This is a genomic window from Kribbella sindirgiensis (genome assembly GCF_004331435.1).
Taxonomy (GTDB): domain Bacteria; phylum Actinomycetota; class Actinomycetes; order Propionibacteriales; family Kribbellaceae; genus Kribbella; species Kribbella sindirgiensis.
Genome location: NZ_SJKA01000001.1, coordinates 167362 through 395162, shown reverse-complemented (window position 1 = coordinate 395162; position 227801 = coordinate 167362). Strand labels below are relative to the sequence as shown.

The following is a 227801-nucleotide window of genomic DNA, read 5'->3' as shown; positions in this document are numbered from 1 at the left end:
TCCGTCGCCGCCCTGATCCAACGCGCCCATCAGTTGGGCGTGCTCTCCGACGCGCGCCGTACCAGCCTCTTCAAGCAACTGTCCGCCAGGGGTTGGCGCATCCGCGAGCCAGCCAGCGACGAGATCGCGCGTGAGAAGACTGAACTCCTCGATCACATCAACGCTCATCTCCGCAGTCGCGGTCTCGACGACACTGAGGTGGCCGAACTTGCCGGCTACCGGTCGCCCGATAAGAACCGACTCATGCCCGCGCGTAGTCGACCGCTCCGCACCGTATCCGGCTGACCTCATCGTTAGCTCCCTGCACCCTCACCGGTGTAGGCGGTCGACCCATTGGTCGGCCGCCTTCTCGATCTGTGCGAGGACCTCGTCGAAGCCGTCGTCCTCGCCGTAGTACGGATCCGGTACGTCGTCGCGCGCGAACAACTGCGCCTCGGTACCGCTCAGCTCCGCGAGATGTCCCGAGTCCATCGCGAGGACGAGATCCCGGTCCCAGGTCCGCTGGAACCGGCGGGCCCGATGCGCGCTGCCGTCGTACCCGCGGCGCCGGAGCGCGGCCGCCGCACGCGGGTCCATCCGGTCGCCGACATGCCAGCCGCCGGTGCCCGAGCTGGTCACCTCGACGCCTGCGAGCCCGGCCTCGGCGAGCTTGGCGCGCAGCACCACCTCGCCCATCGGCGACCGGCAGATGTTCCCCGTGCAGACGATCTCGACGTGCACTAGTGAACTTCGGCCTTCTCCGGCAGGACCGCGTTGAGGATCATGCCGACGACGCTGATGATCAGTGCGCCGAAGAGCGCGGCCCAGAAGCCGTCGACGTGGAACTGGACATCCAGCTTGCCGGTGATCCAGGACGTCAGCCACAGCATCACCGCGTTGATCACGAAGGTCAGCAGCCCCAGGGTCAGGATCAGCAGCGGGAAGGACAGCACCTTCACCACGGGCTTCACGATCGCGTTCACGACGCCGAAGATCGCGGCCACGATCAGCAGCGTCAGCACCCGCTTGCCGGTGGTCGCGCCCTGCAGGGTGATTCCGGAGACGAGCCAGCTCGCCGCCGCCAGCGCGACCGCGTTGACCAGCAACCTGATGATCAAGTTCTTCATGCCGTCGATCCTCCCACCCGCCGGGTAACGCCACTCTCAGTACGCGCCCTGATCCAACCCTGACTCTTGACAGCCAAAATGACCAAGTGATCTGATCATTTTCATGTCCCGTCCCTTGGTTGCGGTAGTCGCGTTGTCACTCACGGCAGCAGGCCTCGCTGTCCCCGCCGCTGCAAGCCCGTCGAGCTGCAGCGCTGTCCAGACGAACTGGACCGCTCAGACGACCCCCCACGCGGCCCCCGAGGGGTTGCTGAACGCGTACTCCGACACCGGGAAGGGCTGGACGGGTGCGGACAGCACCTACTCCGTTCCGCTTCCCGGCGGCCGTACGGCGTGGGTCTTCTCCGACACGTTCCTCGGCCCGGTGAACCCGGACGGCAGCCGTCCGAAGACCACGCCGTTCCTCAACAACTCGTTCGTGATCCAGCAGGGCAGTCGGTTGAAGACGGTCACCGGCGGTACGGCGACCAACCCGACCGCGCTCGTTCCGCCGCCGTCCAACGGCTGGTACTGGTTCGGTGCGGCGCAGACCAGCCACGCCGGCCGTGACCTCGACGTGGTCGCGCTGCGCTTCGAGAAGACCGGGACGGGTCAGTGGGACTGGCGCTGGGCCAGCAACTACCTGGCTCGGTTCGACAGCACCACGTACAAGCTCAAGAGCCTCACCCCGATTCCGTCGGGTGCGAACGTGCAGTGGTCCGGCTGGCTGCTGAGGGACCGCGGGTACACGTACGTCTACGGCGTCGAGGACCTGGGCGCCGCGAAGTACCAGCATGTCGCCCGGGTCCGTGGCGACGACCTGACCGCGAAGCCGTGGGAGTACTGGACCGGCTCGGGCTGGTCCAGCGACGAGACCGCGTCCGCCCGGGTGCTCCAGGGCGTCGCCAACGAGCACAGTGTGACCCGCTGGAGTGACGGCTACCTGCTGGTCACGCACGACACCAACGAGCTGTTCAGCAAGCGCGTCCTCGGGTACTTCTCCTGCTCGCCGACCGGTCCGTGGGTGAAGCCGATCGAGCTGTACCAGACCCCCGAGACGGGCGGGAACATCATCACGTACAACTCCCACGACCACCCCGACCTGCGACGCGGTACCTCGCTCCTGGTGAGCTACAACGTCAACAGCCTGGTCAGCGACGAGCTGTACGGCGACGTGAGCATCTACCGCCCGCGGTTCGTGTGGGTCACGCTGGCGGCGGCCAAGTGAGCTCCACGGGAGGCGTCGTACGGCGGAGTCTGCTCGACGATCTGGCGACGTCCATGCTGGCCCTGATCGCGGAGCGGAAGCTGGCGCCGGGTGACCAGTTCGAGGCCGTGCGGTCGCTGGCGGAACGGTTCAAGGTCGCCGTACCCACCGTGCGGGAAGCGCTGCGTCGGCTGGAGGCCACCGGAGCCGTCGAGCTCAGACATGGCTCTGGCGTGTACGTCGGTCCGAACGTCGGCCGGCTGGTTCTGGCCAACCCCCTCGCGCTGGCACCGAGTCCGGACCGGCTGGTGGAGCTCCTGCAGGCCCGTGCCCTGATCGAGCCACCTGTAGCCGCACTGGCAGCGCAGACGCGTGCAGAGGCCGCGCTGGAGCAGATGGCCAAGGACCTGGACACCGCGGCCGAGCTGATCGCGTCCGGCGACCACGCGCAACTGGCCGAAGTGAACATGGACTTCCACCGCTCACTAGCGCAGGCGTCCGGGAACTCGACGCTGGCCGAGGTGGTCGAGTCGGTCACGGTCGTGAACGCCCGGGAGCAGCTGGAGATCCTGCACATCCACGGCGACCGGCAGGCCGACCTGGACGAGCACCGCGCGATCTACGACGCGGTCCGGTCCGGCGACGCGGACCTGGCCGAACTGCTCACCCGCGAGCACCTCGACGGCGTACTGGCCGTCATCAACGAACGTTTTCAGCAACCCTGAGCTGAGAGGAACACCATGATTCACCGGAAGGCGCTGACCGCGTTGGCCGTCGCCGGAGTGCTGGCTCTGTCCGCCTGTGGCGGTGGCGGCGCCGCTGCTCCGAAGAAGGGCGAGGATAAGCCGGTCGACTCGCTGAAGTTCTACAACGACAAGGGCGGCTGGAAGGACGCGTTCACCCAGGTCGGGGCGGCCAGCAAGAAGGACGTCGGCGTCGGCATGGAACCGGTCGGGTACTCCGACTCGAACACGTACACCGCCTTCATCCGGTCGTCGTTCCGGACCAAGGAGAAGGCCGACCTCTTCACGTGGCACACCGGCAAGGAACTTCAGGACCTGGTGGACCAGAAGCTCGTCGCCGAGACCACCGACCAGTGGACCAAAGCGGTTGCTGACGGCAACATCCCGGAGCAGCTCAAGCAGTACTTCACGTTCGACGGCAAGCAGTACTGCGTCCCGCTGAACGCCGGCTACTGGGTGATGTACTACAACAAGGCCGTCTTCAAGAAGGCCGGGATCACCGCGACCCCGAAGACGTGGGCCGAGCTCCTGCAGGTGGCCGACAAGGTCAAGGCCGCGGGCGTGAAGCCGTTCTACCAGACCAACATCCTGTTCTCGTTCGTCTGGTTCGAGACGCTGCTGGCCGGCAAGGACCCGGACCTGTACGACGCGCTCGCCGCCGGTAAGGCGAAGTACACCGACCCGGGCGTGGTCGAGGTGATGAACGAGTGGAAGAAGATGATCGACGCCGGGTACTTCAGTGACCCGGGCGCGAAGACCGAGCCGCAGGCGCAGCTGAAGAACGGCGACGTCGCGATGATCAACTTCGGCACCTGGTTCAGCGGCAACCTGAACACGCTGAAGATGAAGGCCGGTACCGACTACGACTTCTTCGTGATCCCGAACGTGAATCCGGCGCTGCCGAAGACCTCGATGATCTTCGAGACCGGCCCGGTCTGTTCGGCCGCGGCGTCGGATCACGCGTCGACCGTCAAGAAGTGGACCGACTGGTGGGTCACGCCGCAGGCGCAGACCGCGTGGGCGAACTCCCGCGGCGACCTGTCGTTCAACCCGAAGGCCGAGGTCAAGGACCCGGGGCTGGCGCAGCTGAACAAGGACGTCAACGGATACCGCCTGATCAACAGGTGGTTCGAGGCGACACCGGTTCCGGTGGCGAACAAGGCCCTCGAGGTGTTCGGCGCGTTCGTGACCAAGCCGGGTGACCCGATGCCGGGCCTGCAGAAGATCCAGGCCGAGGCGGACGCGTACTGGGCCAAGCAGAAGTGAGCAATCAGGCCCTGGACCGGACAGGGGCGCGTAAGGCGCCCCTGTTCGGCCTACCAGCTGTAGCGGTCGTCGCACTCCTGCTGTACCTGCCGTTGGTGTGGACCACGTATGTCAGCTTCACCGACTACGACGGGCTCGCGTCGCCCATGTGGTCCGGGCTGGCCAACTACAAGGCGATGTTCAGTGACCCCGATCTGATCGGGGCACTGGTCAACACGCTGCTGTGGGTGGTCGGCATGGTCACCCTGCCCGTCGCACTCGGCCTACTGATCGCCGTACTGACCTACGGGCACAAGTGGGGCACGTGGCTGCGGCTGCCGTTCCTGCTGCCGTACGCGATCTCCGGTGTGGCCGTCGGCGTCATCTGGGGCTTCGTACTGCAGCCGGACGGCGCACTGGGCCAGGCACTCGGGTTCTTCGGGCTCCCGGGTGCCCACACCGGCTGGCTGCAGGCAGGTCCCGGCAACACGCTGATGATGATCGTGGCCGTCACCTGGCAGGCGGCCGGCGTGAACGCGCTGCTGTTCGTGGTCGGCCTGCAGTCGATCCCTGCTGAGCCACTGGAGGCCGCTCGGCTGGACGGCGCCGAAGGCTTCAGTCTGTTCCGCCACCACCTGTGGCCGCAGCTCCGCCCGATCACCACCGTCGTCATCGGACTCTCGATCGTCGGCAGCCTGAAGACGTTCGACGTGGTGTGGGTGATGACACAAGGCGGCCCGGGTACGTCGTCCGAGACGCTGGCACTGTCCATGTACAAGGAGACCTTCGTCCTGAACGACTACGGCCAGGGCGCCGCGATCGCGCTGTTCCTCAGCCTGGTCACCTTCGCGGCCTCGATCCTGTACCTGCGCTACCAGTTGGGGGACGCCCGTGAGCAGGGTTAAGACGGCGGTTCTGATCGTGCTGGGGCTGATCTGGCTCGCGCCGGTCTACCTGCTGGTCGTGAACGCGTCGAAGTCCGTCGACGGGTACGACGCGAAGACCGTGTGGAAGCCGGCCGGGTTCTCGTTGTTCGCGAACTTCGGTGACGCCTGGAGCAAGGCGGCGCTGGGGGACACCTTGGTCGCGACCACGATGTACAGCGTGATCGCGCCGGTGCTCGCGGTACTCATCGGCTCGGCGGCCGGGTACGCGATCGTCGTACTGCGGCTGAAACGCGGCTTCCTGTGGTTCGTGTTCATCTTCGGCGGGACGATCTTTCCGCTGCAGATGATCCTGATGCCGTTGTTCTCCGGGTACGCGAACTCCGGGCTGTACGACACCCGGACCGGGATGATCATCGTCTACACCGCGATCAGCGTGCCGTTCTCGGCGTTCGTGATGCGGAACTTCTTCACCGGGATCGCGCGCAGTGTGTTCGAGGCCGCGGTGGTCGACGGCGGCGGGCTGTTCCGGATCTTCCGCAGCATCTACCTGCCGATGGCGGGGTCGGCGCTGGCCGCGATCTTCATCCTGCAGGCGACGTTCGTCTGGAACGACCTGCTGCTCGGCCTGACCCTGAGCCAGTCGGACTCGGTCCGCCCGATCATGCCGGCCCTCACCGGTCTGCAGAGCACGTACGGCGGGGCGTCGCTCCCGACCGTGCTGGCCGGTGGCCTGCTCGTCTCGCTGCCCACGGTCATCCTCTTCCTCGCCGCCCAACGCTTCTTCTCCCGGGGCCTCGCCCTGGGCCAGTTCTGAGAGGACACATATGAGTCGCACAGTCGTCGTGACCGGTGGTGCCGCCGGCATCGGACGAGGTGCAGTCGAACGCTTCATCGCCGCCGGGGACCGGGTGATCGCCCTGGACCGGGACGCCCAGGCGCTGGCCGGTCTGAGCGGCGTCACCGGTGTGCAGGTGGATGTTGCAGACCGGGCCGCGCTCGCATCCGTCGCCGAGGAGATCGGCGCGGTGGACGTGCTGGTATGCGCGGCGGGCGTGCAACGGTACGGAACCGTGGTTGATACGCCTTCGAACGTGTACGACGAGGTGATGGCGGTGAACGTCGGGGGCGTGTTCTTCGCATGCCAGGCGTTCGTCCCGCGGATGTCGCGCGGCGGGAGTGTCGTGGTGGTGTCGTCCGTGCAGGCGTATGCGGCGCAGACGGGCGTCGCGGCGTACTCGATGGGTAAAGGCGCGTTGCTGAGTCTCGTACGAGCGATGGCGGTGGATCACGCTCCGGACGGGATCCGGGTGAATGCGGTCTGTCCGGGCTCTGTGGACACACCGATGCTGCGCACATCCGCGGCGCAGTTCGGCGGTGGACGCTCGACGGACGACGTCGTCGCCGAGTGGGGGCGCTCGCATCCGCTGGGGCGGGTCGCGACGCCGGGAGAGGTTGCCGAGGTCATCTACTTCCTGTCCTCGCCGGCCGCGTCGTTCGTGACCGGAGCCGACGTGAAGGTCGACGGCGGGTTGACCGCCGGGCTGGCCGTCGTACTGCCGGAGGACGCGAAGTGAAGATCGTCGACATTCGGGCGACCACGGTGACGATGCCGTTGGAGGCGCCGCTGCGGCACAGCAACGGAGCGCACTGGGGACGTTTCGTACGGACCGTCGTGGAGGTCGAGGCCGACAACGGGCTGATCGGTCTCGGTGAGATGGGCGGCGGCGGGCAGAGCGCCGAGGCCGCGGTCACCGGGCTCAAGCCGTATCTCGTCGGTCACGACCCGGCGCGCACCGAGGCGCTGCGCTGGATGCTCGCCAACCCGACCGCGAGCCTGTACAACAACCGGACCCAGTTGCTGGCGGCAATTGAGTTCGCATGTCTCGATCTGCAGGGCCGAGAGCTCGGCGTACCTGTGCACGCGTTGCTCGGCGGAAAGGTGCGCTCACACGTGCCTTTCGCGAGCTACCTGTTCTTCCGGCACCCGAACGACGACGGGACCGGCGAGATCCGTACGGCGGAACAGTTGGTCGCGCACGCCCGCGAACTGGTCGACCAGCACGGTTTCAGCGTGCACAAGCTCAAGGGCGGCGTGTTCCCGCCGGACTACGAACGCGAGTGCTTCCGCGCGCTGGCCGAGGCGTTCCCCGGGCACCGCGTGCGCTTCGACCCGAACGGCGCGTTCAGCGTCGAGGAGGCGATCCGGTTCGCCCGCGGGATCGAGGACCTCGACAACGACTACCTCGAGGACCCGACCTGGGGCCTGAACGGGATGCGCCGGGTCCGCGAGAACACCCCGATCCCGCTCGCGACGAACACCGTCGTGGTGAACTTCGAGCAGCTCGCTGCGAACGTCCGTGATCCCGCGGTCGACGTGATCCTGCTGGACACGACGTTCTGGGGCGGTATCCGGCCGTGTATCAAGGCGGCCGGCGTCTGCGAGACGTTCCAGCTCGGGGTCGCGGTGCACTCGTCCGGCGAGCTCGGCATCCAGCTCGCGACGATGCTGCACCTCGGCGCCGTCGTACCGAACCTGTCGTTCGCCGCGGACGCGCACTACCACCACCTGCGCGACGACATCATTGCCGGCGGCAAGCTGCCGTACGCCGACGGCGCGATCGCGGTCCCCGACGCGCCCGGCCTGGGCGTCGAGCTGGACCGCGACAAGCTGGCCGAGTACGCCGAACTCTTCCGCGAACTCGGCCCGTACCCCTACGACCGCGATCCGGCCCGCCCGGACTGGTATCCCTTGCTCCCGAACTCCGATTGGGCCGACCCGTCATGATTCCGCGTTCCGCCGACCTGGCGAGCGACGTCCTTGTCCACACGTACGACGACATGTTCAACCCGCCGGGGCTGACCAACTTCCTGGGGACGGCGCAGGTCGACCACGACGTCGTGGCGATTCGGAGCGTCAACTTCCCGCCGTACTCGCACGGCGACACCATCACCGGCCAGCTGTACGTCGACGGGCGCCTGGCGCGCTCGTACGGCGGCACAGTGGAGGTCGTGTGGCGCCCGGACTGCGTGATCCGCTCCACCACGGTCGACGGCCTCGACCTCCGTACTACCACCGCCTGTGCGCCCGGCCGACCGGCGGTGGTTGTCCAGCTGGAGGTCTCCGGCGCACCCGGCCGCTCGGTCCACCTAGGCCTCGCCCTGGACAGTACGGCGACTCGCTCAGGCAGCGGCTGGCTGAAGCCGGAGCCTCCGTCCGAGGTGAACGCACTGTCGGTTGTCGACAATCGGGTTGTAGGCACCGGCGAATCCGGATCCGCCGTGAGCATCCAGGGCCTGGATGTGCCCAGCACCGTGGACAGGGCGATGCTCGAGGCAACGGTCGTCCTGGACGAGGCGGGGCGCGGGCGGCTGTCGTACGTCCATGTGCTGGCGGGGACGCTGGAGGAGGCTACGGAGCACTTCGACGTCTGCGTGGCCGACGTACCGGCGGTGATCTCGGTCGCGGAGAGCATGTGGGACGTGGCGATCGCCGACGCGTTCGACCCGTCCAGCGACGGCTTCAGCGGGTCCCTGCCCGTGCTGGAGACGTCCAACGAGGCGTTGCGGAAGCTGTACTGGTGGGGTGTGCTCGGGGTCATCTGGTTCCGGCGGGACAACCCGGCCAGTGTGCTCGGGCGGACGTACGACACGTTGATGCCGCGGTACTGGCAGACCACGACGTTCATCTGGGACTACAGCCTGTCCTCGCTCGCGCATGCGCTGCTGGATCCGGAGCCGATGCGGAAGCACATCGAGCACTGGATCGAGCTGGACACCCACAAGCACTTCGGTACCGAGTGGCTGACCGGTGGACCGGTCGGCTACTGGTACTCGGTGAACGACTTCGCCATGACCCGGCTGGTACGCGACTACGTGCGCTTCAGCGGAGACTCGGCGTTCCTGGACGTTTCCGTTGGTCCGAAGCCAGTCACGGAGCATGTGCACGACTGGGCGACCGCCTGGCGCGGACTGCGCGGTGAGCACGCGCTGGCCGACTACGGCGGCATCGACAACCTGCTGGAGTGTGTGAGCAGCTACGTGCACGAGGTGGCCAGCTTCAACGCGGCCAACGTCTGGTGCCTGCGGGTGGCGGCTGAGCTCGCGGACCGGTCCGGTGACGCGGACCGAGCCGCTCTGCTCCGCAAAGAGGCGTCTGAGCAGGCAGGGCACGTCAACGAGCTGTACGTCGAGGGCAAGGGGTTCTGGCACGCGCGGCAGCCGGACGGCTCGCTCGTCCCGGTCCGGCACTGCTACGACTTCAACATCATCGGTACGACGATCCCGGACGACCTGTCCGAGTCGCAGTGCGCCGAGATGGTGTCGTTCTTCCAGCGGGAGCTGCAGACGCCCACGTGGATGCGCGCGCTGTCGCCGTACGACGCGGATGCCGCGTTCAGCGTCCGTCCGGACCACCAGTGGAACGGCGCATACCCGGCGTGGCCGGCGGACGCGGGGCGCGCACTGTTCGCGCTCGGGCGCGGCGACGTACTGCTCGACTGGCTGCCGGGACTCGCCAAGTCCGCGAACCAGGGTCCGTGCGGTCAGGCGCATTTCGTCGAGGAGGCGCAGCCGCCGATGGCCGGTGGCGCGCGGAAGTCGCCGCCGCAGTTCCCGTACCTGATCGACTGGTCCTGCTCGTCGTCCGGTGCCTGGGTCAGCCTGGTTCTGGAGGGCGTCTTCGGCATCGAGGTCGCGTTGGACGGCACCGTCACCGCGAGCCCACAGGTCGCGGCACTCGACCCGAACGCCCGCCTGACCGGCCTCCGGGTCGGCTCGCAGACGTACGACGTGACGGCCGACGGACTGGTCTGAGGCTGGTCCGAGGGCTCAGGCGGGTGGCATCGCGATGGCTTCGAGGAGGGACTCCTCGGCGCCGGCGAGATGCCGGCGGAGCTCCTCGACGCACTCGTCGAGCTCGCCCCGCTCGAGCAACCGGACGAGTTTGCGGTGGGACGCGACCTGCTGCCGCGCGTCCTGCCGCAGCGCGTCCACCCGGGCCAGCGCGAGCCGTGCCTCGCCGGTGACCGAGTCGGCGGTCGCAATCAGCCGGTCACTGCCGGTGAGCGCCACCAGGCTGCGGTGGATGGCCAGGTGGGTCTCGGTCAGAGCCTCCGGGTCGGCACCGTCCTTGGCGGTCGCGGCGAACACCCGCATCGCCTCCCGGACCCGCTCGCGGGCCGCCTCGTCGGCGTCGTACCAGGCCCGGATCCCAGCGGACTCGAGCACGAACCGGGCGCGGCAGATGTCGGCCACGGCCTCCGGGTGCAGGATCGCGACGCTGACCCCTTTGTTCGGCTCACGGACCGCCAGGCCCTCGGTGACCAGCATCGTCATCGCCTCGCGGATGGTGCTCCGGGCGACCCCGAGCGCCTCGGCGAGCGGCTGCTCACGCAGCGGCGTACCGGGCTCCAGATCGCCGGCGAACAGGGCGGCGCGCAGCGCGTCGACCACCCGGTCCACCGTGGTCGAGCGGTCCACCCGCAGCCGTTCGTACATGATGTGATTCTCGTCCAGACCCGGTCCGTTGTCGCGCCCGACCCGGCTCCACCCGGCCTCCCTGTGGATAACTTGCGACGCATGACCCGATTTTCGGGCAGCATTTCCTTTTAGTGGCCGCCCCTTCCCGCGGACCGACGCAGGAAGCCACTCGAACGAGCGAGGAGCACAGCGTGGAAGGCGCCGGCAAGCTGCTGCAGATGGCCGCCGGGATCGTGCTGGCGTTGGCGCTGTCGTTGGGCATTGTGCTGCTCCTGCTGCTCGGCGCGCTGGCCGGGTCGGCCTCGGCCGAAGCGCAGTGCGCGCAACGCGCCCAGGACAAGCCCCTGATGGGGTGGCCGACCGACCGGCACGAGATCGACGGCCAGTGGACCTTCGTGCACCGCGGCTACGACTTCAGGGTGGACGAGGACGCCAAGGTCTACGCGTCCCAGGACGGCAAGGTCGTCTACGCCAAGGACAACGAGGTCCGGATCCGTCTCGAGAGCGTCGAGACGCGGTACCGGCCCATGAAGACCATCACCGTCAGTAACGGCGCCGAGGTCAAGCGCGGCGACCAGATCGGCACCGCCGGTACCGGCAGCGAGGGCACCGACGCCGAGGGCGCCCCGATCGGCATCGGCGGCGCGCACATCCACTGGGAGATGTGGGCAGACCAGGAGCAGAACAACGAGTGGTCCATCGTCCCGCAGCCCGAGGAGAACCCCTTCGTGCTCGACTCGGAGACCTCCGGCGCGTGCAGTTGTATCGACGGTGACCTCTCCGGGTCCAACAACCAGCAGAAGGCCTTCAACTTCCTCGTCCAGAACGGCTACACCAAGGAGCAGGCCGCGGGCATCGTCGGCAACATGATCGCGGAGTCCAGCGTCGAGCCGGCGCGTCTGCAGAACACGGACCCGGGTGTCGTGACGCCGCCGTCGGAGGTGCTCACCACCGAGCTCGGCTGGGGCATCGTGCAGTGGACACCCGCCCGCAAGATGGTCAACCCGTCCCGCGACGCCGGTGTCCAGGACGACAAGATCGCGTCCCTGGGCTATCAGCTGGAATTCCTGGTCAAGCAGCTCAACGGCGAAGGGCCGATCGCGGAAGCCGCGGCCGGGCGCGCGATCAAGGCCGCGACAACGGTCGATGAAGCGGCGTACGAGTTCGGCGACAAGTTCGAGCGGTTCGGCGGGCACGAGGACCCGAACCACCCGACGTACGCCGACCGGAAGGCGAACGCGCGGCACGTGTTCGAACAGTTCGCCGGTTCGGCGCCCGCGTCGGGAGGCGGCGCGCAGAACGCCGGCGCCACCGGCGGGTGCGGCGCGGGCAGCGGCAACATCGCCGAGGTCGCGAAGAACCTGGCCTGGCCCGAGGACGGTCACGACGGCACGGACGCGAGTATCGCGAAACCGGAGTTCGTGGAAGCGATGGAGAAGTTCAACGACGGCTCCAGCGGCTACGTCCCCTACAGCGACTGCGGGCGCTTCGTCGCGACCGTGATGCGGATGAGCGGCGCCGACAAGGACTTCCCGAAGGTGTCGACCGGGGTCCAGTTCGACTACATGAAGGACTCCGGGAAGTACGACTACTGGCATGCCGTGCCGCCAGGCGGCATGAAGCCGGGTGACATCCTGAACGGGCCCGGCCACACCTACCTGTATGTCGGGCCCTGGGGTGCGGCAGGCGGCGGGTACGACTCCGCCTCGGGCTCCCTGGGCGACCACGTGCCGGAGGCAGGTCACCTGTACGACGTCGGCGGCCAGTTCTGGGTCTTCCGGCTGAAGAACGCGTCGCAACCGGCGAGCTGAGCAAGGACAGGAGCAGCGAATGCTGGACGAGAACCGGCGGCCCTTCATGATCGGCGTCGTCGTGGTGGCGGTCGTCCTGATATTGATCGGCGGGGTCGTGCTGTTCCGCGGCGGCGGATCGGAGACGACGCTGTCGGTGCAGTCGATTCCGAACGACCTGACCTTGAAGCTGGACGGCCACGAGATCCCGGCGAACGGCAACGTCAAGATCAAGGCAGGCACGCACACCCTGGAGGGTTCGCGGCGCGGCTTCCAGAGCTACAGCCAGACCTTCACCTCGGGCAACGACGCACTGAGCTACAAGATGTACCTGTACGCCAACAGCGCCGAGGGCCGGGAGTGGACCAAGAACAACCCCGAGCAGGAGCAGAAGCTCGAGGAGGAAGCCGGCCGGAAGTACGACCAGTTCCAGGACCGGATCAAGCGCAAGTACCCGATCATCAGCCAGCTCCCGTACGTGGGCGACGGCTTCCAGGCGACGTACACGAAGTCCAAGACCGACCCGACGAACCCGGAGGCGATCTCGATCGTCATCGAGGTCTTCGGCTCTCAGGGCAAGAAGAAGGCCCTGCAATGGATCAAGGGCTACGGCTGGGACATCAACACCCTCGACGTCATCTGGACCACCGGCAAGTAGGCCGGCCGCCGCTCAGGCGGGGAGGACGAGCTCCCCGCCTGGAGTGCTGATCGCGGACAACGGGAAGTCCAGCGGGTTCGTCAGGCAGCGGATCGAGCCGCCGCCCTTGTGGAACTCCGACAGGTCCAGGACGACGACGCGCAGCCCGAGGCCCGTGAACACGTCGTACAGCCGCGGTGAGCAGGCCGGCATGATGATCGTCTCGCCGACCACGATCGAGTTCGCGCTGAACGCGAACGCCTCCTCGTCGGTGAGCACGATCGGGTCCGGGACGATCCCGGACAGCTCGGCCTGGCTCGCGGCGTCGAACGCCGGCGGGTAGATCATCGCGTGCGTGCTGTCCACCGGGCAGAACGGCAGGTCGAGGTGGTACATCCCCTCGTGGGCGATCCGCAGCCCGCGAACCCGGATGTTCCACTCGGTCGCCAGGTGCTTGAGCGCGGCTTCCTCGGTCCGCGGCCCGTACCCGACGACCAGGCTGTCGCCGAACACGAACGCGTCGCCGGACTCGAAGTGCGGCCCGATACCCTCGCCGCCGGTCCGGTCGAGCCGGAATCCGGCATCGGTGAACCATTCGGCGGCGCTCAGCGACTCCTGCCGGCGCGGCTCGAACCGCATGTGCGAGAGCATCGCGCGGCCGTCCGCGGCCGCCAGCCCGAGGTTCATCGCGTACACCATGTCCGGTGAGTCGGCCCGCTGCTCGAGGACCTCGACCTCGCCGCCGGCGTCCACGATCGCCTGCCGCAGCGACTCCCACTGCTTGAGCGTCAGCGCCGGGTCCGGCTGGTCGTGCGTCGACATGTACGGGTTGATCACGTAGTCGATCCGGAAGTGGTCCGGCCGGACCATCAGGTAGCGACGACCCCACTCCAGCGGCTGCCCCATGAACACCCTCCTGACTACGGTGAGACCTGATTGCCAGATCCCCTGATTGTCCGACAATCAGTCAGTTTGAGGCTCAGTGCACCGCTAGTCAACTCGCTGCACCACCGGTTGAAAGGTGTGCGCGAGGTCGCTTCCGCCGACGGTGGTTCCGGGGTGGGGTAAGGACTAACCTGCGGGCATGACCCCTGACAACGAGGTTCGCTTTCGCGCCTGCCTGGACGATGTCGCGGCTTACAAGCCGGGCCGTCCGCCGGAGCGCTCCGACGGTCGCCCGACGTACAAACTGTCCAGCAACGAGAACCCGTACCCGCCGCTGCCGGGGGTGCTCGCCGCCGCGACCGAGGCCGCCGCGCAGATGAACCGGTACCCGGACATGGGCGCCGTCGACCTGCTCGAGGCGCTGTCGGGCCGGTTCGGCGTACCGGTGAGCGACCTCGCGGTCGGGACCGGGTCGGTCGCGCTGCTGTACCACCTGCTGCAGGCGACCGTCGCGGAAGGTGACGAGGTCGTCTACGCCTGGCGCTCGTTCGAGGCGTACCCGATCGCGGTCCAGCTGACCGGCGCGACCTCGGTCAAGGTGCCGCTGACCGCGGAGGCCCGCCACGACTTCAAGGCGATGGAGGCCGCGATCACCGACCGCACCAAGGTCGTGCTGGTCTGTACGCCGAACAACCCGACCGGCCCGGTGGTACGCCGCGACGAGCTGCTCGCGTTCCTCGACGCCGTACCGTCGAACGTGCTGGTCGTGATCGACGAGGCGTACCGCGAATTCGTCCGGGAGACCGACGTCGTGGACGGCGTCGAGCTGTACCGCGACCGCCCGAACGTGCTGGTCCTGCGGACGTTCTCGAAGGCGTACGGACTGGCCGGGTTCCGGGTCGGGTACGCGATCGGTCACCCGTCCGTGGTCGCCGCGATCCGGAAGTGCGCGCTGCCGTTCGGAGTCAGCTACGTGGCGCAGGCCGCCGCGATCGCGTCCCTCGCGGTCGAAGAGGAGTTGCTGGAGCGCGTCGACGCCCTGGTCGAGGAGCGTCAGCGGGTCGTCGCCGCACTCCAGGCAGCCGGCTGGGACGTCCCGGAGACGCAGACGAACTTCGTCTGGCTCGACCTGGGCGAAGACACCGTCCGGTTCGCCGAAGCCGTTCAGGCCGAAGGCGTGTCGATCCGCCCGTTCCCCGGCGAAGGCGTCCGCGTCACCATCGGCGAACCCGAAGCCAACAACCTCTTCCTGACCGTCGCCCGCACGTGGCGCCGGTGAGCGCTCTCGTCTGGATCTCCGCGTCCTCTGACACCAACCGTGGCAGTGCACCCCCATCCGGCCCGCTGAACAGGCTATTGCCTCTCCACCGCCCCCAGATCCTGTTCACAGCCCCGGCCCCAGACGCAAAGAAGCGGCGCCGGGAGGAGTGAGGCTTGCTCCCGGCGCCGCTTGTGGTGCTCCGAGTCAGTCAATCCACCGAGGTGACTGGTTCGGGTCCTGCATCACTGACCAGGGAGGGTCAGTTGTTCTGCTCGTTGCTCTGCTCGCAGGTCTTGAGCGAGTCGACGGAGTTGCCGTCGTTGTCCAGGCCCAGGATGCCGGTCGGGTTCGACAGCGGGACAGTGCCGCCGATGCCGGTGATGTCGACCTGGTTGTGGCAGACCTGCCACGGACCGACCTTGTTGTCGGACACGGAGACGACACCGTTGCCGTCGGCCTTGTACCACTTGCGGTTCTGCTCGTTCTCCTGCTCGCAGGTCTTGACGGCGGTCACGCTGTTGCCGTCGTTGCCCCAGCCGACGATGCCGGTGATGTCGTTGGCCGGCACGGTGCCGCCGATGCCGGTGCCGGCACCGAGGTTGTGGCAGGCCTGGAACGCACCGAGGTCGTTGCGGTCGATGGCGACCAGCGAGCCGTCCTTGTGCATGCCCCACCAGCGAGCGTGGCCCTTGTCGTAGCCCTTGGAGGCCGAGGAGACCGCGTCGGCCAGGCCGGTGACCTGAGCCTTCTGCTGGGCGTCGTCGAGAACGTTGGCGCTCACGACGGTGGCCAGACCGAGGGTGGCGACAGTCGCCACCGCTGCAGCGGCGACGATCTTACGAGTTACCTGCATTATGCCAGGTTTCCTTTCGGGTTTTGACGGATTCGTCTTAGTGGTAACGACACCTGGCACAGGCGGTTACAAACTTTTTCGTCAACTTTTTCCGAGGTACTGGTGCGCAGCGTAGTCCGGTGGTGAGTTCCCTGACGGAGCAGCGAAACTGCCGCTGACCAGGCAACTTACCGGTGATGGTAGTGAGCGAAAATTGAGACGGAAAGTCCCGTAACCGAGCTTCGGGTACGTCGTTGAGTCAGCGCGGGTGATGGATGCCTGCTGAATCGGAAGATTGTTTCGGTGGGCTCGGTGGCTGCCGAATTGGCAATAGCACGATTCGTCGGAATATGTTGGAACCATTGCCGGAGTTTCGTGCCGTGTTTTTCGGGCCACGGCGCGACCGGCAGCCAGACCCGCTGCCGCGCGCATCGGCAGCGGTGGGAGACCCGGGTCCTTTGGGCCCGGGTCTTTCCTTTGCCAGGAGTGCTGCAGGAGCGCTACGAGCGCCGGCGTTCGGACGTGACAACGAGCGCGACGCCGACGATGATCACCGCGCCGCCGAGCAGGATCTGCCAGGTCAGGCTCTCGCTCAGGATCAGCCAGCCGAGGAACACCGCGACCGCCGGGTTCACGTACGCGTACGTGCCCACCAGCGAGATCGGCGCGTTCGCCAGCAGATACGAGTACGCCGTGTACGCGAGCAGCGACCCGAACACCACCAGGTAGCCCAGCGCGATCCACCCGGAACCGTGGATCCGGTCGAGGTGCAGCCGCCCCGGCTCTCCCCGCAGTACGCCGAGCAGCACCATCGCCGTACCGCCGAAGACCATTTCGTAGAGCGCTGTCACCAGGGGATCCCGCGGCAGCCCGAGGCGTGGCGCGTACCGCGAGCCGGTCGCCCAGCAGATCGTGCCGACCACCAGGATCGCCACCGACAGCGGCTTGGCGCTCGTGTTGCCACCTGACAACGCGAGCAGCGCCGCCCCGCCGAATCCGATCAGTACGCCGACCCAGGTCATCGACCGCGGCCGCTCGCCGCCGCCGACCCGCAGCAGCATCAGCCACAAGGGGATCGCCGCGACCAGCAACGCGGCCAGCCCGGACGGCACGGTCTGCTCCGCGATCGCCACTGCCCCGTTGCCGAAGGCAAGCAGCAGGATCCCGACCGTGGCCGCGCCGATCGCCTCGCGGCGGGTGATCCGGAGCCGCTGCCAGCCCGACTTGAGGGCGAGGCCGGCGGCCATCAGCAAGGCGGCGGTGAGGAAGCGGGTGGCCATCCCGAGCATCGGCGGGATCTCCGCCTCGACGACGACCCGGATCGCCAGGTACGTCGAACCCCAGACCACGTACACGACCGCGAGAGCGGTCCAGATCATCGCGCCCGAGGCGGTCCGGGAACCGGACTCGACCACTCCGGCGGGAGCCGACGCGACCATCAGGAACCTCCTCGAGACTGTCAGGGGTGTCTTGTAAGAACGATGCTTACGCTATGGCTCGCGACGACTCCCGCGCAAGGCGGTATCCGGCCACCGATCCACGGATTTCCGCCAACCCTGGTAGAGGTCGAGACGCATTTGTGACACTTGTCGTCGAGGTGGCCGATCTCTGTAATATGAGCCTGCCGATAGGACCAGTGGATGGACTGGTGTCTCATCGCAGGACCGATTTCGGTACCGCCGTACCCGCCGGAGTCCAGACAGTTAGCGAATCAGGCACCTCGTCGGTACGGTGTCCGGCAAGATGGGAGTGAGACCGGTGAGGAGGTCCACTGCCAGCAGTGCATCAACCCCTGGAATCACGCGGACCAGCCTGCGAAAGCCGCACCCGGCAACAGCGGGGGGACCCGTGCAACGTTGCGGTCGCGGCGATCCCGCGCTCGAACCCGAGGAGTGCATGTGAGTGAGTCGGTGCCGGGCCCTGCCCCGGAAGTGTTCGCGCCCCACGAGGCGCCGGTCAGTCCGCCCCAGGCCTCCGAAGAGGTCGAGTTCGTCCAGCTCCTGACGCCCGAAGGTGAGCGCGTCGAGCATCCGGACTACAAGTTCGACCTGGACGACGAGACGATCAAGGGCTTCTACCGGGACATGGTCCTGGTCCGCCGGATCGACAGCGAGGCGACCGCCCTGCAGCGCCAGGGTGAGCTCGGGCTGTGGGCGTCATTGCTCGGCCAGGAGGCCGCGCAGATCGGCTCCGGCCGCGCTCTGAACAAGAAGGACATGGTCTTCCCGACCTACCGTGAGCACGGCGTCGCGTTCTGTCAGGGTGTCAACCCGCTGAACCTGCTCGGCCTGTTCCGCGGCGTCGACCAGGGTGCGTGGGACCCGAAGGACAACAACTTCCACCTCTACACGATCGTGATCGGCGCGCAGACGCTGCACGCGACCGGGTACGCGATGGGCCAGCAGCGCGACCACGCGATCGGCGACGCCGAGAACGGCGAGGCCACGATCGCGTACTTCGGCGACGGCGCCAGCAGCCAGGGTGACGTCAACGAGGCGTTCATCTGGGCCTCGGTGTTCAACGCGCCGGTGGTGTTCTTCTGCCAGAACAACCAGTGGGCGATCTCGGAGCCGATCGACCGGCAGACCCGGATCCCGCTGTACCAGCGCGCCGCCGGCTTCGGCTTCCCCGGCATCCGCGTCGACGGCAACGACGTACTCGCGACGTACGCCGTCACGCAGCAGGCCCTGAAGCGGGCCCGCGAGGGCAGCGGCCCGACGCTGATCGAGGCGTACACGTATCGGATGGGCGCGCACACCACCTCCGACGACCCGACGAAGTACCGGCTGAACGAAGACCTCGAGCACTGGAAGCTCAAGGACCCGATCGAGCGCGTGCACGCGTACCTGAGCCGGCACGCCGGTGTCGACCACGACTTCTTCGACGAGATCGACGCCGAAGGGGACAAGATCGCCGCCGAGCTGCGCGCCGGCTGCCTCGCACTCCCGGACCCGGTGCTCACGGACTTCTTTCAGAACGTGTACGTCGAGGAGACTCCGCAACTGGCCGAGCAGCGGGACCAGTTCGTCGCGTACGCCGCTTCGTTCGAAGGCGAGGGCTGAGCGATGACCAAGATCACTCTCGGCAAGGCCATCAACGCCGGACTCCGGGCCGCGATGGAGAAGGACCCGAAGGTCATCGTGATGGGCGAGGACATCGGCAAGCTCGGCGGCGTGTTCCGGGTCACCGAAGGTCTGCAGAAGGACTTCGGCGAGGACCGGGTGATCGACACCCCGCTCGCCGAGTCCGGGATCATCGGCACCGCGGTCGGCCTCGCATTGCGCGGGTACCGCCCGGTCTGCGAGATCCAGTTCGACGGCTTCGTGTTCCCGGCGTACGACCAGATCATCAACCAGGTCGCGAAGATGCACTACCGGTCGATGGGCAAGATCCGGATGCCGATCGTCATCCGGATCCCGTACGGCGGCGGCATCGGCGCGGTCGAGCACCACTCGGAGTCGCCGGAGACGCTGTTCGCGCACGTGCCGGGGCTCAAGGTGATTTCCTGCGGCGACCCGGTCGACGCGTACTGGATGATCCAGCAGGCGATCACGTCCGACGATCCGATCGTGTTCTTCGAGCCGAAGCGGCGGTACCACGAGAAGGCCGAGCTGGACGAGTCCACGCCGCCCTCGCTGCCGCTGCACAAGGCGAAGGTGGTCCGGGAGGGCACCGACGCGACGCTGCTCTGCTACGGCCCGATGGTGAAGACCTGCCTGCAGGCGGCCGAGGCCGCGGTCGAGGACGGCCGCAACCTGGAGGTCGTGGACCTGCGGACGATCGCGCCGTTCGACCTGGCGACGATCTTCGCGTCCGTGAAGAAGACGCGGCGTGCGGTCGTGGTGCACGAGGCGCCGTACTCGTTCGGTCCTGGGTCGGAGATCGCGGCGCGGGTGACCGAGGAGTGCTTCTACCACCTCGAGGCGCCGGTGCTTCGCGTGACGGGGTACGACACTCCGTACCCGCCGTCGCGGATGGAGGACGACTATCTTCCGGACCTCGACCGGGTGCTGGACGGCGTCGACCGGGTGATGGGGTACTGATGGGCATCCAGCAGTTCCGCCTCCCCGATGTCGGTGAAGGACTCGTCGAGGCCGAGATCGTCAGCTGGAAGGTCAAGCCCGGCGACACGGTCAAGCTCAACGACACCGTCGTCGAGATCGAGACCGCGAAGTCGCTGGTCGAGCTTCCGGTCCCGTTCGCCGGCGTGGTCACCGAGCTGCTCGTGCCGGAGGGCGAGACGGTTCCGGTCGGTACGCCGATCATCTCGGTGACGACCGAGTCCGCCGAGGGCTCTCCGGAAGACCTGGTCCCGACTCTCCCTGAGCCCGAGGAGGCGGGCGGCCGCACGGCGGTCCTCGTCGGCTACGGCCCCAAAACCACCGAAGCCAAACGCCGCCAGCGCAAGCCCGCAGCCTCCGCCGGCTCGGCGCCGGCTCCGGCTGCGGGAGTAGCTGCCCCAGCGCAGGTTCCCCCGACCCCGGCCGCGGCGGTTGTTCCCACCACCCCGGCGGCGGTCGCTCCCAGCGCACCGGTTGCTGGGGGCAATGGGTCTGTGCATGTGCTGGCGAAGCCGCCGGTGCGGAAGTTGGCCAAGGATCTGGGGATCGATCTGGCCGTGGTGACGGCGACCGGACCGGGTGGAGTGATCACGCGGGCCGATGTCGAGGGGTACGTCGCGGCGCCTGCGGTGGCGGACGTTCCGGCGTACGAGCCTGCTCCGGTGGTGAGCGGGCGCGAAGACACGCGCGTTCCGGTCAAGGGTGTGCAGAAGGTGATGGCGCAGGCGATGGTCGCCAGTGCGTTCACCGCACCGCATGTGACCGAGTGGATCACCGTCGATGTCAGCGCAACCATGGACCTCGTCGAACGGCTCAAGTCGGACAAGGCGTTCAAGGATCTCCGCGTCTCGCCGTTGCTGATCGTCGCGAAGGCCGTCACGCTGGCGGCTCGCCGTACGCCGATCGTCAACGCGGCCTGGGACGAGCAGGCGCAGGAGATCGTGTACAAGGGCGCGGTCAACCTCGGCATCGCCGCGGCCACCCCGCGCGGGCTGATCGTCCCGAACATCAAGAACGCCGACTCGCGCACCCTGCCGGACCTGTGCAAGGCGCTGAACGACCTGGTCGCCACCGCCCGCGAGGGCAAGACTCAGCCGGCGGACCAGGCCGGCGGTTCGTTCACGATCACCAACGTCGGCGTGTTCGGCGTCGACGCCGGTACGCCGATCATCAACCCGGGCGAGGCCGCGATCCTCGCGTTCGGCGCGGTCCGCAAGCAGCCGTGGGTGGTGGACGACGAGATCGTCCCACGCTGGATCACCACCCTCGCCCTGTCCTTCGACCACCGCCTCATCGACGGCGAAAAGGGCTCCACCTTCCTCGCCGACGTAGCAGCCATCCTGGAGGACCCGGCCCGCGCACTGATGTTCTAGATTCCGCGAAGGTGGGGAGGATTTCTGCCCGTTTCGGGTAGAAAAGCCTCCCCACCTTCCTGTCTTGACCTCAAGCGCTTGAAGTGTGTGAGCGTGGTGGGCATGACGAGCTTCACCATTCAAGAGGTCGCGCGGCGGAGTGGGCTGAGCGAGCCGACGCTGCGGTACTACGAGGACGTCGGGCTGGTCGGCCCGATCGATCGGGACGCGAGTAGCGGGCACCGGCGGTACGGCGATGCGGACGTCGACACGCTCGAAGCACTGGCCTGTTTGCGCGCGGCCGGCGTGAGCATCGACGACATGCGCACGTACCTCGCCAACCGCGCTCGCGGCCGGGAAGCGGCGGCCGAGCAACGTGACCTGCTGCTGCGGCACGCCGTACGGATCGAGGCGGAGATCGCCGCCCAGCACGTGCGGCTCGCCTATCTCCGCGGCAAAGCCGAACTCTGGGACGCCCGGGACCGCGGCGACGAGGCCGCGGAAACCGCGGCGATCGAGCGGCTCGTCAGCGTGGTCGGTGAGCTCCGATGAGCCCGGTTCTGGTCACCGGCGGATCCGGATACCTGGGGACCCACCTCATCGCGCGGCTCCTGCGCGACGGACACGAGGTACGTACGACGGTGCGCTCGGCGGCACGCTCCGCCGCCGGCGTGCGGGCCGCCGTACGGCGTGGTGACGCCGACGACACCGGCCTCGAGATCGTCGAGGCCGACCTGATGTCCGACGACGGGTGGAAGGCCGCGGTCGAAGGCTGTGCGGAGATCCATCACGTCGCATCGCCGATCCCCGTCGTACAACCAGAGGATCCGGACGAGCTGATCGTCCCGGCCCGGGAGGGGACGCTGCGCGTCTTGCGGGCGGCGCGGGACGCCGGCGCGCGACGCGTCGTACTGACGTCGTCGTTCGCCGCGATCGGATACACGCCGAAGCCCGGGTCCGAGTTCACCGAGGAGGACTGGACGGATCCCGATACGCCGGGCCTCGCGCCGTACCCCCGCTCGAAGGCGATCGCCGAACGCGCCGCCTGGGACCTGATGCGCGACGCCGCCACCGAACTCGTGGTCGTCAACCCGACCGGAATCTTCGGCCCGACCCTGACCACCGACCTGCGCTCGTCCACCCACCTGATCAAGATGATCCTCGACGGCACCATGACGGTCGCACCGCGCGCCCGCTTCGGCGTGGTCGACGTCCGCGACGTCGCCGACCTGCACATCCGCACGATGACCACACCCGACGCCGCAGGCAACCGCTACCTCGCCGTCGCCGACGACCCGACGGTGAGCTTCCTCGAGATCGCCCAGATGCTGCACCGCCGCCTCGGCGTCGCGACCCCGACCGAAGAGGCCCCAGGGCCTGATCTGCCCCGCCCGATCATCCACAACGACCGTGCTTGCGCCCTCGGCTGGCAGCCTCGCGACGTCGAAACCACCGTCGTCGAAACTGCTGAGAGCCTGCGCGACCTGGGGCTGCTACCCCCAGGGGTCCTCTGATCTCCAACGCCGGCTCGCCATGGACGGCCGTGCGCGACGCCCGACCACCATCGAGTGGAACGTCGCGCGCCACTTTCCGGGCGGCTGCCGAAGGGTCTGCAGTACCTCGGCGGCCAGCCGCTCGGGCTCCTTCATCGGGAACCGTAGGAACACCTGGAACATCTCGGCCTTGGCAACCAGCGCCACGAGGAACCGTTGGGGGTCTCGATGGTCCTGTGCAGCCCAGTTGAGTGTCAGGCCGGCCGCGGCGAGGTGGTTGCGGTCAGCGCCCTCGAGCACCAGCCGCGACGCCGTGTCCGCCGGCCGCTGCCAGCTGTTGTCGACGCCGATCCGCTCGACCTCAGCGTCGTACGCCTCGGCTTCGAAGGAGACGCCATGGCCGAGCGGTACGTCGACCGACCAGTCCCAGTGGACTACGCCGTCGTCGCGGGTGATCCGGGCCTCGGTCGAGCCGCAGCCCGATTCGCCGCACTCGCATCGGGCCACGATCACGCGCCGCGGCTCGGTGGTCGCGACGAGCTGATTGGCCGGAACGAACAGATCGAAAGGGTGCATGCCCATGCCGGCGCCGACTTGGGTGATCTCCAGTTCGTTGACGTGGATCAGCACCTCGAAGCCTTCGTCGTTCGGCGTGATGTGCAGGCTGAGGCGGTCGGTGGGCAGACGTGCGTACGACGTACCGCTGACGCGCTGACCGGGTGATGTGGGGTCCGGCTGCGGGACGTCAAGCTCGTCCAGGGCGTCGAGGAGCAGTTGGCGGAGCGGCCCGGGCCTGGAGGAGCGCGGCATGCCGGCGAGCTCGCGCAGGGCAGGGGAGTCGAGGCCGTCCACGAGGGCCCGGGTAGCAGCCTCGATCGGACGGTCCGTGTCGGCCCAGTGCGGATCCACGGAGCAGCGCGCTGCAGCGTCGTACAGGCGCTGCCTGGCTGAGGTCTCCATGTGACCATCATCGCGGTAATCCAGCTGACCACCCCGAACGCCCGGTGAGAGGGTGTGGGGGTGCTGGTGGTCGTGGTCGTGCTTGGGGCGGCGGTGTTGCATGCCACCTGGAACGCGATGGCTCACGGGGCGCCGGATCGGGTTGCTGGGCTGGCGTTGTTCGAGCTCGCGGCGGGGGTGATCGGGCTCGTCGCGGTGCTCGTCATGGGGCTGCCGCCGGCCGGGACGTGGTGGTACATCATCGCGTCCGCGCTGCTGCATCTCGCGTATCTCGGTGGACTGCTCGCGTCGTACCAACTCGGTCAGTTCAGCCAGATGTACCCGTTGGCCCGCGGTACGTCGCCGTGGGTCGTGGCCGTGGTGTCGATCGTCGTACTGCACCAGACCCTGGCCGTCCTCGAGTTGGCCGGCGTACTGCTCGTGTCGGCCGGGCTGATCGCGCTCGTGTTCATCGGCCGCCCGGGACGCGGACAGGTCCCCGCGCTGTTCGCCGCGATCGGGACGGGGCTGATGATCGCGTCGTACACGGTCGTCGACGGGCTCGCCGTCCACAAGATGCCGGTGGCGACGTACATGGGCTGGGTGTTCATGCTGCAAGGGTTCGCGGTCCCGCTGGCGGTGCTGGCCTGGCGCGGTCCAAGAGCCTTCGACCTACCCCGCCCCGCGATCCTCTCCGGTCTCGCGGGCGGGGTCGTCTCGATGGCGGCGTACGGCCTCGTCCTCTGGGCCCAGACCCGCGGCACCCTGGCCGCGATCGCCGCCCTCCGCGAAACCAGCATCATCTTCGGCGCCATCATCGGCGCGATCTTCTTCCACGAACGCTTCGGCCCCAAACGAGCCGCCGCCGCAGCCGTCGTAGTCGCCGGCATCATCCTCATCACCACCGGCTGACCCCTCCGCCGAGTCGTGGGATCTGGCTGGAGATCCAAGCCCCGATCCACGACTCGGCGATCCGGACCTGAGCCAATCGCCACGACTCGGCGAAGCTGGGCTACCGGCAGATGCGGCCGGCGCGGGTTAAATAGAATCGGTGAAGGTCCAGTGGCGTGTGTTGGTCGACCATCGGGACTTTCTGCGGTTGTTCGTCGGCAACTCGGTCTCTCTGCTGGGGTCGAGCGTGACGACTGTTGCCTTGCCCTTGACCGCGGTCCTGGTTCTCGGCGCCTCGCCGGTGCAGATGGGGTTGCTGGGGGCGGTCTCGTTCCTGCCGCACCTCGTCCTGGGTCTACCAGCAGGAGTGTGGGTTGACCGGCTGTCGTACCGCCGAGTCATCGTCGGTGCTGATCTGTTGGCCGCGGCCGCGCTGACAGCAGTGCCGATTCTGGCGGCGACGGGACTGTTGCAGATGTGGCAGCTGTACGTCGTTGTTGTGGTCACCGGGACCTGCAGCCTGTTCTCGGTGATCGCGGCGCAGTCCTTCGCGCCTGTCCTGGTTCCACGCCGCGAATTGTTGGCGGCCAACAGCGCGCTCGCGCTCAGCAACTCCGTCGTCGCCACCAGCGGCAATGCTCTCGGCGGCGTGCTGGTCCAGCTCCTCACCGCCCCGGTGGCGATCGCCGTTGATGCCGTCTCGTTCCTGCTGTCGGCGCTGTCGAACGCGCGGATCACTGTCGCGGGCCGATCTGTTGCCGACTCGGCCAAGGAGTCGATGTTCAAGGGCATCTGGGCGGGCTTCCGGGCCGCGCTCGAGCACCCCGCGCTCCGGGCGACCACGATCGCCGCGACCGTCGGTGCGCTGGCCGGTCAGATGCAGGGCGTGATCGTGGTCCTGTTCCTGGTCCGCGATCTCGGTCTGTCGGCCGGCCTGGTCGGCCTGGCCTTCGCGGTGTCCGGCCTCGCCGGAATCGTTGGCGCCACCATCGGAGTACAGATCACCGGCCGGCTCGGCAACGGACCCGCCTTCATCGTCGGTACGACGCTGTCGAGCCTGGCCGGGTTGGTGATGGCCGCCGCCGGAGGGCCACCCGCACTGGCCCTGGCGGTCGTGATCATCGCGCAACTCCTCCGCGGCTGGGGCCCGTCGCTGTGGGGCATCAACCAGCAGACCATCCGCCAAACCCTGACCCCACCAGCCCTCCTCGCCCGAACCCAGGCCACCTGGCGCTTCCTGGTCCACGGAACGCAACCAATCGGCGCCCTCCTGGGCGGCACCCTCGCCACCCTGACCAGCTTCCGCACCACCCTCGTCATCAGCAGCCTGATCATGCTGCTGAGCACCACACTCGCCCTCTTCAGCCCTCTACGAACACTCCGCCAACTCCCCGACGCCGACATCGCAACGCACTCTCGTTGACAACCGCCGAACCCAGACCCGACTGCAGCGGTCTGAACTGGGATCGCTTGGGTCTGGGGAGACATCCTGTGGGGGCGCTGGACAGGAAATAACCTGTTCAACCCCACACCGGCCACCGCACCACAACATCCGTCGAATAACACGAGCGCGGCCCGGCGGAGCAGGAGATAGATCAGTCGCGCCGTAGACGTGTCCGCTGAGGGCGCGTAGCACCGACCACGTTCTCCCGCACACCACAGTCCGCTGTGAGCGGGGGTCCCGGGCGGGGGACCCCCGCTCGGTTCAGGGGGTTACGGCGTCCAGGGCGTCGGCGATGCCTTCGCCGTAGAAGGCGTTGTTGGTGGGGGTGCCGGTGCAGCGGGGGTCGGGGGTGGTGGGGCAGGCGGTGTCGTCGGCTTCGCGGTGGAGGGCGCGTTCGATGTCGCGGGGGCCCCACCACGGGTGGGTGGACTTCATCAGGGCGGCGATGCCGGCGACGTGCGGCGACGCCATCGACGTACCGCTGAACTTGGCGTAGCCGCCGGGGACTGTGGACAGGATCGAGCTGCCGGGGGCGGCGACGTCGATCTTGTTCAAGCCGAAGTTGGAGAAGCTGCTCTTCGCGCCGGCTTGGGTGGTGCTGGCGACGGTGATGACGCCGGGGAGTTCGGTGGGCATGTCGAGGCAGTCGTTGTTGATCGTCCGCGTGACGGCGGTCGAGTCGTTCGGGCTGTTGCTGTCCGTGGTCTTGTTGGACAGGTCGTAGTTCGAGTTACCGGCGGCCGCGACCGAGAGCGTGCCTTGGCCGGTCGCCCACGCGTACGCGCGCCGTACGGCTTCCTGCACCGCGCCCTGGTCGCCGTTGTCCTTGCACCAGAACTCGTACGGGTCGATGAAGTAGCTGTGGTTCGTGATGGCCATCCGGTGCTGCGCGGCCCACACGATCCCGCAGATCGAGTACTCCGGGTAGATGTAGCCGGCGTCGTTCACGACCTTGACGGACGCGATCCGTACGCCGGGCGCGACCCCGACGATGCCGACGCCGTTCCGGGCCGCGGCGACTGTGCCGGCGACGTGTGTGCCGTGCGCGCTGGTCGTCGGCCGCCAGGCGCCCGCGGTGGTGTCCGGTACGCCGTTGTTCACGCAGCTGACGGAGTCGGCCGCGTCGAAGTTCGGTGCGAGGTCGGGGTGGGTGTCGTCGACGCCGCTGTCGTTGATGCCGACCAGCACCTTGCGGGAGCCGTCGGTGATCGCGTGCGCCTGATCCGCCTTGATCTGGACCATGTCCCACTGCTCGCCCTCGCGCGGGTCGGCGACCGGAGTCGCTTCGGCGAGGTCGTTCGAGTTCAGCCCGCCGGGGCCTTCGCTGACCGCGGCGGTCCGGGTGGCGCCGACGGATTGCACGTCACGCACACTGCGGACCTTGGTCTTGAAGTCCGGGTTCGTCGACTGCGCGATCACCACGCCGAGCTGCTTGTACGAGACCAGGACGGTCCCGCCGGCCGCTTTCACCGCGTCCTCGGTCTTGCGGACGTGACCCGGCGTGGCCTTCGTGTTGACCACGTAGTTCATCAGCGGGCCGGGAGCCGGGTCGGCTTGCGCCGTGGTTGCGGCGCCCAGGGACACACAGGCCAGGGCGATGGCGGAGAGGCCGGCCGCCATTCGGCGGGGGCGGGACGTTCGGGACAAGGTGCCTCCTCAGGGCCGGCCGGGCGGACGGGCCCGGTATGCCGAGACTTTAGAGCGGATTCGGGAAGCGCGGAGTCCTTCATCCACAACGCAGGGGAAACCCTGCATCACGCTCAGTCCCCCACACCCTGTGGATCAGCCTGTGGATAACTCGTGGAAAAGTTGGGGAATACCCGGCCGAAGCGGTGGATTGAGGTGTGTAAGATAGATACAACAGAGATACGAGCCGTATGGGTGGGAGTTCAGTGGTAGGCGGGGACCCGGCGCAGGCGCCGGATGCGTTGGTATTGGGTGACGAGACCGCGGAGATCGCCCGTGTGGTCGTCGAGGCGGCGCCGGGGGTGGAGAAGATCCCCGCGGCCGAGCGCGTGTACGCGTACGTGAAGGCCGCGATCCTGGACCGGGTCTATCCCGGCGGCGAGCTGCTCACCGAGGGTGAGCTGGCCGCCGCGGTCGGCGTTTCCCGTACGCCGGTGCGCGAGGCGCTGCTCCGCCTCGAGGAGTCCGGCCTCGTCAAGCTGTACCCGAAGCGTGGCGCGCTCGTCCTCCCGGTGCTGCCGCAGGAGATCGACGATGTCCTCGAGGCCCGCGAGCTGATCGAGACGCACGCCGCCGCCAAGGTCTGGCCGCGCCGCAAGCAACTGGTCGAGACTCTGACCGCGCGCGTCGACGAGATGCGCGCGCACCGCAGGACCGGTGACGCGAAGAGCTTCCTGGAGGCCGACCGGGCCTTCCACGAGGCCATCGTCGATGCCGCTGGCAACCAAATCCTGGCGAAGCTCTACAACAGCCTGCGGGACCGTCAGGTCCGGATGGGCGTGCCCGGGATCGAGGTCCAGCCGGTCCGGATGGACAAGTCGATCACCGCGCACCAGGAGATGATCGACGCGCTCGGCGGCAACAGCGTCAAGCGCTTCCGGGAACTCGTCGTCGCCCACATCGACACCGCCGCGACGGATCTACGGGGCACTCGGTGACCGAACTCCTCTTCCCCCTGGGCGGTCGGCGAGCCTGGGCGGTGTGGGCCACTGCTGTCCTGACGTACCTCGTGACCGTGCTGCACCGCGGCTCGATGAGCGTGGCCGGCCTCCAGGCCGCGGAACGCTTCGACATCTCCGCCTCCGCTCTGGCGAGCTTCACCGTCGTGCAGCTGACGGTGTACGCCGCTATGCAGGTGCCCGTCGGCGTACTACTCGACAGGTACGGCTCCAAGCGCCTCCTGATCACTGCGTCCGGTCTGCTGTTCCTAGCGCAGTCCGCGTTCAGCCTGGTCGACTCGTACCCCGCTGCGCTCGCCGCACGCGCCGTACTGGGTGTAGGCGACGCTCTGGTCTTCATCAGCGTGCTGCGCGTAGTCATGTCCTGGTTCCCCGCGCTACGGCAGCCGGTGATGTCGCAGGCGACTGGAATGCTCGGTGGTCTCGGAGCGATCATGTCGACCGTTCCGATGGCCGCTGCCTTCCATGCCTTCGGCTGGACGACCACCTTCGCCAGCGCGAGTGTGCTGAGTCTCCTGGCCGGTCTGCTCGTGCTGTTCCTCATCAAGGACTCGCCGTACGACGAACCGCTCCGCCGGGCCAAGCAGCCGCTGTACGAGGTCAAGAGGAACCTGCGCCGCGCCTGGCAGGAGCCAGGTACGCGACTCGGGCTGTGGACGCACTTCACCACCAGCTTCTCCGGCAGCACGTTCGGCCTACTCTGGGGCTACCCGTTCCTCGTGCAGGGACAGGGCCTCGCTCCGACGACCGCTGCGGCCATGCTGATCATCCCTGTGCTGGCAGGGCTCTGCTATGGCCCGCTCGTCGGGCGGTACGCCGCCAAGTTCCCGTTCTACCGCTCCTGGATCGTGCTTGCGGTGATCGCGGGCTCGGTCGTGATGTGGACCGTCGTACTGCTCTGGCCGGGTCGTGCGCCGTTGCCGGTGCTCCTGGCGCTCATCGTCGTACAGGCGGCCGGCGGCCCGGGGTCGATGCTCGGGCTCGACTACGCGCGGACGTTCAACCCCACAACGCGGTTCGGTGCGGCCAACGGGATGGTCAACACCGGCGGGTTCATCGCCACCCTGATCTGCATCGGCATGGTCGGCGTACTGCTGGACGCGTCGTCAGGTGGTGCACCGATGGCGATCGACGACTTCAAGTTCGCCCTGGCGTTCCAGTACGTGCTGTGGGCGATCGGCACGCGCCAGATCCTCAAGTACCGGCGGAAGGCCCGCGGCAACCTGGCGCGGTACAACCCCGAGGCCTACCAGGCCCTGCTCGCCAACGAGATCGTCCCGCTGAAGGGCTAACCCTGTTTGTGGACATGCGGTTCGAGAACCGCACGTAGCTGACGTGAGGACGGCCTGCTCTCCTCTTCCGAGTGACCCGTGCCTGTCGTTCGCAGGAACGTCTGGCACGGGTCCGCGTCCTCCTTGAGCACGTTGCCGACGAACCCGTTCCCCGCGACCTCCGCCTCCGCCAGCTTCTTGCCCGACCGCGCCTCGTACACCAGGACGGAGTACAAGCCCTGGTACAGGTCGATGGTCCGTACTCCCTTCGAGTACTCGCACCGCTTGACGAACCCGCCCCGCTCGACCCGGTTGACACAGCTGACCAGCTGCACCGCGGCCGGGTCCTCCGGGAACCACACGCGGATCTCCGGGTCGTCGCTGGGCAGTGAGACGCCGCCGTTCACGATCTCGATCGGGTGCGGCGACGGACCCTGGTACGCCGCTGCCTGGTCGAAGGACCGTGGTGACTCGCACATGCGGGCGTAGTCCGCGACCTTGAACGGCTCCGGCTCGAACACGGCGTACCCGATCGCCCCTGCGGCGACCACTGCCACCGCGACCCCCACCACAGCACCACGTCGCACGGCGCCCCTCCTCACGTCGAACGCGCGAACAGCCGCGAAACAGCACCGTACTGGCACGAAAGGGGCGTCACCTGTCACGGCCTGTCAGCCGAGTGCCAGAGCGGTGCCAGGGCCGCGCGGCACGGTAGTCCCAGTGCAATGCAGAACTCTGGGAGGAACCCGATGACCACAACGAACCAGGTCGCCATCGAGGCGGTCGGTCTGGTCAAGAAATATGGCAGTACGACCGCGCTGGCCGGCGTCGACCTGAGCGTGCCGACCGGCACGGTTCTCGGCGTCCTCGGGCCGAACGGCGCCGGCAAGACGACCGCGGTCCGCATCCTCGGCACGCTGCTCCGGCCGGACAGCGGCCACGCCACCGTCGGCGGGTACGACGTCGTCCGGGAAGCCGGCAAGGTGCGGAGCATCATCGGCCTGACCGGGCAGTACGCGAGTGTCGACGAGGACATGTCCGGCCGCCGCAACCTGATCATGATCGGCCGCCTGCTCGGCTACTCGCGGACGCAGGCCCGGGCCCGGGCGGACGAGCTGCTGGAGCGGTTCGAGCTGGTCGACGCCGGTGACCGGATCGCGAAGACGTACTCCGGCGGTATGCGCCGCCGGCTCGACCTGGCCTCGAGCCTGGTCGGCAACCCGAGCATCCTGTACCTGGACGAGCCCACGACCGGTCTGGACCCGCACGCCCGCAACGGCGTCTGGGAGACGGTCCGGAACCTGGTGCTTGATGGGACCACGGTGCTGCTCACCACGCAGTACCTGGAAGAGGCCGATGCGCTCACCGACTCGATCGTCGTGTTCGACAAGGGCTCCGTGGTCGCGAACGGCCGGCCTGCCGAGCTGAAGGCGCAGGCGGGCAAGCAGTCGCTGGACGTCCGCCCGGCCGAGCCGGCCCACCTCGAGCGGGTCGCCGCGATCGTCGCCGAGTCGGTCGGTACCCGCCCGTCGGTCGACGTGGTGAACACGCTGGTCAGTGTCCCGGTGACGGACGGTTCGTCGATGCCGGTCGTCGTACGGCGGCTGGACGAGGCCGGGATCGCGGTGACCGAGTTGTCGCTGCGACTGCCCAGCCTGGACGAGGTGTTCCTGGCCTTGACCGGCCACACCGCCGAAGAGAAGAAGTCCGACGCCGTCCTGGAAGGAGCGAGCCGATGAGCACCGCAACTCTTGAACCCGCCGCCCACCGGTCCCGGCCGTTCGCCTGGGTGCAGCAGAGCCTGACCCTGGCCTGGCGGAACATCGTCCGGATCCGGCAGAACCCGGAAGCCCTGGCGGACGTGACGTTCCAGCCGATCATCTTCCTGGCGCTGTTCCTGTTCGTGTTCGGTGGCGCGATCTCGCAGGGCGGCGGCTGGCGCGGGTACCTGCCGCAGCTGCTGCCCGGCCTGCTCGTCCAGACCGTGGTGTTCGCGACGATGGGCACCGGGGTCGGGCTGAACGACGACTTCGCGAAGGGTGTCTTCGACCGGTTCCGCAGTCTGCCGATCGCCAGGATCTCGCCGCTGATCGGTGCGGTTCTCGGTGACGCGGTCCGGTACTCGCTGTCGATCACCGTCTTGATGGTGAGCGGCTTCGTGCTCGGTTTCCGTTTCGACAACGGGGTCGGCAACGGCCTCCTGGGCATGCTGATCGTGCTGCTGTTCGCGCTGTCGATGTGCTGGATCTGGGTCTGGCTCGGCCTGGTCATGAAGACCGCCCAAGGCGTGCAGGGCATCGCGTTCCTGGTGATGTTCCCGCTGACCTTCGGCAGCAACATCTTCGTCCCGGCCAGCACGCTGCCCGATTTCCTGCAGGCCTTCGTGAAAGTCAGCCCGATCACCTACCTCGTGGACACCGAGCGGGCCCTGATGAGCGGCGGAGCACTCCAGAAGCCGTTGCTGATCACGCTGGCCTGGATGGTCGGCCTGGTCGCGGTCTTCGCCCCGCTGGCGATCCGCGCCTACCGCCGCCGTACCTGATCACCTGATCACTGAGGGGCCGGGGATGTTTCCCCGGCCCCTCGCCGTTTCATCGCCTGTGGCGATCGCATCGATCGGAAACCATCGCTTTTCCGCATGCTCCCGCCGCACCTAGTGTCGTTGTCATGCACCCGATTCCCGAGCAACTCTCGAGCCCTCGAGGTACGCCGCTGACGGCACTCGACTGGGCGGACGCACAGACACGGGTAGCCGAGGCCGACGACTTCCTGCTCGCGACCACCGACCCGGACGGGCGACCACACGTGGTACCGGTGCTCGCGGTGTCTCTCGAGGGCACGGTCTGCTTCGTCACCTTCCGGGGTTCGCGCAAGACCCGCAACCTCGAACGTAACAGCGGTTGCGCGGTCACGGTGCCCGGTCCTGACGTCGACCTGGTTCTCGAAGGCGCGGCTCATCGCGTTCAGGACGTTGCCAGGCTGCAGGCGATCGCGGACCTGTTCCCGGCCAAGTACCCGTGGTGGCACCCGGTCGTCCGGGACGGCGAGTTCTACGACCCGGCCGACACCGACCCACGGCATGTCTACGCGCTCGAGCCGGCGCAGGTGTTCGCGTTCGGCAAGGAGCACGGATTCACTGCCACTCGCTGGCGCTGCTGAACCGAAAGGTGACTACCAATGACAACCATGACCACCGACGAATGGCGATCCTTCGTGACCGAGGGGACGAGGCTTGCTCATGTCGCGCTCACGCGTGCCGACGGGCGGCCGCATGTCACTCCGGTGTGTTTCGTTCTTGATGGGGACGAGCTCGCGTTCGCGCTGTCGCCCGGGAGCGTCAAGGGCAAGAGCCTGGCGCGTGATCGGCGCATCGCGGCCTGCGTGAGCGACGACGTGCAGCCGTACAGCTTCGTGACGATCGAAGGAACCGCACGTATCTCGTCCGATCCGGACCAGGTGAAACTCGTGGGCGCGGGGATCGCCGACCGCTACTACCCCGAGCAGCTCGCGGAGCAAGTGGCCGAAGCGTTCGTCCAGGGCGGCTTCACCGCAGTACGCATCGACATCGCGAGCGTCATCGCCCGATCCGGTCTCGGCTGAGCAGAACTGTCCATGGCGTCCAGCAGAGTGTGGGTATGACGACCAACTGGACGCTCACCATCGACTGTGCGGATCCGGCGCTCGTCGCGCGCTTCTGGTGTACGGCGCTCGGCTACATCGAGGCGGATCCGCCGCAGGGCTGGGACACCTGGGAGGACTGGCTCATCGACCTGAACGTCCCCAAGGAAGACTGGAACGGTGGCGCGTCGATCTCGGATCCGAACGGCGTACTCCCGAACATCTCGTTCCTCAAGGTCCCCGAGCCCCGCACCGCCAAGAACCGCCTGCACCTGGACCTCCAGGTAGCAGGCGGCCGCGCCGTACCCCAGCATCTCCGCGAACAACGCATCCGCACCACCGCGGCCACCCTGATCGCCGCCGGCGCCACCCTCTTCCAAGAGGTCCCGATGGACAACTCCACAACCCTCGACCACCTCTGGCTGAAAGACCCCGAAGGCAACGACTTCTGCGTCGTCTAGCTCGCCGCCACCAGTTCGAGCAGCCCGGGGAAGCGAGTGTTCAGATCGTCGACGCGCACATGACTGCGCCGCTCGAGGCCGTACTGACGCTGGCGGATCACGCCGGCCTCGCGTAATGCCTTGAAATGGTGGGTGAGCGACGACTTCGGCCGGTCGAACCCGAACCAGCCGCAGGTGTGGTCGAACGCTTCCGACTCCAAGAGCAGCCGCCGCACGACCTCCAGGCGCAGCGGATCGCTCAGTGCGGCGAACACCTGCTCCAGCCGGATCTCGTCCCGAGCCGGCTCCACCAGCGGCTTCGGCAGCTCGGCCGGCGCCGGCGGTGTCGCGAACACCCGTCCAGTGCGTGACATCCGTTCCTCCTCAGTACGACTTTTATCGTACTACGTGTTAAGTTCGAAAAAAGTCGTACTGAGGAGGAACACTCATGAAGACAGGCTGGGTGTGGTTGGCGGCATGGCCGGTGACCGCGGTCTTCGTCCTGTCCAACGCGGCGACACCGCTGTACGTCGTGTGGCAACGGGAGATCGGGTTCTCGAAAGGGACGCTGACCGTCGTCTTCGCCAGCTACATCGTCGGACTGCTCGGCTCGCTCCTCGTGGCCGGCGTCGTCTCGGACCGGGTCGGCCGCAAACCAGTGCTGCTTCCCGCGCTCGGTCTCGCTCTCGCCGCCTGCGCGGTGTTCGCGACCAGCACGAGCGTCCCGATGCTGATGATCGCCCGGCTGTTCACCGGCATCGCGGTCGGAGCCGTCGTCTCGGCCGGGATGGCCGCCGTGACCGACGTCGGACGGAACCACAAGCCGCTCGCCGCACTGCTCGCCTCGTGTGCGATGGTCCTGGGCGCGGGCACAGGTCCGCTGCTCGCGGGCGTTCTCTCCGAGACGCTTCCGGGCCCGACCGTCACGGTCTTCGTCGTCGAGGCGGCTCTGCTGATCAGCGCGGTCGCCGTCGTCCTGCGACTGCCGATCGAGCGTCCGCCGTACCGGTCGGGAGCCTGGATCCGTGTGCCCGGCGTACCGTACGGGACCGGCCGGCAGTTGCTGCTCGGGGTCGCGGTCTTCGCGCCCGGCATCACGGCAACGTCGTTCGTGTTGTCACTCGGGCCGTCGTTGCTGTCCGGGCTGCTCGGCACGACCAGCCGGATCGTCGCGGGCGCGACCGCCTTCACGATGTTTCTCACCGCGACCGCCGTCCAGTTCGCCGTACGTCGGTTGCCGCGGCGGTGGATCCTGGCGCTCGGAGCCGCCAGTACCTCACTCGGCATGGTCGCGCTGGTTCTGGCGGTCCATGCGTCGTCGGTGGTCGCACTTGTGGGGTCCGCCCTGTTGGCCGGTGCGGGACAGGGGATGGGCCAGCTCGGTGGCTTGTCCTTGCTCAACTCCTCCGTCCCGCCGGAGCGGTTGGCGGAGGCGAATGCCGCGCTGAACGTCGGGGGCTACATACCGGCCGGGCTGCTGCCGGTGTCGGCCGGTTACCTCACGGACTCGGTCGGTCTGACCGCCGGCACGACCGCGTTCGCTGGGACATTGCTCGCGTTCGCGGTGGCAGGCGGCCTGACCGTCGTTCTCAGCCGCCGCTGATCTCGCCGAACGACAACGGTTCGCGGGTGCAGAGGTAGGTTGCCCAGTGCAACTTTGTGGGGTGGCCGGCGGGGTCGCGGGTGATGCGGAGGAGTTCGCCGGTTTCGCGGCCGGAGACGGTGCGGTAGGTGTCTTCGGAGACGCGTTCGAAGACGGCGGGTGACTGGTACTCGGCGGCCGCGGGGGACTTGGCTTCGAGGACGCCGTTCTTCACGGAGAAGACGAACGGGCTGCCTTCGGTGAACCACGTGCCGAGGACGCCGGCGAGTTCGGCGGGGACCTCGGTGCCGGGAACCCAGGCCTCCGGCGGGAGCGGGTCGTCCTCGAGGACCTTGATGATCAGGTCCGTGGCCAGCGCGCTGGGCGCCGGCGACGACGTGGCGCCGAACAGCGCGATCCCCGCCGTACCGGACGCGCGGTCGACGAACGTCGAGGTGATGTGGCCGGGCATCCCGCCGTCGTGGCCGACGAACAGCCGGTCGCCCCGGCGCAGCAGCATGAACCCGAGCCCGAACGCGAGCTGCCAACGGTCCACGTCGGCCATGATCTGCACCTGGCACATCTCGTCCAGGGTGTCCTTCGACAGCACCTCGTCGACCGGGTTCGCGACGAACATCGCCCACTTCGCCAGGTCCTCCGCGGTCGACGCGAGCCCGCCGCACGCGTCCATCGCGCCGATGTCGAGCAGCGGCTCGCGGACCGGTACGTCGGTCCACGGTGGCACGTAGTACCCGGTCTGCGCGGGCCCGCCGTCCATGCCGACCGTCGTACGGCGCATCTCCAGCGGGTCCAGAATCCGCGCCTTGACCGCGTCGTACCAGGACCGGCCGTCGATCCGCGCGACGATCTCGCCGAGCAGCGAGAACACCAGGTTCGAGTAGTGGAACCGGTGGTGCGGCTTGCCGATCCGCTCCGCCCCGTTCCAGCCCGGCACGAGGTCCTCGCGGGACGGGAACTTCATCAGGTCCCACACGTCGCCGATCGGCTCACGCTGCATCCCGCTGGCGTGGCTGAGCATCTGCCGGACGGTGATGCCTTCGTGTTTGCTGTCCGGGATCAGCTTCTCGATCGGGTCGTCGAGGCTGAGCTTGCCCTCGTCGCGCAACGCCATCACCGTCACCGCGGTCAGCGTCTTGCTCTGCGACGCGATCAGGAACTGCGAGTCCGCGGTCGGCGGTACGCCGGGATTCTCCAGGTCGGCCGACCCGACCCCGGTCGACCAGGCAAGCGCCCCGGCGCGGGCAACAGCACCCACCACTCCGGGAACCCGGCCCTTCGATTGACGTTCGGCGACGATACGAGAGAGCGCGACCTGAGTCTGCGCAGCGATTTCAGTCACGACCCCCGACCTTAGAGGGCCGAATGACAAAAGGCACGGGTGTTTGGTCGGGCGGATGTGCGAGGCTGGTGGGGTGCGCATAGCGGTGCTTGGGCCTCTCGCGATGTGGGCGGCCGATGGGACTCCGCTCGACATCCGCGGGGTCCGCCTGCGCGGATTGCTCGCGCGCCTGGCGTTGAGCGCGGGCCGGCCGGTCAGCGTCGAGACCCTGGTCGACGGGCTGTGGGGCAGTGAGGCTCCGAGTGCGAACGCGCTGCAGTCGCTGGTGTCCCGGCTGCGGGCGAGCCTGCCGGCCACCGAGTCGAGCATCTCCGTCCAGTCCGGTCCGGCGGGTTACACGCTGACGATCGGCCCGGACTGCGTCGACGCGCTCCAGTTCGAGGAGCTGGTACGGCGGGGGCGCGCGCACCTCACGTCCGACCCGGAGCAAGCGCACGTGCTCCTCACGCAGGCCGAGAAACTGTGGCGCGGCGATGCCCTCACCGACCTGCGCGACCTCCCGTTCGCCGCGGTCGAGGCGGACCGGCTGGCCGAGCTGCGGCTCGCTGCCTCGGAGGACCAGGCCGAGGCCGCCGTCAGCTGCGGTCACGCCCGCGACCTGATCACCGACCTCGAGCATCTCGCCGTCACCCACCCGCTCCGCGAGCGCGTGCACGAGCTCCTGATCCGCTCCCTGTACGCCGACGGCCGCCAGGCGGAAGCGTTGGCGGCGTACGAACGTGTCCGCACCACACTGGCTGACGAACTGGGAGCCGACCCCGGCGCTCGTCTCCGCGACCTGCACGTCTCGGTGCTGCGTGGTGACGCGGTGGACCCGACGGCGAAGACAGCCTCCGTACCAGCGCCGGCAGCGCCCCGCAGCAACCTGCGGGCGCCGTTGACGAGCTTCGTCGGCCGCCGCGAGGACGTGGCGGAGCTGACCCGGCTGCTGAGCAACGGGACCCGTCTGGTGACCATGGTCGGACCAGGCGGCGCAGGAAAGACCAGACTGGCCACTGAGACCGGTCGAACGCTGGTAGGCCAGTCAGGTGACGGCATCTGGTTCATAGAGCTCGCACCACTCGGTGACGCGGCCGACGTGGCACCCGCGGTCCTGTCCACCCTCGGTGCCAGCGAGTACGTCGACATGGCGCCCGCACGCCTCGCGCCCAAGCACATCCCGACCAGCCGGGCCGCGACGCTGCGACTGGTCGAGGTCATCGGTGACCGTCGCATCCTGCTCGTCTTCGACAACTGCGAACACCTGGTCCAGGAGGTCGCCGGACTCGTAGACTCGCTCCTCGCCTCCTGCCCGCGGTTGCGGGTGCTGACCACGAGCCGTGAGCCGTTGAGCATCCCCGGCGAGCACCTGCATCCGGTCGGTCCGCTCGGCATGCCCCCGGAGGACGCGCCCGCCGACGAGTACCCCTCGGTGCAGTTGTTCGTCGACCGCGCCCGCGCCGTACGTCCTGACTTCCGGCTGACCGACGCCAACCAGGAGGCGGTCGCCGAGATCTGCAGGCGGCTCGACGGGATGCCGCTGGCGATCGAGCTCGCGGCAGCTCGGCTGCGGGCGCTCAACCCGCCGCAGATCGTGGACCGGCTCGCTGACCGCTTCCGGTTGCTGACCAGCGGCTCCCGGACCGCACTGCCTCGTCACCAGACTCTGCGGGCTGTGGTGGAGTGGAGTTGGGACCTGCTGGACCCTGACGAGCAGGCAGTCGCCCGGCGGCTCTCACTCTTCTCCGGCGGCGCAACGCTCGAGGCGGCCGAGCAGATCTGCAGTGACGAGAGCATCCCGCCGGAGTCTGTGCTCGGCGTGCTCGCATCCCTTGTGGACAAGTCACTCGTCGAGGCCGCGGCCGACCAACGGTCCGTGCGCTACCGGATGCTGGAGACGGTCCGTGCGTACGGCGCCGAGCAGCTGAGGGCCTCGGGTGAGTACGACCGCTTCCGGCACGCGCACACGACGTACTTCAGCCGCATGCTCCGCAAGGCCCGGCCGAAGCTGCGGACCGGTGAGCAGACCGAGTGGATCGCCCGGCTGACCGCCGACAACGAGAACCTGATCGACGCACTCCGGACGGCGATCGACATCGGGTCGGCGCGGGTCGCCGTTCAGATGGTCGCCGTACTGGGCGAGTACTGGACGATGAGCGGCCGCCCGGCCGAAGCGGTCAGCTGGATGCAGGCGGCCCTCGCCGTACCGGGCAAGAGCGTTCCGCTGGACAAGGCCGAGGCCCTGTACCTGCTCGCACTCGGCCGGATGTCCACTGAGGAGGATCCGGCCACCTCGTTCCAGCAGATGATCCGCGGACTCGCCACGGTCCGCTGGATGACCCGGCGGCACCGGATCCTCGTCGACTCCGGCATCGGACTGTTCACCAACGCGGTGTGGGCGGCCATCCGGCGGGACAAGGTGACCTGCTTCGCCGAGCTCGAGGCCGCGGGCCGGCATCCGGATCCCTGGATCCGGAACATGGGTGTGATGACCGGCGCGATGTTCCGCGAGAACGAAGGCGAGGTCGACGAGATGGCGGCCAACCTCACCATCGCGCTCGAGGGTTTCCGCGAACTCGGAGACCGCTTCGGTACCTCGATGGCGCTGCGCGGACTCGCCGGCTACCAGGCCAGCAACGGTGAGCACGCCCAGGCCCTGGAGTCACTGACCGAGGCACTCCGGCTGGTCGAGGAGCTCGGTACGACGGAAGGCGTCGCGCAACTGCTCGGTGGCTCCGCGGTGAGCCGCACCGAGCTCGGCGACTACGACGGGGCCCGCGCCGATCTGGAGCAGGCGCAGCGGCTGTCCGAGGAGACCGGCTCGCGGGGCGGGCAGGCGATGGCGTACATGGGATTCGCGCGGCTGGCGCACCGCACCGGTCGCTTCGACGAGGCGAAGGAGCTGGCGGAGCGCGGCTACTCGATGCTCGACCTCGCTGCGGAGCACGTGGCACCGCATGGACTGGCCGCTCTGCTGTCGCAGCTGAGCCGGATCTACGCGTCCACTGGTGACGTCGAAGAGGCGCAGCGCTGCGGCCGCGAGGCGATCCAGTTGGCGCTCAGCACCGAGGACATGCCGGTTGCGGCGACTGTGGTCGAAGCTGCGACGGACGCGCTCGTCGCAGCCGCGGGGAACCGCACAGCCGAGCTGGCAGTGGCTGCCCGCACGCTCGGTCTCGCGGCCGCGATCAAGGGCATGCGGGCGATCCCGGACGCCGACGTACAGCGTCTCGTCGACGGGCTCCGTGATGCCCTGGGCAACGAACAGTACGAGACGGCGTACGGCGAAGGCGCTGCCCTCACCCGCGTCGACGCGGTCGCCGAACTCCGGAAACGCTTCGTCGACTAAGCCGTGATCAGCTGGACCGCCAGCTCGCGGAGGGACTGCTGGATCGTCTGCTCCGGCGGGCGCGGGTCGGCGAGCATCCAGTCGTAGACGACGGTGTTCACCGCGCCGAAGAACGCCAGCGCGAGGAACCGGAAGTCCTTGCGCTTGATCTCGCCGCGCTCGACCGCGGAGTCGCCCAGGGCCTGAACGTTGCGGATCAGCAGCTCCCGGAACGCGATTCGCTGCTCCTCGACCGCCGGGCTGGTGCCGACCACCTCGACGAACGAGATCCGGGCCTGCCGGAGGTCGGCCATGATGGTGCGCAGGTACGAGTCGACGGCCGCGGCGATCCGCTCCCGGACCGGCCGGTCGGCGGTCCGGCGGAGCGCGTCCCCAGTGGTCCGGACCGCGGTCTCGATGACCTGCGCGTGCACCGCGAGGAGCACCGCTTCCTTGTTCTGGAACTCGTGGTAGAAGTGCCGCGTGGACACTTTCGCCTGTGTGCACAGGCGTTCCACGGATGTCGCCGGATATCCTTCGGTCCCGAAGAGTTCGAGCGCGGCAGCCAGTAGCCGTTCCCGGCGCGCGGCCTTCCACTCCTCGACTGACCGCCCGGAATAACGGCGTACGGAGGGTTCCCTCATCACACCTCTTGTCGCTACCCCGTGCCAGATCCCGGACATCCTATCCACCCCTCGGCCCGGGCGTAACCGGGTCCGCACGACGTGCAGCGCTTTGGGCCCGCACCAACCATTCTCCGCGGCCCGAAGTGGTTGGTGGGTGCTCAAAGTCGGCTGGTGGGATGGCATGCTCGGTGTGTCGGCGACCGCCTTCGCTGAGAGGTGAGACGTGGATCCACGGTTCGACCTGCCCTTGTACACGCGGGCTGAGGCAGCGCTGCATCTCGGGCTGCCGGCCACGACGCTCGGGGACTGGCTGCGGTCGGGAGCGCTGGAGGCGAGCAGCGGGAGCCGCGGCGAGCCGACGATCACGTTCGCGGGCCTGGTCGAGACGCACATGCTCCGGCACCTGCGTCGTACCGGCCTGTCCCTGCACGCGATCGGTGAGGCCGCCATCGCCCTGCGCTCCCGGGCCGGCCGCCGCTATCCACTGGCCTGGTCGGGCCTCGCCCACGACGGCCGCGACCTGCTGGTCGAGATCGCCGCCGAGGGCCGCGAACAGGGCTGGGAACGGATCCGCGACAGCCAAGGCGGCTTCCCCGGCGTCCTCCGCCGCGGCTCGGCCGCGATCGGCTGGTCCGACGACGGGTACGCAGGAACGCTCCGGCTCGTGATCTACCACGACATCGACGTGATCGTGGACCCCGAACGCTCCCACGGCCGCCCGATGGTCGACGACGTCCAGGTGGAAGACGTCATCACCCAGATCCGCACCGGCACCCCCTACCGAGACATCGCCACCAAGTTCAACCTCGAGGACTTCGAAGTAGAAGCCCTCGTCCGCCCCCACATCCGCCCACCCGCCTTCCACAAGACGCGGCATCCAAGCGGCCAGACGGAAGCGTTGCTGTGATGGGGCAGTGCACCCCAAGCCGGGGCCTTGCACAAGCAATAACCTGTCCACTGCCCCGGCAAAGGGTGCAATGCCCCCAGAGCTGACCGGGGCCTGCGCTAGCGGGTGCGGAGGTCCTTGATGCGTTTCGCCTTGCCTAGGGAGCGTTCCAGGGCGTGCGGGTCGACGACGTCCACCGCTGCGGTGACGCCGACGCGGTCCTTGATGCGGCGGGACAAGGTTGCTGCGGCGGACGCGCGGTCCGCGAGGCCAGGGGCTGCCTCTACCTGGACGGTGAGCTCGTCGAGGCGGTTTGGGCGGGTGAGGATGCAGAGGTAGTGCGGGGTGAGGCCTTCGACGAGGAGGATCTGTTCTTCGATCTGGGTGGGGAAGACGTTGACGCCGCGGACGATCATCATGTCGTCGGTGCGCCCGGTGATCTTCTCCATGCGGCGCAGGCCGGGGCGGGCCGTTCCGGGGAGCAGGCGGGTCAGGTCCCGCGTGCGGTAGCGGAGTACCGGGAAGGCTTCCTTGGTCAGGGTGGTGAAGACCAGTTCGCCTTCGGAGCCGTCGGGGAGGACCTCGCCGGTGACCGGGTCGATGATCTCCGGGTAGAAGTGGTCCTCCCAGATGTGCAGCCCGTCCTTCGTCTCCACGCATTCCTGCGCGACGCCCGGCCCCATCACCTCGGACAGGCCGTAGATGTCGACGGCGTGGATGCCGGTGCGTTCCTCGACCTCGGTGCGCATCTGCTCGGTCCACGGTTCGGCGCCGAAGATCCCGATCCGCAGCGACGTGTCCCGCGGGTCGAGGCCGCGCGCCTCCATCTCGTCGACGATCGAGAGGAAGTACGACGGCGTGACCATGATGATCCGGGCGCCGAAGTCGCGGATCAGGTCCACCTGCCGTTCGGTCATCCCGCCGGAGACCGGTACGACGGTGCACCCGAGCCGCTCGGCGCCGTAGTGCGCGCCCAGTCCGCCGGTGAACAACCCGTACCCGTAGGCGACATGACAGACATCGCCCGCGCGCCCGCCGGCCGCGCGGATCGAGCGCGCCATCAGGTCGGCCCAGTTGTCGAGGTCGCGTCGCGTGTACCCGACCACCGTCGGTTGCCCAGTGGTCCCGGACGAAGCATGCACCCGCACCACTTCAGCCCTGGGCACCGCGAACATGCCGAACGGGTAGCTTTCGCGCAAGTCCTTCTTCGCGGTGAACGGCAACCGCGAGAGATCCTCCAACGACTGCAGGTCACCGGGCTTGAAGCCGACCGATTCCAACGCGGCCCGGTAGTGCGGGACGTTCTCGTAGGCCCGTCGTACGGTTGCCTGCAGCAACGACAGCTGACGGGACCGCAGTTCGTCGACGGACAGCTGTTCGCCGGCGTCGCGCAGTTCCAACGGGCAGGCATCACCCAGCATGACGACTCCTAGGGACGGGCGAGCAGGGTCGCGATGCCCTGGCCGACGCCGATGCACATGGTGGCCAGCGCGTACCGGGCGTCGCGGTGGCGAAGCTCCAGGGCCGCGGTGAGTGCGAGGCGGGCGCCGGACATCCCCAGTGGGTGACCGAGGGCGATGGCGCCGCCGTTCGGGTTGACGTGCTCGGCGTCGTCGGGCAGGCCGAGTTCCCGCAGTACGGCGAGCGACTGCGCCGCGAACGCCTCGTTCAACTCGATCACGTCGATGTCGGACAACGCGACGCCGGTGCGATCGAGCAGCTTCCGGGTCGCCGGCGCCGGTCCGATCCCCATGATCCGAGGCGGTACGCCGGCTGCCGCCGTCCCCACGACCCGCGCCAGCGGAGTCACGCCGTACCGTTCCACGGCCTCCCCGCTCATCACGAGCAAGGCAGCTGCTCCGTCATTCACCCCGGACGCATTTCCGGCCGTGACAGTCCCGGGCGATCGAAAGGGAGTCTTCAAACCCGCGAGAGCTTCGAGGGAGGTCTCGCGCGGATGCTCGTCGGTATCAACCACGGTGACCGCCCCGCGCTTGCCCGGTACGTCGACCGCGACGATCTCCTCGGCCAGCCGCCCGTTCGCCTGCGCCTTCGCGGCCCGCTGCTGCGAGCGCAACGCGAACAGGTCCTGATCCTCGCGAGAGACCGCGAACTCCGCGGCGACGTTCTCCGCCGTCTCCGGCATCGAGTCGATCCCGTACTGCGCCTTCAATACCGGATTCACGAAGCGCCAGCCGATCGTGGTGTCGAAGACCTCCGCCTGCCGCGCGAACGCGGTCGTTGCCTTCGGCATCACGAACGGCGCCCGTGACATCGACTCCACGCCGCCGGCCACCACGATCTCGTTGTCCCCGGCAATGATCGACCGGGCCGCGGACGCGACCGCGTCCAGACCCGATCCGCAGAGCCGGTTGATGGTCGTCCCCGGGACCGAGTCCGGCAGCCCGGCGAGCAGTACCGCCATCCGGGCCACGTTCCGGTTGTCCTCGCCGGCCTGGTTCGCGCAGCCGAGGATCACGTCGTCGATCCGGGCCGGGTCCAGCGCGGTCCGGTTCAGCAGCGACGAGATCGCGTGCGCGGCGAGATCGTCGGGGCGGACCATGGCGAGCGCACCGCCGTACCGCCCGATCGGCGTCCGAACACCGTCCACGAGAAACGCCTCGCGCGTCATGACTCCTCCAAGATGGTTCCGGACAGTTGGCGGCTGCGGCCGCGGAACTCGGCGATCACCTCGTCGTCGCGGGTGACCGTGATGTCGTAGATCGCGTTCCGGCCGAACCTGGTCCGCTCCCGGGCCTCGGCGACCAGCAGGTCGCCGCGGTGCGCCGGAGCGACGAACACGATGTCGCAGGCCTGCGCGACCGTGACCTGGTTGCGCGAGTTGCAGGCGAACGCGAACGCCGAGTCGGCCAGACAGAACACGAATCCACCATGCGCGATCCCGTGCCCGTTGACCATGTCCTCGCGCACCGGCATCTCGAGCCGCGCCGTACCCTCGCCGACCGCCACCAGCCGCATACCCAGCCCGGCGCTGGCGGTGTCCTCCGCCCACATCGCCGCCGCCACGCGCGCCGCCAAGTCGTCCATGCGTTGCCCAATCGAGAAGAGCCTTGTGACACCCTAGTACGAATCGCGTCAACGACTGTAACATCGCCCTCATGACCGCAGACCTGCTCTCTTCCCACCGCGAGCGCCTCAACGGTGCGCTGAAGGCGATCCACGACCGCGGCTACCACTCCGCGTTCCCGGAGTCCCCGAGCCCCCGGGTGTACGGCGAGACCGCGGCGGCCGACGGCAAGGCGGCCTTCGAGGCCCACCTCGGTACGACGTACGCGCTCGAGATCCCCGGATCGCGCGGCACCGTCGTCACCGAGCAGTCGCCGTACGGGATCGCGCTGGACGTCTCGTACCCGCGGGTCGTCGAGGACGGTCTGGACGAGCTGCTCGCCGCGGCGCAGCAGGGCCTCGCGGACTGGCGCCGGGCCGGGATCGACGGGCGGACCGGGGTCACGCTGGAGATTCTCGACCGGCTCCACCAGCGGATCTTCGAGCTCGCGAACGCGGTCCAGCACACCAGCGGTCAGGCGTTCGTGATGGCGTTCCAGGCCGGCGGCGCGCATGCGCTGGACCGGGCGCTGGAGGCGGTCGCGTACGCGTACGAGGAGATGGGCCGCTATCCGGCGACCGCGACCTGGGAGAAGCCGGCCAAGGGCGACCCGATCCGGATGGAGAAGACGTTCACGGTCACCGGCCGCGGCGTCGCGCTCGTGATCGGCTGCAACACGTTCCCGACCTGGAACTCCTGGCCCGGTCTGTTCGCCTCGCTGGTCACCGGGAACGCGGTCGTCGTGAAGCCGCACCCCCTGGCCGTGCTGCCGCTGGCGATCACCGTCGAGGTCTGTCGCGAGGTGCTCGCCGAGGCCGGTTTCGACCCGAACCTGGTCACCCTGGCCACCGAGCGCGCCGGCGACGGCCTGGCCAAGCCGCTGGCGACCCGGCCCGAGGTGAAGCTGATCGACTTCACCGGCGGCAGCGAGTTCGGCGAGTGGCTGGAGCAGAACGCGACCCAGGCGACGGTCTTCACCGAGAAGGCGGGCGTCAACGCGGTCCTCATCGACTCCACGGACTCCTTCAAGGCGCTCTGCAACAACCTCGCCTTCACCCTGAGCCTGTACTCCGGCCAGATGTGCACCACCACCCAGAACCTGTTCGTCCCGGCCGGCGGGATCGAGACCGACGAGGGGCACAAGTCCTTCGAGGAGGTCGGCGCCGCACTCGCGACGGCGATCAGCAAGCTGCTCGGCGACGACGCCCGCGCGGTCGAGATCCTCGGCGGCATCGTGAACCAGGCCGTGATCAGCCGCCTCGAGCTCGCCCCGGAGTACGGCGACGTGGTGCTCGAGTCCCGCGCGATCCAGCACCCGGCGTTCCCGGAAGCGGTCGTCCGTACGCCGCTGCTCGTGGCGATCGACGCCGACGACGCCGAGGTGTACGGGCGCGAGTGCTTCGGCCCGGTCTCGTTCCTGGTCAAGACGGCCGACACCGCGCAATCGATTGACCTGTTCCGCTCGACCGTCACCGAGGGCGGCGCGATGACCGCCGGGATCTACTCGACCGACTCCAAGGTCCTGGACGAGGCCCGGGACGCGGCCCTCGACGCCGGCGTCGCGCTGTCCGAGAACCTGACGGGCCAGGTGTTCGTCAATCAATCGGCTGCTTTCAGCGATTTCCACGGCACCGGCGCGAACCCGGCCGCCAACGCGACATACACCGACGGCGCATACGTTGCGAGTCGCTTCCGAGTCATTCAATCTAGGCGTCATGCCTGATGATCTGGAATCCGCCGCAACTCTGACCGAGGCACTCGCCTACTACGACAGCTGGCTGGCGTTCAACCAGCGGTATCAGCGGGTGCCCGGCGTCCAGGTCGCGGTGTATGCCGAGGACGCGATCGCGTTCTCGGCGTCGTACGGGCTGGCCGACGTGGAGAACGACGTACCGCTGACCGACCAGCACCTGTTCCGGATCGCCTCGCACTCGAAGACGTTCACCGGGACCGCCATCCTCCAGCTGGTCGAGCAGGGCCGGCTGCGGCTGGACGACAGGGCGTCGCAGCACGTCACCGAGATCGTCGGGACGCCGGTCGGCGAACGGACCGTCCGGGAGCTGCTCGCGCACGCCGGCGGCGTGACCCGGGACAGCCTCGACGCGAACTGGTGGCAGTTGTCCACAGCCTTCCCGGACCGCGATCAGCTGCTCGACGTCCTGCGGGCCGAGTCGTCGGCCGTGATCGCGGAGAACGAGCGCTTCAAGTACTCGAACATCGGCTACGGCCTGCTCGGACTCGTCGTCGAGGCGGCGAGCGGTACGCCGTACAACGTCTACGTCCAGACCGAGATCGTGGACAAGCTCGGGCTGTCGGGCCTCGGTCCGGAACTGGATCCGGCCCGGCTGAACGAGTACGCCGCCGGGTACAGCGCGCTGGCGTACGCCGACACCCGCGTTCCGATCGAGCATGTCGACACCCGCGCGCTGGCCTCGGCGACCGGGTTCTTCGGCAACGCGCGCGACCTCGTGACGTACTTCTCCGCGCACCTGCCCGGTGACAACCGGCTGCTGTCGGACAAGTCCAAGCGTGAGATGCAGCACCCGCTGTGGACGACCGGGGCGGACGAGAAGGCGCGGTACGGACTCGGTCTCGCGGTGACGAAGGTGGGCGAGCGGGAGGTGTTCGGCCACGGCGGCGGGTACCCGGGCCACATCACCAGGACCCTCGTCGACCCCGAGCAGCGGATCGTCGTCTCGGTGCTGACCAACGCGATCGACGGGCCCGCGTCGCAGCTCGCGGAAGGTCTGTTCAGGCTCCTCGACCTCGCCGCGTCGAAGGACCGCGGCGACGGCGACCTCGCCCGCTTCACCGGCCGTTTCGCGAACCTGTGGGGTGTCACGGACTTCGTCGTCATCGGCGGTCGCCTCTACGCGACCGACCCGTCCGGCCCGAACCCGGCGGAAGAGCCGCAGCCGCTCGAAGCGGACGGCGACACCCTCCGCGTCACCGGCGGCAACGGCTACGGCTCGTACGGCGAGTCGTACCGCTTCACCTTCGACGCCGACGGCGCGATCGAGTCCGTCCACGGCTCCAGCGGCCTGACCCTGCACCCCATCGACACCTTCACGCTCGGGGAACGCGTTACCGTCAGCTGACGTTTGCGAGCGACCGAACTGTCATCCACTCTAGACGGCATGTCTGATGCGGAGTCGCTGGGTGAAGTCCTGGCCTACTACGGCCGTTGGCTCGAGTACAACCAGCGGTACCTGCGGATTCCGGGCGTTCAGGTCGCAGTGTTCGCCGAAGGGTCGGTCGTGTTCTCCGCGGCGCACGGGTCGGCTGACCTGGAGAACGACGTACCGCTGACCGAAGGGCATCTGTTCCGGATCGCGTCGCAGTCGAAGACGTTCACCGCGACCGCGGTGCTGCGGCTGTGCGAGCAGGGCCGGCTCCGGCTGGACGACGAGGCCGAGCAGTACGTGCCCGAGCTCGCGGGCGTTCCGCTTGGCGGCCGGACAGTGCGCGAACTGCTGTCGCACTCGGCCGGGATCACGCGGGACGGGACCGACGCGGACTGGTGGCAGCTCGCGGAGGCGTTCCCGGATCGCGAACGATTGCTCGCGCTCCTGCGGGAGCCGGAGGCGGCGGTGATCGACGAGAACGAGCGCTTCAAGTACACCAACGTCGGCTACGGACTGCTCGGCCTGGTGATCGAGCGTGCGACCGGTACGCCGTACAACGAGCACGTCCGGACCGAGATCGTCGAGAAGCTCGGGTTGACGAACCTCGGCCCGGAACTGGACCCGGCCCGGAGCGCGGAGTACGCCGTTGGATACAGCGGGCTCGCGTACGCCGACCACCGGGTGCCGATCGACCAGACCGACACCCGCGCGCTCGCGCCGGCGACCGGCTTCTACGGGAACGCCCGCGACCTGGTCACCTACTTCTCCGCACATCTTCCGGGAGACGGGCGGCTGCTCACCGACAGATCGAAACGGGAGATGCAGCACCCGGTCTGGCAGATCGGTGCGGGCGAGTGGCCGAAGTACGGGCTCGGCCTGCAGGTCGCGAAGGTCGGCGAGCGTCAGGTGTTCGGCCACGGCGGCGGCTATCCCGGACACATCTCCCGCACCCTGGTCGACCCCGAGGCGGGGATCGCAGTGGCGGCGCTGACGAACGCGATCGACGCACCCGCGAGCCAGCTGGTCGAGGGCTTCTACAAACTTCACGACCTGGCCCAGTCGAAGGAGCGGCCGGAGCAGACCGCCGGGCTGGGCCGCTTCACCGGGCGATTCGCCAGCCTGTGGGGCGTCGGCGATGTCGTCGAGCTCGGCGGCCGGTTGTACGGGATCAACCCGGCCGGCGCCGACCCGGCGGCCGAGGTGATTCGGCTCGAGCCGATCGGTGACACGTTGAAGGTTGTCGACGGCCCTGGACTCGGCGCGTACGGCGAGAGCTACCGGTACAACTTCCGCCCCGACGGCACGGTGGAATCGGTCCGGACCGCCGGTGGGCTGCTGTCCCGGCCGATTGAGCACTTCACGCTGCCGCAACGCGTCCGGGCCGAGGCCCCAACGGACCCGGTCCGATCCGCCCCGTCCCGCGCCCCGGACGGCGCGCGACCCGGCCACCTCCGGCGTCCGTCCGGGTCGGGCCGCGTCGTCGGGCGGGGGCGATAGCGCCCGACGTACGGTGCAGGTATGACGATCCACGGTGACCACCCGTTCCTTCCTCCGGAGTCCGAGCGGAGTCCGGTACGGCGGTTGCGGGGACGGCTGGCGTCGCCGGTCGGGTTGTGGACGACGGAGTACGACGGGAAGCGGGCCGGGCTCACGGTGTCGTCGATGCTGGTGGCCGACGGCGAGCCCGGGTACGTGATCGGGCTGCTCGACCCGGACTCCGACCTGTGGGAAACGTTGCGGGAGGCAAGGACCGCGGTGGTGTCGCTGCTCGGCGAACCGCACCGCCAACTGGCCGACGCCTTCGGGTACGTCGCCCCCGCGCCGGGCGGACCGTTCCGGATGATCGACTGGACGGACACCACCTGGGGCCCGGCGCCCGTCGGCGTCAGCACCTGGGCCGGCTGCACCCTCGTCGACCCCGACCCGCCCCAAGTGGGATGGGGCCTGCAGGTGCAACTCGAGATCGCCCACGTGGAGTTCGCCGCGGACGACGTACCGGCCCTGGTCCACCGCCGCGGACGGTACGTGACGGTCTAATCAGTTGATCGCAACAGGCTAATGCTATTAGCCTGTTGGCTATGGTAGTTAAACGCTCGCTGACGCCTGCTGCCGTGGTCGAGGTTGCGCTGGGCATCGTCGACGAGCACGGACCGGACGGCCTCACGCTCGCCGCCGTCGCGCAGGGCTGCGGGGTCGCCACACCGTCGCTGTACAAGCACGTGGCGAGCCTCGGCGAGCTGAAGGCGCTCGTCGGTGTGCGGGTGCTGGACGACATGACCGAGCAGTTCACCGCCACCGTCCTGGGCATGGGCGGTGACGAGGCGGTCGTCGCGCTGATGCACGCCTACCGCTCGTACGTCGCCGCCCATCCGAAGCGGTACGCCGCGATGCCGATGGATCCGCTGCACGATCCGGTGCAGGAGGCGGCGGGCAAGAAGCTGGTCGGTGTCATGTACGCCACGCTGCGCGGTTACGGGCTCGAGGGCCCGGCGGCGGTGCACGCGACCCGGCGCCTGCGGGTGCTCGTGCACGGCTTCGCGTCCATCGAGTCCGGCGGTGGCTTCGGTCTGCCCGAAGACCTCGACCTCACCTACGACCAACTCATCCAGATGTATCTCGACAGCCTGAGGAAAGACTCATGAGGATTCCGCTCTCCGTTGCAGGTGTGCTGTTCCTGCTCTATCCCGCCCTCCGTCCGTGGGAGGACGAGACGACCACGTCGGGCGCCGCGGCCGCGATGGGCGGCACGGCGTGGGTGGTCGCGCACCTGTGCGCGATGATCGGGTTCATCGTGGTCGCGGTCGCGTTGCTGCAGTTCGACCGCAGGGCGGCCACCGTGTTCTGGATCGGCGCCGGCCTGACGCTGCCGTACTACGGCGCCGAGGACTTCGGCCTGCACGCGATCGCCCACCAGCCGAACATCCTCGACCTCGCCGAGGACGTGCGCTACAACCCGTTCGCGATGACGATGTTCGGGCTCGGGCTGCTGACCATGGCGGCGGGCGCGATCGTGCTCGCGATCCGGCTGCGTACGGTGCCGGCGATCCTGTTCGCGGTCGGGTTCGGGCTGTTCCTGCCGCAGTTCTTCGGGCCGCCCGCCCTGCGGATCGGTCACGGCGTACTCCTCGCGGTCGCCTGCGTGTGGCTGGCCTGGGACGCGAAGCGGGTCGCGCCCGTACCCGCACCGGCCTGATCTAGCCTGGCTCCATGCGAGCCACAGTGATCCATGGAGCGTTCGACGTACGGCTGGAAGATCGTCCGGATCCGCGGATCGACGGGCCGGGGGACGCGGTCGTCAAGGTGGTTGCCTCGTGCATCTGTGGGTCGGACCTGTGGCCGTACCGCGGGGAGAATCCGGTCAAGAAACCGCGGCCGATCGGGCACGAGTTCGTCGGGATCGTCGAGGAGATCGGGTCCGAGGTCCGCACGGTCAAGCCGGGTGACTTCGTGGTCGCGCCGTTCGTCGTGAGCGACGGCACCTGCCCGCACTGTCAGGCCGGTTACCAGACCGCCTGCCAGAATCTCGTCGGGTACGGCAGCGGTAAGGCGGACGGCGGGCAGGGCGAGTACGTGAAGCTCCCGTACGCCGACGGCACGCTGGTCGCGACGCCCGAGGTGCCCGACGACTCGCTCGTCCCGTCGCTGCTCACGCTGTCCGACGTGATGGGGACCGGGTGGCACGCGGCGCGATCGGCGCGGGTGAAGGCCGGCGACACGGTCGTTGTCGTGGGCGACGGCGCGGTCGGGCTGTGCGGCGTACTCGCGGCCTCGCGGATGGGTGCGGAGCGGGTCGTTGCCCTGTCGCGGCATGAACCACGGCAGAAGTTGGCGAAGGAGTTCGGTGCCACGGACATCATTTCCGAACGTGGCGACGCGGCGCGGGACGCCGTCCTCGAACTCACCCAGGGCGTCGGTGCGGACGCCGTACTCGAATGCGTCGGGACGAAGCAGTCGATGACGACCGCGTTCGAGGTCGCGCGGGCCGGGGCCACGGTCGGGTTCGTCGGCGTACCGCACGGGGTCGAGGTGCCGATCGGGACGATGTTCAGCCGGAATGTCGGCCTGAACGGCGGGGCGGCGCCGTGCCGTGCATACCTGCCGGACCTGATGGCCGACGTGCTGGCCGGTGTGATTGATCCCGGCAAGGTGTTCGACGCGCAGATTCCGCTCGCGGAGGTCGCCGACGGGTACACGGCGATGCACGAGCGGCGGGCGATCAAGGTGCTGCTCCGGCCCTGAGCGTTTGCGCAACCCAACTGCGCGCAAAGCCCGTTCGAACAACGAATGTGCGCGCTCTCACACTGTCAAGGTGCGCGGGGTCACGGCTGCGCAACGCGGCTGCGCAGATCGTTGACACCCGCTGCGTGCCGTCCCAGAGTTGCACCGTCAAGGGGGCATCGTTGTCACAGGCGGCTCCATCTAATGATCGGAGAGTGAATCATGCGTGGTGGTCTGAGTAAGACCCTGGCGCTGGTGGGCGCGGCGGGTCTTCTCGCGGTGAGCGCCTGCGGGAACAGCGACGACAGCGGCGGCGGAGACTCGTCCGCGAACAAGGACGTCACTGTCTTCACCTGGTGGGCCGACGGTGGCGAGAAGGCCGGTCTGGACGGCATGGTCTCGGTGTTCAACACCGACTGCAAGGACTACAAGTTCGTCAACTCCGCCGTCGCCGGTGGCGCGGGCTCGAACGCCAAGCAGGTGCTGGCCAACGACCTGCAGGCCGGTAAGCCGCCGTCCACGTTCCAGGCGCACGCCGGCGCGGAGCTGAAGGACTACATCGACGCCGGCCAGGTCGACGACGTCAGCCAGCTGTACAAGGACTTCGGGCTGGACAAGGCGTTCCCGCAGAACCTGATCGACAACCTGACCGTCGACGGCAAGATCTACTCGATCCCCGCCAACGTTCACCGCGCCAACATCGTCTGGACGAACCCGGCCGTCCTGAAGAAGGCGAACCTGGACGCCGCCACGGCTCCGGCCAGCGTGGACGCGTGGATCGCCGACATGGACAAGCTGAAGGCCGCCGGCGTGAAGGCGCCGCTGGCCATCTCCAAGGGTTTCGCCCAGGAGATGGTGATGGAGGTCGTGCTGCTGGCCGAGCTCGGACCGGACAGCTTCAAGGGTCTGTTCGACGGCAAGACCGACTGGGCCGGCGCGAACGTGACGGCAGCGCTGAACAAGTACAAGAAGCTCCTGACCTACACCAACACCGACCGCGAGTCGGTCGACTGGCCGGACGCGCTGGGCTACCTGAACAAGGGCCAGGCCGCGTACTTCGTGATGGGTGACTGGGTCGCCGCGCAGCAGCTGGCCGACAAGGTGCCGGACACGGCGTACACCTACTGGCCGTCCCCGGGTACGGCGGGCAACTTCCAGTTCCTGTCGGACTCGTTCACGCTGCCGACCAACGGGCAGAACCCGGACGGCGCGAAGTGCTGGCTGAAGGTCACCGGTTCGGCCGAGGGCCAGAAGGCGTTCAACACCAAGAAGGGCTCGATCCCGGCGCGTTCGGACGCGAACCCGGCCGACTACCCGAAGTACCAGCAGTCGGCGATGGCGGACTGGAAGAAGGACAAGATCGTCCCGTCCTGCGCCCACGGTGCCGCGTGCACCCTCGGCCAGAACAACGACATCCTGTCCGCGCTCAGCCAGTTCAGCGGCGGCCAGGACGTCGCGAAGCTGCAGACCGCACTCGGTACCGCGATGAAGACGAGCTGATGCACGTCGAGTTGCGGAACCGATCCGAGTCGGAGGACTGAGCGGTGCACGGAAGAATTCGCACCTGGGGACCTGGAGCCCTGGTGCTGCTGCCGACCGTGCTGCTGCTCGGGTACTTCGTCTACGGGCTGATCGCGTGGTCCTTCAACACCTCGCTGACGAACCGGCACACCGCGCGCAAGGGCCCGGCGGACTACGTCGGGTTCGAGAACTACGGGCACCTGTTCGGTGAGGAACGGTTCATCAACTCGCTGAAGAACCTCGGCGTGCTCACGGTGGCGTTCATCGTGGGCACGCTGATCTTCGGCCTGCTCTGGGCGCTGCTGCTGGAGAAGGGCGTGCCCGGCGAGTCGATCTTCCGGTCGGTCTACCTGTTCCCGATGGCGATCTCGATGATCGCCTCGGGGGTGGTCTGGGGCTGGTTGCTGAACCCGTCCCAGGGCGAGGACGCGCGCGGTCTGAACCGGTTGTTCGAGATCCTCCATCTGAACTTCCTGGAGAATCCGTGGTGGACCGCCGGGAGTAGATGGACGACGATGGCGTCCATCGCGCTGCCCGCGGTCTGGCAGCTGTCCGGGTACATCATGGCGCTGTTCCTGGCCGGTTTCCGGGGCATCCCGCCGGAGCTGCGTGAGGCGGCCCGGGTGGACGGCGCGTCGGAGTTCAAGCTGTACCGGCACGTCCTGTTCCCGCAGTTGTCGCCGATCGCGCTGTCCGCGCTGATCATCCTCGGGCACATGTCGCTGAAGCTGTTCGACCTGATCTACGCGATCACCGGGCCGAACCAGTTCCGCACCGAGGTGCCTTCGGTCTACATGTGGAACACCTTGTTGCGCAGCGACCAGGCCAAGGCGGCCGCGATCGCGATCGTGCTCCTCGCCGTCGTCGCCGTCCTGGTCATCCCGTACATCGCGTACACCGTCCGGCAGGAGAACGAGGAATGAGCGCCGAGACCGCCGCCGCCACCGGCCAGGCTGCCGCGGCGATCAGCCGGAAACCGCAGAAGCGCGGCGTGATCGCGGACGGGTCGACCAGGCGCAGCCGGACCGTGCGGTACATCCTGCTGCTCTTCTTCCTGCTGTTCGTGCTCACCCCGGTGTACGTCGTCGTGATCACCAGCTTCAAGACCTCCGGCGACACCACCGCGGCCTCGCAGTGGAACCTGCCGAAGGAATGGACGCTCGAGCCCTGGCGCAAGGCCTGGGACGTCCTGCAGCCGTACATGATCCGGTCGCTGTCGCTGGCGATCCCGGCCGCGATCATCTCGTCGCTGATCGGATCCGCGAACGGGTTCGTGCTGGCCCGCTGGCGGTTCCCCGGGGCGAACATCGTGTTCGCGTTCATCCTGTTCGGCATGTTCATCCCGTACCAGGCGGTGATGCTGCCGCTGCGGACGACGTTCACCGAACTGGACGTGACCCGGGGCGTACCGACGCTGATCCTCGCGCACTGTATCTACGGTCTGCCGATCTGCACGCTGATCTTCCGGAACTACTACGCCACGATCGTGCCGAACGAGATCATCGAGTCGGCCCGGGTGGACGGCGCCGGGCTGATCCAGACCTATCTCCGGATCATCCTGCCGATCTCGATCTCCGGGTTCGTGGTGACCCTGATCTGGCAGTTCACCTCGGTCTGGAACGACTTCCTGTTCGCGTTGTTCCTGACTCAGCAGAACAACGGCCCGGTGACCCTGGGCCTGGCAGCGCTCGCCGGCGGCCAGAAGGTCGACTACGCGGCGAGTATGGCGGGCGCGCTGATCACGTCGTTCCCGACGCTGCTCGTCTACATCCTCCTGGGCCGCTGGTTCATCGGCGGTCTGATGGCCGGCGCCCTCAAGGGCTGACCTACACCGTCTTTGAGAACCCACCAACCACATTTCCACTCGGGAAACGGTTGGTGGGTTCTCAAAGTCGTACGGCGGGGTTGTCCACAGGGCGCGCTGGCAGGACTGCGGGGGACGGGGTGCGGACGGTAATCTCACGGAGGTGACCAAGTCTCCGAGTGGACGGGACGGACGGCGCAGCCATCTGCGGCTCGTCGGCTCCGACCCGGGTGAGCAGCCCGTGCCGACGGCTGTGGACGTCGACACGACGCCGAGTGTCGCCGTGCTCGAGACCTTGCTGGAAACGCTTGCCCTCGACATGGCCGCGGTGCCGGCCGCCCTGCACCCGGTGATCGCCGAGGCGTCGGTGGCGCGCTCGGCGGCGATGCTCGCCGACCAGCTCTGGCCGGCCGGCCTCCCGGACGAGATCGGCGAGGTGGAACGGTTCTTCTGGGCCGACGCGGCGCGGGTGCTCGGCGAGCGCCGTGACCTCGAGTCGTTCGTCCTGCTGACCAGCCTGGCGCGGACCGTCGGCCCGGCCGGGCGGCTGCCGCTGCAGCGGGCGCATGTGTCCCGCTTGCGGACGCAGGACGAAGTGCCGGAGTGGGTGACCCGGATCGCCGGGTTCCGGCTGACCAGCGCGATCGTGTCCGAGGACATCACCGGTGACGGGCTGAGCGTCGTGCTCGACTACGACGACGAGCAGCACCCGCACACCGTGGTGGTGTTCATCGACAACAACCTCGGCGCGATCATCAAGGACGTCTTCGTCGGCCCGCCGGTGGACCGCGTCCTGGAGGCGTACGAGCGCGGCGGCCGGGTCACCATCCGGACCGTGCGCCCGCCGATCGCGGCCGGCATCATCCTGCAGGCGCTGGGCGAGACCCGCGACTACGACGATCCGCCGGTCAGCGAGGACTTCGAGTTCTTCACCGGCCTGCTGGTGAATCGGCTGACCCAGATGCCGGAGCGCCCGGTCCGGCCGCCGATCCGCCCGCTGATGACCCCACGCCAGCGCGAGCAGCTGGTCGAGGAGTTCCTCGACTCGCGGTATGCCGTTGGTCTGCCCGACGATGCCGCGGACATCGCCCGGCTGTGGATCGACCACGCGGTCGACCACACCGTCGGCGGTCCGCAGCGCGTCAGCGCCGTACTGGTCGAGCTCTTCCTCGCGCACTGGCTGCCCCGCAAGGTGCTTGCTGACAGCACCTATTTCGACGCGGTCCCGGTGGTCGTCAAGGCGTGGCTCGAGTTCGCCGGTGAGCGGACGCACCTGCCGCTGGACGCCGTCGACGAGGCGGTCGACGCCGTCGACGTCTGGCAGCCGGCGCTGGAAGCCGCCGCGATGATCGACCCGGTCGGCTCGAAACCGGGTGAGCGGGTCTTCCTCGACGACGCGACCAACGACCTGGAAGACGCTTACCGAGCGCTGGCCGGCCTCGGCTCCCCACCGCAGCCCGACCTCCGCGGCCTGGACAACCACCAGGCCGCCACGCTCTCGGTCCTCGCGCCGCACGCCTGGCTGATGGCCGGCGAAACCCTCGGTACGTCGTACGCACCGGACGCCTTCGACATCGCCGAACGCCTGGTCCGCGACGCCCCCGAACTCCTCGCCAAGGCCCGCCTCTCCACCTGGCCCCGAGCCATCGTCTGGCTCCTCGCCCACCGCCACCGCCTGGTAGGCCCCGGCGAAACCCTCACCCCCTACACCCTCGCCACCGACCTCTCCTCCTCCCCGGCAACCCTCCGCAAAACCGCCAAACTCCTGACAGACACCTTGATCCTGCCGATCTAGCAGCCTGACCGATCGTCACACCCGTCAGGCCAAGAATGTCGGAGGGATCCGATAGACCTGTTCACTCGCGGTAGTTGCGGTGCGGAGCTTCATGGGGGACAGTGCGATGACGAGGAACGAGTACGCCGACCTGTATCTGCGGGTCTCCATCGATCGTGCCGGACAAACAGCAATCGAACGGCAGGAAGCCGACTGCCGGAGCTGGGCCGGCGAGCAGCAACTGAAGGTGCGTCAGGTCCACGTCGATCGTGGACGGTCCGCCTACCTCGACGCCGCCGGACGCCGCCAGGGACTCCGACAAGCACTGGCGGCCGTCTCCTCCGGTGTAGTCGGGACGCTTGTGGTCTGGAAGCTCGATCGGTTGTCCAGACAGGGAATCGGGCAGGTCGGCGAGTTCCTGCAAACGATCGGAGCGGTGGGTGGCCGACTGATATCGGTGCACGACGGCCTCGACACTTCCGAGCAATCCGATCGGCGATTGGTCGAGATGCTCGCAGAGCGTGCTCGATCCGAGTCGGAGAATCTCAGTCTGCGAGTTCGATCCGCCAAGCGATATCTCCGGTCGAAGGGACAATGGATCGGTGGGGCTCCGCCGTACGGTCTTGTCGTACAGGACGGACGGCTTGCGGTAGACCCGGCAACCGGACCTGTCGTTCGGCAGATCGTCGACAGGATTCTCGGGGGTGCATCGCTCGCCGAGGTGGCACGTTGGTTGAACGATGGTGGTGTCCCGTCGCCGAGGGGCCACAGGTGGGGTGTTGGATCCATTGCGCAGCTCCTTCGCTCGCCCGCTCTCGCAGGTCTGCTGCCAGAGACGCTCAAGCACGCCGATGGCCGGTACCGTGGGATCGTCCGGCCGTGGACGGACCCTGCCACCGGGCAGCCGGTATCAGTCATGGCGCCGGGCCAGCAGCCGTTGATATCACCTGTCGAGCAGCGACAGCTCGCCGCAGCGTTCGCGGAACGGACCAGGCTGTCCAAGTACGGCGTACGGCGGGGCCGGCGCTCCCCAGACAGCGAATACCTGCTGACGGGCCTGTTGCGTTGCGCAGGTTGCGCCGAGCGGATGAGCAAGCAAGGCAACTCGTATCGCTGCCAGTCGGTACGGGTCGGTCATCGCTGCACAGCGCCTGGTGGTGCCTACCAGCCCGCGTTGGACGCCGCCGTCGCACAGCTCTGGATGGACCGTCTGGACGCACTCAAGGACGGGGATCCGCTGCGACAGGCGGTTGTCGAACGCTTGGCGGCGGAAGTCGACCCCGAGACAGTCCTCAGGCGCGCATCGATCCAGGCTGCTCTGGTTGACGAGCAGACCGCACGTACAGTGCTCGATCAGGACTATTACCTGCGCCGTATCCTCGACCGCGACCGGTACCTGCCACTCCACGAGGCGCTCACACGTCGTATCTGCGATCTCGAATCGAGCTTGGCAAGTCTTCCGGCCCCGGTCGTCGACACAGGATGGCTCTACTCTCCTGTGCTCCGAGCCGAAAAGTGGTCGGAAGCAACGGTTCACGAGCGCCGCCGCCTGCTGAAACTGGCCATCGACGAAGTCGCTGTGTCGCGAGGTCGCCGCGGTGCGCGCTTCGTGCCGAACGATCGTCTGGTGATCAGCTGGGCCGAGCCCTTGGACGGTTCGGCGACAATGGGGGCATGAGTTCCGCTCCGGTCCCCGGTAAACGCCGTCCTCTCGTTCGCGCCCCTGAGCTTCGCGGCCGGTCGTGGTTGAACACGGGTGGCAAATCGTACTCGATCGCGGACTTCCGAGGTCGTCACTTGTTGCTGGATTTTTGGACGTTTTGTTGTGTCAACTGTCTGCATGTGCTGGATGAGTTGCGGCCGTTGGAGGAGAAGTACGGGGACGCGTTGGTGATTGTGGGGGTGCATTCGCCGAAGTTCGCGCACGAGGGGGAGGAGGCGGCGGTGCGGGCCGCTGTCGAGCGGTACGAGGTGGGGCATCCGGTGCTGGACGACCCGGAGTTGATCACCTGGCAGAACTACACCGCACGCGCCTGGCCGACGCTGGTGCTGGTGGATCCGAACGGGTATGTCGTCGCGCAGTACTCCGGCGAAGGTCACGAGCACGCCCTGGACGCGTTGCTGGCCGAGCTGATCGTGCAGCACGAAGAGGCCGGCACGCTCACCCGCGGCAAATCGCCGTACGTCGCGCCGACCCCCGAGCCGTCGGATCTCCGCTTCCCCGCGAAGGTCGTTGCGGTGGACAACGGGTTCCTGGTCGCCGACGCCGGCAACCACAGCATCGTCGAGCTTGCCGCCGACGCGACCACCGTCGTACGCCGGATCGGAACGGGGCATCGCGGTTTCGCAGATGGTGCTCCCGACCAGGCGAGCTTCTCCGAGCCGAACGGGCTTGTGATCCTGCCGTCGGACGTGGCCGCCGAGGTCGGGTACGACGTGGTGGTCGCGGACACCGTCAACCACGCGCTGCGCGGGGTGTCCCTCGCGGACGGTCAGGTGACGACGTTGGTTGGCACCGGCAAGCAATGGATGGACGGCGACGGGACCGACGTACTGAGTTCGCCGTGGGATGTCGCCTGGTGGGGCGGCAAGGTGTGGATCGCGATGGCCGGCGTACACCAGGTGTGGACGTTCGATCCGTTCACCGGGGAGACCGCGGTCGCGGCCGGTACGACCAACGAAGGGCTGAAGGACGGGCCGTTGGGCGAGGCGTGGTTCGCGCAGACGAGCGGGCTCGCGGCGGACGGCGAACGCCTGTGGCTGGCCGATTCGGAGATCTCGGCGCTGCGGTGGATCGACACCGAGGTGCACACCGCGGTCGGCACCGGGCTCTTCGACTTCGGGCTGCGCGACGGTAAGGCGAGCGAGGCGTTGTTGCAGCACCCGCTCGGGGTGACCGTCCTCCCGGACGGGTCCGTCGCGGTCGCCGACACCTACAACGGCGCCGTACGGCGTTATGACCCGCGGACCGAGACCGTCGAGACGATGGCCACCGGGCTGGCCGAGCCGAGCGGTGCCGTTGTCGTGGGCAACGAGTTGCTCGTCGTCGAGTCGGCTGCGCATCGCCTGACGCGGATCCCGCTCGGCGCCTCCGCGACCGCCGACGAGTTCAGCACGCGGACGCAGCGCCCGCCGATGGATCTCGCCGCCGGCGAGGTCACGCTGGAGGTCGTGTTCAACCCGCCGCCGGGGCAGAAGCTGGACGACCGCTACGGCCCGTCCACGCGGCTGCTGGTGTCCTCCACGCCGGACAACCTGCTCCGCGACGGAGCGGGCGACTCCACGGATCTCGTACGCCGTCTCGTCATCGACCCACACGCCGGATCCGGGGTCCTCCACGTGGCCGTCCAGGCCGCGTCGTGCGACGACTCCGCCGAGGTGGAGTTCCCCGCCTGCCACATGCACCGCCAGGACTGGGGTGTCCCCGTCCGCATCACGCCCGACGGCCCGAACCGTGTCGAACTCGTCCTCTCCGGCAGTAAGTAACTTGTTTGACTGAGGGGTACCGTCGAAGGTGTAGGTCAAAGGACTCGCTGGGAGGCTCGGATGAGCATCGGTGTGGGGATCTTTCTGATGGTGGTCGGTGCCGTGTTCGCGTTCGCCGTCCGCGACACCTGGGACGCCGTGAACCTGCAGGTCGTCGGCTACATCCTGCTACTCGCCGGCCTGGCCGGCATCGTGCTCTCCTTCTACATCACCAACCGCCGCCGGCGCGTGGAGACCGACGCCATCGACCCAGCCGTCGAGGAGGAGTACCGCGTCGTCGAGGAACACCACCGCGACATCAAGGAGTAGTTCTCAGCGACTGTTGAGTTCGATGTCCCCTGAGGTGGTGGTCGCCGTCAGAGTGTGGCCGGCGGTCGTGGTGTTGCCGAGGCCGTCCTCGACCTCGCCGTGCCTGCTCTCGGTGGTGACCTTGTAGGCGCCGGTCGGGGCGCTGATCTCGATGTCGCCGCTGGTGCCCTTGGCGCGGATGTCGTTGGCCTCGGAGACGTCGAGTTCGATATCGCCGGACGTCGTCTCGACGTTCACCGCACCGCCGCGCAGGTCCCGGGCCTCGATGTCGCCGGAGTTGGCCTTGACGTCGAGTTTGCCGGTCAGGTCCTGAACGCTCACGTCCCCGGAGGTGACGTCGAGGTTGACGTCGCCCTTGACCTCGCGGAGCTCGACCTTGCCGGAGTTGGATTTCGCGTCGATGCCCGCCACGCCGGTGATCTCGAGGTCGCCGCTGCCGTTGTCGCCGGTGACCTTGGTGCCGCGCGGCACGGTCACCTCGAAGTCGGCGGTGCACTGCCAGCCGCAGTCGCCGTCGAGCTTGAGTACGCCGTCCTTCACCGAGTACGCGTCGCCGTGCTTCCAGAACCAGAACTTGCGCTTCTCGCGCACGCTGGCCTGGTCGTCGTCGGACACGTTGATCGTGATGTCGGCGTGGCCCGCGGCGAGCTGGACCGTGGTGATCTTGTCGTCGATCTTGTGCGTGTCGTCGGAGTCCCGATCCCCGAACTGCCAGAACGCCAGCCCGGCTGCCGCCACCAGCAGGATCACGCCGAGCTGCTTGTTCTCCGCCATCGTCCGCCTCTTCTCGAGCCCACCCACGTTGTCGCAACGACAGTAGGCTCCGGGGCCAGGCCCCAGGATCCGGCAGATCCCCCGAGGCGTCCCTGAGCCGCGCTCAGGGGCACCCTGTCAGCGGCTCAGCTCGCCCCTGGCGACGGCAGCGGCCAGATCGTCGCCGGTGGTGCCGAAGAAGGTCCGGGCCCAGACCGAGTCCTCGTACCAGTACGGCCCGTCCTCGCCGGGCAGCGACGCCGGCGCCGACTTGCGCTTGAGCGCCTGCCGGCACTCGTCGCACAGCGGCAGCGTGAGCGTCGTACCGTCGGACTCCACCTTGGTCGGCCGACCGGACGAGCGACCGTGCAGCGGGTTGAACGCGCACAGGTCCGGTACGACCTCCACCTTGCGATCGGCCGCGATCGCGACCGCGGCGGCGTACTCACGGCGGGCCTTGTCCAGCAGGACCATCGCGCCGACCAGGTCGACGAGGCCCGGCGACGAGTCGAGGACCTTCGACGCGGCGGCATGGCCGTCGAGAGCGGCCTGCTGGTGCTGGTGCACGAGGCCCGCGCCTGCGGTCGCTGGGAGCGCGGCGAGCTGCGAGCCGAGCGTGGTCAGCTCGGCGTTCGTCTCCCGGGTCAGCCGGCGGCGCCGCTCGGCCGCCACCGTCGCGGCCACGTGCGGCGGGATCCGGAACGTCTTGCCGCGGCCGGCGCCGCGCCGGCGCCCGATCACCAGGCCGAGCCCGACCAGGACGACGAGTCCACCGACGATCGACAGCGCGACGCCCCACCCGCGGCCCTCCGGGTCGAGCACGGGGGACACCGAACCGGACGGCCGCTTGGACGTCTTCGGGATCCCCGGCTGCGCGAGCAGCTCGTACATCCGGGCCAGCACCTCGGTCGGCCCCGCGTCGTACCCGGTGTCTTCCAGCGCGCGGGTCCGCGACGCGTCGAGCTTCTCCTCGTTGACCTGCGGCACGTTCTTCGCCTCGTACCAGGGGAAGCGGCTCCCGCCGTCGACCACGACGTACAGCCCCGGCCGCTTGAGCGCGTCCATCACCAGGGTCAGCACGTTCTGCTCCTGGCCCTGGAACTCGTCGCTCGGCGTCAGCGGCAGCACCATCGTGTAGACCGGGTACCCGAGCGCGCCCGCCTTCTTGCTGACGTCCTCCTGCAGGTTCGCGGGCAGCGCCGTCTTGTACGCCGGGTCGATGTACAACGGGTCCTTGGCCAGCGCGGTCGCGATCTCGCGCGCCCGCTCGGCCGGCGTCCGCGTCGGACCGGCCTCGGCGGGGGCGGCGACCAGCAGGGTCAGCACCGCGGCCAAGCAGCTCAGCAGAATCCGGGTTCTCACGCGCGTCCTTTCTTCCGTGCACGGGCTTGCGCTGCCACGGTCAGTACGATGACGCCGAGGAGGGCGCCGCAGATCAGCCCGATGAAGACACCGCCGGCGCCGTGCCCGATCGCTGTGCCGACGGTGAACTTCTCCGGCTTCCGCGGGGACGAGTCCTCCGGGTCGGGCGGCAGCGGCTCGGTCCGGGCAGGCTCGGGCGTGCTGTACGTCGACTCCTTCACCCCGTCGAGGTACTCCGTGAGCTGCTTGCTGAGCGCCTCTTCGTAGTCGCCGTAGGTCCAGCTCGGCGTGGACACGCCCAGCTGGTGCGCTACGCCGTCCGTCCGGGTGCCGTCCATCACGACGTACAGCCCGGGCTTGCCGTTCGCGGCCGCCAGCCGGCCGGCGAGCAACTTGGTGTCGCCCTGCTCGGGGAACCACTCGCCGCTCGGCACGACGGCAACGAACACGGGATACTTCGCGCCTGAGATGACTCGCAGCGTCTCGGCGCTGTCGGTGACGGAGATGAAATCCGGATCGACGTACAGCGGCCGTTCCGCCCAGATCGCGACCGCCGCGGCGATCCGGGAATCGGTCGGCGTGGCCGCCTGCGCACTCCCGGTGAGCGCGAAGACCGTTGCCGCCAGCAACAGGATGAGCCGCCTCATCGGACCTCGTCCTGCCGGGCGCCGATCCGCTCGGGCAGATCGTCGGAGAGCGCGCCGAATCCGCTCGCCACCATCGGGCTGTCCTCCGGGTCGAGCGTCCAGTACGGCACCGGCTTGCGCCCGAGCAGCCCCGCCTTGGCCAGGACCCGCAGACCACGCGGCGTCCGGCCCCGGCCTACGGCGGTCGCACACGACTTGCAGGCCGGGACCTCGACGTCGTCCGACCAGTCGACCTTGATCGTGCCGGGCTGATGCATCGGGTCGAAGAAGCACGGCGGCTGCAGCGCCGCGCCGGAGGCGACCCGCTCCGCCTGCCGTGCGAGCACGAACGCACCGGCCAGGGCGAGTACGTCGTCCGGCTGGTCCGCGCGCACCGCCCGTGCCGCATCGAGCCGGCGGTAGGCGTCGTCGCGCTGGTCCAGCTGTGCGTTCGACTTGGTACGGCGACTGTCCAGGCGCGCCAGTGCCTGCTCGGCCTGCCTGATCTTGCCGTCCGCCTGCCGTCGTACCCGAGACGGCTCGATCGGCGGCTTGTCGACCGACCCGCGCTTCGTGCTCTTCGAGCCGGGCCGGTACCGCAGGGCGGCCACCAGCATCGGCACGAACGCGAGCAGCCCGCCGATGACGCCACCGACAGCCGTCGCCCGGTCCTTCTTGTCGCTCACCGACAGGCCGCCGTCGCGACTGCCGTCCCGGTCCGGCTCCAGGTCTGCCGCCGGGACCGGCGGCAGGGCGCGGCCGTCGTACGCCGTCGACGCCTGCTGGATCGTGCGGACGACCTGCGGCGCCGGCCGATCCGAGACGATGGCGAGGCGCTGTTTGTCCGCGGACCGCACGCTGGTCAGGTCGCGGCCCCGGAGTCCGGCCGGCCGGTAAAGCTCCGCGGTCGTCGACCAGTAGTCGGCGTCCACGATCGCGACCACATACACCCCCGGCTCGCCGATCCGTGCATGCAGCAGGGTGGGCAGGTCCGACCTGCTGCCCCGCAGGTACGGCGTCCGCGGCACGAGCGCGACGTACACCGGGATGCCCGCGGTACGCATCGCGGCCCGGATCCGGTCCAGCTCGGTCTCGGGGATCGCGAGTCGCCCGTCGACGGACAGGTGATCGGTTCGCCAGGCGGCGGCGATCCGGTCCGGCAGCTCGGGTGTCTCCGCGCGCGCCGGCAGGGCGGGGAGGAACGCGAGGGCCGCGAGCAGGGCGATGAGAAGTCGGAGGCGCATCGCGGACAGCCTACGACGACCGGGTCTCGACACATTCACACCGACGTACGGACACATCTGCTGGTTCCACCCGGGGAGGTTTGGGCGCGACCCTGGCCCGGACAGGGGAGGCCAAGCCAGGGTCGCGGTGTTTCAGGGCAGAAACGTTGCTACACCGCCACGCTCCGCAACAGGGCAGATCGTGGGGCAACCCGGGGCAGATCAGCCGATTTCATGCCCCGACCTCACTCGGGGCATGCTTGCCGACGGCCCCGAACCCCCGGCTCGGCCCGCGCAAGTGGCCGAGCCGGAGGAGTACGGGCAGGTTGCGGCCTCAGAAGGCGGACTCGGGCAGGTCCATCACGTCGAGGTCGGTGAGTTCGGCCTTGATGCGCTCGGCGCGGACGGTCGGCATCGTCGAGCGGACGAACCACTGGGCGGCCGCGACCTTGCCGGTGTAGAAGTCCTGGTCGGCCGGGGACAGTTCGCCGCCCAGCTTCTCCAGCGCGACCTCGGCCTGCCGGAGCATCAGCCACGAGCAGACCACGTCGCCGAGGACGAACAGCAGCCGCGAGGTGTTCAGGCCGACCTTGTAGACGTTCCGCGGGTCGCCGTTCTCGGCCTGCGGGTTGGCGGCCATGAGGGCCTGCCCCATGATGCCCAGGATCTTCTGCGTGTCCTCGAGACCCTTGGCGAGCAGCCCGCGCTCCTCCTTCAGCCGGCCGTTGCCGGCCTCGGAGGCGACGAACGCCTGCACCTGCTCGGCGAGGTGGCCGAGTGCCTTGCCCTGGTCCTTGATGATCTTGCGGAAGAACAGGTCCTGGCCCTGGATGGCCGTCGTGCCCTCGTAGAGCGTGTCGATCTTCGCGTCCCGCACGTACTGCTCGATCGGGTAGTCCTGCAGGAAGCCGGAGCCGCCGAACGTCTGCAGCGACTCGGTGCCGAGCAGCGTCCAGGACTTCTCCGAGCCGTAGCCCTTCACCAGCGGCAGCAGCAGGTCGTTGACGCCCTCGGCCAGCTTGTCGTGCTCACCGGCGTACCGCGCCTGCTCGGCCCGGTCCTGGTACGTCGCCGTGAACAGCACGAGCGCCCGCAGCGCCTCGGCGTACGCCTTCTGGGTCAGGAGCGACCGCCGTACGTCCGGGTGGTGGGTGATCGTGACCCGCGGCGCGTCCTTGGCCGGGTTCGTCATGTCGGCGCCCTGGACCCGCTCCTTGGCGTACTCGAGCGCGTTCAGGTAGCCGCTCGACAGGGTCGCGATCGCCTTGGTGCCGACCATCATCCGCGCGTACTCGATCACCTGGAACATCTGCGCGATGCCGTCGTGCACCTCGCCGAGCAGCCAGCCCTTCGCCGGCCCTCCGTTGTTACTGTCGCCGAAGGTGATCTCGCAGGTGGTGGACACCTTGATGCCCATCTTCTTCTCGACGTTCGTGACGAAGGCGCCGTTGCGTTCACCGGTCAGCTCGCCGGTCTCGAGGTCGAAGTCGTACTTCGGAACCACGAACAGGCTCAGCCCCTTCGTGCCCGGACCGCCGACGCCCTCGATGCCCTGCGGCCGGGCGAGGACCAGATGGACGATGTTCTCGGTCATGTCGTGCTCGCCCGAGGTGATGAACCGCTTGACGCCCTCGATGTGCCAGGACCCGTCGTCCTGCAGCGTGGCCTTGGTCCGCCCGGCGCCGACGTCGGAGCCGGCGTCCGGCTCGGTCAGCACCATGGTGGCGCCCCAGCCGCGCTCGATGATGTGGTGCGCGATCTTCTTGTCCCGCTCGGTCCCGTTGCGCCACAGCACGTGCGCGAAGTTCGGGCCGGCGGCGTACATGTGCACCGGTGGGTTGGCGCCCAGGACCAGCTCGGCGGCGGCCCAGCGCAGCGACGGCGGGGTCGGCTGGCCGCCCAGCTCGGCCGGCAGTTCGAGCTTGAACCACTCGGCGTCCATGTAGGCGTGGTAGCTCTTCTTGAACGCCTCGGGCATCCGGACCTCGTGGGCCTCGGGGTCGAAGACCGGCGGGTTCCGGTCGGCCTCCGCGAAGGACTCGGCCAGCTCGTGCTTGGCCAGCCGGTCGACCTCCGCGAGCACCTCGCGGGCGGTGTCGACGTCCATCTCGGCGTACGGGCCCTGACCGAGCACGTCACCTCGGCCCAGGACCTCGAGCAGGTTGAACTCGATGTCCCGCAGATTCGACTTGTAGTGACTCACAGAGGCTCCCAACTTAACTCGCCAGTAACTTGAGTATATACCCGCCGGTAACCGGGGCAAAGGGAGATTGACTGTGAGGTTATGAAGCTGATTTACGAGACCCATGCCACCACGGTCGACAATGAGCACGGAGTGGCGACCGGCTGGTTGCCGGGAGAGCTGTCGGCCGCGGGCCGCGAGCAGGCGCGGGAACTGGGGGACCGGCGGCGCGGTGTCGACCTGGTCTTCAGCTCGGACCTGCGACGCGCGGTGCAGACGGTCGAGCTGTCCGGGCTGACGGTGCCGCACTTCCAGGACTGGCGGCTGCGCGAGTGCAACTACGGCGAGCTGAACGGCGCGCCGCGGGACGCGCTCGCCCCCAGGGTCGAGCGCGTCCACACCCCGTTTCCGGGCGGTCAGTCGTACGCAGACGTCGTAGAACTGACCCGGTCGTTCCTTGCTGATCTGAAGCGCTGGTATGACGCCGGCACAGTGCTTGTGGTTGCGCATTCGGCCAACCGATGGGCCCTCGACCACCTCCTGGGCAGCGGAGCCCCGCTGGCGGAGCTGATCGAGGAGCCGTTCGATTGGCAGCCCGGCTGGGTCTACGGCTTGTAGACCGTCGCGCTGCCGTAGAGCTTCTGGGTGAAGGCGCTCATGTACGCCGACGTGTCGGACTCGGTGAGGTTGTACGTGAGGAAGACGCCGTACCCCTCGTTGACGGTGCGCTGCGCGAGGGAGGCCGCCGTACTGGAGCTGGTCGCGGTGTACGAGACCGCGGCCGGCGACTGGCGTGACTTCACGCTCGGCGCGGACGGGACGCCCCAGCTGCCGTAGTACGGGTTCCAGCCGTAGTCGAAGGTGTCGACGATGCTCTGGCCGTTGTACGTCAGGCGTTCGGCGGACGGGCCGATGTCGTAGAGCGTGATGAGCTTGTTCGGGAGCTTCGCACGGAGCGCCTGGACCAGGTAGACGAACGAGAAGTCGTTCGGCTGACCGGTGCCGTTGTTGCCGTACTCGGCGTACTCGTCGTCGAAGTCGATACCGTCCAGGCCGTACTGGTTGACCGCGTCCGCGAGTTGCTGCGCGAACGCGTCGGCCGCGGCCTGGGTCGGGAAGTTCGCGAAACCGGCGCCCTGGTGGTTGCCGAGGATCGAGAGCAGGACCTTGATGCCCTTCTGCTGCAGCGGGCGGACCTGGGTGGCGACGTTGTTCAGCACGCTCGTCACCTGGTCGTTGAAGTGCAGGTAGGCGTTCGTGCCGTCGTAGTTGATGTTCGCCGCGAAGATCACGGCGACGTCGATCACCTGGGCGCCGCCGTTGGCCAGCGTGTACTTGCCGGCGTTCAGCATGCTGTGGTCGTTGACCTCGATGTACGCGACGGTGACCGGTCCGGTCTTCGCGCGCGGGCGGCGCTTGTCCGCGGCCGCGGCGGGCAGCGCGGCGCCGGTGGCGGCCGCGGCGGTTCCGGCGGCCAGGGCTGACAACAGGGTCCTTCGCTTCATGAGCTGATCGACTCCTCGTCACAGGTGGGCGGGTCGCTATATCGGTTAAGTACTCGTCGCCGCCTGGCGAACTGGGGAGTCAGCAACTGGAGATAAACCGGTACAGCGACCCGATCATCGAGCCGCGGGAACCCGGTGTCAAGGGGACACTGCAACGGTACGACGTGGGTTCGGTGCCGTCCTGCACCTGGACGCCGGCGGGCGATCCGGTGCGTTTGACTGAACCGTCGTCGGCGTACGTGCGCTCCGCCGCCCAGGTGATCGGCTTGCCGGGCATCCGCAGGACCCATCGCCAGCGAGCTGTTCTGGCCGACGTCGAAGCCGGCCTGCTGGGTCGCGCCCGCACCCGGCCAGGGCGGCGACGCCCTCGCGGTGGAGCCGCACGTTCTCGAGGTTACGGAGGTCCGCGTTCTCGACCACGATCGCGCGCGACTGACCGGTGTGTGACCGACCGCCGCAGTCGTGGTTGGCCGACCTGCTGTGCGAGGAGTTCCAGACGGCGAGCACCTCGCGAAGGCACGTCGTATCGTCGGCCAGGTCGCCCCGAGTCGATCCGTTCATCTGAACACGTCCGGATCACCCTCGCCCAGGAGTCGCCGCCACGGTGGCGTCCGGACAGGTGGTCGAGGACAGTCGGCCCGACGACGGCGACCCCGCCAACGATGACCATGGTCAGTGCGACGGCGCCGACGGCGACGAACCGGCTGGCTGACCGCCGCCGATGTCGCCGAACGGAACACAGAGGTCTTGTCAGAGGCAATGGGGGTGCTTCACAGCTGAGGGTGTGGGGTCACCATGGGTCGAACGATCGTGCCGGGTGTAATGAATCGGGTCGTTGAGACATATGAGGGTGTGGAGCAGATGACGGAAGTCGACCGGACGGCGTTCGAGGATCTGTACAGGGATCATTACTGGGCCCTGCTACGGTTCGCCGCTCGCCGCACGCGTGACCCCGAGCGTGCTCGCGACCTCGTCGCAGACACGTTCGCCATCGCTTGGCGGCGGCGTGGCACGCTGCCGACCGCTCGGGCATTGCCTTGGCTCTACAAGATTGCCGCCAACGTACTGGCCAACGAGCGACGCCGAGACCAGCGGACCGCAGAGGCATACAGGACGCTTGGTGGCTACTCCTCGATCGCTTACCAAGCCGACACGGCTGAGCGAGCGGAGTGGTCGCATGCTCTCGAAGAGGTTCTGCGGGTTCTCAACACACTTAGCGTTGACGACCAGCAGGTTCTGATGCTCCACGCATGGGAAGGCTTGACCGGCCGCGACCTTGGCATCGCCCTCGACTGCTCGGCCGCCGCCGCGTCCGTCCGGCTGCATCGCGCGCGCCGCAGGCTAGACGCAGCTATCCATGGCGGCAGGCAAGCAGGCGATCAAACATCGGCCCTCAGAGGTACCAAGGGAGACTACTGATGACCTCGACAGACAAGATTGAAGCGCTCCGTCGGGCCGATCCCGCCGCGGATATGCCCAGTGGCGGGCCACTGGATCGGCGAGCTCGCGAAGATCTCGAGCACATTCTGCATGGCGAACCCGCCCGGATATCTGTCCGCCAACGATGGATCGGCCGGCGTTCGCTCCTTGTCGGTGTTGCAGCGGTAACCGCAGGAGCCGTCGCCATCGTGGTTACCGATCCCTTTGGCGCGACGCAACCTGCTACGGCGGCAACGCCGCCCCTGCTCGACAAGGTCCTGGCCAGCGGGCAACCAGCCAGGGACGCACTGCATCGCCTCGCCGCCGTGGCTCAAACTGACACCGAACTACCCGGCGACGGCTCTGGTCCGCACATTGTGCGAACTGAGTCGTGGTCGCTGTCGACACGAATCAACGGTACGCAGATCCGCTCCGCCGTGGTACCGGAGATCACCGAGCTCACCTGGAATGCGGACCGCTCGGGTCATATCACGACAAGGACAGGTAAGCCATATTTCCCCAATTCTGAATACCGGTCGGCTTGGGAAGGCGGCGGCTCGCCGGGAAAGCAAGGGACGGTCGTCCGGGACGAATCCTGGCAGCCGGGCGGATATTCGCCAATGTTCCCAAACCTGCCTTTGCCCTCGGACGTTGACCGCCTATTCATTGCATTGAAAGCGGCTCATCCGGTTGACCAACTCGGCACCGGAGAACTGATCATCGCGATCAACGACCTGTACAACGAGAGCCAGCCAAGTTCAGCGGTTCGAGCGAGTCTCCTGCGACTGCTCGCTACGCGACCGGACATCATCTATCTCGGACGTATGACTGACCGCGCGGGTCGGCCGGCCGAGTGCTTCGCGATCGACAGCGCCCTGACCGGCCTTCCGCAGCGACAGGTTGTGATGTTCAGCCCGAAGACAGGCAGCCTCCTGGCCAGCGAAGAGATTTTAACCAAGCATGCAGGCAGCCTCGGGATTCGTATTCCGGCTGCAGTCAGTTATCGCGTCTACTACTAGTCTAGGTTTATGTGGTCCACCACGACATACGATCGTTCTTCGTGTCACCGACGTAGGAAACGCGGGCGTTCTCTGGCTCGTCCCACAGCCATCCAGTACCTGTTGTTGCATCGTAAGCATGGATCGTCACGTCACTGTCAGTGTTCACCCAACTTGAGGTCTGGTTGTCGAAACCCCAACTGCTGGCATATCCCGAGCCCGTGGCACCGGTGAACTGAAGTCTCCTCCCACCAAAATTTATGTCTGTGTAAAAGCAGTAGTAATCCTTGACCGTGATACCGGACGGGCAGCCGTACACATCTTGAATGCTGTTCTCCGTGAGCGGTTCCACGCCCATGCGACGGGCGGCGTCGCGCCGCACGTTGCTGCCAAGGCCCTTCGGTGCTACGCGCTCGCCTGGACTGGGCCACACGACGACGGTGCCGGTCGCCTCCCAGACCAGCGCGTTGTCACTGACCTGCACGCCACCGGGTTGCAGCTTCAGTAACCGGCGCATTTCGCCGGCGAGGGGCCCTGTCGGGCCATCGGCGATTGCGCTAGCGGACACCGGTGCGGCCGACCCAGCCAGAACTACCCCAATGGCAGCTACGACTGCGAGCTTTCTACGCATCAAACGTGATTTCGACATTCAGTCCCCTTAGCGAGTGATGGACGGATTCCCGCTACTCCCCCGAGGCGAGTGACTACAGAAGGTATCCGTCAAGGAGTCCCGTCACAATGGGTCTGGATCGGAAAGAAGTTGCAACTTGTTGCAACCGGGAGCGGCTGGACCGGTGACCGCGAGCATTGGATAATCCGGCTCTTCGTAGCTGAGGGTGGGGCGTCGGTCACGGTGCCCTGCCTGACCATGTTCGCCCGGCTGGACGAGCTCGGTCTCGAAGCGGTCCGAGAGCGGCTCGGTCCCGATCGGGCGATGGTGGCGTGCCGGGTCGTGCTGGGCGGATCCGCGGATGGGTGGTGCTGCGGTGTGGCTCGAGGGGATCGCCCGTGACGGCGTGGCGAGTCGATGGCTGACGCATGAGCCGCATGTGAAGCTGTCTCTCCACGAGCCGCGGTGAGCAGTGCCACCGTCTGCGGCAAGCGCGCCGCGTTGCCGCGGTCGAAGTCGTTCCCGCGTCTGGCCGGTTCACCACTCCTTTGTGACGCAAGAAGATCTGACGGTGTCCGGAGGGTTGCACTGCGGGTCGCGGGATTGGGAAAAGATAGACCAAGATGGTCGTGGTGGGTGGGAGAAAGTTACGGAAGAGGTTCGGATGAGTGGCGCTGTCGAGGTCAGGACGCGGCGGTCGTTGGTGGCCGGGACGGTCGGGAACTTCGTCGAGTGGTACGAGTTCGGGGCGTACGGCTTCTTCGCCACCGTGATCGCCGCGAACTTCTTCAGCAGTACGGCGACCAGCGACGCGGAGAGTCTGATCAAGACGTACGCGTCGTTCGCGCTGGCGTTCTTCTTCCGCCCGATCGGGGCCGCGGTGTTCGGCCGGGTCGGCGACCGGATCGGGCGGCGGCCGACGCTGATCCTCGTACTGCTGCTGATGACGCTGTCCACCACGCTGATCGGTCTGCTGCCCACGTACGCGAGCGTCGGCGCGGCGGCCCCGTGGTTGCTGACGCTGGTTCGGGCGCTGCAGGGCCTGTCGGCGGGCGGTGAGTTCGGCGGTGCGGTGTCGATCATGACGGAGTTCGCGCCCCGGACGAAGCGCGGCCTGTACGGCGCCTGGCAGTCGTTCACTGTCGCGCTTGGCCTGCTCGCGGGCGCGGGGTTGGCCGCGACTCTCGCGACCACGTTGAGCAAGGACGCGTTGTCGGACTGGGGCTGGCGGGTGCCGTTCCTGGTGGCGCTGCCGCTCGGTCTGGTCGCGTTGTGGCTGCGACTCAAGCTCGACGAGACGCCGAGCTTCACGCGTGTCCAGGAGCAGCCGCGGCCGGCCGCGGCCGGTGAGGTGGCCAAGGCGATCGCCCTCGGCATCGGGCGGCTGATGGGCTGGTCCGCGGCCGGCTACACGTTCCTCGTGGTGATGCCGTCGTACCTGCAGGCGACGCTGAACGCGACCTTCCAGCAGGCGCTGGTCGCGACCGTGCTCGCGAACACCGGGTTCGCGGTCTCGATTCTTCCTGCCGGGTGGTTGAGCGACCGGATCGGGCGGCGGCCGGTGATGGTGGCCGGCGCGGCGCTGGTCGTCGTACTGGCGTTCCCCTTGATGAACCTGCTGCAGGACAAGGAGTCGGGGAACGCGGCCAAGGGAGTCGCGGTGTTCGTGGCCGGCCTCGTCGTCGGGCTGATGGCGGGACCCGGGCCGGCGATGCTGGCGGAGATGTTCCCGACCCGTGCGCGCTACACCGGGCTCGGGCTGGCGTACTCGCTGTCGAACGCGGTCTTCTCGGGTTCGGCCGGGCTGATTATCACCGAGCTGATCAAGCGCACGAAGAACATCGACATCCCGGCCTGGTACGTGGTGGTCACCTGTGCGGTCAGTGTGATCGCATTGCTCACACTGCGAGGCGACGACCATCGACGGGAGCTGCGGGACTGACATGCGAGTGATCGGGTTGATGTCCGGGACGTCGTACGACGCGATCGACGCCGCGGCCGCGGACCTGCGGCTGGACGGCGATCAGCTGGTGCTGACGCCGTTGGGGATGCTGAGTCAGCCGTACTCGGCGGAGCTGCGGGCTGCCGTCGCGGCCTCGTTGCCGCCGGCGTCGACCTCGGTCGAACAGGTGTGCAAGCTCGACACCGGGATCGGGCAGGCGTTCGCGGCGGTGGCGGGGCAGGCGGTCGAGCAGCTCTGCGGTGGGTACGCGGACCTGATCGTGTCGCACGGGCAGACGGTCTTCCACTGGGTCGACAACGGGTCGGTGCGCGGGACGCTGCAGCTCGGACAGCCCGCCTGGATCGCGGAGGCCACCGGCGTACCGGTGGTGTCGGACCTGCGGGCGCGGGACGTCGCGGCGGGCGGGCAGGGTGCGCCGCTCGTCAGCATCATCGACGTGCTGTGGTTGCGCGGGCGTCCCGGCGTACCGGTGGCGCTGAATCTCGGCGGGATCGCGAACATTACCGTCGTCCAGGACGAACCGGTTGCCTTCGACACCGGTCCGGCGAACGCGCTGATCGACGCCGTCGTGACCGAGCTGACCGGGCGGCCGTTCGATGCGGACGGGGTGATGGCGGCGCGCGGGCAGGTGCACGAGGACCTGCTGGGGCGGTTGCTGGCCGAGCCGTTCTACGCGCGGCCGGCACCGAAGTCGACGGGGAAGGAACTGTTCAACCTCGCGCACCTGGCCCAGGCGATGGAAGGGCTGCCGGTGATCCCGGCGGAGGACCTGGTCGCGACGGTGACCACGCTGACGGCGCGGACCGTCGCCGACGCGGTACGGCGGTACGGCGGCACCGAGGTGGTGGCCTCGGGTGGCGGGATCCGGAACCCGGCGCTGATGCATCTGCTGGCTGACGAGTTGGAGGTTCCGGTCCGGACCACCGACGAGTTGGGGATCCCGTCGGCGGCGAAGGAGGCGTACGCGTTCGCCGTCCTCGGATTCCTCACCGTCCACGGCCTCGGTGGAACAGTCCCGAGCTGCACCGGTGCCGGGCACTCCAGCGTCCTTGGCTCGATCACCCCCGGCCGCAGCGGACTACCGACGATCGCGGGCGAGGCACGACCACCCATGCGCCTCCTGGTGGAGTGACCGCACACTAGTCCCTATGACGAGGCTGTTCGTGGTGACTGGGGCACCTGGTTCGGGGAAGACCACAGTCGTGCCGGAGCTGGTGCGGCTGAGTCCTGGGAACCTGGTCGTGATGGACATGGACGAGCTGCTGGACGACAACGGCCGGCTGCTCGGGCTCGACATCGCGAGTCCGATGGCGGCGCCGATCTGGCCGGCGTACAACGCGCTCTGGCTGCGGATCACCGAGCTGATCCGGCGCTCCGGCATACCGGTCCTGCTGCTGTCCCCGGCGCAGCCGGCCGAGCTGCCCGAGGGCCGCTGGCTGCACCTGGACTGCCCGGACGCCGTACGCCGGAAGCGGCTGGCGCGACGGGGGTGGCCGGAGTCCCAGATCGACGAGGCGCTCGCGGACGCCGCCGAGATCCGCAAGCTCGTACCGCGGTCGGTGCGCGGGGACGTGTCGCCGGAGCGGGTCGCGAGGAGCATCCTGGACTGGATCCGCGGTGAACGGTTCGGCAAGACCCTCAGCCTGTGGGGCCGGTTCCGGAGTTGACCTTCGAGTTGGTGCAGGGATGAAGGTCGGGCCCATGAGGCTGACGATCAGTGAGTTCGCACGGCTGGTGGGACTGGCGCCGAGTGCGCTGCGGTTCTACGACGACTGCGGTCTGCTCCCACCCGCCGAGGTCGACGCGACGAACGGCTACCGGTACTACGACAAGTCGCAACAACCACGCGCCCAGCTCCTCCGCGACCTGCGCGAGCTCGACCTCCCACTCCCCGACGTCCGCCTTGCCCTGGACGCGTCCGCGGCGGGGGTCGCCGACCTGGTTCGCGCCCACCTCCGCACCCTCGAAGCCAAGTCCACCGCGACCCGCGAAGCCGCCACCCGCCTCCTGACCCAACTGCTCTCCCAACAAACGACAGCCGCCCTGGGCGGCCCTGAACTAGCCAGCGCCATCCGCCAGGTGACGCCCACCGCAGCCCCGCCGAGGGAGGACGACATGGGGCTGGTGTTGAGTTGTGTGTTGGTCGAGTTGTCGGCTGATGAGGTGGTGTTTGTCGCGACCGATCGGTATCGGCTGGCGGTGCGGACTGTGCGGCCGGTGGAGTTCGGTGGGGTGGGGACGCGGGTGCTGGTGCGGGCCGACGAGTTGGCTGAGGTGAGCCGGTGGGCTGCGGCGGGGGACGTCGTTCGGGTGGAGGTGAACGGCGGGCTGGTGTTCGCGCGCGGAGACGAGTCGCGGGAACTGCAGGTGGTCGACGCCGAGTATCCGGCGTACCAGCAGATCCTCGACGGGCTGACGCCGCCGGCGTGCCGGGTGGTCGTCGACCGGCTGGGACTGCTGAACGCACTGACCGGCCGCGATGTCGTTGCCTTTGACATCGATCAGCAGAGTCTCCGGATCGACGACGAGGTGCGGCTGGACGCGATCGGGTCCGGGGCGGTGCGGATCGGGTTCACCGCGAGCCTACTGGCGGCCGCACTCGAGGCGAGTGTCGGGCCGGACGTGCTGCTGGAGATCTGCGAACCGGCGCGACCGGTCGTCGTACGGTCGGCTGACCAGGGCACGTTCACCACCCTGGTGATGCCCGTCCGGCTGGACGGGTGAACCGGTCCTACTACGGCTGGCTGGCAGGTTCGACACTCTCGGTTCTCGGCGACACCGCGCTGTTCTTCGCGCTCGGCTGGGCCGCAACGGGCATCGGCCCGCGGGTCGCCGCGCTGGTGCTGACCGGGTTCACCCTGCCGCGCGCCGTGCTCCTCCTGCTCGGCGGCGTACTCGGCGACCGCATCGGTCCACGCCGCCTCCTCCTCGCCTGCACCGCGATCGTCGGCTGCTGCTGCTTCTTGCTGGCCGTCGCCGTCGGACTGCGCGGTGTCTCGGCCGGGCTGCTCCTCACGACGTCCGTCGTCGTCGGCACCGTCGATGCCTTCGCGCTCCCGGCCGCAGGGGTACTCCCGCGGCTGTTCGTCCCCGACGACCAGTTGCCCAGAGCAATGGCATTGCGTACGTCGGCCACGCAGGTCATCACCCTCGCCGGCGGACCGCTCAGCGGCCTGCTCGTCGCGACCGTCGGGCTGGTCGGGGCACTGACCCTCGACGGCCTGACCTTCGCCGTCCAGTTCGCAGTACTGCTGCTCCTCAAACCGCCGTACGACGTCCACCCGCAACGCGACCGTCCGTCGGTCCTGAAGGATGCCGTCGACGGACTCCGGGTGGCTGTCGGTGATCCCGTCCTGCGCATGATCCTCGCCGTCGTCGCACTGGTCGCGGCCTTCGTCCTGCCGGTCACGTCGCTCTGCGTCCCGCTGCTGGCCCGCTCACAAGGCTGGGAAGCCAAACAAGCAGGCTTCGTGGTGGCAGGCAGCGTCGCCGGCGGACTACTCGTCACAGTCCTCGTCGCCCGCTTCGGCACCTTCTCCCGCGCCGACCTCACCGCAGGCGTCGGCTGCCTCGTCGCCGCCCTCGGCATCGCAGCCCTCGCCCTGGCCCCCACGGTCCCGACCGCGATCGCCGCAACCCTCACTCAAGGCGTAGGCATCGGCCTCTTCACCTCACACCTGGCACCCCTCTTCATCCGCAGCACCCCAAAGTCCCACCTGACCCGCCTCCAGTCCCTCCTCTCCCTGGCCCAAACCGTCCCGCTGATCGCCTCCACCAACCTCCTGGCCACCCTCACCATCCACCAGGCCCTAACCCTCACCGCCACCACAACAACCCTCGCCGGCCTCATCCTCCTCAAACTCGCAACCTCGGCCAGTCACCCCGCGGGCGGACCTGCACGCACGCAGAACCCACAGATCTGAGCCCGGAACGCGCCGTTCGGTGGGTCTCTGCCTGCGTGCACAACCACCTATTGACAACATGCTGTCGTGATGACAGCATGTTGTCTATGAGGACAGCATATGTGGCGGTGTACGAGACGTTGGCGGACTGGGAGATCGGGCATCTCACGGTGGAGCTGCGGACTGGGCGGTTTACCGGGGAGCCGTGGCGGGTGGTGACGGTGGGGGAGACGTTGGAGCCGGTGGTGACCATGGGTGGGATGCGGGTTGTGCCGGACGTGACGGTTGCGGACGTCGCGCCTGACGCGGGCGATCTGCTCGTGCTCGCCGGGTCGGGGCAGTGGGACATGGGTGGTGGCGAGGCGTTCGCGAAGCTGGCGGGGCAGTTCCTCGATGCCGGCGTACCGGTTGCGGCGATCTGTGGCGCGACGGCGGGGCTGGCGCGCGCGGGGCTGCTCGACGAGCGGAAGCACACGAGCGCGGCCAAGGAGTACCTGCAGGCGACCGGGTATCAGGGTTCGGAGCGGTACGTCGAGGCGCGCGCGGTCGTCGACCGGGATCTGATCACGGCGGGACCGGACTCGCCGGTGCAGTTCGCGCGGGCTGTGATGGAGCGGCTCGAGCTCGCGGACGAGCGGAAGCGGGAGGCGTACGAGGGCGTGTTCCACCGCGCCGACCCGGCGGCCTACGCCACCCTGGTGGGATGACTGTTCCACCGCGGGAGGAGTGGCCGAAGCCCGGGCCGCAGTCGGAAGGTGGTGCGGTGCTGACGGATGTCGTCCTCTCCACCTTCCGGCTGAACGCGCGGCTGATGGAGGCCGCGCAGGGACTGGCCGCGAACGGCGGACTGACCGCGGCCTGGTGGCAGGTGCTCGGCGGCGTACTCGACGAGCCGCGATCGGTCGCCGACGTCGGCCGGATCATGGGCGTCAGCCGGCAGGGTGTGCAGCGGATCGCGGACCTGCTGGTCGAGCGTGGTCTCGCGGAGTACCGCCCGAATCCGGCGCACCGCCGCGCCAAACTGCTCGCCTGCACCGAGGCCGGTTACTGGGCGATCCGCAAGATCGCGGTCGCCCAGCACCCGTGGACCTCCGAGCTCGCGACGTCCGTCGACCTCGACGATCTCCGGACGACGCTCAGCACCCTGCAGACGCTGATCACCAAGCTGGAAGAAGCGTGATCGCGAGGCTCCGCCCGTAGGTGTGCCGCGTGCTGAACGTCAGCCGCGTCCCGGTGATCGTGCGTGTCACCTGAACCCCCGCGACCGGCGCCGCGGCTTTCAGGTACCGGGCCCGCAGGTTGACCGTGATGCTGTCGCGTTGCGTGGTCGGATCCGACACGGCAACCTGCACGCTGGAAGCCTGACGGCGGATGATCACCGACGCCGGGCCGTCGATGGTCAGCCCAGGAAGATGGTGCGAGCCCGGGGTAAACGTGTTGGCGGCAGTCAGGCGGAGGCCCAGGTGCTGGACGGCTTGGAGCCTAGGAGTGTTGGCGAGCAGGGCGATCCGCCCGTGCTGGTAGGACTTCAGCGCGGATTCTGTTGCGTTGGGCACCAATGCGTAGGCGAGCGAGCGCTGCGAGTCCGCCGGTTGGGCGGCCGTGAGCGCGAACACCTGCTTGGTGACTGCGGTGTCCGGGTTCGACGTACGCACTACCCGCCGGCTTCGGGTGACCGTCTGCAGATCGACCGACAGAGCCGTTGGCTGGAGGAAGTGGTAACCGACTGAGGCTGCGCCGTTGGTGTAGCGGAGCCAGCGCGGGGTGATCGAGCCGGTGCCGGTCCACGGGCTGCCGTCGCGCAGCGCACCGATGATCGTGACGGGATCGGTGGCGCCCGCGATTCGGGTGTCGAGGGTCGTCGTGACCGCGCGGGTCGCGTCGCCGACACCGGCCGCGAGTACGACGATCTCGTCGTCGAGCAGGAACCAGGACTTGGTCGCCGACGCGTTCTTGTAGACCACGAAGTCGTCCGGCAGGGCGTCCCGCGACGCGTACGCGAAATCGTCCGACTGCACCCAGCCGACCGCGCCGTACGCATCGAGCGTCGCGCCGCCGGAGTACGCGTTGGTTCCGACCGGGAAGTAGACGTACGTGTTCTGGGCCTCCGACGACGGGGTGAAGGTCGGCGGGTCGTCGTAGTACGCCGTCCCGTACAGCTCCGGGATCGACTTGCGGGTCTCGACCGGCGCGGTCACGCCGCCCAGCGCGTACGGCGACACCGTGGTGAAGTAGTCGATGCCGAAGGACTGCGTCTGATCCTGGCCCGCGAGGTACAGGTAGTGCGCGCCGTCGCCCTGGAACCACGGCAGCAGGTTCTCGCCGCTCATGTACTCGTACTTGCTGATCCGCGACGAGTTCCGCGCCAGCGCGAACGCGTACGTCGGCCGGCGGTGCACCGTCCGGTCCATCGCGTTGAACGCAGTACTGAGAGCCGCCGGGTTGAGGTCGGCCGGGACGATCGCGGCATCGTTCTTGAGGTCCGCGAAACGCCCGATGCTCACCGGTGAGACAAAGGAGTTCACGTTGATCGTCGGCCGCGCGGTGAACTTCGCGAACGCCTTCAACCGGGCCGCGTCCGCGCCGGCGGCGTAGTCGGCCAGGTCGACGATCGCTTCCACGATCACTGCCACGTCGTCGTACCCGGTGCCGGTGCGGGACACCGCGCGACCCTTGACGATCTCCATCATCCAGCCCTCGAAGATCAGCGGCGCGAACCCGTGCTCGACCCAGCCCTGCACCACGCCGACCAGGTCGTCGCTCTGCGCGTACTCCGTCCCCGCGAGCACCTTGACGGTCTGCACAACCCTGCTCAGCAGGGCTTTTCCGTACGAGCCCGTGTACGCGACCGAGGAGTGCTGGATGAACGAGCCGTCCGCGTAGTACCCGTCCGTGACGCCGTGCTGCAGGTTGTACGGGTCGACGGTCGCGAACACCGTGAACTGGTCCTGCAGCGCCTTCCGGATCCGCGCGTCGTCGTTCAGCAGGGCCCCCTGGAGGACCCGGTTCGAGGTGATGTCGACGAGGTTCGCGCCGGTGTGGAAGCGCGAGTCGAGATCGACATCGCTGTCCTTCCCGTTGCGCAGGTACGCGTCCATCGAGGCGACGTACCGCGTGATCAGGTCGGCCGGGGCGTCGATCAGGGTGAGCGTCTTCGACACGAACGTCGAGATGCCGATCTCCCAGGTGAACCAGTTGCCGTAGTACCCCTTCGACTGGTCGCCGTAGTAGTTGTCGTGCAGCCAGACGAGCTTCTCCGCGATCCGTGTGCGCACCTGCTCGTTGCCCTGCAGGTCCGACGCCGGTCCTGGCCGCCGGTACGCGAGGGCGATCTCGTAGAGGTGCTGGTACGACGCGCTCAGATTCGGATCGCTGGTTCCGAGCGGGAGGCCCGCGAACAGTTCGCCGGTGCCGGCGCGGTCGAGGGCGGCCAGCCAGGTACGGGCGGTGTTGTCGATCGCGGTCACCTTGGCGGCGACCTCGGGGCGCGCGTTCGATTCCGCCGTACCGGCGTAGATCGCGATCACGTTGGCCAGCAGCCGGCTGGGGTCGGCGTTCATCGCGCCCGGGGTGGCGCGCGCGGCCGAAGCCGGGGTGACCGCGGTCAGCAACGCGGTCGCGGGAACAAAGGACAGCAGACGGCGGCGGGTGAGATCCACTGGTACTCCCGGGCGGATGGGAAAACCTAACCAGCGAAGTCAATCAGCCGCCACTATCCTTCAGCAACCGCTTGCCGCTGACTTCTCAACAACCATCCGCCCGTGCCGTCGCCCCGCCGGGCGTACGGCCGCCTCGTCAGGCGCCGCCGGCACCCACCAGTTGAGGGTCGATCGAGAGGACCTGTACGGCGTCGCCGGTCGACTTGGCCGGGATGACCACGGCGACCTGGTGCAGGTAGTCCTGGTGAAGGGTCTGGGTGTACTTGACCATGCTGCTGAACGCGGTGGCCTCGCCGCTGGTCCAGTACGCGTTCGAGCCCGGCTCGACCCGTTGCAGGTACCGCTCGGTGAGCGTCAGGAACACCAGCGCGTCGCCGGACGCCGTGATGAAGGTCAGCGGGGCGCCGGACTGTGCGAAGGTGTCGGTGACGCCGGCGATGTACGGCTGGGCGGTGTCGGAGACCTTCGACTTCGCGCGCAGGTCGAGCATGTTGGTCAGGCTCGGCGTCGGCGTGAACAGCTTCGACTGCGGCGCGTTCTTGCCGCCGGTGAGGTACGCCGCGAGGTCCTTGGCGACTGCCTCGGGCCGGCCCTGCAGCTTGCTCAGGTCGGCTGCGCTCGGAGTGCGGAGTCCGTCGACCGACGGAAGCTCCACGGCCTTCGGCGGGTAGACCGAATGCGTCAGCAGCCACGGGCTGCCGGCGTTCTCCCGCTGCCAGACGCCGAGCTGATGGTTGCCAGGTGCGTCCGAGACGCCGGAGCTGACCACGAACCGCATCGGGTACGACGTGAACTGCGGCGCGCCGATCTCCGGGTCGGTGTAGCTGAACGGCTTCGACACGTCCTTGCCCGCGGCGTCGAGCTTCCGGCCGATCAGGAAGCCCGCCTGCGTCTGCGCGAGGGTCGGGTTGCCCTCGATCGTCGCGGCCAGCTTCCCGTCCCGGGTCTTGTTCGCCTGGTTGTTGAGCTGGTTGTAGCGCTGGACGACAGCCTGCGCGTCGGCGAGTGTGACGGCCGGGCGGGAGTCCGTCGCGGTCATCGTGTTCTTCGGCGGGACGAGGCCGCAGCTCGTCGCGGTCAGCAGCAACGCGCCGCTGGCCAGGAGCGCCGCCGTACGTCGCACGGCCTCGTCACTCTTCTCGAATTCCGGTGACACCGCCAGCGGGACGGTCTCGGCCGCAACAGTTTCGGTCGACTCGTCGGCCGTGCGGGTCTCCTCGACCGGTTCGGCGTACGTCGGCTGCGCGGGCTCGTCGTACCGCTGGGAGGCGCCGGCCCCGAGCAGCACCGGCGACTTCGCCCGCGCGACCGCCGCCGGCGACATGAACATCGGCGCGGCCGGCACCGCCGGACCCGGCCGAAGCTCTTGCTTGGCGGCGAGTGGGGCGAACGGGCTGACCCGGTCGGGGGCGAAGGGCGAGACGCGGTATGCCGGGGCGTCCTCCACCTCTTCGCGCTGGACCGGGGCCGTTGGCACGAGGACCGGGATCCGGGTGTTCGTGATGACCGGGATCTCGGTCGTGTCCGCGATCTCCTGCACCACCGGGCGGCGGCGCAGCACCAGGGCCAGGCCGAGTGCGAGCACCACAACCCCCGCCCCGAGCACCAGCAGGCAGATGCCGAACAGCCGGTGCACCTCGATCCCGAACGAGACCTGCGCGCCGACCGCCGGCGTACCGTCCGCGTTCATCACGACCACGTCGTACAGCCCGTCCTGGATCGGCCAGTTGACGGCCTGCGCACCGGGCGCGGACTGCGCGACCCACCAGTCCAGCTCGCCGGGCGGCGTCAGCTTCTTGGTGTCGCCGCGCAGCTCCTGGGTGCCGAACGTGGCCGGCGGGTCGAACTGGACCAGCCGGGTGTGCGCGGTCCCCGCGAGGTAGTCGCGCACGTCCAGGTCCTGCCCGACGCCGATGAACAGCGGCTTGTCGCCCGACGCGCTCACGCGCAGCGTCGGGCCGTGCCGGTCGAGGAGGGACGGTGCGGTGACGACCGCGAGGCCCGTACTGGCGAGCTCTCGGCGAGGTGTCGTGATCGTGTTGTCCGGGCCGACGAGCCAGAAGGCGGCGACGGCTCCGGCGATGGCGGCGAGCAGGCCTGACAGCGCCAGCAGCAGACCCAGGGTGATGCGGGCGAAACGCATGAAGAGGCTCCCGTTGTCCGACGAGCCCGGCCCACGGACGGGTGCACCGGACGGCGGGCGCCTTGGTCCGGACCCCTCTCCAGGTGTCCGGAAGCTCACCCGCTGTCACTGAATAACTGAGCCAACAAGGATCTGTTACGATTTCGTGTATTAACGAATGGCCGTTCACAAACCAGGAGGCGCTGACATGGCCCGGCCACGGCTGGTGAGCGACGACGTGATCCTGGATGCCACGCGCCAGGTCCTGGCCGAGCTCGGACCGGTGAAACTGACCCTGGCGGCGGTCGGCGCCAGGGTCGGGCTGGCGCCGCCGACGCTGATGCAGCGGTTCGGTTCCAAGCGCGGTCTGCTGCTCGCGTCCGCGGCCCGGTCGCCGCTGATGGTCAAACTCGCGGCCGACGAGGCCGCCGCCCGGAACGTCTCGCCGCTCGCCACGCTGCGGGACTTCGCACTGTCGGCGGTCGCGCACATCAAGCATCGCGAGGAGCTCGGCAACGGGCTCGGTTTCGTCCAGCTCGACGTCGCGGATCCGGAGTTCCGGCAGCACGCGCTGGCGCACTCCGCCGCGATCGTCGACAGCTGCGACACGTTCTACCGGGCCGCGGTGGAGGTCGGTGAGCTCCGCGCGGAGACCGACGTACCGGCGTTGGCTCGGCACACCCTTGTCTGTTTCAACGGCGCGCTCCAGGTCTGGGCGGTGAACGGCTGGGGCTCGCTGTCCGAGTTCCTCACCGAGCAGCTCGACCTGATGATCGCCCCCTATCTCAGGAGTGACGGTGTTTCTGCGCGTTCTGGTCTTCTACCTGGTCACGATGGTCTTCAGCGGGATCCTCAACGCGCTGCAGGCGGCGACCGGGCCGAGTCCTGAGCTGATCCAGCTGGTCCAGTTCGCGCCGGCCCTCGGCGTCGGCGTGATGTTCCTGCTGTTCCGCCGTACCACTCGGGTCGACGCGCGGTTCACGCCGCCGGCCCTGGGGCGGAGTGCGTTGATCGTGGGGATCGTCGTGGCGGCGATGGCCGTCTCGGTGCTCGTCCACGTGATCGCGGGCCGGCCGTGGCGCGCGGACGGGCTGCCGTTCCCGTTCTGGGTGCTGGTGATCACGATGATCGTCGGCGCGGCGGGCGAGGAGCTCGGCTGGCGCGCGTTCTTGCAGCCTTATCTGCAGACCCGCTTCTCGGTACTGCGTTCCTCGCTCGTCGTCGGCGTGCTGTGGGGGTTCTGGCACCTCGGCGGGTTCGAGCACGGGCTCGCGTACATGGGTCTGTTCGTCGTGATGGCGACCGCGCTGTCGGTGGTGATGGGCGCGGTGCTGCGGGGCGCGCGGCGTACCAACCTCGTCGTCGCCACCGCAGCCCACGCCGCGGTCAACCTTTCGCTGATCCTGCTGTTCACCGAGGAGGACGGCAACCTGTTCCCGATGGCCGTCCTCGCGGTGGTCTGGACGATCGCCGCCGTGGCGGTCAGCTCAGTGCAGGTACGACGCGCCGTTGAAGTCGAGGACCGCGCCGCTCGCCCAGTTCGCCTCGGCTGAGGCGAGCCAGTAGATCGCGTTCCCGACCTCGTCGGCGGTGGCGACGCGGCCGAACGGGCTCTGCGCCCGGATCGCGTCGCCGCCGGGACCCGCGAGGAACGTCTCGGTCATGTCGGTCGCGATGAAACCCGGCGCGATTGACGTCACGGTGATGTCATGTGGCGCCAGCGATGCCGCCAACGACTGCCCGAGCGAGTGCAGCCCGGCCTTCGAGGCGCCGTACGCCGGGACGTCGGGCTCGCCCCGGTAGGCGCCGCGGGACCCGACGTTGACGATCGCACCCCGCCGGACACCGTCCGCGGGCTCCTTGTCGAGCATCTGCCGGGCCACGCACCAGGTCACGTGCGCTGCGCCCTCGAGGTTGACGGCGAGGGTACGACGCCACGCCGCGACCCATTCGTCGTACGACGTCTCGGCCAGCGGATGACCGACCCGGCGGGATCCCTCGACGGGCTCGTCGACGTACATCGCGGCGTTGTTGACCAGCACGTCGACGCGACCCAGCACGGAGGCCGATTCCTCAACCAGGGAAGGGATTGCGGCCGGATCGCCGAGGTCGGCGGCAAGCACCGCATGACCGTCGCCGGGCAGTGCGGACCGGATCTCCTCGGCGCGGTCGACGGCACCGCGGCAGTGCAGCACGACACGATCGCCGGCCGCCGCGAACGCCTGCGCGGCGGCCGCGCCGACGCCCCTGGACGCGCCGGTGATCAGTACTCCTCTGGACACTGTTCCTCCTGTCGATGACTGCACCACATTGTGCCTTTGGCGGCACGGTGACATCAGCGGGGGTTGACAGTGACGTCACGATGACGTCATGCTTGCTGTCATGGAACTTGACCACTACCTCGAGTCGGTCCGGCGGAGCGTTGAGAACGCCACCGCCCTGGCCGACGAGCAAACCCGCTCCGTGGCTCAGCGCCTCGGGGCAACGCTGGATGACGCGGGCCGCCTGGCCCTCATCTCAGCCCTGTCCGACGCCGCCGGGGAGATCAGCCGCGAGCTGTCCCCGGGTTCGGTCGAGCTCCGGATGGCCGGCGGCCGCCCGGAGTTCGTGGTCACGCCGGCGCCCAGCCAGCTGACCGGTCCGGACGAGACCGAAGAAGACATCGACGACGACACCGACGCCGAGGCCGACGAGCAGTTCGTGTTCGACGCCGACGAGCCGACCGCACGGATCACGCTGCGGCTGCCGATGTCGATCAAGAACAAGGTCGACGAGGCCGCCAACGCCGAGGGCATCTCCTCGAACGCGTGGCTGATGCGCACCGTGATGACCGAGCTCAGCGAGCGCCGCCGCGGCGGCCCCCGCCCGCCGCGGCCGCCGCGCCCGCCGCGTGGCCCGGTGTTCGGCCCGGAGGGCCCACTGGGTCCCAACGGACCGCTCGGCCCCGACGGGGTCTTCGGCCCGAACGGCGTGTTCGGCCCGAACGGCCCGTTCGGCGAGGAAGGCGTCTTCGGCCAGGACCGCGGCCGGTTCGAACGCGACCGGCGCCGTGACGACCGGGACCGCCGCCGCGAGGACAAGGACCGGCGCCGCGAGGACAAGGAACGCCGCCGCGGCGGACACGGCCCGGGCCAGCGACTGACGGGATGGGCGGAATGATGAGCGGCTTCAGCCAGCAGATCGTCGACGACGAGAACGACCCGATCGAGCGGATCCGGATCGACATCGGCTCCGGCCTGGTCGAGATCACCGCCAACGCCGACGGCAAGGGCACCGCGGTCTCGGTCGACGTCGACAGCGGGCCCGAGGAGGACGTGACCGTCGAGGTCGTGGACGGCGAGCTGATCGTCGAGGGACCGCAGCGGAACGTTCGTCGCGGGCCGGAGATCCAGGTCCGGATCGCCACCTCCGCGGTGCTCGACGCCCGGGTCAAGACCGGGTCCGGCGACATCACCGCGGACGTGCCGCTCGGCTCGGCGCGGCTCTCGACCGGCTCCGGCGACGTCCGGCTGACCCGGGTCGAGAACGAGCTCGGCGTCAACACCGGCAGCGGTGACGTCAAGGTCGAGTCGGCCGCCGGCGCGGTCCGGGCCGGTACCGGTTCGGGCTCGATCGACATCGAGGAGGCCGGTGACGCGCTCGGCCTGAGCACCGGCTCCGGCGATGTCACGATCGGCGACGCGGCCGGTCCCACCTCCGTCAAGGTCGGCTCGGGGGACATCACCATCGAGCGGATCCGCGACCACTCGGTCGCCACCTCCGGCTCCGGCGACGTGAAGGTCGAGATCGCCGACGGGCCGAGCGTCCAGGCCGAGACGGCCCGGGGCGACGTACAGATCGGGGTCCCGGACGGACTTCCGACGTACCTGGACCTGAAGACGGTCACCGGACGGATCCGGTGTGATCTCGAGCCCGGCCAGAAGCCGGCCGAGGGGGACCGCGCCCTGATGCTGCGCGCCCGCACGGTCTCCGGCGACATCACCGTCGTCAAGGTCTGACCCGACCACCACCAGCAACACCGCACGAGGTCCCGCCACTGGGGGCGGGACCCGGGCGAAGCATTGCCTGAAACCACAGCACGGGGACCGAGCGAAGGGGAGCACGATCATGTTGAGCGAACAGCAGGAAGTTGCCCGTTACCGCGTCGAGGACCAGTTGCGGAGGATCGAGGCACGAGCACTGCGGTACAACGGCAAGCCCCGGATCAGGACGCGGACGCGGTTCGCGGGCTGGTTGCACAAGCTGGCCGACCGGCTGGAGCCCGCCTCCCGCCGCCTGACCGAGCCGGCCATCCGGCCGCTGACCGAGTCCCAGCCCCGCCACCGCGGGACCGGTCTCTCGATCGTCCGGTGAACGGCGTACCGCTGACCGGCGTACCGGCGGCGATCTGCGCCGTCCTCGAGCGGCTCGGCCTGGTCGGCGCCGGATCGCCGCTCCGCCGCCAGTAGTTGCAGCTTGCTGCAATGCCTGTGGATAACCGCCCGGACGGACCCGTGAACACTGCTAGCGTTCAGTCGATCATTCTCGGTCGACCTGGGAGAGATACCAACGATGTTGCGTCCGATGGTGGCAACCACAGCTGTCACCGCTGCTCTGATCCTGCTGGCCGGCTGCGGCGGCGACGACAAGAAGGCCGACTCGGGGTCGGAGAACAACGGCGGCCAGTCCACAGCCGCCTCGAGCACGCCGTCCACCCCGACCGCCCCGTCATTCGACCCGCCGAAATCCTTCGCCCCCGCGGCAGCGTACCCGGCGATCGAGGAGAAGGGCCGGTCCACCGTGGACGAGTCCCAGATGGGCATCGCCGGCCAGGTCGCGCTCGTCGGTAGCTGGGCGGGCCTGAGCGGCCACGACGTTGCCAACCCGACCAACACCTGGACGGTCAAGTCCGCCGAGGCCGAGACCACCGAGGTCTACGACGCCTCCAGGCCGATGGCGGCGAAGCTCGACGGCAAGGACGTCGCGATCGTCGCGTACGCCGAAGCCGACAAGGGCAGCGGCACGCAGAAGCCGGCGGGTCTGGTCGTTGTCCACTGGATCGACGTGGCGTCCGGGAAGAAGGTCGCCGAGGTGACCGCGAAGGTGAGCACGCTGCAGGACACCGGCAACACCAGCGGCGTCCCGAACCTCAGGGCCCAGGCATACGACCCGGAGACCGGCCAGGTCGCCATCGGCGTGACCACGGCCGGTGTCATGAACGGCGAGTACCAGACGGTGTATGCGGATCCCGCCACGCAGAAGTCCACGATCGTCCCGGGGATGAACCCGGCCGCCGTGCACGCCGGCGTGGTTGCGGGATCGAAGGGCTCGCAGTCCGACAACAGCGCCGACGGCACCGCGCTGCTCGTCGACGGCGCGAGCGGCAAGGTCACGAAGCAGCTCCCGCTGAAGCAGGCCTACCTGACGCCGCTGACCGGCGGCGCCAAGCACGCGTACTTCTACGGCATGGCGTACACGGACTACGGCCAGGGGACCAAGGCCGACACGATCTTCTCGGTCGACCTGTCGACCGGCGCCGTGGCGCCGACGACACCCGCGACCAAGTTCGAGTCCGATGTCACCATCGAGTGTCTCCCGGACCAGGCCTCCGCGGTCGTCTGCCTCATCAAGTCGATTCGCAGCGGTCCCCTCGAGGTCCTCGGCTTCGACGACACCACCGGCAAGAAGACCTGGGGCTTCACGGAAACCGCGGGCTCCCGCGTCGTACCCAACGTGACGGCCGCGTTCCACGGCGTCATCTACGCGCAGACTGAGGCGCAGCCGGTGCTGCTGGACGCGAAGACCGGTGCGGACCTGCCGAGCGGATCCTCCTCGAGCAGCCCGAGCTCGAGCGACACCCCCTCCTCCGGTGACACGCCTTCGTCGAGTGACACCCCGTCCGGCAATGACTCGCCGACGGGCAACGAGTCCCCCGGAAACGGTGACCTCGGTCTGTTCGACGGCAAGATGCGCTCGCCGCAGGCCGTCTCGCCGTACGGCGGTGTCTACCGTCAGCTGCCGACCGGCGACAACTACGGCTCCCCCCGGGTCGAGTCGGTCTGCATCTTCCTCAAGCCGACTGCCTGACCTGGCCGAAAGGCCCCGGGACGAGAGTCTCGGGGCCTTGCCTGTCTATACGTCGGTGCGGTGGAAGTTCTTGTAGGAGCGGGACGGTGTCGGGCCGCGCTGGCCCTGGTAGCGGGAGCCGTACTTCGACGAGCCGTACGGGTGCTCGGCGGGGGAGGACAGCCGGAAGAAGCACAGCTGGCCGATCTTCATCCCGGGCCAGAGCTTGATCGGCAGCGTCGCGACGTTCGAGAGTTCGAGCGTCACGTGGCCGGAGAAGCCGGGGTCGATGAAGCCCGCCGTGGAGTGGGTCAGCAGGCCGAGACGGCCCAGCGACGACTTGCCCTCGAGCCGGGCGGCGACGTCGTCGGGCAGCGTGACGAGCTCGTACGTCGATCCCAGGACGAACTCACCGGGATGCAGGATGAACGCCTCGCCGCCCTCGGGCTCGACGAGCCGGGTCAGATCGGGCTGTTCCTCGGCCGGATCGATATGCGGGTACTTGTGGTTCTCGAAGACCCGGAAGAACCGGTCCAGCCGTACGTCGACGCTCGACGGCTGCACCATCGCAGCATCGAACGGATCCAGCTGGACCCGCTTCGCGTCGAGCTCGGCCAAGATGTCACGGTCGGAGAGCAGCACGGTCGCACGTTAGCAGCGTGCCGCTCGTCCGCACAGTTCGAGTTGCCGGTCAGGCCCGTTTCCCGCGCCTGGTGGTGAGTCGTCCGGAGCCCTCAGCTCCCCGGCGGGAGCACACCACCAGACCGTGGGCCTGAGGCAACTATCTTCAGTTGGCCAGCTTGTTGAACTTCGACACCTGGGTGGCGAAGGTCTTCACCTGCGCCGGCGACCAGTCCTTGAGCAGGTCCTCGATCACCTTGTGGCGCTTCTTCCGGGCCGCCGTCAGCTTGCGCTTGCCGGCCGCGGTCAGCGTCAGCAGGGTCGCCCGCGCGTCCGACTTGTCGGCGGCCCGCTTCAGCAGACCTTCCTCCTCGAGTCGCGCACAGGCCCGGCTGACCGGACCCTTGTCCACCTCGAGTGCTGCCACCAGGTCGGCCATCCGCACCGGTGCCAGCTCCTCCACGTGGTTCAGCAACGCGTACTGCGCCGGCTCCAGGTCCGGATGCGCCTCGTCGGACAGCGTCCGCTGCAGACCGCGCAGCCGCCGTGCCAACGTGACGAGTTCCTTCTCCAGGTTGTCCACCGCGTCAGTTGTGTCTGTTGCCACCGTTCACCCCTTCATCCAGTTGCCCCGCAACCATCTTGTCCGGTCCCGGCGAGGACCGCATCCTCACGTTGCGTCGAATGTTGCCCCCGGCAACGCGTTCTAATCTGCCAGAAGATGACGAACCTGCCCAGTCCTGAACGTGCCCTTTGTGAAAAACTGCCCAAGAACCCCCGGTGCAAACCGTTCATCCCCCTCTTTTCGATGCGCTCGGCACCTTCCCACCCCATTCCCCCTGACCCGGCAACAACTGCCCCGGCCCCCCACCGGACCTCGCGCGGCCAGGGCACAGGCGCCGGGGCCAGGAGACAGGCAATAACCTGTCTCCTGCCCCCGCGGGGGTAGTCCTGGCCCGGTTCGGCGCCGCTGATTGGCGCGGCGCGCCGGGCCCGTGGTGCCGGCACCTTGGCACATCAGCTATGCTCGTCACCGCTGTCGGGAGACCGGCCGCGCGGGTGTAGTTCAATGGCAGAACATCAGCTTCCCAAGCTGACAGTGCGGGTTCGATTCCCGTCACCCGCTCAGCAGAGAACCCCGCAGGTCAGAGGCCAGTTTCCGACCTGCGGGGTTCGTCGTGTCACCGGTCTGAACCGGCCGCGTGCCCGATGTGACCGCGAACGCGCCGTCCTCGTCGTCTCCGTCCTGGTCGTCCCTGTCCGCCGTGCGCAGTTCGTCCAGATGTTCTGACATGGCTTGGGCGAGGAACCGTTGCCGACTGTCGCGGGTGTGGATGTACCGGACGGCGGCTCGGGTGCTCGCGTGGCCCGCCCTCGGTGCCGCGGCGATGGCCTGCAACCCCGAACGCGCCATCCACCAACTCGAAGCCATGGGCTATCACGTCACCCTCAACAACGCGTCCTGAAACGCCTCCGACGCGAAGACCACCGTGGTGAATCTTCGCGTCAGAGAGGGCAGTTTCTGACCTGGCGTTGTGACTAGGCTGCGGCCGTGAGGACTGACGAATCGCGCGGCCACGGATGGCATCTCTTGTTCATGGCTCGGAGTCCGTGGCCGCCGCTCGCGATCTTTCTTGCCGCGTTCGCAGTCTTCGAGAGCCTCAAGTACGGCGTGTCGGCCATAGCCGCTGCCCTGGCGTTCTTCGCGCTGCCCGACGTAGCCCGGCTCGTGGGCGTTCGCCCGCCAGGGTTGGTGTACCAAGCCGTGCACCGTGTTTGGATTCCGCTTGTGGTGCTGATCGTTTACTCCTTCGGGCCGATCGCCTGGCCGCCCATCTTCACGGCCGCTCTCGGTTGGTTGACCCGCATAGCCGTCAACGGGGCGATTGCTCACGTACGACGAGTCCTCGGGAAACGCTCAGGCGCCTTTCGGGGGGCAGACCAGTTCCCAAGCTGACAGTGTCGTCCGGTTACGCAGTCTTTCTGAACGGTGGATATGGCGTCGGGAAGTCGTCGACGCTCGAGCATGTCGGGGATCTGCTCGCGAACGGCGGCCGGCCGTTCAGCTTGATGGATGTGGACTGGTTCCATCGGTCCTGGCCGCCTGCTGAGCAGGACAATGCTCTGATCGAGGCACACAACATCGCCGCGGTCTGGAAGTGCTATCGGTCAGTGGGTCCGCGGCAGTTGGTGATGTGTGGAGTGATCAGTAGCACGGTTGCTTGGGAGCGATACGCGGCAGCTGTTGAGCAGCCTGTTCGGTTGGTTCGGCTTACTGCCGACGGCGACGTCACCAGGAAACGATTGCGGGGGCGGTACAGCGCGAGTCAGCGGGCGGCTTTGGAGTGGCATCTGGAGCGATGCGATGAGATCGCGGCGCGGCTTGAGGCTGCGGACCTGGACGAGTTGGTGATTGACACCAGCAGGATCGGGCCGGAGGAGGTTGCCGCACGCACCTTGCGGCACTTCGGTCTTTCAGAGTGAATCGAGCGTTTGCGTTGTTCGGTGGAGTTTGTCGAGGGTGGCGGGTAGGTCCCGCAGGGTGTTGCTGATCGCGGTCTCGACTTCGGTGTGGTTGCCCATCCATCGGGGTGCGGTTGTCTCGCCGAGGGCGACTCGGATGTGTTCGGCGAGGACCTGGATGACGTTTCTTGCCACGCTGAGGAAGAGGTCCTGGCCGGCCCATCCGAGTTCGCCGCCCGCTGCGACGTACGCGGTGAGGATTCGCTTGATCTGCTCGGGTTCGCCGCGGCCGAAGATGTACGCCGATCTACCGGCCTCGAGGGCTGCGCTATCCGTCCGCACGCTGTCCCAGTCGACCAGCACAGGGCCTGACGGTGACATGACGATGTTGTGGGTCTTGAAGTCGCCATGCGTTGTCACGAGGTCCGGTACGTCGTCGCAGAGCTCGGCAATGCGCGCGGAGATCGCGAGGATGTGCGGAAGGCTGTCACTCTCCAGTCTCCAGTTACGCTTCCGGGTCTCGGCGAACCAGGCCTCCCAGGTCTCCGGTGGATGGACCGCTTGCCGCCACCACTGAGGCAAGCCGGCGCGACCGAGCGGCTGCAACTGATGGACCTGCGCCATCGTCCGGCCGAGCCAGGTTGAGATGTCGGGTACGCGCGTTCGGGGCTCGATCCATCGGTAGACCCGAAACAGCTGGTCCTCGACGCGGCTCACCCAACCGATGAGAGGGTCGATCGGCATGACCGGGTCCGGCGTGTGCACGCCGGACGCGAGTGCCCGGCGCTCGAACTCCATCGCGACCGTCAGTTCATGCACATCCACAGCCGGCAGATACCCCTTGACGAAGTAGCTGCCGGTTGAGGTGTTCAGCCGCCAGGTGTCCGCGTCGCCGCGCCGGACATGGATGAGGTCACCGTCCGGTGCGCCCAGCTCGAATGCGAGCGCGATTCCTTCTGCACTAGGCATGACTCAAATGATTGACCTAGGTTCCGTAAACCTCGAGTTCGACGATGCGGGAGTAGGTGTGGTCGTTGCCGTCGAGGCAGAGGATGCGTACAGCTTCCGCCTGCACCGGGTCAAAGGTCGTTGTGACGTGGCCCAGGGTGTTGCCACGGACCTGGGCGACGGTCTGCCACGCGCCCCCGACCTTCGCCTGGACATCCCAGTCGCGGAGGCCGTTGAGCCGGGCCGGGTACTTCACCGAGTCGAGCGTGTAGAGCTCCACCCGGTTCACCGTGGCCGGTGCTGACAGCGCGACGTCGTACGTGTCGGGGAAGACCGCGCGGGTCCCGTCGTTCCAGCCGGTCAGGGTGTCCCAGTGTTCGGGGTCCTTGTCGCCGTCGACGGCGCCGCAGAGCGTGAAGTTGCCGTGGGTGGAGGACGCCGTCGCCTGCTCGCCGAGTGCGAGGTTGTCGCCGGGACCCTTCGACGGAAGCGGCTCGACCGTCACCGGGACGGTCAGGCGGTTCCGGTCGACCTCGACGTCGATCTTGTACGCACCGGGCTTGGTGTCGCGCGGGACCCGGACCTCGACCGGCGCGGACACCGGCTGATCGGGATCGACCGCGGGCAGCCACGACGAGAAGAGCGTGCGGGACAGCTGTAGCGGACCGGTCGGCTCGAGCGTCAGGTCGGCGTACCGGTCCTGGCTGCCGGTGTTGGTCATCGTCAGGTTGAGGGTGCTGGGGAAGCAGGGGAGGCCGACGACGCTCAGCTGCTCCGGCGCGACGCTCACCGCCACATCGGAGGAGGGGGAAGAGGTTGCCGCAGGCATCGAGCTGGAACCGAGCAGGGCGGCGGCGACGATCGTGCCGGCCGCGACGACGGTCTGTCGGGGGATCCTCATTTCTGCACCTCCGCGATGCCGGGGCGGCCGTCCTCGACGAGGAGCTTGGCGCGGGTGCTCACGGTGCCGCCCTGGACGGACACCTTGTCGACGACGCGGTAGTCGGAGATCCATCGCTGCGGCGTGACGGAGCAGCTGACGTACCCGCGCTGGAAGTTGCCGAACTTCATGTGCGCGTTCTCCCGCAGCAAGGTCGCGCCGCCGGGATCGAGGTCCTGACCGTCGATCCCGGACGTGATCGACGTGCCGACGAACTCGGCGCCGACCGTCGCCGACGCGGGGTCGTCGAAGTCCAGCTTCAGGTCCGACGCCACGCTGCGGTGCAGGTCGCCCGCGATCGACACCAGGTTGCGGACCTTGCGCTGCACCGCGCCGCCGAGGATCCGGTTCCGGGACGCCTCGTACCCGTCCCAGGTGTCCATCGGGACGAGCACTTCCGGCCCGTCCTTCGTGTCCAGCCGGGCGATCGCGGTCTGGTGCGCCAGCACGTTCCAGCGCGTCTGCGACGCGGCCCAGCCGTCGAGCAGCCACTTCTCCTGCGCGTCACCGGTGATCGTGCGCGCGGGGTCCTTGGTTTCCGGACCGGGCGCCTTCGTGCCGTCGCCGTACGCCTGGTCCGACCGGTACTGCCGCGTGTCGAGCACGTTGAACTCCGCGAGCCGCCCGTACCTGATCCGCCGGTACAGCTGCATGTCCGGGCCCTTCGGCAGTTGCGCGAGTCGCAGCGGCATGTGTTCCCAGTACGCGCGGAACGCGTTGGCCCGGCGTACCCGGAACTGGGCCGGCGGCGCACTCGGATGCGCCTCGTCGGCCCAGTTGTCGACGACCTCGTGATCGTCGAGCGTCACGATCCAGGGCGCCCGAGCGTGCGCGTCCTGCAGGTCGGGATCCATTTTGTACGCCGCATAGCGCTGCCGGTACTCGTCCAGCGTCACGGTCTGCTGGGTGATGTACGGCTCGTTCGAATGCGGCCGGATGCCACGGTCGATCCCGAACTCGTAGATGTAGTCGCCGAGGAAGAACACCACGTCGTGGTCGCGCTTCGCCATATCGGCGTACGCCGTGTACCAGCCCTCCCACCACGCCTGGCAGGACGCGAACGCCAGCGAGAGTTCAGGAACGACAGCGTCGTACGCCGGTGCTGTCTTCGTCCGCCCGACCGGGCTGAGCTGCCCGTTCACCCGGAAGCGGTACCAGTACTGCCGCCAAGGCCGGAGGCCTCGTACGTCGACGTGTACCGAGTGACTCGCTTCGGGACCGGTTCTGGCTGTGCCGGAGCGGACGATGCGGTGGAAGCGCTCGTCCTCCGCGACTTGCCACTGCACCTCGACCGGCCGCCGGTCCATCCCGCCGAACGGCGCGAGTGGATCGGGGGCCAGCCGGGTCCAGATCACCACCGCGTCCGGCAACGGATCGCCGGACGCGACACCGAGCGTGAACGGATCCCGCCGGTCGACCCGGCCCGTCCAGCCCGCTGCGGCCGTCTTGATCTCCGGAAGACTGCCGCTCAGCGCGAGCGCCGCCGCCGCTCCGCTGACGGTGAGGAAATTGCGTCGTGTAGTCGGCATCGGCACCCACCCACCCGATCATCCTGAGGTGATCACATCCGTAACGGGAGATTACGAGAAGTTCACACCATGGGGTGGGAAAATGACCGATTCCGGCCGTTAGCGAGAGACGATCTGGCTCGCCGACGGCGCAGTGATCTCCACCGGCCTGTTGTAGCCGGTCATATCCATCACCATCGACACACCGCTCAGGTCGAACGTCAGCCGCCGGATCAGGTGCGCCTTGTCCATGAACATCGAGTAGGTCAGCGTCGACGGGACACCGGCTGGGACCTTCTTGCCCTGCGCGGCGAGCGCCTTCGCGGTGTTGACGGTCACGTCGTACCGGTCGAGCGTCTCCCCGAGTACAAACTCGGTGCCGACGAACTTGGCGTCGATCATGCTGGAGCCGAAGGACTTGTAGATCTTGGTCGGGTCGCCGCCCTCGACCAGTTCGGAGAGCTGGTTGTTCAGACCGGACTTGAACTTCACGAACTTCCCGGCCGGCGTCAGCCCGGGCATCGACACGTAGGCGATGTTCTTGATCACGATGGTCTTCGCGGTCTTGCCGTCGAAGGCGGCGCCAGTCATCTCCATGGACATCGCGACCGGGTTCGCGGTCTGGTAGCCGTCCATGGTCAGCATTGGGGCGCCGTTGGCGGTCATCGTGCCGGTGATGTGCCAGGACCGCTGCTTGGCGATCGCCGAGGTCATCGCGGGGACGAATGTCACGCGGTTCAGGTGGGTGACGGTTGCCGGCTTCGCGGGTGCGGCCGTGTTGGTGACGTCCGGCTTCGGTGCGGCCGTTGTGGTGGCCGGGGTCGACGGCTTGTAGCCGGTGGCCTTCGGCTCTCCGCCGCAGGCGGCCAGGCCGAGGGCGAGTGGTACTGCGGCCGCGGTGGCCACGGCGGCGCGGAACTTCATGATGCGTTTTCCTCCCCAGGTGATGCAGACGGTGGATCCTATGGTCTGGACCACCCGGGGCGGAAGGGATTTGCAGCTAGTTGCAGGTCAGCTTTCGCCACGTTTTACAGAAGCCAGGAGCAACTGGGCGACGTCCTGAACCTCGACGGTCTCGCGGGCCGATCCGTCCGCCTGCTTGGCGGTGAGGCCGTCGGACAGCATCACCCGGCAGAACGGGCAGCCGGTGGCGATCTTGTCGGCGCCGGTCTCGACCGCCTCGGTGGTCCGGTTCAGGTTGATCCGGGTGCCGAGCTTCTCCTCCATCCACATTCGTGCGCCGCCGGCGCCGCAGCAGAACGACTTCGTCTGGTTCCGCGGCATCTCGGCGTACTCCGCGCCCGGGATGATGTCGAGCAGTTCGCGCGGGGCGTCGTACACCTGGTTGTGGCGGCCCAGGTAGCACGGGTCGTGGTACGTGATCTTCTGGCCGTTGAGCGAGCTGTCGGCCGGGGCGACCGGGGTGAGCTTGCCGTCGCGGACCAGCCGGTTCAGCAGCTGGGTGTGGTGGATGACATCGAGCTCGACGCCCAGCTGGGAGTACTCGTTCTTCAAGGTGTTGAAGCAGTGGGCGCACGTCGACACGACCTTGCGCACGTTGGTTTCCTTGAAGACCTCGGCGTTCTGCATCGCGAGCTGCTGGAACACGAACTCGTTACCGGACCGCCGCGCCGGGTCACCCGTACACGTCTCCCCGTCACCGAGTACGGCGAACGAAACGCCCGCGATGTTCAGCAGCTCGGCCACCGCCTGCGTGGTCTTCTTCGCACGATCCTCGAAGGCGCCGGCGCAGCCGACCCAGAACAGGTACTCGACCTCGTCCAGCGTCTCGACGTCCGAGCCGACCTGCTTGACCTCGAACGGCAGGTCCTTGGCCCAGTCCATCCGGCCGGACGGGTTCATGTTCCACGGATTGCCCTTGTTCTCCAGGCCCTTGAACAGCCCGTTGAGCTCGGACGGGAACGACGACTCGATCAGTACCTGGTACCGGCGCATGTCCATGATCGCGTCGACGTGCTCGATGTCGACGGGGCACTGCTGCACGCACGCGCCACACGACGTACAGGCCCACAGCGCCTCCTCGTCGATCACGGCGACGTCCGCGGGACCGACCAACGGCTTCTCCTGCTCGTCGAGGACCAACTGGGACAGCGACTTGCGGTCGTCCTCAGCGGCCAGCAGGTACGGCGCCTTGGCGTAGGCGTGCTCGCGCAGACCCATCATGATCAGCTTCGGCGACAGCGGCTTGTCCGTGTTCCATGCCGGGCACTGCGACTGGCACCGCCCGCACTCGGTGCAGGTGGTGAAGTCGAGCAGGCCCTTCCAGGTGAAGTCCTCGACCTTGCCGACCCCGAGCGCCGCGTCCTCGTCGAGTTCGTCGATGTTCTCGAAGTCGATCGGAGCGCCGTTGACCATGATCGGCTGCAACGCGCCCAGCGCCGTACCACCATCGGCCTTGCGCTTGAACCAGATGTTCGGCCAGGCGGTGAACCGGTGCCAGGCCACGCCCATCGTGGCGTTCAGCGAGATCGTGATCATCCAGGCGAACGAGATCAGGATCTTGATCATCGCGACCAGGTAGACCGTGTTCTCCAGCGCGTTCTCGGACAGGCCGCCGAACAGACCGGTGCCGATGAAGAACGTGCTGGGGAAGTGGAACTTGGTCCCGGCGCCGAGCTCGTACTCGAGGCCGCGGAGCAGCAGGATGCAGATCAGTACGCCGAGGATCGTGTACTCGACGTAGTACGCCTGCCAGGCGGTGGAGCCGAAGAACCGGCTGTAGCGGCCCTTCTCGCCCTTCGGCAGGTTGCGCAACCGGATCGCCATCAGCCCGATGATCGAGACCAGGCCGGTCCAGGTGAGGAACTCGCTGACCCACTCGAACACGAACCAGTGGCCGATCACCGGCAGCGCCCAGTGCGGGTCGAACAGCTGCCCGAACGCCGTCACCAGGCTGAGGAACAGCCCGATGAAACCGAACGCCACGAACCAGTGCAGGGCGCCGATGTGGCTCCACTGCAGCATCCGGGTGTGGAGCAGCGTCTCCTTGGCGAGGGTGACCGAGCGCTGCCCGGGCTGGTCGGTCCGGCTGACCGGTTGGCCCAGCTTGATGACGGACACGATGTGCCCGATCGTCTTGCCGAACAACGCGACACCGACGGCGGCGATCGCGAGCGAGACGACGATGGCGAGGATCTGCATACCAGCGATGTTATTGGTCGGTTACCCGTCAGTCATGTCTGTGTAGGGCTCGTCACGCCGCCACTTGCCGCTGTCACCAAATCGACACACAGCGTTACAGAAGGTTCGTTGCGCCTGCCGTCGACCGATCCGTAAGTTTCTAACCACTGCAACCGCAGTACCTGTCAATCGGTTTCGGTGGGAGAGAACCATGCGTCTTCGTCGGGGAATCGCTGCTGGAGTACTGATCGCGACCGGTGTGGTGGTGCCGGCCGGGACGGCGGCCGCGGCCAAGTGCAACACCAGCACGGTCTACTGGTATGCACGAGGCGGGCACGAGGTGTACGTCGGAACGAACCTGTACAGCGACTGGATGGAAGGTCCCGGCCGGATCACCTACCAGAAGACCGCCACCTCGGAGTCGAACTCGTCCTGGTCCGGAGACCTCGGCGTGAGCATCCCGCTGGTGATCGCCGAGATCCAGAACAAGTACTCCAAGACCGTCGGGAAATCCCACGCCGTTACCGACAGCTGGTCGTACACGGCCGAGGTTCCGGCCGGAAAGGTACGGCGTCTGCACCAGCTGAAGCAGTCCTGGCGGGTCCAGGTCGTGCGCTGGAAGTACACCACCAGCGACTGCAAGAAGACCAAGGAGGTCAGCAACAAGACCGCCACCTTCCCGACCAAGAACCGCGACTACATGTGGATCCTCGTCGGGCGCGAGTAAGTCAGTCGAGCAGTCTGGTGAGGCGCGCGGAGACGGCGGCGCGGCGTGGGTCGTCCGTCGGCAGCCCGGTGGCGAGGGCCTCGAAGATTTCCAGGTCCTCGGCGCCGGTGCTGGTCTGCGCGAACTGCCACAGCAGGTCGGCGTTGCCGGCGTCGAGGAGCGCGCGGCGGAGGGTGGCGTCGATTTCGTCGCGTTCGGAGCGCAGTGCGGGCGCGTCGGAGCGGGCGAGCAGCGGACCGGCGTACAGCTCGAGGGCCTTCGGGAGGTCGCCGCTGCGGAGGGCTTTTTGTACTTCGGTCACGTCGCCGGTGACGTCCGCGATGATGCGGTACGGCTTGGTGTCGAGGACGCCGCCGCCGAGCAGGTTCCGCAGGCGGTGCATCTCGGCGCGGACCGTGGTCGGGTTGCCCTCGTCGCCGTACAGCTGGAGCATCAGCTGCTCGGCCGTGAGTCCGGTCGGCTGCAGTAGTAACAGTGCGAGTACCTCGGCGCGCCGCAACGTCAGCGCGATCTCGCGGCCGCCGACGATCGCGATCGGCTGGCCCGCGCCGAGCAGCTTCAACCGCAAGGACGGTCGCGTCCGGCGGACCGGCGTACCGGGCATGCGGAGCAGGAAGCCCTCGTCCAGACGCTCCACCAGACCTTCGCGGCCGTCGCCGAGGTCGATGCGGTCCGCACCGTCCGGTACGACGAGGCGGTCGGGCAACCATTCGAGCGGCTGGACCGCGAGCACACGGCCGGTCGGAGTGAGCAAGGCGCCCGGTGCGTCGCCGAGTGCCATCAGGTGCCGCATGTTGCGGGCGCGCAGCATCTCGTCGGCGGCGGCCATCCGGACCTTCAACTGTCCCTCGGCGAGCTGAGCCGCCGCGGTCACGAGCGCGACCATCGCGGGATGCACCGTGCGCAGCGGTCCGGAGACGTCGACCGCGCCGAGCAGCTTGCCGGTGTCGGGATCGTGCACCGGCGCGGCGGCACAGGTCCACTCGTGGATCCGGCGGACCAGGTGCTCGGCCGAGTGGATCTGGACCGGCCGGCCGACGGCGAGCGACGTACCCATGCCGTTCGTGCCGATCTTCTCCTCCGACCAGATCGCACCCTCGGACAGGGCGATCCGGTCGGCCTGGCGTTTCACCTCCGACGATCCCTCGCGCCACAGGATCGTGCCCTGGGCGTCGGTGATGATCATGATGTGCGACGCCTCGTCGGCGATCGTGGTCAGCGTCTGCCGGAGCACCGGGAGGACGGCCTGCAACGGGTGGTTCTCGCGGAGCGCCGCGACCATGTCCTGGTCGACGATCACCGGCGGCGCGTCGAGCTCGGGATCCACCGCCGCCGCCAGAGAGCGCTCCCAGGAAGCGGCGACCAGTGGCCGCGGGTCGGCCGTAGCGCGGCCACCGCCGAGCACTTCGTCGTACAACTCACTCAACCGGCGGGCCTGATCCGGTGCGTCCATGCCGCCTCACTCCACGCTGCAACGTCGGTGCAACGTTCATTCTCCTACCTTCGGTTCAACGTCGGGTATCCGAAGGAGAACCAATGACGATCTTCGCAGCTCCTGGGCAGGATGGCAGCCCGGTCACGTACAAGTCGCGCTACGAGCACTACATCGGCGGCGAATGGGTGCCGCCGGTCAAGGGCGGGTACTTCGAGAACCCGACACCCGTCACCGGTCAGGCCTTCACCGAGATCGCGCGCGGTACGGCGGACGACGTCGAGCGCGCCCTCGACGCCGCCCACGGTGCCGCGCCGGGCTGGGGACGGACGTCACCGGCCGAGCGCGCGAACGTCCTGAACAAGATCGCCGACCGGATCGAGGCCAACCTCGAACTGCTCGCGGTGGCCGAGTCCTGGGACAACGGCAAGGCCGTCCGCGAGACGCTGGCCGCCGACCTGCCGCTGGCGGTCGACCACTTCCGGTACTTCGCCGGCGCGCTGCGGGCCCAGGAGGGCTCGGTGTCGGTGATCGACGACGACACGATCGCGTACCACTTCCACGAGCCGCTCGGCGTGGTCGCGCAGATCATCCCGTGGAACTTCCCGATCCTGATGGCGGTCTGGAAACTGGCGCCCGCGCTGGCGGCGGGCAACGCCGTCGTCCTGAAGCCGGCCGAGCAGACCCCGGCCTCCATCCACGTGCTGATGGAGCTGATCCACGACCTGCTCCCGCCGGGCGTGGTGAACATCGTCAACGGATTCGGCGTCGAGGCCGGCAAACCGCTTGCCTCAAGCAACAGAGTGGCGAAGGTCGCGTTCACTGGTGAGACCACGACCGGCCGGCTGATCATGCAGTACGCGTCCGAGAACATCATCCCGGTGACGCTGGAGCTCGGCGGCAAGAGCCCGAACGTGTTCTTCGCCGACGTCGCGTCCTCCCGGGACGACTTCTACGACAAGGCGCTCGAGGGTTTCACGATGTTCGCGCTGAACCAGGGCGAGGTCTGCACCTGCCCGTCGCGGGCGCTGATCCAGTCGTCGATCTACGACTCGTTCCTCGCCGACGCTGTCGGGCGCACCCAGGCGATCAAGCTCGGCAACCCGCTCGACACCGACACGATGATGGGCGCGCAGGCCAGCAACGACCAGTACGAGAAGATCCTCGCCTACCTCGAGATCGGTCGCTCCGAGGGCGCCCGCGTGGTGACCGGTGGCGCGCCTGCCGAGCTCGGCGGGGACCTGTCCGGCGGGTACTACGTCCAGCCGACGGTCTTCGAGGGCGACAACAAGATGCGGATCTTCCAGGAGGAGATCTTCGGTCCGGTCGTCGCGGTGACGAAGTTCGACGACTACGCCGACGCGATGAAGATCGCCAACGACACGCTGTACGGGCTCGGGGCGGGCGTCTGGTCGCGGGACATCAACACGGCGTACCGGGCCGGCCGGGAGATCCAGGCCGGGCGGGTCTGGACGAACAACTACCACGCGTACCCGGCGCACGCGGCGTTCGGCGGGTACAAGAACTCCGGCATCGGCCGGGAGAACCACAAGATGATGCTCGACCACTACCAGCAGACCAAGAACCTGCTGGTCAGCTACAGCCCCTCGAAGCTCGGGTTCTTCTGAGTGGTCGCGAAGGTGCTGCTCACCGACGAGGCGGCGGAGTGGTTGCGCCGCCTCACCGGGATGCACGGTCCGCTGATGTTCCACCAGTCCGGTGGCTGCTGCGACGGCAGTGCGCCGATGTGTTACCCGGACGGGGAATTTCGTACGGGGTCGGCGGACGTGCATCTCGGTGATCTGGTCGTCGACGGCGTGGAGAAGCCGATCGGTTTCTGGATGTCCGCGAACCAGTACGAGTACTGGAAGCACACCCAGCTCACCGTCGACGTGGTGAAGGGCCGCGGCAGCGGCTTCTCGGTGGAGGCCCCCGAAGGCGTCCGCTTCCTGATCCGCTCCCGCCTCTTCACCGACCAAGAGTCCGCAGAACTAGGACTCCTCTGATCGAGTGCCGACCGTCCGGTGGCGTTGCCGGACGGCCGGCACTCTTCTATTCCTGCAGTACGGCGGCGTAGATCGCGGAACTGTCCCGCTCGTTGTCTTTGTCCTTGCGCCGCAGTATCTCGAGTCGCTGCTCGTCCGTAGCGTTCCGCACCCGCAACGCATCAGCCACATGCGGCCGCTCCACCACGTGCAACCAGAACGTGAGGTCGATCTTCCAGGCGTCCGTGTGCAGCACCGCGTAGAACCGCTCGTCGGTGACGGCCGGCGTCGGCCGCCTCTCACCCCGCTCGTCCCGGAAGTCGACACTGCGCAGCTCTACTCGACCGTTCAGCGTGACCAGCCCGCTGAGGACGGTAGCGGTTGTCGCGTCCGGTGCGTCGAACATGACGTCCAGGTCGCGGTCGACCATCAGTCCGGAGAGCGCGCTGCCGATCAGCACCGGCTGCCACGGGAACGCCGTACCGAGGTCCAGGAGTTGATAGAGCTCCTGAGCCTCGACCTGCAGCGCATGTGCTTGCTCGACGAGGGACATGCCTTCGACGGTAGGGGTCAGGTTGTCGTGATGACCAAGGGTTTTCCGGGGTGGATCGGGGCGTCGATCGGGTACGGCGTGCCGTCGACGTGGATCTCCCGTACGTCGATGGCGCCGGCGTGGCAGGTGATGGTGAGCGTGTCGTCGGACTCCGTGGCGACTCCCCAGCCGGTGTTGGTGGTGAAGGGGAATTGCCAGGTGCCGGCTGAGCGGGCGAGCGCGAGTGGGGCGAAGGTGATCGTCTTGGTGATGGCGTTGTAGCGGTAGCCGGTGAGGGCTTCCAGGGTGGACCAGCCGGCGGCGTTGCGGATGTAGTGGTCGCCGCATTCGATGGGGTTGAAGGGGTTGCGGCGGGTGCCGTCGTAGCGGGTCCAGAGGCCTTGCAGGATGGACATCGCCTCGTCGGTGAGGCCTTCGTAGAGGCAGTGGGCGGCTACCTGGTACTCCGAGCCGGTCCAGACCTCGTCGCAGTACCGCGTGGGGATGTCGGGACGGCCGCCGTGGGGCCAGGTGCACATGAGGAGGCCGGTGTCGTCTCCGTCGGCGAAGACGCGGTACGGGTGGTCGAAGTCGCGGAAGCCGGTCCGCAGGTTGTGCCGTACGACGTTGCGCAGCGCCGTACGCACGTGGTCTTCCGGGAGGAGATAACCGAGGTCGAGCTGGTGCGCCCACCACTGCCCGATCAGCTGGTCGGCGAGGCAGCCGTCGCCCCACTGGAAGTCACGGGTCTCGTCCGGGTCCAGGATCTGCCGGTAGTACTCGCCTGTGAACAGCAGCTCGTCGTACGCCGTGCTGCCCGCGTCGAACAGGCTGCGGTACTCCTTGGCGTCCTCACCGAGCAGGAGCGCCATCTCCTCCGCGGCACGCAGTGCAGCGAGCCAGAGCGTGCCCATGAACGAGTTGACGCCACACAGGTCGATGTCGTGCGTGCTGGGCTGGATGCCACGCAGTACGCCGTCCCGCAGCCACTTGCCGTGGATGTGGTCGAGTAGACGCACTACGTTCGACCAGCGCCCGCGCAGCCAGTCCAGGCCGGCTCCTTGGCGCACCTCTCGGTAGGTCTTGAGTACGTTGCCCAGCATCCCGTCCAGTGCCGGCTCTTCCGGTCCGCCGATCACCACGTCCCACGACTGCTTCATGTAGAGCGGCGCGCGCACCCGGTGCGGGATGTACCCCTCCGGTGCCTGCATGACGTCGTACTCCGTGTCGCGCATGTTCTGATCCAGCGACGGGAAGAGGCGCGACAACGTCTGCTCGTAGTTCCACACGTGCGTGCAGTTGAGCGGGCACGAGCCGCCGTACCGGCCGCCCCACATCGCGGTGGACGCGCCCAGCACGCCCTCGAACCCGAGTACGTCGCCGTCCGCGGTCTGGAAGACGGTTGGGCTCCGTACGTCGGCGGCTAGCGCTGCGAGGCGTGCACCGGTCTCGCCGGGCAGGCTGCTCTGCTCGAACGCCTCGGTCCACGCTGTGGTCTGTGTGTGCAGCTGTGACCAGTTGGCGATGAAGGAGTCGGCGGCCGCGACCGCGTCCGGCGTACGACGGGTGTACGCGTTGCCGAGCCAGAAGCGGCTGTGACCGTACTCCGTGTGCGGTCCGAACTGATTGAAGTCGACATATCGGTTCGGGAAGTGCCACGCGATCAGGAACCGGACCTGGGTCGTCTCGCCCGGCTGGAGGTCGAACGGGACGGCCAACCCGCCGTTCCAGGTGGTCCCAGGTGCGCTCGCGCCGCTCGCCGGGGTCACGGGACCGTTGAGGAAGGCAACGAACTCCTCGGGCCGGGTCCACTGCGCACACACCAGTCCAGGGGCGTCCGTTGCAAGCACCAGCTGACCGGCGCCAGGGTGGTCGACAGGCAGTGTGGTGTTCTCGAGGACCAGGTAGGTCCAGTCGTCGGTCCGGCGGACCCGGTTCGTGTTGCCGCCGTACGAGCTGCAGGCTGTGCCGTCGATCGGGGTGACACCGTCCCAGCCGACCGAGTTCTGGAGGGCACCGGCGAGCTTGCCGTGCACGGCGATGTCACCAGGGTTGTGCAGCGTGAACGTGAACCCGACGACCGGCTGCGAACTGGCGGCCGCTTCGGACGGCACCAGTGGGTTGAACACGTCCAGGCTGATCTCGACCGGAAGCTCCGTCTCGTACTCCACGCGGGCCCGGGGGTAGGTCGCGGACACCTTGGTCGGACCGATCGGCGGGATCACCTCGTGCAGTCGCCGCTCGCCCGCCGGCACGACGTCGTCGGTGACCAGCGGGGTGTCGGTGGGCTCCAGCGGCGGACCCTGCAGCAGCCGGATCTCGTCCAGCGGGGGTTCCACGCGGGACAGGCGGAGGGCGAAGAAGCTGTCCGGCACGTGTCCTTCGTGGTTGCCGATGTTGTGCAGTTGCCACTGCCGCAGTGCACCGTTGCCGGCCAGCGCCACGGTGCCGGTGCCGAGACCTCCCAGCGGCAGCGCGAAGTGTCGAAGGTTCTCACCGGTGTAGTGCATGTTTCTCCGTCCAAGTACCAGTAGAGGCGAACAACGCCACCGGACCGGGGGCGAGCAGCAGAGCCACGAAGACGAGTGCGAGTACGCCGAGTGGCACCAGCGGGGCACGGGGTACCAGGTGGAGCGCGGTGAACCAGAGTGTCCTACCGCGCAGGCCGGCTGTCACTCGGAGCACAACGAGCGCTCCCGCCGTACTGAACAAGAATCCGGACGTCGCGAGCAGCGGCAGCTCACCCCACAGCGCACCGGACGCAACCGGAAGCCGATCCCACCCCAACCCGCGCCTCCTGCCCACCCGTCGAATTTGATGGGTCTGCCAGGCAAATGAGGGGTTCTGCACCCAACCTCAGGGTGAGGAACCCCCGATTTGATGGGTCTGCCAGGCAATTTGGTGGGTCTGCCAGGCAAATGGGGCTCGGCGGCGGGGTGGGTCATGCGCGGGGCCGGCCTTCCAGCAGGGAAATCGATTTCTCAGTGTTCCCGGCAGGATAGCCCTGGGTGCGGAAACCGTGTCAAGGGTGGGCGTGGAGGAAACGCAGGGGGAAACCTTCATCGGCCGAACCACCCTCGGTGACCCCGTGATCACGCGGGAATCCGGCCCTCGGCAGGGCGGCTGTCATGGGTCGGTCCGTGACATTTGTCAGCGGTCCGATCGCTGGCTTCCGGTGCTCCGGCGGACGCACGATGCGATCACCCCCAAATCGAGCCGGCCTCCGCCCTCCGGCCCAAACGGGACCATCTGCGGAGGCCTGCTCCAACCTCGAGGAGTCCAGTTGAGGCAACGGATTCTCGTCTCCGCCCTGAGTGCCGGCGCACTTGCCGTCGTCGGACTGACCGCAGCGGTGTCGAGCGCATCGGGAGCCGTCGCGGCGCCCACCCCCTACACAGCCGGGAAGCATTCCGCCAAGGTCTGCTCGGCGACCAAAGCCGCTCACACCGCGGCCTGCAATGCGATCAAGCTGGTGAACGACAAGGGTGTTGCGCCCGCGTCCACCACGCCGCCGGCGACCGGTCTGACCCCGACCGGCCTGCGCGACGCCTACAAACTGAACGGTCTGAGTGCCGGCGGCCGGACGGTCGCGATCGTCGACGCCTACGGCTACCCGAACCTGGAGCGCGACCTCGGCGTCTACCGCTCCCAGTTCGGTCTGTCGGCGTGTACGACGGCCAACGGCTGCCTGAAGATCATCAACCAGACCGGCGGTACGACGCTGCCGACGTTCAACGCGGGCTGGGCCGGTGAGCAGGCGCTCGACGTCGACGCGGTCTCGGCCGCGGCGCCGGACGCCAAGATCATCGTCGTACAGGCCAAGTCGGCGAGCTTCGCAGACCTCGGCACCGCGGTACAGACCGCTGCCAAGCAGGCCGGCGTCGTCGCGATCTCGAACAGCTACGGCGGTGGTGACGCGTCGGACGCGACGTACGGCGCCTACTACAACCACCCGGGTATCGCGGTCACTGCCTCCACCGGTGACGACGGCTACCAGGGCGGTAGCTACCCGGCGTCCTCGTCGTACACGACGGCCGTCGGCGGTACGTCGTTGGTTGCCGCCAGCAACACTCGTGGATGGAGCGAGAGCGTCTGGGACGGCGCCGGCTCGGGCTGCTCGACGTACAACACCGCCCTCCCGGGCGCCGCGTCGTTCAGCACCGGCTGCTCGAAGCGTGCGATGGCCGACGTGTCCGCGGCGGCCGATCCGTCCAAGGGCGGCATGGCGATCTACTACCCGACGAGCAAGACCGTGTCGACCTGGGCGCAGTTCGGCGGGACGAGTGAGGCCGCGCCGATCATCGCGGCGGTCTACGCGCTGTCCGGCAACACGACCGGGTACGCCAACGCGTTGCCGTACGCCCACCCGGGCTCGCTGTTCGACGTGACGAGCGGCAGCAACGGCACCTGCCCGACAACCCAGTGGTGCAACGCCCGTACGGGTTGGGACGGTCCGACCGGTCTCGGTACGCCGAACGGCGCCGGGGCGTTCTGATCCGACACTCGGAGCGATCGGGTCGTGGCTGCGTGCGACGACCCGATCGCTCCTAGTACTGTTCCGAACACGAAGGACAACCCTCGACTCCGCGGCATTCCGGTGATTTCCCTTCCCCGGGACCTTCGGGAGGCTTAAGGTCAGCCCCCGGGACGGGTCGTGGAGGGCGACCCGCACACGAACTCCATGGAGAATTTGCTGTGACGACATCACGCAGAGGGCGGGGGCTCCTGGCAGTCTCCGCCGTCTCCGCTGCCGCGACCGTGCTGGCGATGACCGCCGGCGGCGCGGACGCCGCCCAGAACGCCGGTGCCGAAGGCAAGAAACCCGCGCCGGCCGAGAAACCGGCCGCGGGCAAAGAGCGCAAGGGCAACTACGACGCCCGCACGCCGAACGCGCGCACCACCTACGCCCGCTCCGCGAAGGTCGAGGGCAACGAGACGGCTGCCGCGAAGAAGTTCCGCGACTCGCTCGGTAGCCAAGGCGTCGTCGAGGTCGACCCGAACACCGGCACCCCGGCCCAGGTCACCAAGCTGAACGGCTTCCTCACCGGCAAGAGCGCCAAGAAGGCGACGGCTGTTGCCCTCGGCTACGTGAAGGCCCACCCGGAGGTCTTCAAGCTCTCCGATGCCGACCTCAGCACGCTGAAGCTGCGCAAGGACTACGTCGATGACCTCGGCACCCACCACATCTTCTGGTCGCAGGTGGTCGACGGCGTCGAGGTGTTCGGCAACGGCCTGAAGGCCAACGTCACCAAGAACGGCCAGCTGATCTCCGTGATGGGCTCGCCGGTCTCCGGCCTGGCCACCGCCGCGCAGAGCCGGTCCGCCGCCGCGGCGTCGAAGCTCACCGCCGCGGGCGCCCGGACCGCCGCGATCACCGACGTCGGCGGTACGACGAAGTCCGCCACCGCGACCGCCTCCGGTGGGAGCACCAAGTGGAGCAACGGCGACACCGCCAAGCAGGTGTGGTTCCACACCGCCGACGGGCTCCGCAAGGGCTGGCAGACCTACACGAACTCCGGCGGGACCCGGTTCTACAGCCACGTCGTCGACGCGCAGACCGGTGCCACGCTGTACCGCCGGAACCTGTCCAGCGAGGGCAACGGCGATGCGCTGGTCACGGACAACTACCCGGGCGCGCCGAAGGGCGGCACCCAGCGGGTCGAGAACCTGACCTACAACAAGTGGCTGCCGAAGAACGCGAAGACCCTCCTGGAAGGTACGTCGGTCGCGGCCTTCGCCGATGTCAACGACGACAACCAGCCGAACGCCGGTGAGACGGTCAAGGTGCCCGGCACCAAGACCACCGCCGAGTACAAGCTGACGCCGTTCCCGGACGCGCAGGCGCTCTGCTCGACCTCGTACATCTGCACCTGGGACCCGGCGAAGCCCGACTCCTGGAAGACCAACCTGAACCAGGACGTCACCAACGGGTTCTACCTGGCCAGCAACTTCCACGACTGGCTGGCGAAGGCGCCGATCAGCTTCACCCCGGCGGCCGGCTCGTTCGACGCCGCGGGCGGTGACCCGGTGCTGCTGAACGCGCTGGACGGCGCGGCGACCGGCGCCGACGGCGGGCCGGACGTGAACCACGTGAACAACGCGAACATGAACACTCCGCCGGACGGCACGCCGCCGACCATGCAGATGTACCTGTTCGGCACGGCCGGCGACAAGAGCACTGTCGCGACCAGCTCGTCGAACGCGGCGGACATCCTGTACCACGAGTACACCCACGGCCTGTCCAACCGCCTCGTCGTCGACGCCACCGGCAACTCGACGCTGAACAGCATCCAGGCCGGCTCGATGGGCGAGGCCTGGAGCGACTTCTACGCACTCGACTACCTGGTCTCGCACGGCCTGGAGAAGGACACCACCGCTCCGGGTGAGGTCCTCGAGGGCAAGTACGTCACCGGTGGCGGCACGATCCGCACCCAGGCGAACGACTGCCGGGTCAAGGCGGTCAGCCCGAACTGCGTCGCGCTCGACGGCTCGAAGGGCGGCTACACGTACGGCGACTTCCCGACCATCGGCGGTACGCCCGAGGTGCACGCGTCCGGTGAGGTCTGGGCGCAGACCCTGTGGGACCTGCGTGAGCGCTTCGGCCGTAGCTACGCGCTGAGCATCATCACCCGCGCGATGGAGCTGTCGCCGGCCGACCCGACGATGCTCGACATGCGCAACGCGATCGTCCAGGCCGACCTGGTCGCCAGCGGCGGCAAGAACGCCGACGTCATCTGGACCGTGTTCGCCAACCGCGGCATGGGCTGGTACGCCGGCGTCATCGACGGCGGCGACGCGTTCCCGGCCGAGGACTTCCACAAGCCGCCGACAGGTGCGACCACCACCCTCACCGGCACCGTGAAGGACAAGGACACCGGTGCTCCGGTGGCCGGCGCGCTCGTGTACGTCGGCGGTCACTCCTCCGGGTACGCCGGTGACTACGCCGGCTCGACCGACGCCACCGGCAAGTACACGATCACCGGCGTTGCCCCCGGTACCTACCCGAAGGTCGTCGTGTCCGCACCGGGCTACGAGCTGCTCGTGCAGCCGGTCAAGATCACCCCGGGTACGCAGGCGAACTTCGTACCGCGCCGCAACTGGGCGGCAGCGTCCGGCGGCGGTACGATCGCCGGCTTCAACGGCCCGGACTTCAGCTCCTTCAACTGTGGCCCGTCCGGCGCGATCGACAACGCCCAGGGCACCGGCTGGGGCAGCACCACGGGTGACGACAACGGCACCCCGACCAACAAGATGATCGACAAGCACGTCGACGTGAAGCTGCCGGCGGCTGTCACCATCAGCGCCTTCAACGTCGACCCGTCGAACACCTGCGGTGACCCGGGCAGTGCCTCGACCGGCAAGTACCGGATCGAGACGTCGGCCGACGGCACCACCTGGGCAACCGCGGCGGAGGGCACGTTCGACGCCACCAACCGCGGCAAGTACAACCTGGTCACTCCGACCGGCAACACGACCGGCGTCCAGTACGTCCGCTTCTGGATGCTCAGCCCCCAGGTCCCCGACTTCGAAACCAACTGCCCCGCCGGCGCCTTCGGCGGCTGCCAGTTCACCGACATGACCGAACTCCAGGTCTTCGGCACCAAGTAACCACAGCACCCTCCCAGAAGGCCGGCCGAGCACCCCGCTCGACCGGCCTTCCGGCGTTTCGTGTGGTGGAGCGGTCGGTCGGTTGTCGGGGGAGAAGACCCCGTCTGGGTCCTGCGGACAGGGAATATCAGGTGCAAGCCCACCGGAACCTGTCAAACGGCCCCGCAGCCACCCGGCAGGAGTCCGCGGGTGTCCGGATCTTGGACAAGGGAAAGTAAGTGTAGTGAATTAGTTTAGTTTCGACGGGGTGGAACCTGTTGTGGATCGGTCGTCGTCTCGCTCAGTGGGGTGGGGCGGCGACCGAGCCGCGTTCTATCAGGGTGGGGGTGAGGGTGGTGCGGCGGACTCGGCGGTTGGTGTCTACGGCGGAGGTTACGCGGGAGACGACGTGGGCGACGAGGTCGTCGAGGGGCCAGTGGAAGGTCGACAGGGGTGGCGTGAGGAGTTGGGACATCGGCTGGTCGTCGTAGCCGAGCAGGGAGAGGTCTTCCGGGATTCGCAGGCCGAGCTCGCGGGATGCGGCGTACACGCCGAAGGCCATCGAGTCGGCGAGGGCGAGGATGCCGGTCGGGCGGGTGCTGCCGGACAGCAGTGCGCGGGCGACGGCGGTCGCTCCGGCCAGGTCGTGCGGGCACTGCAGCAGGCGGATCTTCAGGCCGAGAACGTCCGCGACGCGTTGCGCGATCTCCTCAGCAGGGCGCTCGACCTCGAGGCGGCGGGTCGGGCTCAGTACGGCGATGTCCCGGTGGCCGGCGTCCGCGAGTCGGCGCAGCGCCGTACTGACGCCGGTCTCGTTGTCGAGGATCACCTCGGACTTCGCCTTCGCGCCGGGCAGCGCGTCGCCGATCGCGATCACCGGCGCCTGCCGGGTGATCTCGGCCCAGGCCTTCGCGGCCGGGTCGATCGGGATCACAACGATCGCGTCGGCGCGGTGGTCGACCAGGTGCTGGGCGAGCTCGAGTTGCCGGTCGGCGTCGCCGGCGGAGTCGATGATCCAGGCGTTCCGGTCCGGGGCCAGGAGTTCGCGGCCGAGCGCGGCGGCGACGCGTTGCTGCCAGAGGTCTTCGAGCGAGGCGCAGAGTACGCCGATGGATCCGCTGCGACCGGACGCGAGCGCGCGGGCGACCGGATCGGCCTGGTAGCCGAGGCGGTCGGCGGCGTCCTGCACCCGCTGCCGGGTCTCGGGCGTGCCGTGCAGACCGCGCAGCGCATACGACACGGCGGCCATCGAGAGCCCGGTCTCGGCGGCGATGTCCTTGAGGGTCGGCCTCCGGCTGGTTCCGGACATGTCCATGACCCTAGCCCGCGCCTCGGACAGAAACTTGACAGACCGGCCTTTGAAGCGCTTCACTCTAATCATCCTGAAGCGCTTCAATCTGATCAAAAGGGGAGGGTTCGATGATCGACGTCCACCAGCATCTCTGGCCGGAAGCTTTCGTCGATCGCCTCCGGGCCCGCCGCGAGCCGCCGTACCTCGATGGCTGGACGCTGCACACCACCTGCGAAGCGCCGTACGACGTGGATCCGGCGGCGCACGAGCTGGGCAAACGGGTCGCGCTCGAACAGGACTCCGGGACGACGCTGGCCGCGGTGTCGCTGTCGAGTCCGCTCGGCGTCGAGGAACTCGGCGACGCGGACCTGCTCGCGGCCTGGCACAACGGGGCCGCGGAGTTCCCGGAGCCGTTCCGGGCGTGGGCTTCCGTCGACCTGCTCGAGCCTGACGTCGATGGGCTGGAATCCCTTCTGAACAAGGGCTTTCTGGGCCTGCAGCTGCCCGCGCACGTCCTTGGAACGCCCAGAGGTTGGGAAGCACAGGCGGAATTGCTGCGTGTCGCCGAGCGGGTAGGCAGGCCGATCCTGGTGCATCCCGGTACGGCGCGGCCGACCGAGGCGCCGGGGTGGTGGGCGCCGGTCGTCGACTACACGACACAGCTGCAGGCGGCCTGGTGGGCGTGGCATGCCTTCGGCGGGCGACGCTCGTACCCGGATCTCCGGCTGTGCTTCGTCGCCGCCGCCGGTCTCGCGCCGGTGCACCACGAGCGGCTGACCGCGCGCGGCGGCCGGCTCGGCACCATCGACCCGAACCTGTACGTCGACACGTCGAGCTACGGCCCGCAAGGGATCGACGCGGTCGCGCGGGTCCTCGGCATCGACCAGGTCGTGCACGGTACCGACCGGCCGTACGCCGACACCACCGAACTCCGCCAAGGCGACGCCGCGACCGCGGTGATCCGCCACGACAATCCACACCGGCTGCTGTTCGGCTCCGGTACATCTACTCCTGAGAGGGGAGTGCAATGACTGCTCAGCCAATCGACGTACCCAACGTCCCGGCGCGCCAGGCCAGCCGGCTCGTGGAGCTCAACAACTGTCTGTCGCTGGACGACCTTCCGGGTCGTGATCTCACACCCGCGGAGCTGGCCGAACTGGCGGCGTCGATCGCGGCGCAGCCGCACCTGTGGGAGGACCAGGTCGCGTACAGCGACGAGGAGCGGGTCTTCGCCTCGCTTCACCGGGACGCGAACGTCGACGTCTGGCTGATCTGCTGGACGCCGGTGAACGACACCGGCTGGCACGATCACGACGTCTCGTCCGGTGCGGTGGCCGTTGCCCGCGGAAGGCTCGTCGAGCACAACCTCGCAATCGGCACCGAGTCCATCGAGACCGAGGTGGAGGCCGGAGACGTCTACGGCTTCGGTCCCGACCACATCCACCGCCTGACCGGCCTCGACAAGGGCAGCGTGACCGTTCACGCGTACAGCCCGCCCCTGTGGCGCATGGGGCAGTACTCGGTGAAGGACGGCGTACTCCGGCGGGTCTCCGTCTCGTACGCCGACGAACTCCGCCCGATCGACTGACGAACGTTTACCCGGCACCCGTTCTCTGACTAAGGTCAGAGGATGGGTGTTGTGGAGGTACGGCGGTTCAACCGGGTCGTCACGCAGCGGGTCGGGGCGTTGCACGACGCCTACCTGTCGCGCGGCCGGCCGCTCGGGCAGGACCGGGTGCTGTGGGAGATCGGGAACGACGGATGCGACGTCCGGTCGTTGCGGGCCCGGCTCGATCTCGACTCCGGGTATGTGAGCCGGCTGCTCCGGTCGCTGGAGGACGCCGGTCTGGTCCGGGTCGAGCGGAGCGGGGACGACGGCCGGGTGCGGATCGCGCGGCTGACCGAGGACGGGCTCGCCGAGCGGCAGGTCCTGGACGAACGGTCGGACGAGCTCGCGGCATCGATCCTCGAACCGCTCGACGCGCGGCAACAGGAGCGGCTGGTCGCTGCGATGGGCGAGGTGACGCGATTGCTGACCGCGTCGATGGTCCGGGTCGCGGTGGTGGATCCCCGGCTGCCGGTGGCGCAGTACTGCTTGGAGTCGTACTTCGCCGAGCTCGGTGACCGCTTCGACGCCGGCTTCGACAGGTCTCGCAGCATCTCCGCGGACAATGCCGAGCTGACAACTCCCGCCGGATTGTTGCTGATAGCAACACTTCACACCGAGCCGGTCGGGTGCGGCGCACTGAAGTTCCACGGGAGCGACCCCGCCGAGATCAAGCGGATGTGGGTCGCTCCCGAGGCCCGCGGCCTCGGGCTGGGCCGCCGCCTTCTCACCGAGCTCGAGCGCGAGGCGATCGCCTACGGAGCCCCCGCCGTACGGCTGGAAACCAATCGCAACCTGACCGAGGCGATCGCCCTGTACCGCTCAGCGGGCTACCAGGAGGTCCCGGCCTTCAACACCGAGCTCTACGCCCACCACTGGTTCGAAAAGGAACTCTAGAGTTCAAGGCCACTGGGAGGAGAAGTGGTTATGGAACGGGGGTCGTGGCAGCCGTTAGCGTCTAGGGCATGAGGATCCGTGTGGTCGATGCGTTCGCTGACCGAGCCTTCGCCGGGAATCCGGCGGGCGTCTGTGTGCTCGAGGCCGGGGACTGGCCGGACGAGAACTGGATGCGGTCGGTTGCCGCTGAGATGAATCACGCCGAGACCGCGTTCGCCCGGCCGTCGAAGCGCGCCGACGCGGACTGGGACCTGCGCTGGTTCACGCCGACGCAGGAAGAGGTGCTCTGCGGCCACGCCACGCTCGCGACCACGCATGCGCTGGCCTCGGACGGCAAGGTTTCCGGGAAGATCGCCTTCGCGACGCTGAGCGGCATCCTGACCGCGACGGTCGCTGACGACGGGATCACGCTGGATTTTCCGATCAACCGGCCGATCGCGGCGCCGGTTCCGGAGGGGCTCCGAGCTGCGTTGGCGGTCGAGCCCTCAGAGGTCTACATCGCGGGCGAACTCCGCGATCTCCTGGTCGTCGTCCGTGACGAGGCGACGGTGCGTGCGGTGGTCCCGGACTACGACGTGATGACGGTGATCATCCAGCGGGAGAAGCTGCGGGGCGTGATCGTGACGGCGCAGGGTTCGGCGTACGACTTCGTGTCGCGGTTCTTCGCGCCGGGGAGTGGGATCCCGGAGGATCCGGTGACCGGGAGCGCGCACACGAGCCTGGCGCCGTACTGGGCCGAGCGCCTCGGGCGGGACGAACTGGTGGGCTACCAGGCGTCCGCCCGAGGCGGTGTCGTCCAGGTCGTACCGTCCGGCGACCGCGTCTACCTGAAGGGCCAGGCGATCACCGTGCTGGACGGAGAGTTGCTCGTCTAGGCCCAGGTCTCGGCGTGGGTGGCCACGCCGTTCGGGGCGATGAGCTCGGTGACGACGTCCTCGGCGTCCGCGTCGAGCGGCTCGAAGGGCGGTTCGGGTACGACGTACGCGCGGGCGCCGGCCACCATCTCGATACCGGGCAGCTCGAACCAGGCCTCGCCGACCTCACGGCTGATCTCGTAGATCGCCTGCTCGGCGGAGTCGACCGGCTCGCGGTCACCGGACTCGTCCAGTTCGGCCGGGTGCCGCTCCTGGGCGGCGCGGCCGGCCTCGATCAGCGCGTCCAGGTCGACCACGCGCAGGTCGAACCGCGACACCACGCTGATCACGTGGTCCTGCTCGACGTCTTCGTCCTCCTCGTCGTCGGCCGCGTCGTCCAGCAGCAACGGCGACGTACCGGTGTGCTCGAAGACCGCGTCGTTCCAGTCCTCGACCACGCCTTCGAGCGCGGCGTTGTGCTCGTACAGCGTGGTGTGTTCCTCGTCGCCCGTCATCGCGAGCAGGGCGTCGGTGTGCGCCTGGAGCCGTTCGGCGAGCTTGCGGCTCGCTTCGGCGAGGGCGGTCCGGGTCTCCGCGGAGAAGAACTGCTCGGCGGGGGCGGGGGTGTCCAGTTCAGTCACGTGGGTGATTGTCCCTTGTCTGTGTGTGCGGAATACCAGCGCAAGTATGTGAGAAGCCTGTGAGAGCTGTGTCAGCGGGTGTGAGAGGCCTGCGAGAACCCTCCTGACCAGGCAGCTAGCGGGTGTCCAGTTGACCTCATGAGCAATTTTCACTGTGAGGTGGCGCCGTCATGCACGACGTGATCTACCTCGCCGTCACCGTCGTCGTGTTCGCGGCCGTCTGGCTCGCGCTACGTGGAGTGGAGAAGCTGTGAGCGCCGAGAACATCGCCGGCCTGGTCGTGGCCGTTGCTCTGGTCCTCTACCTGATCGCCGCCCTGGTCTTTCCCGAGAGGTTCTGATGTCCGACACCGCTGCCGGCCTGTTGCAGGTCGGCCTTCTCCTCGTGTGCCTGGCGGCCGTCTACCGTCCGCTCGGCGGCTACATGGCCAGGGTCTACACGTCCGACAAGGACCTGCGCGTCGAGCGCTGGGCGTACAAGCTGTTCGGCGTCGACTCGAAGGCCGATCAGACCTGGGCCGTGTACGCCCGCTCGCTGATCGCCTTCTCCGCGCTGAGCGTGGTGCTGTTGTACCTGCTCCAGCGCCTGCAGCACTGGCTGCCGCTGTCGCTCGGCCTGCCGAACGTCGAGTCTGGGCTGGCGTTCAACACCGCCGCGTCCTTCGTTTCGAACACCAACTGGCAGAGCTACGTGCCGGAAGCGGTGATGGGCCACCTGGTCCAGTTCGCCGGCCTCGCGGTGCAGAACTTCCTGTCGGCGGCCGTCGGTATGACCGTCGCGGTCGCGCTGATCCGCGGGTTCGCCCGGGCCAAGACCGACCGGCTCGGCAACTTCTGGGTCGACCTGACCCGGACCACGCTGCGCATCCTGCTCCCGATCGCCGTGATCGGCACGCTGGTGCTGGTCGCGACCGGCGTGGTGCAGAACTTCTCCGGCGGTCACGAGGTGACCTCGGTCGTCGGCCAGACCCAGCACATTCCCGGCGGCCCGGTGGCGAGCCAGGAAGTCATCAAGGAGCTCGGCACCAACGGCGGCGGCTTCTACAACGCGAACTCCTCGCACCCGTTCGAGAACCCGAACGGCCTGTCGAACCTGTTCGAGATCTTCCTGCTGCTGCTCATCCCGGTCTGCATCACCCGGACCTTCGGCCTGATGATCAAGGACAAGCGCCAGGGGTACGCGATCCTCGGCGTGATGGGCACGCTGTGGGCGGCCTTCACGTTCTCCGCGACGTTCTTCGAGAACCAGGGCGCCGGTACGGCGACCCGGGCCGCGGGCGCCGCGATGGAGGGCAAGGAGACCCGGTTCGGCGAATGGGCGTCGGCGCTCTTCGCGACCTCGACGACCGGTACGTCGACCGGAGCGGTGAACTCCATGCACGACTCGTTCACCCCACTCGGCGGCGGTACGGCGCTGTTCCACATGATGCTCGGCGAGGTCTCACCGGGCGGTACCGGCACCGGGCTGTACGGCATGCTGATCCTCGCGATCCTGGCCGTGTTCGTCGCGGGCCTGATGGTCGGCCGGACACCGGAGTACCTGCAGAAGAAGATCACCGCACGCGAGATGAAGCTGGTCTCGCTGTACATCCTCGCGACGCCGACCGTCGTACTGGTCGGTGCTTCGCTCGCGATGGGACTGGCGGTGGCCCGGGCCTCGATCCTGAACACCGACAGCCCGCACGGCTTCTCCGAGGTGCTGTACGCGTTCACGTCGGCCGGTAACAACAACGGCAGCGCGTTCGCCGGAATCAGTGCGAACATCCCGTTCTACAACACCGCTCTCGGGCTGGTGATGCTGCTCGGCCGGTTCGTGCCGATCGTGCTGGCGCTGGCGCTCGCGGGTTCACTCGCCCAGCAGCAGCCGGTACCGGTGACCCAGGGCACGCTGCCCACCCACAAGGCCTTGTTCGTGACGATGCTCGTCGGCGTCGTCCTGATCGTGACCGGCCTGACCTACTTCCCCGCACTGACTCTCGGACCCCTCGCGGAGGGACTGTGACCACCGTAATGACACCGCCCGCGCAGCAGCCGGCGGTGACCCCGAAGAAAGCGCCGTCGGGTGCGTTCGACCCGAAGATGCTGCTGACGTCCTTGCCGGACGCGCTGCGGAAGCTCGACCCGCGGGTGATGGTGAAGAACCCGGTCATGTTCGTGGTCGAGGTGGGCGCGGCTGCGTCCACGATCAAGGCGGTCACCGATCCCAGCGTGTTCGTCTGGTGGATCGTGGTCTGGCTCTGGCTGACCGTGATCTTCGCGAACCTGGCGGAGGCCGTCGCGGAGGGCCGGGGCAAGGCGCAGGCGGAGACGCTGCGTCGCGCCAAGACCGAGACCACCGCCCGGCGCCTGGTCGGCGACCGGGAGGAAGAGGTCCCGGCCACCCAGTTGACGCTCGGCGACCTCGTGGTCGTCGAGGCCGGCCAGATCATCCCCGGCGACGGTGACGTCGTCGAGGGGGTGGCTTCGGTGGACGAGTCGGCGATCACGGGTGAGTCGGCGCCGGTCATCCGCGAGTCCGGCGGCGACCGCAGCGCGGTCACCGGCGGGACGAAGGTGCTGTCCGACCGGATCGTCGTGAAGATCACCACCAGGCCCGGCGAGAGCTTCATCGACCGGATGATCGCACTGGTCGAGGGCGCGGCGCGGCAGAAGACGCCGAACGAGATCGCGCTGAACATCCTGCTGGCCAGCCTGACCATCGTGTTCCTGATCGCGACGGCGACGCTGCCGACGTTCGCGAACTACGCGCACACGAACCTGAGCATCGTGATCCTGGTGGCCCTGCTGGTCGCCCTGATCCCGACCACGATCGGTGCGCTGCTGTCCGCGATCGGTATCGCCGGTATGGACCGGCTGGTGCAGCGCAACGTGCTGGCGATGTCCGGCCGTGCGGTCGAGGCCGCGGGTGACGTGAACACGCTGCTGCTGGACAAGACCGGCACGATCACGCTGGGCAACCGGCAGGCGTCGGAGTTCATCCCGGTTCGGGGCGTGGGCGACACCGAGCTGGCCGACGCGGCGCAGCTGTCCAGCCTCGCGGACGAGACGCCGGAGGGCCGGTCGATCGTCGTACTCGCGAAGACCGGCTACGGGCTGCGTGAGCGGCACACCGGTGAGCTTCCGCACGCGACGTTCGTGGAGTTCACCGCGCAGACCCGGATGAGCGGCGTGGACGTCGACGGCCGGCAGGTCCGCAAGGGCGCCGCCGGTGCGGTGAACGCGTGGATCAGCCGGCACGGCGGCACCACGGACCCGAAGCTCGGCGAGATCGTCGACGGCATCTCGGCCTCCGGCGGCACGCCGCTGGTCGTTGCCGAGAGCATCAACGGTACGGCGCGGGCGCTCGGCGTGATCCACCTGAAGGACGTGGTCAAGGAAGGGATGCGGGAACGGTTCGACCAGATGCGCGCGATGGGCATCCGGACCGTGATGATCACCGGTGACAACGCGCTGACCGCGAAGGCGATCGCCGAGGAGGCCGGGGTCGACGACTTCCTGGCCGAGGCGACGCCCGAGGACAAGATGGCGCTGATCAAGAAGGAGCAGGAGGGCGGTCGCCTGGTCGCGATGACCGGTGACGGCACCAACGACGCCCCGGCGCTGGCGCAGGCCGATGTCGGCGTGGCGATGAACACCGGGACGTCGGCCGCGAAGGAGGCCGGCAACATGGTCGACCTCGACTCCAACCCGACCAAGCTGATCGAGATCGTCGAGATCGGCAAGCAGTTGCTGATCACCCGCGGTTCGCTGACCACGTTCTCGATCGCGAACGACGTGGCGAAGTACTTCGCCATCCTGCCGGCGCTGTTCGCGTCGGCGTACCCGGGGCTGGACAAGCTGAACGTCATGGGGCTGCACTCGCCGCAGTCGGCGATCGTGTCGGCCATCGTGTTCAACGCGATCATCATCGTGCTGCTGGTGCCGCTGGCGCTGCGCGGCGTCCGGTACCGGCCGTCGTCCGCGTCGGCGATGCTGCGCCGCAACCTGCTGGTGTACGGCCTCGGCGGCCTGATCACCCCGTTCATCGGCATCAAGCTCCTGGACCTGGTGATCTCCTTGATCCCCGGGCTTCGTTGAGAGGTAGTTGTTCATGGCAAGCAATCTGCCCGGCTCGGTCCGGCAGTTCGGGGTGGCGCTGCGGGCGCTGCTCGTGTTCACGGCGGTCCTCGGGATCGTCTACCCGCTGGTGATGACCGGGGCCGCCCAGGCGCTGTTCCACGGCAACGCGAACGGCTCGATCGTCAAGATCGACGGCAAGGACGTCGCCTCCGACCTGATCGGCCAGGCGTACACGATGGACAGCGGCAAGAAGGACGCCGATGGCAAGGCGATCATGGTCGCCGACCCGAAGTGGTTCCAGACCAGGCCGTCCGCGAGCGCGTACGACGGCGCGGCGAGCGGCGGCTCGAACCTCGGGCCGAACAACGCCGACCTGATCGCGGCGATCGACGAGCGCCGCAAGGCGGTCGCGGAGCTGGAGGGTGTCGACCCGTCCCAGGTCCCGCCGGACGCGGTGACCGCCAGCGCGAGCGGCCTCGACCCGAGCATCAGTCCGGCGTACGCCGCTCTGCAGGTCAACCGGGTCGCCCGCGAGCGGAACCTGCCGGTCGCCACGGTGCAGAAACTCGTCGAGGACGCCACGCAGGGCCGCACGCTGGGATTCCTGGGTGAGCCCGCCGTCAACGTGGTGAAGCTGAACAACGCGCTGGCCGCGCTCGGCTGACCTGCGATCATTCGAGTATGAGTACTGGCGGCCGCGGGCATCTGCGGATCTACCTGGGTGCCGCGCCCGGCGTTGGCAAGACCTACAAGATGCTGGGCGAGGGTCAGCGACGGCTGGCCCGGGGCACGGACGTGGTGGTCGGGTTCGTCGAGACCCACGGGCGCGAGCACACCGCGGAGATGCTGGCCGGGCTCGAGACGATCCCGCGCCGGATCCTCGACTACCGGGGCGCGAGCTTCACCGAGATGGACATCGACGCGGTGCTCGCGCGCCGGCCGGAGGTCGCGCTGGTCGACGAACTGGCGCACACCAACGTCCCGGGCAGCCGGAACGAGAAGCGCTGGCAGGACATCGAGGAGCTGCTGGCCGCCGGGATCGACGTGATCTCGGCGGTCAACATCCAGCACCTCGAGTCGATCAACGACGTGGTCGAGAAGATCACCGGCGTACCGCAGCAGGAGAAGGTCCCGGACCGCGTGGTCCGGGCCGCGGACCAGATCGAGCTCGTCGACATGACACCGGAGGCGTTGCGCCGGCGGATGGCGCACGGCAACATCTACGCCGCCGACAAGGTGGACGCTGCCCTGGGCAACTATTTCCGGGTCGGCAACCTGTCGGCGCTGCGGGAGCTCGCGCTGCTCTGGCTCGCCGACCGGGTCGACGCCGGTCTGCAGCAGTACCGCGCGGAACACGACATCGACTCCACCTGGGAGGCCCGCGAGCGGGTGGTGGTCGCGCTGACCGGCGGTCCCGAGGGCGAGACGCTGATCCGGCGGGCCGCGCGGATCGCGGCGCGGTCGTCCGGCGGCGACCTGCTCGCGGTCCATGTGGCGCGCTCCGACGGGCTGACCGGCGCGAACCCGACCAAGCTCGCCGAGCAGCGGAACCTGGTCGAGAAACTCGGCGGGACCTACCACCAGGTGGTCGGTGACGACATTCCGGCCGCGCTGCTGACCTTCGCGCGGGCCGAGAACGCCACCCAGCTCGTCCTCGGCGGCTCGCGCCGCAGCCGGCTGTCGACGCTGGTCACCGGCCCGGGGATCGGGTCGACGACGATCCGCGACTCCGGCGATATCGACGTACACCTGGTCACGCATTCGCTGATGGGCCGCGGCCGGTTGCCCAGGCTCCGGGGCAGTCTGTCCCGGAAACGGAAGATCCAGGGCTTCGTACTGGCCGTCGCCCTGCCGCCGCTGCTCGCGCTGCTCCTCGGGCTCGGCGGTGACACGCTCAACCTGACCAGCAACGTGCTGGCGTTCCTGTTCGCCGTCGTGGTGGTGTCGCTGGTCGGTGGGATGTGGCCGGCGATGGTGACCGCGATCGCCGGATCGCTGGTGCTCAACTACTTCTTCACCCCGCCGAAGCGGACGTTCACGATCGCCGAGCTGAACAACGCGCTGGCGTTGCTGATCTTCATCCTGGTCGCGGCCATGGTCAGTACGGTCGTCGACCGCGCGGCACGGCGTACCAGACAAGCGGCCCGGGCGGCCGCGGAATCGGAGACGTTGGCGACCTTGGCCGGATCGGTACTGCGCGGTGAGACCGCGCTGCCCGCCCTGCTGGAGCGGGTGCGCGAGGCGTTCGGGATGACCGGGGCGTGCCTGATGGAGCGCGTCGACGACGACGAGCTGACCGAGGTATGGCGACCGCTCGCATCGGCCGGGACCCTGACCTGCACGCGTCCGGAGGAAGCCGACGCGGAGATCCCGGCCCGGGATGACCTGGTGCTGGTGCTGCAAGGGCATCAGCTGGCGGCGGACGAGCGCCGGCTGGTCGGAGCCTTCGCGGCGCACGCGGCCGCGCTCGTGGACCGAGGGCGGCTGAGTGAGGCCGCGGCCGAAGCGAAGCCGCTCGCCGAGGCCGACAAGCTGCGTACGGCGTTGCTCCGCGCGGTCGGGCACGACCTGCGGTCGCCGCTGGCCTCGGCCAAGGCCTCCGTCACCAGCCTGCGCAGTGACGATGTCGAGTGGACCGACGCCGAACGCAAGGAGTTGCTGGAGACCGCGGACGAGTCGCTCGACCGGCTGTCGCGGCTGGTGGACAACCTGCTCGACCTGAGTCGGCTGCAGGCCGGCGTACTGCCGGTCTTCACGCGGCCGATGGCGATGGACGAGATCGTGCCCGGCGTACTGTCCGAGCTGGGTGACGACGCCGACCGGGTGACCGTCGACATCCCGCACACGCTGCCGCTGGTCGAGGCGGACCCGGCGCTGCTGGAGCGCGTCGTGGCGAACCTCCTGGCGAACGCGATCCGCTACTCGCCGCCCGAGCGGCCGCCGCTGATCACCGGGAGCGCCCTCGGCGACATCGTCGAGATCCGGGTGATCGACCGCGGCCCCGGGATCCCGCGCGCGGACCGGGACCGGGTGTTCGCGCCGTTCCAGCGGCTCGGCGACACCGACAACACCGTCGGCGTCGGGCTCGGGCTGGCGCTCGCCCGAGGACTCGCCGAGGCGATGCACGGCACCTTGCAGCCCGAGGACACCCCAGGTGGTGGACTGACCATGGTGGTCGCGATCCCGACGGCGCAGGCTTCGGAGGCCCCGGTTCCAGGCGCCCGCGAGAGATCAGGAGACACGGAGTGACCAGAGTTCTGGTGGTCGACGACGAGCCGCAGATCGTGCGGGCGTTGCAGATCAACCTGAAGGCGCGCGGGTACGAGGTGCATCTGGCCGGCACCGGTACGTCGGCGTTGAAGGTCGCCGCGCAGCATCCGCCGGAGCTGGTGATCCTCGACCTCGGGCTGCCGGACTTCGACGGCGTGGACGTGATCCGCGGACTGCGCGGCTGGACCGACGCGCCGATCCTGGTGCTGTCCGGGCGGACCGACCAGACCGACAAGGTCGAGGCGCTGGACGCCGGCGCGGACGACTACGTGACGAAGCCGTTCGGGATCGACGAGCTGCTGGCCCGGATGCGCGCCGTACTGCGGCGCAGCAACCTCGCCCAGGACCAGCCGGTGGTGACCGTCGGCGGCGCCGTCGTGGATCTGGCCGCGAAGCGCGTCACGCTCGAGAACGGCGAGGACGTCCGCCTCACCCCCACCGAGTGGCATCTGCTGGAGGTCCTGGTCCGCAACCCCGGCAAGCTCATGTCCCAGCGCCAGCTCCTGACAGAGGTCTGGGGCCCCGGCTACGAAACCGCGAGCGGCAACCTCCGCTTCTACATGGGCCAGCTCCGCCGCAAACTCGAACCCGACCCGGCCCGCCCACAACACCTGCTGACGGAACCAGGAATGGGCTACCGCTTCGAGCCGTGACGTCCGATTCGTTCAAGACCTGTCGGTGGGGATGGGTAAAGGTACGGGTATGGACATCTTCACGGCAGGTCGGGACTTTGTACGGCGGGACGCTCGGGTGCTCGAGCGGCGGCTCTTCGCGACTGTTTTCGAGGGAGCTGATCCGCAGGGTGTGGTCGACGCGTTGCGTGGGTTCCAGAACGCCGACGGCGGGTTCGGGCAGGGACTGGAGCCGGACAAGCGGTGTCCGGACAGCCTGCCGCTGGACGTCGAGGTCGCGTTCGACACGTTGCTCGCGGCCGAGGCCCGGGACGAGGAGATGGTGCGGCGGGCGGCGGACTGGCTCGACCGGACCGCGAACTCCGACGGCGCGGTGCCGTTGTGTGGTCCGGCGGTCGAGGGTTACCCGCGCGCCGAGCACATCACCGAGTGGACCTACCAGCCCGGGATCAACCCCACCGCTGGCCTGGTCGGCCGCCTGCACAAGCTCGGCTTCGAACACCCCTGGCGCGACCGGGCCGGTGCTTGGTGCGCGGCGCAACTGGCGGACGGGTTCCCGGAGGACGCCCACGGTTTGCACGAGGCTCTGGAGTTCCTGGAACACACCGATGACGTCGACCTGGATCGCATCCGCGACTGGTTGCCCAAGCTCCAGTGGTTCCGCGCCGACGCCGCGGACCCGACGTACGGCGTGACTCCGCTCCATCTCGCCCAGACCCCGGACAGCTTCTGGCGACCGCTCTTCACCGACGCCCAGCTCGACGCCCACCTCGATCGCCTGATCGAGGACCAGCAGGACGACGGCGGCTGGGCCATCACCTGGGAACCCCCCGGACCGGCCGCCCACCTCGAGTACCGCGGCATCGTCACGGTCGGCGCACTGCGCACGCTCAAGGCCTACAACCGGCTCTGATCGATCAGTTGATCGGCAAGGGGAGTTCGCGCGTACAAGACGACGCGGCCGGCGCGGGCGCGGGTGACCAGGCCGCTGGCGAGCAACGTGGCCAGGTGCTGGGAGATGGCGCTGGGGGAGACCTCTCGACGACGAGCCAGTTCGCGGGTGGATGTCGGGGCCGTGAGGTCCGTCAGCAAGGAGGCGCGGGGTTTCCCGAGCAAGTCCTCCAGCGCGCGCGGCGCCGGTGTGGTTGGGGGTGACCAGAGGGTGCCGATGCCGCGTGCGGGATACGCGACGGTCGGTGGCTCGGACGGGTCGACGGGACTGATCGCGTGCTTCGCGAACAGCGTCGGCACCAGCCAGAAGCCCCGGCCACGGACCTCGGCGTCGTAGTCGAGTCGGTACGACGAGACTCGCAGCCGCAGTACCCCGTCGGACCACTGTGCCGACGGATCCAATCCGGTGAGGACGGCCGCCGCGCCGTCGCGGGCGAGCAGTTGCGCGCGGTGGACCATGTCCGCCTCGAGCAGCATCCGCATGCGCGGCCAGTGCGGCTCCACGGCGAACTCCCAGTACGACGCGATCGCCGAACCGACCCGGTCGCGCAGCCGGCGCGGGTTCGCGCACAGCTGCTCGAGGACGGGCGGGAGTCGACGACCGTCGTACGCGCGGATCACGTCGGCGACCGCGCGGCGAGGCGGGGTCGCGCGGACCTTCGCGAGCTCCTCCTCGACGTCCGGCAGCGGCGAGGTGGGTCGCGGCGTGATGAAGTCGGGCAGCCACTGAACTTCCGGAGCGACCAGTGCCATCAGCAGGTCCCGCTCCGGGTGGTTGCGCAGCAGAGTGCTGGTCGGCCGGATCCATGGCAGGTGTACGACGTGACTGGACGGCTCGTAGAGCGCCCAGAGGCTGGTCGCCGTCTCGAGCAGCGGCGAGCAGGCGAACCGCATGTCGGCGAGGTCGTCGACGCCGAGCCGGTAGCTGATCATTAAGCACTACGCTAACTCTCTGGTGTCGCCGCCGTCGGTTGATCTTGGCTGGCCCGATGCGAGAGATCCAACTCATCGGCCGTCCCGACGGCGTCCCTACCGCCGACCTCTTCGAGTCGGTGCAGTCGCCGACCCTCGAGCCCCGGCCTGGCACGGTCCTGGTCGAGAACGTCTTGCTGTCGGTCGATCCGTACATGCGCCAGCTGATGGATGCCGACGAGTGGTGGCCGTTGAACACCCCGGGCGAAGGACGTGCGCTCGGTCGGGTCCTCCAGAGCGAAACCCCGGCGTACGCCGTCGGGGACATCGTGTTCCACCGGCAGGGCTGGCGGACGCACGCAGTCGTGACTCCCGACGAGAGCCGCCGGATCGACGAGGCGCCCGGCGTGCCGCTGTCCGCCCATCTCGGGATCCTCGGCGGCACCGGGCTGAGCGCGTACGTCGGCCTCAAGCGCATCCTGAACCTTCAACCCGGCGAGACCCTCCTGGTCTCGGCGGCCGCCGGCGGAGTCGGTACGGCGGCGGCGCGGATCGCGAAACTGCTCGGCGCCGGGCGCGTCATCGGCACGACCGGCTCGGACGAGAAGGCGAAGCACCTGGTTGCCGAGGTCGGGTTCGACGCCGCGATCAACTACCGGCGCGGCGATCTGGTCGAGCAGTTGGCGGCCGCGGCACCGGACGGTGTCGACGCGTACCTCGACAACGTCGGCGGGGAGCACCTGGCCGCCGCGATCGACGTACTCAAGCAGAACGGCCGGATCGCGTGGTGCGGCGCGGTGTCGACCTACAACCATCAGGCAGACGTCGCACCGCGGAACCTGTTCGACATCGTCGACAAGGAGCTACGGCTGGAAGGATTCCTGGTCCGCAACCACCTCGACCTGCGCCCGGAGCTGATCGACTTCCTGACCCCGCACCTGCGGTCCGGAGCGGTCACCTCCGACGAGACGGTGGTCGAGGGGTTCGAGCACCTGGTCGACGCGTTCCTCGCGATGCTGCGCGGCGAGAACGTCGGGAAGATGCTCGTTCGGCTGTAGATGTGTGCACGCAGGACAGGAGGTATCGGCGGAAATCGCCGCTTGGCGGTGTGCGCTGAGCGTGAATGTGCCCGGCGGGCGCGGACACCTCCTGTCGTCCGTGCCAGCTAGCCCGATTCGGCCGGGTGCTCGACCTGGCGGTCGCCCCACTGGGTGAGGAGGCCGCGGGCGATTTCCAGGTCCTCGCGGAGTGATCGGTCGGCCAGGTCGTCGGGGAGCGCCGCGAGGGCGTCGGTCAGCCACGGGGCGACGGCTGCCGGGGCGAGGTCGTCGGGTGTCAGGCCGGCCAGGCGGATTGCGCGGACGGCGGTGACGAGTTCGCTGGCGAGGACTTCACGGAGCGCGTCGAGGAGTTGCTTGGTCAGTACGGCGGCTTGCGGCGCGAAGCTGGCGTGCAACTCGGCGCCGCGGGACAACGTCGCCGTACCGAGAGTCGCGGGTTGCGCGGCCGAACGGACCGCGGCGAGGGCGTCATGGGCGACGTACTCGATCATCATCACGCCCGAGCTCGCCTCGGCGCCGCTCGCCAGGAAGCGGCTGAGGCCGGTGTAGTCCGGGTCGACCAGGTTCGCGACCCGGGTGGTGGAGAGAGTCGCGACACTGTGCAGACTGAGTCGCAGCGAGTCCAGCGCGAGCGCGATCGGCATCGCGTGCCAGTTGCCGTTGTGGAGCACGGTGCCGCCGCTCACCAGCGGGTTCTCCGCGGCGGCGTTGATGTCGATCCGCACACTGTTGCCCAAGGCATCGGCGTGGTCGACGGCGGGGCCGAGGACCTGTGCGAAAGCCCTTAACCCGAAGGGATCCTGGATCCGGGCAGGCGGCAGCGGCAGCTCGTCGAGCAGTTCGCGCATCCGGCGCGCGACCCGGACCTGCCCCGGCTGCGGACGGGCCTCCTGGACGCGGACGTCGTACACCTCGGCGTTGCCGCGGAGCGCGACGTGGGACAGGGCGCCGACCAGCGGTACGACGTTGATCAGCGTGGCGGCCTCGACGTACGCGAGGCAGCAGTCCGCGAGCGTGAGCGCGTTGCTGGACAGCAGCGGGAGCGCACTGGTCCCGTCGATGACGTCGCCGAGCGCGAGCCCGAGTTCGGCGAGCGGGCCGAGGTCGCCGGTGCCGATCGCGCCGCCGCGGTGCAGGTCGGGGAGATCGTCGTCGTTGAGCAGCTCGACGATCGCGTCCGCCACCGCCGGGTCGAGCCCGGACCCGCCCGCCGCGAGCTGGTTCACCCGGATCAGCAGCCCGAGCCGTACGACGTCCTTCGGGTACGACGTCGTACCGGTGGTGGAATGCGATCCGAGCAACCGCGCGCCGTGCTCCGGGTCGGACGTCAGTACGTCGCGGTTCGCCCCGACGCCCGTGGTCCGCCCGTACACCGGCCGCCGCCCCGCGACCTCGGCCACCACCCGCGCCGACTCGTCCATCCGCTTCCGGGCGTCGTCACCCAACCGCACCGCCGTACGCCGCTGCCCGAGCGCCACCGCCTCCAGCGGGCTCAACCCGGCACCCGTCAGCTCAACCGGCTCCATCCCCACAGTGTGGAACCGCCCCGGCCTCTGGAGTAAGCGCCGCGCCCGCCCCAACGTCTCGGATTCGAGACGCTGACCTGTGGGAGCGCAGAATCGGACGCATGACAGTCGAGGACGAAGTACGCGCCGAGGCGGCCGCGTCGGACGCGGTGCTGATCGGCAACGACGCCGAGCTGATCGCGAGCTGCTGGACCGACGACTGGGTCGCCGTCGATGCCCGGGGAGTCACACCCAAGGCGGACATCATCGGCTGGATCGCGTCCGGCCGGCTGCAGCACCACACGATGACCACCGTTGGTGACGAGCGGATCGCTCGGGTCGGCGACACGGTCGTTCTCACCGCCCGGAAGGCGAGTTCGGGGCACTGGGACGGGACGCCGTACGAGATCGAGGAATGGATCAGCCAGGTCTACGTGCGCTCGGGCGGACGGTGGCTGCAGGCCTTCTGCCACAAGTCCTGATCATGCGAAACGGCCCGTCGCCTCGGGAGGCAACGGGCCGTTGAAGGCCAGTGGTTACTTCTGGCCGTAGCGCTTCTTGAACTTCTCCACGCGGCCCTGGGTGTCCATCACGCGCTGCTGGCCCGTGTAGAACGGGTGGCTCGCGGACGAGATCTCGACGTCGACGACCGGGTAGGTGTTCCCGTCGTGCCACTCGATGGTCTCGTTGCTCTCGCGGGTCGAACCGGTGAGGAAGCTGAAGTCGCCGGACTTGTCCCGGAAGACGACCCGGCGGTAGTCGGGGTGGATGTCCTTCTTCATGCTGCGGTACTTCCTTCCAAGTAGGGAGCGAACGGATCGGTCAGGGGGTGGACCGCTTCGTCCGCACGCAGGACACAACCGTCGAGGCGCTCCTGTAATTCCCGGGCGTCCAGGTCGACGCCTGTCAGCGAGAGGTACGACGCGCGATCGCCGTACTCGGGATGCCACTCAAGGGCCGACCGCGCCTGGTGCTGCTGCCCGACGGCTGCCCAGCGGTCTGCCGGGAGATCGGCCAGCCACGGGCCGAGGACGCCGATCGAGATGTTCGTGCCGAAGCTGTCCCAGCTGAGCCGGCTGCGGTGCTGGGTCGCGATCCAGAGCGTGCCGCGGCCGCGCGCCGTGCCGGCGACCAGGTCCTCGAGGGCGTCGTACAGCCGCTCCGGGTGGAACGGACGCGCTGCCTGCCAGACGAAGGTGCGCTCTGACGGTGCGGCGATCGAGCCGTTTTCGACGGTGGGAACGTTCAGGCGGAGGCCGAGCAGGCCGGCCGGTGTGGTCCTGATCAGGAGTTGCGGGTTGATCGCTTGGAGCAGCCCGCGGACGGTGTCGTCGTCGCGGCTCAGGACGGCGGCGTTGGCGGACTCGAGTTGCCGTACGACGACCTCGGCGATCGCGCGACCATCCTCGGCCGCGGTCGGGATGCCGCGCTCCCGGATCAGGTCTTCGCCGGTCAGGTCGGCGGTCGCGGTCGCCGTGTCGACGGTGGTGATGGCCGCGTCGACGGTCAGGTCGGTGTCGTGATCGATCTCGGCCGCGATCGCGTGCGTGTCGCCGGCGGTGGGGACGTTCACGATCGCGACGTCGTACTGCTCGACGGCGGCGATGCTCGCCAGGAGCTGGACGAGCGAGCCGCGCATCGCGCAGGAGACACACGGGTGGTCCATCGTGATCACCTCGCGGTCGATCACGCCGGCGGCGGTGCGCGCGACCCGGACCACGGAGCCGGTGCTCAGGGCGCTCACGTCGTACTCCACCAGGACGCCCCGCGGGCCGGCGGCGGCCAGCAGATTCCCCGCGACGGCGCCGCGGAACCCGTCGTCGAGACCCGTCAGCAAGGTCACCGGCAGCATCTGCTCTCCCGTCTTATTGAAAACGATAACCAATACAAAGTACACTGGGCGGCATGGCCAAGCGCAACGACCTCCGCCCCATCGTCAAACTCCGCAGTACCGCAGGCACCGGCTTCACCTATGTAACGCGCAAGAACCGCCGGAACAATCCCGACCGCCTGGTGATCCGCAAGTACGACCCCAAGCTCCGCGCTCACGTCGACTTCCGCGAAGAGCGGTAATGGCCACCACGGCGAAGATCGCCCGCAACAACCACCGCCGCCGAACCGCCACCAAGTACGCCGACCGCCGCGCCACCCTGAAGGCGACCATCGCCAACCCGGCAACGTCCCCCGAGGACCGCGCCGAGGCCCAACTAAGCCTCCAAAAGCTCCCACGCGACGCCAGCCCCACCCGAATCCGCAACCGAGACACCGTCGACGGCCGCCCCCGCGGCTACATCGGCAAAGCAGGCCTCTCCCGAATCAACTTCCGCCAACTAGCCCACCGAGGCGAACTCCCCGGCATCACCAAATCCTCCTGGTAGCCGACGCCGGCTCTAGCCGTGCAGTCGGCGGGTTAGGGCTTTGGCGGCCTGGCGGATTTTGTGCGCCAGGTGGGGGCGGTCGGTGGTGGGGACTGCGTCGGTGCGGAAGGTGACGCTGATGGCGGCTACCGGGTGGCCGGCGTGGTCTACAGCGGCGCTGGCTACCGAGGCAACGCCGGGGGTGATGAAGGAGTCCTCTACGGCGAAGCCCTGGCGTTTCTCGTCGGCGAGGATGCGGCGGAGTTGGGTGAGCGTCTGAGGTCCCAGGTCGGTACGCCGGACGAAGGACTCCGGCGCCGGGAACAACGCTCGTACCTGGGCAGGCGGGAGTTCGGCGAGCAACGCGCGACCGGAGGCGGTCAGGGTGGCAGGCAGCCGTACGCCGACGTCGGTCACCAATGTGACCGGGCGCGGCGGCTGCTCCTTCAGGAGATACACCAGCTCCCGACCGTGCAGTACGCCGAGATGCGCGGTCTGCCCCACCTCGTGCACCAGCTGTACGAGCAGCGGCCGCGCCAGCCGCTCGAGTGGATCGTGCCGCAGGTACGCGGACCCGATCTCGAACGCGGCCACCCCCAGCCCGTACCGCTTCTCCTCGGGCAGATGCACGACGAACCCCTCGTCGATCATTGCCCGCAGCAAGTGGTACGTCGACGAGCGCGGCAACCCGACCGCGGAGGCGATGCGCTCCATCGGTACGGGACCAGGCTGCGTGGCCAGAAACGTCAGGACCCGCAGGGTCCGGGTCGAGGCGGGAACGTTGCCGCTCACAACGGCACCCTAACCCCGCGACCTCTTACGTCCGAAGAACTGGCGAGACGCCTCGCCACTTCTTCGGACGTAGTGGGTCTCAGACGTTGGAGCGTTTCTTCGCGCGGGTTCGCTGGAGCCAGAAGCGGAAGCCCTCGCCCGCGATCGCGACCGCGAACAGCCCGCCGGCCACGCTCCAGTCCATGAAGGACGGGCCCGACACCATGTACCCGATGACGAGCGCGAGCACCAGGAAGAAGGTCAGTGACATCGCGAGGCGCTTCACAGTGCCCTCTCCGCGGTCCAGGCGCCGCCGGTCTCGCGGTAGCCGAGCCACCGGTTGACCGCGAGCATCGGTTCGTTCGCCGCGTCGTTCCCGGTCGACGCGACCGTGAACCCGGCATCCCGTGAGCGGGCGAGCGCCACGGACTTCACCACCTTCGCCAGCCCGCGGCCACGCGCCGAGGGGATCGTCCCGGTCAGATTCGACCAGATCAGCTTGCGGTCCGGATCCGCGGTCGTGGTCACGAACGACAGCACCCGGTCCCCGTCCAGTACGGCGACGCTCAGGTCGTACCGGTTGTCCGGGTTCGACCACGACGTACGGACCCATTCCTCGTACGCCGGTCCGCCTGACAGCCCGCTCGGGTCGTCGTCGCGCACCTGGACCTCGGCGTCGTACACCTGCCGCGGGTCCAGTTCGTCGTACGTCGCCACGCGCAAACCCTCCGGTGGCGCGACCGGCTCGCGCGCCGCGGTCAGGTCGGCGGCGGAGTGCGACATCCGCCGGCCGATCGTGAACCCGCGCTTGGTCGCGAAGTCCCGAGAGTCGTCACTCACGACTACCAGCAGCCGTCCGGCGCCGAACCCCGTGCACCGATCTGTGACCGTGGTCGTCAATGCACTCCCGATCCCGCGCCTCCGGTACTCCGGCGGCACCTGGATCGTGACCCGCACCCGGGGCGCCTCGGCGTCCGCCGGCGGCAGGTAGATGTTCGCGTACCCGACGACCTCCGCGCCGTCGACGGCGATCAGCACTTCCTGGCTCTTGGCGTGCTTGAGTTGCAGCTCGATGGCCCCCGCGGTCTTCACCAGGTGTGGCACCGCCGCAGCCCAGACCCGGGCGATCCCCACCGCATCCTCCGGCCGCGCCGTCCGGATCTCGAACACCATGGCAGGACTCTACGGCTACCGAGGGTCGCGAAGGCTGTCTCAGATCCGAGACGAATTGTGGTACGGCGCTGCTGTCCAGGAGGGACCGGGCGCGGTCCAATGATCGGGTGGAACACACAGTGAACGGCACGGTGAATGTCGGCACCGGACCGCTGGCCCCGGCCGAAGTGGTCGCGGTCGCACGGTACGGCGCGCAGGTACGGATCGACGACCAGGCCCTCGAGGAGATCGCGAAGTCGCGCGCCGCGATCGAGGCGCTGGCCCACGCGGACACCCCGCACTACGGCGTCTCGACCGGGTTCGGTGCGCTCGCCACGCGGCACATCGCGCCGGAGCTCCGGGCCCAGCTGCAGCGCAGCCTGATCCGCTCGCACGCGGCCGGCTCCGGTCCCGAGGTCGAGACCGAGGTCGTCCGGGCGCTGGCCCTGCTCCGGCTGTCGACCCTCGCCACGGGCCGCACCGGTGTGAAGGTCGAGACGGCCCAGGCGTACGCCGGTCTGCTGAACGCGCACCTGACGCCGGTGGTCCACGAGTACGGCAGCCTCGGATGCTCGGGCGACCTCGCCCCGCTGTCCCACGTCGCCCTCGCGATCCTGGGTGAGGGCAAGGTCCGCGATGCCGACGGCAACCTTCGCGACGCGGGCGAGGCCCTCGAAGCTCATGGTCTGCAGCCGGTCGTCCTGGCCGAGAAGGAAGGCCTCGCGCTGATCAACGGGACCGACGGCATGCTCGGCATGCTGCTCCTGGCGCTCGCCGATCTCGACCGGCTGTTCAAGTCCGCCGACCTGGCCGCCGCGATGAGCGTCGAGGCTCAGCTCGGCACCGACCGGGTGTTCGCCGAGGACCTGCAGGCGCTGCGCCCGCACCCCGGCCAGGCCGCCTCCGCCGCCAATCTGCGCGCGATCCTCAAGAACAGCGCCATCGTCGCCAGCCACCGCGGTCCGGACTGCAACCGGGTGCAGGATGCCTATTCCCTCAGGTGCTCACCTCAGGTCCACGGTGCCGCCCGCGACACCGCCGCGCACGCCGCGAGCGTCGCCGGCCGTGAGCTCGCCGCCGCGATCGACAACCCGGTCGTGCTCCCGGACGGCCGGGTCGAGTCCAACGGCAACTTCCACGGCGCTCCGGTCGGGTACGTGCTCGATTTCCTCGCGATCGCTGTCGCGGACCTCGCGAGTATCAGCGAACGGCGTACCGACCGTTTCCTCGACATCGCGCGCAACCACGGCCTGAACGCGTTCCTGGCCGACGACCCGGGCGTGGACAGCGGCCACATGATCGCGCAGTACACCCAGGCCGCGATCGTCTCCGAGCTGAAGCGCCTCGCCGTACCCGCGAGCGTCGACTCGATCCCGAGCAGCGCGATGCAGGAGGACCACGTCTCGATGGGCTGGTCGGCCGCGCGCAAGCTGCGCAAGGCGGTCGACGGTCTGCAGCGGGTGCTGGCGATCGAGATCCTCACGGCCGCGCGGGCGCTCGACCTGCGCGCGCCGCTGGACCCGGCCCCGGCCACCGCCGCCGTCCGGACCGCACTCCGGGAGTACGTCGAAGGTCCGGGCACCGACCGGCATCTCGCGCCCGAACTCGAGCACTCCGTCCGGCTTGTTGCCGACGGCACCTATGTCACCGCCGCCGAGGCCGTCACCGGCCCGCTCCTCTAGAAAGGCTGGATCACCCATGTCCGGACCCCGTCCCGTACGCGCGCCCCGCGGAACCACCCGCACCGCCCGTGGCTGGCAGCAGGAGGCCGCGCTGCGGATGCTGCAGAACAACCTCGACCCCGAGGTCGCCGAGCACCCTGACGAACTCGTCGTGTACGGCGGTTCCGGCAAGGCCGCCCGCGACTGGAACTCGTTCGACGCGATGGTGCGCACGCTGACCACGCTGAAGGACGACGAGACGATGCTCGTGCAGTCCGGGCGCCCGGTCGGCGTCATGCAGACGCACGAGTGGGCGCCGCGGGTGCTGATCGCGAACTCGAACCTGGTCGGCGACTGGGCCACCTGGGAGGAGTTCCGCAAGCTCGAGGCGATGGGGCTCACGATGTACGGCCAGATGACGGCCGGGTCGTGGATCTACATCGGCACGCAGGGCATCCTGCAGGGCACCTACGAAACGTTCGGCGCGGTCGCGGAGAAGAAGTTCGGAGGCACGCTGGCCGGTACCGTCACGCTGACCGCCGGCCTCGGCGGTATGGGTGGCGCGCAGCCGCTGGCGGTCACGATGAACGACGGCGTCGCGATCTGTGTCGACGTCGACTCCTCACGGATCGACCGGCGCATCGAGCACCGCTACCTCGACGTACGGGCGTCGTCCGTGGACGAGGCGCTGCGGCTCGCGGAAGAGGCGAAGGCGGCGCGGCGGCCGTTGTCGATCGGTGTGCTCGGCAACGCGGCGACGATCGTGCCCGATCTGCTGCGTCGGGGCGCTCCCATCGATGTGGTGACGGACCAGACGTCGGCGCACGATCCGTTGATGTACCTGCCGGTCGGCGTCGAGTTCGAGGACTGGGTGACGGCGCGCGAGAAGGACCCCGCCGGGTTCACCCAGCGCGCGCAGGAGTCGATGGCCCGGCACGTCGAGGCGATGGTCGGGTTCCAGGACGCGGGCGCCGAGGTGTTCGACTACGGCAACTCGATCCGGGACGAGGCGCGGAAAGCGGGTTACGGCCGCGCGTTCGATTTCCCCGGCTTCGTTCCGGCGTACATCCGGCCGTTGTTCTGTGAAGGAAAGGGCCCGTTCCGGTGGGCCGCGCTGTCCGGCAACCCGGCGGACATCGCGAAGACGGACCAGGCCATCCTGGACCTGTTCCCGGACAACGAGCACCTGTCGCGGTGGATCAAGATGGCCGGCGAGCGGGTCGCGTTCCAGGGGCTGCCGGCCCGGATCTGCTGGCTCGGTCAGGGCGAACGCGACAAGGCCGGGCTGCGGTTCAACGAGATGGTGGCCTCCGGTGAACTCGAGGCGCCGATCGTGATCGGTCGCGACCACCTCGACACCGGCAGCGTCGCGTCGCCGTACCGGGAGACCGAAGGCATGCTGGACGGCTCGGACGCGATCGCGGACTGGCCGTTGCTGAACGCGATGGTGAACGTGGCCAGCGGCGCGTCCTGGGTGTCGATCCACCACGGCGGCGGCGTCGGCATCGGCCGGTCCATCCACGCCGGCCAGGTGTCGGTTGCCGATGGCACCGATCTGGCCCGGCAGAAGCTCGAGCGGGTACTCACCAACGACCCGGCGATGGGGGTCATCCGGCACGTCGACGCCGGCTACGACAAGGCTGTCGAGGTCGCCGACGACAAGGGTGTCAGGGTTCCGATGCGGGAGAGCTGACCACCCTCGGTATCTCTATGTATCTCTATCGTTACAGTGCACTTTCCCACGAACCGAGAAACCGTCCGATCGCGTGGCTTCAGTCTCGCGGTCCGCTAGGGTCTTTCGGGCGACCGACGACAAGCGCGAAGGGGCGCCATGATCGAGTTCGAGGACGTCACCAAGCGGTATCCGGACGGCACCGTCGCCGTCGACAAGCTGTCCCTGCGGATCCCGAGCAACCAGATCACCGTGTTCGTCGGCCCGTCCGGCTGCGGTAAGACCACGTCGCTGCGGATGATCAACCGCACGATCGAGCGGACCAGCGGGACCATCTCGATCGACGGCGACGACATCAACGGCAGAGATGCCGTGACATTGCGCCGCGGGATCGGGTACGTGATCCAGAACGCCGGCCTGTTCCCGCACAAGACGGTCGTGGACAACGTCGCCACCGTGCCGAAGCTGATCGGCTGGGACAAGCGCAAGGCGCACGATACGGCGATGGAGCTGCTCGAACGCGTCGGCCTCGACGTCAAGCTGGCCGAGCGGTATCCGGCCCAGCTGTCCGGGGGCCAGCAGCAACGAGTCGGCGTCGCCCGTGCGCTGGCGGCCGATCCCGCGATCATGCTGATGGACGAGCCGTTCAGCGCGGTCGATCCGATCGTCCGCCACCAGTTGCAGGAGGAGCTGCTCCGGCTGCAGCGCGACATCGGCAAGACGATCGTGTTCGTCACGCACGACATCGACGAGGCGATCAAGCTCGGGGACAACGTCGCCGTACTGCGGGTCGGTGGCAAGCTCGCCCAGTTCGCACCGCCGGCCGAGCTGCTCGCCAACCCGGCCGACGAGTTCGTCCGCGGGTTCGTGGGGCAGGACCGGGGTTACCGGGCGCTGACATTCGTGCACCCGGAAGAGCTGCCGGTGAAGCCGTTGCCGGACGAGTTGGCGTTGCAGGACGGCGTACCGCTCGGGTGGCGGAACGGGTCCGAGGAGCTGCTGCCGGTCGGCGCCGTCTTCAAGCGCGGCGATTCGCTGCGCGCGGCGTTGGACGCCGTACTCACCTCGCCGACCGGCTGCGGAGTCTGCGTGGACGACGACGGCAAGGCCGTCGGCGTCATCGACCAAGCGACGGTCGCGGAAGCTTTGCGCTCATGACCTGGATCGGCGACAACCTGGGACTGATCTGGGAACAGTTGCGCGAGCACCTCTACCTGGCGATCGTTCCGGTCATCCTCGGGCTGATCATCTCGGTGCCGTTGGGGTACGTCGCGACGCGCTACTCCTGGCTGGCGAACCCGCTGATCGCGTTCGGCGGTGTGCTGTACTCGCTGCCGTCGATCGCGTTGTTCATCGTCATCCCCGCGGTCCTCGGCACCAAGGTGCTGTCCACGGTCAACATCATCGTGGCGCTGACCATCTATACCGTGTCGCTGCTGATCCGGAACGTGATCGACGGACTCCGCTCCGTACCGCCCGACGTCCGGCAGTCCGCGATCGCGGTCGGGTACGGCGCCTTGCACCGGGTGGTCGCGGTGGACCTGCCGATCGCCGTACCGGTCATCTTCACCGGTCTGCGCGTCGTCACCGTCGCGAACATCTCGATGGTGAGCGTCGGCGCGGTGATCGGGATCGGCGGACTGGGGGAGCTGTTCACGCTGGGCTTCCAGAAGGACTTCCTCACCCCGGTCGTGGTCGGCGTGGTGCTGTCGCTGGCGCTCGCGCTGGTCGCGGACCTGATCCTGGTCACACTGCAACGGATCCTGACGCCATGGGCGCGGGTCGCGACCCCGGTCGGAGAGGTGGCCTGACATGTGGGAATACCTGACCGACTCGTTCAACTGGTCCGGCAACGAGGGGATCTGGGCGCGGATCGTCGAGCACCTCTGGTACACGTTCGCCGCGCTCGGCCTGTCCGTCGTGATCGCGTTGCCGATCGGGCTGCGGATCGGGCACACGCGGCGCGGAGCGTTCCTGGCCATCAACCTGGGCAACGCCGCCCGCGCTCTGCCGAGCCTCGGCCTGCTGATGATCGCGGTGCTGCTGACCGATCAGATCGGCTTCCTGCCGGTGCTGATCGCACTCGTCGCGCTGGGCATCCCGCCGATCCTGGCCTCGACGTACGCCGGTCTGTCCGGGGTCGACGCGGCCACGATCGACGCCGCGCGGGGAATGGGCATGACCGGGCGCGAGATCCTCACCAAGGTGGAGATCCCGATCGGGCTGCCGCTGATCATCTCCGGCATCCGCAGCGCCACCCTGCAGATCGTGTCCACGGCGACGATCGCCGCACTGGTGTCGCTCGGCGGGCTCGGCCGCTACGTGGTCGACGGGCTCAAGCTCCGCGACTTCCCCCAGATGTTCACCGGCGCCCTGCTGGTGGCACTCCTCGCCATCGCCCTCGACGCGCTCTTCGCGCTGATCGGACGGATCGCCGTCTCGCCAGGACTGAAGATCAGCTGAACTGTCCGACGAACCTGATGAACTTGAGAGACATCCATCGGCACCGGTCGATGGCTGAACGAGAACACTGGAGGCTCTCGTGTTGAGATCCACGCTCATCCGTACTGCGATCGCCGGGGTGGCTGTACTCGGCCTGGCCGGTTGTGGGGGTGGGGGCGACCAGCTCGGCAGCGACAACGCGGGCTCCTCGCCCGCGCCCTCGAAGGTGACCAGCATCACCGTCGGGTCCGCCGACTTCTCCGAGAGCCAGCTGCTGGCGGAGATCTACGGCCAGGCGCTGGCCGCCAAGGGCATCGAGGTGAAGAAGAAGCCGAACATCGGCAACCGCGAGACCTACATGGCCGCCATCAAGGACGGGTCCGTCGACCTGGTCCCGGAGTACACCGGCGCCGCGCTGGCGTACTTCGACAAGAACTCCACCGAGACCGACCCCGACAAGGCGTACGAGGCGCTGAAGAAGGCGTTGACGCCCGGTCTCGAGGTGCTGGAGAAGTCGCCGGCCGCCGACGAGGACACGATCGTGGTCACCAAGGCGACCGCGGACAAGTACAGCCTGAAGTCGCTCGGCGATCTCAAGGGCAAGGACCTGGTCGCGGGCGGCAGCTCGGAGTTCAAGGTCCGGTCGGCGGGTCTGAAGGGCCTGAAGGAGAAGTACGGCGTCGAGTTCAAGGAGTACAAGACGCTGGACGCGGGCGGCCCGCTGAGCATCAAGGCGCTGACCGACAACCAGATCCAGGTGACGAACCTGTTCACCACCCAGGCGGTGATCAAGGACCAGGGCCTGGTGCAGCTCGACGACCCGGAGAACATCCTGCCGCCGAACAACATCGTTCCGCTGATCCGGACCGACCACAAGTCGGACGACATCGTGGCGACGCTGAACGCGGTCGACGCCAAGCTGACCACGGACGCCCTGACCGACCTGGTCAAGCGGATCGACGTCGGCAAGGAGAGCGCGGACGCGGTCGCGAAGGACTGGCTGTCGAAGAACCCCCTGTCTTGAGTCTGTCTTGAGCTTCGAAACCTTGTGGGCGGACGAGTCCGCCATCGGCCGTAGCCCCGACACCGGCGGCTACACCCGCGGCGGCTGGTCCCCCACCGAACGCGAGGCGACGCACTGGTTCCTGGACCAGTGCGCCGCCCGCGGGTTGTCGGTCGAGTCCGACGGCATCGGCAACCTCATCGCGTGGTGGGGCGCCTCCGACGGACCTGGCGTCGTCACGGGTAGCCATCTCGATTCCGTGATCGATGGTGGGGCGTTCGACGGTCCGCTCGGGGTGGTTTCTGCTTTGGCGGCTGTGGATCAATTGCGGGCGGAGGGGTTCGAGCCGGGGGTACCGATCGGGATCGGCGCCTTCGTGGAAGAAGAAGGGTCGCGCTTCGGGATGCCCTGTTTGGGGTCTCGGGTTGCCGCTGGGGTGTTATCCGCGGAGAAGGCTCTGCAGCTGACAGACCGGGGCGGAGTGCGGCTCAGCGAAGCGTTGGAAGGGGCTGGGATCGACCCGGCCGGAGTTGGTCCTTCTCCGTTGCTCAAGCGGATGGGGACGTTCGTCGAGCTGCACGTGGAGCAGGGGCGCGGGCTGACGGCGCCGGTGGGAGTGGCCAGCTCGATCTGGCCGCACGGGCGGTTCCGGTTCACGTTCGGTGGTGAGGCCAACCATGCCGGCACCACGCTGATGGAGGACCGGCACGACCCGATGCTCACGTACGCGATGACCGCCCTCGCCGCCAACAAGCAGGCCCGGCTCGCCGGTGCCCGCGCGACGTTCGGCCGGATCTCGGTGGAGCCCAACGGGACGAACGCCGTACCGTCCCAGGTCACCGCCTGGCTGGACGCCCGGGCCGCCGACACCGCCACCCTGGAATCGTTGCTCGCAGCAATCACCAAGCAGGCGACCGAACGCGCCGAGCGGGACGGTACGACGCTCGAGGTGACGCCCGAATCGGTCTCGCCGATCGTCGACTTCCCGGCCGGCATGCGAGACCGGTTGGTGAACGTGCTCGACGGCGCACCCGTGCTGCCGACCGGCGCGGGGCACGACGCGGGCGTGTTCTCGGACGCCGGGATCCCGACCGCGATGCTGTTCGTCCGCAACCCGACGGGCATCTCACATTCCCCGGCCGAGTACGCCGAGATGGACGACTGCCTGGCCGGCGTCGACGCACTGGCCGCCGTACTGAAGGATCTCGCACAGTGACATCTCGCGCGGGGACGTCGTACTGGTGCTCGGCTGCTCTGCTTCCCACTGGCCTCGCCTCGCGCGTCCTCGTGACCATCGCGGACGGCCGGTTCGCGACGGTGGAGGCGGGTGTGGACCCCGGCGACGCCGAGGTGCTGAACGGTCTCGTGGTGCCCGGGCTCGCGAACTGTCACAGCCACGCGTTCCACCGCGCGCTCCGCGGCCGCACGCAGACCGAACGCGGCACGTTCTGGACCTGGCGCGAGCAGATGTACGCCGTCGCCGCCGCGCTCACCCCTGACACGTACTACGAACTCGCGCGCGCGGTGTACGCCGAGATGCTGCTCGCCGGGATCACCGCGGTCGGGGAGTTCCACTACCTGCACCACGCACCCGGCGGCCGCCGGTACGACGACCCGAACGCCATGGGTACGGCGCTGATCGCCGCGGCTCGTGATGCCGGCCTCCGGATCGCGCTGCTCGACACCTGCTATGTCGCGGGCGGCATCGACCAGCCGCTCAACGAGGTCCAGCAACGCTTCAGCGACGGCGACGCGACGGCCTGGGCCTCCCGGGTTGCGCAGCTCGGCGGCGCGGACGACGTCGTGATCGGTGCGGCGGCGCATTCGGTCCGCGGCGTTCCGCAGGATCAGCTCGGTGCAGTCGCGTCGGCGTTCCCCGACGTACCGCTGCATATTCATCTCTCCGAACAGGTCGCCGAGAACGAAGCCTGCCTCGCGGCGTACGGCCGGACCCCGGCGCAGGTGCTCGACGAGGCCGGTTTCCTCTCCGGGCGGACGAGTGCGGTGCACGCGACGCATCTGACCTCGGTCGACATCGGGCTGCTCGGGAGTTCCGCGACGTACTCCTGCTTCTGCCCGACCACCGAGCGCGATCTCGCGGACGGGATCGGCCCGTCGGTGCAGCTGCGGGATGCGGGGTCGCCGCTGACGCTCGGCTCGGACAGTCATGCGGTGATCGATCTGTTCGAGGAGATGCGAGCCGTCGAGCTGGACGAGCGGCTGGCGTCGCAGGAACGCGGTCACTGGTCCGCGGCGGAACTCCTCAAGGCGGCAACGGTCGACGGCCACCGCTCGATCGGCTTCGAGGACGCGGGGGCGATCGAGGTGGGCGCCCGCGCGGACCTCGTCGCGGTCAGCCTCGACAGCGTTCGTACGGCGGGCACCGGCGGCACCGTGGAGACAGCGGTGTTCGCCGCGACGGCCGCCGACGTCACCGACGTGGTCGTCTCCGGCCGGCGAGTAGTTGCTGCGGGCAAGCATTCGACGCTCGACGTACCGTCCGCTCTGTCCACTTCGATCGCGGCGGTGACCTCGTGAGCTCCCTCCTGCTGACCGGCATCGGTTCGCTGGTGACCAACGATCCCGCCCACGGCGGGCTGCTCGGCGAACTCCACGACGCCGCCCTCGTCATCGACGGCAGTACCATCGGTTGGGCCGGCCAACGACGAGACGCGCCGGCGGCCGACAGTGCGCTCGACCTCGGCGGACGGGCGGTCATCCCGGGGTTCGTCGACTCGCACTCGCACCTGGTGTTCGCGGGCGACCGGGCCGAGGAGTTCGCGGCCCGCATGACCGGTACGCCGTACTCCGCCGGCGGCATCCGGACCACGGTGGCGGCGACCCGCGAGGCCACCGACGAGCAGCTCACCGCGAACGTGTCCCGCCTCGTCACCGAGATGCGCCGCCAGGGGACGACGACGGTCGAGATCAAGTCCGGGTACGGGCTGACGGTCGCGGACGAGGCGCGGGCGCTGCGGATCGCACGGCAGTTCACCGACGAGACGACGTACCTCGGCGCGCACGTCGTACCGGCCGACTACGCCGACGACCCGGCGGGCTACGTGGCGCTCGTGACCGGGCCGATGCTGGACGCGGCGGCCGGGCACTCGAAGTGGGTCGACGTGTTCGTCGAGCGCGGCGCGTTCGACGCGGACCAAGGCCGGGCGATCCTCCAGGCCGGGATCGCGCGCGGCCTCCAGGCCCGAGTGCACGCCAACCAGCTCGGCGAGGGTCCCGGCGTCCAGCTCGCCGCCGAGGTCGGCGCCGCCTCGGCCGATCACTGCACCTATCTCACCGATGCCGACGTCGACGCCCTCGCCTCGAGCGGAGTCGTCGCCGGGCTCCTGCCCGCGATCGAGTTCTCCACAAGGTCGCCGTACCCGAACGCCCGCCGCCTCCTGGACGCCGGCGTCACCGTAGCCCTCGCCACCGACTGCAACCCCGGCTCCGGCTACTCGTCCTCGATGCCCTTCTGCATCGCCCTCGCGGTCCGCGAAATGCACATGACCCCCGCCGAGGCCCTCTGGTCCGCCACCGCCGGCGGAGCCGCCTCCCTCCGCCGCCCCGACCTAGGCCACCTGACCCCCGGCACCCCAGCCAACCTGGCCGTCCTGGACGCCCCCACCTACCTACACCTCGCCTACCGCCCCGCCGTACCTCTGGTCACCCAGACGTTCATCGGCGGGCGACTGGTGTAGGCGGACCGCCACCACTCACCAACCTCCGGCCGCGTGGCCCCCGCACGCTCATTGACCGAGTCAGGCGGCGTGCAGCAGGCGGTTACTGAGTGGTGGGAGTCCGATGGCGCGCTCGATCGTGGCGATCACCCAGTCGGGGTCGTACATGATGTCCTCCCAGCTGAACCGAAGCACTCGCCAGCCGCGGATCGTGAGGTTCGCCTGCCGGCGGCAGTCCTTGACCAGGGCCCGACGGCTTCCGTGAAACTCGAACCCGTCCGCCTCCAGATCGAGGAGCAGCCGGGGATTGCCCAGGTCGAGGCGGGCCGAGAACTCCGCGTCCCGCACAACGAACTGGGGGACGAAACCCTCGATTCCGCGGCTGATCAACAAGGCCCGCAGGACGGACTCCAGAACCGACTCCGACCGCCCGTCGGCGGATGCGACGACGCGCTGGATGCGCAGGCGATGTGGTCCTCGAAGCCGTGTTGCCGCGGCGAGGAGTTCGTCGTGGTCGACGCTGCCGAGGCGCAAGGCCGAGTCTGCGATCGCCAGTCCCTCGGCGGGCGGCAAGATGCGAAGGCAGTCCAGCACGGTACGAAGCGGGGTGGTGACGTCGTCCAGCGCGGGAACGTCGGCCCAGTGCAAGACGCAGGGCAGCCCGGCTTGCCGCCGCACCCGGCCTGGTCGCAGCGTGACATGCGGTAGGGGCGGCGGGGTGATCACGCCGAGACCCCAGTGCTCTGCCGCGCTGAGATGGGAGACGACACCTCCCTGGCTCCGTGCGGCGGTCAACGCCGACGGAGCTGCGGGGAGGGCGTAGACGCCCTTCGCCACCCTGTTGATCACTCCCGCCGCGAGCGCACCACGGATGGCACGTCCGGATACCACCGCGCGCAGGTCCGCGAAGGTCGCGGATCCGCCTCGCCTGCCGATCACTTCGGCCACGTCAGCCATGGATCCATGATGGGGAATTCCGGCGCTGCGAGGCGGGCGTTGTCCACAGCCGGACCGCCACCACTCACTAACCCGGCACAGTGCCCGCCTTTCACGCTCAGCTCAGTGGGCAGCCGTGCTTCGCCGGCTACTTGGTGAGTGGTGGCGGTCCGCAAGCCACGTCCTACTCCGCTAGCTCCTTGGAGACGAGGACGGTAGTGGTGCCGTTGGGGAGGCGTTGTTCGGCTATCTCGGTGTAGCCGCGGGTGGTGTGGAAGGTGATGGCCGGGGTGTTGGTGGGGACGGCGGCGACTGCGCGGTCGAAGGGTTTGGCGGCGCGTTCGATGGCGCGGTAGACCTGGGTCGCGATGCCGGTACGCCGGTGGTCGGGCGCGACCACGATGCGCTCGATCAGCAGGAAGCGGTCGGCGTAGGTCTGGGTGAAGGCCTCGAACGCGAGGCCGTCGTAGGCCGAGCCGGGGGTGAAGGTGAGGACGAAGCCGACGGGTACGTCGTCCAGGTCGACGACGACGGCGTGTGCGGCGATCAGCCGGAGCCAGTCGAGCCGGTCGGCGCTCAGGGGTTCGACGAGACCTTCCGCGGTGCCGTTCAGCGCGAGAACCGCGCCGAGGTCGGCTGCGGTCATCGGGCGGAGTTTCACACCAGTCAGGATCACACGGTAAACGTTTGCTTCGGGAGGGGTGTCCCTGGCCGCACCCTGGCTCGGACCCCGAAATCGGGGGGCGCCCTTGGGAATGACCTGGGCGTCGTGCAATGTTGAGCCTAGTGAACTCAAGTTTGTTCAGTCACGGATTTGAAACCGAGGCGGACGAACGGCAACATTGAGTCTGCATCACTCAACTTCGTGGAGGTAAAGAATGGCCCGCGCGGTCGGAATCGATCTCGGTACGACGAACTCCGTCATCGCCGTACTGGAAGGTGGCGAGCCCACCGTCATCCCCAACGCCGAGGGAGCACGCACGACGCCCTCGGTGGTGGCTTTCGCCAAGAACGGCGAGGTCCTCGTCGGCGAGGTGGCGAAGCGCCAGGCCACCACGAACGTCGACCGCACCATCCGCTCGGTCAAGCGCCACATGGGCGAGGCCTGGAGCGTCGACATCGACGGCAAGAAGTTCACGCCGCAGCAGATCAGCGCGTTCGTGCTGCAGAAGCTGAAGCGGGACGCCGAGGCGTACCTCGGGGAGCAGGTCACCGACGCGGTCATCACCGTGCCGGCGTACTTCTCCGACGCGCAGCGCCAGGCGACCAAGGAGGCCGGCGAGATCGCGGGCCTGAAGGTGCACCGGATCGTCAACGAGCCGACCGCGGCCGCGCTCGCCTACGGCCTGGACAAGGGCACCGAGCAGACCATCCTGGTCTTCGACCTCGGCGGCGGCACGTTCGACGTCTCGCTGCTGGAGATCGGCGACGGCGTCTTCGAGGTGAAGGCGACCAGCGGTGACAACCACCTCGGTGGTGACGACTGGGACGCGCGGATCGTGCAGTGGCTGGTGACGCAGTTCAAGAACAAGAACGGCACCGACCTGTCCGGCGACAAGATGGCGATGCAGCGCCTCAACGAGGCCGCCGAGAAGGCGAAGATCGAGCTGTCCAGCGCCGCCGAGACCACCATCCACCTGCCGTACCTGAGCCTCACTGACGCGGGCCCGCTGCACCTGGAGGAGAAGCTCTCCCGGGCCGAGTTCCAGAAGATGAGCAACGACCTGCTGGAGCGCGCCCGCGCCCCGTTCAAGGCCGTCATCAAGGACGCCGGGATCGACGTGGCCAAGATCGACCACGTGATCCTGGTCGGCGGTTCGACCCGGATGCCCGCGGTCGCCGAGCTGGTCAAGGAGCTGACCGGCGGCAAGGACCCGAACAAGGGTGTGAACCCGGACGAGGTCGTCGCGGTCGGCGCCTCCCTGCAGGCCGGTGTGCTGAAGGGCGAGGTCAAGGACGTCCTGCTGCTCGACGTGACCCCGCTGAGCCTCGGCATCGAGACCAAGGGCGGCGTGTTCACCAAGATCATCGAGCGCAACACCACGATCCCGACCAAGGGCTCGGAGATCTTCACCACGGCCGAGGACAACCAGCCGTCGGTGATGATCCAGGTCTACCAGGGCGAGCGCGAGATGGCCCGCGACAACAAGTCGCTCGGCAACTTCGAGCTGACCGGCCTGCCGCCGGCGCCGCGGAACGTGCCGCAGATCGAGGTCACCTTCGACATCGACGCGAACGGCATCGTGCACGTGAACGCCAAGGACCTGGCCACCGGCAAGGAGCAGCGGATGACGGTCACGGGTGGCTCCGCGCTGCCGAAGACCGACATCGACCAGATGGTCCGCGACGCCGAGCAGTACGCCGAGGAGGACCGCCGGCGCCGCGAGGCCGTGGAGAACCGCAACCAGGCGGAGTCGCTGGTCTACCAGACCGAGAAGTTCCTGCAGGAGAACGAGGACAAGGTTCCGGACGACGTCAAGACCGAGGTCAAGGACGGCGTGGCCGAGCTGAAGAAGGCCCTCGAGGGTGACGACGCCGACGCGGTCAAGGCCGCCTCGGAGAAGCTCGCCCAGTCCAGCCAGAAGATGGGCGCCGCGATGTACGCGAACGCCCAGGCCGCCGGCGGTTCGACCGACGACGGCGCCACCTCCGAGGACACGGCCGGCAGCAGCACCACCAACGACGACGACGTCGTCGACGCCGAGATCGTGGACGAGGACCGGCCGCAGGACAAGACGGAGGACAAGTGACGGATCGACCGACTGGCAGCGAGTTCGGTGACGGCGAGCCCGTCGTCCGGGACAAGCGCCGGATCGACCCGGAAACCGGCAAGCTGCGGGAGCCTGCGGAGCAGTCCGCGCCTCCCGCGGCCGCCGGCCCGGCCGGACAGCCGCCGCGCGACCCGTCCGACCTGATCGGTCCGTCCGCCCAGGAGGCCCTGCTCACCGAGGCGCTCGCGGAGCGTACGGCGGACCTGCAGCGACTGCAGGCGGAGTACGTGAACTACAAGCGCCGCGTGGATCGTGAGCGGGAAGCCTCGCGCGAGCTCGTGATCGGCACGGTGCTCGCCGAGCTGCTCGGGATCCTGGACGACGTCGGCCGGGCCCGCGAAGCCGGTGAGCTCGAGGGCGCCTTCAAGGCCGTCGCCGAGTCGCTGGAGCGGGTCACCGAGAAGCTCGGGCTGGTGAAGTTCGGCGAGCAGGGCGACACCTTCGACCCGCGGATCCACGAGGCCCTGCTGCACAACTACTCCGACGAGGTCGACGGTCCGACCGCGACGATGATCATGCAGCCGGGCTACCGGCACGGCGAGCGGATCCTGCGGGCGGCCCGGGTGGCTGTGTCGGAGCCGACCGAACAATTGCCGGCCGACGCCGCCAAGGCCGACGTACCGGTGGAGAACACAGATGAAGACGCGGACGGGTCCGCGGAGTAAGACAGGTCTAGACGGGAGGGGAGGCGCCAGATGAGCACGAAGGACTGGATCGAGAAGGACTTCTACAAGGTTCTCGGCGTCTCCAAGACCGCCGAGGCCGACGAGATCAAGAAGGCCTACCGCAAGCTGGCCCGGCAGTACCACCCGGACTCCAACGCCGGGGACACCAAGGCGGAGGCCAAGTTCAAGGAGGTCTCCGAGGCGTACGACGTCGTCGGCGACCCGAAGAAGCGCAAGGAGTACGACGAGGCGCGCCGGCTGTTCGGCAGCGGCGGCTTCCGGATGCCGACCGGCAGCGGTCAGGGCGGTGGCTTCGACTTCAACGTCGGTGACCTGTTCAACCGCGGCGGTCAGGGCGGCGGCAGCGGGCTCGGCGACATCCTGGGCGGCATGTTCGGCGGTGGCGGCCGGACCACGACCAGCACCACGGCGCGTCCGCGGCGCGGCCAGGACATCGAGACCGAGGCGACGATCGAGTTCGCCGAGGCCGTGAACGGTGTCACGGTCGGGCTCCGGATGACCAGCGACGAGCCGTGCGCGACCTGTCGCGGGACCGGTGCGAAGTACGGCACGGTGCCGAAGGTCTGCCTGAAGTGCGAAGGCACGGGCATGCAGACCTCGGTGCAGGGCGGTGTGTTCGCGATGACCGAGCCGTGCACCGAGTGCAAGGGTCGCGGTCTGGTCGTCGACCAGCCGTGCGAGACCTGCCACGGCTCCGGCCGCGGCCAGTCGAGCAAGACCATGCAGGTCCGCATCCCGGCGGGTGTCCAGGACAACCAGCGGATCCGGCTCAAGGGCAAGGGTGCGGCCGGCGAACGAGGTGGCCCCGCGGGCGATCTCTACGTCACGGTCCACGTGCACAAGCACCGGATCTTCGGCCGGCAGGGTGAGCACCTGACCCTGAACGTCCCGGTGAGTTTCACCGAGGCGGCGCTGGGTGCCGAGATCAAGGTTCCGACCCTGGACGGCCTGCCCGTCACGGTCCGGATCCCAGCGGGTACGGCGAACGGGAGCAAGCTGCGCGTCCGCGGCAAGGGATCGGTCCGGCGGGACGGGACCAAGGGCGACCTGATGCTCACGCTCCAGGTGCAGGTCCCGCACGAGCTGACCGACGAGCAGAAAGAGAAGCTGCAGGAGTTCAGCTCCGCGTCGGATCAGCCTGATCTGCGGGCCGGGTTGTTCGGGAGTTCGTGATGGGCATCCCGTTCAGCCAGGTGCCGACCTGGGACGACCGCACCCCGATCTACGTGATCTCGGTGGCGGCCCAGCTGGCCGGTATGCATCCGCAGACGTTGCGCCAGTACGACCGGCTCGGCCTGGTGGTGCCGAGCCGGGCGTCCGGCCGCGGCCGGCGGTACTCGGCGTACGACGTGGCGAGGCTGCGTTATGTGCAGCACCTGTCCCAGGAAGAGGGCGTCAACCTCTCGGGGATTCGGCACATTCTCGCGCTACAGTCGGAGGTGGAGGACCTGCGGAAGCGGGTCAACCAGCTCCTGGCCGAAGTCCAGCGCGGTGTCGGTGCCTCCCGGCGTCCCGCCGCCAGCCGCGTCTTCTCGGCCGGTCCCGCCGGCGATGTGATCGCTATGGGCCGGCAGCAGACGACGACGCGATGGATCCGCACCCAGCCCCTGGAACTCGGCTCCCGCTGATCCCCCGCCCTACACCTCATCGGCCACCGGAGTGCTCTGACCCCCTCGGAGCCTCCGGTCCGGTGGAGGTCGTCGTTCCCCCCGACGCCTCCACAGCCGAAGGCGTGCTAACCCCCCAGCCGCCTTCGGCCCCCGCAGGGTGGTCCGTCACAGGACCGCCCTGCGGTTCTCGTTGTCCTGTTGCCTTCCGGCGGGCACCGCATACCCTGGCGAGGTGACGCTGAAGCTGGAGACCGACCGGCTGCTGATCCGGGACTGGGAGGAAGATGACGCCGACGCCGCGCTGGAGATCTTTGGCTCCGCCGACGTGGCGCCCTGGCTGTCACCGGCCATCGACAAGGTGCCGGACGCCGCGACCATGCGGTTGATCCTGCAGTCCTGGATCGAGGCTCAGCCGAACTTCGTGGTCCCCGCGGGCCGCTGGGCGATCACCCGTCGCGACGACGGCGAGGTCGTCGGCGCGCTGCTGATCCGCCTGCTCCCGCCGTACGAGGAGGATCTCGAGATCGGCTGGCAGTTGCGGCCGAGCGCGTGGGGTTTCGGGTACGCGACCGAGGCCAGCCGGGCGTTGATGGCCTGGGCGTTCAGCGACGGCGAGGTCGACGAACTGTTCGCCGTCGCCCGGCCGGCCAACAAACGCGCGATCGCCACCGCGCGCCGGATCGGGATGGAATGGGTCGGCGAGACCGACAAGTACTACGACCTGAACCTGCAGGTGTACCGGATCCGCGCCTCGGAGTTCACCGCCTGAACCTGTCCGCGAGGGGTGGCGCCGCACCGGTGCCACCCCTCCGTCATGCCGCGGGACCCTGAGATGACCCTGGGATTTTTCAGAGTTGAGTGGAATGGACTCAACTTTGGATAGGTTATGTCTGGTAACTGTTGTTGCTGGAACCGAAAGGCTGGAAACCAGATGGATGTTCAGCGGTTGACGACGCTGGCCCGGGAAACCCTGTCGGTCGCGATCCGTCAGACCTCCGCGGCGGGCAACCCGACCGTGGAACCGATTCACCTGCTGTCCGGACTGCTCGCGCAGCCCGAGGGCACGACGATCGGCCTGCTCGAAGCGGCCGGAGGCGACCTCGACGCCGTACGCCGGAAGACCGCCGAGCAGCTGAGCCGTCTCCCGAAGGCGAGCGGTGGCAGCGTGCAGGCGCCGAGCCTGTCCCCGAAGACCGGCGACGTGCTGAACCAGGCGGAGCAGCGGGCCCTCGGGCTCGGGGACGAGTACGTCTCCACCGAGCACCTGCTGATCGCGCTCGCGACCGTGGACGGACCCGCGAAGAGCGCGCTCGGCGTGACGCCGGACGCGTTGCTGCAGGCGTTCGACCAGATGCGCGGCAACCGCCGGATCACCTCGCCGGAGGCCGAGGGCACCACCAAGACGCTGGAGAAGTACGGCGTCGACCTGACCGAGCGCGCCAAGGACGGGAAGCTCGACCCGGTGATCGGGCGGGACTCCGAGATCCGGCGAGTGGTCCAGGTGCTGTCCCGGCGTACCAAGAACAACCCGGTCCTGATCGGTGAGCCCGGCGTCGGCAAGACCGCCGTCGTCGAGGGGCTGGCCCAGCGGATCGTCGCCGGTGACGTGCCCGAGTCGCTGCGCGGCCGCCGGCTGATCAGCCTGGACCTCGGCGCGATGGTCGCGGGGGCGAAGTACCGCGGCGAGTTCGAGGAGCGGCTGAAGGCGGTGCTGACCGAGATCAAGGAGTCCGACGGTCAGATCATCACGTTCATCGACGAGCTGCACACCGTCGTCGGCGCCGGTGCGTCCGGCGAGGGCGCGATGGACGCCGGCAACATGCTGAAGCCGATGCTGGCCCGCGGCGAGCTGCGGATGATCGGCGCGACCACCCTGGACGAGTACCGGACCCGGATCGAGAAGGACCCGGCGCTGGAGCGCCGTTTCCAGCAGGTGTTCGTCGGCGAGCCGTCGGTCGAGGACTCGATCGCGATCCTGCGCGGCCTGAAGGAGCGTTACGAGGCGCACCACAAGGTCGCGATCTCCGACTCCGCGCTGGTCGCCGCGGCGACGCTGTCCAACCGGTACATCACCGGTCGCCAGCTGCCCGACAAGGCGATCGACCTGGTCGACGAGGCCGCGTCCCGGCTGCGGATGGAGATCGACTCGTCCCCGGTCGAGATCGACTCGCTGCGCCGTACCGTCGACCGGCTGAAGATGGAGGAGCTCGCGCTGTCCCGCGAGGACGACGCCTCGTCGCAGGAACGGCTGGAGCGGCTGCGCGCCGACCTCGCCGACCGCGAGGAGGAGCTGCGCGCGCTCGAGGCTCGCTGGGAGCGGGAGAAGACCGGCCTGAACCGGGTCGGTGAGATCAAGGAGCGCATCGACGAGCTCCGCGGCCAGGCCGAGCGCGCCCAGCGCGACGGCGACCTGGAGACCGCGTCCCGGCTGCTGTACGGCGAGATCCCGCAACTCGCCAAGGAGCTCGAGGAGGCCGACGCCGAGGAAGAGGTTGCCGAAGGCCCCGAAGCGATGGTGAACGAGGAGGTCGGGCCGACCGAGATCGCCGAGGTGATCGCGATGTGGACCGGTATCCCGACCGGCCGGCTGCTCGAGGGCGAGACCGGCAAGCTGCTCCGGATGGAGGACGAGCTCGGGCACCGGCTGATCGGTCAGCGCGAGGCGGTCAAGGCCGTGAGCGACGCGGTGCGGCGGGCGCGCGCGGGCATCTCCGACCCGGACCGGCCGACCGGTTCGTTCCTGTTCCTCGGCCCGACCGGCGTGGGGAAGACCGAGCTGGCGAAGGCGCTCGCGGACTTCCTGTTCGACGACGAGCGGGCGATGGTCCGCATCGACATGTCGGAGTACGGCGAGAAGCACAGCGTCGCGCGGCTGGTCGGCGCCCCGCCCGGGTACGTCGGGTACGAGGAGGGCGGCCAGCTGACCGAAGCGGTCCGCCGTCGTCCGTACTCGGTGATCCTGCTCGACGAGGTGGAGAAGGCGCACCCCGAGGTCTTCGACATCCTGCTGCAGGTACTCGACGACGGCCGGCTGACCGACGGCCAGGGCCGGACGGTCGACTTCCGGAACGTGATCCTGATCCTGACCAGCAACATGGGTTCGGCGTACCTGGCCGATGTCACGCTCGACGACAAGGTCAAGCGCGACCAGGTGATGGCCGCGGTGCGGCAGTCGTTCAAGCCGGAGTTCATCAACCGGCTGGACGAGATCGTGCTGTTCGACGCGCTCGGCAGCGAGGAGCTGACGCAGATCGTCGGCCTGCAGATCGCCGCGCTGCAGCGGCGGCTGACCGATCGGCGGATCACGCTGGACGTCGACGAGGGCGCGATGGAGTGGCTCGCGTTGACCGGGTACGACCCGGTGTACGGCGCCCGCCCGCTCCGCCGCCTGGTCCAGTCCGCGATCGGCGACGAACTCGCCCGCGGCCTGCTGAACGGCACCATCCGTGACGGCGTAACCGTCAAGGTGACTGTCAACGAGTCGAAGGACGCGCTGGACGTCGCTGCCTGACGATCACCGCGGAAGCCGGGCCGGTCCATCTGACCGGCCCGGCTTTTGTATTGGCCGCGAATGCCTTCAAACACTTGAACTTCGGGCCGTTGCGAGTCGGTATCTCTCCGCTCTTGAAACCTGTGGTTACTGCTTGGTAGGAACGTCCGTCAGCTAAGTACTGAACAGTAGTTCAAGTACCTGAAACTTGGATTTTCCGGCGGGGGGTCCCCGGATTCCGGCACTGAGTGGAGGACTCAATGCAGCGCAGTACCTTGCTATCCGGTGCGCTGCTGGCCGTCGTCGCGGGTCTGTTGTGTCTGGTCGGAGAAGCTCTCGGTCTGAACACGCAGCACGTGGCGCTGGTCGGCGGGGCCCTGGGAGGTGTGGTGGGGCTGGTGCAGGATCGCACTCCGGCGATGCGCGCGACCGGCTTCCTGATCGGGCTGTTCGTCGCCTGGCTCGGATTCGCCGTACGGGCGCTCTACCTGCCTGATTCGGCGTCCGGCCGGGCTGTCGCGGCCGTCGCCGTGGTGGCCGTGTGCGTGGCGTTCACGGCCGGCTCGGCCGACCGGATCCCGTTGTGGACCTTGCTCCTCGGCGCGGCCGCGATGGTCGCCGTGTACGAGGAGACCTACACCGCGGACAGCCCCGCCTTCCTGGCGCAGTCGCCGACGGCGGCCACCGGCGTACTGCTGGCGGCCGGGATCGGGTTCCTGGTGACCTCGCTCCAGCGGCCGCGACCGGCGCCGGCCGCCGAGACTCCGGCGGCCGAGGTTCCCGCCGACGACACCCGTGAGTTCGCCTCGACCGAAGGAGACCGTGCGTGACCGCCCGACGCATCACCCGGGGACTGGCTGTCGCCGTCGCCGTACCGTCCGCTTTCGTCCTGTCGACGTCCCCGGCACTGGCCACATCGAGCGGACTCTCGGCCGGACCTGTCACGGTCACCAACACCGAGACGGTGCAGGCCAGACTCGACCCCAGCGGCAAGGTCCAAGGCGCCCGCGTCTACGAGCAACTCGCCTTCATCGGCGCCGGACAGGTGAAGGTCGCCAACCCGGTGTCGACCGACAGCCTGCGCAACCTGGACAGCTTCGGCGGCTTCTCGGTCAAGGACGGCAAGATGGCCGTGGACCTGTCGGTCGACGGCGAGCAGCGGATCCGCACCGTCAGCGACTTCGACAAGAAGAAGCTGCCGATCAAGGTCGCCGTCACCTACACCCTGAACGGCAAGAAGCTGTCCAAGCCCAGCGACGTCGTCGGCAAGAAGGGCCGGCTGGAGGCGCACTACGTCGTCGAGAACACCTCGGCCAGGACCGAGTCGGTGACAATCACCGATGGTTACGGCAAGCAGGTCGTCGAGGAGGCCGAGGTCGTCATTCCGATGGTCGGTCAGCTCACGACGGTGCTGCCGCCCGAGTTCGGCGATGTGACCTCGGCCGAGGCGAACAAGGCCGGCGACGGCAAGGGCGGTACGAAGCTGAGCTTCACCGCCACACTGTTCCCGCCCGTCGGCGCCGCGAAGGCGGAGTTCGGCTGGGCAGCCGAGGTCAAGGACGCGATCGTCCCCGAGGCCGAGCTGACCGCGTTGCCGGTCAGTCCGCTGGAGAGCCCGACCTTCAAGACCGCGGTCTCCGGGTATCAGAGCGGCGCCGAGAAGGGCGCCGACCTGGTCGAGGGCGGTACGACGCTCGACTCGAACCTGCTCCGGCTGCGGGACGGCGCGCAGAAGCTGCTCGCCGGCCTCCTCCAGTTGAACGCCGGTGCGAAGACCCTGAACGAAGGCCTTGCCAATCAGGCCGCGCCCGGTGCCGCGAAGCTCTCCGGCGGTGCGTCGCGGCTGGCCGACGGCATGGCCGAGCTCGAGTCGGGTGCATCTGTCCTGCGCACGAAGACCGGCGAGGCTGCCAAGGGTGCGAACAAGCTCGACAAGGGCGCGGGTGAGCTGCGGAAAGGTGCGAAGGACCTCGCCGCGGGTGCCGGCAAGCTGAAGGCCGGCACCGGCAAACTCGCCTCCGGACTGGACCAGGCCACCGGCAAGGCACCTGCCCTGATCGACGGACTGAACCAGGTCAGCGGCGGTCTGAAGAGCGTCGAGGACGGGCTCGGTCAGATGTACGGCGGGGTTGGTCAACTGCCCGCGAAGGCGAAACCTCTGCACGACGGTGTGGCGCAGCTCCGCGCGGGGATCGGCTCGGTCGGAACCGACGGAACGCTGCTCGGCGGACTGGAGAAGCTGAAGAAGCAGCTCGCTGCCTCCGGGCCGGGAATCGACAAGATGCGGGGCGGCGTGCACTGCGCCGCGGACGCGCTCAATGCGGTGAGCAACGGCAAGCCGGTCGGAACGTACGACGAGGCCTGCTACGGCGCCGCTGCCGCGCAGCTGAACGGGCCGGCCGGTGCGCTGAACGTCGGGCCGGAGACCAACCCGGTCAAGAAGATGATCCTCGACTCGGTGATCGCCCAGATGGGCTCGATGGGTGACCCCGTTCCCGATCTGGACAGGCCGCTGCCGGATTCCGCCAAACTGCAGGTGGCGCTCGCATACCTGAAGGGCCGGCTGACCCAGCGCGCCGTACCGGGTATCGCGCAACTGCAGTGCGGGCTCGACAACCGGGTCTCGGGCTGCCCGCGCTCGGAGCCTGGTCTGATGCAGGGGCTCGCGGCCGTGGATGCCGGCGTGACTCAGCTGGTGTCGGGCGTGGTTTCCAGTGTCCAGCGCGGTATCGGCACCTCGAAGGACACCCCGGCCAGCAAGACGCTGCGTGGTGGCGTCAACGGGCTGCAGGGTGGCGTCGGACAGATCCAGGCAGGTGGCAAGACGCTGCTGGCCGGCCTCAACCAGCTGTCGGACGGTGCTGACCAGCTCGACACCGGCGCGGGTGCGCTGTCTGCGGGCACTGGCAAGCTCCAGGCGGGTGCCGGCGTGCTGGCGAACGGCACCGGGCAGCTCGGCACCGGGCTCGGGTTGCTGGCCGGCGGTACGGGCAAGCTGGCCGATGGCGTCGGCCAGGCCAAGACCGGATCGGACCAGTTGGCGCAGGGTTCCAAGGATCTGGCGACCGGCATCGGCTCCGCCGCCGAGGGTTCGGGCAAGCTGGCGGATGGTCTCAGCACCGCCGCCGAACAAGCGCCCGCGATTCCCGACGGCGCCGGGCGGCTCTCGAAGGAAGGTGCGAAGGTGCTGACCAAGAACGGCGCCGACACGGCACGCGACTTCGGCCGCCGCTACGGCCTGCTCTCCGCCGCCGCCGACCGCGCCAAGACCGAGTCGATGCCGTTCGGTGCTCCTGACGGTGCGACCGGCGCAACGGCGTACTCGCTCAAGCTGGCCGGGGCCACCGGCGAGGGCGATCGCAGCTGGATCCGCCTGCTCGTCGGCCTGGCCGTCTTCGGTGTCGCCATCGGCGCCACCGGTCTCCTCCGCCGGCGCGCCACCTCCTGAGGTTCGCTTCCGAAGCCGGGCCGGTCATGCAGACCGGCCCGGCTCTCCGGCGTTGTTTGGCCGATCTGGGAGGATCGGGGCAGGGGGTAGTTGGAAGGACGTCGGATGACTGGGCAGCGTGGTGACGAGCCGGTGCGGGACGGGCCGGGTCCCTACAGCGGGCTGTTCGGTGCCACTCCGGACACGTACAGCTACCCGACGGCGACGCCGAAGCAGGTCACCGTCGCTTCGGTGATCGCGATCGGGCTCGGCGTGCTGTGTCTGCTGGTGGCGGCCCTCACACTCACCTCGGCCGGCGACCAGATCTCCGAAGTACTCACCGGATCAAGTGGCAACACACCGGTCGCGGTCGCGGCCACACTGGTCTGCGCCGTCGTCTACCTCGTCCCCGCGCTGTATCTCCGAAAGCGTCGCCCTTGGTCCCGCTACGTCCTGATCGCTGTCGCCGCCATGGGCATCGCAGGCGGCCTGATGGCCCTACCCTCCAGCCTCCTAGGCCTAGCCATCCACGTCACCCTGCTAACCCTCATGCTCCAACGCCCCACCAAACTCTGGTTCCACCACCGCTGACGGCCTCCGGTCAGAGTTTCTGGAGGCGGTTCAGGGCTTCTTGGAGTACGTCGGGTTGTTTGCAGAAGGCCCAGCGGACCAGGGGGCGGCCGGGGGCTGGGTTGTCGTAGAAGACCTGGTGGGGGATGGCTACCACGCCGGCCTTCTGGGGGAGCATTCGGCAGAAGTCGATGCCGTCGGTGTGGCCGAGGGGGCGGATATCGGTGGTGACGAAATAGGTGGCGGCGGGGAGGTGGACCTCGAAGCCCAGGTCGGTCAGGCCGGTGGCGAGGAGGTCGCGGCGGGACTGGAGGTCGGCGCGCAGGGCGTCGTAGTAGTCGTTGCCCAGGGCAAGGGCGTTGGCGACGGCGGGCTGGAACGGGGCGCCGGAGGTGAAGGTGAGGAACTGCTTGGCGGTCGTCACGGCCGTCACCACGTCGGGTGATCCGGTGACCCAGCCGATCTTCCATCCGGTGACCGCGAACGTCTTCCCGGCGCTGCTGATCGACACGGTCCGGTCGGCCATTCCGTCGTACGTCGCGAGTGGCCGGTGCGTCCCGTCGTACACCAGGTGTTCGTAGACCTCGTCCGTGATGACGACCAGGTCGTGTTCGACGGCGACGTCGCGGATGCCGCGCAGTTCCTCGTCGTCGAGGACGGTGCCGGTCGGGTTGTGCGGTGAGTTGATCAGCAGCACCTTCGTCCGCGGCGTGACGGCGGCGCGCAGTTCGTCGAGGTCCAGCCGGTACGACGGTGCGCGCAGCGTCACGGGGACGCGCCGTCCGCCGGCGAAGGCGATCCCGGCCGCGTACGAGTCGTAGTACGGCTCGAGCGCGATCACCTCGTCGCCGGGCTCGACGAACGCGAGCAGCGCGGCCGCGATCGCCTCGGTCGCGCCGGTGGTCACCAGGACCTGCGTGTCCGGGTCGTAGGAGAGGTCGTAGAACCGCTTCTGGTGGTCGACGATCGCCTGCCGCAGTGCCGGTACGCCGCGACCCGGCGGGTACTGGTTCGCGCCGGCCCGGATCGCCGCGATCGCGTCCTCGAGCAGCGAGTCCGGCCCGTCGCGGTCGGGGAAGCCCTGACCGAGGTTGACCGACCCGGTCGCCACCGCCAGCGCGGACATCTCCGCGAAGATCGTCGTACCCAGACCGTTCAACCGCTCAGCAGGACGCATTCCTCAACCCTCGACGGCCGCGACCATCTGCGCAAGCCGGGCGCGCGGACCGCATGCTCAGCCAGGCGTGTCGCACCGAACCTGGGGAACCGTCAGTTCCACGGAGACGGCGGTGGTGGCGGGACGACGGCGGGGCGGTCCTCGCACCAGGTGGCGCCGGTCCAGCCGCCGTCGTTCCCGCCGAGCAGCCGGACGTCGAACTCGGGCGGGCCGTTGAAGTGGAACGTGCCGCAGTTGTTGACGAACGGCGCCCCGACGTTGCGGGCGTCGACGTTCTCGAAGGTCGCCCAGCCGCCGACCCGGGCGTTCACCACGTTGGTCCCGGTGCCGTCGACCTTGATGTCGCGGACGGTGACGCCGGTGATCGCGTAGTCGTCCTTCACCGGCCAGTCGACGACGAACATCATCGCGTTGTACGTCGAGTCCAGGAACGAACTGTCGGTGATCTGGACGGACGCGGACATCGTGGACTGCAGTGCGTACAGCCAGATCGCGCCGAGGCCGATGTTCCAGTTCAGATCGCGTGGACCGCCGCGGACCGTGGTGTTGCGGGCGAACGTCAGCGTGCCCTCGAACGGTGTCGCGTTGAACCGCGAGCCGGCGTGCAAGGTGCTGCCCTCGCGGATCGGGTCGGCGACCAGGTTGTCGGTGACCGCGTTGTCGCGGCCGCCGTAGATCGCGATGTTGTTCGCGAGGACCGGTGTCTGGACGGTGTTGTGGTCGTAGACGTTGTCGTGGTTGACCAATCCGTCGGCGTTCGACTCCGACCACATCGCGAGCCCGTCGTCGCCGCTGTTGCGGACGAAGTTGTTGGTGGCCCGGACGTTCGAGACGCCGAGGTGCAGATTGATGCCGTCGGCAATGGCATCGGTGATGACGTTGTTGCGGATCAGTAGCCCGTCCATCGGGCCGTCGAGCCAGATGCCGACCTTGGTGTGGTGCAGGTACAGGTTCTCGATCGTGGAGCCGCCGCCGATCGCACCGCCGATCCCGTTCACCTGGTCGGTGTCGATGCGTTCGCGGACATCGCTCTCGATCGCGAAGTCCGACAGGTGGACGTTGGTGCTGCCGGTGTACTTGCCGTAGAAGCCAGGCGCGCTGTGCACCGACTTGTCCGGCGCGGGCTCCGCGAGCGGAAGGACCTTGCCCTTGATGATCGTCCACCAGTTGCCGGCGCCGCGGATCGTCACCCGGTCGACGACGATGTGCCGGTTCACCTGGAAGGTGCCCGCGGGGACGAACACCGACCAGCCAAGCTTTCGAGCTGCTGTGATCGCCCGCTCGATCGCAGGCGCCGCATCGCGCCGACCGGTCGGGTCGGCGCCGAACAACCGCACGTCCAACGACCTCACCGGCTGCTTCAACGGCGCCTTCACCAGCTCGAAGTCCGCGACGTCGAGCACGGTCCACGCCGCGGCAGTCGTCCGGGGTACCGCGAACCGGATCCGCGAGCCGGCCCGGTACGTCCGGTCGAGCAGCACGCGCTGCTCGTCGTAGAAGTGGTTCGGCCGGAACGGCTTCGCGACCGGATCCGGCTCCGGCTTCCACCAGCCCGGGATCGGGTCGACGTTCGGGTCGTTGGAGAACGGATACATCCCGTACAGCCAGGCGTACTGCGACGTCAGCGTCATCGTCCGCCGGTGCTTCCCGTCGACGCTCACGTCCAGCGGCGCGGTGATCCCGCCACCGGCCGGCGCGTCCGGGATGCTGTACCGCAACGTGAAGGCGTTCGCGGGCTGCGTCAGCGTGAATTCGACGTACTGCTTGGGCTGCAGCCGTACGGCGGTGCGCCCGGACGCCTCGGCCGGGAGTGTGTACGCCTCCCGCCCAGGGCCGAGTTGCTCGCCGGTGAAGACGGCGTTCTCCGCCTCCTGCTCGACGAACGGTACGTCGGCGCCGCGGCCGGTCACCAGTGCGGGATCGAGCCCTGCCCTGGTGATCCGCGGCGCGGGGTCCGCGGCGGCTGGTTGGGACGTGAGCGCGGCACCGAGGAGCGCGGTCGTCACGGCGACCGCGATCAAGGGCGAACGGGACATTGGCGGATCCCCTCCCGGACGAATGTGTCTGGAGGTTATGCACCCGACGATCGGGGCGCAAGATCTCGACAGCTCAGAGAAATTTCCGAACCATGAAGACGTCGACTGGATCCTCGTCGTCGACCACGAAGCCGTGGCGCTCGTACAGCTTGCGGGCCGGGCTGCCCTGCAGGACGTTCAGCCGGACGGTCACGCCGTCCCCGTCCGCGCGCCCCAGAACACTCCGCAGCACCGCGGTCCCGAGACCCCGGCCCTGGTGGCGCGGATCCAGATAGAAGTGCTCGAGCCACCGGCCGTCCTCGGCGGGCCGCATGCTGACAGAGCCTGAGAGTTCGCCGCCGACCTCGATGATCTGGGTGTGCTCCGGGGCGAACGAATCGCGCAGACGCTGGCGGACGCGCTGCGCGTCGTACCGCCCGAGGCGTTCCAGGTCGGGGCGCATGACGACCGCGCGGAGTTCCGCGAGCTGCTCGAGGTCGGCGAGAGTCGCCGGGCGAAGGGTCCAGCTCACGGCAGCGCCGGTTGTGGGTCGGGGCGGAGGGCGCGGAGCCAGAGCTCGGTCTGAGCGATGTGGGCGGAGGCAGCGGTGGCCGCGGCCGCGGGGTCGCGGGTGGTGATCGCGGCCAGGATCGCGCGGTGGCCGCGGTCGCTGGTCTGCTTGATCGCGTCGAAGTCGGCGCCGGGCTCGAAGATCCGGTAGTGGCCGCCGCGGCCGCGGATCACGTCGGTGAGCGCGGTGACGGTCGGGTTGCCGCCGGCCGCGCAGATCAGGCCGTGGAACTCGGCGTCCAGGTGCTGGATCTCGGTCGCGTCGGTGGTCGATTCGAGCTGGTCGAGGACCGCGCCCAGGCGCGCGGCGAGCTCCGGGTCCTGGCGGGCGGCCGCGGCGGCGGTCGCGTGCGCCTCGAGCACCCGGCGTACCTCCAGCAGTTCGAGCACCCCTTCGAGCGGGATCAGCTCGACCGACAACGAGAACCTGCCGATGATCGCGGCCGGGTCGAGCGCGGAGACGTACGTGCCCGAGCCGTGCCGGGACTCGATCACCCCGAGCGCGCCGAGCGAGCGCACGGCCTCCCGCAGCGAACTCCGGGACACGCCCAAGTGGTCGCACAACTCGGGTTCCGGCGGGAACTTCGCCCCCGGCCCGAGCTCCCCGGATGCGATCATCTGCCGCAACCCGGCCAGCGCCTTGTCCGTAGCAGCCATCCCCTCACCTCCTCCCGAAGCGTAAGTCCTCAGACCACTTCTGGTCATATCTGTCCATGCTCAGCCTGTCCATCCGGGACCATGGCGGCGATTCATCAGATGTTTGCTCGGAGGAACCCCGGCAGGTCGGCCGCCCGCCAGCGCCGCGCCGCGAGCTGCTCGTACGGCGTCCCGCCGGCCACCCAGACCGTCGTCATCCCGCGCTCGTGCGGCCCGGTCAGGTTCACCTCGAGATCGTCGAACATCGCGGCCCGCACCGGGTCGATGCCGAACGACGCCAGGAACGCGTCGAGGCTCTCGTCGTACGGCTTCGGGATCAGGTCGGCGGCGAGAATGTCGAAGACGCCGTCGATGCACTCGGTCAGCCCGAGCCGCCCGAGCACCTGCTCCGCGTGGTACGCCGAGCCGTTCGTGTAGACGTACCGCCGCCCGGGCAGCCCGCGGAGTACTTCCGCCAGCACCGGATCGGGACCGATCGTCGAGTAGTCGATCCGCTGCTCGAAGCCGAGGAATTCGTGCGGGTCGATCGTTCCGGTCACCATCGCGCCGCGCAGCGAGGTGCCGTATTCGGCGACGAGGTCGGACTGGATGCGACGGGCGCCGGTGAGGTCGGTGCCGTAGTGCTCGGCGATCGTCGACAGGATGCCGTGGGTGAGCTGGCCGGCCAGTGCGGAGTCCGCGGGGTACAAGGTGTTGTCGAGGTCCAGCACCCAGGTGTCGATGTCCGCCAGCACCCGACCAGGGTAAGTGACACACTAGGTCCGTCACCGACGGGAGGACTGCGATGCCGACTGCGCTCGTTACCGGGCCGGCGACCGGGATCGGCCGGGCGTTCGCGGACAAGCTCGCGCTCGAGGGGTACGACCTCGTGCTGGTGTCGCGGGACGAGGCGCGGCTCAAGGAGGTCGCCGCCGAGATCTCGCGGCTGCACGGTGTCGAGTGCGAGGTGCTGGCCGCCGACCTGACCGACGCGGCCGATCTGGCGCGGGTCGAGGAGCGGTTCCGGACCGGGCCTGTCGAACTGCTGGTGAACAACGCCGGCTTCGGGCAGAAGAAGCCGTTCTGGGAGAACCCGGTCGAGGTCGAGGAGCAGCAGTTCGATCTGCTGGTGCGCGTCGTCCTGCGCCTGACCCATGCCGCCGTGCTTCCGATGATCGAGCGCGGCTCGGGTGCGGTGATCAACGTGTCCTCGGTGGCCGGATTCCTGCAGCGCAACATCTACAGCGCGCACAAGGCCTGGGTGACGAGCTTCTCGGCCGCGCTGGCGACCGGGCTGCACGCGCAGGGTGTTGCGGTGATGGCGTTGTGCCCGGGATTCGTGCACACCGAGTTCCACGAGCGGATGGGGATGGACAAGACGCTGATCCCGTCCTTCATGTGGCTGGACGCGGACGAGTTGGTCGCCGCCGCCTGGAAGGATCTGCTGCGCGGCAAGGCGATCTCGATCCCGAGCCGTCGCTACAAACTCCTGATGATCGCCGCCCGCTTCACCCCCCGAGCGCTCATCGCCCGGGTCTCGACCGTAGGCCTGGACGGCCGCCGTCCCGCGCGGTCGGCTGCGGGGGCCCGTCGAGAGTCTTGACTACAACTTCTCCGCGACCTCGGTGAGGACTGCGAGGGTTGCGGTGATCAGGGGGTGGTCGGCGCGGCTGTTGCGGACCGCGGCGTACACGCGGCGGGTCGGCGCGGGGTCCGCCAGCGGGCGGATCAGGGCGAGCGTCGGCTCGGGTACGGCGAGACGCGGGACGAGCGAGACGCCACCACCCGCCGCGACGAGCGCCGCGACCGCGCGGAAGTCGTCGGACTGGTGGACGATCCGCGGCTGGAAACCGGCCTGCTCACAGGCGAGCAGTACGACGTCGCGGATCGGGTTGCCGGGTGCGGTCATCACCCAGTCGTCTCCTTCGAGCAGCCCCAGTTCGATCGTGTCGCGGTCCGCGGCCGGGTGCGTCGGCGGCAGGACGGCGACGAACGGCTCGGCGTACAACGGGATCCGGGCCAGTCGCTGGTCGTCGTGCCGCGGGGATCCGCGGTGCTCGACGGCGATCGCGAGGTCGGCGTCGCCGTCGAGCAGATGCGTGATGCCCTGGTGGCCCTCCGCATCGCGGACGACGAGGGTGAGGCCGGGGGTGGTCTCCCGGAGCCTGGTCAGCGCCGGTGCGACCAGCAGGGTGATCGCGGTCGCGAAGGCGACGACACGGACCTCGCCGTTCGCGCCGTTCGCATGCAGCCGCATCGCGTCCTCGGCGCGTTCGACCTCGGCGAGGATGGTGTCGGCGTGGGCGAGGAGCAGGCGGCCGGCCGAGGTGATCGCGACCCGGCGGCCGCGGCGTTCGAGCAGTTCCTGGCCTACCTCGGACTCCAGCGCGGCCAGTTGCTGCGAGACCGCCGAGGGCGTCAGATGCAGCACCTCGGCGGCTGCTGTCACAGTCCCGTGGTCAGCAAGCGCGCGCAACACCCGCAGGCGTCGTACCTCGATCACGAAGCTCAGCTTGGCACAGGTCACCCGGGATCACTTTCAGCTGGACGACCGGACGGTCCGGCGTACGGCGCTCGCGCCACAGTCGTACGACGTCGCGGATCAGCTGGCGTGTCGGGGCATAGGGACGCACGGGGGCGTCCGGCATCGCGGAGTGGGTCTGCTCGTGGATCGACTTGATGACGGTGAAGGTGACGTACATGCTCAGCTCGCGATATCTGTGCGGCAGGGCGTGCTGCGGCACACGTCGGTGACGGGATGCGACCTGGTCTCGCGGCGTACTGCTCGCAGTGGCCGCAGCAAGGTGCGCAGCGGGTGCCGGGGCGGGCGGTGCGGGACAACCGGGGCGTTCGGCCAGGCCGAGTGGATTTCGTCGTGGACTTTCTTGATCACTTCTGTCGGGAAGACGTACATCGGTGTTCCTTTCCTCTGCTATCGACACTAGGAAGCACGCGTTGATACGTCCAATGAAAGTTCTGGGCGGAGTTGATGTGATTGGTGCATGATGTCGGTATGGAACTGCGCCAGCTCAGGTCGTTCGTGGTGGTCGCCGAGGAGATGAACGTCGGGCGTGCGGCCACCCGGCTGCACCTCACCCAGCCGTCGCTCAGCCGTCAGATCGCGGCGCTCGAACACGATCTGGGCGTCGAGCTGTTCGCCCGCGTAAAGCGTCGCTTCGTGCTGACGGCTGCGGGCGCGGCGTTCCTTGCCGACGCGCGGGACCTGCTGCGGCGATCCGACGAAGCGGTCCGTACGGCGCAGCGGACGCAGCGCGGTGAGCTGGGGACGTTGCGGCTGCGGTTCGTGCAGTCGGCGACGTTCGACGCCCTGCCGCGGTTGCTCGGTGCGTTCCGGCAGGCGTATCCCGAGGTGGTGCTGGACCTGGAGTCGTGGACGACGCTGCGGCAGACGGAGGCGCTGTGCGACGGGCGGATCGACGTGGGGCTGCTTCGGCCCAGTACGCCGGCCGGTGCGAGCGCCGTCGTACAGCTCGCGCCCAAGCTGACGTCGCGAGTGGTTGCCGAGGACTCGTTGGTGGCTGTGCTGCCGGCCCGGCATCGGCTGGCGCGGCGGAAACGGCTGCGGCTGGAGGAGCTCGCGGAGGAGCCGTTCGTGTTCTACTCGCGGCCGAGCGGGCCAGCGGTGCACGACACGATCGTCGGGTACTGCCGGGCGGTCGGGTTCACACCGCGGATCGAGCAGGAGGCCGCCGACGTCCAGACGATCGTGTCGCTGGTCGCGGCCGGCCTCGGGATCTCACTGCTGATCAGCCCGACACCGCCGTCCAACCCCGACACGGTCGTCTACCGCGAGTTGTCCGACGACCTACCACCGTGGCCACTCTCCGTAGCCTGGTCCCCGGACAACCGCTCACCCGTCCTGTCCCGCTTCCTGGAACTCATCTGACCCCACGACCCCCGCCGATCCGGCGGTCTCTCGACCGCACTTGCCTGGCAGACCAGGCAAATGTGGGGTTCTACACCCTGGTTATGGGTGCAGAACCCCGCATTTCGTTGGCTGGCCAGGCAAATTCGTGGGTCAGCCAGCCAAATGCGGAACGGGCGGGGCGCTGGGTTGACGGGGCTCCGGGCCGGTGGGGTTGGGCGGTCGTCAGCCGAAGACGTCCGGGTCGCCGCCGGTGCGGACGCCGGTCTCCAGGTCCGCGATCGCGGCCATGTCGTCGTTGTCCAGGCGGAAGTCGAAGACCTCGAAGTTCTCCTGGATCCGGCTCGGCGTGACGGTCTTCGGGATCACCACGTTGCCGAGCTGCAGGTGCCAGCGGATCATCACCTGGGCCGCCGACTTGCCGTACTTCGCGCCGATCGTCGCGAGCGCCGGGTTCGCCAGCAGCTCGCCGGACGCGAGCGGGCTCCACGCCTCGGTGACGATGTCGTTCTCGGCGTTGAACGCGCGCAGCTCGTCCTGCGGCAGCGCCGGGTGCAGCTCGATCTGGTTCACCGCCGGGCGGATCGTGGTCTCCTCGAAGATCCGCCGCAGCGCGGGCTCGTGGAAGTTCGAGACGCCGATCGCGCGCACCCGCTTGTCGGCGTACAGCTGCTCGAACGCCTTCCAGGTGTCGACGTACAGGTCCCGCTGCAGCGACTGCCAGTGGATCAGGTACAGGTCGACGTACTCGAGGCCGAGCTTCTCCAGGCTGGTGTCGAAGGCCTTCAGTGTGCTGTCGTACCCCTGCTCGGAGTTCCACAGCTTGGTGGTGATGAACAGCTCGTCACGCGGGAGGCCGGACGCCGCGATCGCCTTGCCGACGCCGGTCTCGTTGCCGTAGATCGCTGCGGTGTCGATGTGCCGGTAGCCGGTCTCGAACGCCGACGCCACGACGTCGGTCACGATCGCGTCCTCGACCTGCCAGACCCCCAGGCCCAGCTGCGGGATCTCGACGCCGTTGTCCAGAGTGATGGAGGGGACTGTGCTCATCTACCTATTCCACCCGGCAAAGGGTTTCTGGCCCAGTCCTCTGACGTGTGACAACAACCTCATTAACCGGAAGTAACCAACTCGTAGGACTTGGCATCGGGCTCCAGGAACCGCAGCAGCCCGTCGCCTTCACGCTCCAGCTCCGCCTGCGTCTTCTTCAGCGTCCGGCCGAACGGAGTGAGCGTGAGAGTGGCCACACCGCGCTTCTTCCCGGCCGTCCACAGCCCGGCGACCAGGCCGTCGACCGTGTACGTCGCCTTGACCCGGAGGTTCTTCGTGAACACGGCCGGCTTGTGCTCGTCCGCGATGATCCGCTCCCGTTTCGCGTGCGACAGCAGCACGTTGTCGAACTCCGGCAGGAAGCGCACCGGCGCCGGCGTGTCCGCATCGGGGCGAGGCGCGTCAGGTACGTCGTACAGCTTCTTGCCGGCCTCGTCCGTGAACGTCTCGAGCTCCAGCTCGTCGAACAGGGGTTTGGCCTTCTGCAAACCGGACCAGGTCTGGAAGTCCGCCGGCGTCGCGGGACCGAACGCCTGCAGGTAGCGGGTGACCAGCTCCTTCGTCGCCGACCGCTGGTGGAGCTTCTTCCCGATCCACTCCTCGGCCGGTGTGAACCTGGAGTTCGCCGTCCAGGACCAGCGGACATCCGTTGGGTAGACCACCAACGGGACCAGCATCCGCGTGCAGAACCCGAGCGCTCGCTCGTTCACGTCCGGGAACTGCTGCTGCAACGCGTCGCGCACCTCGGTGAACGTCAACGGCTCCTTCGCCAGCAGCTTCTTCGCCGCGGCCACCACCTTCTCCGGCTCCAACCCCGCGCCGCGTTCCCCCAGGACCTTCAACCCCGCCTCGAGCACCGGCGCCACAGTCACCCGGAACCGCACGTAGTCCGCCGCAGTCACCAGATGCAGCGTCCCCCGAAACAGCGTGCCCCGTACGACGTCGTGCTTCCGGACCGCCTCGTCCAGCTCGGACTCCGCGAACCCGTCGATCCGCGACCACAACCCGACGTACGGATGCTTGGCCTCCTGCCCCTGCATCCCCACCAGTCGCCCGACCACGTCAACCGCCGGCACCGCTTCCTTACCCAACAGCACCTGCCGCGCCAACGTCGCCCGGTTGACCGCCTTCGCACTCATCACCGCCATGCAGGCATCCTGCCCGCCGGCACCGACAAATGTCAGCTGCGTCCCGGTGAGGCGACGGCGAGTGCGTTGCGGCGGCACACGTCCGCGAGGCGTTCGTCGATACCGGACATCGCGCCGTCGATCAGGTCGTCGGACTCTTCCTCCGCCACCACTCGCTTGATCAGGGCGCTGCTGTCGAAATAGACACGCATCAGAAGCGGTCGTCGCGATCGAGCAGCTCGAGACTGGTGGTTCCCTTCGGCAGCCGGAGCTGCGGCTCGACCTTGCGATAGCCGACCCGCGCGGGCTGTACGGCGCCGGCGGCGCGCGCGGTCGGTGATCAGAGCCTCCACTGCCTCGTGGTCGATCAGATGCAGGTGCCTGCCGAGCGCGTCCCGCACGATCTCCTGCTGGGACCGCCCGGTGCGCGCAGCCTCGGCTTGAAGGGCTGTCGCCACTTCGGAAGGGAGTCGCAGGTTCATTGCCATGGTTTGACGGTATCGCGGCGGTACCGTGACGGTACCGTCAGCTGTAGTCCTTCTCGTCGTACTTCGGGAGGCCGAGGAGCTGGCGGATCTGGGCGGAGGGAGCCTTGCTGCCTGCCGTCATGGCGAGTTCGAGGTGGCCGGCCATCTCCGACTTGCTGTCACTGGCGGCGACTTGGAGCCAGTGCGGGCGTGCGGCCGCGTCTGCCTTGGCCAAGGCGCGCATCTGGGTCGAGACCCTGGCGGGCCAGACAGTCGATCTCAGGGCGCTGTACTCGGCCAGGTTCGTCGCGGCGACCGCCTTGGCTCTGTTCTGCAACGTCGACAGCGACATGTTCTCGTTCGCTGCCTTCTCGAAGCTCTCGAGCGCGACGTTGTACGGCCGGGTGATCGCCAGGTACTTCTGCCCGGCAGCGGCCAGCGTCAACGGCGGCGTCGCTCGCACGACCGGAACACTCCGCACCGGCGACGGCGGCGCGTACGCCCCGGCCGGCTCCGAAGGAGTCACCGGCGGCGCACTCGACGACGCAGGCGACGGCGCCGTGACCGCCGGGCCCTCGTCCGCCCCACACCCGGCAACACACACCAAACCCAGTACTCCGACAACGGCCAGCATCTGGCGCATAAAGCTCCTCACCCAGTGCGAACCGGACAACCCTAGCGGCGTCCGGCCCGGGCTACCCCGCCAGGGCCGCGCGGGCCTGGATGAAGGCCGCGATGGCGCGTTCTACGTCCTCGGTGGAGTGGGCCGCGGAGAGCTGGACGCGGATGCGCGCCTTGCCCTGCGGGACGACGGGGTAGGAGAAGCCGATGACGTAGATGCCGAGGTCGAGCAGCTTGTCGGCCAGGCGGCCGGCCTCGGCGGCGTCGCCGATCATCACGGGGGCGATGGGGTGATCGCCGGGGAGTACGTCGAAACCGGCCTCGGTCATCTTGGTGCGGAAGAGTGCGGTGTTGGCGGCGAGCTTGTCGCGCAGGTCGCTCGACGTGCCGATCAGCTCCAGTGCCTTCAGCGAGGCGGCGGTGACGGACGGCGCCAGCGAGTTCGAGAACAGGTACGGGCGGGAACGCTGGCGGAGCAACTCGACGATCTCGCGGCGGGCGGAGACGTAGCCGCCGGATGCACCGCCCAGGGCCTTGCCGAGCGTGCCGGTGACGATGTCGACGCGCTCCTTCACGCCGAACAGCGACGGGGTGCCGGCGCCGTCCGGGCCGACGAAACCGACCGCGTGCGAGTCGTCGACCATCACCAGTGCGTCGTACCGCTCGGCCAGGTCGCAGATCTCGTCGAGCGGGGCGACGTACCCGTCCATCGAGAACACGCCGTCGGTGGCGATCAGCCGGTACCGCGCATCGGCGGCGTCCTTCAGCTGCGCCTCGAGGTCGGCCATGTCCCGGTTCTTGTAGCGGTACCGGCGGGCCTTCGAGAGCCGGACGCCGTCGATGATGCTGGCATGGTTCAGCTCGTCGGAGATGATCGCGTCCTCGGCGCCGAGCAGCGTCTCGAAGAGGCCGCCGTTCGCGTCGAAGCAGGAGCTGTAGAGGATCGTGTCCTCGGTCCCGAGGAAGTTGCTCAAGGCCCCTTCCAGGTCCTTGTGGATCTGCTGGGTGCCACAGATGAAGCGCACCGAGGACAGCCCGAAGCCCCACCGGTCGAGGGCTTCCTTGGCCGCCGCGACGACCTCGGGGTGGTCGGACAGCCCGAGGTAGTTGTTGGCGCAGAAGTTGAGTACGTCGTTGCCAGTGGCGACTGAGATCAGCGCCTGCTGGGGTGAGGTGATCACCCGCTCGGACTTGTAGAGCCCGGCGTCCCGGATCTCGCCGATGGTGGTCGTCAGGTCGTCCCGCATCCGCCCGAACATCAGTGCTTCTCCTCCAGCGTCTCAGCCGTCCAGTCCATGATCACCTTGCCGCACTGCCCCTGGCGCGCCACGTCGAAGGCCCGCTCGAAGTCGCCGTACCCGAACCGGTGGGTGATCACCGGGGTCAGGTCCAGCCCGCGCTCCAGCATCACCGACATCGAGTACCAGGTCTCGAACATCTCCCGGCCGTAGATGCCCTTGATGGTCAGCATGTTGAGCACCACCGTGCCCCAGTCGATCGCGATCTCGTCCGACGGCAGGCCGAGCATCGCGACCTTCCCGCCGTGCGTCATGTTCGCGAGCAGCTCCCGCAGCGCGGCCGGCTGCCCGGACATCTCCATCCCGACGTCGAACCCCTCCCGCATCCCGAGGCTCTGCTGAGCCTGCGCGATGGTCTCGTCGGCGACGTTCACCGCCCGGGTCACACCGATCTTCCGGGCCAGGTCCAGGCGGTACTCCGACAGGTCGGTGATCACCACGTTCCGCGCGCCGGCGTGCAGCGCGACCGCCGCGGCCATCACGCCGATCGGGCCGGCCCCGGTGATCAGCACGTCCTCGCCGACGAGGGGAAAGGAAAGAGCAGTGTGTACGGCGTTGCCGAACGGGTCGAAGATCGCGGCGACGTCGAGGTCCACCCGGTCCTTGTGGACCCAAGCGTTCATGGCGGGAAGTGCGACGTACTCCGCGAACGCACCCGGCACGTGGACGCCGAGGCCGCGGGTCTTGATGCACAGATGGCGGCGCCCGGCCCGGCAGTTGCGGCAGCGCCCGCACACCAGATGTCCCTCACCGCTGACCAGGTCGCCGACCGCGACGTCCCGGACGCCGACGCCGACCTCGACCACCTCACCGCAGAACTCGTGCCCGGTGACCATCGGCACCGGCACGTTCTTCTGCGCCCAGTGGTCCCAGCTCTGGATGTGCAGATCGGTGCCGCAGAGTCCCGTGCGGAGCACCTTGATCAGGACCTCGTCCGCCTCGATCTTCGGCTCTGGAACATCCTGCAACCACAGACCGGGCCGGGCCTCGGCCTTCACGAGCGCCTTCATGCCCACATCGTCGTCCGCGGCAACCACCGCCGTCCATCGACACGTCGTACACAGCCTTTGCAGCCCAACTGCATACTTGTCCGCATGCGGGGAGTGGTCAGGGCGCTCGGGATCGTGTTCCTCGTGGTCGGGGCCGGGCTGCTCGGGTGGGTCGGCTGGCAGTACTTCGGGACCGGTGTGGTGTCGAACCGGCAGATGGACAAGGCGGAGAGTGCGCTCCGGGACGAGTGGAAGGCGCCTGCGGCGGTGAAGCCGTCCACGGGCAAGCCGTTCGTACTGATCCGGATCCCGAAGTTCGGCGCTGACTGGGAGAAGCCGGTCGTGGAGGGGGTCGACGCCGGTGACCTGGCCCGTGGGATCGGGCACTACCCGCATACGCAGCTGCCGGGTCAGCCTGGCAACTTCGCGATCGCGGGGCACCGGGTCACGCACGGTTCGCCGTTCCGCAAGCTTCTCGAGTTGCGCGCCGGCGACCAGGTCGTCGTCGAGACCGCGGAGGCCGTCTACACCTACGAGCTGGACGGCTCACCCCGCGACCTGACCGTCAAACCGACCGACACCTGGGTCCTCGACCCGGTCCCCGGCAAGAGCCAGACGCCCACCCGCTCGATCATCACCCTGACCACCTGCCAAGACCTGTTCCATTCCCCGGACCGCTCGGTCGCCTTCGGTCAACTGGTCAAGGTCAGCAAGAAATAGGTGCGCCCCGCTCGTGATCTAAGCTCAAGGCTCATGAGCTACGACCGGGACGGACTGCTGGAGCAGGTCAAGAGCAAGGCGATCGTGCACGGCCGGGTGACGCTGGCTTCGGGCAAGGAAGCCGACTACTACGTCGACCTGCGCAGGATCACGCTCGACGCGGCGGCCGCGCCGCTGATCGGCCCGGCGATGCTCGAGCTGACCAAGGACCTGGAGTACGACGCTGTCGGCGGGCTCACGCTCGGCGCGGACCCGGTCGCGATGTCGATGCTGCACGCGGCGGCGCAGGAGGGGCGGACGCTGGACGCGTTCGTCGTACGGAAGGCCGAGAAGACGCACGGTCTGCAGCGGCGGATCGAGGGGCCGGACGTGAAGGGCCGCCGGGTGCTCGCGGTCGAGGACACCTCGACGACCGGGGGATCGGTGCTGACCGCGGTCGAGGCGCTGCGCGAGGCAGGGGCCGAGGTGGTCGCGGTCGCGGTGATCGTGGACCGGTCGACCGGAGCGCAGGAGCGGGTCGAGGCAGAGGGCCTGGAGTACCGGTCCGTGTTCGGTCTCGAGGACCTGGGGTTCAACTGATGCAGAGCAGCACAGTCCTGTTCATCCTGCTGGCGCTGGTCATCGGCGGCGGTCTGGCCTACTTCAACATCTACCGGGCGAAGAAGCGCCGCGAGATGTTCGCCGCTCTCGCCGCCCAGTACGGCTGGTCGTACGTGCCGGCCAACAACTCGCTCGCCGGTCAATGGGCCGGTACGCCGTTCCGCACCGGCGACAACCGGCGCGTGAAGAACGTGCTGTCCGGGCCGTACAACGGTCACCAGATGGTTGCCTTCGACTACAGCTACCAGACCCACACCACGAACGGTAAGGGTCAGCGACGGACCACGACTCACAACTTCGGGGTCGTCGTCCTGCAGCTGCCGGGTGCGCTGCCGCACCTCGAGGTGACGCACGAGGGGATCTTCGGCGGCGCGGTGGCGAACGCGCTCGGCTTCCGGGACATCCAGTTCGAGAGCGAGCAGTTCAACCGCGCGTTCCGGGTCAAGGCCGACGACGAACGCTTCGGGCACGCGGTGGTGACGCCCCGGATGATGGAGATGCTGCTCGCCCGCGGTGAGATCGGCTGGCGGATCGAGGGGAACTCGCTGGTCGGCTGGGACAACGGCGCGCACAACCCGAACGAGGTGCTGAACCGCCTCGCGTTGCTCGAACAGGTCGTTCTGAACGTCCCCGGGTACGTCTGGCGCGACTACGCCGGCGTCGACCCCCGCGGTCAGCAGCCGCCTCCGGGCGGACCCGGCTACCCGTAGAGTCGCTCCCAGCACTGCCAGCACTGCCAACTCTCGGGAGCTCGTCATGGTTTGGGTCATCATCGTGATCGTCGCGGTGATCGTCGTTCTGGCGATCATGCTGATCACGTCGTACAACCGGTTCGTCAAGCAACGGAACCTGATCCAGGAGTCGTGGCGGCAGATCGACGTCGAGCTGCACCGCCGGTACGACCTGATCCCGAACCTGGTCGAGACCGTGCGCGCGTACGCCGCGCACGAGCGGCACGTGTTCGAGGAGGTCGCCCGGCTGCGCACCCAGGCGGTGAACGTGCAGGGCTCGAACCCGGAGCAGCGGGCCGCTGCGGAGGGTCAGCTGTCCGGCGCGCTGCGTCAGATGATGATCTCGGTCGAGCAGTACCCGCAGCTGCAGTCGAACCAGAACTTCCTCGGTCTGCAGCGCGAGCTGACCGACACCGAGGACCGGATCGCGGCCGGCCGCCGGTTCTACAACGCGAACGTCGGCGACTACAACACCCGGATCGAGGCGTTCCCGTCGAACCTGATCGCGGGCGGCTTCAAGTTCGAGAAGGCCGGCTACTTCGAGGTCAAGGACGAGCAGGTCCGCGCGGTGCCGCAGGTGTCGTTCGGCACCATCGGCTCGGTCGCCGGGGAGCAGGCGCCGCCGCAGATGCAGCCGGGCGCGCCGTCGTCGGGGCAGATCCACCCGCAGATGCCCGGGGACCAGGGCAACTATCCGCCGCCGCAGCAGATCCCGGGCGGCTACCAGCAGGCGCCCTACCAAGGCCAGCAGAGTCAGGGTCAGCCGGGGCAGTACCCGGCTCAGGGGTACCAGGGAGAGCCACCGGTGGGCGGGCCGCCTGCGGGTTCCCCCGCGCCACAGGACGGACAGCCGCCATTCACCGGTGGCCAGTAGGCACCGGTTCCCCGTAGTCCGGGACCCCCGATCCCGGACTCTCTCCCAGTGCCAGGCCCGGTGTGACGGCGGTCAAGTCGCCACCTCCGGGCCTGCCCTCCCCCCGGTACCTGTGTCAACAGTGCCGGAGTGAGATACATCCGGCGTACATCGGGGTGGCCGGGGCGTACAACCGGATGCCACGATAGGTCGGTTCAAGAGTGGAGAGGTCGGGCGAGTGGACAGTCTGAGGTACGGGATCCTCGGACCTCTGCGCCTCGTTCACGTCCCGGGTCAACCGCTCAAGGCCGCCAAACCGCGCCAGCTGCTCGCTACGCTGCTGCTGCACCCGAACCGGTTCGTCTCGACCGACCTGATCGCGGACGCACTCTGGGAGAACACCCCGCCGCGGTCCGCGACCGCGAACATCCGGACGTACGTCCGGGCGCTCCGCGGCGTGCTGCAGGACGCCGGACTGCCCGCGCCGATCGACACCTCGGCCGCCGGCTACAGCATCGAGGTAGGCGTCGACGAGCTCGACGCCAGCCGGTTCGAGTCCCTGCTGGCCGAAGGCGGTCACCTGCGGGACGTCGGTGACGGACGCCAGGCGATGCAGGTGCTGTCCCGGGCGTACTCGCTCTGGCGCGGCCGTCCGCTCGAGGACCTGCCGATGCCCGCGGCCTGGGAGGGCTCGATCTCCCGCCTGGAGGCGCAGCACCGCGGGCTGGTCGACAACCTGCTGGACCTGCGGCTCGAGTACGGCGACGCGAGCGGGGCCGCCGTACTGCTCAGTGCACGCCTCACCGAGGACCCGTACGACGAGCAGCTCTGGCGGCGCCTCGTCGACGCGCTCGTTGCCGCGGGGCGAGTGGGTGAGGCGCGAGCGGCGTACGCGAAGGCAGTGCAGACGCTCGCTGACGAACTGGACATCAAGCCCGGTCCGGAACTGGAGGCCGCCGGCGCCCGCGCCGAGAACGGCCGCTCGGCCAACTGGCCCAACCCAGGCATTCCCGCCGACCGTACGGCGGACCGCCCGGGGCCGGCCGCCCAGCCCGGACCGATGGCCGCGCCCGAGCTCACCGATCCGCTGCGGCCCCCGAGCCAGCTCCCGCTCGACCTGGCCGACTTCAGCGGCCGGCAGGACCTCCTGGACCAGCTCCGCGACCTGGTCTGCGGCCGCGACCCGGTTCGGCCCCCGATCGCTGTCATCTCCGGCGCTCCGGGGACCGGGAAGACCTCGCTCGCCGTGCGGCTCGGGCACATGGTCCGGGAGTACTTCCCGGACGGGCAGATCTACCTGGACATGCACGGCGCGACCCACCCGCGCGACCCGGCCGCCGCACTGACCGACCTGCTGCTCAGCCTGAACCTGCCCGACTACGCGATCCCGACCGACCCGGAGCGGCGGTCCGCGATGCTGCGGTCGGAGCTGGCCAGCCGCCGCGTGCTGATCATCCTCGACGACGTCGCGACCGCGGGTCAGGTGACTCCGCTGATGCCCGGTACCGGCGCGTCGGCCGTGGTCGTGACCAGTCGCAACCGGTTGATGGACCTGGCGGGTGCGGACAGTACGCCGCTCGACACGTTCGACGACCGCGAGGCGGCCCTCCTGCTGGCATCGGTCGCCGGTGCCGGCCGGATCGACCCGTCCTCGCCCGAGGCCGAGGAGATCCTGGCGGCCTGCGCGAACCTGCCGCTCGCGATCCGGATCGTCGGCAGCCGCCTCGCGCAGCGGCCCGATCTGAGTGCGCGTGAGCTGGCGCGGCGGTTGCGAGACGAGACGTCGCGGCTGGACGAGCTGAGCATCGGCGAGCTCGCCGTACGGTCCAGCGCGGACCTCAGCTACGGCGCGCTGAGTTCCGAGGAAGCCCGGCTGTACCGGCTGATCGGTCACTTCGCGGTGGGTGTCTTCTCCGCGCGGGCACTCGAGGCAGTCGCGTCGCCGGCCGCCGTACGGCGCAGCCTGGACCGGCTGATCGAGGTCAACCTGGTCCGGATCAGCTCGGTCGACCAGCGCGGTACGGCGCGCTACCGCGTCCACGACCTCCTGCGGCTGCACGCGCTCGGTGTCGGCGACGACGAGCAGAAGGCGCAGGCGGTCCGCGACGTCGAGGCCGTGGTCGACGCGATCCTGAACAAGATCCGGCGCGCCAACAACGGGCTGTCCTTCGAGTACTTCGGCGTACTGGAGCACATCGGCCCGTTGACGGCACCGGACCCGTCGCCGTTCACGGAGACCGACGCGATCGCGTGGTTCGACAGCGAGCGCAGTACGTTCGTGCCGGCCATCCGGGCCGCGGCGCAGAACGGGCTGCACGAGCACGCGTGGCGGATCGCGGCGGCCTGGGGGCCCTACCTCGACCTGCGGGCCGGGTTCGACGACTGGAACGGCTCGCACCAGCAGGGACTGCTCAGCGCGATCGCCTGCGGGGACCGGCGCGGCGAGGCGATCATGCACCGGAACCTCGGCCAGCTCGCCGTCTACCAGGACGACTGGGAGACGGCGCGCCGGCACTTCGACGCGGCCGCGCAGGCGTTCGCGGAGGTCGGCGACCGGCTCGGTGAAGGTGTCGCGGCCGTCGGGCTCGGCACCTGGCTGCGGGAACGCGGTGAACGCGACAAGGGCCTGGAGCAGTACGAGAAGGCGATCGAGGCGTTCGTCGAGGACGGAAACGCCAACGCCGAGGCCCTGGCACGGACCGCGGCAGGAAACATCTACCTGGCCCGCGGCGACCTGGTCACCGCCCGGCGTCTCCTCGCCCAGGCGTTCCTGATCGCCGTACGGCGGGCCGACGCCCACCGGGAAGCGAAGGTACGACGGCGGATCGCGGACCTCCGCGTCCACCAAGGACGGCACGACGAGGCCGTCCGGCAGTTGCGGAAGGCGCTCGCGATCTTCGACGGGATGGGCGACGACCACTGCGCGGCGTACACCAGGGCGCTGCTCGGGCAGGCGTTGATGGAGCGCGGCGAGGTGGCCGCGGCGCGCAAGATCCTGCTGGACGCGATCGACATCGGGCACCGGCTCGGCGATCGCAGCGTGGAGGGTGAGGCGGCGCAGCACCTCGGCGAGCTCTATCTGTCCACAGGCAGTCTGGACAACGCCCGCCGTACCCTCGAACGCGCTGCCCGCGTGTGGCAGCAGGCCGGGAACGACGGGGCCGCGGCCGAGTGCCGCCGGATGCTCGCCGGGTTCGAAGCCGGGGCCGCGGCCGGCTGAGCCTGCGAATGTACGGCCGGTGTATTCGGCTCCGGCAACATTCTGATCATGCCACGGCACGTAGGCCGAGGACGGGGGATCGGGGAGGACCTATGGCCTGGGGGGACGTAGTCGTGGAACGCCGGAACGTCCCGCGGGTGGCAAACCCGCGGGACACCGAGGCGGCGCTCAACTGGCAGTTGGAGCGCGTCGGATCGGCGGCCTGGCTGGACTGGCCGCTGAAGTTCCAGCGGATGGCTTTCGGTTATGCGCACGACAGCGGCTGGCACGACGCGGCCGACGCGGTTCGGTGGCTCGACCACCACGGCCTGCTCCGTGAAGGGGCGGCGCCACGGGGGGCGCTGGTCTGGTACCAGGCGGCCGACCGGATCCGGGTGGCCTGTTCACTCGGCTCCGGTCAGGTGGTCGGCCCGCTACCGACCGGACCCGTCGAGGCCGCCGAGCTGTCGCTCCTCGGCACCGACTGGGTCTGGTCCGAGCCGCACTTTCCGTTCGGTCACTGACCGTTGCTGACCGGGTGCTTCGGAGCGGCGTGCTTCGGGGCGTCCGCGGCGTTGTTGCGGTTGCGGCGCCGGGCCAGGAAGTACTCGACGACCATCGGGATCAGCGAGATCAGCACCAGCAGGATCAGCGCGGCCTCGAGGTTCTTGTGGATGAACTCGACGTTGCCGAGCGCGTGGCCGAGCAGCGTGATGCCCGGCGCCCAGATCACCGCGCCGACCCCGGTCCAGACGAAGAACTTCTTCGGGTCCATCCTCCCGGCGCCGGCCACGATCGTGATGAACGTCCGGACGATCGGCACGAAACGCGCCATCACCAGCGCGCGCGGACCGTACCGCTCGAAGAACTCATGCGTTTGCTCGATGTACTTCGGTTTCAGGAACCGGGCGTTCGGATTGCGGAACAACGACGTACCCAGGGCCCGGCCGATGTAGTAGCCGGAGACGTTGCCGAGGAACGCGGCGACGGTCAGCAGCACACAGGCCAGCCAGAGCGGTACGTCGATGGTGCCCTGCGCGATGAACAGGCCGACGGCGAACAGCAGCGAGTCACCGGGCAGGATCGGGAACAGCACCCCGCACTCGATGAACACCACCAGGAGCGTGCCCCAGAGGGCCCAGTTCCCCATCCAGTGCAGGAGGTACTCAGGGTCCATCCAGTTGGGCATCAGCATCGCGACGAGAGGAAGCACGCGGACAGGGTAGCGTCCCAACCTGTGCATGAGCTGAGCAGCGACGTACGGGGAGCGGACATGGTGGGCCCGAGCGAGGTCGGAGTCGGCCCCTGGGAGGGCGACTGGCCGGACGATCCGCGGCTGGATCCGGAGCTGCTCGCGGCCGGGGACCGGCGCAATGTCGTGGACAGGTACCGGTACTGGAAGCTCGAGGCGATCGTCGAGGACCTGGACCGGCAGCGGAACCCGTTCCACGTCGCGATCGAGAACTGGCAGCACGATCTCAACATCGGCTCGGTCGTCCGGACCGCGAACGCGTTCCTCGCCTCGGAGGTGCACATCGTCGGCCACCGGAAGTGGAACCGCCGCGGCGCGATGGTTACCGACCGCTACCAGCACGTCCGCCACCAACCGACGCTCTCCGACCTCGCTACGTACGCCGCTGAGCGCGGGCTACCGGTGCTGGGCATCGACAACCTGCCGGGCTCCGTGCCGCTGGAGACGTACGACCTGCCTCGGGAGTGCATCCTGCTCTTCGGCCAGGAAGGCCCCGGGCTCACCGACGACGCGCATCAGATCTGTACGTCCGTCCTCTCCATCGCCCAGTTCGGCTCAACCCGCTCCATCAACGCCAGCGCCGCGGCCGCCATCGCCATGCACGCCTGGATCCGCCGACACACCTTCGATCAGCATGTGGGCTGATCACGCGGTCTGGTGGCAGATCTATCCGCTTGGGTTCACCGGGGCCCCGCCGGTGGCGCAGGCGACGGTCGTGCATCGGTTGCCGCAGCTGGAGAGCTGGCTCGACTACGCGATCGACCTCGGCTGTAACGGGCTGCTGCTCGGGCCCGTGTTCGCCTCCGAGACGCACGGCTACGACACCGTCGACCACTTCCGGATCGACCCGCGCCTCGGCGACGACGCCGACTTCGACCGGCTGATCGCGCAGGCCCACGCCCGAGGACTCCGGGTCGCCCTCGACGGTGTCTTCAACCATGTCGCGCGCTCCTTCGCGCGCCCGGAGTGGTTCCGCCGCGGTGGCCTCGACACCTTCGAGGGGCACGAACAGCTGGTTGCCCTCGACCACAGCAACCCCGAGGTCGCGCAGTACGTCGGTGACGTCGTGCGGTTCTGGATCGATCGCGGTGTCGACGCGTGGCGCCTGGACGTGGCGTACGCCGTACCGCCCGAGTTCTGGCGTGATGCTCTGCCGCGGGACTGCGACAGCTGGTACTTCGGCGAGATGATCCACGGGGACTACGCGGGGTACGTCGAGAAGAGCGGGCTCGATTCCGTGACGCAGTACGAGCTCTGGAAGGCGATCTGGAGTTCGCTCAACGATCGCAACTTCTACGAGCTCTCGTACGCGCTCGGCCGGCACAACGCGCTGCTCGACACGTTCGTCCCGCAGACGTTCGTCGGCAACCACGACGTGACCCGCCTCGCGACCCGGCTCGAGGACGAACGCCACCTCGGCCACGCGCTGGCGATCCTGTTCACCGTCGCCGGCGTACCGAGCGTCTACTCGGGCGACGAGCAGGCGTTCCGGGGTCTCAAGGAGGACCGCGCCGGCGGGGACGACGCGATCCGGCCGGCGTTCCCCGCGTCGCCCGACGAGCTGGCGCCGTACGGCCGGTCGACGTACCGCCTGCATCAGGAGCTCATCGGCGTACGGCGTCGCCACCCGTGGCTGACTCGGGCGCGGACGACCGTCGAGCACCTCACCAACGAGTCGCTCGCGCTGCGCAGCAGTCATGGCGAGGAGTCGGTCCTGCTGCTGCTGAACATCTCCGACGAGGAGCAGCGCTTCCCGCTCGACAGCACCCCGCCCGTCCCCGCCCACAGCTGGGAATTGTTGACAAGTCCGTAACCTTCCGCCGCTTGCGCCCGTTGTTCTCGGTAAGACAGAAGTGAGGCTTCTCGTCGCGCTGGGTTCGGTGACGGGACACATGGGGGTTTGCTGATGAACGCTCTGTGGGACGAACTGATACACGAGTTGGGCACCGTGCGCGCGTTGAGCGCGGCGGCTCTGGAAGCGCGGTCGGAGACCTCGAGGGTCGCGCTGATCACCTTGCTGGACGCCGAGACCGCGGAGATCTCGGCGATCCTCGACCGCATCCTCCGTTCGGAGGCGTCGTCAGCGGCCTAGCACGCTGCTGACGGCCTGTTTCAGCGTTTCGGTCGCGTCGCCGAGCTGCTCGGACACGGACTGCGCCGCCTTCACCCAGGCGTCGCCGCCGATGCCGGTGAGCACGGTGAACCGGCCCTTGCCGACCACGTCCAGCGTGCTCACGGTGTCCGATCCGCGCGTCAGCCAGCAGTGCGGGATCCGGGCGCCGGGCCACGTCGTCGGGTGGTAGTACAGCTCGTGATCCCGCTCGTACGGCGGCTCCGGCGTACCGTCGTCGATCACGGCGGACGAGCGGTAACGCTGCCCGAGTTCGACGCCGTGCGCGTTGAACTCGTAATCCTTCAGCTCGATCGCCTTCCGCAGCTCCTCGCGCTGCGCGGCTGCGGTTGGCGTGTCGTCCTTGCGCGACTCGATCGTCCGTCCGGCCGGCGCGTCCGGCGTCATGCCGAGCGCGCGGAAGATCTGGCCGAACTGGTTGCGGCTCTTGTTGGCACGGTCAACGATCCGCCCGCGCCGATCCCGCCGATCTGCGCGCCGGGCTGCAGTACCCAGTACAGGACGCTCGGGCGATGGGCGACGTACCGGCTGAGATCGGCCTCGAACACGATGTTCGTCGACCCTTCGATGTCCATCGCGCCGGCCATCGGAAGATCGATGTCCAGGACGATGTTGTCGACGCCGTACGTGGACAGGAAGAGGGAGGCGGCGCCGCCGGCCGGGCCACTGCCGACGATCAGAACGTCCGTGGTGATCACTGCTGGGCCTCCTCGGTCGTGGCGAGCACCAGGTCGTAGTCGACGGTGTAGTAGGGCCGCTCCGGCGTACTGCCGTCGGGGGCCTCGGTGCCGGCGGGGTGTTCGGTGAAGTCGGCGATGAGCGACTGTTTGACGCCGAACACCGCATCGGTGTCGAGGTATTCGTCGCCCGCCGCGAAGACGTGCGTGATCAGGCGGCTGTACCCGGGCGCCGTGACCATGAAGTGGATGTGCGCCGGGCGCATCGGGCCGCGACCGCCCGCCCGGAGCAGCTCGCCGACTGGGCCGTCGTCGGGGATCGGATAGGCGACCGGCTTGACCGCCCAGAACCGGTAGTTGCCCTCAGCATCGGTTGTCAGATGGGCGCGATTCTGCGGACCGTCGAGGTCCTTCTGTACGTCGTAGAACCCGTCCTCGTCGGCCTGCCAGGTCTCGACGAGCGCCTGCGGGATCGGCTGGCCCTTGGTGGTGAGGACACGCCCGCTCACCAGGCACGGCTGTCCAGGAGCGCCGTTCGAGATGTCGCCGCCGAGCCGTACCTCGGGAGATCCTTCGACGAAAAACGGCCCGAACACAGTGGACTGCGTGGCCTCGGGCGGCTTCCGGTTCCCCAGACCGACTGTGAGCATCGACAGCCCGAGTACGTCGGCCAGCAGCACGAACTCCTGTCGCGTGCCGGTCGAGATCTGACCGGTCCGGGTGAGGAAGTCGATCGCGGTGAAGTATTCGTCCTCGGTGAGGTCAACCTCGCGGGCGAACGCGTGGAGGTGCCGCACGAGGGCGCTCATCACCTCCCGGTAGCGGCCGCTGGGGCTGTCCCCGAAGCTGGCCACCACCGCCGCGGTCAGCTCATCTCCTTGCAGGTCCATCCGGTCTCCTCGCTCATCAAGGTCGCGTACCGGACCAGGCGCGGGTCAAGATCCCCCGCATCAGGTCCTCCGTCACCGGGACGGGGTTGTCTGTCGGCTTGAACGCTGCGGCGGCTTCCGTGACCTGTGTCTCGGTCAGTCCCAGCTCCCGCAAGCTCGTCGCCACGCCAGCCGCCTTGTACAAGTCGAACAGCTGAGCCGCCAAGCTGCTCGGCTCCTCTGTGCCTAGGGTGGCCGCGAGACGTGCTGCTGCTTGCGGAACAGCGGGTGCGTTGACGCGGGTCACCTGTGGAAGGACTGCCGCGTGCGTCTCGGCGTGCGGCAGGTTGTAGGTGCCGCCCAGTAAGTGGCACAGCTTGTGATGCAGTCCGGTTCCAGCCGTCGCCAACGCTGAGCCCGCCAAGCAGGCGCCGTACAGGAGGTTGCTTCGAGCATCCAAATCGTCGGGTGCGAGTAGCACGTCCCGCAAGCCTGTGCTCAACGCCCGCAGGCCTTCCACCGCGGTCAGCTCCGTGATCGGATCGGCCTTCGGTGTCCAGGTCGCTTCCACGCAATGCGCGATCGCATTCGCCACGCTCGCCGCCGTCACCTTCAACGGCAGCCCGCGGCTCAGCATCGGGTCATAAATCACCACCCGCGGCAGCACCCGCATGTCAGTCCCTGTGCTCTTACGCCCAGCTGCTGTCTCACCCCACACTGGCGTCATCTCAGACCCTGCGTAGGTAGTAGGTACGGCAACTATCACGACCTGTTCGGCGGTGAGGGCGATGGCTTTGGCGAGGCCGATTGCGGAGCCGCCACCGATCGCGACGACGGCGTCGGCGCCGGTCTCGCGTGCTGTGGTGCGCGCCTGCTCGGCGACCTCGGTGGGGACATGCTGGGCCACGCCGTCGATCCGGCCCGCGAACAGATCGCCCAGTTGCGCCTCGACCACGTCGGCCGCGGCACGCGCGGAGTACGTCGCCACCACGAGCGCCCGCCGTACGCCGAGCGCTTCGACCTCAGTCGCGACCCGGTCGAGGGCACCGGCACCGAACACCACCCGCCCGGGCAGGAACGTGTGCACGAACCCGGCACCAGGCGGCGCCGCATCGACTGGACGTGGCATCGGCAGCTCCGCTAGGATTTCGCTCAGCGAATAGTTTTTCTTTCAACGAAGAGCAGGCTAGCCGATGCCGGGTGACGCGTCTACGGGCACGTTTCTGCAAGGTCTGGAGCGCGGTCTCGCGGTCATCCGCGCGTTCTCGACCGAGGCACCCTCGCTGACGCTCAGCGAGGTGGCGCGCGCCGTCGGCATCACTCCCGCGACCGCACGCCGGATCCTGCTCACGCTGGAAGAACTCGGCTACGTACGCAGCGACAACCGCCGCTTCTCCCTCACTCCACGGGTCCTCGCCCTCGGCTGGGCGTATCTGTCCTCCCTGGACCTCGGCGAACTCGCGGGCCCGTTCATGGAGGAACTCAGCGCCAAGACCCGCGAATCCTGCTCGATCGCGACCCTCGATCTCCCGGACATCGTGTACGTCGCCCGCGTACCGACCAGCCGGATCATGACCGTTGCCCTCGGAGTCGGCGCCCGGCTGCCGGCGTACCCGACCTCGATGGGCCGGGTCCTCCTCGCTGCGTTGCCCGACGAAGACCTCACGGCGTACCTCGAGACCGTGCAGGCCGAGCCGCTCACGGATCGCACGCTCACCGCCCCGGACGACCTGCGCGCCAGCATCACCCAGGCGCGCGCCGACGGATACGCCCTGGTCGACCAGGAGCTCGAACTCGGCCTCCGCTCGATCGCCGCCCCCATCCACAACTCCCGCGGCCGTGTGATCGCCGCGCTCAACATCTCCGCCCACGCGTCCCGCTCGACCGCGACGTCCCTCTGTGAGGAGTTCCTCCCACATCTTCAGCAGGCCGCCAGGCAGATCACGACGGCCCTGACTCACCGCGGCAACTTCTGACATCGGCGCCGAATCCGGAAGCGGTCTGTCCGGAACCGGGCCTAGCATCGAATGCATGGATCAGTCGTTCAGCGGCGAGGTGATCGAGTGGCGCGGTCCGGCGCCGTACTACTTCGTCCCCGTGCCGGACGAGGAGGGCGACGCGCTGCGGACCTTCGCCTCGGCTGCCAGCTACGGCTGGGGAATGCTGCCGATTCGCGCCCGGATCGGCAGCACCGAGTGGAAGACCTCCTTGTACCCCAAGGACGGCAGCTACTTGCTCCCGTTGAAGGACGCAGTGCGCAAGCCGCAGGGACTGGATGCAGGCGACACGGTGGATGTCCGGCTGATGCTGGACGCGCTGCCCCACAGGGAGAAGCGCCCTGCGCCTCCAAGGGCACCCGTCCCGCGCCCGACGGGCTCCCGCGAACCAATCGCCGCGGACCAGCTCACGATCGTCCCTGCGAACGAGGCGACTGCTGAGGATCTCAAGGCGGTCTTCGGGACCCGTGGCGACACTGCCCGCTGCTCGTGCCAGCGGTTCCGGATGCTTCCCAAGGAATCCTGGGCCTCGGAAGGCCCCGAAGAGCTGGCCGCGCGGCTCTGCGACCAGACCGCCTGTGGAACCCCGGAGGCCAAGACCACGAGTGGTCTGGTGGCGTACCTCGACGGCGAGCCCGTCGGCTGGTGCGCCGTCGCGTCGCGCGCCGACCACCCGAGGCTGCTCCGCGACAACCGCATCCCCTGGATGGATCGCAACGAGGACAAGGCCGACACGACGGTGTGGGCCGTGACCTGCTTCGTGACCCGCGTCGGCTTCCGGCGTCGTGGGATCAGTCGCGCCCTCGCCCGTGCCGCCGCCGACTTCGCCCGTGATCGCGGCGCCCGCGCTGTGGAGGGCTACCCCGATTTCGTCGACGGCGGATCGGTCGGCACTCTCGGCACGTTCGCGGACGCCGGCTTCGCCGAGGTGGCCCGGCCCGGCAGGCGCCGCGCGGTCATGCGGATCGACTTCTGAACTTCCCGCGCGTCAGGCCTTCAGCTCCGCGAGGATCTGCAGGTAGTGCGGGTTGTTCATGATGCCGATCAGGTTGCCGAACGGGTCGACGACCGACGCGGTGCGGAAGCCCGTGTTGTTGCCGCGCTCAACGATTCCTTCGTTGAGCGTCGCCCCGAGCTCGAGCAGCCGCGCGAGCGTGCCCTCCAGATCGTCGACGTGCCAGTTCACGATCGCCCCCGCCGCGGTCGGACCGACCTGGTGTGTCGCGTACTTGGCGTCGATGATCCCCAGCTCGCACTGGAAGTCCCCGAACCGGAACTCGACGTACGCCGGCTCCTCCGCAGTCGGCACGGCGTAGTACGCCTCGATCCCCAGCAACTCTTCGTACCAGCGTCGCGCCGCCTTCACGTCACTCGCGTAGAAGCTGACAGTCGCAAGCCCTCGCAACATCGTGGTGGTCCTCTCTCAGGTGTTTCCCCGGTTGACGACCACCACGATTCCACCCAAAGTGCTCACCGAGTGAGCACTTTGTTCAGGTCGGTCCTAGTCGGTTTGGGTGACCTTGCGGAGGCCGCGGGGAGCGTCGGGGTCGAGGCCGAGTTTGCGGGCCAGGAGCTCGATGGCGCGTTGGGCCGGGATGACCAGCGCGAGCGGGGCGAGGGTTTCCGGGAGGTCGGGGCCGGCCAGGTTCACGTCGCAGCGGGAGGCGAAGGTCGGGTCGCCGCCGATGCCGAGGATCTTGCTGCCCTTCTCGCGGACGATGCCGGCCAGCTCGGTCATCCCGGGCAGGGCGGGACCTTCGCCGGCCGCGACCAGGATGGTCACCAGGTCGGAGTCGACGACCGCGATCGGGCCGTGCTTCAGGTCGGCGTACGAGAGCCCGCGGACCGGCTGCAGGCAGGTCTCCTCGAGCTTCAGCGCGACCTCGAGCGTCGTGCCGAACGTCAGACCGCGACCACTCGCGAGCACGTCGTGCGCCGCCGCCAGCAGGTCTGCCGCCGCCTCGACCGAGCCGGACAGCATCTTGGTCGCGGCGTCCGGGACCCGCGCGATATCGGCGTCGAGCGTCCCCGGCCGCGGCGCGAGCGCGTCCACGGCGACCGTGATCGCGGCCAGCTGCGTCGTATACGTCTTCGTGGCCGGTACGGCGAGCTCCTGGCCGGCCTGGGTGATCAGGGCGACGTCGGCCGTCGAGGCCAGCGGGCTGTTGCCGTCGTTCGTGATGCCGACGATCGCCGCGCCGTTCCGTTTCGCCCACTCGGCCGTGTCGACGATCTCCTGGGTCGCGCCCGACTGGCTGACGGCGACGACCAGCGAGTTCGAGAGGTCCAGGTTCGCGCCGTACAGCGTGGCCACCGACGGAGCGGCCAGCGACGCCTGCCGGCCGGCGTGGATCTCGGTCAGGTAGCGGCCGTAGACCCCTGCGTTGTCGGACGATCCGCGCGCCACGAAGATCACGTTCCGGCGCCCGGCGGCCAGTCGGGTGATGTCGTGCCGCAGCGGCAGAACATGCTCGAAGGTCGCGGCGAGCGCGGCCGGCTGCTCGGCGATCTCGGCCGCCATCCGGGTTTCCTGGGCGGGGACAGACACCACTACGATCACTGGTCCTATCTGGTCTTAACAGGTATGCTGCGCACGATAGCAGTGAGCGGCGCCCCGGGGCACCCCCGAGGCCCGCCCAGGTCTGGAGGATCGAGATTCCATGGTGGCGACGAAGCGGGCCCAGGTCCGATCGGTGCTGGAACGGCTGATCGACGTCGAGCTGCATCCCGGGGACCCGATCCCCTCCGAGCGCGCCCTGGTGGACAAGCTGAACGTCTCCCGGGTGACCGTCCGGCAGGCGATCAGCGACCTGGTCGAGTCCGGCGCCCTGGAACGGGTGCACGGCAAGGGGACCTTCGTCACCGGTCCGCAGGTCGACTCGCAGCTGCACCTGACCTCGTTCTCCCGGGAGATGCGGGCCCGTGGGCTCGAGCCCGGGACCGTGGTGCTGTCGGCCAGCGAGATCGAGGCCTCCGACGAGACCGCGAAGGGCCTGCGGGTCGCGAAGGGCACCAAGGTGATCCGGGTCGAGCGGCTCCGCACGGCCGACGCGTCGCCGATGGCCTACGAGGTCGGCTACTACCCGTCCGCGCTCTTCCCCGGCCTGCTCGGCCGTGAGCTCGGCACCCTCTACGACGTCTTTGCCAGTGAGTACGACGTCGTCGTCACCTCCGGTGAGCAGACCGTCCGGGCGGACAACGCCGACGGTCATGTCGCCCGGGTGCTCGGCGTGGCCCGGCGGGCACCCCTGCTGGTCCTCGAGCGCACCACCTTCGCCGGCCGCAAGGTCGTCGAGCTGTCCTGGTCGGCCTACCGTGCCGACCGCTACCGGCTGCACATGGCCCTGACCCCCCGCGGCCCGCGCACCGGGTCGGCCTGAGCCTGACGCGCGGCCGTCATCGGGCCGCAACGAACTGGACCTGTCCTGTTCATCAACTGGTCTACATCCCTGTCGAATGCTCCCCGGCCACCGGGCCGGTTCGGCAGGTGGGCCGCCGGATCCGACGAAGTGCCCGGCAGCAATACTGGAGCCGAACCCACAAGAACTGTGTTGTGAGGAGTACCGCGAGACATGCCTATTGCAACCCCTGAGGTCTACGCCGAGATGCTGGACAAGGCCAAGCAGAACCGCTTCGCCTACCCGGCCATCAACGTCAGCTCCTCGCAGACGCTGATCGCCGCGATCCGCGGTTTCGCCGAGGCGGGCTCGGACGGCATCGTCCAGGTCTCCACCGGCGGTGCCGACTACCTGTCCGGTTCCACCGTGAAGAACATGGTGACCGGCTCGGTCGCGCTGGCCGCCTACGCGCACGAGGTCGCCAAGAACTACCCGGTGAACATCGCGCTGCACACCGACCACTGCCCGAAGGACAAGCTCGACGGCTTCGTCCGGCCGCTGCTGGCGATCTCCGCCGAGCGCGTCGCCCGGGGCGAGAACCCGCTGTTCCAGTCGCACATGTGGGACGGCTCGGCGGTGCCGCTGGCCGAAAACCTGGAGATCGCCAAGGAGCTGCTGGCCCAGACGGCCGCGGCGAAGATCGTCCTGGAGATCGAGGTCGGCGTCGTCGGTGGCGAGGAGGACGGTGTCGCCAACGAGATCAACGAGAAGCTGTACACCACCGTCGAGGACGGCCTGGCCACGGTCGAGGCGCTCGGCACCGGTGACAACGGCCGCTACCTGACCGCGCTGACCTTCGGCAACGTGCACGGCGTCTACAAGCCGGGCGCGGTCAAGCTGCGGCCGGAGATCCTCGCGGAGATCCAGGACGCGGTCGGCGCCAAGGTCGGCAAGGAGCGCCCGTTCGACCTGGTGTTCCACGGCGGGTCCGGCTCGACGCTCGAGGAGATCCGGGCGGCGGTCGACAACGGCGTCATCAAGATGAACGTCGACACCGACACGCAGTACGCGTTCACACGGCCGGCGGCGGGGCACATGTTCGCCAACTACGACGGCGTGCTGAAGGTCGACGGCGAGGTCGGCAACAAGAAGGCCTACGACCCGCGCGCGTGGGGCAAGGCGGCCGAGGAAGGTATGGCGAAGCGCGTCGCGGAGGCCTGCGAGGACCTTCGCTCGACGGGAACGTCGCTGAACGCCTGACATCATCTGATCCTCCTGTAGGGGGTCTGCGAAGGGCTCACCGCCACTGGCGGTGGGTCCTTCTGTCACATCCGGGCGAAGTGGCGGATTCCGGTGCGGCGGGCGGCTCGGGTGAACGTGGTGCGGATGCGGTCGGCCACGGTCGGTGGGTCGGCGAGGTCGGCCCAGGAGATCCAGCAGTGCTCGACGGGTTGCGGCCCGTCGGGTTCGGCGGCGGTCGGCTCCGGGATCGGCTCGTCGACGGAAGGCTCGAATTCCTCGCACCAGAAGGGGAAACGCGGTTCGAACTCGACGACAGTGCGCTCGTCGGGGAACCACAGACCTTCGGCCGCGGAGACGCCGGGATCGGCCGGCTCGGCGTCGGGCGGTGGTGCGGGGCTGGGCACCGGGAGGCCCGCATCGGCGAGGATGAAGCGCAGGCGGGACTCCGCGATCGAGGCCGAGCCGGTGAGCCGGTCGAGAACCTTCAGGGCGCGCTTGCTGCCGTGGTCGAGCCGGGTGATCGCGTGATTCAGCGTGCGGCGGTTGACGAGTCCGGCGTACATCGCGGCGTCGGCGAGCACGACCGCGGGCTCCGGTGGTGCGGTCGCGGCGACCTCGGCGATCGCGCGGGCAGGCGAGGCCAGGCGGAGCCTGTTCCACAGTTGGAGGCCGGGGCCCACTGGGTCGCGGATGTGGCGGTGCACGCCGCGGAGCCGGCCGGAGCGTCCGTCCGGCGCGGTCACGTGAACTCGGGTCAGGTCGAGGCCCCAGACCGGCAAGGCATGCAGAGCCGCCGCGGACTGGTGGCTGGCGAAGACGCTCGGTCCGCTGGAGCGCAGGACGTTGTGGATCCGGCGGAGGTAGAGGACTTCGTCGGTGACCAGCATCAGTGAACGGTGGGCGGCATAGGTGCCCCGCCGGATCCGGCGCCAGGAGCCGGAGTGGAGCAGGGAGTCGATGTCAGCGTCGGGGTAACCACAGGCACGTGCGTCGGCCCGGGTGAAGACACCGCCCCGGATCGACGCCATCACAGCGAGTTGAGGATTCATGCCCCAGAAGGTGCCGCGATCCACCGTCGCTCGGACCCACGATTTTCAATCTGTGGAGAACTCGTGCCGCACCCAGACGTTCGGCTCGACGTACACCGCGCGATCGGCGACCACGTCACACTCCACCGGAACGAGGGCGCCCGAAACCTCGACGGGACCGCTGCGGTCGAACGGAAGTCCGGTCCAGGAGCGCCATTCCGCAAGGGATCCCGCGATCACCCACGAGGCCGGCGCGACGCAGACGATCCGTCCGCCGGCGCGCACGTGGGTGCGCAGCCAAGGATCGAGGGGGAGACCGTCGGAGCGGGTGCGCGAGGCGTAGTCGTCCATCGCGACCAAGGGCTGGAGGTGCTTGCGCGTCGGGCGGACAGGGGCATCGAGCGCGTCGAGGCCGAGGTTCGCGGCCGCGTTGCGGAGCGCGGCGAGGAGGAGGGCGGCGACGCCCTCGCCCTGGAAATCCCGGGCGACGCTGATGTTCAGGGCACAGGCAGTGTCGGGCCGGACGCCGTGGCGGGCGTCGGTGAAGGCGCGGACGACCGACTGTTCCCAACCTCCGGCCGGGAAGGTGCCGCCGGCGAGCTGGACCGCGTGCGCGTCGCCGACGGGTTCGCCGTCCGAGGTGGCGATCAGGCAGGTCTCGGCGAACGTCTCGACCGTCTGCGCGAAGTACGCCTCGGAGACGCGGTTGTGGCGCATGAAGGCCGGCCAGTCGCCCACGTCGATATCCGCATGAGCGAGATCCGGGCGATCAGCGACGGAGGTGATCTCCAGGGTGCGCCCGGAGCGCAGTTCGGGCATAAAAAAGGCCCGTCATGTGTCTATGACGAGCTCTGCGCGGGTTGGTACCCAGGGTTGCCAGAGGAGGGGCATGTTGGCCTCGGACGGGGTGCGGTTGCCTTTCCGCTCGTTGCAGGAGGCATGGGCCGCGACGGCGTTCAGCCACTCGGTGCGGCCGCCCCTGGACCTGGGTTGAACATGGTCCATGGTGTCGGCGTTCTCGAGACCGCAGTACGCGCACCGGAACTTGTCCCGCCGCAGGACGCCGTGCTTGCTGTACTTCATCCGGCCGGCCGCGTAGCGCCAGTGCGTCACGACGTACCGGACCAGGCGGAGGACTCGAGGAACCGGAAACGGGCCGATCGTTCGCTCTCCGTGCGACTCTTCCACCACTGCGACCTCCCGCACCAGCATCCGGATGGCGTGCTGGATCGAGACGGTGTGCAGCGGTTCGTACGACGCGTTCAGGACTATGACGCTCATCCGGTGCCTCCTTCCGGCCGTAGCTGGGAACCACGGCGGTTGATGCAGGGTCTCAAGCATCCGTGGCCGCCGGGTGAACGGTCAACGGATTTCGCCAGACGGTCACGTGCCGGTACGGCTGCGTGATCGGCGAAGATGTGCTTATGGAATTGAACAATCTGCTGTCCGGTCCACCCGAGACACTACTACCGGTCGACCCGGCCGCGGCGGAACTCGCCGACGGGGCCGCTCCGGCGGACGTCGCGGCCAAGTACCCGACGTCGTCCCTGGCCTGGGCCGTGCTCGCCGAGGCGGCGCTCGCGGACGGGCGCACGATCGAGGGGTACGCGTACGCGCGCACCGGCTACCACCGGGCCTTGGACCTGCTCCGCCGGAACGGCTGGAAGGGTCACGGACCGGTGCCGTGGGAGCACGAGCCGAACCGTGGGTTCCTGCGCGCGCTCGCGGCGCTCGGGAAGGCCGCGGCGCTGATCGACGAGAAGGACGAGGCCGAGCGCTGCGTCACGTTCCTGCGGGACTCGTCGCCGGCCGCAGCCGACGCTCTGAGCTGAAACCCGCTTGTGGGGTTGGGCACCCGGCGGAATGATCTGCCGGGTGACCAGCCCTTATGCCCAGGACGGATTCGGCGTCGGGTTCGACTGGGGGCCGGTCGGCGCCGGAGTCGTTGCCGGTGACATCGTCGCGGTCGTCGACGTGCTGTCGTTCACGACGGCGGTGACGGTGGCGGCCGATCTCGGGGTCGACGTCTACCCGTACCGGTGGCGAGACGAGACGGCAGTCGCGTACGCCGAGCAGTACGGCGCGAAGCTGGCCGTCGGCCGTTCCGAGGCCGGTCCCGGCGACGTCAGCCTGTCGCCTGTCTCCATCCGGCGAGTGACCGGAATCACCAAGCTCGTGCTGCCGTCGCCGAACGGGTCGACGATCGCGAAGCTGCTCAGCGACACCGGCGCGACGGTGATCGCGGTGTCGCTGCGCAACCGGCTTGCGGCTGCTGAGTGGGTGACGAGGCAGTTGGCCGGGCGGCCGGCGGCGAAGGTCGTGGCGATTGCCGCGGGCGAGCGATGGAAGGACGGGTCGCTCCGGCCGGCGGTCGAGGACCTGTGGGGCGCCGGCGGGTTCCTGAGCGCCCTCCGGAGCGACGACCTCTCCCCGGAAGCGCGAGCGGCGGTCGCGGCGTACGACGCTGTTGCCGGCGAGCTGCCCAAGCTGCTGCACGAGTGCGCCGGCGGTCGCGAACTCACGCAGTACGGCTATCCGGAGGACGTGGCGATCGCGGCCGAGGTGGATCAGAGCCGCAGCGTGCCCGTGCTCCGGGACGGTATGATGTTCCGGTCAACTTGAAGCATCGAGATTCTGCCCGTTGACAGTGCCGGCAGGCGGCGAGCGTCCCCGTTTCCTGCCGAACATGGACGGTTCTAGGCGGACGGACAGACCGGCGAAGCTGGACGCCCACGGTCGGGTCCCCGCCCCTCCGGGCAGCGGAAGGTCTCACCGTGCCGGCTCTCACCGGACGGATCGACGCGCCCGCCAACACCTACGCAGCGGTACTGCGTACTCCTGGCGCGTGGAAGTTCTACCTGGCGGCGGCCCCGGCCCGGATCGGGATCGCCATGACCGGCCTCGGCATCGTCTGGCTGGTCCACGGATCGACCGGCTCGTACGCCGCGGCCGGTAGCGTCACCGGCGGCTTCGCGGTCGCCGAGGCGGTCGCCGGACCGCAGGTCGCCCGGCTCATCGACCGTTTCGGCCAGACCCGGATGTTGCCGATCACCCTGCTCGCGCACGCGGCCGCGGTCGCCGTCCTGATCGGTCTGACCGTGTCAGGTGCGCCGCTCGCCGCGCTGATCGCGGCCGGAGTTCTGGCCGGCGGTTCACTGCCGCAGGTCAGTGCGCAGACCGGCGCACGGTGGTCGCATGCGCTCCGGGACACACCGCTCCTGTCGACGGCGTTCGCACTGGAGTCGCTCAGTGTCGGCGTCGCCTTCATGGTTGGTCCAGTGCTGGTCGGCATGGTGAGCTCGTCCAGCAGTCCGGCAACAGGCTCAACACTCGCAGCCAGTCTGCTGATGGCAGGTGGCTTCTTGCTCGCATCACAGCGCGGTACGGCGCCGCCGCCGAGCAAGGCAGGTCAGCACGAGAGCCCCAAACGCCTGCTGCACAAGCGGTTCGTCGGCCTCGTCGGGACCAACATCGGCGTCGGTCTGTTCTTCGGCAGCATGCAGGTGTCCGTCACGGCGTTCGCAGTCTCGCGAGGTACGCCGGGTCTCGCCGGACCGCTCTACAGCATCACCAGCCTGGTGAGTCTGTTCGCCGGACTCCTGTACGGCGCGAGGCGCTGGCGGACCGCTCCGGAGACGCAGTTCGTCATCGCCTTCGTCTGGCTGGCCGCGAGCTGTGTGCCCCTGATCCTCGCGCACACACCACTGACCGCAGCTGTTGCGTTGGCCCTTCCTGGCTTGGCGATCGCGCCGTTCCAGACCCTGTCGGCTGTCCTGGCCGAGGCGACGGTCGACTCTGCCGTCCTGACTCAGGCGTTCACCTGGCTGAACTCGGGCGGCGCGGCAGGCATAGCCCTGGGCTCGGCGTTCGCCGGCTGGGTCGTCGACGGGCACAGCCCGCAGTACGGCTTCGGGGTAGCGCTCGGAGCGGCGCTGACGGCAACGGCGATGGCGGTGACCGTGAAGGTCAGCGGTAGGTGATCTGACGTTCGGCCGCGGCGCGTGCCGCGTACTCGGCCGGGGTCAGGCCGATCTGCTGCTTGAACTCGTTGGAGAAGTGCGCCTGGTCGAAGTAGCCGAGGGAAGCGGACAGTTCCGCGAGCTCGGCGACTTCGCCCTGGGCGAGCAGCTCGGCGCCGTCGTGCAGCCGGTAGCGCCGCAGCACCCACTTCGGGCCCACGCCGACGTACCGGCGGAAGAGCCGCTGCAGCGTGCGGATCGGTACGTCGAAACGCTCGGTGACCTCGTCCACGCGGGCCAGCGAGCGGTCGGCGGCCATCGTCGAGACGATCTCCCGCACCAGCTCGTACGACGGATCGGGCGGTGCCAGGTGATCGTGCAGGAACGCCTCGAACACCGCACGCCGCCGGACGTCGGACTCCGCCTCGAAGACCAGGTCCGTGAGTCGGTCGCCGTCCGGGAACACCGCGCTCAGCGGCAGCACCTCGTCGCGGAACGAGCCGACGTCCAGACCGGTGATCGCGCCGAAGCCGCCGGCCCAGAACTTCACCCCGAACGCGCGCCCGCGGCCGCGCAGCTCGCGTTCGAACTTACGCGTGCAGACGCCGTTCACGAAGGCGCCGCCGGGTTGCTCGAACGTCACGTTCACCGCCGGGAACGGCAGCACCTCGGCCGTGTACGGCTCGTCGAGATCCCATTCGACGATCCAGTACCACTCAACGAACCGCCCCGCCTCCGGCCCCGCGGCGAGCCGGTTCAGCGAGCGGTGCCGGGCCTGCTCGCGGGGGTGCAGGATCCCCTTCTCGCTGTTGGTCGGTTCGGTCAACGCCGGCTGTCGCTTTCTTCCAAGACCGTGCGGGGCTCAGCGGATTGACTGTGAGTCATGACGACGAACACCGTAAACCCCATCCCCGACAGTTATCACTCGCTGACCCCGTACCTGGCGGTCGCCGACGGGCCGAAGGCGATCGAGTTCTACACGTCGGTGTTCGGCGCCGAGGTGATCAGCCGGCAGGACATGCCGGACGGGCGGGTCGGTCAGGCGGAGCTCAAGTTCGGGAACTCGATGCTGCAGCTCAGCGACGAGATGCCGCAGATCGGGCTGCGGGCGCCGAACGGCGAGTGGGTGCACTCCTCGCTGGTGCACTACGTGCCGGACGTCGACGCGACGTACGCGAAGGCGATCGAGGCCGGGGCCACGTCGGTCGAGGCGGTGCAGACCTTCATGACCGGCGACCGGTTCGGCACGGTCATCGACCCGTTCGGGCATCGCTGGGCGATCCTGACGAAGGTCGAGGACGTGTCCCGCGAGGAGGCGGACCGGCGGGTGAAGGAGTGGCTGGCCACGAACCCGGAGGGCCTGGAATAGACCGGACATGAGGAAGCGGCCCGCCGGAACCGTCCCCTGCGGCAGTTTCGGCGGGCCGCTGACTAAGAGTGTGCACGCGATCACGGAAAATGGCAACCCGTCACCTGATGAAACAGATAGTTGAAACGGTCGCTTCGAGATTGTGGACAAGCCCGAAAGGCTGACGCCGCAGTCCGGTAGGCTTTGGTCGCAAGAGCCTGGATGCGTTGCCGGATGAATGTCCGGTGAACGTCTCCGGGCTTCACCGTTTCCAGCACAGGAGGGCTGAGATGCCCGCAATCGTGCTCGTCGGCGCCCAGTGGGGCGATGAGGGCAAAGGCAAGGCGACCGATCTGCTCGGCAACACGGGCGAGGTCATCGACTACGTGGTGAAGTTCAACGGCGGCAACAACGCCGGCCACACGGTCGTGATCGGGTCCGAGAAGTACGCGCTGCACCTGCTCCCGAGCGGCATCCTCACACCGGGTGTGACCCCGGTGATCGGCAACGGGGTCGTGGTCGACCTCAGCGTGCTGTTCGAGGAGCTCGACGCGCTGCAGGCGCGCGGAGTGGACCCGTCGCGGCTGGTGGTCAGTGCGAGCGCGCACGTGATCCCGCCGTACAACCGGACCCTCGACAAGGTCACGGAGCGGTTCCTCGGCAGCCGCCGGATCGGTACGACGGGCCGCGGTATCGGTCCGACGTACGCCGACAAGATGAACCGGATCGGGATCCGGATCCAGGACCTGTACGACGAGAAGATCCTCGAGCAGAAGGTCACCGGGGCGCTGGAGCAGAAGAACCAGCTGCTGGTGAAGGTGTACAACCGGCGCGCGGTCGAGATCCGCGAGGTCCTCGACGAGCTGCTCGGGTACGCGGACCGACTGAAGCCGATGGTCGCCGACACCAGCCTGCTGCTGAACAAGGCGCTCGACGACGGCAAGACCGTGCTGATGGAGGCCGGGCAGGCCACGCTGCTCGACGTCGACCACGGCACGTACCCGTTCGTCACGTCCTCGAACGCGATCTCCGCGGGCGCCTGCACCGGCACCGGGATCCCGCCGACCCGGATCGACCGTGTGATGGCCGTTGTGAAGGCGTACACCACCCGGGTCGGCGAGGGTCCGTTCCCGACCGAGCTGCTGGATGCGGACGGCGAGTGGCTGCGGCAGCAGGGCTTCGAGTTCGGTACGACGACCGGCCGGCCACGCCGGTGTGGCTGGTACGACTCGGTCATCGCCCGGTATGCAGCCCGTGTGAACGGCGTCTCCGACTTCGTCCTCACCAAGCTGGACACGCTGACCGGTCGCGAGCGGATCCCGGTCTGCGTCGCGTACGACGTGGGCGGTGTCCGGCACGACGAGATGCCGATGACCCAGACCGACTTCCACCACGCGGTCCCGGTCTACGAAGAGTTCGACGGCTGGTCGGAGGACATCTCTTCCTGCCGCTCGTTCGAGGACCTGCCGAAGGAAGCGCAGTCCTACGTCCGCGCGGTCGAGTCCCTCAGCGGCGCCCGGATCTCCGCCATCGGCGTGGGCCCGGAGCGCAGCCAGATCGTCCAGCTGTAACCACGCGCAGACCCGGTCGGACCACTTGAGTCCGGCCGGGTTGGCGATCGTCATACCGCGGTCATACCATCGTGTCATGGCGGTGAAGAAGAAGACCTTGTCCTTCGACGAGGAGCTCTGGTCGGCGGTCGAGCGTCGGGCCCGTGCGGCTCACACGACTCCCTCGGCCTACGTGAACGAACTGGTGGCCAAGAGCGAGCGCCTGTACCGCGGACTGGAGGCGGTGTCGGACTGGGAGTCCGAGCATGGCGCGCTGACCGCGGAGCAACTCGACTGGGCGGATCGCGCACTGGCTGACGCACAGGGGGAGTCGGTCGCCGACACGACGTCGAGCGTCGAGAACGACGACCGGGGTCCGCGCGCGTGACACAGCTGGTCTACGACGCCGGGGCGCTGATCGCGGCAGAGCGCAACGACCCGCGTTTGTGGGCGATTCACCTGCGCGCTCTGATGCGTGGTGTCGAGCCGAGCGTTCCCGCCGCGGTGCTGGCCCAGGTTTGGCGCGGGCACAAGCAGCGGGACCTGAGACGTCTCGTCGACGGATGTGAGGTTGTTCCGCTCACACAGGATCTGGCGACCAGGGTCGGGGAATTGCTGGCTGTCGCGGACCGGGCTGATGTCGTGGATGCGCAGGTCGTTGCCTGTTGTTTCGAGGCAGCGGCGACATGTGTTACCTCTGACCGCGGGGACATCGCTGATCTGGCGGAGGCCGCGCGTACGGGAGCCTGGCGAGGCAACACCCGATGGAAGGTCCCGATCATCTCGCTCTGATCCGGTCTCCTCGTCAGTTGCCGATGATGGGGAGGTCTCGGATGAACGGTGCGTTGCGGAGGTCGCCGAGGGTTGGGCGCTCGATGTTCGGGGTCTGGATCGGCGAGCGTGCCCAGTCGGCGCCGGCGCCTTGGGTGGCCTTGTAGAACATGAGGCCGCCGATCGCCAGCAGGACGACGGCGACGAGTGCGGACAGCCAGTGCGGGCGGAAGATGTTGCGTGCCGTGATGTGTGCGCCGCGGCGCAAGGAGCTGCCGCCGGGACCCCACCAGCAGCAGAACAACGCGGTCAGGGCCGCGCTCCCGAACCCGACAGCCGACAGCGGCCGCCAATCGAGGTCGTACGCCGAAGCGGCGAGACCGGTGACGATGCCGCCGACGACAACCGCTGTGAGCAGCGGCAGGATCAGGCACGGCAGTGTGATCAGGGCCGCGGTCGCGAGCTGCAGCGGGCTCGCTGCCGCCGCGACGACGCCGTCCGACTTCCCGGACCGGCCGCGGACCTGCCGGCGCCGCATGAGCGCCGTACTCGAGCGGTCGACCGTCCTGGCGAGAACCAGCAGCAGGATTGCCACTACCGCTCCGAGACCCGGAGTCAGAGCGACCAGGCCGGTGAGCGCGAGCATGAAGCCGACGATGACCGCGGTACGCCGACCGGTCGGAGGAGACTTCGCTGGTTGAGCTGGTTGAGCTGGTTGGGCCGGCTGGACCGGCGCCGGGTGAGCAGGCTGCTGATACGGCGCCGGAGGACCACTCTGGTACGGCGGCGCACTCTGGTACGGCGGCGCACTCTGGTACGGCGTCGGCGCGTACGGGTTGTAGCCGGCTGGAGGTGCTTCCTCGACCGGCTTCTTCGTGGCAGCGTCGCGGATCTTGTCCCGGATCGGGGTGAACGCCGACAACGGCGGAATCACCGGCGGAACCAACTGCGCCACCTCGGTCGGTGTCGGGCCGCTCGGCTCCTCCTCGACCGCGGGCTCCTCCGTCGGCATGAGCTTCGTCACGAGCTTGGTCGGCGGTACGGCGGCCACGGTCTGAGCTTCACGTGGCGGGAGCGCGTCGCGACCCTCGGCGTACCGGCTGAGGCCGGTCATGATCTCTTCCTGCGTCGGCCGATCGGCCTTGTTGGGTGAGAGCGCCGCCGCGAGCAGTGACTTCAGCCGCGGGTCCAGCCCGTCGAGGTCGGCCTGGCCCGAGTGCACCCTGGCCAGCACCGCCTCGAACGGTCCCTTGCCGAACGGCCGGCGTCCGGTCGCGGCGAACGCCGCAGTGGCCGCCCAGCCCCACCAGTCCGCGGACTGCGACACCATCTCGCCCTCGATGAGCTCAGGTGCCAGGTAACCCGGCGTACCGATCACCAGGCCGGTCTGAGTGAGTCGCAGGTCGTCGGCGGCCTGTGCGATGCCGAAGTCGATCATCACCGGCTTGCCGTTGCACATCATCACGTTGCCGGGCTTGAGGTCGCGGTGGATCACTCCGGCCGCGTGGATCGCCTGGAGCGACTCGGCCAGGCAGCCGGCCAGTGGGAGCCACTTGCGCGGGGTCAGCGGTCCGCGCTCGTCCACCTGCTCGTCCAGCGGGCGGCCAGGAACGAAGCGGGTCACCAGGTAGGGCCGCTCGCCCTCCAGGTCGTGGTCGAGGATGCCGGCCACACCAGGGTGATTCACCTTCTGCAGTGTGGTCGCCTCGCGCTGCAACCGGGCCCGCGCGATCGGGTCGTGCGCCACGTGTGACCGCAGCACCTTCAGCGCGACCTCTTGCCGTTCCGGCCCTTCGGCCAGGTAGACAACACCCATACCGCCCTGTCCGAGCCGTCGGATCAGTCGGTACGGCCCGACCCGCTCTTCCACCTCCTCTTCCCGGGTGGAAGGCGGCCCCCCTGTCACTGACATGCCTTCTACGGTACGTCGACATCAGACCAATCCATCCTGATCGGCAGGGTGAAGGTCAGGAGACCCGTTCCGATGGCGTTCGTGATCCACGGACCCGCGCGCAGGTGGGCCTGATAGGTGAGGGCAGTCGCTCCGGTTGGCGGACCGGACAGCTGCAGCACCAGCTTGCCCGGCTGGTAAGCGACAGACGTCACCGTGACCGCAGCACCATCCACTCGGAAGTCAGCAGCCACTCCGTCCTGCACAGTGAGCGGGTCGTTGGAGCGCAGCCGCACGGTCAGTTGCGAGCCGCTGGCCGTGACATCAAGCGGGTTAGGCGGAGCCACGCCGGCGGACGGTCCGCCGTACAGATCGCGCGCGAGTACGGCGTACGTGTGGTCACCCATGTCGCGGTAGCCGCCGGCGTACGCGTAGTGGCATCCGTCGTGGCCGGAGAGCCCTGTGGTCGACAGTACGGTGACGCCGAGCGTGTCACCCATCTCACGCTGTGCCTCACGCAGGTTGGTCAACGTCGAGTTGCTACAGGGCGACGTACGGACTTGGTAGACGTAGTACTTCGGTGTCGTCCCGAAGTCGGAACGCCAGTCCTGCAGGAGCGACGTGAAGCCGCTGACGTGCACAGCCGCGTTGTCGTTGTCGGACTCGCCCTGGTACCAGAGAACGCCGCGGAGGTGGCCGATGACGCCAGCCGCCGTCAGGCGCTGCCGGAGCCGGCCGTAGTTGGTCGTGATGTCGTCGGGGCTAGCGTCGTTGCGCTGGAAGAAGCTGATCGGCTGCCCGCCGTGCGCACCGTTGATGAGTGCGATCGGGACCTTGTACTTGTTGACGAGCTGCCGCCCCATCCGGATCGCCCACTGCCCGACCGAGCCCGACTGCCGGGACACGTCACCGGTCGCGTAGCCCCAGACCCGGTCCGCGGCGGAGATCGACGGATCGGAGACCGGACTGCCGAAGCTGCGCAGGTACGGCGACTCCTCGCCACTCGCGGCGCCGTTGTACATCGACGCTTCCGCGTTGGACTGCCCTTGCACGACGTACGCATCGCCGGACACGATGCCCTCACGCCGAGCGACGACACGTCCGAGCGCCTTCAGCTCGAACGTGTACTCGTGCAGCCCCGCCTTGATCCGCGGCGTGAAGCGGAAGTCTCGCGACGCCGACGTGTAGACCTCCGTCTCGCCGTTCCCGGTCACCGTCAGCTGCACGCTCTTGACCCGCGGATCCGTCATCCGTCCGGCGACAGGCACCGTCGCGCGTCCAGTCGCATCGCGCGGTATCAGCTGCCGGTCCTGAGGTGCCTGCGTGAGGCTGACGAGCGACGTGCGCACGTACGCCGTCAACCTGCGCTGGGTGTACTGCGCCGCGTTGCCCGCGAATGTCCAGTCCGGATCGGCGGTGGGCCTCGCGCCGATGCCGAGCGACAGCAGACTGGTGCTCGACTGCGTGAAGGTGTTGATCGCGAACACCGGCTTCGCAGGCACCGTCGACGGCCGCGTCGGCCCGACCTGCGAGACCTGGAACGAGCCGTAGCCGAGGGGCGTGGTCGGGCTGTCGTCGGCGTCGTACGAAGCCGCGGACGCGTTCGCCACTTGGGCGCTCGCTGTCTTCGCGTACTGGTTCGGCCACATCTCCAGGTAGCCGGCCTGACCGGTGCCCTCGGTCACGCCGGGCACGTTGGACCGTACGTCGAGATCGCCGACGCGTTGGCGCACGATCTCGCCGGGCCGGGTCGGCAGGCCGATCCGCCGGGCATCCGTGCTGAACGGCTCCATCGCGGTCCAGACCCACTGCCCGTCGAGTTCGAGGCAGTAGCCGACGCGGTCGAAGTTCGACCCGATTTCGGCGGTCCGGTCGAGGCTGTAGGGCGGGGTGGTGTTCAGGTAGTTCGCCCGTTCGGGCAGGTCCAGTTGGAGGACGGGTGTGAACCCGGCGGCTGCGGCATCACACGCCGTCGCAGCGTTGGCGGGGGTCGGTACGACGACAAGGGACGTGGCGAGCAGAGTCAGGACAACGGCGGCAGGACGTCTCACAGTGGACCTCCAGGGGCGGCGGGATGTCCCCACTAGATGTAGCTGTCCGGTGACCCTTGGTGCGAGCAGCAAGCGCTCAGTGGTGCCAACCGTGCGCCGAGAGGTGGCCAGAATCTTGCGAACCACGGCCTCGTGGCCACTGGCTCACTGCGAAGCGCCCCAGTTGGGTAGAGGTATGCGGATCGAGATTCTGGTGTTCGACGGTGTCGACGAGATGGACGTGATGGGGCCGTTCGAGGTGTGGAGTCACGCCTCGCGGCGACCTGGGTTCGATATGGCGCTGGTGGGGCTGGACGGGCCGGCCGAGGTGACCGGACTGCACGGCCTGCAATTCAAGGCGCCTGAGGGTCTCGGGCAGCCGGATGCGCTGTTCGTTCCAGGTGGCGGCTGGATGAACCGGGCGGAGAAGGGTGCGTGGGCCGAGGCACGACGCGGTGTGATGCCGGCGCGGATCGCCGAACTGGCGCCGTCGCTGCAGTGGATCGGCTCGGTGTGCACGGGCTCGATGCTGCTTGCCGAGGCCGGCCTGGTGAAGGGTCGAGCGGCGACCACGAACCGCGGCGCGTGGGCTGAGCTGGAGGCGTTCGGCGCCGAGTTGAAGACCAACCGCGTCGTCGACGACGGCACGCTCGTCACCGCGGGCGGCATCACCGCGGGGATCGACCTGGCGCTGTACGTCGTCGAGCGCGAACTCGGCGCCGACGTGGCCGACGGGATCGCGGGCGCCATGGAGTACACCCGCGACCGCGACGTCCACGTGTCAGCCGGCTAGCTCGGGGTAGACGGCGGTCAGGTCCATGGCGGTGGCTGCCTTCGCGCCGCGGGCGGTGTCGTCGGCGAGGACCTCGTGCGCGCCGGACTCGATTCCGTCGAGGGCCTGCTTGGCGATGTCCTCGGGGCGGGACTTCGGCGCCGTCACCGCGGTCGTCATGTCGGTGTCGACGTACCCCATGTGCAGGCCGGTGACGCCGATACCGCGGTTCAGCAGTTCCAGGCGGATCGCGTTGGTCTGCAGCCAGAACGCGGCCTTCGTCGCCGAGTACGCGCCGTGCCGGGCGACCCAGGACAGGGCCGAGTGCGCGTTCAGGATGTGGCCGCCGCCGTTGCGCTCGATGATCGGGACGAACGCCCGGGTGAGCTGGAGCGGGCCGAAGAAGTTCGCTTCGAAGACCGCGCGGACGTCGTCGATCGAGGCGTCGAGGTAGGTATCCGGCGAGCCCGCGCCGGCGTTGTTGATCAGCACCGTGACGTCCGGCGCGGCCGCGGCCAGTGCGTCGATCGAGGCCTGGTCGGTGATCTCGAGCGGCAGCGGTACGACGCGCGGGTCGGTGCTCGGGCGCGGGGTGCGGGCGGTCGCGTAGACCTTGGCCGCGCCGCGGGTGAGCAGGTCGTCGACGATCGCCTTGCCGATCCCGCGCTGCCCGCCGGTGACCAGGACAACGGCGCCTTCGAGTGTGGTCATCTGAAACTCCTGAAGTGGGAAACCGATCTGTTTCAGCCACAGTAAACCGATCGGTTTCCGAATTCAAATCCAGCCGGTACCCTTCAAGGCATGAGCACTTCCGCAACTCCCCGTGAGCGGCTCCTGGACGCCGCGGGCGAACTCTTCTACCGCGACGGCGTCAACATCGGCGTGGATGCGCTCTGCAAGGCCGCGGGGGTGTCGAAGAAGTCCATGTACCAGCTGTTCCGGTCGAAGGACGAGCTGATCGCGGAGAGCCTGGCCAGCCGCGGCCCGGCGTACCAGACGATGCTGTACCCGGGCGCCGAGGACGACCGCGGGCCGCGGGAGCGGATCCTCACCGTGTTCGACCGGCAGGACGCCATGGTTGCTTCTGACAACTACCTCGGCTGCCCGTACGTGAGTACGGCGGTGGAGCTGAAGAACCCCGAGCACCCGGGATCGGTGGTGGCGCGGCACTTCAAGCAGCAGCTCACCGACTTCTTCCACCGTGAGCTGGTGAAGGCCGGCGCGGAGGATCCGTCCACGCTGGCCGTCCAGCTGACGATGATCTTCGACGGTGCGGCCGCCCGGGCGGTTGTCCGCGCGCAGCCGCTCGGCGGCATCGGTGCGGTCACCGCGGCCGCTCTTCTCGACGCGGCCGGCATTCACGCCGGTGAGCTCGCCCTCAGCTGAGCCTATTCTCGCCACGTGGAGATTCCTGGCGAGTTTCATGACCTGCTGGCTTCGAAGGCGATCGCGTTGGTCGGGACGATCGGCAAACGCGGCGAACCGCAGGTGACGCCGCTGTGGTATCTGTGGGACGGCGAGCGGGTGCGCATCAGCCTGGTGGACGGGCGGCAGAAGCTGCGCAACCTGCAGCGGAATCCCCTGATCTCGCTGGTGATCGTCGATCCGGCCCGGCCGACGTACTACGTCGAGCTGCGCGGCCGGATCGACGACCTGGTACCGGATCCGGAGCTGGCGCTCGAGCAGGCGGTCGCCCGGAAGTACACCGGCGGCTGGACCGATGTCGAGCCGCCGGGTACGACGCGTTACGCGACGAGCATCGTCGTCGAGAAGATCACCAGCCAGCTCGGCCACTAGTTCTGGGACAAACCCTCACTTTGTTCCGCTGACCTGGGAAAAGTTCGTCGCCTGTTCCGTTTCGGCTGTGGTGTTGACGCCCTTACTTAACGTCGTCAACACTTTCGCAAAGACCCTGCGCTAGTGGGGGGAAGCGCAAGTGTCCACCGCCCCGAAGAACAGGACACCGCCCATGAGAAAGAAACCCCTGGTCCTGGCCGTCGCCTGTGCCGCGTTGGTGGCCGGGAGCGTCAGTGCTCCGGCAGTTGCCTCGCCGCAAGCAGTCGACGCGCCGGCCACGTTCACGCATCCGGGTGTCGGGTCGAGTCAGGCCCAGCTCGACTTCGTCCGCGCCAAGGTGCAGGCCGGCGCGCAACCGTGGACCAACGCCTTCAACCAGGCGAAGAACAGCGCGTACGCCTCGCTCTCCCGTACGCCGAAACCACGCGCGGTCGTGGAGTGCGGTCCGTACTCGAACCCGAACTACGGCTGCACCGACGAACGTGAGGACGCCATCGCGGCGTACACCGACGCATTGCTCTGGTACCTCACCCGCGACGACCGCTACGCCCAGAAGTCCATCGAGCTGATGGATGCGTGGTCGGCGACGATCCGCGACCACACCAACAGCAACGCGCCGCTGCAGACCGCCTGGTCCGCGTCGTCGTGGCCGAAGGCCGCGGAGATCATCAAGCACGCGTACGGGAACTGGCCGAACTCCGGCCGCTTCGCCACCATGCTCCGCAACGTCTACGTCCCCGAGATGATCAACGGCTCGAACTCCAACGGCAACTGGGAGTTGAGCATGATCGAGGCGCTGCAGGGCATCGGGGTGTTCCTGGAGGACAAGGCGATCTACGACAAGGCCATCGCGCTCTACCGGCTCCGCGTACCGGCGTACGTGTATCTGGAGTCCGACGGCGCGCTGCCGAAGACCGTGCCGAGCCAGAACCTCAACACCCGCGAGAAGATCGTCAGCTACTGGCAGGGCCAGGGCACGTTCGTGACAGGCTTGACTCAGGAGACCTGCCGCGACTTCACCCACACCGGCTACGGCATCTCGTCGATCTCCCACGTGCTGGAGACGGCGCGGATCCAGGGCATCGACATGTACCCCGAGTTCGGTGAGCGGCTGCGTCAGGCGCTCGGTTTCCAGTCCAAGTGGGAGCGCAACCTGGAGCCGGTGCCGTCGTGGCTCTGCAAGGGCACGCTCAAGCGCGGGCTCGGGCCGATCACCGAGGTCGGGTACAACGCGCTGCACACCCGCCTGGGGATCGCGATGACCAACACCCAGGCGCTGACCGAGTCCCGCCGGCCGGCGGGCTCCAACAACCTGTTCGTCGCGTGGGAGACGCTGACCCATGCGGAGAACCCGTCCTAGAAGAACTTCCGGGAGGGCCGGAACTCTGCCCTCCGGCTCTCCCGGATCAGCAGTGCGCCTCGCCGCGCTTCCAGTAGCCCTGGAAGGAAATGGCGCTCTTCGGCATCCCGACGACGTTCACGAGGTGGCGACGTACCTCTTTGATCATCGACGACTCGCCCGCGACCCAGGCGTAGTCAGGGTCGAACGGCAGTGCTCCTGACTTCACCGCGTCCACCAGCGACCCGTCGGTCACCCACGTGACATCGGCAGCACCGGCCAGCGGCCGTACGTCGGCAGCATCGGGTACGGCGACGAACACCGTGGCCTGTACTGCGGCCGGGAGCTCCTCCAGGATTCCGGCCAGTGCCGGCAACGCCGTCTCGTCCGCGACGAGGATCCGGCGCACACTGGACGCCGGCGGGACGTAGTCGACGCCAGAGTGCAGCAGGCCCTTCGTGCTGGTCGTGTCGACCGCGAACGGCAGCAGCAGACCCACCTGGTCGCCCAGCGCGGCTTCACTGACCCAGGCGGACGCAGGCCCGTTGACGCCGTGCAGGACGAACTCGACGTCCAGCTCGGCCACCTCCGGCCGGAGTGCTCGCACCGTGTAGGTCCGCATGATGAAGCGCTCTTCGACCGGCTGGGCGCACCACTCGGTGTACCACTCGGGTCCGGAGGGCAGTTTGATCGCACTGCCGTTGGGCGGTGCCAGCAGGACCTTGATGCGCTGGTCCGGGCCGGCGGTGACCGCCTCCGCGATCCGCGGTGCGACGAACGTCACCCGGCGCAGGTGCGGGCTCAGGTCGTCAACGGCCGCCACGGTGGCCAGGAGCGAGTCGAAAACGATCGGTCGCTCGAGCACAGTCGTCATGCCGTGGTTTCTCCATAAACTTCCGCAGGGGGACTCAGATGCGGACCCGAGGGCGGCCGGGTTATTCTGAGGCATCTAGAGGTTAGCCTTACCTAAGAGGATCCCGAAAGTCCAATGCCCCCGCCTAACGCCGTGGTCGACGTCGGCCCAGAGACGGCCGCTCCGCCGCGTCCACGCCGTCGGACCCGGCGGACCACGCTCGTTCTCGGGTTGGTGGTGTGCGTCGTCCTGCTGGTCCTCGTGTCGCTGCTCAGCATCGCGGTCGGGTCCAAACAGATCCCGTTGTCCACGGTGCTCGATGCCCTCCGCCACTACAACGAGTCCGACACCGATCACGTGATCATCAGGTCACTGCGCGTACCGCGGACGCTGATCGGTCTGATGGTCGGCGCGGCGCTCGGGCTGTCCGGGGCCCTGATGCAGGGCGTGACCCGGAACCCGCTGGCCGATCCGGGCATCCTCGGCGTGAACGGCGGCGCCGCGCTGTTCGTTGTCGGGGGCATCTACTGGTTCGGGCTGTCGTCGTTGACGGCGTACGTCTGGCTGGCCTTTCTCGGTGCGGCCGCGGCGTCGGTCGCCGTCTACTTCCTCGGTTCGCTCGGGCGCGAGGGCGCGACACCGGTGAAGCTCGCGCTCGCCGGTGCGGCGCTGACCGCGATGCTCGGGTCGCTGACGACGGCCTTGCTGATCGGTGACGTCGACACCTTCGACCAGTTCCGGTTCTGGTCCGTGGGGTCGTTCGCCGGGCGCGGCTCCGACATCGCGGAACAGGTGGCGCCGTTCATCCTGGTCGGGATCGTGCTGGCCCTGTTCTGTGGGCGAGTGCTGAACGCGTTGTCGCTGGGGGACGACGTGGCCAAGTCACTCGGTCAGCGAGTGGGACTCGCCCGCGCCTTCGTCGCGGTGGTCGTCGTACTGCTCTGCGGCGCGGCGACCGCGGCGGCCGGGCCGATCGGGTTCATCGGGCTGACCATCCCGCACGTGGCGCGGCTCGTAACCGGGCCGGACTACCGGTGGATCCTGCCGTACTCGATGCTGCTCGCGCCGATCCTGCTGCTCGGGTCCGACGTGATCGGCCGCGTCGTCGCACTGCCCGGTGAACTCCAGGTCGGCATCGTGACCGCGGTCCTCGGCGCTCCGTTCTTCATCGTCCTGGTACGCCGCCGGAAGCTGGCCGACCTATGACGACGGTCGAAGCTGTCCAGGTCATCTCGCGTGCCCGCGCGGCCCGGCAGGCCCGCACCCTCGTGGTCATCGCGGTCCTCGCCGTCGTGGTGTTCGCGACCTTCTGCGTCTCGCTGTCGCTGGGTGACTTCAAGATCCCGGTGATCGACGTGGTGAAGACCTTGTTCGGCGGCGGCGACCGGGCAACCGAGTTCATCGTCAACAGGCTGCGGTTGCCCAGGGCACTGACCGGGCTGCTGGTCGGTACGGCGCTCGGCCTGTCGGGCGCGATCTTCCAGAGCATCGCCCGCAACCCGCTGGCCAGCCCGGACATCATCGGCGTGACGTACGGCGCCAGCGCGTTCGCCGTGTTCGCGATCGTCACCCTCGGCCTCACCGGGGTCGCGGTGTCGGCGTTCGCGATCGTCGGCGCGGTGCTGACCGCCTTCATCATGTACGTGCTGGCCTGGCGGCACGGGGTATCGAGTTACCGGCTGATCCTGATCGGGATCGGCATCGGAGCGATCGCCACCAGCATCACGTCGTACCTGCTGACCAAGGCCCGGGTGGAGATCGCGCAGCAGGCGCTGATCTGGCTGACCGGCAGCCTGAACGGGCGGGACTGGTCGAACGTACGGTCGCTGGCGATCACGTTCGCCGTCCTGCTGCCGGTGATGGCGTTCCTGGTCCGGCAGTTGCGGATCCTGCAGCTCGGCGACGAGACGGCGTACGGGCTGGGGCTGCGGGTCGAGGTGGCGCGGCTCGGGTTGATCGTGGTCGCCGTACTGCTGGCCGCGGTGGCGACGGCGGCGGCCGGGCCGATCGGGTTCGTGGCGTTCGTCGCGCCGCCGATCGCGCGCCGGCTGACCCGGTCGCCGGGGCCGGCGATGATCACGTCCGGTCTGCTCGGGGCGCTCGTGGTCGGGCTGTCGGACCTGGTCGCGCAGCACGCCCTCGGTGAGACCCAGTTGCCGGTCGGCGTGGTGACCGGCGTGGTCGGAGCGCCGTACCTGATGTTCCTGCTGGCGCGGGCCAACCGTGTCGGGAGTGGTGGCTAGGGCGTGTCTCTCAATCCCACGCCTACTGCGCGGCCCTCGGCGGGCACCTCGCCGAGCGGGAGCGAAGGGAACGATGAAACCACATCGACCCCTCCGCTCCCGCTCGCCGAGGCACTCCGCCGAGCACCTGCTCGCGACGGCGTGGGATTGAGAGACACACCCTAAAGATGGAGAACCCTGTGGAACACAGCCTGGCAGCCGACGGACTCGCGGTCGGGTACGACCAGCGGGAGATCATCCACGACCTGTCGGTGCGGATCCCGACCGGGAAGATCACGGTCATCGTCGGCGCCAATGCCTGCGGCAAGTCGACGCTCCTGAAGACGCTGGCGCGGTTGCTGAAGCCGTCGCGCGGGACCGTGCTGCTGGACGGGAAGAGCATCCAGCAGATCCCGACGCGGGATGTGGCGACCAAGCTCGGTCTCCTGCCGCAGTCGCCGACCGCGCCGGAAGGGATCACGGTCGCGGACCTGGTCGGGCGCGGGCGGTATCCGCGGACGCGGTGGATCCGGCAGTGGTCGCGGTCCGACGACGAGGCGGTCGCCGAGGCGATGACCTCGACCGACGTGCTGTCGATCGCGGACCGGCCGATCGACGAGCTGTCCGGCGGTCAGCGGCAGCGGGTGTGGATCGCGATGGCGCTCGCGCAGGAGACCGACATCCTGCTGCTGGACGAGCCGACGACGTTCCTCGACCTGACCCACCAGTTCGAGGTGCTCGATCTGCTGGTCGACCTGAACAGGTCGGAGGACCGGACGATCGTCCTGGTCCTGCACGACCTGAACCAGGCCTGCCGGTTCGGTGACCACCTGATCGCGATGAAGGACGGCGCGATCGTTGCCGAGGGCAACCCGGCGCAGGTGATCACCGAGGAGGTCGTCCAGGACGTGTTCGGCCTGGCGGTCAAGGTCGTCCCGGACCCGGTTGCGGGCACGCCGATGGTGGTCCCGATCGGCCGGCACACGACTGTCCAGGACACGCCAACGACAACCAGCCCAGTAGCCGCAGCCCTGGCTGCCAGTGCAGCAGCCAACGGCGTCTGCCGCCCCTCAGACCGCTAGACCCGCAAACCGTCGTACACCGGGGCTCGGTTTTCGTCGGTTGGGGTGGTTATCGTGGCGGGCATGTTGTCGGCGCTCGGGTATCACCGGTCTGTTCTGGCGGTTGTTCGCCAGGTGGACGAGCGTGCCTGGGCGGCGTTGCACGGCGGGCCGGAGGGGTCGCTCGACGAGGTCTTGCTGCGGAACGCGTACCGGTTGGAGGCCGACGTACATCCCGATGTCTTCCGGGCGGGGGAGCGGGCGGCTCGTGCGCTGGAGCTGGACGAGGGCGTCGACTTCTACCAGGTGAGCGGCGAGCCGAACGCGGCGTACCTCCATCAGGCCGGCAAGGCGGTGATCCTGTTCCAAGGGGCGTTGCTCGATCGGCTGGACGAAGACGAGCTGACGGCGGTCATCGGGCACGAGTTGGCGCACCGGCTGTTGTGGCAGGCCGAGGACGGTGGGTTCCTGGCGGTCGATCGGCTGCTCGACGCGGCGGCCGGTGACGCTCGGACGCCGTCGCAGTACCTCGAGACGCATCGGCGCTGGTCGCTCGCGACGGAGCTGTTCGCGGACCGGGGAGCGCTGACGGCGTGCGGCGATCTGAGTACGGCGATCCGCGCGTTGCTGAAGCTGGAGACAGGCCTGAGTACGGCGGACCCCGCGGCGTACCTGCGGCAGGCGGAGTCCCTGGACCTTCGCTCCGGCAGCCGCGGGACATCGCACCCGGAGGCCGTCGGGCGAGCGTGGGCATTGAAGAACTGGCTCGACGGCGAGGACGTCGAGGTCCTGGTGACCGGTCCGCTCGACGTGGACGCGCCCGACCTGCTCGACGCTGTGTTGCTGCGTGAGTTGTCGCGGGACTTCGCGGCGGCGATCGCGCACACGGAAGGGCTCCGGACCGATGCGATCGCCACGGCGGCGGCCGGTTTCGCGGATCCGCCTGGACCTCTCGGCGTGCCAGGAGGATCGGTGCGCTTCGACGAGCCGTTGGCGGTGCGTCCGGTGGACGGAGCGCCATTGCCGCGCCCCCGCCCGTTGACCGCGGCCACGAAACGCTATCTGTGTTACCTGCTGCTCGATCTCGCGACGGCCGACCCCGAGGCCGGTGACGCCGGACTGATCGCGGCACTGGCTGTCGCACGACGGTCCGGGCTTCCTGGGTACGTCGATGTCGCGGACGACGAGCTCGGGTGGAGCGACAAAGAACGCGCACGGTTCGTGCAGGCCGCCGCGGAGGTGGTCGGATGAGTGCGGAGGATCTCGTCGCGCTGGCCGTCTCGCAGGGCGGTTTGGGCAACGACGCGTTGCTTGCGGCGGTGCTGCCGCTGTTCCACGAGACGGCGGCGGTGCACGAGCGCGGGCTGGTCGCGCCGCTGCGCGGCCTGGACCGGATCGTGGTCGACGAGCAGAATAGACTGGGATTCGCGCCCGAGGACGCTGGCCGGCCGGCTCTCGCCACGCAAGAGATCGATGCCCGGCAGGGCAAACGCCCTTCTGCCGTTGAGGTTGTGGCGCATCGGCAGGCCGACCTCGACCTGGGCGAGAGCGGCGGCCAGGAGACGATCGTCATACCCGATCCGGTTCCGGGCGCGATCGCGGCGCCGACGCTGGTCGCCGGATGGCAGAGCTGGGAGCACGTGGTCGGGCACCACGATCAGCTCACCGACATCTTCAGCCTGGGACAGCTGCTGCTCGCGCTCGGCTGCGGTCTCGACCTGTCCAGGACGGCCGACGTCGCGACCCTGATCGATGCCCGCGGCAACTTGTACCGGCTGGATCCGGACCTGCATCCGGTGATCGTCTCGGTCGCCGCGCAAATGGTCGAGCCGGACCGGCACCGGCGCGCGCAGGACCTGCACTCGCTGATCGAACAGCTCGAGAACTACCGCGACCAGCCGCTCGACTTCGACGTCGAGGCGATCGTCCAGGGCGCCGCCGACCGGCGTACGGCGGTGCTCGGCGCGCTCCGCGACCGGCTCTTCGACCTCTCCCGGCGGAACCGGCTGATCAACTTCCGCCCGACCGCCCAGACGCTGAACCTCACCGAGGTCTCGGTGCCGCTGATGCTCGACGTCCGGACGATTCGTTCCGAGCAGCTGTTCACCTGGCGCGACGACATCGCGGAACACCTGCTGAAGAAGGCCCAGCCGCTGGGCAAGTGGATCCGGTACGACGAGGCGCCGTACGCCGCGAACACGCTGGACAAGCTGATCTCCACGGCACGCCGGGACCGCGCCGACTACGGGCAGGATCAGCTGCGGCTGGTGCCGGCGTTCCTGCGCTGGCACGACCTGAAGAACGACCGGGACACCCGGCTCGCGTCGCCGTTGGTGCTGGCGAAGGTGGAGCTGACGAAGAAGCGCGGTGTACGGGACTCGTACACGGTGCGGGTCACGGATCCGATCGCCGAGATCAACCCGACGCTGCGGCACAGTTTGCGGCAGCTGTATGGGATCTCGCTGCCGGAGAGTGTCGACTTGTCGGTTCCGGGCGCGCTGCGGGAGTTGCACGAGCGGCTGGCGAAGGAGATCCAGGCGACCGAGCCGGGTCTGCAGCTGCATCTACGCGAGAAGCCGCGGATCGATCTGGTGCGGCAGCGGGCGATGACGCGGCTGCGGACGTACAACCGGCGCCGGCACGGGAACGTCGCGACCGGGTTCGGCGGGAAGCAGTATCCGTACTCGTACCGGCGGACGGACTATCAGCCGCTCGGGGTGCAGATCTTCCGGGCCCAGATCGCGCAACAGTCGCTGCCGCTCGGGATCGCGCTCGGTGCGGAGCCGCGGCGGCCGGCGGCGCTCGAGACCGATGTGTACTCGCTCGACACCGAGGGCGGGCCGTACTCCTGGGACGTCGACCTCTGCGCGGTGTCGCTGGCGAACTTCAACTACCGGACGCTCGGACTGGTTCGCGACTATGACGAGCTGCTGACGACCGGGGAGTCGGCGGCGTCGTTCGACCAGTTGTTCTCGGACCGGCCGCGGCCGGTGGGGAGTGCGCTGCCGGAGCTGCCGCCTGCCGACCGGCATCTCGTCGTACCTGCTGACGGGTCACAGGTCGCGGCGATCGCGCGGGCGCGGCGGGGCGAGAGCTTCGTGATCCAGGGACCGCCGGGGACGGGGAAGTCGCAGACGATCACGAACCTGATCGCGGACTTTGTCGCGCGCGGGAAGCGGGTGCTGTTCGTCTGCCAGAAGCGGGCGGCGCTGGATGTCGTGCATGCGCGGTTGGCCAGTCGGCGGTTGGACGGGTTGTGTGCGTTGATCCACGACTCGCAGGGGGACAAGAAGGCGTTCATCCATGGGCTTCGGGAGACGTATGAGGCGTGGTTGGCGGCTGAGGACGATCTGGATGCGTTGACCGAGCGGCGGGCTGAGCTGGTGGCGCGGGTCGATCGGTTGCTGGCTACGGTGGATGCGTTCGAGAAGCAGCTGGCGACCGGCAGTCCTCGCCTTCGAGACCTCGTCAATCGGCTTGCCTCGCTGCATGATCACGCGTGGGACCCGCCTGAGGGATCCGATCTGCCTGCTGTGGAGGAGTGGTTCGCGGCTGAGGCGGCGGTGCGAGAGGTTGCGCAGGCGCTGGCGGCGGCTGACCCGTCGACCGGCGGAGTGCTGGCGCGCAGCCCGCTCGCCTACCTCGCTCGGTGGGACGCCGACGTAACAACGTCTGCCCGACAGCTCCGCGCGAGGTGGGACGCGGTCGAGCAGACGGCGCCGGGAACGAAGGGTGGGCAGGCGACCGTGCGGGACATTCGGGCGCTGGCTCATCTTGGGCGGTTGTTGGAGCCGTTGGCCGCGTTGGATCGGGTGGAGGCGATTGTTCCGCGGTCTGCGGTGGCTCGGGAGTTGTCGGCTGCCGGTGCGGAGCGGAAGAAGCTTGCTGCCGCTGAGCGGGCTGCGTGGAAGGAGGCCGCGGGGTGGCAGGAGCCGCTTGCGCCGGCTGACGCGCGGACCGCGTTGAAGGTTGCCCAGAGCAAAGAAGGCGGCGTGTTCGCGTTCCTCAGCGGCGACTGGCGCCGCGTGAAGAACCTCGTCCGCAGCCGCTTCGACAGTACGGCGCGTTCGGTGCAGCCGTCCGTCACCGAGATCCTCGCCGACCTGGTCGCCGCCCACTCCGCCTCGGCCGCCGTCGCGGAACACACCGAACAGACCCGCCGCGACTGGGCGGCCGACGATCCGCGCGAGCTGATCGACCAACTCGCCGCCGCCCGGAAGAGCATCCCCGACTGGCGTTTCGTCCTCGACGACGGCGCCCCCGCCGAGCTCGCCCGCCTGGCAGACGCCCTGGACGACGCCTCGGACCTCACCAGCGACCTCTTGGCCGATCACTGGGACACACTGACCGTCGACGGTCTCCGCGACCTCGCCGATCGGCTGGCGTCCCAGAGCCCCGTCGTTCGTGCTGTCGAACCCAAGATCCGGGAGCTGAGCCCTCCCACGCTAACGGCCCTCCGACGGTTGGACGCGACGCCCGACCAGCTCGAGTACGCCGTATGCGCCGCAGAGTGGGAGCGGGCTCGCTCGGCGGCGCCGTTGCAGCTGTCCTCGGACCGCGTCGACGCGATCGTCGGCGAGCTGAGCATGGTGTACGACGACCTCACCGCGCTGAACGCGGAAGTCGTCGTCGCCCAGGTCCGGCGCCGGTTCCTCGCCGAGGTCGACCACTCCGAGCGCAGCGTGACCGGTATGTCGCCGGAGGACCGCGAACGCAAGAAGACGTTCGCGACCGGGCGGCGCGAGCTGGAACACGAATTCGGCAAGGTGATGCGGTACCGGTCGATCCGCGACGTCGCTTCCGGCGCTCCCGGCGAGGTCGTGTCCGTCCTGCGGCCGGTCTGGTTGATGAGCCCGTCCTCGGTGTCCGACACGTTGCCGTTGACCACTTCGTTCGACGTCGTGGTGTACGACGAGGCGAGCCAGATCCCTGTGGAGGAGGCGATCCCGGCCCTGCACCGGGCGCCGCAGGTGATCGTCGTCGGTGACCAGATGCAGCTGCCGCCGACGCAGTACTTCCGGGTGCGCAGCGAAACCGATGACCTCCAGGCGGATCTCCAGGCGGACGACGAGGCCGCCGAACAGGTCGGGATCGCGTTGACCGAGGACAGTTTCCTCTCGATCAGCGCGTTGCGGCTGGCGTCGACGATGCTGACCTGGCACTACCGGAGTCGCTCGGAGGCGTTGATCTCGTTCAGCAACGCGGCGTTCTACCAGGGCAAGCTGGCCACGGTTCCGGACCGGTTGCCACCCAACACGGCGCCGCCGTGGACGCTGCGGGCCGACTCGCCGGTGTCCGAGGTGTGCGACAGCGTGCTGGCCGGGAGCATCACGGCGGTTCGGCTCGTCGACGGGGTGTACGTCCGGCGTACCAATCCGGCCGAGGCCCGGTGGATCGCTTCGCTGGTGCGGGAGCTGCTGGTGCGTGGGACCGGCAAGAGTCTCGGGATCGTCGCGTTCTCCGAGGCGCAGCAAGGGGAGATCGAACGGGCGCTGGACGAGTTGGCGGAGCAGGATCCGTCCTTCGCCGCGTTGTACGAGGCGGAGCAGGTGCGGACGCACGGCGAGCAGGACGCCGGGTTGTTCGTGAAGAACCTGGAGAACGTGCAGGGCGACGAGCGCGACATCATCCTGATGAGCGTCTGCTACGCCGCGGGACCCGACGGCCGGATGCTGATGAACTTCGGCCCGATCAACACCTCGGGCGGCGAGAAGCGCCTGAACGTGATCTTCAGCCGCGCGCGCGAGCACATGGTCATCGTCAGCAGTATCGAACCCGACGCGATCACCAACACCTACAACGACGGCGCGAACACGCTGCGCCGGTTCCTCGGGTACGCCGCCGCCGTGTCCCGAGGCGATCAGGTCGCTGCCAAGTCCGCGCTCACGTCGTACAGCCTGCGGACCATGCGCTCGGCCGGCGTGCGTCCTACTCCGGTCGTCGAACAACTCGCTGCCGCACTGGAGGCTCGCGGTGTCGCCGTCGATCTCGCGGTGGGCGAGTCGGTGTTCCGCTGCGACCTTGCGCTGAAGGTTCCCGGTGACACCGGGTACCGGCTCGCGGTCCTCGTGGACACGCCCGAGCGGGTCGCCGCCGACACCCTCCTGGAACGGCTGACCACCCACCCGAGCGCCCTGGCCACCACCGGCTGGCGCGTCCACCACGTCCTGACGACGGACTGGACGCGCTCGCCGGAGGCCGTCGTCTCACAGCTCGTCGACGCCCTTCACCGCCCGGTCGACTGACCTCCTGCCGCGCCGTCGAGCAGGAGCTTGGCGGCTACCGTCGCACCGTCGGCCTTGACCAACTCGCGCACCTTCGCGGCTTGATCCCGCGTCTCCGGAGCCAGAGCCGTGTCGAGCGCGGCAGACAGTGAATCGACGGTCGGCGCCGGGCCCTCGTGTGCGGCACCGATGCCCAATGCGGCGACCCGGGAAGCCCAGTACGGCTGATCCGCGATCAACGGTACGACGAGTTGTGGCGCGCCGGCCCGCGCGGCCGTGGTCGTCGTACCTGCACCGCCGTGGTGCACGACCGCGGCGACCCTCGGGAACAGCGCCTGCTGGTTGACCTCGTCGACAGCGAAGCAGTCCTCGCCGTCGGCAGCCAGGTCGGCCCAGCCGCGGCTGAGCAGCAGGCGGCGCCCGTGTGCGCGGCACGCCTCGATGGCCGTCTGGGCGATGTCCTTCGGCGCATGTGCGGCCATACTGCCGAACCCGACGTACACCGGCGGCTCACCGGCGTCGAGGAACGCCTCCAGTTCGTCCGGCAGCGGACGGTCGTCACGCAGGATCCACGCGCCGGTCTGTACGACGTCGAGGTCCGTCATGCCTTTCGACGGGCACAGCGTCGGGTCCGCCGCGAGCCAGGGATGATCGGTGAACACGTAGTCGCGGACGTTGTCGATCGGCGGCAGTCCGATCGCGGCGCGCTGGCTGTTCAGCGACGGCCCGTACAACTCGTTCACCCGCTGGGCATCGTGCTCCCACAGCACGCGCCGATCGGTCTCGCCGGGCGGCGACGGCGTACCCGGTCGTGCCCCCGGCGAGAAGTGCTGCGACGGAATCCCGCCCAGGTGGAAGCCCGCGAGCACGTAGCCGATGCCGAGCTTGTCGGCCACGTCCCGCGCACCGGCCGGCATCAGACCGGTCGCCACGATCGCGTCAGATCCCGGCGCTACGGCTGACAGCGTCTCGAACCGCGCGGCGACGAGCCGCGGGGCCAGTGCGAACGCAGGGTGGCCCGATGTGGGTTTCGGTGCCGTCACCACGGAGCGCGCCGACGGGCCGAGCGGCACCATCGGCACGCCGGCGCGCTCCAGCAGGGCCTCGAAATCGTCCTCGGGTGGCGCGCAGACCGTTGCCTCGGCGCCCAGTTCCTGTAACGCCACGGCAAGGCCCGCCAACGGTTCCACATCGCCGCGCGATCCCCAGGTTGCCAACACAAAACGCACTGATCATCTCCGTTTCCCCCAGCTCCCCGCGAGCTGATCGACCTCAATTCTGCGGGCCGAAGTGGGGCTTGCGGCAAGTCCCCCGACCCGCTATACGTTGGAAGTAGAGGGAGTTCGGCGGAACCGGTGGACGATCAGGCCGGCCAGCAGGGCGCCGAGCGTTCCCAGGGTCAGGTCGCCGAGTGTGTCGGTGTAGGCGGTCTGGAGTTCGGGCGAGTTGCGGACGAAGGTGACGTACTCGCCGACCTCCCAGACGACCGCGGCGGTGGTGCCGAAGCCGAGGGCGGTGAAGACGGTGAGTCCGCGGGGCAGGCCTTCGGGTGCGAACGCGAGCAATACGCCGGCGGTGAGGAAGCCCCACAGGACGAAGTGCATCGCGTCGTCCCACCAGCCGATGGTGTCGAACAGGTTGAGCCGGTTGCCGACCAGGTCGATCAGCCAGGGCAGCGTCATCAGCAGGTCCGCGGACCACGGGAAGGTGCGGTGCAGCTTGCTCCGCGTTCGCCCGTAGGCCCACCACCACAGCGGCAGGACCATCGCGCCGAGCGGATACACGACCAGGCGAGCGGTCGACGCCTTCCCCTTGATCCCACTGAGGTCCGGCCAGATCAGTGCCGACAGCAACAACCCCAGCAGCAGTACCTTCGCGAGCAGTGCGCCGTACCTGGTCAACCTCATACCACCAGTCAATCGGCCCGCCGCGTCCGGCGGATGAGTACAACTACCTCATCATTAAACGCCAAGCCAGCCGCGGCGCGAGGCTTCATGACCGAGTTGGAACCGGGTGACGACCTGCGCCCGGTCCATCAGCTGGCTGACCCGGCGCTGGACCGTGCGCAGCGACATGCCGAGCTGGCCGCCGATGGCGTGGTCGGTGAGGCCCGCGAGCAGCAGGGTGAGGATGCGCGCGTCGATTTCGTCGAGGCGCTCGGCGGCGAGCTCGGTGGGGCCGTCGGCGGTAGGCAGCACCTCGTTGGCAGACGCCCAGACCAGGTCGAACAGGTGCAGCAGCGCGTCCAGCAGCCCGGACGGATGCACCAGGAGCGCACCTCCGGCCGCGTTCGCCGCAGTAGGTGCCAACGGCAACAAGGCGAGCGAGCGGTCGGCGATGATCAGCCGGAGCGGAAGATCGCCGGTGACCCGGATCAGCTCGCCGGCCTTGAGTGACTCGGCCACCAGGTCGACGAACCCGGGCTTGGCGAACGCGGCCCGCTCGACGACCACCCGGTAGGTGACGCCGCGGGCCAGGGCCGCGTCCTCGTCGACGTTCTCGTCCGCGGACACCAGCGCGACCGACGCCTTCACCAGCGCCAGCACTTCCTCCGACGCCCCGCGCTGCATCTGACCGAAGCGCTGCGCCACGGCCTGCGCGCCGCGGACCACCTCGATCACGTCGGTGTCGGAGCGATCCGCCATCACGCCCCGGTACTGCTCCGCGAGTCGCCCGAGCTCGAGCTGCGCCCGCCGGATCTCTTCCTGGCGCTGCACGATCAGCGAGCCGAGGGCGAGCGTCGGCGGGGACGCGACGAAATGGCCCGGCATCGCGGTCGACCGCGCCACCAGGCCCTTCTCCTCGAGCCCGTCGAGGGCAGCGGCGACGTCGGCGACCTCCACCTGCATCGAGGCGGCCAAGGTCTCCAACGACTCCGACGGCAGCGCGATCAGCCGCCGGTAGGCGCCTTCCTCGATCGCATCCAATCCCAGCACGTCGAGCATCGTGCGCTCCTTCGAAGGCCCTGCGGTGAAGTCCGGCCTGGCGGACACCTGTCATGCCGCAATCCCGCCATTGAGCAGTCTACGGCGGCATGGCATGTTCATGCCATCCGTTCCGCCAGGTCCCCCCAGGAAGGGTCCGCCCATGTCCCGATCCGCCCGCGCCGTCGCCGGTGGGCTCGCCGTACTCGTGGCCTTCGCCGCGGTCACGACGACGCCCTCGCAGGCCGACGGCGTCGCCGTACCTGATGCCGCGCCACCCACCCAGTCGACCCACCGCGTCACGCTCCTCACCGGCGACGTGGTCACCTTGACCGAAACGGCGGGCGGTCCGCCGACCGCCGAAGTCGAGCAAGCGGCCGGGAACGCCGGTGGCGTCCAGATCCAGCAGGTCGGCGATGACCTGCACGTCGTACCGGACGTCGCGCTGCCGTACCTTGCCGCGGGCCGTCTCGACCCCGAGCTCTTCAATGTGACATCGCTCGTCGACCAGGGGTACGACGACGCGTCGGTCAAATCGATCCCGCTGATTGTGCAGTACCGCCCGGGCGTGCGCGCCGCCGCGGTGACCCCGCAGCACGCCGACCGTGGCGCGACGCTGGAGAGCATCGGCGGTCTCGGCCTGTCCGCGCACAAGGCCGAGGCCTCCCAGTTCTGGTCCGGCATCACGGCCAACTCCGGGATCCAGAAGGTGTTCCTCGACGGCAAGGTCAAGGCCAGCCTGGCCGAGAGCGTGGCCCAGGTCGGCGCGCCGGAAGCCTGGGCCCAGGGCCTCGACGGCACCGGTACGACGGTCGCGGTCCTCGACACCGGTATCGACCAGACGCATCCCGACGTCGCGGGGCGGATCGCCGAGACCAAGAGCTTCGTCCCGGGTGAGACCACCGAGGACGTCAACGGTCACGGCACCCACGTCGCCTCCACGGTCGCCGGTACCGGCGCCGCGTCGGACGGTGTCGAGAAGGGCGTCGCGCCGGCCGCGCAGCTCGCGATCGGCAAGGTGCTCAACGACGGCGGATCCGGCGCCGAGTCCTGGATCATCGAAGGGATGGAGTGGGCCGCGCACCGCGCGAAGGTGGTCAGCATGAGCCTCGGCAGCACCGAGGCCAGCGACGGCACCGACCCGATGGCGCTCGCCGTCGACAAGCTGAGCGCCGAGACCGGCGCGCTGTTCGTCATTGCCGCAGGCAACTACGGCCGGGTCGGCGGGATCGGTTCGCCGGGTGCGGCCGCGTCCGCGCTGACGGTCGGCGCGGTGGACAACAACGACGAGCGCGCGTACTTCCAGGACATGGGTCCGCGCCTCGGCGACGCCACGGTGAAGCCGGAGATCGTCGCGCCGGGAGTCGGCGTCCTGGCGGCCCGCGCGGCGAAGTCCTCGGGCACCGGGTACTACAAGTCGCTCAGCGGTACGTCGATGGCGACGCCGCACGTGGCCGGCGCCGCGGCGCTGCTCGTCCAGAAGCATCCCGACTGGACGGGTGAGCAGGTCAAGGCCGCGCTGGTCAGCACCGCGAAGCCGCTCGCGGGCGAGACGGCGTACCAGGTCGGTGGCGGTCGCCTCGACGTACCGGCCGCGGCTTTCGGGAAGATCACCGCGACCGCGACCCGCGACTTCGGCCTCCACACCTGGCCGCACGGTGACGATGCGCCGGTCGAACGCACCATCACCTACACGAACCTCGGCGACACCGCGGCCACCCTCGACCTGTCGACCGACGTGACGAGCGACGGTACGACGCCGGCGCCCGCCGGACTGTTCGCGCTCGGCTCGGCCCAGGTCACCGTGCCCGCCAATGGGACCGCCTCGGTCACCGTCACGGCGACGCCGAACCTGGCCACGCCGGGACTGACCTATTCGGGCACGGTCGTCGCCATGCAGGACGGCAAGCAGATCGCACAGACCGCGGTCGGCCTCGTCATGGAACCGGAGCGGTACGACCTCAACGTCCACGCGACCGGGCGTGACGGTAAGCCCGCCGGCGGGTTCCTGACGCTGTACAAGTACGGCGACCAGTTCGTGAGCACGCTCGAGATCGACCCCGCCACCGGGACCGTCGCCAAGCAGCGCCTCGAGCCGGGCGTGTACGCGGCGTACTCCTGGCTGCCGGTCGACGGTCAGGACGGCGTCGCGCTGGTCGGCAACCCGCACCTCGTGATCGGCAAGAACACCGACCTCGCCCTCGACGCGCGGAAGGCGAACCCGATCACGCTCAGCACGCCGCTGCCCGGCGAGGACGTGTATCGCCGCTCCGGCTGGTACCACGACTCCGGGATCGGCGGTGACTACGCGACCTTCCTCGGCCAGTACGTGCCGACGCCGGTGGTCACCAAGGTGTACGCCGCCCCGACCGGCGCGGTCCCTGGTGGCGTGTACGACTTCTCGTCCCGTTGGCGCCGTACGTCGCCGCTGGTGTCGATGACCGTCGACTTCAAGCAGCTGCACCCGTTGCTGCAGCGCGGTTCGAAGCGCTGGGACGGCAAGGCGACGCTGACCACGGCGTACGTCGGTGCTGGTGCGGCCGAGGACTACGTGGGCAAGGATGTTCGCGGGAAGGCTGCGCTCGTGACGGCGAGCGATGCGGTCACGCCGAGCGCGCGGGCGACGGCTGCTCGGGACGCCGGTGCGCGGTTGCTGATCGTGGTGAACAACGGCGCGGGCAAGTACTACGATCTTGCCGGCGGGACCGATCTGCCCGTGTACTCGCTGACGGCTGCCGAAGGCGAGCCCTTGATTGCTAGGGGCAACGTTCGGCTGCGGGTGCTGGGTACCGAGGCTCCGCCGTACCTGTACGACCTGGTGAAGGCCTACACGGGTGCGCTGCCGGCGGACCTGCGGTACGCGCCGCGGTCCGGGGAGCTCGCCACGGTCGTCAACCGGTTCGTCGGGCCGACCGGTGAGCTCGCGTTCGAGAGCCGCGCCGATTGCCGGATCGGGTTCTGGCCCCCGTGTCTGCAGGTGACCGAGCCGATCCACCTCGGAACGCAGCGGATCGATTTCGTGTCCACGCAGGCGGGCACGGACTGGTACGAGCAGACGAACCACCCGCGTGGCTGGGAGCAGCGGGGCGAGCGGCACATCTACACGCCGCGGAGTGTGCAGACGAACTCGTGGTTCGCTCCGGCCGCCCGGCCGCGAGTCGGCTCGGGGTACTGGAACCCGCGGCGCAGTGGCGACTTCTTCGCGGTGAACGTGCCGACGACGAGCAGCGGCGATCAGGGTGTCACCGGGTCGATGGACGACGAGTCGACCGTGGAGACACGGCTGTTCCAGAACGGGACGCTGCTACGGAAGAGTTCCTTCCAGGCGGTGCAGACCGGCGTACCGGCGACGTCCGGATGGGCGGACTACCGGTTCGAGATGGACACCGCGCGGCCGGAGGTGTGGAAGCTCGGGACGAAGACCAAGAGCGCGTGGGACTTCCGGGCCCAGACGACCGAGTCGAGCGACTGGGTCTACCTGCCGCTGATCCAGCTCGACTACCACCTGGCCACGGACCTCAACGGCGCGTTCGCGGGTGGGAGCAGGCAGCGCATCGGGCTGTCCGCGTTCCAGTTCACGGGCGTCGAAGGTGCGGGCAAGGTCAACGGCGCGACGCTGGAGGTGTCGTACGACGACGGCGCCACCTGGCAGGCCGCTCCGCTCTCGCGGGCAGGTGCGGAGTGGGCGGCCACGGTACGGCTGCCGAAGGGTGTGTCGTACCTCTCGCTGCGGGCAACGGCGACCGACGACGCCGGGAACAAGGTCAGCCAGGAAGTGATCCGGGCGGCCGCGATCCGGTGACGAAATGACCCCGGAATGACCCCGGAATGACACAGCCGGCAGTGACCCAGGTGGTCACTGCCGGCTGTTGTGTGTCTGCTCAGCTGACGCTGATCAGGTCCACCACGAAGATCAGGGTCTCGCCGGGCTTGATCGCGCTGCCCGCGCCGCGGTCGCCGTACCCGAGGTGCGGCGGGATGACGAGCTTGCGCCGGCCGCCGACCTTCATGCCCTGGACGCCGGTGTCCCAGCCTTGGATGACCTGGCCCACGCCGAGCTGGAACGCCAGCGGGGCGCCGCGGTTGTACGACGCGTCGAACTCCTCGCCGCTGGAGTGGGCGACGCCCACGTAGTGCACGTTCACGCGCGAACCGGCCTTGGCCTCGTCGCCCTCGCCCACGGTGATGTCGGTGATCTCCAGATCCGCCGGCGGCGGTCCATCCGGAAAGTCGATCTCTGGCTTCTCAGTCATGCCACCAGCTAACCAGACTGCTCTAGGGCAAGTCTCCCGACCCCACGCCTACTGCGGGGCACTCGGCACGGCACCTCGCCGCACGGGTGCAAAGGCCACGATGCTCCGCATCGAGACCTTCGCCCCCGCACGCCGAGCTACCGCACCGAGCACCTCCTCGCGACGGCGTGGAGTCGGGAGACTTGCCCTAGGCTCTCGGTCAGGAGGCTGACCAATGGGGGTGGGCCGGACCTGGAGGTGTTGTGATGCCGGAGCCTGTGACGCAGACACTCGAGGTATCGGGGGCGACGCTGACGTACGACGTCCGCGGTGACCTGGCTCAGCGGCCGGTGTTGTTGATGATCGGCTCGCCGATGGGGGCCAGTGGATTCCCGACGCTGGCCTCGCACTTCGAGGACCGCACCGTGGTGACCTACGACCCGCGGGGTGTGGAGCGCAGCGTCCGGAGCGGCTCGCCGGGTGAGCTGTCGCCCGAGGACCACGCCGCTGACCTCGCGGCACTCATCGAGCACCTGGACGCCGGGCCGGTGGACATCTTCGCCAGCAGCGGCGGTGCGGTGAACGCGCTGGCCCTGACCGCTCGCCGCCCCGACCTGATCAACAAGCTGGTCGCGCACGAGCCGCCGCTCGCCGGGATCCTCCCGGACAGCTCGTCCGCGCTCGCCGCGGTCGCGGACATGTACGAGACGTACCAGCGCGACGGACTCGGGCCCGGGATGGCGAAGTTCATCACGCTGGTCATGTACGACGGCGAGATTCCTGCCGACTACACGGAGCGCCCCGCGCCGGATCCCGCGATGTTCGGCCTGCCGGGGGAGGACGACGGGTCGCGTGACGACGCTCTCCTCGGGCAGAACCTTCGCGGCTGTACGTCGTACCAGCCGGACTTCGACGCTCTGGGCAAGGTTGGGGGCCGCATCGTGGTCGGGGTCGGAGAGGAGTCGGGCAACGCACTCGCGGGCCGTGGCGGGAAGGCTGTGGCCGAGCGGCTCGGGCTGACGCCGGTCATGTTCCCGAGCGGGCACGGCGGTTTCCTCGGCAACGAGTACGGGCAGCCGGGGAAGCCCGCGGAGTTCGCCGCCACACTGCGCGAGGTTCTAGAGTAGCGCTCTGTGATCAAAGCGCTCGTTTTAGTGGTTGGCCTGCTGACTGCACCCGCGCCGGAAACGTATGCGCAGTACTCGCTGATGTTCGAGAAGTCCGCCGGCCAGTACTTCGCCGGCGGCACGGCGGCCGGTCAGTGGGCCTGGAGCCCACTGACCGCGACCGAGTCCGATATCTCCTGGGGTGATCCGAAGGCCTGGCCGCCTTCTTCTGCGGAGCGCTTCGTCCATGACGGCGACTGGGTCCTCCTCGACGGCTACAACGACGGCCCCGGCCGCCCGCTCACCCAGATCCAACGCGTCACCACCGAAACTCTCGGCGACGCGAACTGCACCAACATGCAGCCCATCCCGTCAGCCGGCGGCCGCCAGCACTACGTGAAGTGGACCATCCCGGCAGCCGGCTACTGCCTGGACGCCACCGGCACCATCAAGCCCCCCAACGGCTCCACCACCGTCCACTTCCGCCACCTCCAGAAATGGCTCCCACCCCACCCCTGCAACAACCCGTACTACTCCAACCAAACCTGCATCACCCAGCACGAACAATGGTGGGACGACAACCAGCACCCCTACGCCCTCCAACTAACCCGCACCGTCGAGCTGGCCAAGGGCCTCGGCATGTCCTTCACCAACCGCACCACCGACCCCTTGGAGTGGAACGCCGACGGCCGCTACTACTGGCACTACTGACGGACTCTCGCGATACCGTTGGATGTGCCTGTGAATGACGTTTTGTCGACCGAAGACATCGATCGCATCGCGGCGGAGGCGAGCGAGAGCGAGACCCCCGAGACACTGGCGGCAGCCCTGGTCGCTGCGGTGGATGATGGCCGGTTGGCGGACGAGGCCGACGCCGGGTATGCGCTGACTGTGGCGGCTGAGATCACCGTTGACACCGACGAACCCGAGGTCGCGATCGCGCTTGCCGAGCGTGCCATCGAGGCCTGCGAGCGATCCGGAGACACCTCGACCAGTCACCCGTCGGCCGTTCGCGCGGACGCGTTGTTCCTCGCCGGCCGTGACGAGGAGGCGATGACGCAGCTCGGGGTGCTGCGTGAACGGCTGACCGAGGACCCCGATGCGGCGATGCTCGTCGGTGAGGTCCTCGTGGCGAACGGGCACGCGGAGATCGCGGAGGAATGGCTGACCGAGGCCCTGGACACCGTTCTCCAGCGTCACGACGAACTCGAGTCAAAGCCTTCGGATCCGGCCTACGACGACGTCGCGATGATCTCGTTCGAAGTACTGCGGGCCCGGCACGGTGTGCGGCATGAGCTCGGGCTCCCGCACGACCAGTACGACGATCTCGCGGACGAGATGATGCAGGAACTGGAGGACTCGCTGGACGACGGCCCAGTGGTCCTGTTCTTGCCGCAGCCCGAGTACGACCTGGCGCTACGCCGCTGGCCGGCCCTCGCCGCCGACCACGGCGCAACCTGGGACGAACACCGAGCAATCACAGAGGAAGACCTCCGCCTCCGCGCCGAATACGGGGCAAGCGGGCTGGCCATGATCCCCGGCACAGCCGACGCCCTGGCAGAGTTCGCAAGATCGTCCGGGAGCGAGCAGATCGACACCGCCACAATCCAGGCCTACCGCGACTCCCTGGTCGACACAGGCATCCCCCAGACCCCCTGGCCTCCAGGCCGAAACAACCCCTGCTGGTGCGGCTCAGAAAACAAGTACAAGAGATGCTGCCTGCCCCGCGCCTAGTGATGACTCGCATCTGTCGCATTGCCGGCCCTGGGCAGATGGCTTCAGCCATGACATGAGTGTGCAGCTGGTGTCTAGCGATTTGCCGCTTGCATTGTCTAGTCACTAGACTTATCCTTGTGAAGGCGCGCGAGGTCATTCGGACGATCCAGAGAGCAGGCGGCAAGCAGATCCGTCAGGTCGGCTCGCACCGGCGGTTCTGCGTCGAGTACACGAAGGCGGACGGGGTGACAGGCACTGTGTTCACGACCGTTCCCGACCATGGCGGTGACATACCGATCGGAACCCTCGCCTCGATCGAGAAGGCGCTGGAACCGGCTCTGGGGAAGGGATGGCTCAGGGGATGACTACGTATGAGGTGCATGTCAGCCGTGAAGGTGATCACTGGCTGGCCGACGTTCCGGACCTCGAGGGCACACAAACCTATGCCTCGAACCTCACCGCTTTGGACAGGTACGTCCGCGAGATCGTCGTTCTCGCTGCCGACCTTCCGGCGTCGAAGGCGGCCGATCTCACGCTGCACTGGTCGTACGACCTCGGCGATCAGCTTGTTCAGCAGGCCAACGCCCTCCGAGCCGAGCGCGAGGAGCTGGCTGTCAAAGAGAAGCAGTTGGAGCGGGAGACGCGCGAGCTCGCCACCAAGCTGACTCGTGACCTAGGCCTCAGCGTCAGAGATGCCGGCCCGCTGCTGGGAATCAGTCACCAGCGCGTCTCGCAGCTCAGGTCATCGGCCAAGTCCGGCAGGTCAGCGCGCAGCAAAACGGCGAGCAGGGAAACTGCAACCGCTCGTCGCCACAAGCCTGACTAGGCCCGGACGTCCGCGCCGACGTACGCGCCAAGCTTGGATCGTCTGTAGCAGCTTCCGCCACGGAGATCGAAACGGCCGGCTCGCCTCGCAGCCTCCGATCAGCGTGTGATGTCGAACGAGGGTGTTGTGGAGTTGGGCGATCGCGTCTGCGTAGCGCGCGTGGGCTGATCACAGTCCTTCGGTGGCACGCTAGGCTGAGCGCCCGTGAAGGTCTTGGTGGTCGGCACGGGTGGTCGGGAGCATGCTCTGGCTTGGGCGTTGGCTCAGGATCCGGAGGTTGAGCAGGTTGTGGCGGCTCCGGGTAATCCGGGGATTGCTGCGTTGCGGCCGGCGTACGACGGGCAGTCGGTCGGGTGCCGTTCGGTGGACGTGACCGACCATGACGCGGTCGTCGCGCTGGCGCGGGAGCTGGACGTCGACCTGGTGGTCGTCGGACCGGAGGCGCCGCTGGTGGCCGGGCTGGCCGACCCGCTGCGGGACGCCGGGTTCGCGGTCTTCGGGCCGTCCCGGGAGGCCGCGCAGATCGAGGGGTCGAAGGCGTTCGCCAAGGACGTGATGGCCGCCGCGGGCGTGCCGACCGGGCGGGCGTACGTCTGCGTCACGCCCGAGGAGGCCGCGACGGCGATCGACGCGTTCGGTCCGCCGTACGTCGTGAAGGACGACGGGCTCGCCGCGGGCAAGGGGGTGGTCGTCACCTCGGACCGGGAGGAGGCGCTCGCGCACGCGGCCGAGTGCGACCAGGTGCTGATCGAGGAGTTCCTGGACGGCCCCGAGGTGTCGCTGTTCGCGATCACCGACGGTACGACGGTGCTGCCGATGCAGCCGGCGCAGGACTTCAAACGCCTCGGCGACAACGACGAGGGCCCGAACACCGGTGGCATGGGCGCCTACACGCCGCTCCCGTGGGCGCCGGACGACCTGGTCGCCGACATCACCGAGAAGGTCCTGCAGCCGACGATCGACGAGCTCCGCCACCGCGGTACGCCGTTCAGCGGCCTGCTGTACGCCGGTCTCGCGCTGACGTCCCGCGGTGTCCGCGTGATCGAGTTCAACTGCCGCTTCGGTGACCCGGAGACGCAGGCGCTGCTGCCGATGCTGAAGACCCCGCTGGGCGGCCTGCTGTACGCCGCCGCGACCGGAAAGCTCGCCGACCACGGTGACCTGAGCTGGCGGAACGCGTCCTCGGTCGCGGTCGTGGTCGCCGCGAAGAAGTACCCGGCGAGCCCGCGCAAGGGCGACGCGATCACCGGCGTCGAGCAGGCGGAGAGCGACGCGGTCCACG

General features: G+C 68.6%; 218 protein-coding genes, 1 tRNA gene and 1 pseudogene (2 of these 220 only partly in view). 140 read left to right on the top strand and 80 right to left on the bottom strand.

Annotated elements, in window-relative coordinates; genetic code table 11:
- A protein-coding gene (locus E0H50_RS01935) for a helix-turn-helix domain-containing protein (protein ID WP_131284079.1) crosses the window boundary here: on the top strand, window positions 1-285 show its end. Its footprint begins 765 nt before the window's first position; the window shows 285 of its 1050 coding nt (coding positions 766-1050); its start codon lies beyond the left edge, outside the window; its stop codon occupies window positions 283-285.
- 24 nt (window positions 286-309) lie between these two features.
- Here E0H50_RS01935 and E0H50_RS01930 read toward each other — a convergent pair whose 3' ends face one another.
- Both E0H50_RS01930 and E0H50_RS01925 read right to left on the bottom strand, forming a co-directional pair.
- A complete protein-coding gene (locus E0H50_RS01930) occupies window positions 310-720 on the bottom strand; it encodes a low molecular weight protein-tyrosine-phosphatase (RefSeq protein ID WP_202867973.1) in 411 nt (136 codons plus the stop codon).
- Window positions 720-1106, bottom strand: a complete 387-nt coding sequence (locus E0H50_RS01925; RefSeq protein WP_131284077.1) for a phage holin family protein — start codon at window positions 1104-1106, stop codon at window positions 720-722. Before E0H50_RS01925 ends, E0H50_RS01930 begins: the two co-directional genes overlap by 1 nt.
- A gap of 103 nt (window positions 1107-1209) precedes the next feature.
- On the opposite strand from E0H50_RS01925, the gene E0H50_RS01920 reads away from it, so the two are divergent.
- From E0H50_RS01920 to E0H50_RS01885, 8 genes are read left to right on the top strand one after another with little or no spacing between them, the layout of a single operon-like run.
- Window positions 1210-2313 (top strand): DUF4185 domain-containing protein, encoded by a 1104-nt coding sequence (locus E0H50_RS01920; protein WP_131284075.1) that lies wholly within the window; start codon window positions 1210-1212, stop codon window positions 2311-2313.
- Window positions 2310-3017, top strand: a complete 708-nt coding sequence (locus E0H50_RS01915; RefSeq protein WP_202867972.1) for a FadR/GntR family transcriptional regulator — start codon at window positions 2310-2312, stop codon at window positions 3015-3017. Before E0H50_RS01920 ends, E0H50_RS01915 begins: the two co-directional genes overlap by 4 nt.
- A 15-nt stretch (window positions 3018-3032) precedes the next feature.
- Window positions 3033-4301, top strand: coding sequence for an ABC transporter substrate-binding protein (locus tag E0H50_RS01910; protein ID WP_131284073.1), 1269 nt, complete (start codon window positions 3033-3035; stop codon window positions 4299-4301).
- Complete coding sequence (locus E0H50_RS01905) at window positions 4298-5185, top strand: carbohydrate ABC transporter permease (protein WP_202867971.1); 888 nt, start codon at window positions 4298-4300, stop codon at window positions 5183-5185. Before E0H50_RS01910 ends, E0H50_RS01905 begins: the two co-directional genes overlap by 4 nt.
- Complete coding sequence (locus E0H50_RS01900) at window positions 5172-5981, top strand: carbohydrate ABC transporter permease (protein ID WP_131284069.1); 810 nt, start codon at window positions 5172-5174, stop codon at window positions 5979-5981. The genes E0H50_RS01905 and E0H50_RS01900 overlap by 14 nt, the downstream gene beginning before the upstream one ends.
- 10 nt (window positions 5982-5991) lie before the next feature.
- The gene (locus E0H50_RS01895; RefSeq protein WP_131284067.1) at window positions 5992-6741 is read left to right on the top strand and encodes an SDR family NAD(P)-dependent oxidoreductase; all 750 of its coding nucleotides are present in this window, start codon (window positions 5992-5994) and stop codon (window positions 6739-6741) included.
- On the top strand, window positions 6738-7952 hold the full coding sequence (locus tag E0H50_RS01890; RefSeq protein WP_131284065.1) for an enolase C-terminal domain-like protein: 1215 nt from the start codon (window positions 6738-6740) through the stop codon (window positions 7950-7952). The genes E0H50_RS01895 and E0H50_RS01890 overlap by 4 nt, the downstream gene beginning before the upstream one ends.
- Window positions 7949-9979, top strand: a complete 2031-nt coding sequence (locus tag E0H50_RS01885; protein WP_131284063.1) for a glucosidase family protein — start codon at window positions 7949-7951, stop codon at window positions 9977-9979. Before E0H50_RS01890 ends, E0H50_RS01885 begins: the two co-directional genes overlap by 4 nt.
- Window positions 9980-9994: 15 nt before the next feature.
- Here E0H50_RS01885 and E0H50_RS01880 read toward each other — a convergent pair whose 3' ends face one another.
- A complete protein-coding gene (locus tag E0H50_RS01880; RefSeq protein WP_131284061.1) occupies window positions 9995-10663 on the bottom strand; it encodes a GntR family transcriptional regulator in 669 nt (222 codons plus the stop codon).
- Between the two features lie 173 nt (window positions 10664-10836).
- On the opposite strand from E0H50_RS01880, the gene E0H50_RS01875 reads away from it, so the two are divergent.
- Together E0H50_RS01875 and E0H50_RS01870 are read left to right on the top strand one after the other, a co-directional pair.
- Window positions 10837-12456, top strand: coding sequence for a phage tail tip lysozyme (locus E0H50_RS01875; protein WP_238150709.1), 1620 nt, complete (start codon window positions 10837-10839; stop codon window positions 12454-12456).
- Window positions 12457-12475: 19 nt separating this feature from the next.
- A complete protein-coding gene (locus tag E0H50_RS01870; RefSeq protein ID WP_131284059.1) occupies window positions 12476-13093 on the top strand; it encodes an S-layer protein in 618 nt (205 codons plus the stop codon).
- A gap of 12 nt (window positions 13094-13105) precedes the next feature.
- Here E0H50_RS01870 and E0H50_RS01865 read toward each other — a convergent pair whose 3' ends face one another.
- On the bottom strand, window positions 13106-13978 hold the full coding sequence (locus E0H50_RS01865) for a dimethylarginine dimethylaminohydrolase family protein (protein WP_131284057.1): 873 nt from the start codon (window positions 13976-13978) through the stop codon (window positions 13106-13108).
- A gap of 178 nt (window positions 13979-14156) precedes the next feature.
- Between E0H50_RS01865 and hisC the strand changes: the two genes are divergently transcribed.
- Window positions 14157-15236: a histidinol-phosphate transaminase gene (gene hisC / locus E0H50_RS01860; protein ID WP_131284055.1), complete on the top strand. Its 1080-nt coding sequence runs from the start codon at window positions 14157-14159 to the stop codon at window positions 15234-15236.
- Between the two features lie 241 nt (window positions 15237-15477).
- Here hisC and E0H50_RS01855 read toward each other — a convergent pair whose 3' ends face one another.
- Both E0H50_RS01855 and E0H50_RS01850 read right to left on the bottom strand, forming a co-directional pair.
- The gene (locus tag E0H50_RS01855; RefSeq protein ID WP_131284053.1) at window positions 15478-16071 is read right to left on the bottom strand and encodes a hypothetical protein; all 594 of its coding nucleotides are present in this window, start codon (window positions 16069-16071) and stop codon (window positions 15478-15480) included.
- A gap of 479 nt (window positions 16072-16550) precedes the next feature.
- Window positions 16551-17489, bottom strand: coding sequence for an EamA family transporter (locus tag E0H50_RS01850; RefSeq protein WP_131284051.1), 939 nt, complete (start codon window positions 17487-17489; stop codon window positions 16551-16553).
- Between the two features lie 459 nt (window positions 17490-17948).
- Here E0H50_RS01850 and pdhA point away from each other — a divergent pair, with 459 nt between their 5' ends.
- The 5 genes from pdhA (at window position 17949) to E0H50_RS01825 (ending at window position 22977) form a co-directional block, all read left to right on the top strand.
- Window positions 17949-19112, top strand: coding sequence for a pyruvate dehydrogenase (acetyl-transferring) E1 component subunit alpha (gene pdhA, locus E0H50_RS01845; protein WP_131284049.1), 1164 nt, complete (start codon window positions 17949-17951; stop codon window positions 19110-19112).
- 3 nt (window positions 19113-19115) lie between these two features.
- A complete protein-coding gene (locus E0H50_RS01840) occupies window positions 19116-20093 on the top strand; it encodes an alpha-ketoacid dehydrogenase subunit beta (protein ID WP_131284047.1) in 978 nt (325 codons plus the stop codon).
- Complete coding sequence (locus E0H50_RS01835; RefSeq protein ID WP_202867970.1) at window positions 20093-21484, top strand: dihydrolipoamide acetyltransferase family protein; 1392 nt, start codon at window positions 20093-20095, stop codon at window positions 21482-21484. The genes E0H50_RS01840 and E0H50_RS01835 overlap by 1 nt, the downstream gene beginning before the upstream one ends.
- Window positions 21485-21586: 102 nt before the next feature.
- Complete coding sequence (locus tag E0H50_RS01830) at window positions 21587-22015, top strand: MerR family transcriptional regulator (protein WP_131284045.1); 429 nt, start codon at window positions 21587-21589, stop codon at window positions 22013-22015.
- Complete coding sequence (locus tag E0H50_RS01825) at window positions 22012-22977, top strand: NAD-dependent epimerase/dehydratase family protein (RefSeq protein ID WP_131284043.1); 966 nt, start codon at window positions 22012-22014, stop codon at window positions 22975-22977. Before E0H50_RS01830 ends, E0H50_RS01825 begins: the two co-directional genes overlap by 4 nt.
- Here E0H50_RS01825 and E0H50_RS01820 read toward each other — a convergent pair.
- Window positions 22957-23916, bottom strand: a complete 960-nt coding sequence (locus E0H50_RS01820) for a hypothetical protein (RefSeq protein ID WP_131284041.1) — start codon at window positions 23914-23916, stop codon at window positions 22957-22959. The two genes, E0H50_RS01825 and E0H50_RS01820, sit on opposite strands and share 21 nt — an antisense overlap.
- 60 nt (window positions 23917-23976) lie before the next feature.
- On the opposite strand from E0H50_RS01820, the gene E0H50_RS01815 reads away from it, so the two are divergent.
- Window positions 23977-24807 (top strand): EamA family transporter, encoded by an 831-nt coding sequence (locus E0H50_RS01815; protein ID WP_202867969.1) that lies wholly within the window; start codon window positions 23977-23979, stop codon window positions 24805-24807.
- Window positions 24808-24964: 157 nt separating this feature from the next.
- A complete protein-coding gene (locus E0H50_RS01810) occupies window positions 24965-26209 on the top strand; it encodes an MFS transporter (RefSeq protein ID WP_165546974.1) in 1245 nt (414 codons plus the stop codon).
- 282 nt (window positions 26210-26491) lie between these two features.
- Here the strand turns inward: E0H50_RS01810 and E0H50_RS01805 are convergent, their stop codons facing one another.
- Entirely contained in the window at window positions 26492-27877 is a 1386-nt protein-coding gene (locus E0H50_RS01805) for a S8 family peptidase (RefSeq protein ID WP_131284037.1), read from the bottom strand.
- A 245-nt stretch (window positions 27878-28122) separates the two neighbouring features.
- Here E0H50_RS01805 and E0H50_RS01800 point away from each other — a divergent pair, with 245 nt between their 5' ends.
- Both E0H50_RS01800 and E0H50_RS01795 read left to right on the top strand, forming a co-directional pair.
- Window positions 28123-28854 (top strand): GntR family transcriptional regulator, encoded by a 732-nt coding sequence (locus tag E0H50_RS01800; protein WP_238150708.1) that lies wholly within the window; start codon window positions 28123-28125, stop codon window positions 28852-28854.
- Window positions 28851-30167, top strand: coding sequence for an MFS transporter (locus E0H50_RS01795; RefSeq protein ID WP_131284035.1), 1317 nt, complete (start codon window positions 28851-28853; stop codon window positions 30165-30167). Before E0H50_RS01800 ends, E0H50_RS01795 begins: the two co-directional genes overlap by 4 nt.
- Here E0H50_RS01795 and E0H50_RS01790 read toward each other — a convergent pair.
- Window positions 30164-30733: a hypothetical protein gene (locus tag E0H50_RS01790; protein WP_131284033.1), complete on the bottom strand. Its 570-nt coding sequence runs from the start codon at window positions 30731-30733 to the stop codon at window positions 30164-30166. The two genes, E0H50_RS01795 and E0H50_RS01790, sit on opposite strands and share 4 nt — an antisense overlap.
- 162 nt (window positions 30734-30895) lie before the next feature.
- On the opposite strand from E0H50_RS01790, the gene E0H50_RS01785 reads away from it, so the two are divergent.
- From E0H50_RS01785 to E0H50_RS01765, 5 genes are all read left to right on the top strand, one after another.
- Complete coding sequence (locus E0H50_RS01785; protein WP_131284031.1) at window positions 30896-31885, top strand: ATP-binding cassette domain-containing protein; 990 nt, start codon at window positions 30896-30898, stop codon at window positions 31883-31885.
- On the top strand, window positions 31882-32688 hold the full coding sequence (locus E0H50_RS01780; protein WP_131284029.1) for an ABC transporter permease: 807 nt from the start codon (window positions 31882-31884) through the stop codon (window positions 32686-32688). Before E0H50_RS01785 ends, E0H50_RS01780 begins: the two co-directional genes overlap by 4 nt.
- Window positions 32689-32813: 125 nt before the next feature.
- Window positions 32814-33305 carry a pyridoxamine 5'-phosphate oxidase family protein gene (locus tag E0H50_RS01775; protein ID WP_131284028.1) on the top strand — a complete coding sequence of 164 codons (492 nt, stop codon included), beginning with the start codon at window positions 32814-32816 and terminating at the stop codon, window positions 33303-33305.
- Between the two features lie 18 nt (window positions 33306-33323).
- Window positions 33324-33746, top strand: coding sequence for a PPOX class F420-dependent oxidoreductase (locus E0H50_RS01770; protein ID WP_238150707.1), 423 nt, complete (start codon window positions 33324-33326; stop codon window positions 33744-33746).
- A 35-nt stretch (window positions 33747-33781) separates the two neighbouring features.
- Entirely contained in the window at window positions 33782-34225 is a 444-nt protein-coding gene (locus E0H50_RS01765; RefSeq protein ID WP_131284026.1) for a VOC family protein, read from the top strand.
- Here the strand turns inward: E0H50_RS01765 and E0H50_RS01760 are convergent.
- Window positions 34222-34578: an ArsR/SmtB family transcription factor gene (locus E0H50_RS01760; protein ID WP_131284024.1), complete on the bottom strand. Its 357-nt coding sequence runs from the start codon at window positions 34576-34578 to the stop codon at window positions 34222-34224. The genes E0H50_RS01765 and E0H50_RS01760 overlap by 4 nt on opposite strands.
- A 74-nt stretch (window positions 34579-34652) precedes the next feature.
- On the opposite strand from E0H50_RS01760, the gene E0H50_RS01755 reads away from it, so the two are divergent.
- Complete coding sequence (locus E0H50_RS01755) at window positions 34653-35807, top strand: MFS transporter (protein WP_131284022.1); 1155 nt, start codon at window positions 34653-34655, stop codon at window positions 35805-35807.
- Here E0H50_RS01755 and E0H50_RS01750 read toward each other — a convergent pair.
- A complete protein-coding gene (locus E0H50_RS01750; RefSeq protein WP_131284020.1) occupies window positions 35794-37146 on the bottom strand; it encodes a serine hydrolase domain-containing protein in 1353 nt (450 codons plus the stop codon). The genes E0H50_RS01755 and E0H50_RS01750 overlap by 14 nt on opposite strands.
- An 85-nt stretch (window positions 37147-37231) precedes the next feature.
- Here E0H50_RS01750 and E0H50_RS01745 point away from each other — a divergent pair, with 85 nt between their 5' ends.
- Window positions 37232-40474, top strand: coding sequence for an AfsR/SARP family transcriptional regulator (locus tag E0H50_RS01745; RefSeq protein WP_165546973.1), 3243 nt, complete (start codon window positions 37232-37234; stop codon window positions 40472-40474).
- On the opposite strand, the gene E0H50_RS01740 is transcribed toward E0H50_RS01745, so the two are convergent.
- Window positions 40471-41097, bottom strand: a complete 627-nt coding sequence (locus E0H50_RS01740; RefSeq protein ID WP_131284016.1) for a TetR/AcrR family transcriptional regulator — start codon at window positions 41095-41097, stop codon at window positions 40471-40473. The genes E0H50_RS01745 and E0H50_RS01740 overlap by 4 nt on opposite strands.
- Before the next feature lie 205 nt (window positions 41098-41302).
- Here E0H50_RS01740 and E0H50_RS01735 point away from each other — a divergent pair, with 205 nt between their 5' ends.
- Window positions 41303-41986, top strand: a complete 684-nt coding sequence (locus E0H50_RS01735) for a hypothetical protein (RefSeq protein ID WP_131284014.1) — start codon at window positions 41303-41305, stop codon at window positions 41984-41986.
- Between the two features lie 98 nt (window positions 41987-42084).
- On the opposite strand, the gene paaK is transcribed toward E0H50_RS01735, so the two are convergent.
- Genes paaK through paaI form a run of 3 tightly spaced genes read right to left on the bottom strand, consistent with a single transcriptional unit; the run spans window position 42085 to window position 45013 of the window.
- Entirely contained in the window at window positions 42085-43386 is a 1302-nt protein-coding gene (gene paaK / locus E0H50_RS01730; protein ID WP_131284012.1) for a phenylacetate--CoA ligase PaaK, read from the bottom strand.
- Window positions 43387-43394: 8 nt separating this feature from the next.
- Window positions 43395-44597, bottom strand: a complete 1203-nt coding sequence (gene pcaF / locus E0H50_RS01725) for a 3-oxoadipyl-CoA thiolase (protein WP_131284010.1) — start codon at window positions 44595-44597, stop codon at window positions 43395-43397.
- Window positions 44594-45013: a hydroxyphenylacetyl-CoA thioesterase PaaI gene (gene paaI / locus E0H50_RS01720; RefSeq protein WP_131284008.1), complete on the bottom strand. Its 420-nt coding sequence runs from the start codon at window positions 45011-45013 to the stop codon at window positions 44594-44596. Before paaI ends, pcaF begins: the two co-directional genes overlap by 4 nt.
- A 71-nt stretch (window positions 45014-45084) precedes the next feature.
- Here paaI and paaN point away from each other — a divergent pair, with 71 nt between their 5' ends.
- The 14 genes from paaN (at window position 45085) to E0H50_RS01650 (ending at window position 61269) form a co-directional block, all read left to right on the top strand.
- On the top strand, window positions 45085-46755 hold the full coding sequence (gene paaN / locus E0H50_RS01715) for a phenylacetic acid degradation protein PaaN (protein WP_131284006.1): 1671 nt from the start codon (window positions 45085-45087) through the stop codon (window positions 46753-46755).
- The gene (locus E0H50_RS01710) at window positions 46748-48130 is read left to right on the top strand and encodes a serine hydrolase domain-containing protein (RefSeq protein WP_131284004.1); all 1383 of its coding nucleotides are present in this window, start codon (window positions 46748-46750) and stop codon (window positions 48128-48130) included. Before paaN ends, E0H50_RS01710 begins: the two co-directional genes overlap by 8 nt.
- A 39-nt stretch (window positions 48131-48169) precedes the next feature.
- Complete coding sequence (locus E0H50_RS01705) at window positions 48170-49654, top strand: serine hydrolase domain-containing protein (RefSeq protein WP_131284001.1); 1485 nt, start codon at window positions 48170-48172, stop codon at window positions 49652-49654.
- A 21-nt stretch (window positions 49655-49675) separates the two neighbouring features.
- Entirely contained in the window at window positions 49676-50194 is a 519-nt protein-coding gene (locus tag E0H50_RS01700; protein ID WP_131283999.1) for a flavin reductase family protein, read from the top strand.
- A gap of 41 nt (window positions 50195-50235) precedes the next feature.
- The gene (locus E0H50_RS01695; RefSeq protein ID WP_202867968.1) at window positions 50236-50799 is read left to right on the top strand and encodes a TetR/AcrR family transcriptional regulator; all 564 of its coding nucleotides are present in this window, start codon (window positions 50236-50238) and stop codon (window positions 50797-50799) included.
- Window positions 50796-51350 carry a hypothetical protein gene (locus E0H50_RS01690; protein WP_131283997.1) on the top strand — a complete coding sequence of 185 codons (555 nt, stop codon included), beginning with the start codon at window positions 50796-50798 and terminating at the stop codon, window positions 51348-51350. Before E0H50_RS01695 ends, E0H50_RS01690 begins: the two co-directional genes overlap by 4 nt.
- A 14-nt stretch (window positions 51351-51364) precedes the next feature.
- Entirely contained in the window at window positions 51365-52396 is a 1032-nt protein-coding gene (locus E0H50_RS01685; RefSeq protein ID WP_131283995.1) for a zinc-dependent alcohol dehydrogenase family protein, read from the top strand.
- Window positions 52397-52597: 201 nt separating this feature from the next.
- Entirely contained in the window at window positions 52598-53875 is a 1278-nt protein-coding gene (locus E0H50_RS01680; protein WP_131283993.1) for an ABC transporter substrate-binding protein, read from the top strand.
- 44 nt (window positions 53876-53919) lie between these two features.
- Window positions 53920-54819, top strand: a complete 900-nt coding sequence (locus tag E0H50_RS01675; RefSeq protein ID WP_131283991.1) for a carbohydrate ABC transporter permease — start codon at window positions 53920-53922, stop codon at window positions 54817-54819.
- A complete protein-coding gene (locus E0H50_RS01670; RefSeq protein ID WP_131283989.1) occupies window positions 54816-55721 on the top strand; it encodes a carbohydrate ABC transporter permease in 906 nt (301 codons plus the stop codon). The genes E0H50_RS01675 and E0H50_RS01670 overlap by 4 nt, the downstream gene beginning before the upstream one ends.
- Window positions 55722-55863: 142 nt before the next feature.
- The gene (locus E0H50_RS01665) at window positions 55864-57495 is read left to right on the top strand and encodes a hypothetical protein (RefSeq protein WP_238150706.1); all 1632 of its coding nucleotides are present in this window, start codon (window positions 55864-55866) and stop codon (window positions 57493-57495) included.
- A 106-nt stretch (window positions 57496-57601) separates the two neighbouring features.
- Entirely contained in the window at window positions 57602-59152 is a 1551-nt protein-coding gene (locus E0H50_RS01660; RefSeq protein ID WP_165546972.1) for a recombinase family protein, read from the top strand.
- The gene (locus E0H50_RS01655) at window positions 59149-60960 is read left to right on the top strand and encodes an NHL domain-containing thioredoxin family protein (RefSeq protein ID WP_131283985.1); all 1812 of its coding nucleotides are present in this window, start codon (window positions 59149-59151) and stop codon (window positions 60958-60960) included. Before E0H50_RS01660 ends, E0H50_RS01655 begins: the two co-directional genes overlap by 4 nt.
- Before the next feature lie 60 nt (window positions 60961-61020).
- Window positions 61021-61269: a DUF6458 family protein gene (locus E0H50_RS01650; RefSeq protein ID WP_131283983.1), complete on the top strand. Its 249-nt coding sequence runs from the start codon at window positions 61021-61023 to the stop codon at window positions 61267-61269.
- A 3-nt stretch (window positions 61270-61272) separates the two neighbouring features.
- On the opposite strand, the gene E0H50_RS01645 is transcribed toward E0H50_RS01650, so the two are convergent.
- The 5 genes from E0H50_RS01645 to E0H50_RS01625 form a co-directional block, all read right to left on the bottom strand.
- Window positions 61273-62043, bottom strand: a complete 771-nt coding sequence (locus E0H50_RS01645; RefSeq protein ID WP_131283981.1) for a DUF4097 family beta strand repeat-containing protein — start codon at window positions 62041-62043, stop codon at window positions 61273-61275.
- Window positions 62044-62160: 117 nt separating this feature from the next.
- Complete coding sequence (locus E0H50_RS01640; RefSeq protein WP_131283979.1) at window positions 62161-63384, bottom strand: hypothetical protein; 1224 nt, start codon at window positions 63382-63384, stop codon at window positions 62161-62163.
- Window positions 63381-64031 (bottom strand): hypothetical protein, encoded by a 651-nt coding sequence (locus E0H50_RS01635; protein WP_131283977.1) that lies wholly within the window; start codon window positions 64029-64031, stop codon window positions 63381-63383. The genes E0H50_RS01640 and E0H50_RS01635 overlap by 4 nt, the downstream gene beginning before the upstream one ends.
- Window positions 64028-65254: a hypothetical protein gene (locus E0H50_RS01630; RefSeq protein ID WP_131283975.1), complete on the bottom strand. Its 1227-nt coding sequence runs from the start codon at window positions 65252-65254 to the stop codon at window positions 64028-64030. Before E0H50_RS01630 ends, E0H50_RS01635 begins: the two co-directional genes overlap by 4 nt.
- A 313-nt stretch (window positions 65255-65567) precedes the next feature.
- Entirely contained in the window at window positions 65568-67436 is a 1869-nt protein-coding gene (locus tag E0H50_RS01625; protein ID WP_131283973.1) for an acyl-CoA dehydrogenase, read from the bottom strand.
- A gap of 81 nt (window positions 67437-67517) precedes the next feature.
- On the opposite strand from E0H50_RS01625, the gene E0H50_RS01620 reads away from it, so the two are divergent.
- The gene (locus E0H50_RS01620; protein WP_131283971.1) at window positions 67518-68033 is read left to right on the top strand and encodes a histidine phosphatase family protein; all 516 of its coding nucleotides are present in this window, start codon (window positions 67518-67520) and stop codon (window positions 68031-68033) included.
- Here E0H50_RS01620 and E0H50_RS01615 read toward each other — a convergent pair.
- Together E0H50_RS01615 and E0H50_RS01610 are read right to left on the bottom strand one after the other, a co-directional pair.
- A complete protein-coding gene (locus E0H50_RS01615) occupies window positions 68021-68767 on the bottom strand; it encodes an endo-beta-N-acetylglucosaminidase H (RefSeq protein ID WP_475009207.1) in 747 nt (248 codons plus the stop codon). The genes E0H50_RS01620 and E0H50_RS01615 overlap by 13 nt on opposite strands.
- A 232-nt stretch (window positions 68768-68999) precedes the next feature.
- Window positions 69000-69197, bottom strand: a complete 198-nt coding sequence (locus E0H50_RS01610; RefSeq protein WP_131283966.1) for a hypothetical protein — start codon at window positions 69195-69197, stop codon at window positions 69000-69002.
- 518 nt (window positions 69198-69715) lie between these two features.
- Between E0H50_RS01610 and E0H50_RS01605 the strand changes: the two genes are divergently transcribed.
- Both E0H50_RS01605 and E0H50_RS01600 read left to right on the top strand, forming a co-directional pair.
- Window positions 69716-70339, top strand: coding sequence for an RNA polymerase sigma factor (locus E0H50_RS01605; RefSeq protein WP_202867967.1), 624 nt, complete (start codon window positions 69716-69718; stop codon window positions 70337-70339).
- Window positions 70339-71358 (top strand): CU044_5270 family protein, encoded by a 1020-nt coding sequence (locus E0H50_RS01600; RefSeq protein ID WP_131283964.1) that lies wholly within the window; start codon window positions 70339-70341, stop codon window positions 71356-71358. The genes E0H50_RS01605 and E0H50_RS01600 overlap by 1 nt, the downstream gene beginning before the upstream one ends.
- A gap of 7 nt (window positions 71359-71365) precedes the next feature.
- On the opposite strand, the gene E0H50_RS01595 is transcribed toward E0H50_RS01600, so the two are convergent.
- Complete coding sequence (locus E0H50_RS01595; RefSeq protein ID WP_131283961.1) at window positions 71366-71986, bottom strand: peptidase inhibitor family I36 protein; 621 nt, start codon at window positions 71984-71986, stop codon at window positions 71366-71368.
- 219 nt (window positions 71987-72205) lie between these two features.
- On the opposite strand from E0H50_RS01595, the pseudogene E0H50_RS43650 reads away from it, so the two are divergent.
- The 8 genes and pseudogenes from E0H50_RS43650 to E0H50_RS01560 all read left to right on the top strand — a co-directional run.
- A pseudogene (locus E0H50_RS43650) lies at window positions 72206-72383 on the top strand (ISL3 family transposase); the annotation flags it as partial.
- A 228-nt stretch (window positions 72384-72611) separates the two neighbouring features.
- The gene (locus tag E0H50_RS01590) at window positions 72612-73889 is read left to right on the top strand and encodes an MFS transporter (protein ID WP_131283959.1); all 1278 of its coding nucleotides are present in this window, start codon (window positions 72612-72614) and stop codon (window positions 73887-73889) included.
- Window position 73890: 1 nt separating this feature from the next.
- On the top strand, window positions 73891-75042 hold the full coding sequence (locus E0H50_RS01585; protein WP_131283957.1) for an anhydro-N-acetylmuramic acid kinase: 1152 nt from the start codon (window positions 73891-73893) through the stop codon (window positions 75040-75042).
- 16 nt (window positions 75043-75058) lie between these two features.
- Window positions 75059-75577: an AAA family ATPase gene (locus tag E0H50_RS01580; protein WP_238150705.1), complete on the top strand. Its 519-nt coding sequence runs from the start codon at window positions 75059-75061 to the stop codon at window positions 75575-75577.
- A gap of 34 nt (window positions 75578-75611) precedes the next feature.
- Window positions 75612-76634: a DNA polymerase III subunit beta family protein gene (locus E0H50_RS01575; RefSeq protein ID WP_131283955.1), complete on the top strand. Its 1023-nt coding sequence runs from the start codon at window positions 75612-75614 to the stop codon at window positions 76632-76634.
- The gene (locus E0H50_RS01570) at window positions 76631-77833 is read left to right on the top strand and encodes an MFS transporter (RefSeq protein WP_131283953.1); all 1203 of its coding nucleotides are present in this window, start codon (window positions 76631-76633) and stop codon (window positions 77831-77833) included. The genes E0H50_RS01575 and E0H50_RS01570 overlap by 4 nt, the downstream gene beginning before the upstream one ends.
- Window positions 77834-77919: 86 nt before the next feature.
- Window positions 77920-78519, top strand: coding sequence for a DJ-1/PfpI family protein (locus E0H50_RS01565; RefSeq protein WP_202867966.1), 600 nt, complete (start codon window positions 77920-77922; stop codon window positions 78517-78519).
- Entirely contained in the window at window positions 78516-78992 is a 477-nt protein-coding gene (locus tag E0H50_RS01560; RefSeq protein WP_131283949.1) for a MarR family winged helix-turn-helix transcriptional regulator, read from the top strand. The genes E0H50_RS01565 and E0H50_RS01560 overlap by 4 nt, the downstream gene beginning before the upstream one ends.
- Here the strand turns inward: E0H50_RS01560 and E0H50_RS01555 are convergent.
- Both E0H50_RS01555 and E0H50_RS01550 read right to left on the bottom strand, forming a co-directional pair.
- Window positions 78970-81471, bottom strand: coding sequence for a polysaccharide lyase family 8 super-sandwich domain-containing protein (locus E0H50_RS01555; RefSeq protein ID WP_131283947.1), 2502 nt, complete (start codon window positions 81469-81471; stop codon window positions 78970-78972). The genes E0H50_RS01560 and E0H50_RS01555 overlap by 23 nt on opposite strands.
- 136 nt (window positions 81472-81607) lie before the next feature.
- Window positions 81608-83614: a DUF8094 domain-containing protein gene (locus E0H50_RS01550; RefSeq protein ID WP_131283945.1), complete on the bottom strand. Its 2007-nt coding sequence runs from the start codon at window positions 83612-83614 to the stop codon at window positions 81608-81610.
- Between the two features lie 187 nt (window positions 83615-83801).
- Between E0H50_RS01550 and E0H50_RS01545 the strand changes: the two genes are divergently transcribed.
- Window positions 83802-84482, top strand: coding sequence for a TetR/AcrR family transcriptional regulator (locus tag E0H50_RS01545; RefSeq protein WP_165546971.1), 681 nt, complete (start codon window positions 83802-83804; stop codon window positions 84480-84482).
- Window positions 84391-85146, top strand: coding sequence for a CPBP family intramembrane glutamic endopeptidase (locus E0H50_RS01540; protein ID WP_131283941.1), 756 nt, complete (start codon window positions 84391-84393; stop codon window positions 85144-85146). The genes E0H50_RS01545 and E0H50_RS01540 overlap by 92 nt, the downstream gene beginning before the upstream one ends.
- Here the strand turns inward: E0H50_RS01540 and E0H50_RS01535 are convergent.
- Window positions 85081-85875 carry an SDR family NAD(P)-dependent oxidoreductase gene (locus tag E0H50_RS01535; RefSeq protein ID WP_131283939.1) on the bottom strand — a complete coding sequence of 265 codons (795 nt, stop codon included), beginning with the start codon at window positions 85873-85875 and terminating at the stop codon, window positions 85081-85083. The genes E0H50_RS01540 and E0H50_RS01535 overlap by 66 nt on opposite strands.
- A gap of 88 nt (window positions 85876-85963) precedes the next feature.
- Between E0H50_RS01535 and E0H50_RS01530 the strand changes: the two genes are divergently transcribed.
- From E0H50_RS01530 to E0H50_RS01515, 4 genes are all read left to right on the top strand, one after another.
- Entirely contained in the window at window positions 85964-86752 is a 789-nt protein-coding gene (locus tag E0H50_RS01530; RefSeq protein WP_238150704.1) for a hypothetical protein, read from the top strand.
- The gene (locus E0H50_RS01525; RefSeq protein ID WP_238150703.1) at window positions 86752-87591 is read left to right on the top strand and encodes a DUF4097 family beta strand repeat-containing protein; all 840 of its coding nucleotides are present in this window, start codon (window positions 86752-86754) and stop codon (window positions 87589-87591) included. The genes E0H50_RS01530 and E0H50_RS01525 overlap by 1 nt, the downstream gene beginning before the upstream one ends.
- A 109-nt stretch (window positions 87592-87700) precedes the next feature.
- Window positions 87701-87946 carry a hypothetical protein gene (locus E0H50_RS01520; RefSeq protein WP_131283935.1) on the top strand — a complete coding sequence of 82 codons (246 nt, stop codon included), beginning with the start codon at window positions 87701-87703 and terminating at the stop codon, window positions 87944-87946.
- A gap of 198 nt (window positions 87947-88144) precedes the next feature.
- Window positions 88145-89659 (top strand): hypothetical protein, encoded by a 1515-nt coding sequence (locus E0H50_RS01515; RefSeq protein WP_131283933.1) that lies wholly within the window; start codon window positions 88145-88147, stop codon window positions 89657-89659.
- Window positions 89660-89704: 45 nt separating this feature from the next.
- Here E0H50_RS01515 and dcd read toward each other — a convergent pair whose 3' ends face one another.
- Both dcd and E0H50_RS01505 read right to left on the bottom strand, forming a co-directional pair.
- Complete coding sequence (gene dcd / locus E0H50_RS01510) at window positions 89705-90280, bottom strand: dCTP deaminase (RefSeq protein WP_131283931.1); 576 nt, start codon at window positions 90278-90280, stop codon at window positions 89705-89707.
- A gap of 145 nt (window positions 90281-90425) precedes the next feature.
- Window positions 90426-90866: a MarR family winged helix-turn-helix transcriptional regulator gene (locus tag E0H50_RS01505; protein WP_130388106.1), complete on the bottom strand. Its 441-nt coding sequence runs from the start codon at window positions 90864-90866 to the stop codon at window positions 90426-90428.
- 448 nt (window positions 90867-91314) lie between these two features.
- Here E0H50_RS01505 and E0H50_RS01500 point away from each other — a divergent pair.
- The 4 genes from E0H50_RS01500 (at window position 91315) to E0H50_RS01490 (ending at window position 92743) form a co-directional block, all read left to right on the top strand.
- Window positions 91315-91385, top strand: a tRNA-Gly gene (locus tag E0H50_RS01500).
- A 166-nt stretch (window positions 91386-91551) separates the two neighbouring features.
- Window positions 91552-91725, top strand: a complete 174-nt coding sequence (locus E0H50_RS42730; RefSeq protein ID WP_165546970.1) for a hypothetical protein — start codon at window positions 91552-91554, stop codon at window positions 91723-91725.
- Between the two features lie 86 nt (window positions 91726-91811).
- Window positions 91812-92216, top strand: a complete 405-nt coding sequence (locus tag E0H50_RS01495; RefSeq protein ID WP_131283930.1) for a DUF4260 domain-containing protein — start codon at window positions 91812-91814, stop codon at window positions 92214-92216.
- 2 nt (window positions 92217-92218) lie between these two features.
- Entirely contained in the window at window positions 92219-92743 is a 525-nt protein-coding gene (locus tag E0H50_RS01490; RefSeq protein ID WP_131283929.1) for a hypothetical protein, read from the top strand.
- Here the strand turns inward: E0H50_RS01490 and E0H50_RS01485 are convergent.
- The 5 genes from E0H50_RS01485 to E0H50_RS01465 all read right to left on the bottom strand — a co-directional run bounded on the left by E0H50_RS01485 (window position 92735) and on the right by E0H50_RS01465 (window position 99280).
- Complete coding sequence (locus E0H50_RS01485; protein WP_131283928.1) at window positions 92735-93691, bottom strand: phosphotransferase; 957 nt, start codon at window positions 93689-93691, stop codon at window positions 92735-92737. The genes E0H50_RS01490 and E0H50_RS01485 overlap by 9 nt on opposite strands.
- Before the next feature lie 16 nt (window positions 93692-93707).
- Entirely contained in the window at window positions 93708-94571 is an 864-nt protein-coding gene (locus E0H50_RS01480; RefSeq protein ID WP_131283927.1) for a galactose-binding domain-containing protein, read from the bottom strand.
- Entirely contained in the window at window positions 94568-96139 is a 1572-nt protein-coding gene (locus E0H50_RS01475; protein WP_131283926.1) for an alkaline phosphatase D family protein, read from the bottom strand. The genes E0H50_RS01480 and E0H50_RS01475 overlap by 4 nt, the downstream gene beginning before the upstream one ends.
- Window positions 96140-96238: 99 nt before the next feature.
- Window positions 96239-97042, bottom strand: coding sequence for a hypothetical protein (locus tag E0H50_RS01470; protein ID WP_131283925.1), 804 nt, complete (start codon window positions 97040-97042; stop codon window positions 96239-96241).
- Between the two features lie 87 nt (window positions 97043-97129).
- Window positions 97130-99280, bottom strand: coding sequence for a (Fe-S)-binding protein (locus E0H50_RS01465; RefSeq protein WP_131283924.1), 2151 nt, complete (start codon window positions 99278-99280; stop codon window positions 97130-97132).
- Between the two features lie 190 nt (window positions 99281-99470).
- Here E0H50_RS01465 and E0H50_RS01460 point away from each other — a divergent pair, with 190 nt between their 5' ends.
- Window positions 99471-99986 (top strand): hypothetical protein, encoded by a 516-nt coding sequence (locus E0H50_RS01460; protein ID WP_131283922.1) that lies wholly within the window; start codon window positions 99471-99473, stop codon window positions 99984-99986.
- A 1-nt stretch (window position 99987) separates the two neighbouring features.
- On the opposite strand, the gene E0H50_RS01455 is transcribed toward E0H50_RS01460, so the two are convergent.
- Entirely contained in the window at window positions 99988-101439 is a 1452-nt protein-coding gene (locus E0H50_RS01455) for a GAF domain-containing protein (RefSeq protein ID WP_131283921.1), read from the bottom strand.
- 83 nt (window positions 101440-101522) lie between these two features.
- On the opposite strand from E0H50_RS01455, the gene adh reads away from it, so the two are divergent.
- Window positions 101523-103046, top strand: coding sequence for an aldehyde dehydrogenase (adh, locus tag E0H50_RS01450; RefSeq protein WP_131283919.1), 1524 nt, complete (start codon window positions 101523-101525; stop codon window positions 103044-103046).
- Window positions 103047-103424 (top strand): DUF779 domain-containing protein, encoded by a 378-nt coding sequence (locus E0H50_RS01445; protein WP_131283917.1) that lies wholly within the window; start codon window positions 103047-103049, stop codon window positions 103422-103424.
- Between the two features lie 46 nt (window positions 103425-103470).
- Here E0H50_RS01445 and E0H50_RS01440 read toward each other — a convergent pair whose 3' ends face one another.
- Genes E0H50_RS01440 through E0H50_RS42725 form a run of 3 tightly spaced genes read right to left on the bottom strand, consistent with a single transcriptional unit; the run spans window position 103471 to window position 106722 of the window.
- Window positions 103471-103956, bottom strand: a complete 486-nt coding sequence (locus tag E0H50_RS01440; RefSeq protein ID WP_131283915.1) for a hypothetical protein — start codon at window positions 103954-103956, stop codon at window positions 103471-103473.
- Between the two features lie 17 nt (window positions 103957-103973).
- Complete coding sequence (locus tag E0H50_RS01435; protein ID WP_131283913.1) at window positions 103974-106445, bottom strand: GH116 family glycosyl-hydrolase; 2472 nt, start codon at window positions 106443-106445, stop codon at window positions 103974-103976.
- The gene (locus tag E0H50_RS42725) at window positions 106429-106722 is read right to left on the bottom strand and encodes a hypothetical protein (RefSeq protein ID WP_165546969.1); all 294 of its coding nucleotides are present in this window, start codon (window positions 106720-106722) and stop codon (window positions 106429-106431) included. Before E0H50_RS42725 ends, E0H50_RS01435 begins: the two co-directional genes overlap by 17 nt.
- 496 nt (window positions 106723-107218) lie before the next feature.
- On the opposite strand from E0H50_RS42725, the gene E0H50_RS01430 reads away from it, so the two are divergent.
- Both E0H50_RS01430 and E0H50_RS01425 read left to right on the top strand, forming a co-directional pair.
- Window positions 107219-108430: a S53 family peptidase gene (locus tag E0H50_RS01430; protein WP_131283911.1), complete on the top strand. Its 1212-nt coding sequence runs from the start codon at window positions 107219-107221 to the stop codon at window positions 108428-108430.
- A 200-nt stretch (window positions 108431-108630) separates the two neighbouring features.
- Window positions 108631-111543, top strand: coding sequence for a M36 family metallopeptidase (locus E0H50_RS01425; protein WP_131283909.1), 2913 nt, complete (start codon window positions 108631-108633; stop codon window positions 111541-111543).
- Between the two features lie 280 nt (window positions 111544-111823).
- Here the strand turns inward: E0H50_RS01425 and E0H50_RS01420 are convergent, their stop codons facing one another.
- Window positions 111824-112831 (bottom strand): LacI family DNA-binding transcriptional regulator, encoded by a 1008-nt coding sequence (locus tag E0H50_RS01420; RefSeq protein WP_131283907.1) that lies wholly within the window; start codon window positions 112829-112831, stop codon window positions 111824-111826.
- 110 nt (window positions 112832-112941) lie between these two features.
- Between E0H50_RS01420 and E0H50_RS01415 the strand changes: the two genes are divergently transcribed.
- The 4 genes from E0H50_RS01415 to E0H50_RS01400 all read left to right on the top strand — a co-directional run bounded on the left by E0H50_RS01415 (window position 112942) and on the right by E0H50_RS01400 (window position 116191).
- Complete coding sequence (locus E0H50_RS01415; protein ID WP_131283905.1) at window positions 112942-113844, top strand: amidohydrolase family protein; 903 nt, start codon at window positions 112942-112944, stop codon at window positions 113842-113844.
- Window positions 113841-114401: a cysteine dioxygenase gene (locus E0H50_RS01410; RefSeq protein WP_131283903.1), complete on the top strand. Its 561-nt coding sequence runs from the start codon at window positions 113841-113843 to the stop codon at window positions 114399-114401. The genes E0H50_RS01415 and E0H50_RS01410 overlap by 4 nt, the downstream gene beginning before the upstream one ends.
- A 42-nt stretch (window positions 114402-114443) precedes the next feature.
- Window positions 114444-115316: a MarR family winged helix-turn-helix transcriptional regulator gene (locus E0H50_RS01405; protein ID WP_131283901.1), complete on the top strand. Its 873-nt coding sequence runs from the start codon at window positions 114444-114446 to the stop codon at window positions 115314-115316.
- Between the two features lie 68 nt (window positions 115317-115384).
- Complete coding sequence (locus tag E0H50_RS01400; protein WP_131283899.1) at window positions 115385-116191, top strand: PhzF family phenazine biosynthesis protein; 807 nt, start codon at window positions 115385-115387, stop codon at window positions 116189-116191.
- On the opposite strand, the gene E0H50_RS01395 is transcribed toward E0H50_RS01400, so the two are convergent.
- On the bottom strand, window positions 116188-116811 hold the full coding sequence (locus E0H50_RS01395) for a hypothetical protein (protein ID WP_238150702.1): 624 nt from the start codon (window positions 116809-116811) through the stop codon (window positions 116188-116190). The two genes, E0H50_RS01400 and E0H50_RS01395, sit on opposite strands and share 4 nt — an antisense overlap.
- A 250-nt stretch (window positions 116812-117061) precedes the next feature.
- Here E0H50_RS01395 and kdpF point away from each other — a divergent pair, with 250 nt between their 5' ends.
- The 7 genes from kdpF to E0H50_RS01360 are packed head-to-tail and all read left to right on the top strand — an operon-like array spanning window position 117062 to window position 125684.
- Window positions 117062-117151 carry a K(+)-transporting ATPase subunit F gene (gene kdpF, locus E0H50_RS01390; protein WP_131283897.1) on the top strand — a complete coding sequence of 30 codons (90 nt, stop codon included), beginning with the start codon at window positions 117062-117064 and terminating at the stop codon, window positions 117149-117151.
- Entirely contained in the window at window positions 117151-118812 is a 1662-nt protein-coding gene (kdpA, locus tag E0H50_RS01385) for a potassium-transporting ATPase subunit KdpA (protein ID WP_131283895.1), read from the top strand. Before kdpF ends, kdpA begins: the two co-directional genes overlap by 1 nt.
- An 8-nt stretch (window positions 118813-118820) precedes the next feature.
- A complete protein-coding gene (gene kdpB / locus E0H50_RS01380) occupies window positions 118821-120887 on the top strand; it encodes a potassium-transporting ATPase subunit KdpB (RefSeq protein ID WP_131284962.1) in 2067 nt (688 codons plus the stop codon).
- A 13-nt stretch (window positions 120888-120900) separates the two neighbouring features.
- Window positions 120901-121533 carry a K(+)-transporting ATPase subunit C gene (gene kdpC / locus E0H50_RS01375; protein ID WP_131283893.1) on the top strand — a complete coding sequence of 211 codons (633 nt, stop codon included), beginning with the start codon at window positions 120901-120903 and terminating at the stop codon, window positions 121531-121533.
- A gap of 17 nt (window positions 121534-121550) precedes the next feature.
- Window positions 121551-124118: a sensor histidine kinase gene (locus tag E0H50_RS01370; protein ID WP_131283891.1), complete on the top strand. Its 2568-nt coding sequence runs from the start codon at window positions 121551-121553 to the stop codon at window positions 124116-124118.
- Window positions 124115-124792: a response regulator gene (locus tag E0H50_RS01365; RefSeq protein WP_131283889.1), complete on the top strand. Its 678-nt coding sequence runs from the start codon at window positions 124115-124117 to the stop codon at window positions 124790-124792. Before E0H50_RS01370 ends, E0H50_RS01365 begins: the two co-directional genes overlap by 4 nt.
- Window positions 124793-124841: 49 nt before the next feature.
- Window positions 124842-125684: a prenyltransferase/squalene oxidase repeat-containing protein gene (locus E0H50_RS01360; protein ID WP_131283887.1), complete on the top strand. Its 843-nt coding sequence runs from the start codon at window positions 124842-124844 to the stop codon at window positions 125682-125684.
- On the opposite strand, the gene E0H50_RS01355 is transcribed toward E0H50_RS01360, so the two are convergent.
- Window positions 125669-126655, bottom strand: coding sequence for an ArsR/SmtB family transcription factor (locus E0H50_RS01355; protein ID WP_131283885.1), 987 nt, complete (start codon window positions 126653-126655; stop codon window positions 125669-125671). The two genes, E0H50_RS01360 and E0H50_RS01355, sit on opposite strands and share 16 nt — an antisense overlap.
- 56 nt (window positions 126656-126711) lie before the next feature.
- On the opposite strand from E0H50_RS01355, the gene E0H50_RS01350 reads away from it, so the two are divergent.
- On the top strand, window positions 126712-127692 hold the full coding sequence (locus tag E0H50_RS01350; RefSeq protein ID WP_202867963.1) for an NADP-dependent oxidoreductase: 981 nt from the start codon (window positions 126712-126714) through the stop codon (window positions 127690-127692).
- A 107-nt stretch (window positions 127693-127799) separates the two neighbouring features.
- On the opposite strand, the gene E0H50_RS01345 is transcribed toward E0H50_RS01350, so the two are convergent.
- Window positions 127800-129221: an aromatic amino acid lyase gene (locus E0H50_RS01345; RefSeq protein WP_131283881.1), complete on the bottom strand. Its 1422-nt coding sequence runs from the start codon at window positions 129219-129221 to the stop codon at window positions 127800-127802.
- Between the two features lie 101 nt (window positions 129222-129322).
- Here E0H50_RS01345 and E0H50_RS01340 point away from each other — a divergent pair, with 101 nt between their 5' ends.
- Window positions 129323-129682 carry a nuclear transport factor 2 family protein gene (locus E0H50_RS01340; RefSeq protein WP_131283879.1) on the top strand — a complete coding sequence of 120 codons (360 nt, stop codon included), beginning with the start codon at window positions 129323-129325 and terminating at the stop codon, window positions 129680-129682.
- Window positions 129683-129736: 54 nt separating this feature from the next.
- On the opposite strand, the gene E0H50_RS01335 is transcribed toward E0H50_RS01340, so the two are convergent.
- Window positions 129737-129982, bottom strand: a complete 246-nt coding sequence (locus tag E0H50_RS01335; protein WP_131283877.1) for a type B 50S ribosomal protein L31 — start codon at window positions 129980-129982, stop codon at window positions 129737-129739.
- Window positions 129979-131052, bottom strand: a complete 1074-nt coding sequence (locus E0H50_RS01330; protein WP_131283875.1) for a GTP-binding protein — start codon at window positions 131050-131052, stop codon at window positions 129979-129981. Before E0H50_RS01330 ends, E0H50_RS01335 begins: the two co-directional genes overlap by 4 nt.
- Before the next feature lie 53 nt (window positions 131053-131105).
- Here E0H50_RS01330 and rpmG point away from each other — a divergent pair, with 53 nt between their 5' ends.
- Both rpmG and rpsN read left to right on the top strand, forming a co-directional pair.
- Window positions 131106-131273: a 50S ribosomal protein L33 gene (gene rpmG / locus E0H50_RS01325; RefSeq protein ID WP_131283873.1), complete on the top strand. Its 168-nt coding sequence runs from the start codon at window positions 131106-131108 to the stop codon at window positions 131271-131273.
- Window positions 131273-131578 carry a 30S ribosomal protein S14 gene (gene rpsN / locus E0H50_RS01320; protein WP_131283871.1) on the top strand — a complete coding sequence of 102 codons (306 nt, stop codon included), beginning with the start codon at window positions 131273-131275 and terminating at the stop codon, window positions 131576-131578. The genes rpmG and rpsN overlap by 1 nt, the downstream gene beginning before the upstream one ends.
- 12 nt (window positions 131579-131590) lie before the next feature.
- On the opposite strand, the gene E0H50_RS01315 is transcribed toward rpsN, so the two are convergent.
- The 3 genes from E0H50_RS01315 to E0H50_RS01305 form a co-directional block, all read right to left on the bottom strand.
- Window positions 131591-132349 (bottom strand): IclR family transcriptional regulator, encoded by a 759-nt coding sequence (locus E0H50_RS01315; protein ID WP_131283869.1) that lies wholly within the window; start codon window positions 132347-132349, stop codon window positions 131591-131593.
- A gap of 79 nt (window positions 132350-132428) precedes the next feature.
- On the bottom strand, window positions 132429-132614 hold the full coding sequence (locus E0H50_RS01310) for a hypothetical protein (protein ID WP_131283867.1): 186 nt from the start codon (window positions 132612-132614) through the stop codon (window positions 132429-132431).
- Complete coding sequence (locus E0H50_RS01305; protein ID WP_238150701.1) at window positions 132611-133501, bottom strand: GNAT family N-acetyltransferase; 891 nt, start codon at window positions 133499-133501, stop codon at window positions 132611-132613. Before E0H50_RS01305 ends, E0H50_RS01310 begins: the two co-directional genes overlap by 4 nt.
- Window positions 133502-133608: 107 nt before the next feature.
- Between E0H50_RS01305 and hutH the strand changes: the two genes are divergently transcribed.
- From hutH to hutI, 9 genes are all read left to right on the top strand, one after another.
- Entirely contained in the window at window positions 133609-135162 is a 1554-nt protein-coding gene (hutH, locus tag E0H50_RS01300; protein ID WP_238150700.1) for a histidine ammonia-lyase, read from the top strand.
- Window positions 135163-135178: 16 nt separating this feature from the next.
- Window positions 135179-136834: a urocanate hydratase gene (hutU, locus tag E0H50_RS01295; protein WP_131283865.1), complete on the top strand. Its 1656-nt coding sequence runs from the start codon at window positions 135179-135181 to the stop codon at window positions 136832-136834.
- A 138-nt stretch (window positions 136835-136972) separates the two neighbouring features.
- A complete protein-coding gene (locus E0H50_RS01290) occupies window positions 136973-137971 on the top strand; it encodes an ABC transporter ATP-binding protein (protein ID WP_131283863.1) in 999 nt (332 codons plus the stop codon).
- On the top strand, window positions 137968-138624 hold the full coding sequence (locus E0H50_RS01285; RefSeq protein WP_131283861.1) for an ABC transporter permease: 657 nt from the start codon (window positions 137968-137970) through the stop codon (window positions 138622-138624). The genes E0H50_RS01290 and E0H50_RS01285 overlap by 4 nt, the downstream gene beginning before the upstream one ends.
- A 1-nt stretch (window position 138625) precedes the next feature.
- The gene (locus E0H50_RS01280; RefSeq protein WP_131283859.1) at window positions 138626-139276 is read left to right on the top strand and encodes an ABC transporter permease; all 651 of its coding nucleotides are present in this window, start codon (window positions 138626-138628) and stop codon (window positions 139274-139276) included.
- 79 nt (window positions 139277-139355) lie between these two features.
- The gene (locus tag E0H50_RS01275; RefSeq protein ID WP_131283857.1) at window positions 139356-140279 is read left to right on the top strand and encodes an ABC transporter substrate-binding protein; all 924 of its coding nucleotides are present in this window, start codon (window positions 139356-139358) and stop codon (window positions 140277-140279) included.
- 7 nt (window positions 140280-140286) lie between these two features.
- Window positions 140287-141474, top strand: a complete 1188-nt coding sequence (locus tag E0H50_RS01270) for an allantoate amidohydrolase (protein ID WP_165546968.1) — start codon at window positions 140287-140289, stop codon at window positions 141472-141474.
- Window positions 141471-142796, top strand: a complete 1326-nt coding sequence (locus tag E0H50_RS01265) for a formimidoylglutamate deiminase (protein ID WP_131283855.1) — start codon at window positions 141471-141473, stop codon at window positions 142794-142796. The genes E0H50_RS01270 and E0H50_RS01265 overlap by 4 nt, the downstream gene beginning before the upstream one ends.
- The gene (hutI, locus tag E0H50_RS01260; protein WP_131283853.1) at window positions 142793-143956 is read left to right on the top strand and encodes an imidazolonepropionase; all 1164 of its coding nucleotides are present in this window, start codon (window positions 142793-142795) and stop codon (window positions 143954-143956) included. Before E0H50_RS01265 ends, hutI begins: the two co-directional genes overlap by 4 nt.
- 60 nt (window positions 143957-144016) lie before the next feature.
- Here the strand turns inward: hutI and E0H50_RS01255 are convergent, their stop codons facing one another.
- Both E0H50_RS01255 and E0H50_RS01250 read right to left on the bottom strand, forming a co-directional pair.
- On the bottom strand, window positions 144017-144892 hold the full coding sequence (locus E0H50_RS01255; RefSeq protein ID WP_131283851.1) for a DUF559 domain-containing protein: 876 nt from the start codon (window positions 144890-144892) through the stop codon (window positions 144017-144019).
- Window positions 144893-145055: 163 nt separating this feature from the next.
- Entirely contained in the window at window positions 145056-145517 is a 462-nt protein-coding gene (locus tag E0H50_RS01250; RefSeq protein ID WP_131283849.1) for a GNAT family N-acetyltransferase, read from the bottom strand.
- Window positions 145518-145749: 232 nt separating this feature from the next.
- Between E0H50_RS01250 and dnaK the strand changes: the two genes are divergently transcribed.
- The 9 genes from dnaK to E0H50_RS01205 all read left to right on the top strand — a co-directional run bounded on the left by dnaK (window position 145750) and on the right by E0H50_RS01205 (window position 157446).
- Window positions 145750-147621: a molecular chaperone DnaK gene (gene dnaK, locus E0H50_RS01245; protein ID WP_131283846.1), complete on the top strand. Its 1872-nt coding sequence runs from the start codon at window positions 145750-145752 to the stop codon at window positions 147619-147621.
- Complete coding sequence (grpE, locus tag E0H50_RS01240) at window positions 147618-148307, top strand: nucleotide exchange factor GrpE (protein ID WP_131283844.1); 690 nt, start codon at window positions 147618-147620, stop codon at window positions 148305-148307. The genes dnaK and grpE overlap by 4 nt, the downstream gene beginning before the upstream one ends.
- A 30-nt stretch (window positions 148308-148337) precedes the next feature.
- Window positions 148338-149501: a molecular chaperone DnaJ gene (gene dnaJ / locus E0H50_RS01235; RefSeq protein WP_131283842.1), complete on the top strand. Its 1164-nt coding sequence runs from the start codon at window positions 148338-148340 to the stop codon at window positions 149499-149501.
- Window positions 149501-149956: a heat shock protein transcriptional repressor HspR gene (locus E0H50_RS01230; protein WP_131283840.1), complete on the top strand. Its 456-nt coding sequence runs from the start codon at window positions 149501-149503 to the stop codon at window positions 149954-149956. The genes dnaJ and E0H50_RS01230 overlap by 1 nt, the downstream gene beginning before the upstream one ends.
- 214 nt (window positions 149957-150170) lie before the next feature.
- Entirely contained in the window at window positions 150171-150707 is a 537-nt protein-coding gene (locus E0H50_RS01225) for a GNAT family N-acetyltransferase (protein WP_131283838.1), read from the top strand.
- A gap of 162 nt (window positions 150708-150869) precedes the next feature.
- Entirely contained in the window at window positions 150870-153449 is a 2580-nt protein-coding gene (gene clpB / locus E0H50_RS01220; protein WP_131283836.1) for an ATP-dependent chaperone ClpB, read from the top strand.
- A 239-nt stretch (window positions 153450-153688) separates the two neighbouring features.
- On the top strand, window positions 153689-154258 hold the full coding sequence (locus E0H50_RS01215; RefSeq protein ID WP_131283834.1) for a hypothetical protein: 570 nt from the start codon (window positions 153689-153691) through the stop codon (window positions 154256-154258).
- Window positions 154255-156876: a hypothetical protein gene (locus E0H50_RS01210; RefSeq protein ID WP_131283832.1), complete on the top strand. Its 2622-nt coding sequence runs from the start codon at window positions 154255-154257 to the stop codon at window positions 156874-156876. Before E0H50_RS01215 ends, E0H50_RS01210 begins: the two co-directional genes overlap by 4 nt.
- A gap of 105 nt (window positions 156877-156981) precedes the next feature.
- Window positions 156982-157446 (top strand): hypothetical protein, encoded by a 465-nt coding sequence (locus E0H50_RS01205; RefSeq protein WP_131283830.1) that lies wholly within the window; start codon window positions 156982-156984, stop codon window positions 157444-157446.
- Between the two features lie 10 nt (window positions 157447-157456).
- Here E0H50_RS01205 and E0H50_RS01200 read toward each other — a convergent pair whose 3' ends face one another.
- The 5 genes from E0H50_RS01200 to E0H50_RS01180 form a co-directional block, all read right to left on the bottom strand.
- Window positions 157457-158602: a pyridoxal phosphate-dependent aminotransferase gene (locus tag E0H50_RS01200; protein ID WP_131283828.1), complete on the bottom strand. Its 1146-nt coding sequence runs from the start codon at window positions 158600-158602 to the stop codon at window positions 157457-157459.
- Window positions 158603-158694: 92 nt separating this feature from the next.
- Window positions 158695-160638, bottom strand: coding sequence for a glycosyl hydrolase family 28-related protein (locus E0H50_RS01195; RefSeq protein ID WP_131283826.1), 1944 nt, complete (start codon window positions 160636-160638; stop codon window positions 158695-158697).
- Window positions 160639-160711: 73 nt separating this feature from the next.
- Window positions 160712-161149 (bottom strand): GNAT family N-acetyltransferase, encoded by a 438-nt coding sequence (locus E0H50_RS01190; RefSeq protein WP_238150699.1) that lies wholly within the window; start codon window positions 161147-161149, stop codon window positions 160712-160714.
- Complete coding sequence (locus tag E0H50_RS01185) at window positions 161146-161844, bottom strand: FadR/GntR family transcriptional regulator (RefSeq protein ID WP_131283824.1); 699 nt, start codon at window positions 161842-161844, stop codon at window positions 161146-161148. The genes E0H50_RS01190 and E0H50_RS01185 overlap by 4 nt, the downstream gene beginning before the upstream one ends.
- Window positions 161845-161939: 95 nt before the next feature.
- Entirely contained in the window at window positions 161940-162578 is a 639-nt protein-coding gene (locus E0H50_RS01180; protein WP_131283822.1) for a pyrimidine 5'-nucleotidase, read from the bottom strand.
- 50 nt (window positions 162579-162628) lie between these two features.
- Here E0H50_RS01180 and E0H50_RS01175 point away from each other — a divergent pair, with 50 nt between their 5' ends.
- Window positions 162629-163426, top strand: a complete 798-nt coding sequence (locus tag E0H50_RS01175; RefSeq protein WP_131283820.1) for an SDR family NAD(P)-dependent oxidoreductase — start codon at window positions 162629-162631, stop codon at window positions 163424-163426.
- Here the strand turns inward: E0H50_RS01175 and E0H50_RS01170 are convergent, their stop codons facing one another.
- The gene (locus E0H50_RS01170) at window positions 163427-164326 is read right to left on the bottom strand and encodes a LysR family transcriptional regulator (RefSeq protein WP_131283818.1); all 900 of its coding nucleotides are present in this window, start codon (window positions 164324-164326) and stop codon (window positions 163427-163429) included.
- Entirely contained in the window at window positions 164283-164567 is a 285-nt protein-coding gene (locus tag E0H50_RS01165; RefSeq protein WP_131283816.1) for a hypothetical protein, read from the bottom strand. The genes E0H50_RS01170 and E0H50_RS01165 overlap by 44 nt, the downstream gene beginning before the upstream one ends.
- A 269-nt stretch (window positions 164568-164836) precedes the next feature.
- Here E0H50_RS01165 and E0H50_RS01160 point away from each other — a divergent pair, with 269 nt between their 5' ends.
- Window positions 164837-165730: a LysR family transcriptional regulator gene (locus E0H50_RS01160; protein ID WP_131283814.1), complete on the top strand. Its 894-nt coding sequence runs from the start codon at window positions 164837-164839 to the stop codon at window positions 165728-165730.
- A 204-nt stretch (window positions 165731-165934) separates the two neighbouring features.
- Here the strand turns inward: E0H50_RS01160 and E0H50_RS01155 are convergent, their stop codons facing one another.
- The 6 genes from E0H50_RS01155 to tdh form a co-directional block, all read right to left on the bottom strand.
- Window positions 165935-166759: an aldo/keto reductase gene (locus E0H50_RS01155; RefSeq protein ID WP_131283812.1), complete on the bottom strand. Its 825-nt coding sequence runs from the start codon at window positions 166757-166759 to the stop codon at window positions 165935-165937.
- Between the two features lie 62 nt (window positions 166760-166821).
- Complete coding sequence (locus E0H50_RS01150; RefSeq protein WP_131283810.1) at window positions 166822-167907, bottom strand: winged helix DNA-binding domain-containing protein; 1086 nt, start codon at window positions 167905-167907, stop codon at window positions 166822-166824.
- 32 nt (window positions 167908-167939) lie between these two features.
- Entirely contained in the window at window positions 167940-168374 is a 435-nt protein-coding gene (locus tag E0H50_RS01145) for a ribbon-helix-helix protein, CopG family (RefSeq protein WP_131283808.1), read from the bottom strand.
- A 37-nt stretch (window positions 168375-168411) separates the two neighbouring features.
- Window positions 168412-168996 (bottom strand): hypothetical protein, encoded by a 585-nt coding sequence (locus E0H50_RS01140; RefSeq protein WP_131283806.1) that lies wholly within the window; start codon window positions 168994-168996, stop codon window positions 168412-168414.
- Window positions 168997-169048: 52 nt separating this feature from the next.
- Window positions 169049-170233: a glycine C-acetyltransferase gene (locus E0H50_RS01135; RefSeq protein WP_131283804.1), complete on the bottom strand. Its 1185-nt coding sequence runs from the start codon at window positions 170231-170233 to the stop codon at window positions 169049-169051.
- Complete coding sequence (gene tdh, locus E0H50_RS01130) at window positions 170233-171282, bottom strand: L-threonine 3-dehydrogenase (protein ID WP_131283802.1); 1050 nt, start codon at window positions 171280-171282, stop codon at window positions 170233-170235. Before tdh ends, E0H50_RS01135 begins: the two co-directional genes overlap by 1 nt.
- An 84-nt stretch (window positions 171283-171366) precedes the next feature.
- Between tdh and E0H50_RS01125 the strand changes: the two genes are divergently transcribed.
- The 6 genes from E0H50_RS01125 (at window position 171367) to E0H50_RS01100 (ending at window position 177888) form a co-directional block, all read left to right on the top strand.
- Window positions 171367-171981 carry a class E sortase gene (locus tag E0H50_RS01125; protein ID WP_238150698.1) on the top strand — a complete coding sequence of 205 codons (615 nt, stop codon included), beginning with the start codon at window positions 171367-171369 and terminating at the stop codon, window positions 171979-171981.
- Window positions 171982-172014: 33 nt separating this feature from the next.
- A complete protein-coding gene (gene pyrE, locus E0H50_RS01120) occupies window positions 172015-172560 on the top strand; it encodes an orotate phosphoribosyltransferase (RefSeq protein ID WP_131283799.1) in 546 nt (181 codons plus the stop codon).
- Window positions 172560-173291 carry a DUF3137 domain-containing protein gene (locus tag E0H50_RS01115; protein WP_131283797.1) on the top strand — a complete coding sequence of 244 codons (732 nt, stop codon included), beginning with the start codon at window positions 172560-172562 and terminating at the stop codon, window positions 173289-173291. The genes pyrE and E0H50_RS01115 overlap by 1 nt, the downstream gene beginning before the upstream one ends.
- 46 nt (window positions 173292-173337) lie before the next feature.
- Complete coding sequence (locus E0H50_RS01110) at window positions 173338-174186, top strand: LemA family protein (protein WP_131283795.1); 849 nt, start codon at window positions 173338-173340, stop codon at window positions 174184-174186.
- 217 nt (window positions 174187-174403) lie between these two features.
- Complete coding sequence (locus E0H50_RS01105; protein ID WP_131283793.1) at window positions 174404-177385, top strand: AfsR/SARP family transcriptional regulator; 2982 nt, start codon at window positions 174404-174406, stop codon at window positions 177383-177385.
- 92 nt (window positions 177386-177477) lie between these two features.
- Window positions 177478-177888, top strand: coding sequence for a hypothetical protein (locus E0H50_RS01100; RefSeq protein WP_131283791.1), 411 nt, complete (start codon window positions 177478-177480; stop codon window positions 177886-177888).
- On the opposite strand, the gene E0H50_RS01095 is transcribed toward E0H50_RS01100, so the two are convergent.
- Window positions 177882-178577: a DedA family protein gene (locus E0H50_RS01095; RefSeq protein ID WP_238150697.1), complete on the bottom strand. Its 696-nt coding sequence runs from the start codon at window positions 178575-178577 to the stop codon at window positions 177882-177884. The two genes, E0H50_RS01100 and E0H50_RS01095, sit on opposite strands and share 7 nt — an antisense overlap.
- Window positions 178578-178637: 60 nt before the next feature.
- On the opposite strand from E0H50_RS01095, the gene E0H50_RS01090 reads away from it, so the two are divergent.
- From E0H50_RS01090 to E0H50_RS01080, 3 genes are all read left to right on the top strand, one after another.
- Window positions 178638-179261 carry a TrmH family RNA methyltransferase gene (locus E0H50_RS01090; protein WP_131284950.1) on the top strand — a complete coding sequence of 208 codons (624 nt, stop codon included), beginning with the start codon at window positions 178638-178640 and terminating at the stop codon, window positions 179259-179261.
- Window positions 179251-180429 (top strand): alpha-amylase family protein, encoded by a 1179-nt coding sequence (locus tag E0H50_RS01085; protein ID WP_202867962.1) that lies wholly within the window; start codon window positions 179251-179253, stop codon window positions 180427-180429. Before E0H50_RS01090 ends, E0H50_RS01085 begins: the two co-directional genes overlap by 11 nt.
- Before the next feature lie 93 nt (window positions 180430-180522).
- Window positions 180523-180708 carry a hypothetical protein gene (locus E0H50_RS01080; protein WP_131283789.1) on the top strand — a complete coding sequence of 62 codons (186 nt, stop codon included), beginning with the start codon at window positions 180523-180525 and terminating at the stop codon, window positions 180706-180708.
- On the opposite strand, the gene E0H50_RS01075 is transcribed toward E0H50_RS01080, so the two are convergent.
- From E0H50_RS01075 to E0H50_RS01060, 4 genes are read right to left on the bottom strand one after another with little or no spacing between them, the layout of a single operon-like run.
- Window positions 180697-181134, bottom strand: coding sequence for an aromatic-ring hydroxylase C-terminal domain-containing protein (locus E0H50_RS01075; protein ID WP_131283787.1), 438 nt, complete (start codon window positions 181132-181134; stop codon window positions 180697-180699). The genes E0H50_RS01080 and E0H50_RS01075 overlap by 12 nt on opposite strands.
- Window positions 181131-181445 (bottom strand): FAD-dependent monooxygenase, encoded by a 315-nt coding sequence (locus E0H50_RS01070; RefSeq protein WP_131283785.1) that lies wholly within the window; start codon window positions 181443-181445, stop codon window positions 181131-181133. Before E0H50_RS01070 ends, E0H50_RS01075 begins: the two co-directional genes overlap by 4 nt.
- Window positions 181442-182314 (bottom strand): intradiol ring-cleavage dioxygenase, encoded by an 873-nt coding sequence (locus E0H50_RS01065; RefSeq protein ID WP_131283783.1) that lies wholly within the window; start codon window positions 182312-182314, stop codon window positions 181442-181444. The genes E0H50_RS01070 and E0H50_RS01065 overlap by 4 nt, the downstream gene beginning before the upstream one ends.
- 16 nt (window positions 182315-182330) lie before the next feature.
- Entirely contained in the window at window positions 182331-183422 is a 1092-nt protein-coding gene (locus tag E0H50_RS01060; protein ID WP_131283782.1) for a maleylacetate reductase, read from the bottom strand.
- A 64-nt stretch (window positions 183423-183486) separates the two neighbouring features.
- Between E0H50_RS01060 and E0H50_RS01055 the strand changes: the two genes are divergently transcribed.
- Together E0H50_RS01055 and E0H50_RS01050 are read left to right on the top strand one after the other, a co-directional pair.
- Entirely contained in the window at window positions 183487-184269 is a 783-nt protein-coding gene (locus E0H50_RS01055; RefSeq protein WP_131283780.1) for an IclR family transcriptional regulator domain-containing protein, read from the top strand.
- 55 nt (window positions 184270-184324) lie between these two features.
- Window positions 184325-185266, top strand: a complete 942-nt coding sequence (locus E0H50_RS01050; RefSeq protein WP_202867961.1) for a DUF1905 domain-containing protein — start codon at window positions 184325-184327, stop codon at window positions 185264-185266.
- Between the two features lie 12 nt (window positions 185267-185278).
- Here E0H50_RS01050 and E0H50_RS01045 read toward each other — a convergent pair whose 3' ends face one another.
- The gene (locus E0H50_RS01045) at window positions 185279-185698 is read right to left on the bottom strand and encodes a VOC family protein (protein WP_131283778.1); all 420 of its coding nucleotides are present in this window, start codon (window positions 185696-185698) and stop codon (window positions 185279-185281) included.
- A gap of 93 nt (window positions 185699-185791) precedes the next feature.
- A complete protein-coding gene (locus E0H50_RS01040; protein WP_131283776.1) occupies window positions 185792-186811 on the bottom strand; it encodes an SIS domain-containing protein in 1020 nt (339 codons plus the stop codon).
- A 139-nt stretch (window positions 186812-186950) separates the two neighbouring features.
- On the opposite strand from E0H50_RS01040, the gene E0H50_RS01035 reads away from it, so the two are divergent.
- Together E0H50_RS01035 and fbaA are read left to right on the top strand one after the other, a co-directional pair.
- Entirely contained in the window at window positions 186951-187670 is a 720-nt protein-coding gene (locus tag E0H50_RS01035; protein ID WP_130388014.1) for a GntR family transcriptional regulator, read from the top strand.
- Between the two features lie 192 nt (window positions 187671-187862).
- The gene (gene fbaA / locus E0H50_RS01030; RefSeq protein WP_131283773.1) at window positions 187863-188888 is read left to right on the top strand and encodes a class II fructose-bisphosphate aldolase; all 1026 of its coding nucleotides are present in this window, start codon (window positions 187863-187865) and stop codon (window positions 188886-188888) included.
- A 65-nt stretch (window positions 188889-188953) separates the two neighbouring features.
- Here fbaA and E0H50_RS01025 read toward each other — a convergent pair whose 3' ends face one another.
- The 3 genes from E0H50_RS01025 to E0H50_RS01015 are packed head-to-tail and all read right to left on the bottom strand — an operon-like array spanning window position 188954 to window position 191179.
- Window positions 188954-189919: a type IV toxin-antitoxin system AbiEi family antitoxin domain-containing protein gene (locus E0H50_RS01025; protein WP_238150696.1), complete on the bottom strand. Its 966-nt coding sequence runs from the start codon at window positions 189917-189919 to the stop codon at window positions 188954-188956.
- A gap of 45 nt (window positions 189920-189964) precedes the next feature.
- Window positions 189965-190717 carry a GNAT family N-acetyltransferase gene (locus E0H50_RS01020; RefSeq protein WP_131283771.1) on the bottom strand — a complete coding sequence of 251 codons (753 nt, stop codon included), beginning with the start codon at window positions 190715-190717 and terminating at the stop codon, window positions 189965-189967.
- A gap of 12 nt (window positions 190718-190729) precedes the next feature.
- A complete protein-coding gene (locus tag E0H50_RS01015) occupies window positions 190730-191179 on the bottom strand; it encodes an HNH endonuclease (protein WP_130388011.1) in 450 nt (149 codons plus the stop codon).
- A 143-nt stretch (window positions 191180-191322) separates the two neighbouring features.
- Between E0H50_RS01015 and E0H50_RS01010 the strand changes: the two genes are divergently transcribed.
- From E0H50_RS01010 to E0H50_RS01000, 3 genes are all read left to right on the top strand, one after another.
- Complete coding sequence (locus E0H50_RS01010; protein ID WP_131283769.1) at window positions 191323-191730, top strand: DUF3151 domain-containing protein; 408 nt, start codon at window positions 191323-191325, stop codon at window positions 191728-191730.
- A 43-nt stretch (window positions 191731-191773) separates the two neighbouring features.
- Entirely contained in the window at window positions 191774-192520 is a 747-nt protein-coding gene (locus E0H50_RS01005; RefSeq protein ID WP_202867960.1) for a 2-phosphosulfolactate phosphatase, read from the top strand.
- Window positions 192521-192672: 152 nt separating this feature from the next.
- Entirely contained in the window at window positions 192673-193878 is a 1206-nt protein-coding gene (locus E0H50_RS01000) for an MFS transporter (RefSeq protein WP_131283765.1), read from the top strand.
- Here E0H50_RS01000 and E0H50_RS00995 read toward each other — a convergent pair.
- Window positions 193865-194683 carry a helix-turn-helix transcriptional regulator gene (locus E0H50_RS00995; RefSeq protein WP_131283763.1) on the bottom strand — a complete coding sequence of 273 codons (819 nt, stop codon included), beginning with the start codon at window positions 194681-194683 and terminating at the stop codon, window positions 193865-193867. The genes E0H50_RS01000 and E0H50_RS00995 overlap by 14 nt on opposite strands.
- A gap of 57 nt (window positions 194684-194740) precedes the next feature.
- Here E0H50_RS00995 and E0H50_RS00990 point away from each other — a divergent pair, with 57 nt between their 5' ends.
- From E0H50_RS00990 to E0H50_RS00975, 4 genes are all read left to right on the top strand, one after another.
- A complete protein-coding gene (locus tag E0H50_RS00990) occupies window positions 194741-195226 on the top strand; it encodes a VOC family protein (protein WP_131283761.1) in 486 nt (161 codons plus the stop codon).
- Between the two features lie 269 nt (window positions 195227-195495).
- A complete protein-coding gene (locus tag E0H50_RS00985) occupies window positions 195496-196776 on the top strand; it encodes an adenylosuccinate synthase (protein ID WP_131283759.1) in 1281 nt (426 codons plus the stop codon).
- Window positions 196777-196852: 76 nt separating this feature from the next.
- Window positions 196853-197143 carry a hypothetical protein gene (locus E0H50_RS00980; RefSeq protein ID WP_131283757.1) on the top strand — a complete coding sequence of 97 codons (291 nt, stop codon included), beginning with the start codon at window positions 196853-196855 and terminating at the stop codon, window positions 197141-197143.
- Window positions 197140-197547: a PIN domain-containing protein gene (locus E0H50_RS00975; protein WP_131283755.1), complete on the top strand. Its 408-nt coding sequence runs from the start codon at window positions 197140-197142 to the stop codon at window positions 197545-197547. Before E0H50_RS00980 ends, E0H50_RS00975 begins: the two co-directional genes overlap by 4 nt.
- A gap of 13 nt (window positions 197548-197560) precedes the next feature.
- Here the strand turns inward: E0H50_RS00975 and E0H50_RS00970 are convergent, their stop codons facing one another.
- Together E0H50_RS00970 and E0H50_RS00965 are read right to left on the bottom strand one after the other, a co-directional pair.
- Window positions 197561-199438 (bottom strand): serine/threonine-protein kinase, encoded by a 1878-nt coding sequence (locus E0H50_RS00970; RefSeq protein ID WP_131283754.1) that lies wholly within the window; start codon window positions 199436-199438, stop codon window positions 197561-197563.
- Window positions 199439-199443: 5 nt separating this feature from the next.
- Window positions 199444-201468: a sialate O-acetylesterase gene (locus E0H50_RS00965; RefSeq protein WP_131283752.1), complete on the bottom strand. Its 2025-nt coding sequence runs from the start codon at window positions 201466-201468 to the stop codon at window positions 199444-199446.
- Between the two features lie 175 nt (window positions 201469-201643).
- Between E0H50_RS00965 and E0H50_RS00960 the strand changes: the two genes are divergently transcribed.
- Entirely contained in the window at window positions 201644-202240 is a 597-nt protein-coding gene (locus tag E0H50_RS00960) for a DJ-1/PfpI family protein (RefSeq protein WP_131283750.1), read from the top strand.
- Here E0H50_RS00960 and E0H50_RS00955 read toward each other — a convergent pair.
- A complete protein-coding gene (locus E0H50_RS00955) occupies window positions 202229-202930 on the bottom strand; it encodes an SDR family oxidoreductase (RefSeq protein WP_131283748.1) in 702 nt (233 codons plus the stop codon). The genes E0H50_RS00960 and E0H50_RS00955 overlap by 12 nt on opposite strands.
- Before the next feature lie 90 nt (window positions 202931-203020).
- Between E0H50_RS00955 and E0H50_RS00950 the strand changes: the two genes are divergently transcribed.
- The 3 genes from E0H50_RS00950 to E0H50_RS00940 all read left to right on the top strand — a co-directional run bounded on the left by E0H50_RS00950 (window position 203021) and on the right by E0H50_RS00940 (window position 205376).
- A complete protein-coding gene (locus E0H50_RS00950) occupies window positions 203021-203605 on the top strand; it encodes a TetR/AcrR family transcriptional regulator (RefSeq protein WP_131283746.1) in 585 nt (194 codons plus the stop codon).
- Between the two features lie 15 nt (window positions 203606-203620).
- Entirely contained in the window at window positions 203621-204016 is a 396-nt protein-coding gene (locus tag E0H50_RS00945) for a PPOX class F420-dependent oxidoreductase (RefSeq protein ID WP_131283744.1), read from the top strand.
- A 172-nt stretch (window positions 204017-204188) separates the two neighbouring features.
- Window positions 204189-205376 carry an alginate lyase family protein gene (locus tag E0H50_RS00940; RefSeq protein ID WP_131283742.1) on the top strand — a complete coding sequence of 396 codons (1188 nt, stop codon included), beginning with the start codon at window positions 204189-204191 and terminating at the stop codon, window positions 205374-205376.
- Window positions 205377-205422: 46 nt separating this feature from the next.
- Here the strand turns inward: E0H50_RS00940 and E0H50_RS00935 are convergent, their stop codons facing one another.
- Window positions 205423-206229, bottom strand: coding sequence for a siderophore-interacting protein (locus E0H50_RS00935; protein ID WP_131283740.1), 807 nt, complete (start codon window positions 206227-206229; stop codon window positions 205423-205425).
- Window positions 206230-206343: 114 nt separating this feature from the next.
- Between E0H50_RS00935 and E0H50_RS00930 the strand changes: the two genes are divergently transcribed.
- The 5 genes from E0H50_RS00930 (at window position 206344) to E0H50_RS00910 (ending at window position 215736) form a co-directional block, all read left to right on the top strand.
- Window positions 206344-207414: a FecCD family ABC transporter permease gene (locus E0H50_RS00930; protein WP_131283738.1), complete on the top strand. Its 1071-nt coding sequence runs from the start codon at window positions 206344-206346 to the stop codon at window positions 207412-207414.
- Window positions 207411-208451 carry a FecCD family ABC transporter permease gene (locus E0H50_RS00925; protein WP_131283736.1) on the top strand — a complete coding sequence of 347 codons (1041 nt, stop codon included), beginning with the start codon at window positions 207411-207413 and terminating at the stop codon, window positions 208449-208451. The genes E0H50_RS00930 and E0H50_RS00925 overlap by 4 nt, the downstream gene beginning before the upstream one ends.
- Window positions 208452-208618: 167 nt before the next feature.
- Window positions 208619-209512, top strand: coding sequence for an ABC transporter ATP-binding protein (locus tag E0H50_RS00920; protein ID WP_131283734.1), 894 nt, complete (start codon window positions 208619-208621; stop codon window positions 209510-209512).
- 63 nt (window positions 209513-209575) lie between these two features.
- The gene (locus E0H50_RS00915; protein ID WP_238150770.1) at window positions 209576-210742 is read left to right on the top strand and encodes a M48 family metalloprotease; all 1167 of its coding nucleotides are present in this window, start codon (window positions 209576-209578) and stop codon (window positions 210740-210742) included.
- A complete protein-coding gene (locus E0H50_RS00910; RefSeq protein WP_131283730.1) occupies window positions 210739-215736 on the top strand; it encodes an AAA domain-containing protein in 4998 nt (1665 codons plus the stop codon). Before E0H50_RS00915 ends, E0H50_RS00910 begins: the two co-directional genes overlap by 4 nt.
- Here the strand turns inward: E0H50_RS00910 and E0H50_RS00905 are convergent.
- From E0H50_RS00905 to E0H50_RS00895, 3 genes are all read right to left on the bottom strand, one after another.
- Window positions 215718-216905, bottom strand: a complete 1188-nt coding sequence (locus E0H50_RS00905; protein ID WP_238150769.1) for a glycosyltransferase — start codon at window positions 216903-216905, stop codon at window positions 215718-215720. The two genes, E0H50_RS00910 and E0H50_RS00905, sit on opposite strands and share 19 nt — an antisense overlap.
- Window positions 216906-217034: 129 nt before the next feature.
- Entirely contained in the window at window positions 217035-217622 is a 588-nt protein-coding gene (locus tag E0H50_RS00900; RefSeq protein WP_131283726.1) for a DUF2238 domain-containing protein, read from the bottom strand.
- 54 nt (window positions 217623-217676) lie between these two features.
- Window positions 217677-218660: a hypothetical protein gene (locus E0H50_RS00895; RefSeq protein WP_131283724.1), complete on the bottom strand. Its 984-nt coding sequence runs from the start codon at window positions 218658-218660 to the stop codon at window positions 217677-217679.
- Window positions 218661-218802: 142 nt separating this feature from the next.
- On the opposite strand from E0H50_RS00895, the gene E0H50_RS00890 reads away from it, so the two are divergent.
- Window positions 218803-222441 (top strand): S8 family serine peptidase, encoded by a 3639-nt coding sequence (locus E0H50_RS00890; RefSeq protein WP_165546966.1) that lies wholly within the window; start codon window positions 218803-218805, stop codon window positions 222439-222441.
- 79 nt (window positions 222442-222520) lie between these two features.
- On the opposite strand, the gene E0H50_RS00885 is transcribed toward E0H50_RS00890, so the two are convergent.
- Complete coding sequence (locus tag E0H50_RS00885) at window positions 222521-222892, bottom strand: FKBP-type peptidyl-prolyl cis-trans isomerase (protein ID WP_131283720.1); 372 nt, start codon at window positions 222890-222892, stop codon at window positions 222521-222523.
- A 245-nt stretch (window positions 222893-223137) separates the two neighbouring features.
- Here E0H50_RS00885 and E0H50_RS00875 point away from each other — a divergent pair, with 245 nt between their 5' ends.
- The 6 genes from E0H50_RS00875 to purD form a co-directional block, all read left to right on the top strand.
- Window positions 223138-223998 carry an alpha/beta fold hydrolase gene (locus tag E0H50_RS00875; protein ID WP_131283718.1) on the top strand — a complete coding sequence of 287 codons (861 nt, stop codon included), beginning with the start codon at window positions 223138-223140 and terminating at the stop codon, window positions 223996-223998.
- Between the two features lie 6 nt (window positions 223999-224004).
- Window positions 224005-224688, top strand: coding sequence for a hypothetical protein (locus E0H50_RS00870; RefSeq protein ID WP_131283716.1), 684 nt, complete (start codon window positions 224005-224007; stop codon window positions 224686-224688).
- Window positions 224689-224718: 30 nt separating this feature from the next.
- On the top strand, window positions 224719-225711 hold the full coding sequence (locus E0H50_RS00865) for an SEC-C metal-binding domain-containing protein (RefSeq protein WP_131283714.1): 993 nt from the start codon (window positions 224719-224721) through the stop codon (window positions 225709-225711).
- A gap of 119 nt (window positions 225712-225830) precedes the next feature.
- Window positions 225831-226058: a type II toxin-antitoxin system HicA family toxin gene (locus E0H50_RS00860; protein ID WP_131283712.1), complete on the top strand. Its 228-nt coding sequence runs from the start codon at window positions 225831-225833 to the stop codon at window positions 226056-226058.
- Complete coding sequence (locus E0H50_RS00855) at window positions 226055-226519, top strand: type II toxin-antitoxin system HicB family antitoxin (RefSeq protein ID WP_131283710.1); 465 nt, start codon at window positions 226055-226057, stop codon at window positions 226517-226519. Before E0H50_RS00860 ends, E0H50_RS00855 begins: the two co-directional genes overlap by 4 nt.
- Window positions 226520-226723: 204 nt before the next feature.
- Window positions 226724-227801 carry the 5' portion of a phosphoribosylamine--glycine ligase gene (gene purD, locus E0H50_RS00850; protein WP_131283708.1) on the top strand. 200 nt of this gene lie beyond the right edge of the window, so only the first 1078 of its 1278 coding nucleotides appear in the window; the start codon lies at window positions 226724-226726; its stop codon lies beyond the right edge, outside the window.

Bases quoted from the DNA above. Each gene is read 5' to 3' on its own strand.
- pyrE (WP_131283799.1), top strand. From the start codon at position 172,015: ATGAGCTACGACCGGGACGGACTGCTGGAGCAGGTCAAGAGCAAGGCG.
- hutU (WP_131283865.1), top strand. From the start codon at position 135,179: ATGTCCGGACCCCGTCCCGTACGCGCGCCCCGCGGAACCACCCGCACC.
- hisC (WP_131284055.1), top strand. From the start codon at position 14,157: ATGACCCCTGACAACGAGGTTCGCTTTCGCGCCTGCCTGGACGATGTC.
- E0H50_RS01560 (WP_131283949.1), top strand. From the start codon at position 78,516: ATGACTGTTCCACCGCGGGAGGAGTGGCCGAAGCCCGGGCCGCAGTCG.
- E0H50_RS01110 (WP_131283795.1), top strand. From the start codon at position 173,338: ATGGTTTGGGTCATCATCGTGATCGTCGCGGTGATCGTCGTTCTGGCG.
- E0H50_RS01205 (WP_131283830.1), top strand. From the start codon at position 156,982: ATGACTGGGCAGCGTGGTGACGAGCCGGTGCGGGACGGGCCGGGTCCC.
- E0H50_RS01575 (WP_131283955.1), top strand. From the start codon at position 75,612: ATGAGGCTGACGATCAGTGAGTTCGCACGGCTGGTGGGACTGGCGCCG.
- E0H50_RS01035 (WP_130388014.1), top strand. From the start codon at position 186,951: ATGGTGGCGACGAAGCGGGCCCAGGTCCGATCGGTGCTGGAACGGCTG.
- E0H50_RS00890 (WP_165546966.1), top strand. From the start codon at position 218,803: ATGTCCCGATCCGCCCGCGCCGTCGCCGGTGGGCTCGCCGTACTCGTG.
- E0H50_RS01620 (WP_131283971.1), top strand. From the start codon at position 67,518: ATGAAGCTGATTTACGAGACCCATGCCACCACGGTCGACAATGAGCAC.
- E0H50_RS01705 (WP_131284001.1), top strand. From the start codon at position 48,170: ATGTCTGATGCGGAGTCGCTGGGTGAAGTCCTGGCCTACTACGGCCGT.
- E0H50_RS01885 (WP_131284063.1), top strand. From the start codon at position 7,949: ATGATTCCGCGTTCCGCCGACCTGGCGAGCGACGTCCTTGTCCACACG.
- E0H50_RS01160 (WP_131283814.1), top strand. From the start codon at position 164,837: ATGGAACTGCGCCAGCTCAGGTCGTTCGTGGTGGTCGCCGAGGAGATG.
- E0H50_RS01020 (WP_131283771.1), bottom strand. From the start codon at position 190,717: ATGCCCGAACTGCGCTCCGGGCGCACCCTGGAGATCACCTCCGTCGCT.
- E0H50_RS01785 (WP_131284031.1), top strand. From the start codon at position 30,896: ATGACCACAACGAACCAGGTCGCCATCGAGGCGGTCGGTCTGGTCAAG.
- E0H50_RS00970 (WP_131283754.1), bottom strand. From the start codon at position 199,438: ATGTCAGTGACAGGGGGGCCGCCTTCCACCCGGGAAGAGGAGGTGGAA.
- E0H50_RS01870 (WP_131284059.1), top strand. From the start codon at position 12,476: ATGCTGGACGAGAACCGGCGGCCCTTCATGATCGGCGTCGTCGTGGTG.
- E0H50_RS01585 (WP_131283957.1), top strand. From the start codon at position 73,891: ATGCGAGTGATCGGGTTGATGTCCGGGACGTCGTACGACGCGATCGAC.
- E0H50_RS01405 (WP_131283901.1), top strand. From the start codon at position 114,444: ATGGGTGTTGTGGAGGTACGGCGGTTCAACCGGGTCGTCACGCAGCGG.
- E0H50_RS01480 (WP_131283927.1), bottom strand. From the start codon at position 94,571: ATGAGGATCCCCCGACAGACCGTCGTCGCGGCCGGCACGATCGTCGCC.
- E0H50_RS01280 (WP_131283859.1), top strand. From the start codon at position 138,626: ATGTGGGAATACCTGACCGACTCGTTCAACTGGTCCGGCAACGAGGGG.
- E0H50_RS00935 (WP_131283740.1), bottom strand. From the start codon at position 206,229: ATGACGACTGTGCTCGAGCGACCGATCGTTTTCGACTCGCTCCTGGCC.
- E0H50_RS01100 (WP_131283791.1), top strand. From the start codon at position 177,478: ATGGCCTGGGGGGACGTAGTCGTGGAACGCCGGAACGTCCCGCGGGTG.
- E0H50_RS01670 (WP_131283989.1), top strand. From the start codon at position 54,816: ATGAGCGCCGAGACCGCCGCCGCCACCGGCCAGGCTGCCGCGGCGATC.
- E0H50_RS01920 (WP_131284075.1), top strand. From the start codon at position 1,210: ATGTCCCGTCCCTTGGTTGCGGTAGTCGCGTTGTCACTCACGGCAGCA.
- dnaK (WP_131283846.1), top strand. From the start codon at position 145,750: ATGGCCCGCGCGGTCGGAATCGATCTCGGTACGACGAACTCCGTCATC.
- E0H50_RS01895 (WP_131284067.1), top strand. From the start codon at position 5,992: ATGAGTCGCACAGTCGTCGTGACCGGTGGTGCCGCCGGCATCGGACGA.
- E0H50_RS01250 (WP_131283849.1), bottom strand. From the start codon at position 145,517: ATGACCGCAGCCGACCTCGGCGCGGTTCTCGCGCTGAACGGCACCGCG.
- E0H50_RS01910 (WP_131284073.1), top strand. From the start codon at position 3,033: ATGATTCACCGGAAGGCGCTGACCGCGTTGGCCGTCGCCGGAGTGCTG.
- E0H50_RS01615 (WP_475009207.1), bottom strand. From the start codon at position 68,767: ATGCTGAACGCCGGCAAGTACACGCTGGCCAACGGCGGCGCCCAGGTG.
- E0H50_RS01155 (WP_131283812.1), bottom strand. From the start codon at position 166,759: ATGAGCACAGTCCCCTCCATCACTCTGGACAACGGCGTCGAGATCCCG.
- paaI (WP_131284008.1), bottom strand. From the start codon at position 45,013: ATGGACGACTTGGCGGCGCGCGTGGCGGCGGCGATGTGGGCGGAGGAC.
- E0H50_RS00895 (WP_131283724.1), bottom strand. From the start codon at position 218,660: ATGCTCGACGTGCTGGGATTGGATGCGATCGAGGAAGGCGCCTACCGG.
- E0H50_RS01830 (WP_131284045.1), top strand. From the start codon at position 21,587: ATGACGAGCTTCACCATTCAAGAGGTCGCGCGGCGGAGTGGGCTGAGC.
- E0H50_RS00940 (WP_131283742.1), top strand. From the start codon at position 204,189: ATGAGAAAGAAACCCCTGGTCCTGGCCGTCGCCTGTGCCGCGTTGGTG.
- E0H50_RS01075 (WP_131283787.1), bottom strand. From the start codon at position 181,134: ATGACGCCGGACGCGCCGGCCGGACGGACGATCGAGTCGCGCAAGGAC.
- E0H50_RS01685 (WP_131283995.1), top strand. From the start codon at position 51,365: ATGCGAGCCACAGTGATCCATGGAGCGTTCGACGTACGGCTGGAAGAT.
- paaN (WP_131284006.1), top strand. From the start codon at position 45,085: ATGACCGCAGACCTGCTCTCTTCCCACCGCGAGCGCCTCAACGGTGCG.
- E0H50_RS00990 (WP_131283761.1), top strand. From the start codon at position 194,741: ATGACGACGAACACCGTAAACCCCATCCCCGACAGTTATCACTCGCTG.
- E0H50_RS01175 (WP_131283820.1), top strand. From the start codon at position 162,629: ATGCCGACTGCGCTCGTTACCGGGCCGGCGACCGGGATCGGCCGGGCG.
- E0H50_RS01515 (WP_131283933.1), top strand. From the start codon at position 88,145: ATGTTGCGTCCGATGGTGGCAACCACAGCTGTCACCGCTGCTCTGATC.
- E0H50_RS00930 (WP_131283738.1), top strand. From the start codon at position 206,344: ATGCCCCCGCCTAACGCCGTGGTCGACGTCGGCCCAGAGACGGCCGCT.
- E0H50_RS01865 (WP_131284057.1), bottom strand. From the start codon at position 13,978: ATGGGGCAGCCGCTGGAGTGGGGTCGTCGCTACCTGATGGTCCGGCCG.
- E0H50_RS00920 (WP_131283734.1), top strand. From the start codon at position 208,619: ATGGAGAACCCTGTGGAACACAGCCTGGCAGCCGACGGACTCGCGGTC.
- E0H50_RS01460 (WP_131283922.1), top strand. From the start codon at position 99,471: ATGCGTCTTCGTCGGGGAATCGCTGCTGGAGTACTGATCGCGACCGGT.
- E0H50_RS01200 (WP_131283828.1), bottom strand. From the start codon at position 158,602: ATGCGTCCTGCTGAGCGGTTGAACGGTCTGGGTACGACGATCTTCGCG.
- pcaF (WP_131284010.1), bottom strand. From the start codon at position 44,597: ATGACGCGCGAGGCGTTTCTCGTGGACGGTGTTCGGACGCCGATCGGG.
- E0H50_RS01340 (WP_131283879.1), top strand. From the start codon at position 129,323: ATGACAGTCGAGGACGAAGTACGCGCCGAGGCGGCCGCGTCGGACGCG.
- E0H50_RS01695 (WP_202867968.1), top strand. From the start codon at position 50,236: ATGGTAGTTAAACGCTCGCTGACGCCTGCTGCCGTGGTCGAGGTTGCG.
- E0H50_RS01015 (WP_130388011.1), bottom strand. From the start codon at position 191,179: ATGAGCGTCATAGTCCTGAACGCGTCGTACGAACCGCTGCACACCGTC.
- E0H50_RS01135 (WP_131283804.1), bottom strand. From the start codon at position 170,233: ATGTTCGGGCGGATGCGGGACGACCTGACGACCACCATCGGCGAGATC.
- E0H50_RS00915 (WP_238150770.1), top strand. From the start codon at position 209,576: ATGTTGTCGGCGCTCGGGTATCACCGGTCTGTTCTGGCGGTTGTTCGC.
- kdpB (WP_131284962.1), top strand. From the start codon at position 118,821: ATGACACCGCCCGCGCAGCAGCCGGCGGTGACCCCGAAGAAAGCGCCG.
- E0H50_RS01305 (WP_238150701.1), bottom strand. From the start codon at position 133,501: ATGGTGTTCGAGATCCGGACGGCGCGGCCGGAGGATGCGGTGGGGATC.
- E0H50_RS42730 (WP_165546970.1), top strand. From the start codon at position 91,552: ATGGCTTGGGCGAGGAACCGTTGCCGACTGTCGCGGGTGTGGATGTAC.
- tdh (WP_131283802.1), bottom strand. From the start codon at position 171,282: ATGAAGGCGCTCGTGAAGGCCGAGGCCCGGCCCGGTCTGTGGTTGCAG.
- E0H50_RS01045 (WP_131283778.1), bottom strand. From the start codon at position 185,698: ATGTTGCGAGGGCTTGCGACTGTCAGCTTCTACGCGAGTGACGTGAAG.
- E0H50_RS00900 (WP_131283726.1), bottom strand. From the start codon at position 217,622: ATGAGGTTGACCAGGTACGGCGCACTGCTCGCGAAGGTACTGCTGCTG.
- E0H50_RS01760 (WP_131284024.1), bottom strand. From the start codon at position 34,578: ATGTCACGCACTGGACGGGTGTTCGCGACACCGCCGGCGCCGGCCGAG.
- E0H50_RS01580 (WP_238150705.1), top strand. From the start codon at position 75,059: ATGACGAGGCTGTTCGTGGTGACTGGGGCACCTGGTTCGGGGAAGACC.
- E0H50_RS00950 (WP_131283746.1), top strand. From the start codon at position 203,021: ATGAGCACTTCCGCAACTCCCCGTGAGCGGCTCCTGGACGCCGCGGGC.
- E0H50_RS01040 (WP_131283776.1), bottom strand. From the start codon at position 186,811: ATGGCGGCCGAGATCGCCGAGCAGCCGGCCGCGCTCGCCGCGACCTTC.
- E0H50_RS01435 (WP_131283913.1), bottom strand. From the start codon at position 106,445: ATGCACTACACCGGTGAGAACCTTCGACACTTCGCGCTGCCGCTGGGA.
- E0H50_RS01370 (WP_131283891.1), top strand. From the start codon at position 121,551: ATGAGTACTGGCGGCCGCGGGCATCTGCGGATCTACCTGGGTGCCGCG.
- E0H50_RS01925 (WP_131284077.1), bottom strand. From the start codon at position 1,106: ATGAAGAACTTGATCATCAGGTTGCTGGTCAACGCGGTCGCGCTGGCG.
- E0H50_RS01400 (WP_131283899.1), top strand. From the start codon at position 115,385: ATGAGGATCCGTGTGGTCGATGCGTTCGCTGACCGAGCCTTCGCCGGG.
- E0H50_RS00925 (WP_131283736.1), top strand. From the start codon at position 207,411: ATGACGACGGTCGAAGCTGTCCAGGTCATCTCGCGTGCCCGCGCGGCC.
- E0H50_RS00885 (WP_131283720.1), bottom strand. From the start codon at position 222,892: ATGACTGAGAAGCCAGAGATCGACTTTCCGGATGGACCGCCGCCGGCG.
- E0H50_RS01610 (WP_131283966.1), bottom strand. From the start codon at position 69,197: ATGCCCGGCAAGCCGATCACCTGGGCGGCGGAGCGCACGTACGCCGAC.
- fbaA (WP_131283773.1), top strand. From the start codon at position 187,863: ATGCCTATTGCAACCCCTGAGGTCTACGCCGAGATGCTGGACAAGGCC.
- E0H50_RS01195 (WP_131283826.1), bottom strand. From the start codon at position 160,638: ATGTCCCGTTCGCCCTTGATCGCGGTCGCCGTGACGACCGCGCTCCTC.
- E0H50_RS01605 (WP_202867967.1), top strand. From the start codon at position 69,716: ATGGGTCGAACGATCGTGCCGGGTGTAATGAATCGGGTCGTTGAGACA.
- E0H50_RS01060 (WP_131283782.1), bottom strand. From the start codon at position 183,422: ATGCCACGTCCAGTCGATGCGGCGCCGCCTGGTGCCGGGTTCGTGCAC.
- E0H50_RS01530 (WP_238150704.1), top strand. From the start codon at position 85,964: ATGCTTGCTGTCATGGAACTTGACCACTACCTCGAGTCGGTCCGGCGG.
- E0H50_RS00875 (WP_131283718.1), top strand. From the start codon at position 223,138: ATGCCGGAGCCTGTGACGCAGACACTCGAGGTATCGGGGGCGACGCTG.
- E0H50_RS01215 (WP_131283834.1), top strand. From the start codon at position 153,689: ATGCAGCGCAGTACCTTGCTATCCGGTGCGCTGCTGGCCGTCGTCGCG.
- E0H50_RS01630 (WP_131283975.1), bottom strand. From the start codon at position 65,254: ATGCGCCTCCGACTTCTCATCGCCCTGCTCGCGGCCCTCGCGTTCCTC.
- E0H50_RS01600 (WP_131283964.1), top strand. From the start codon at position 70,339: ATGACCTCGACAGACAAGATTGAAGCGCTCCGTCGGGCCGATCCCGCC.
- E0H50_RS01650 (WP_131283983.1), top strand. From the start codon at position 61,021: ATGAGCATCGGTGTGGGGATCTTTCTGATGGTGGTCGGTGCCGTGTTC.
- E0H50_RS01415 (WP_131283905.1), top strand. From the start codon at position 112,942: ATGATCGACGTCCACCAGCATCTCTGGCCGGAAGCTTTCGTCGATCGC.
- E0H50_RS00855 (WP_131283710.1), top strand. From the start codon at position 226,055: ATGACTACGTATGAGGTGCATGTCAGCCGTGAAGGTGATCACTGGCTG.
- E0H50_RS00980 (WP_131283757.1), top strand. From the start codon at position 196,853: ATGGCGGTGAAGAAGAAGACCTTGTCCTTCGACGAGGAGCTCTGGTCG.
- E0H50_RS01150 (WP_131283810.1), bottom strand. From the start codon at position 167,907: ATGGCGGTGATGAGTGCGAAGGCGGTCAACCGGGCGACGTTGGCGCGG.
- E0H50_RS01345 (WP_131283881.1), bottom strand. From the start codon at position 129,221: ATGGAGCCGGTTGAGCTGACGGGTGCCGGGTTGAGCCCGCTGGAGGCG.
- E0H50_RS01355 (WP_131283885.1), bottom strand. From the start codon at position 126,655: ATGATCAGCTACCGGCTCGGCGTCGACGACCTCGCCGACATGCGGTTC.
- E0H50_RS00955 (WP_131283748.1), bottom strand. From the start codon at position 202,930: ATGACCACACTCGAAGGCGCCGTTGTCCTGGTCACCGGCGGGCAGCGC.
- E0H50_RS01835 (WP_202867970.1), top strand. From the start codon at position 20,093: ATGGGCATCCAGCAGTTCCGCCTCCCCGATGTCGGTGAAGGACTCGTC.
- E0H50_RS01065 (WP_131283783.1), bottom strand. From the start codon at position 182,314: ATGGACCTGCAAGGAGATGAGCTGACCGCGGCGGTGGTGGCCAGCTTC.
- rpmG (WP_131283873.1), top strand. From the start codon at position 131,106: ATGGCCAAGCGCAACGACCTCCGCCCCATCGTCAAACTCCGCAGTACC.
- E0H50_RS01420 (WP_131283907.1), bottom strand. From the start codon at position 112,831: ATGTCCGGAACCAGCCGGAGGCCGACCCTCAAGGACATCGCCGCCGAG.
- E0H50_RS01285 (WP_131283861.1), top strand. From the start codon at position 137,968: ATGACCTGGATCGGCGACAACCTGGGACTGATCTGGGAACAGTTGCGC.
- E0H50_RS01775 (WP_131284028.1), top strand. From the start codon at position 32,814: ATGCACCCGATTCCCGAGCAACTCTCGAGCCCTCGAGGTACGCCGCTG.
- E0H50_RS01595 (WP_131283961.1), bottom strand. From the start codon at position 71,986: ATGTCGAAATCACGTTTGATGCGTAGAAAGCTCGCAGTCGTAGCTGCC.
- E0H50_RS01485 (WP_131283928.1), bottom strand. From the start codon at position 93,691: ATGCCTAGTGCAGAAGGAATCGCGCTCGCATTCGAGCTGGGCGCACCG.
- E0H50_RS01140 (WP_131283806.1), bottom strand. From the start codon at position 168,996: ATGCGCCAGATGCTGGCCGTTGTCGGAGTACTGGGTTTGGTGTGTGTT.
- E0H50_RS01545 (WP_165546971.1), top strand. From the start codon at position 83,802: ATGGCCCGGCCACGGCTGGTGAGCGACGACGTGATCCTGGATGCCACG.
- E0H50_RS01850 (WP_131284051.1), bottom strand. From the start codon at position 17,489: ATGGTCGCGTCGGCTCCCGCCGGAGTGGTCGAGTCCGGTTCCCGGACC.
- adh (WP_131283919.1), top strand. From the start codon at position 101,523: ATGACGATCTTCGCAGCTCCTGGGCAGGATGGCAGCCCGGTCACGTAC.
- E0H50_RS01700 (WP_131283999.1), top strand. From the start codon at position 49,676: ATGACGATCCACGGTGACCACCCGTTCCTTCCTCCGGAGTCCGAGCGG.
- E0H50_RS01820 (WP_131284041.1), bottom strand. From the start codon at position 23,916: ATGGAGACCTCAGCCAGGCAGCGCCTGTACGACGCTGCAGCGCGCTGC.
- E0H50_RS01825 (WP_131284043.1), top strand. From the start codon at position 22,012: ATGAGCCCGGTTCTGGTCACCGGCGGATCCGGATACCTGGGGACCCAC.
- E0H50_RS01655 (WP_131283985.1), top strand. From the start codon at position 59,149: ATGAGTTCCGCTCCGGTCCCCGGTAAACGCCGTCCTCTCGTTCGCGCC.
- E0H50_RS01520 (WP_131283935.1), top strand. From the start codon at position 87,701: ATGTTGAGCGAACAGCAGGAAGTTGCCCGTTACCGCGTCGAGGACCAG.
- E0H50_RS00960 (WP_131283750.1), top strand. From the start codon at position 201,644: ATGCGGATCGAGATTCTGGTGTTCGACGGTGTCGACGAGATGGACGTG.
- E0H50_RS01475 (WP_131283926.1), bottom strand. From the start codon at position 96,139: ATGCCGACTACACGACGCAATTTCCTCACCGTCAGCGGAGCGGCGGCG.
- E0H50_RS01740 (WP_131284016.1), bottom strand. From the start codon at position 41,097: ATGAGGGAACCCTCCGTACGCCGTTATTCCGGGCGGTCAGTCGAGGAG.
- E0H50_RS01330 (WP_131283875.1), bottom strand. From the start codon at position 131,052: ATGCTGCCGGTGACCTTGCTGACGGGTCTCGACGACGGGTTCCGCGGC.
- E0H50_RS01050 (WP_202867961.1), top strand. From the start codon at position 184,325: ATGGATCAGTCGTTCAGCGGCGAGGTGATCGAGTGGCGCGGTCCGGCG.
- E0H50_RS01125 (WP_238150698.1), top strand. From the start codon at position 171,367: ATGCGGGGAGTGGTCAGGGCGCTCGGGATCGTGTTCCTCGTGGTCGGG.
- E0H50_RS00910 (WP_131283730.1), top strand. From the start codon at position 210,739: ATGAGTGCGGAGGATCTCGTCGCGCTGGCCGTCTCGCAGGGCGGTTTG.
- E0H50_RS01465 (WP_131283924.1), bottom strand. From the start codon at position 99,280: ATGCAGATCCTCGCCATCGTCGTCTCGCTCGCGATCGCCGCCGTCGGT.
- E0H50_RS01350 (WP_202867963.1), top strand. From the start codon at position 126,712: ATGCGAGAGATCCAACTCATCGGCCGTCCCGACGGCGTCCCTACCGCC.
- E0H50_RS01590 (WP_131283959.1), top strand. From the start codon at position 72,612: ATGAGTGGCGCTGTCGAGGTCAGGACGCGGCGGTCGTTGGTGGCCGGG.
- E0H50_RS01710 (WP_131284004.1), top strand. From the start codon at position 46,748: ATGCCTGATGATCTGGAATCCGCCGCAACTCTGACCGAGGCACTCGCC.
- E0H50_RS01755 (WP_131284022.1), top strand. From the start codon at position 34,653: ATGAAGACAGGCTGGGTGTGGTTGGCGGCATGGCCGGTGACCGCGGTC.
- E0H50_RS01055 (WP_131283780.1), top strand. From the start codon at position 183,487: ATGCCGGGTGACGCGTCTACGGGCACGTTTCTGCAAGGTCTGGAGCGC.
- E0H50_RS01025 (WP_238150696.1), bottom strand. From the start codon at position 189,919: ATGAATCCTCAACTCGCTGTGATGGCGTCGATCCGGGGCGGTGTCTTC.
- clpB (WP_131283836.1), top strand. From the start codon at position 150,870: ATGGATGTTCAGCGGTTGACGACGCTGGCCCGGGAAACCCTGTCGGTC.
- E0H50_RS01455 (WP_131283921.1), bottom strand. From the start codon at position 101,439: ATGGACGCACCGGATCAGGCCCGCCGGTTGAGTGAGTTGTACGACGAA.
- E0H50_RS01660 (WP_165546972.1), top strand. From the start codon at position 57,602: ATGACGAGGAACGAGTACGCCGACCTGTATCTGCGGGTCTCCATCGAT.
- E0H50_RS01525 (WP_238150703.1), top strand. From the start codon at position 86,752: ATGAGCGGCTTCAGCCAGCAGATCGTCGACGACGAGAACGACCCGATC.
- E0H50_RS01115 (WP_131283797.1), top strand. From the start codon at position 172,560: ATGCAGAGCAGCACAGTCCTGTTCATCCTGCTGGCGCTGGTCATCGGC.
- E0H50_RS01335 (WP_131283877.1), bottom strand. From the start codon at position 129,982: ATGAAGAAGGACATCCACCCCGACTACCGCCGGGTCGTCTTCCGGGAC.
- E0H50_RS01085 (WP_202867962.1), top strand. From the start codon at position 179,251: ATGTGGGCTGATCACGCGGTCTGGTGGCAGATCTATCCGCTTGGGTTC.
- E0H50_RS01780 (WP_131284029.1), top strand. From the start codon at position 31,882: ATGAGCACCGCAACTCTTGAACCCGCCGCCCACCGGTCCCGGCCGTTC.
- E0H50_RS01255 (WP_131283851.1), bottom strand. From the start codon at position 144,892: ATGGCTGACGTGGCCGAAGTGATCGGCAGGCGAGGCGGATCCGCGACC.
- E0H50_RS01880 (WP_131284061.1), bottom strand. From the start codon at position 10,663: ATGTACGAACGGCTGCGGGTGGACCGCTCGACCACGGTGGACCGGGTG.
- paaK (WP_131284012.1), bottom strand. From the start codon at position 43,386: ATGCTGGGTGATGCCTGCCCGTTGGAACTGCGCGACGCCGGCGAACAG.
- E0H50_RS01090 (WP_131284950.1), top strand. From the start codon at position 178,638: ATGGTGGGCCCGAGCGAGGTCGGAGTCGGCCCCTGGGAGGGCGACTGG.
- E0H50_RS01635 (WP_131283977.1), bottom strand. From the start codon at position 64,031: ATGAGGCGGCTCATCCTGTTGCTGGCGGCAACGGTCTTCGCGCTCACC.
- E0H50_RS01230 (WP_131283840.1), top strand. From the start codon at position 149,501: ATGGGCATCCCGTTCAGCCAGGTGCCGACCTGGGACGACCGCACCCCG.
- E0H50_RS01550 (WP_131283945.1), bottom strand. From the start codon at position 83,614: ATGCGTTTCGCCCGCATCACCCTGGGTCTGCTGCTGGCGCTGTCAGGC.
- E0H50_RS01690 (WP_131283997.1), top strand. From the start codon at position 50,796: ATGAGGATTCCGCTCTCCGTTGCAGGTGTGCTGTTCCTGCTCTATCCC.
- E0H50_RS01765 (WP_131284026.1), top strand. From the start codon at position 33,782: ATGACGACCAACTGGACGCTCACCATCGACTGTGCGGATCCGGCGCTC.
- E0H50_RS00985 (WP_131283759.1), top strand. From the start codon at position 195,496: ATGCCCGCAATCGTGCTCGTCGGCGCCCAGTGGGGCGATGAGGGCAAA.
- kdpC (WP_131283893.1), top strand. From the start codon at position 120,901: ATGGCAAGCAATCTGCCCGGCTCGGTCCGGCAGTTCGGGGTGGCGCTG.
- E0H50_RS01680 (WP_131283993.1), top strand. From the start codon at position 52,598: ATGCGTGGTGGTCTGAGTAAGACCCTGGCGCTGGTGGGCGCGGCGGGT.
- E0H50_RS01645 (WP_131283981.1), bottom strand. From the start codon at position 62,043: ATGGCGGAGAACAAGCAGCTCGGCGTGATCCTGCTGGTGGCGGCAGCC.
- E0H50_RS01565 (WP_202867966.1), top strand. From the start codon at position 77,920: ATGAGGACAGCATATGTGGCGGTGTACGAGACGTTGGCGGACTGGGAG.
- E0H50_RS01440 (WP_131283915.1), bottom strand. From the start codon at position 103,956: ATGTCCCTCGTCGAGCAAGCACATGCGCTGCAGGTCGAGGCTCAGGAG.
- E0H50_RS01470 (WP_131283925.1), bottom strand. From the start codon at position 97,042: ATGAAGTTCCGCGCCGCCGTGGCCACCGCGGCCGCAGTACCACTCGCC.
- E0H50_RS01185 (WP_131283824.1), bottom strand. From the start codon at position 161,844: ATGGCTGCTACGGACAAGGCGCTGGCCGGGTTGCGGCAGATGATCGCA.
- dnaJ (WP_131283842.1), top strand. From the start codon at position 148,338: ATGAGCACGAAGGACTGGATCGAGAAGGACTTCTACAAGGTTCTCGGC.
- kdpA (WP_131283895.1), top strand. From the start codon at position 117,151: ATGTCCGACACCGCTGCCGGCCTGTTGCAGGTCGGCCTTCTCCTCGTG.
- E0H50_RS01840 (WP_131284047.1), top strand. From the start codon at position 19,116: ATGACCAAGATCACTCTCGGCAAGGCCATCAACGCCGGACTCCGGGCC.
- E0H50_RS01855 (WP_131284053.1), bottom strand. From the start codon at position 16,071: ATGCAGGTAACTCGTAAGATCGTCGCCGCTGCAGCGGTGGCGACTGTC.
- E0H50_RS01145 (WP_131283808.1), bottom strand. From the start codon at position 168,374: ATGGCAATGAACCTGCGACTCCCTTCCGAAGTGGCGACAGCCCTTCAA.
- E0H50_RS01360 (WP_131283887.1), top strand. From the start codon at position 124,842: ATGGACATCTTCACGGCAGGTCGGGACTTTGTACGGCGGGACGCTCGG.
- E0H50_RS01010 (WP_131283769.1), top strand. From the start codon at position 191,323: ATGGAATTGAACAATCTGCTGTCCGGTCCACCCGAGACACTACTACCG.
- rpsN (WP_131283871.1), top strand. From the start codon at position 131,273: ATGGCCACCACGGCGAAGATCGCCCGCAACAACCACCGCCGCCGAACC.
- E0H50_RS01770 (WP_238150707.1), top strand. From the start codon at position 33,324: ATGACAACCATGACCACCGACGAATGGCGATCCTTCGTGACCGAGGGG.
- E0H50_RS01290 (WP_131283863.1), top strand. From the start codon at position 136,973: ATGATCGAGTTCGAGGACGTCACCAAGCGGTATCCGGACGGCACCGTC.
- E0H50_RS01410 (WP_131283903.1), top strand. From the start codon at position 113,841: ATGACTGCTCAGCCAATCGACGTACCCAACGTCCCGGCGCGCCAGGCC.
- E0H50_RS01080 (WP_131283789.1), top strand. From the start codon at position 180,523: ATGAACGCTCTGTGGGACGAACTGATACACGAGTTGGGCACCGTGCGC.